The organism is Streptomyces sp. CB03234 (assembly GCF_001905885.1).
Lineage (GTDB): Bacteria > Actinomycetota > Actinomycetes > Streptomycetales > Streptomycetaceae > Streptomyces.
The window spans coordinates 700398-912609 of sequence record NZ_LIYH01000005.1 but is presented as its reverse complement, the minus strand read 5'-3'; the positions used below and the strand labels follow the sequence as shown (position 1 = coordinate 912609).

General features: G+C 71.6%; 193 protein-coding genes, 2 tRNA genes and 4 pseudogenes. 80 read left to right on the top strand and 119 right to left on the bottom strand.

The window, feature by feature from the left end; all coding sequences use genetic code 11:
- Positions 1-670: 670 nt before the first annotated feature.
- The 5 genes from proC to AMK26_RS25580 form a co-directional block, all read right to left on the bottom strand.
- The gene (gene proC, locus AMK26_RS25600; protein ID WP_073757027.1) at positions 671-1480 is read right to left on the bottom strand and encodes a pyrroline-5-carboxylate reductase; all 810 of its coding nucleotides are present in this window, start codon (positions 1478-1480) and stop codon (positions 671-673) included.
- A gap of 104 nt (positions 1481-1584) precedes the next feature.
- Positions 1585-2322 (bottom strand): ABC transporter permease, encoded by a 738-nt coding sequence (locus AMK26_RS25595; protein ID WP_073757026.1) that lies wholly within the window; start codon positions 2320-2322, stop codon positions 1585-1587.
- Positions 2319-3086 (bottom strand): ABC transporter ATP-binding protein, encoded by a 768-nt coding sequence (locus tag AMK26_RS25590; protein WP_073757025.1) that lies wholly within the window; start codon positions 3084-3086, stop codon positions 2319-2321. The genes AMK26_RS25595 and AMK26_RS25590 overlap by 4 nt, the downstream gene beginning before the upstream one ends.
- A 68-nt stretch (positions 3087-3154) precedes the next feature.
- Positions 3155-3676 (bottom strand): hypothetical protein, encoded by a 522-nt coding sequence (locus AMK26_RS25585; protein ID WP_073757024.1) that lies wholly within the window; start codon positions 3674-3676, stop codon positions 3155-3157.
- Between the two features lie 34 nt (positions 3677-3710).
- Positions 3711-4034 (bottom strand): hypothetical protein, encoded by a 324-nt coding sequence (locus AMK26_RS25580; RefSeq protein ID WP_073757023.1) that lies wholly within the window; start codon positions 4032-4034, stop codon positions 3711-3713.
- 150 nt (positions 4035-4184) lie between these two features.
- On the opposite strand from AMK26_RS25580, the gene AMK26_RS25575 reads away from it, so the two are divergent.
- Positions 4185-6314 carry a serine/threonine-protein kinase gene (locus AMK26_RS25575; RefSeq protein WP_073757131.1) on the top strand — a complete coding sequence of 710 codons (2130 nt, stop codon included), beginning with the start codon at positions 4185-4187 and terminating at the stop codon, positions 6312-6314.
- Here AMK26_RS25575 and ilvD read toward each other — a convergent pair whose 3' ends face one another.
- The 4 genes from ilvD to AMK26_RS25555 form a co-directional block, all read right to left on the bottom strand.
- The gene (ilvD, locus tag AMK26_RS25570; RefSeq protein ID WP_073757022.1) at positions 6315-8168 is read right to left on the bottom strand and encodes a dihydroxy-acid dehydratase; all 1854 of its coding nucleotides are present in this window, start codon (positions 8166-8168) and stop codon (positions 6315-6317) included.
- A 114-nt stretch (positions 8169-8282) separates the two neighbouring features.
- Positions 8283-8891, bottom strand: a complete 609-nt coding sequence (locus AMK26_RS25565; protein WP_073757021.1) for a TetR/AcrR family transcriptional regulator — start codon at positions 8889-8891, stop codon at positions 8283-8285.
- 175 nt (positions 8892-9066) lie between these two features.
- Positions 9067-9873, bottom strand: a complete 807-nt coding sequence (locus AMK26_RS25560; protein ID WP_073757020.1) for a sugar phosphate isomerase/epimerase family protein — start codon at positions 9871-9873, stop codon at positions 9067-9069.
- Between the two features lie 44 nt (positions 9874-9917).
- Positions 9918-10850: a Ppx/GppA phosphatase family protein gene (locus AMK26_RS25555; protein WP_073757019.1), complete on the bottom strand. Its 933-nt coding sequence runs from the start codon at positions 10848-10850 to the stop codon at positions 9918-9920.
- A 39-nt stretch (positions 10851-10889) separates the two neighbouring features.
- On the opposite strand from AMK26_RS25555, the gene AMK26_RS25550 reads away from it, so the two are divergent.
- Positions 10890-11720: a hypothetical protein gene (locus AMK26_RS25550; protein WP_073757018.1), complete on the top strand. Its 831-nt coding sequence runs from the start codon at positions 10890-10892 to the stop codon at positions 11718-11720.
- 9 nt (positions 11721-11729) lie between these two features.
- On the opposite strand, the gene AMK26_RS25545 is transcribed toward AMK26_RS25550, so the two are convergent.
- Positions 11730-13526, bottom strand: a complete 1797-nt coding sequence (locus AMK26_RS25545; protein ID WP_073757017.1) for a BACON domain-containing protein — start codon at positions 13524-13526, stop codon at positions 11730-11732.
- Between the two features lie 198 nt (positions 13527-13724).
- Between AMK26_RS25545 and radA the strand changes: the two genes are divergently transcribed.
- Together radA and disA are read left to right on the top strand one after the other, a co-directional pair.
- On the top strand, positions 13725-15131 hold the full coding sequence (gene radA, locus AMK26_RS25540) for a DNA repair protein RadA (RefSeq protein WP_073757016.1): 1407 nt from the start codon (positions 13725-13727) through the stop codon (positions 15129-15131).
- 688 nt (positions 15132-15819) lie between these two features.
- Positions 15820-16944 (top strand): DNA integrity scanning diadenylate cyclase DisA, encoded by a 1125-nt coding sequence (disA, locus tag AMK26_RS25535; RefSeq protein ID WP_073757015.1) that lies wholly within the window; start codon positions 15820-15822, stop codon positions 16942-16944.
- Between the two features lie 12 nt (positions 16945-16956).
- Here the strand turns inward: disA and AMK26_RS25530 are convergent, their stop codons facing one another.
- Positions 16957-17799, bottom strand: coding sequence for a hypothetical protein (locus tag AMK26_RS25530; RefSeq protein ID WP_073757014.1), 843 nt, complete (start codon positions 17797-17799; stop codon positions 16957-16959).
- A gap of 135 nt (positions 17800-17934) precedes the next feature.
- Between AMK26_RS25530 and AMK26_RS25525 the strand changes: the two genes are divergently transcribed.
- From AMK26_RS25525 to cseC, 6 genes are all read left to right on the top strand, one after another.
- Complete coding sequence (locus AMK26_RS25525; RefSeq protein ID WP_079277794.1) at positions 17935-18600, top strand: phosphatase PAP2 family protein; 666 nt, start codon at positions 17935-17937, stop codon at positions 18598-18600.
- A gap of 25 nt (positions 18601-18625) precedes the next feature.
- Positions 18626-19561 carry an A/G-specific adenine glycosylase gene (locus tag AMK26_RS25520; protein ID WP_073757013.1) on the top strand — a complete coding sequence of 312 codons (936 nt, stop codon included), beginning with the start codon at positions 18626-18628 and terminating at the stop codon, positions 19559-19561.
- 192 nt (positions 19562-19753) lie between these two features.
- Positions 19754-20311: a SigE family RNA polymerase sigma factor gene (locus AMK26_RS25515; protein ID WP_073757012.1), complete on the top strand. Its 558-nt coding sequence runs from the start codon at positions 19754-19756 to the stop codon at positions 20309-20311.
- Between the two features lie 62 nt (positions 20312-20373).
- Positions 20374-21009 (top strand): hypothetical protein, encoded by a 636-nt coding sequence (locus AMK26_RS25510; RefSeq protein ID WP_073757130.1) that lies wholly within the window; start codon positions 20374-20376, stop codon positions 21007-21009.
- 23 nt (positions 21010-21032) lie between these two features.
- Positions 21033-21749, top strand: coding sequence for a two-component system response regulator CseB (gene cseB / locus AMK26_RS25505; protein WP_073757011.1), 717 nt, complete (start codon positions 21033-21035; stop codon positions 21747-21749).
- Complete coding sequence (gene cseC / locus AMK26_RS25500) at positions 21746-23068, top strand: two-component system sensor histidine kinase CseC (RefSeq protein WP_073757010.1); 1323 nt, start codon at positions 21746-21748, stop codon at positions 23066-23068. Before cseB ends, cseC begins: the two co-directional genes overlap by 4 nt.
- Positions 23069-23159: 91 nt before the next feature.
- Here cseC and AMK26_RS25495 read toward each other — a convergent pair whose 3' ends face one another.
- A complete protein-coding gene (locus AMK26_RS25495) occupies positions 23160-23906 on the bottom strand; it encodes a M23 family metallopeptidase (RefSeq protein ID WP_073757009.1) in 747 nt (248 codons plus the stop codon).
- A gap of 471 nt (positions 23907-24377) precedes the next feature.
- Here AMK26_RS25495 and AMK26_RS25490 point away from each other — a divergent pair, with 471 nt between their 5' ends.
- Positions 24378-27401 (top strand): NACHT domain-containing protein, encoded by a 3024-nt coding sequence (locus tag AMK26_RS25490; RefSeq protein ID WP_073757008.1) that lies wholly within the window; start codon positions 24378-24380, stop codon positions 27399-27401.
- A gap of 47 nt (positions 27402-27448) precedes the next feature.
- Positions 27449-29020, top strand: coding sequence for a D-alanyl-D-alanine carboxypeptidase/D-alanyl-D-alanine endopeptidase (gene dacB, locus AMK26_RS25485; RefSeq protein WP_073757007.1), 1572 nt, complete (start codon positions 27449-27451; stop codon positions 29018-29020).
- 57 nt (positions 29021-29077) lie between these two features.
- Here the strand turns inward: dacB (AMK26_RS25485) and AMK26_RS25480 are convergent, their stop codons facing one another.
- Positions 29078-31603: an ATP-dependent Clp protease ATP-binding subunit gene (locus AMK26_RS25480; RefSeq protein WP_073757006.1), complete on the bottom strand. Its 2526-nt coding sequence runs from the start codon at positions 31601-31603 to the stop codon at positions 29078-29080.
- 430 nt (positions 31604-32033) lie between these two features.
- Between AMK26_RS25480 and AMK26_RS25470 the strand changes: the two genes are divergently transcribed.
- Positions 32034-32588 (top strand): SCO3374 family protein, encoded by a 555-nt coding sequence (locus AMK26_RS25470; RefSeq protein WP_073757005.1) that lies wholly within the window; start codon positions 32034-32036, stop codon positions 32586-32588.
- On the opposite strand, the gene AMK26_RS25465 is transcribed toward AMK26_RS25470, so the two are convergent.
- From AMK26_RS25465 to AMK26_RS37415, 11 genes are all read right to left on the bottom strand, one after another.
- Positions 32567-32902: a histone-like nucleoid-structuring protein Lsr2 gene (locus AMK26_RS25465; RefSeq protein WP_073757004.1), complete on the bottom strand. Its 336-nt coding sequence runs from the start codon at positions 32900-32902 to the stop codon at positions 32567-32569. The genes AMK26_RS25470 and AMK26_RS25465 overlap by 22 nt on opposite strands.
- 126 nt (positions 32903-33028) lie before the next feature.
- Positions 33029-33604 (bottom strand): amino-acid N-acetyltransferase, encoded by a 576-nt coding sequence (locus AMK26_RS25460; RefSeq protein WP_241838056.1) that lies wholly within the window; start codon positions 33602-33604, stop codon positions 33029-33031.
- Between the two features lie 9 nt (positions 33605-33613).
- Positions 33614-34054: a BlaI/MecI/CopY family transcriptional regulator gene (locus AMK26_RS25455; protein WP_073757002.1), complete on the bottom strand. Its 441-nt coding sequence runs from the start codon at positions 34052-34054 to the stop codon at positions 33614-33616.
- Between the two features lie 113 nt (positions 34055-34167).
- Complete coding sequence (locus AMK26_RS25450) at positions 34168-34356, bottom strand: hypothetical protein (protein ID WP_073757001.1); 189 nt, start codon at positions 34354-34356, stop codon at positions 34168-34170.
- A 13-nt stretch (positions 34357-34369) separates the two neighbouring features.
- Positions 34370-34948 (bottom strand): hypothetical protein, encoded by a 579-nt coding sequence (locus tag AMK26_RS25445; protein WP_198944160.1) that lies wholly within the window; start codon positions 34946-34948, stop codon positions 34370-34372.
- A gap of 314 nt (positions 34949-35262) precedes the next feature.
- Complete coding sequence (locus AMK26_RS25440; protein WP_073756999.1) at positions 35263-36069, bottom strand: type III pantothenate kinase; 807 nt, start codon at positions 36067-36069, stop codon at positions 35263-35265.
- Entirely contained in the window at positions 36069-37079 is a 1011-nt protein-coding gene (nadC, locus tag AMK26_RS25435; RefSeq protein ID WP_073756998.1) for a carboxylating nicotinate-nucleotide diphosphorylase, read from the bottom strand. The genes AMK26_RS25440 and nadC overlap by 1 nt, the downstream gene beginning before the upstream one ends.
- Before the next feature lie 2 nt (positions 37080-37081).
- Positions 37082-38776, bottom strand: a complete 1695-nt coding sequence (locus AMK26_RS25430) for an L-aspartate oxidase (protein ID WP_073756997.1) — start codon at positions 38774-38776, stop codon at positions 37082-37084.
- Positions 38773-39786, bottom strand: a complete 1014-nt coding sequence (gene panC / locus AMK26_RS25425; protein ID WP_079277793.1) for a pantoate--beta-alanine ligase — start codon at positions 39784-39786, stop codon at positions 38773-38775. The genes AMK26_RS25430 and panC overlap by 4 nt, the downstream gene beginning before the upstream one ends.
- Positions 39783-40721, bottom strand: a complete 939-nt coding sequence (locus AMK26_RS25420; RefSeq protein WP_073756996.1) for a Rossmann-like and DUF2520 domain-containing protein — start codon at positions 40719-40721, stop codon at positions 39783-39785. Before AMK26_RS25420 ends, panC begins: the two co-directional genes overlap by 4 nt.
- Positions 40722-40803: 82 nt before the next feature.
- A complete protein-coding gene (locus AMK26_RS37415) occupies positions 40804-40980 on the bottom strand; it encodes a hypothetical protein (protein ID WP_198944152.1) in 177 nt (58 codons plus the stop codon).
- 105 nt (positions 40981-41085) lie between these two features.
- Between AMK26_RS37415 and AMK26_RS25410 the strand changes: the two genes are divergently transcribed.
- Complete coding sequence (locus AMK26_RS25410; RefSeq protein ID WP_073757127.1) at positions 41086-42192, top strand: DUF5937 family protein; 1107 nt, start codon at positions 41086-41088, stop codon at positions 42190-42192.
- A 301-nt stretch (positions 42193-42493) separates the two neighbouring features.
- On the opposite strand, the gene AMK26_RS25405 is transcribed toward AMK26_RS25410, so the two are convergent.
- From AMK26_RS25405 to AMK26_RS25395, 3 genes are read right to left on the bottom strand one after another with little or no spacing between them, the layout of a single operon-like run.
- Entirely contained in the window at positions 42494-43096 is a 603-nt protein-coding gene (locus AMK26_RS25405) for an AAA family ATPase (protein WP_073756994.1), read from the bottom strand.
- A gap of 4 nt (positions 43097-43100) precedes the next feature.
- Positions 43101-43775, bottom strand: coding sequence for a response regulator (locus AMK26_RS25400; RefSeq protein WP_073756993.1), 675 nt, complete (start codon positions 43773-43775; stop codon positions 43101-43103).
- A gap of 21 nt (positions 43776-43796) precedes the next feature.
- Positions 43797-44999, bottom strand: coding sequence for a sensor histidine kinase (locus AMK26_RS25395; protein WP_107421039.1), 1203 nt, complete (start codon positions 44997-44999; stop codon positions 43797-43799).
- Positions 45000-45095: 96 nt separating this feature from the next.
- Here AMK26_RS25395 and AMK26_RS25390 point away from each other — a divergent pair, with 96 nt between their 5' ends.
- Positions 45096-46190: an SAM-dependent methyltransferase gene (locus AMK26_RS25390; protein WP_241838055.1), complete on the top strand. Its 1095-nt coding sequence runs from the start codon at positions 45096-45098 to the stop codon at positions 46188-46190.
- Positions 46187-47329: an NADH-quinone oxidoreductase subunit D gene (locus AMK26_RS25385; protein WP_073756992.1), complete on the top strand. Its 1143-nt coding sequence runs from the start codon at positions 46187-46189 to the stop codon at positions 47327-47329. Before AMK26_RS25390 ends, AMK26_RS25385 begins: the two co-directional genes overlap by 4 nt.
- Positions 47330-47340: 11 nt before the next feature.
- Here AMK26_RS25385 and AMK26_RS25380 read toward each other — a convergent pair whose 3' ends face one another.
- The 4 genes from AMK26_RS25380 to AMK26_RS25365 form a co-directional block, all read right to left on the bottom strand.
- Entirely contained in the window at positions 47341-48336 is a 996-nt protein-coding gene (locus tag AMK26_RS25380; RefSeq protein WP_073756991.1) for a hypothetical protein, read from the bottom strand.
- A gap of 119 nt (positions 48337-48455) precedes the next feature.
- The gene (locus tag AMK26_RS25375; RefSeq protein WP_073756990.1) at positions 48456-49436 is read right to left on the bottom strand and encodes an ABC transporter substrate-binding protein; all 981 of its coding nucleotides are present in this window, start codon (positions 49434-49436) and stop codon (positions 48456-48458) included.
- A 43-nt stretch (positions 49437-49479) separates the two neighbouring features.
- Positions 49480-50157, bottom strand: coding sequence for an ABC transporter permease (locus AMK26_RS25370; RefSeq protein ID WP_073756989.1), 678 nt, complete (start codon positions 50155-50157; stop codon positions 49480-49482).
- 3 nt (positions 50158-50160) lie between these two features.
- A complete protein-coding gene (locus tag AMK26_RS25365; RefSeq protein ID WP_073756988.1) occupies positions 50161-50964 on the bottom strand; it encodes an ABC transporter permease subunit in 804 nt (267 codons plus the stop codon).
- Positions 50965-51126: 162 nt separating this feature from the next.
- On the opposite strand from AMK26_RS25365, the gene AMK26_RS25360 reads away from it, so the two are divergent.
- A complete protein-coding gene (locus AMK26_RS25360; RefSeq protein WP_073756987.1) occupies positions 51127-52269 on the top strand; it encodes an ABC transporter ATP-binding protein in 1143 nt (380 codons plus the stop codon).
- A 4-nt stretch (positions 52270-52273) separates the two neighbouring features.
- On the opposite strand, the gene AMK26_RS25355 is transcribed toward AMK26_RS25360, so the two are convergent.
- Positions 52274-53386, bottom strand: coding sequence for an alpha/beta hydrolase (locus tag AMK26_RS25355; protein WP_073756986.1), 1113 nt, complete (start codon positions 53384-53386; stop codon positions 52274-52276).
- Positions 53387-53539: 153 nt separating this feature from the next.
- Here AMK26_RS25355 and AMK26_RS25350 point away from each other — a divergent pair, with 153 nt between their 5' ends.
- From AMK26_RS25350 to AMK26_RS25325, 6 genes are all read left to right on the top strand, one after another.
- On the top strand, positions 53540-55372 hold the full coding sequence (locus tag AMK26_RS25350) for a phosphatidylglycerol lysyltransferase domain-containing protein (protein ID WP_073756985.1): 1833 nt from the start codon (positions 53540-53542) through the stop codon (positions 55370-55372).
- A 36-nt stretch (positions 55373-55408) separates the two neighbouring features.
- On the top strand, positions 55409-56269 hold the full coding sequence (gene folP / locus AMK26_RS25345) for a dihydropteroate synthase (RefSeq protein WP_073756984.1): 861 nt from the start codon (positions 55409-55411) through the stop codon (positions 56267-56269).
- Positions 56266-56730: a nuclear transport factor 2 family protein gene (locus tag AMK26_RS25340; RefSeq protein WP_073756983.1), complete on the top strand. Its 465-nt coding sequence runs from the start codon at positions 56266-56268 to the stop codon at positions 56728-56730. The genes folP and AMK26_RS25340 overlap by 4 nt, the downstream gene beginning before the upstream one ends.
- Before the next feature lie 133 nt (positions 56731-56863).
- Positions 56864-57223, top strand: coding sequence for a dihydroneopterin aldolase (gene folB / locus AMK26_RS25335; protein WP_064067363.1), 360 nt, complete (start codon positions 56864-56866; stop codon positions 57221-57223).
- On the top strand, positions 57220-57819 hold the full coding sequence (gene folK, locus AMK26_RS25330) for a 2-amino-4-hydroxy-6-hydroxymethyldihydropteridine diphosphokinase (protein ID WP_073756982.1): 600 nt from the start codon (positions 57220-57222) through the stop codon (positions 57817-57819). Before folB ends, folK begins: the two co-directional genes overlap by 4 nt.
- A 47-nt stretch (positions 57820-57866) precedes the next feature.
- Positions 57867-58343 carry a DUF3180 domain-containing protein gene (locus AMK26_RS25325; protein WP_073756981.1) on the top strand — a complete coding sequence of 159 codons (477 nt, stop codon included), beginning with the start codon at positions 57867-57869 and terminating at the stop codon, positions 58341-58343.
- A gap of 131 nt (positions 58344-58474) precedes the next feature.
- On the opposite strand, the gene AMK26_RS25320 is transcribed toward AMK26_RS25325, so the two are convergent.
- From AMK26_RS25320 to dacB (AMK26_RS25290), 7 genes are all read right to left on the bottom strand, one after another.
- Positions 58475-59485 (bottom strand): aldo/keto reductase, encoded by a 1011-nt coding sequence (locus AMK26_RS25320; protein ID WP_073757124.1) that lies wholly within the window; start codon positions 59483-59485, stop codon positions 58475-58477.
- Positions 59486-59612: 127 nt separating this feature from the next.
- A complete protein-coding gene (gene folE / locus AMK26_RS25315; protein WP_073756980.1) occupies positions 59613-60218 on the bottom strand; it encodes a GTP cyclohydrolase I FolE in 606 nt (201 codons plus the stop codon).
- 125 nt (positions 60219-60343) lie between these two features.
- Positions 60344-62383 (bottom strand): ATP-dependent zinc metalloprotease FtsH, encoded by a 2040-nt coding sequence (gene ftsH / locus AMK26_RS25310; protein WP_073756979.1) that lies wholly within the window; start codon positions 62381-62383, stop codon positions 60344-60346.
- Between the two features lie 172 nt (positions 62384-62555).
- Positions 62556-63095, bottom strand: coding sequence for a hypoxanthine phosphoribosyltransferase (gene hpt / locus AMK26_RS25305; RefSeq protein WP_064067358.1), 540 nt, complete (start codon positions 63093-63095; stop codon positions 62556-62558).
- A gap of 41 nt (positions 63096-63136) precedes the next feature.
- On the bottom strand, positions 63137-64249 hold the full coding sequence (gene tilS / locus AMK26_RS25300) for a tRNA lysidine(34) synthetase TilS (RefSeq protein ID WP_073756978.1): 1113 nt from the start codon (positions 64247-64249) through the stop codon (positions 63137-63139).
- 200 nt (positions 64250-64449) lie between these two features.
- Positions 64450-65577, bottom strand: a complete 1128-nt coding sequence (locus tag AMK26_RS25295; RefSeq protein ID WP_073756977.1) for a zinc-dependent metalloprotease — start codon at positions 65575-65577, stop codon at positions 64450-64452.
- 55 nt (positions 65578-65632) lie between these two features.
- The gene (dacB, locus tag AMK26_RS25290; protein WP_241838054.1) at positions 65633-67072 is read right to left on the bottom strand and encodes a D-alanyl-D-alanine carboxypeptidase/D-alanyl-D-alanine endopeptidase; all 1440 of its coding nucleotides are present in this window, start codon (positions 67070-67072) and stop codon (positions 65633-65635) included.
- 157 nt (positions 67073-67229) lie between these two features.
- Here dacB (AMK26_RS25290) and AMK26_RS25285 point away from each other — a divergent pair, with 157 nt between their 5' ends.
- Both AMK26_RS25285 and AMK26_RS25280 read left to right on the top strand, forming a co-directional pair.
- Positions 67230-67724 (top strand): inorganic diphosphatase, encoded by a 495-nt coding sequence (locus tag AMK26_RS25285; protein WP_073756976.1) that lies wholly within the window; start codon positions 67230-67232, stop codon positions 67722-67724.
- A gap of 109 nt (positions 67725-67833) precedes the next feature.
- Positions 67834-69516 carry a threonine/serine exporter family protein gene (locus AMK26_RS25280; protein ID WP_073756975.1) on the top strand — a complete coding sequence of 561 codons (1683 nt, stop codon included), beginning with the start codon at positions 67834-67836 and terminating at the stop codon, positions 69514-69516.
- 587 nt (positions 69517-70103) lie between these two features.
- Here the strand turns inward: AMK26_RS25280 and AMK26_RS38050 are convergent.
- Positions 70104-70523, bottom strand: coding sequence for a hypothetical protein (locus AMK26_RS38050; protein ID WP_241838053.1), 420 nt, complete (start codon positions 70521-70523; stop codon positions 70104-70106).
- Positions 70524-70601: 78 nt separating this feature from the next.
- Between AMK26_RS38050 and AMK26_RS25270 the strand changes: the two genes are divergently transcribed.
- On the top strand, positions 70602-75041 hold the full coding sequence (locus AMK26_RS25270) for a cation-translocating P-type ATPase (protein WP_073756974.1): 4440 nt from the start codon (positions 70602-70604) through the stop codon (positions 75039-75041).
- Between the two features lie 2 nt (positions 75042-75043).
- Here AMK26_RS25270 and AMK26_RS25265 read toward each other — a convergent pair whose 3' ends face one another.
- The 9 genes from AMK26_RS25265 to AMK26_RS25225 form a co-directional block, all read right to left on the bottom strand.
- Positions 75044-75727 carry a DedA family protein gene (locus AMK26_RS25265; RefSeq protein ID WP_107421038.1) on the bottom strand — a complete coding sequence of 228 codons (684 nt, stop codon included), beginning with the start codon at positions 75725-75727 and terminating at the stop codon, positions 75044-75046.
- Between the two features lie 121 nt (positions 75728-75848).
- Positions 75849-76607, bottom strand: coding sequence for a MerR family transcriptional regulator (locus tag AMK26_RS25260; RefSeq protein ID WP_073756972.1), 759 nt, complete (start codon positions 76605-76607; stop codon positions 75849-75851).
- A gap of 33 nt (positions 76608-76640) precedes the next feature.
- Positions 76641-77912: a WD40/YVTN/BNR-like repeat-containing protein gene (locus AMK26_RS25255; RefSeq protein WP_241838072.1), complete on the bottom strand. Its 1272-nt coding sequence runs from the start codon at positions 77910-77912 to the stop codon at positions 76641-76643.
- A gap of 106 nt (positions 77913-78018) precedes the next feature.
- Complete coding sequence (locus AMK26_RS25250; RefSeq protein ID WP_079277792.1) at positions 78019-78900, bottom strand: ABC transporter permease; 882 nt, start codon at positions 78898-78900, stop codon at positions 78019-78021.
- 53 nt (positions 78901-78953) lie between these two features.
- Complete coding sequence (locus AMK26_RS25245) at positions 78954-79895, bottom strand: ATP-binding cassette domain-containing protein (protein WP_073756971.1); 942 nt, start codon at positions 79893-79895, stop codon at positions 78954-78956.
- 86 nt (positions 79896-79981) lie between these two features.
- Positions 79982-80623, bottom strand: a complete 642-nt coding sequence (locus AMK26_RS25240; protein WP_073756970.1) for a PadR family transcriptional regulator — start codon at positions 80621-80623, stop codon at positions 79982-79984.
- Between the two features lie 82 nt (positions 80624-80705).
- Positions 80706-81242 carry a DinB family protein gene (locus AMK26_RS25235; protein ID WP_073756969.1) on the bottom strand — a complete coding sequence of 179 codons (537 nt, stop codon included), beginning with the start codon at positions 81240-81242 and terminating at the stop codon, positions 80706-80708.
- Positions 81243-81359: 117 nt separating this feature from the next.
- Positions 81360-82817, bottom strand: a complete 1458-nt coding sequence (locus AMK26_RS25230; protein WP_073756968.1) for an aldehyde dehydrogenase family protein — start codon at positions 82815-82817, stop codon at positions 81360-81362.
- Positions 82818-82889: 72 nt separating this feature from the next.
- Positions 82890-83753 carry a helix-turn-helix domain-containing protein gene (locus AMK26_RS25225; RefSeq protein WP_443333186.1) on the bottom strand — a complete coding sequence of 288 codons (864 nt, stop codon included), beginning with the start codon at positions 83751-83753 and terminating at the stop codon, positions 82890-82892.
- A 328-nt stretch (positions 83754-84081) separates the two neighbouring features.
- Between AMK26_RS25225 and AMK26_RS25220 the strand changes: the two genes are divergently transcribed.
- Positions 84082-84603 carry an ATP-binding protein gene (locus AMK26_RS25220; protein ID WP_073756966.1) on the top strand — a complete coding sequence of 174 codons (522 nt, stop codon included), beginning with the start codon at positions 84082-84084 and terminating at the stop codon, positions 84601-84603.
- Positions 84604-84670: 67 nt separating this feature from the next.
- Here the strand turns inward: AMK26_RS25220 and AMK26_RS25215 are convergent, their stop codons facing one another.
- From AMK26_RS25215 to rpmG, 5 genes are all read right to left on the bottom strand, one after another.
- Positions 84671-84910 carry a DUF397 domain-containing protein gene (locus AMK26_RS25215; RefSeq protein WP_073756965.1) on the bottom strand — a complete coding sequence of 80 codons (240 nt, stop codon included), beginning with the start codon at positions 84908-84910 and terminating at the stop codon, positions 84671-84673.
- Positions 84911-85158: 248 nt separating this feature from the next.
- A complete protein-coding gene (rpsR, locus tag AMK26_RS25210) occupies positions 85159-85404 on the bottom strand; it encodes a 30S ribosomal protein S18 (protein ID WP_073756964.1) in 246 nt (81 codons plus the stop codon).
- A 4-nt stretch (positions 85405-85408) separates the two neighbouring features.
- Complete coding sequence (locus AMK26_RS25205; RefSeq protein ID WP_073756963.1) at positions 85409-86545, bottom strand: CobW family GTP-binding protein; 1137 nt, start codon at positions 86543-86545, stop codon at positions 85409-85411.
- Positions 86545-86802, bottom strand: a complete 258-nt coding sequence (locus AMK26_RS25200) for a type B 50S ribosomal protein L31 (protein ID WP_073756962.1) — start codon at positions 86800-86802, stop codon at positions 86545-86547. Before AMK26_RS25200 ends, AMK26_RS25205 begins: the two co-directional genes overlap by 1 nt.
- Before the next feature lie 6 nt (positions 86803-86808).
- Entirely contained in the window at positions 86809-86973 is a 165-nt protein-coding gene (gene rpmG / locus AMK26_RS25195) for a 50S ribosomal protein L33 (RefSeq protein WP_073756961.1), read from the bottom strand.
- Between the two features lie 63 nt (positions 86974-87036).
- Here rpmG and rpmB point away from each other — a divergent pair, with 63 nt between their 5' ends.
- Genes rpmB through AMK26_RS25180 form a run of 3 tightly spaced genes read left to right on the top strand, consistent with a single transcriptional unit; the run spans position 87037 to position 88100 of the window.
- On the top strand, positions 87037-87273 hold the full coding sequence (rpmB, locus tag AMK26_RS25190; protein WP_073756960.1) for a 50S ribosomal protein L28: 237 nt from the start codon (positions 87037-87039) through the stop codon (positions 87271-87273).
- Complete coding sequence (gene rpsN / locus AMK26_RS25185; protein ID WP_073756959.1) at positions 87273-87578, top strand: 30S ribosomal protein S14; 306 nt, start codon at positions 87273-87275, stop codon at positions 87576-87578. The genes rpmB and rpsN overlap by 1 nt, the downstream gene beginning before the upstream one ends.
- Before the next feature lie 60 nt (positions 87579-87638).
- Complete coding sequence (locus AMK26_RS25180) at positions 87639-88100, top strand: hypothetical protein (RefSeq protein WP_073756958.1); 462 nt, start codon at positions 87639-87641, stop codon at positions 88098-88100.
- A gap of 1 nt (position 88101) precedes the next feature.
- Here the strand turns inward: AMK26_RS25180 and AMK26_RS25175 are convergent, their stop codons facing one another.
- Together AMK26_RS25175 and AMK26_RS25170 are read right to left on the bottom strand one after the other, a co-directional pair.
- Complete coding sequence (locus tag AMK26_RS25175; protein ID WP_073756957.1) at positions 88102-90207, bottom strand: FUSC family protein; 2106 nt, start codon at positions 90205-90207, stop codon at positions 88102-88104.
- Between the two features lie 88 nt (positions 90208-90295).
- Positions 90296-91456 (bottom strand): DUF2786 domain-containing protein, encoded by a 1161-nt coding sequence (locus tag AMK26_RS25170; RefSeq protein ID WP_073756956.1) that lies wholly within the window; start codon positions 91454-91456, stop codon positions 90296-90298.
- 124 nt (positions 91457-91580) lie between these two features.
- On the opposite strand from AMK26_RS25170, the gene AMK26_RS25165 reads away from it, so the two are divergent.
- The 3 genes from AMK26_RS25165 to AMK26_RS25155 all read left to right on the top strand — a co-directional run bounded on the left by AMK26_RS25165 (position 91581) and on the right by AMK26_RS25155 (position 96270).
- The gene (locus tag AMK26_RS25165; RefSeq protein ID WP_073756955.1) at positions 91581-92315 is read left to right on the top strand and encodes an ABC transporter ATP-binding protein; all 735 of its coding nucleotides are present in this window, start codon (positions 91581-91583) and stop codon (positions 92313-92315) included.
- Positions 92309-94402, top strand: coding sequence for an ABC transporter permease (locus tag AMK26_RS25160; RefSeq protein WP_073756954.1), 2094 nt, complete (start codon positions 92309-92311; stop codon positions 94400-94402). Before AMK26_RS25165 ends, AMK26_RS25160 begins: the two co-directional genes overlap by 7 nt.
- 179 nt (positions 94403-94581) lie before the next feature.
- On the top strand, positions 94582-96270 hold the full coding sequence (locus AMK26_RS25155) for a bifunctional 3'-5' exonuclease/DNA polymerase (protein WP_073756953.1): 1689 nt from the start codon (positions 94582-94584) through the stop codon (positions 96268-96270).
- A gap of 77 nt (positions 96271-96347) precedes the next feature.
- On the opposite strand, the gene AMK26_RS25150 is transcribed toward AMK26_RS25155, so the two are convergent.
- From AMK26_RS25150 to AMK26_RS25135, 4 genes are all read right to left on the bottom strand, one after another.
- A complete protein-coding gene (locus AMK26_RS25150) occupies positions 96348-97568 on the bottom strand; it encodes a hypothetical protein (protein WP_073756952.1) in 1221 nt (406 codons plus the stop codon).
- Positions 97569-97633: 65 nt separating this feature from the next.
- A complete protein-coding gene (locus AMK26_RS25145) occupies positions 97634-98146 on the bottom strand; it encodes a SigE family RNA polymerase sigma factor (RefSeq protein WP_073756951.1) in 513 nt (170 codons plus the stop codon).
- A gap of 153 nt (positions 98147-98299) precedes the next feature.
- Positions 98300-98686 carry a rodlin gene (locus tag AMK26_RS25140; protein WP_073756950.1) on the bottom strand — a complete coding sequence of 129 codons (387 nt, stop codon included), beginning with the start codon at positions 98684-98686 and terminating at the stop codon, positions 98300-98302.
- A gap of 160 nt (positions 98687-98846) precedes the next feature.
- Positions 98847-99233: a rodlin gene (locus AMK26_RS25135; protein ID WP_073756949.1), complete on the bottom strand. Its 387-nt coding sequence runs from the start codon at positions 99231-99233 to the stop codon at positions 98847-98849.
- Positions 99234-99418: 185 nt separating this feature from the next.
- Here AMK26_RS25135 and AMK26_RS25130 point away from each other — a divergent pair, with 185 nt between their 5' ends.
- From AMK26_RS25130 to AMK26_RS25110, 4 genes are all read left to right on the top strand, one after another.
- Positions 99419-99799 carry a DUF6479 family protein gene (locus AMK26_RS25130; RefSeq protein ID WP_073757120.1) on the top strand — a complete coding sequence of 127 codons (381 nt, stop codon included), beginning with the start codon at positions 99419-99421 and terminating at the stop codon, positions 99797-99799.
- 55 nt (positions 99800-99854) lie between these two features.
- Positions 99855-101213 (top strand): cytochrome P450, encoded by a 1359-nt coding sequence (locus tag AMK26_RS25125; RefSeq protein WP_107421037.1) that lies wholly within the window; start codon positions 99855-99857, stop codon positions 101211-101213.
- 439 nt (positions 101214-101652) lie between these two features.
- Positions 101653-101886 (top strand): chaplin, encoded by a 234-nt coding sequence (locus tag AMK26_RS25120; RefSeq protein ID WP_073756947.1) that lies wholly within the window; start codon positions 101653-101655, stop codon positions 101884-101886.
- Positions 101887-102455: 569 nt separating this feature from the next.
- Positions 102456-103616: a glycoside hydrolase family 26 protein gene (locus tag AMK26_RS25110; RefSeq protein ID WP_241838071.1), complete on the top strand. Its 1161-nt coding sequence runs from the start codon at positions 102456-102458 to the stop codon at positions 103614-103616.
- Here AMK26_RS25110 and AMK26_RS25105 read toward each other — a convergent pair.
- From AMK26_RS25105 to AMK26_RS35850, 8 genes and pseudogenes are all read right to left on the bottom strand, one after another.
- Positions 103606-104706, bottom strand: a complete 1101-nt coding sequence (locus tag AMK26_RS25105) for a GNAT family N-acetyltransferase (RefSeq protein ID WP_073756946.1) — start codon at positions 104704-104706, stop codon at positions 103606-103608. The genes AMK26_RS25110 and AMK26_RS25105 overlap by 11 nt on opposite strands.
- Positions 104703-105371 carry a lipopolysaccharide biosynthesis protein gene (locus tag AMK26_RS25100; RefSeq protein ID WP_079277791.1) on the bottom strand — a complete coding sequence of 223 codons (669 nt, stop codon included), beginning with the start codon at positions 105369-105371 and terminating at the stop codon, positions 104703-104705. Before AMK26_RS25100 ends, AMK26_RS25105 begins: the two co-directional genes overlap by 4 nt.
- Before the next feature lie 7 nt (positions 105372-105378).
- Positions 105379-106476, bottom strand: coding sequence for a glycosyltransferase (locus AMK26_RS25095; protein WP_073756945.1), 1098 nt, complete (start codon positions 106474-106476; stop codon positions 105379-105381).
- Positions 106477-106486: 10 nt separating this feature from the next.
- Positions 106487-107215 (bottom strand): polysaccharide deacetylase family protein, encoded by a 729-nt coding sequence (locus AMK26_RS25090; protein ID WP_241838052.1) that lies wholly within the window; start codon positions 107213-107215, stop codon positions 106487-106489.
- Positions 107148-108824, bottom strand: coding sequence for a lipid II flippase MurJ (locus tag AMK26_RS25085; RefSeq protein ID WP_073756944.1), 1677 nt, complete (start codon positions 108822-108824; stop codon positions 107148-107150). Before AMK26_RS25085 ends, AMK26_RS25090 begins: the two co-directional genes overlap by 68 nt.
- A gap of 388 nt (positions 108825-109212) precedes the next feature.
- Positions 109213-110484 (bottom strand): annotated as a pseudogene (locus AMK26_RS25080) (O-antigen ligase family protein); the annotation flags it as partial.
- A complete protein-coding gene (locus tag AMK26_RS25075) occupies positions 110484-111884 on the bottom strand; it encodes an exopolysaccharide biosynthesis polyprenyl glycosylphosphotransferase (RefSeq protein ID WP_073756943.1) in 1401 nt (466 codons plus the stop codon). The gene AMK26_RS25075 and the pseudogene AMK26_RS25080, both read right to left, overlap by 1 nt.
- Positions 111881-113383 carry a glycosyltransferase gene (locus AMK26_RS35850; protein ID WP_241838051.1) on the bottom strand — a complete coding sequence of 501 codons (1503 nt, stop codon included), beginning with the start codon at positions 113381-113383 and terminating at the stop codon, positions 111881-111883. Before AMK26_RS35850 ends, AMK26_RS25075 begins: the two co-directional genes overlap by 4 nt.
- Positions 113384-113936: 553 nt before the next feature.
- Between AMK26_RS35850 and AMK26_RS25060 the strand changes: the two genes are divergently transcribed.
- From AMK26_RS25060 to AMK26_RS25040, 5 genes are all read left to right on the top strand, one after another.
- Positions 113937-114176, top strand: a complete 240-nt coding sequence (locus AMK26_RS25060; protein ID WP_073756942.1) for a chaplin — start codon at positions 113937-113939, stop codon at positions 114174-114176.
- Between the two features lie 277 nt (positions 114177-114453).
- Positions 114454-115092 carry a hypothetical protein gene (locus AMK26_RS25055; protein ID WP_073756941.1) on the top strand — a complete coding sequence of 213 codons (639 nt, stop codon included), beginning with the start codon at positions 114454-114456 and terminating at the stop codon, positions 115090-115092.
- 300 nt (positions 115093-115392) lie between these two features.
- Positions 115393-115674, top strand: coding sequence for a hypothetical protein (locus AMK26_RS25050; RefSeq protein WP_073756940.1), 282 nt, complete (start codon positions 115393-115395; stop codon positions 115672-115674).
- A 262-nt stretch (positions 115675-115936) separates the two neighbouring features.
- On the top strand, positions 115937-116458 hold the full coding sequence (locus tag AMK26_RS25045) for a hypothetical protein (protein ID WP_073756939.1): 522 nt from the start codon (positions 115937-115939) through the stop codon (positions 116456-116458).
- Between the two features lie 191 nt (positions 116459-116649).
- Positions 116650-116922, top strand: a complete 273-nt coding sequence (locus tag AMK26_RS25040; RefSeq protein WP_073756938.1) for a chaplin — start codon at positions 116650-116652, stop codon at positions 116920-116922.
- A gap of 64 nt (positions 116923-116986) precedes the next feature.
- On the opposite strand, the gene AMK26_RS25035 is transcribed toward AMK26_RS25040, so the two are convergent.
- Entirely contained in the window at positions 116987-117853 is an 867-nt protein-coding gene (locus tag AMK26_RS25035) for a tyrosinase family protein (protein WP_073756937.1), read from the bottom strand.
- Positions 117837-118229 carry a tyrosinase family oxidase copper chaperone gene (locus AMK26_RS25030; protein WP_073756936.1) on the bottom strand — a complete coding sequence of 131 codons (393 nt, stop codon included), beginning with the start codon at positions 118227-118229 and terminating at the stop codon, positions 117837-117839. The genes AMK26_RS25035 and AMK26_RS25030 overlap by 17 nt, the downstream gene beginning before the upstream one ends.
- A gap of 178 nt (positions 118230-118407) precedes the next feature.
- Between AMK26_RS25030 and AMK26_RS25025 the strand changes: the two genes are divergently transcribed.
- The 3 genes from AMK26_RS25025 to AMK26_RS25015 all read left to right on the top strand — a co-directional run bounded on the left by AMK26_RS25025 (position 118408) and on the right by AMK26_RS25015 (position 120255).
- On the top strand, positions 118408-118917 hold the full coding sequence (locus AMK26_RS25025) for a DUF5949 family protein (RefSeq protein ID WP_073756935.1): 510 nt from the start codon (positions 118408-118410) through the stop codon (positions 118915-118917).
- Positions 118918-119051: 134 nt separating this feature from the next.
- On the top strand, positions 119052-119690 hold the full coding sequence (locus tag AMK26_RS25020) for a vitamin K epoxide reductase family protein (protein ID WP_079277817.1): 639 nt from the start codon (positions 119052-119054) through the stop codon (positions 119688-119690).
- A gap of 262 nt (positions 119691-119952) precedes the next feature.
- Positions 119953-120255, top strand: coding sequence for a hypothetical protein (locus tag AMK26_RS25015; RefSeq protein ID WP_073756934.1), 303 nt, complete (start codon positions 119953-119955; stop codon positions 120253-120255).
- 120 nt (positions 120256-120375) lie between these two features.
- On the opposite strand, the gene AMK26_RS25010 is transcribed toward AMK26_RS25015, so the two are convergent.
- The 11 genes from AMK26_RS25010 to bldG form a co-directional block, all read right to left on the bottom strand.
- Positions 120376-120449, bottom strand: a tRNA-Thr gene (locus AMK26_RS25010).
- A 97-nt stretch (positions 120450-120546) separates the two neighbouring features.
- The gene (locus AMK26_RS25005; RefSeq protein WP_073756933.1) at positions 120547-122085 is read right to left on the bottom strand and encodes an alpha/beta hydrolase; all 1539 of its coding nucleotides are present in this window, start codon (positions 122083-122085) and stop codon (positions 120547-120549) included.
- A 53-nt stretch (positions 122086-122138) separates the two neighbouring features.
- Positions 122139-123344 (bottom strand): DNA polymerase III subunit delta', encoded by a 1206-nt coding sequence (locus AMK26_RS25000; RefSeq protein WP_073756932.1) that lies wholly within the window; start codon positions 123342-123344, stop codon positions 122139-122141.
- Positions 123345-123448: 104 nt separating this feature from the next.
- The gene (gene tmk, locus AMK26_RS24995) at positions 123449-126631 is read right to left on the bottom strand and encodes a dTMP kinase (RefSeq protein WP_073756931.1); all 3183 of its coding nucleotides are present in this window, start codon (positions 126629-126631) and stop codon (positions 123449-123451) included.
- A gap of 191 nt (positions 126632-126822) precedes the next feature.
- Complete coding sequence (gene topA / locus AMK26_RS24990) at positions 126823-129648, bottom strand: type I DNA topoisomerase (RefSeq protein WP_073756930.1); 2826 nt, start codon at positions 129646-129648, stop codon at positions 126823-126825.
- Between the two features lie 263 nt (positions 129649-129911).
- Positions 129912-130109 carry a hypothetical protein gene (locus AMK26_RS24985; RefSeq protein WP_073756929.1) on the bottom strand — a complete coding sequence of 66 codons (198 nt, stop codon included), beginning with the start codon at positions 130107-130109 and terminating at the stop codon, positions 129912-129914.
- Between the two features lie 339 nt (positions 130110-130448).
- On the bottom strand, positions 130449-131978 hold the full coding sequence (locus tag AMK26_RS24980; protein WP_073756928.1) for a DUF7059 domain-containing protein: 1530 nt from the start codon (positions 131976-131978) through the stop codon (positions 130449-130451).
- 94 nt (positions 131979-132072) lie between these two features.
- Complete coding sequence (locus AMK26_RS24975) at positions 132073-132696, bottom strand: small secreted protein (protein WP_073756927.1); 624 nt, start codon at positions 132694-132696, stop codon at positions 132073-132075.
- Positions 132697-132972: 276 nt separating this feature from the next.
- Positions 132973-135363 (bottom strand): sodium-translocating pyrophosphatase, encoded by a 2391-nt coding sequence (locus AMK26_RS24970; RefSeq protein ID WP_073756926.1) that lies wholly within the window; start codon positions 135361-135363, stop codon positions 132973-132975.
- Positions 135364-135600: 237 nt separating this feature from the next.
- Positions 135601-136059, bottom strand: a complete 459-nt coding sequence (locus tag AMK26_RS24965) for an ATP-binding protein (protein ID WP_073756925.1) — start codon at positions 136057-136059, stop codon at positions 135601-135603.
- A 381-nt stretch (positions 136060-136440) separates the two neighbouring features.
- On the bottom strand, positions 136441-136782 hold the full coding sequence (gene bldG / locus AMK26_RS24960) for an anti-sigma factor antagonist BldG (RefSeq protein WP_073756924.1): 342 nt from the start codon (positions 136780-136782) through the stop codon (positions 136441-136443).
- A 79-nt stretch (positions 136783-136861) separates the two neighbouring features.
- Between bldG and AMK26_RS24955 the strand changes: the two genes are divergently transcribed.
- On the top strand, positions 136862-139339 hold the full coding sequence (locus AMK26_RS24955) for a DEAD/DEAH box helicase (protein ID WP_073756923.1): 2478 nt from the start codon (positions 136862-136864) through the stop codon (positions 139337-139339).
- On the opposite strand, the gene AMK26_RS38045 is transcribed toward AMK26_RS24955, so the two are convergent.
- The 7 genes from AMK26_RS38045 to ssd form a co-directional block, all read right to left on the bottom strand.
- Entirely contained in the window at positions 139281-139601 is a 321-nt protein-coding gene (locus tag AMK26_RS38045) for an Rv3654c family TadE-like protein (RefSeq protein ID WP_274536129.1), read from the bottom strand. The two genes, AMK26_RS24955 and AMK26_RS38045, sit on opposite strands and share 59 nt — an antisense overlap.
- A gap of 239 nt (positions 139602-139840) precedes the next feature.
- Positions 139841-140170 (bottom strand): TadE family type IV pilus minor pilin, encoded by a 330-nt coding sequence (locus AMK26_RS24945; protein WP_073756922.1) that lies wholly within the window; start codon positions 140168-140170, stop codon positions 139841-139843.
- A gap of 82 nt (positions 140171-140252) precedes the next feature.
- Positions 140253-140432, bottom strand: coding sequence for a DUF4244 domain-containing protein (locus AMK26_RS24940; protein ID WP_274536132.1), 180 nt, complete (start codon positions 140430-140432; stop codon positions 140253-140255).
- Positions 140433-140470: 38 nt separating this feature from the next.
- Entirely contained in the window at positions 140471-141244 is a 774-nt protein-coding gene (locus tag AMK26_RS24935; RefSeq protein WP_073756921.1) for a type II secretion system F family protein, read from the bottom strand.
- Complete coding sequence (locus AMK26_RS24930) at positions 141241-142071, bottom strand: type II secretion system F family protein (protein ID WP_198944159.1); 831 nt, start codon at positions 142069-142071, stop codon at positions 141241-141243. Before AMK26_RS24930 ends, AMK26_RS24935 begins: the two co-directional genes overlap by 4 nt.
- 11 nt (positions 142072-142082) lie before the next feature.
- Positions 142083-143234 carry a TadA family conjugal transfer-associated ATPase gene (locus AMK26_RS24925; protein ID WP_073756920.1) on the bottom strand — a complete coding sequence of 384 codons (1152 nt, stop codon included), beginning with the start codon at positions 143232-143234 and terminating at the stop codon, positions 142083-142085.
- On the bottom strand, positions 143231-144334 hold the full coding sequence (gene ssd, locus AMK26_RS24920; RefSeq protein WP_073756919.1) for a septum site-determining protein Ssd: 1104 nt from the start codon (positions 144332-144334) through the stop codon (positions 143231-143233). Before ssd ends, AMK26_RS24925 begins: the two co-directional genes overlap by 4 nt.
- 704 nt (positions 144335-145038) lie before the next feature.
- On the opposite strand from ssd, the gene AMK26_RS24915 reads away from it, so the two are divergent.
- On the top strand, positions 145039-145869 hold the full coding sequence (locus tag AMK26_RS24915) for an HAD family hydrolase (RefSeq protein ID WP_073756918.1): 831 nt from the start codon (positions 145039-145041) through the stop codon (positions 145867-145869).
- 412 nt (positions 145870-146281) lie between these two features.
- Here the strand turns inward: AMK26_RS24915 and AMK26_RS24910 are convergent, their stop codons facing one another.
- Positions 146282-147190, bottom strand: a complete 909-nt coding sequence (locus AMK26_RS24910; RefSeq protein ID WP_073756917.1) for an oxidoreductase — start codon at positions 147188-147190, stop codon at positions 146282-146284.
- Positions 147191-147303: 113 nt separating this feature from the next.
- On the opposite strand from AMK26_RS24910, the gene AMK26_RS24905 reads away from it, so the two are divergent.
- Positions 147304-148290: an ATP-binding protein gene (locus AMK26_RS24905; RefSeq protein WP_073756916.1), complete on the top strand. Its 987-nt coding sequence runs from the start codon at positions 147304-147306 to the stop codon at positions 148288-148290.
- On the opposite strand, the gene AMK26_RS24900 is transcribed toward AMK26_RS24905, so the two are convergent.
- The gene (locus tag AMK26_RS24900; RefSeq protein WP_073757113.1) at positions 148278-149594 is read right to left on the bottom strand and encodes a hypothetical protein; all 1317 of its coding nucleotides are present in this window, start codon (positions 149592-149594) and stop codon (positions 148278-148280) included. The two genes, AMK26_RS24905 and AMK26_RS24900, sit on opposite strands and share 13 nt — an antisense overlap.
- A 402-nt stretch (positions 149595-149996) precedes the next feature.
- Between AMK26_RS24900 and AMK26_RS24895 the strand changes: the two genes are divergently transcribed.
- The 6 genes from AMK26_RS24895 (at position 149997) to AMK26_RS38040 (ending at position 158549) form a co-directional block, all read left to right on the top strand.
- Positions 149997-152597, top strand: coding sequence for a bifunctional SulP family inorganic anion transporter/carbonic anhydrase (locus tag AMK26_RS24895; protein WP_241838048.1), 2601 nt, complete (start codon positions 149997-149999; stop codon positions 152595-152597).
- Positions 152598-152834: 237 nt separating this feature from the next.
- Positions 152835-154790 carry an acetate--CoA ligase gene (acs, locus tag AMK26_RS24890; protein WP_073757112.1) on the top strand — a complete coding sequence of 652 codons (1956 nt, stop codon included), beginning with the start codon at positions 152835-152837 and terminating at the stop codon, positions 154788-154790.
- Between the two features lie 234 nt (positions 154791-155024).
- Positions 155025-156719 (top strand): Na+/H+ antiporter NhaA, encoded by a 1695-nt coding sequence (gene nhaA / locus AMK26_RS24885; protein WP_241838047.1) that lies wholly within the window; start codon positions 155025-155027, stop codon positions 156717-156719.
- A 40-nt stretch (positions 156720-156759) separates the two neighbouring features.
- On the top strand, positions 156760-157266 hold the full coding sequence (locus tag AMK26_RS24880; protein ID WP_073756915.1) for a phage holin family protein: 507 nt from the start codon (positions 156760-156762) through the stop codon (positions 157264-157266).
- Complete coding sequence (locus tag AMK26_RS24875) at positions 157263-158195, top strand: alpha/beta fold hydrolase (RefSeq protein ID WP_073756914.1); 933 nt, start codon at positions 157263-157265, stop codon at positions 158193-158195. The genes AMK26_RS24880 and AMK26_RS24875 overlap by 4 nt, the downstream gene beginning before the upstream one ends.
- Before the next feature lie 174 nt (positions 158196-158369).
- Positions 158370-158549, top strand: a complete 180-nt coding sequence (locus AMK26_RS38040) for a hypothetical protein (protein ID WP_073756913.1) — start codon at positions 158370-158372, stop codon at positions 158547-158549.
- A 312-nt stretch (positions 158550-158861) separates the two neighbouring features.
- Here the strand turns inward: AMK26_RS38040 and AMK26_RS24865 are convergent, their stop codons facing one another.
- From AMK26_RS24865 to AMK26_RS24840, 6 genes are all read right to left on the bottom strand, one after another.
- Complete coding sequence (locus AMK26_RS24865) at positions 158862-160061, bottom strand: MarP family serine protease (RefSeq protein WP_073757111.1); 1200 nt, start codon at positions 160059-160061, stop codon at positions 158862-158864.
- A gap of 85 nt (positions 160062-160146) precedes the next feature.
- Positions 160147-160806: an NUDIX hydrolase gene (locus AMK26_RS24860; RefSeq protein WP_241838046.1), complete on the bottom strand. Its 660-nt coding sequence runs from the start codon at positions 160804-160806 to the stop codon at positions 160147-160149.
- 670 nt (positions 160807-161476) lie between these two features.
- On the bottom strand, positions 161477-162349 hold the full coding sequence (locus AMK26_RS24855; protein WP_073756912.1) for an endonuclease III domain-containing protein: 873 nt from the start codon (positions 162347-162349) through the stop codon (positions 161477-161479).
- Between the two features lie 816 nt (positions 162350-163165).
- A complete protein-coding gene (locus tag AMK26_RS24850) occupies positions 163166-164014 on the bottom strand; it encodes a helix-turn-helix domain-containing protein (protein ID WP_073756911.1) in 849 nt (282 codons plus the stop codon).
- 13 nt (positions 164015-164027) lie between these two features.
- Positions 164028-164543: a DUF6879 family protein gene (locus tag AMK26_RS24845; protein ID WP_073756910.1), complete on the bottom strand. Its 516-nt coding sequence runs from the start codon at positions 164541-164543 to the stop codon at positions 164028-164030.
- Between the two features lie 5 nt (positions 164544-164548).
- Positions 164549-164791, bottom strand: coding sequence for a hypothetical protein (locus AMK26_RS24840; RefSeq protein ID WP_073756909.1), 243 nt, complete (start codon positions 164789-164791; stop codon positions 164549-164551).
- 219 nt (positions 164792-165010) lie between these two features.
- Between AMK26_RS24840 and AMK26_RS24835 the strand changes: the two genes are divergently transcribed.
- Positions 165011-165781 (top strand): HNH endonuclease, encoded by a 771-nt coding sequence (locus AMK26_RS24835; protein ID WP_073756908.1) that lies wholly within the window; start codon positions 165011-165013, stop codon positions 165779-165781.
- A gap of 558 nt (positions 165782-166339) precedes the next feature.
- Here the strand turns inward: AMK26_RS24835 and AMK26_RS24825 are convergent.
- The 7 genes and pseudogenes from AMK26_RS24825 to AMK26_RS24800 form a co-directional block, all read right to left on the bottom strand.
- Positions 166340-166633, bottom strand: a complete 294-nt coding sequence (locus tag AMK26_RS24825; protein WP_073756906.1) for a hypothetical protein — start codon at positions 166631-166633, stop codon at positions 166340-166342.
- Between the two features lie 646 nt (positions 166634-167279).
- On the bottom strand, positions 167280-167756 hold the full coding sequence (locus tag AMK26_RS24820; RefSeq protein WP_073756905.1) for a hypothetical protein: 477 nt from the start codon (positions 167754-167756) through the stop codon (positions 167280-167282).
- 20 nt (positions 167757-167776) lie between these two features.
- Complete coding sequence (locus tag AMK26_RS24815; RefSeq protein ID WP_073756904.1) at positions 167777-168019, bottom strand: hypothetical protein; 243 nt, start codon at positions 168017-168019, stop codon at positions 167777-167779.
- Between the two features lie 52 nt (positions 168020-168071).
- Positions 168072-168350, bottom strand: coding sequence for a hypothetical protein (locus AMK26_RS36790; protein ID WP_143608623.1), 279 nt, complete (start codon positions 168348-168350; stop codon positions 168072-168074).
- A gap of 345 nt (positions 168351-168695) precedes the next feature.
- Positions 168696-169142, bottom strand: a complete 447-nt coding sequence (locus AMK26_RS36785) for a hypothetical protein (RefSeq protein WP_143608621.1) — start codon at positions 169140-169142, stop codon at positions 168696-168698.
- Between the two features lie 955 nt (positions 169143-170097).
- Positions 170098-171882, bottom strand: coding sequence for a recombinase family protein (locus AMK26_RS24805; RefSeq protein ID WP_079277786.1), 1785 nt, complete (start codon positions 171880-171882; stop codon positions 170098-170100).
- Positions 171883-171975: 93 nt separating this feature from the next.
- A pseudogene (locus AMK26_RS24800) lies at positions 171976-172626 on the bottom strand (endonuclease III domain-containing protein); the annotation flags it as partial.
- A 183-nt stretch (positions 172627-172809) separates the two neighbouring features.
- Here AMK26_RS24800 and AMK26_RS24795 point away from each other — a divergent pair.
- Complete coding sequence (locus AMK26_RS24795) at positions 172810-173484, top strand: Crp/Fnr family transcriptional regulator (RefSeq protein WP_073756902.1); 675 nt, start codon at positions 172810-172812, stop codon at positions 173482-173484.
- 72 nt (positions 173485-173556) lie between these two features.
- Here AMK26_RS24795 and AMK26_RS24790 read toward each other — a convergent pair whose 3' ends face one another.
- The 5 genes from AMK26_RS24790 to AMK26_RS36395 all read right to left on the bottom strand — a co-directional run bounded on the left by AMK26_RS24790 (position 173557) and on the right by AMK26_RS36395 (position 177009).
- Positions 173557-174441, bottom strand: a complete 885-nt coding sequence (locus tag AMK26_RS24790; protein ID WP_073756901.1) for a prohibitin family protein — start codon at positions 174439-174441, stop codon at positions 173557-173559.
- 149 nt (positions 174442-174590) lie between these two features.
- On the bottom strand, positions 174591-175421 hold the full coding sequence (locus AMK26_RS24785) for an MBL fold metallo-hydrolase (protein ID WP_073756900.1): 831 nt from the start codon (positions 175419-175421) through the stop codon (positions 174591-174593).
- Positions 175418-176278: an NUDIX hydrolase gene (locus AMK26_RS24780; RefSeq protein WP_073756899.1), complete on the bottom strand. Its 861-nt coding sequence runs from the start codon at positions 176276-176278 to the stop codon at positions 175418-175420. The genes AMK26_RS24785 and AMK26_RS24780 overlap by 4 nt, the downstream gene beginning before the upstream one ends.
- 105 nt (positions 176279-176383) lie before the next feature.
- Entirely contained in the window at positions 176384-176854 is a 471-nt protein-coding gene (locus tag AMK26_RS24775; RefSeq protein ID WP_073756898.1) for a RidA family protein, read from the bottom strand.
- Positions 176851-177009 carry a DUF4177 domain-containing protein gene (locus tag AMK26_RS36395; RefSeq protein WP_019992579.1) on the bottom strand — a complete coding sequence of 53 codons (159 nt, stop codon included), beginning with the start codon at positions 177007-177009 and terminating at the stop codon, positions 176851-176853. Before AMK26_RS36395 ends, AMK26_RS24775 begins: the two co-directional genes overlap by 4 nt.
- A 140-nt stretch (positions 177010-177149) precedes the next feature.
- Between AMK26_RS36395 and AMK26_RS24765 the strand changes: the two genes are divergently transcribed.
- The gene (locus AMK26_RS24765) at positions 177150-178124 is read left to right on the top strand and encodes an ArsA family ATPase (RefSeq protein ID WP_073756897.1); all 975 of its coding nucleotides are present in this window, start codon (positions 177150-177152) and stop codon (positions 178122-178124) included.
- The gene (locus tag AMK26_RS24760; protein WP_073756896.1) at positions 178121-179416 is read left to right on the top strand and encodes an ArsA family ATPase; all 1296 of its coding nucleotides are present in this window, start codon (positions 178121-178123) and stop codon (positions 179414-179416) included. Before AMK26_RS24765 ends, AMK26_RS24760 begins: the two co-directional genes overlap by 4 nt.
- A gap of 87 nt (positions 179417-179503) precedes the next feature.
- On the opposite strand, the gene AMK26_RS24755 is transcribed toward AMK26_RS24760, so the two are convergent.
- The gene (locus AMK26_RS24755) at positions 179504-179848 is read right to left on the bottom strand and encodes a WhiB family transcriptional regulator (protein WP_058940833.1); all 345 of its coding nucleotides are present in this window, start codon (positions 179846-179848) and stop codon (positions 179504-179506) included.
- Between the two features lie 564 nt (positions 179849-180412).
- On the opposite strand from AMK26_RS24755, the gene AMK26_RS24745 reads away from it, so the two are divergent.
- A complete protein-coding gene (locus AMK26_RS24745; RefSeq protein ID WP_073756894.1) occupies positions 180413-182674 on the top strand; it encodes a transglycosylase domain-containing protein in 2262 nt (753 codons plus the stop codon).
- A gap of 221 nt (positions 182675-182895) precedes the next feature.
- On the opposite strand, the gene AMK26_RS24740 is transcribed toward AMK26_RS24745, so the two are convergent.
- On the bottom strand, positions 182896-183360 hold the full coding sequence (locus AMK26_RS24740) for a GatB/YqeY domain-containing protein (RefSeq protein WP_073756893.1): 465 nt from the start codon (positions 183358-183360) through the stop codon (positions 182896-182898).
- A 78-nt stretch (positions 183361-183438) separates the two neighbouring features.
- Between AMK26_RS24740 and AMK26_RS24735 the strand changes: the two genes are divergently transcribed.
- The 4 genes from AMK26_RS24735 (at position 183439) to AMK26_RS24720 (ending at position 187100) form a co-directional block, all read left to right on the top strand.
- Positions 183439-184377 (top strand): metallophosphoesterase, encoded by a 939-nt coding sequence (locus AMK26_RS24735; RefSeq protein ID WP_073756892.1) that lies wholly within the window; start codon positions 183439-183441, stop codon positions 184375-184377.
- Positions 184378-184400: 23 nt separating this feature from the next.
- Entirely contained in the window at positions 184401-185126 is a 726-nt protein-coding gene (locus AMK26_RS24730; protein WP_107421034.1) for a Pr6Pr family membrane protein, read from the top strand.
- Between the two features lie 28 nt (positions 185127-185154).
- Positions 185155-185228: transfer RNA gene (locus AMK26_RS24725), tRNA-Pro, on the top strand.
- Between the two features lie 225 nt (positions 185229-185453).
- Positions 185454-187100: a PE-PGRS family protein gene (locus AMK26_RS24720; protein ID WP_073756891.1), complete on the top strand. Its 1647-nt coding sequence runs from the start codon at positions 185454-185456 to the stop codon at positions 187098-187100.
- On the opposite strand, the gene AMK26_RS24715 is transcribed toward AMK26_RS24720, so the two are convergent.
- From AMK26_RS24715 to AMK26_RS36390, 4 genes and pseudogenes are all read right to left on the bottom strand, one after another.
- Entirely contained in the window at positions 187030-187872 is an 843-nt protein-coding gene (locus tag AMK26_RS24715; protein WP_073756890.1) for a PE-PGRS family protein, read from the bottom strand. The genes AMK26_RS24720 and AMK26_RS24715 overlap by 71 nt on opposite strands.
- A 157-nt stretch (positions 187873-188029) precedes the next feature.
- Positions 188030-189559, bottom strand: a complete 1530-nt coding sequence (locus tag AMK26_RS24710; RefSeq protein WP_073756889.1) for a LacI family DNA-binding transcriptional regulator — start codon at positions 189557-189559, stop codon at positions 188030-188032.
- 51 nt (positions 189560-189610) lie between these two features.
- Positions 189611-189985 carry a helix-turn-helix domain-containing protein gene (locus AMK26_RS24705; protein ID WP_198944150.1) on the bottom strand — a complete coding sequence of 125 codons (375 nt, stop codon included), beginning with the start codon at positions 189983-189985 and terminating at the stop codon, positions 189611-189613.
- 46 nt (positions 189986-190031) lie between these two features.
- Positions 190032-190289: pseudogene (locus AMK26_RS36390) on the bottom strand (helix-turn-helix domain-containing protein).
- A 509-nt stretch (positions 190290-190798) separates the two neighbouring features.
- On the opposite strand from AMK26_RS36390, the gene AMK26_RS24695 reads away from it, so the two are divergent.
- From AMK26_RS24695 to AMK26_RS24670, 6 genes are all read left to right on the top strand, one after another.
- Positions 190799-191731 carry a hypothetical protein gene (locus AMK26_RS24695; protein ID WP_073756887.1) on the top strand — a complete coding sequence of 311 codons (933 nt, stop codon included), beginning with the start codon at positions 190799-190801 and terminating at the stop codon, positions 191729-191731.
- Positions 191728-192429 (top strand): ATP-binding protein, encoded by a 702-nt coding sequence (locus AMK26_RS24690; protein ID WP_073756886.1) that lies wholly within the window; start codon positions 191728-191730, stop codon positions 192427-192429. The genes AMK26_RS24695 and AMK26_RS24690 overlap by 4 nt, the downstream gene beginning before the upstream one ends.
- A 231-nt stretch (positions 192430-192660) precedes the next feature.
- Positions 192661-193947 (top strand): hypothetical protein, encoded by a 1287-nt coding sequence (locus tag AMK26_RS24685; RefSeq protein WP_198944149.1) that lies wholly within the window; start codon positions 192661-192663, stop codon positions 193945-193947.
- A 357-nt stretch (positions 193948-194304) separates the two neighbouring features.
- Positions 194305-194658 carry a plasmid mobilization protein gene (locus AMK26_RS24680; protein WP_241838045.1) on the top strand — a complete coding sequence of 118 codons (354 nt, stop codon included), beginning with the start codon at positions 194305-194307 and terminating at the stop codon, positions 194656-194658.
- Entirely contained in the window at positions 194655-196391 is a 1737-nt protein-coding gene (locus AMK26_RS24675; protein ID WP_073756883.1) for a relaxase/mobilization nuclease domain-containing protein, read from the top strand. Before AMK26_RS24680 ends, AMK26_RS24675 begins: the two co-directional genes overlap by 4 nt.
- Before the next feature lie 108 nt (positions 196392-196499).
- Complete coding sequence (locus AMK26_RS24670; protein ID WP_073756882.1) at positions 196500-196880, top strand: hypothetical protein; 381 nt, start codon at positions 196500-196502, stop codon at positions 196878-196880.
- A 292-nt stretch (positions 196881-197172) separates the two neighbouring features.
- On the opposite strand, the gene AMK26_RS24665 is transcribed toward AMK26_RS24670, so the two are convergent.
- Positions 197173-197994 carry a DUF317 domain-containing protein gene (locus tag AMK26_RS24665; protein ID WP_073756881.1) on the bottom strand — a complete coding sequence of 274 codons (822 nt, stop codon included), beginning with the start codon at positions 197992-197994 and terminating at the stop codon, positions 197173-197175.
- 167 nt (positions 197995-198161) lie between these two features.
- Positions 198162-198515: a DUF317 domain-containing protein gene (locus AMK26_RS24660; protein WP_073756880.1), complete on the bottom strand. Its 354-nt coding sequence runs from the start codon at positions 198513-198515 to the stop codon at positions 198162-198164.
- A 387-nt stretch (positions 198516-198902) separates the two neighbouring features.
- On the opposite strand from AMK26_RS24660, the gene AMK26_RS36780 reads away from it, so the two are divergent.
- Both AMK26_RS36780 and AMK26_RS24655 read left to right on the top strand, forming a co-directional pair.
- Positions 198903-199415, top strand: a complete 513-nt coding sequence (locus tag AMK26_RS36780) for a hypothetical protein (protein WP_143608619.1) — start codon at positions 198903-198905, stop codon at positions 199413-199415.
- 49 nt (positions 199416-199464) lie between these two features.
- On the top strand, positions 199465-199656 hold the full coding sequence (locus AMK26_RS24655) for a hypothetical protein (RefSeq protein WP_073756879.1): 192 nt from the start codon (positions 199465-199467) through the stop codon (positions 199654-199656).
- A 124-nt stretch (positions 199657-199780) separates the two neighbouring features.
- Here the strand turns inward: AMK26_RS24655 and AMK26_RS24650 are convergent, their stop codons facing one another.
- The gene (locus AMK26_RS24650) at positions 199781-200734 is read right to left on the bottom strand and encodes an FAD-dependent oxidoreductase (protein WP_073756878.1); all 954 of its coding nucleotides are present in this window, start codon (positions 200732-200734) and stop codon (positions 199781-199783) included.
- A 10-nt stretch (positions 200735-200744) separates the two neighbouring features.
- Positions 200745-202190: a carph-isopro domain-containing protein gene (locus tag AMK26_RS24645; RefSeq protein WP_073756877.1), complete on the bottom strand. Its 1446-nt coding sequence runs from the start codon at positions 202188-202190 to the stop codon at positions 200745-200747.
- 204 nt (positions 202191-202394) lie between these two features.
- Here AMK26_RS24645 and AMK26_RS24640 point away from each other — a divergent pair, with 204 nt between their 5' ends.
- The 9 genes from AMK26_RS24640 to AMK26_RS24600 are packed head-to-tail and all read left to right on the top strand — an operon-like array spanning position 202395 to position 211645.
- A complete protein-coding gene (locus AMK26_RS24640) occupies positions 202395-202919 on the top strand; it encodes an ATP-binding protein (RefSeq protein WP_107421033.1) in 525 nt (174 codons plus the stop codon).
- A gap of 44 nt (positions 202920-202963) precedes the next feature.
- Positions 202964-204274, top strand: a complete 1311-nt coding sequence (locus AMK26_RS24635) for a glycosyltransferase family 4 protein (RefSeq protein WP_073756875.1) — start codon at positions 202964-202966, stop codon at positions 204272-204274.
- Positions 204271-205269, top strand: a complete 999-nt coding sequence (locus tag AMK26_RS24630; protein ID WP_073756874.1) for a D-2-hydroxyacid dehydrogenase — start codon at positions 204271-204273, stop codon at positions 205267-205269. Before AMK26_RS24635 ends, AMK26_RS24630 begins: the two co-directional genes overlap by 4 nt.
- A gap of 3 nt (positions 205270-205272) precedes the next feature.
- Positions 205273-206382, top strand: coding sequence for a radical SAM protein (locus AMK26_RS24625; RefSeq protein ID WP_073756873.1), 1110 nt, complete (start codon positions 205273-205275; stop codon positions 206380-206382).
- On the top strand, positions 206382-207500 hold the full coding sequence (locus AMK26_RS24620; RefSeq protein ID WP_073756872.1) for a hypothetical protein: 1119 nt from the start codon (positions 206382-206384) through the stop codon (positions 207498-207500). Before AMK26_RS24625 ends, AMK26_RS24620 begins: the two co-directional genes overlap by 1 nt.
- Before the next feature lie 17 nt (positions 207501-207517).
- Positions 207518-208309 carry a radical SAM protein gene (locus AMK26_RS24615; protein ID WP_073756871.1) on the top strand — a complete coding sequence of 264 codons (792 nt, stop codon included), beginning with the start codon at positions 207518-207520 and terminating at the stop codon, positions 208307-208309.
- A 17-nt stretch (positions 208310-208326) separates the two neighbouring features.
- Positions 208327-210042, top strand: coding sequence for a carbamoyltransferase family protein (locus AMK26_RS24610; protein ID WP_073756870.1), 1716 nt, complete (start codon positions 208327-208329; stop codon positions 210040-210042).
- A 5-nt stretch (positions 210043-210047) separates the two neighbouring features.
- Complete coding sequence (locus AMK26_RS24605) at positions 210048-210662, top strand: HD domain-containing protein (protein WP_073756869.1); 615 nt, start codon at positions 210048-210050, stop codon at positions 210660-210662.
- Positions 210659-211645, top strand: coding sequence for a glycosyltransferase (locus AMK26_RS24600; RefSeq protein ID WP_073756868.1), 987 nt, complete (start codon positions 210659-210661; stop codon positions 211643-211645). The genes AMK26_RS24605 and AMK26_RS24600 overlap by 4 nt, the downstream gene beginning before the upstream one ends.
- A gap of 7 nt (positions 211646-211652) precedes the next feature.
- Here AMK26_RS24600 and AMK26_RS38035 read toward each other — a convergent pair.
- Positions 211653-212212: pseudogene (locus AMK26_RS38035) on the bottom strand (glutamate--tRNA ligase); the annotation flags it as partial.

The window sequence follows — 212212 nt, the reverse complement described above, 5'->3', positions numbered from 1 at the left end:
ACCGGAGGGGAGGAATGATCCCCTCGGTTCACAGCGTCCTCGCTGTGTTTTCTTCAAAGGAACCTCGACCATCCGAAGATGGACGGGGTATCAACTAATCTGGCGTTGATTTTTGGCACGCTGTTGAGTTCTCAAGGAACGGACGCTTCCTTCGTACTCACCCTCTCGGGCTTTCCTCCGGGCGCTTCCCTTCGGTATTTCGTGTTTCCAGCTTAGCAGATCCGTTTTCCGTTTCTGCCACCCGCTGGAGCGGGCTGCCGGACTGTTCTTCGCTTTCGCGTTTCCCTTTCCGGCGGTTCCGACTCTATCAGATCCTTTCGGGCCTGATTCCCAGTCAGCGGGGGGTTGTCTTTCCGACTGTTGGGCCGTTCCGACGAGTGAGACTTTAGCGGATTCCCTGGCCCCGACGCTAATCGGGGCTGCGCTCGTTCGAACGCGGATTCCTCATTTCGCAAAAGCGCACGGAAAGCAGGGCGACGGGAACGTCGCTCGCTTGAAGTGGTTCTTGCGGAATGGCTGTCCGGGGACCGACCGGGGTCGGCGCTCACGTCGGACAACCCGGAGAACAGTACGGACCGAGCAGAGCCGTGTCAACTTCGGCTGTGCATGCTTCAACGGCCGCCGCCTGGGCGGCCGTTCGTGTTTCGCCCTCCAGGAGCGGGGCGGCTGGTCAGCCGTTGCCGGTGGCGAGTTCGCGGCTGCGGTCGCGGGCGGCTTCGAGGGCGGCGATCAGGGCGGCGCGTACGCCGTGCTTCTCGAGCTCCCGGATGGCGCTGATGGTGGTGCCGGCCGGGGACGTCACGGCCTCGCGGAGCTTGACCGGGTGTTCGCCGCTGTCGCGGAGCATCACCGCGGCGCCGATGGCGGCCTGGACGATCAGGTCGTGGGCCTGGGCGCGGGGCAGGCCCAGGAGGATGCCGGCGTCGGTCATGGCTTCGACGAGGAAGTAGAAGTACGCCGGTCCGGAGCCGGAGAGAGCGGTGGCGGCGTCCTGCTGCGATTCGGGGACGCGGAGGGTCTTGCCGACGCTGCCGAAGATCTCTTCGGTGTGGGCCAGGTGGTCGCCGGTGGCGTGGCTGCCGGCCGAGATGACGGACATGCCTTCGTCGACCAGGACGGGCGTGTTGGGCATGACGCGGACGACGGGGGTGTCGGGGGTGAGGCGTTCTTCGATGAAAGCGGTCGTGATGCCGGCCGCGGCGCTGATGACGAGACGGTCGGAGGCGACGTGGGGGGCGAGTTCGTCGAGGAGCTTGCCCATGTCCTGCGGCTTGACGGCCACGATGAGCGTGTCGGCGCGCTTGGCGGCCTCGGCGTTGGTGACGGTCTCGATGCCGTACCGGGCGCGGAGCTCCTCGGCGCGGTCGCTGCGGCGGGCGGTGGCCACGATGTGTGCGGTGGGCCAGCCGGCTCGGATCATGCCGCTGAGCAGGGCTTCACCGATCTTGCCGGTACCGAGGACTGCGACGGTCTGGGTCATGGCTGAAGTTCACCTCGCCGGTGGGGGTACGTATCGCCATCCTCGCACCGGGGGCGGGGGTGGGGCGCGCGTGTCCGAAGGGCGGTACGGGATGACGGCGGAGGTCAGGCGGTGCGGCGGCGGAGGGTGGCCGCGCCGACGGTGAGGACGAGGAGGGCGCAGGAGGCGACGACGAGGGCGTCGCGGAGGAAGTCGGCGGTCATGTCGGTGTGCCGGACCACTTGGTTCATTCCGTCGACGGCGTAGGACATGGGCAGCACATTGGAGAGGGCTTCGAGGGCCGGCTCCATCGTGTCGCGCGGGGTGAAAAGGCCGCAGAGGAGGAGCTGGGGGAAGATCACGGCCGGCATGAACTGGACGGCCTGGAATTCGGAGGCGGCGAAGGCCGAGACGAAGAGGCCGAGGGCGGTGCCGAGCAGCGCGTCGAGGAGGGCTACCAGGAGGAGCAGCCAGGGGGAACCGGTGACGTCGAGGCCGAGCACCCAGAGTGCCGCCGCGGTGGCGAGGGCGGACTGGACGATGGCGAGCAAGCCGAAGGCGAGGGCGTAGCCGGCGATGAGGTCGGCCTTGCCGAGGGGCATGGCGAGGAGACGCTCCAGGGTGCCGGAGGTGCGTTCGCGGAGGGTGGCGATCGAGGCCACCAGGAACATGGTGATCAAGGGGAAGATGCCGAGCAGTGAGGCGCCGATGGAGTCGAAGGTGCCGGGGCTGCCGTCGAACACGTACCGGAGGAGGCTGATCATCAGCACCGGGACCAGGAGCACCAGGGCGATGGTGCGGGGGTCGTGACGCAGTTGGCGGAGGACGCGGGCGGCGGTGGCGAGGGTGCGGGAGACGTTCATCGCTGGGCCTCCTGGAGGGCGTCGGCGGCGTCGACGAGGTGGAGGAAGGCGTCTTCGACGGTGGCGGTGTCGTTGCGGCGGCACAGGGCTTCGGGGGTGTCGTCGGCGAGGATCTCGCCGTCACGCATGAGGAGGAGGCGGTGGCAGCGTTCGGCCTCGTCCATGACGTGTGACGAGACGAGGATGGTGGCGCCCCGGTCGTCGGCGATGCGGTGGAAGAGGTTCCACAGGTCGCGGCGGAGGACGGGGTCGAGGCCCACGGTCGGTTCGTCGAGGAGGAGCAGTTCGGGGGTGCCGAGGAGGGCGACGGCGAGGGAGACGCGGCTGCGCTGGCCGCCGGAGAGGTTTCCGGCGAGCGCGTCGGCGTGGGAGGTGAGGTCGACGTCGGTGATGGCTCGGGTGACGGCTTCGGCGCGGGCGTCGCGGTGGTGGCGGCCGGGGAGGAGGACGGCGGCGAAGTAGTCGAGGTTCTGGCGGACGGTGAGGTCGTCGTAGACGGAGGGGGCCTGGGTGACGTAGCCGACGCGGGCGCGGAGGGTGGCGCCGCCGGCGGGGTGGCCGAGGACGGTGAGGGTGCCGGTGACCTTGGCCTGGGTGCCGACGACGGCACGCATCAGGGTCGATTTGCCGCAGCCGGAGGGGCCGAGGAGGCCGGTGATCTGCCCGCGCGGTACGGCGAAGTCGAGGCCGCGCAGGACGGTGCGTGTGCCGCGGACGACGGTGAGGCCGCGGGCTTCGACAGCACGGCCTGAGAAATTCACCATGTGATGAATACTGGGCGCGGGAGAGGAGGGCGTCAAGGTGCGCTGCGTCAGGGCATGCCCGCCGGGGCCTAGGGGCGCTTGCGGTTCCTCTTGCGGGCGGCCGGGTTGCCCGTGCGGGTGGAGCAGCGCTTCTCGTACTGGGCGAGGGCCGTCTCGTACTCGGCGCGCAGCAGTTTCTCGCCGGGCGCTTCGGTCAGGGAGCGGAGGAAGTACGCGAGGAGGGAGCCGAGGAAGCCGATCGCCTTCAGGCTGCGCAGTGCGTCCTCACGGGCCGGGTCGGCCGGGCGGCGGGTGAAGCCCTGCCACGTCCTGCTGAAGGCGATGGCGGTGCACACGGCGAACATCACGACGACCAGGCCGTTGACGAAGCTGCCGACATCGGCGACGGCCAGGCCCTCGTAGGCGAAGCGGAGGACGAACGCCCCGGCCACGGCGGAGGCGAGCGAGCCGACGGCGACACCGGCGCGCCGCAGCCCGTATCCGCCGTCGTGGCCGACCCAGGTCGTGCCGAAGAAGCGGATGGGTTCGGGCTGCGGCCCGGCGGGTGTGCTGCTGGTGGTGGTGTGGGTGTTGCTGGTGTGGTCGCTCACGGGGTCGATTATCCCCGGGCGGGCCGTGGAGCGGTCAGGAGCAGCGCACGGCGACGTAGCCGTCGGTGCCCGTGTTCACGTAGGCGTCGGACACGAACTGGCCGTTGGCGATGTTGTCCCACAGGTTGGACGTGCCGTACGGGCCGGTGACGGTCGTTCCCGGCTTCTGGCAGTTGATCGGGACGCGGACGCCCTCGGCCAGGACCTTCACCACGCTGTACTGGGTGCCCGGGCCGCTGCGTACGTTGATCCGGTAGCCGGGCGCCACCGGGTAGCGCTTCACGGTGTACGCCGCGGTCTCGACGGCTCCCGCCGTTGCTTCCGCCGTCGCTTCTTCCGTCGCTTCTTCCATGGCCATGTGGCCCTCCCCCGTTCCGGGCGCGTGCCCCGTGCACGCGCGCCGCGCGCAGGCTAGCAAGCCCTGAAGGCATCGCACGCATCATCGACTAGGCTCCGTGCGTCGCGCTGGATGCGGGACGCGCGCGGACGAACACACACGGGGGTGGCGATGCCGCCGTTGCGCAGTACCGGACCGGTTCCGGAAGCGGAGCACCCGCAGTACGCGGGACGGTACCGGCTGGAGGAGTGCCTGGGCTCGGGCGGCATGGGTGTCGTCCACCTGGCCAGATCCGGCTCGGGGCTGCGGCTCGCGGTGAAGGTGGTCCACGCGGAGCATGCGGCGGACGCCGAGTTCAGGGCGCGTTTCCGGCAGGAGGTCATGGCCGCCCGGCGGGTCAGTGGCGCGTTCACCGCGCCCGTCGTGGACGCGGATCCGGACGCCGAGCGGCCCTGGATGGCCACCTTGTTCATCGACGGGCCGACCCTGTCGGAGCGGGTGAAGCGGAACGGCCGCCTGGGCTCCGTGGAACTGCGGAGGGTCGGGGCCGGGCTCGCCGAGGCGCTGCGCGACATCCACCGGGCCGGTGTGGTGCACCGCGACCTGAAGCCCAGCAACGTCCTGCTGGCCGCCGACGGACCGAAGGTCATCGACTTCGGGATCTCACGGCCCGCGGACAGCGATCTGCGGACGGAGACGGGGAAGCTGATCGGGACGCCGCCGTTCATGGCGCCCGAGCAGTTCCAGCGGCCGCGCGATGTGGGGCCGGCCGCCGATGTGTTCGCGATGGGCGCCGTCCTGGTCCACGCGGCGACCGGGCGCGGCCCGTTCGACTCGAACTCCCCGTACATCGTGGCCTACCAGGTCGTCCACAACGAGCCCGACTTGGCCGGTGTGCCGGAGGACCTGGTCCCGCTGCTGAAGCGCTGCCTGGCGAAGGACCCGGCCCAGCGGCCCACGGCGGACGAGCTGATGGGTGAGTTGCGGGCCGGTGAGCCGGAGGGCGGGCTCGCGGCTCCGGGGTTCATACCGGGTCAGCGGAGGAACGGGGCGGAGCCGGAGGGGGAGGAGGGGGCCGACGCGGGACCGGGCACGGGTTCGCGCGCGGCTTCGGGCGCGGTGGCGCGCCGTGGGCGCCGGCTGCGCTGGGCCGCGGGGCTCGCCGTCCTCGCCGCCGTGATCGCGGCCGGGGTCGTCGCGGTGCGGGGCGGCCTGGCGGACGAGCCGTCCACGACCGCAGCCCGGAGCGCCCCCGCCCCGCAGTTCCGCCCCTGGGCCACCACGCTGGGCACCGGCGGCGGCGAGAACCTGACGCCCCTGTGCACCGCCGCGGACGCCGCCCTCTACTGCACCGCCCCCGGCGTCAAGGCGGCCCGCCTCAGCCCTGCCGATGGGGCCACCACCTGGACTGTGGCGGGAGCGGAGGCGGGCGACGCCGCACCCGTGCTCTCCGGCGGGCTGGTCCATGTGGTCACCCCCGGCCGCGCCCGCCTCGAAGCGCTCGCCCCGGACACCGGCGACACCCGGTGGAGCACGGACGTCTCCGCGTACACGAACGTCCTGCACACGGGCGACACCGTGCTGCTCGTGGCGGCGGACGGCACCGTGCGCGCCCTGGACGGCGCGACCGGCGACGAGCGCTGGACCCAGCGGCGGCTCGCGGCGCCCGGCGCGCAATGGGTGAGCGGGGACGGTGTCGCGTACGCGGCGGCCGCCTCGCCCGACGCGACGTCCACGCTCGTGAGCGCGGTCGACCCGGCGGACGGCGGGCGGGTGCGGTGGACCAAGCGGACGAGCGGCGCCCTCAGCCCCGTACAGGCGTCGAAGGACGCGCTGCTGCTCCTGTCGACCGACGCGGACCTCTACACCGACGCGGTCGTCACGCTGGACACCGCCGACCGGACGGCCCGGCGCGTGTCGCTCACCGTCCCCGTGGACCAGGCGCAGGCCGTGATGGCGGGGGAGACGGTGTACGTCATCGGATCGGGCGGTTCGCTGCTCGCCGTGGACACCGCCGGTGGAGGCGAGCAGCGCTGGCGCCTGGAGACCGGGGTGACGCGGGCGTCCCGCCCGGTCGTGGCGGGCGGGCACGTCCACCTGGCGGCGGCCGACGGGCGGCTGCTGGCCGTGGACGCCGAGCGCGGCGTACTGCTGGGGATGACCAAGCCGCGCATGGACGGCGGGCGCTACACGTTCGCGCCGCTGCTGCCCGCGCCCGCCGTCGCGAACGGCACGGTGTTCGCGACGGCGCCCGACGGGTCCGTCTTCGCGGTGAAGGCGGACGACCCGGCGGCGTGGTGATCAGCCGAGCTTGCTGACGTCCCGGACCGCGCCCTTGTCGGCGCTCGTGGCCATCGCCGCGTACGCCCGCAGCGCCGCCGACACCTTGCGGTCGCGGTTCTTCGGCGCGTACACGCCGCCGAGCGCCTCCCGGCGGGCCGCCAGCGTGGCGTCGTCGACGAGCAGCTCGATGGAGCGGTTCGGGATGTCGATACGGATCCGGTCGCCGTCCTCGACCAGCGCGATCGTGCCGCCGCTGGCCGCCTCCGGCGACGCGTGGCCGATCGACAGGCCCGACGTACCGCCGGAGAAGCGGCCGTCGGTGATCAGCGCGCAGGCCTTGCCCAGGCCCCGGCCCTTCAGGTACGAGGTCGGGTAGAGCATCTCCTGCATGCCGGGGCCGCCCTTGGGGCCCTCGTAGCGGATGACGACGACGTCGCCCTCCTTGACCTCCTTGAGCAGGATCTTCTCGACGGCCTGCTCCTGCGACTCGCAGACGACCGCCGGGCCCTCGAAGGTCCAGATCGACTCGTCGACACCGGCCGTCTTCACGACGCAGCCGTCGACGGCCAGGTTGCCCTTCAGGACCGCGAGGCCGCCGTCCTTGGAGTACGCGTGCTCGGCGGAGCGGATGCAGCCCTCGGCGGCGTCGGTGTCCAGCGAGTCCCAGCGCTCGGACTGCGAGAACGCCTCGGCGGAGCGGACGCAGCCCGGGGCGGCGTGCCACAGCTCGACGGCCTCGGCCGACGGCGAGCCGCCGCGCACGTCCCACGTCTTGAGCCAGTCGGCGAGCGACGGGCTGTGGACGGAGTGCACGTCCTCGTTGAGCAGTCCGGCGCGGTGCAGCTCGCCGAGCAGGGCGGGGATGCCGCCGGCGCGGTGCACGTCCTCCATGTAGTACGTGCGGTTCTTCGCGACGTTCGGCGCGACCTTGGCCAGGCACGGCACGCGGCGCGAGACGGCGTCGATCTCCTCCAGCCCGAAGGGGACGCCCGCCTCCTGGGCGGCGGCCAGCAGGTGCAGGATCGTGTTGGTGGAGCCGCCCATGGCGATGTCGAGGGCCATGGCGTTCTCGAAGGCCGCCATGGTGGCGATGTTGCGCGGCAGGGCGGACTCGTCGCCCTGGGCGTAGTAGCGGTCGGTCAGCTCGACGACCGTACGGGCGGCGTTCTCGTACAGGGCGCGGCGGGCCGTGTGGGTGGCGAGGGTCGAGCCGTTGCCGGGCAGGGACAGGCCGATCGCCTCGGTCAGGCAGTTCATCGAGTTGGCGGTGAACATGCCGGAACAGGAGCCGCACGTCGGGCAGGCGTTCTCCTCGATGCGGAGCATGTCCTCGTCGGAGATCTTGTCGTTGACGGCGTCCGACATCGCGTCGACCAGGTCGAGCGTACGGACCGTGCCGTCGACGAGGGTGGCCTTGCCGGCCTCCATCGGGCCGCCGGAGACGAAGACCGTCGGGATGTTGAGGCGCAGGGCGGCCATCAGCATGCCGGGCGTGATCTTGTCGCAGTTGGAGATGCAGATCAGGGCGTCGGCGCAGTGCGCCTCGACCATGTACTCGACGCTGTCCGCGATCAGGTCGCGGGAGGGGAGGCTGTACAGCATGCCGCCGTGGCCCATGGCGATGCCGTCGTCGACGGCGATCGTGTTGAACTCGCGCGGGATGCCGCCGGCCTGGCTGATCGCCTCGGAGACGATCCGGCCGACCGGCTGGAGGTGGGTGTGGCCCGGCACGAACTCCGTGAAGGAGTTGGCCACGGCGATGATCGGCTTGCGGCCGATGTCCGCGCCCGGTACACCGGAGGCCCGCATAAGGGCGCGGGCGCCCGCCATATTGCGGCCGTGGGTGACAGTGCGGGACCTCAGCTCGGGCATCGTCGCTCGCTCCTTCAGACAGATGTGACTCTTCGAGCGTACGCCCCAGCTCCAAGATCTGGACAGGGCGTCCGGATCGCGGGACGAGGAGATCAGCCTTCGGTCAGGCTCCGGTCAGGCTTCGGTCAGGTACCGCTGGAGCGTCGGGGCGACCATGGCGACGATCTCGTCGGGGTGGGCGGACGCCAGCGGCTCCACCCGCACGACGTACCGCAGGATCGCGATGCCGATCAATTGCGAGGCGGCCAGCTCCGCCCGGAACTTCGGGTTCGGTACGTCGAGGTCGTCGGCCACCCGCTCCAGCACCCGCCGCAGCACGAAGCCGCGCAGCACCTTCGCCGCGGCCTCGTGGGTGAGCGCGGAACGGATGATGGCGAGGAGGGGGGCGCGGGTGGCCGGGTTCTCCCAGACGCCGATGAAGTAGCGGGCGAGCCGCTCGCCGACGCCCTCGGTGGACTCGCCGATGATCGCCGGGAGGATCAGCGCGGGCTCGAAGGAGACCTCGATGGCGGCGGCGAAGACCTCGTCCTTCGTACCGAAGTAGTGGTGGACGAGAGCCGGGTCCACGCCCGCCGCCTTGGCGATGCCGCGTACGGAGGTCTTGTCGTAACCGCGCTCGGCGAACTCGGCGCGGGCCGCCTCCAGGATGCGCTCCCGCGCCCCCGGCCCCTCGGCACCCTCACCCCTGGCCGGCCGGCCCCGCCCTCTGCGCACGCCGCTCACGTGACGCTCACCGGAGCCCGGCCGGGCGGGTCCTCCGGCGTACCGGCGAGGGGCCGTACCGGCGCCCGGCGGGATGGGCACACAGGCGCCCGGCCGCAAGGCCCCGTCGGAGCCCCGGCGGGCGGGGGCACAGGCGGCTCGCCGGGGCGGCGGGGTGGTGGGGCGGGGGGTGGGGTCATCGGATGCGGGCCGAGGACGCGAGGTGGAGGCGGGTGAAGGCCAGGGCCTCCGCCAGGTCGGCCTCGCGTTCGGCCGCGGACATCGCGCGCCGCGTGTTGACCTCGATCACGACGTGGCCGTCGAAGCCGGACCGCGCCAGGTGCTCCAGCAATTCGGCGCACGGCTGCGTGCCGCGTCCCGGGACCAGGTGCTCGTCCTTCGCGGAGCCGCGCCCGTCGGCGAGGTGGACGTGGCCGAGGCGGTCGCCCATGCGGCCCGCCATGTCCAGGGCGTCGACGCGGGCGGTCGCGGTGTGCGAGAGGTCGATCGTGTAGTGGCGGTAGTCGTCCTTGCTGACGTCCCACTCCGGCGCGTACGCGAGCATCTCCCGGTCCCGGTAGCGCCACGGGTACATGTTCTCGACGGCGAAGCGTACGTCCGTCTCGTTCGCCATCCGCCAGATGCCGTCGGTGAAGTCCCGGGCGTACTGGCGCTGCCAGCGGAACGGCGGGTGCACGACGACCGTCGACGCGCCGAGCTTCTCCGCCGCCGCCTGGGCGCGCTGCAGCTTCACCCACGGGTCGGTCGACCAGACCCGCTGGGTGATCAGCAGGCACGGCGCGTGGACCGCGAGGACGGGCACCTGGTGGTAGTCGGACAGGCGGCGCAGCGCCTCGATGTCCTGGCTCACGGGGTCGGTCCACACCATGACCTCGACGCCGTCGTAGCCGAGGCGTGCGGCGATCTCGAAGGCGGTCGCCGTCGACTCCGGATAGACCGAGGCCGTCGACAGGGCGACCTTCGCATCCGGGATGCGCACCACTGATTCCGACGTTTCAGCCACGAGGGACAGAGTACGGGCACCGGCTACGGAGTCGGGAGGTGGTCCAGCCGACGCAGGATGACTCCCTCGCGCAGGGCCCATGGGCAGATCTCCAGTTCCTCGACCCCGAACAGGTCCATCGCACCCTCCGCCACCAGCGCTCCCGCCAGCAGCTGCGGCGCCCTGCCCTCGGAGACCCCGGGGAGGGTGCAGCGCTGTTCGGCGGTCATGGCGGCGAGCTTGGGGACCCACTCCTCCAGTGACGTACGACTCAGCACCCGCTCCACGTACAGACCCTCGCCCGATCCCGGCGCGCCGGCTATCCGGGCGAGCTGCTTGAACGTCTTGGACGTGGCGACGACGTGGTCCGGCCTGCCGAAGCGGGCGAACTCACCGACCGTGCGGGCGATCTGCGCCCGTACGTGGCGGCGCAGCGCCTTCACGTCGGCGGGGTCCGGCGGGTCGCCGGGCAGCCAGCCGGCGGTCAGCCGTCCGGCGCCCAGCGGCAGGGAGACGGCCGCGTCGGGCTCCTCGTCGATGCCGTACGCGATCTCCAGGGAGCCGCCGCCGATGTCCAGGAGCAGCAGCTTCCCCGCTGACCAGCCGAACCAGCGGCGCGCGGCCAGGAAGGTGAGGCGGGCCTCCTCCTCACCGGAGAGGACCTGGAGGTCGACGCCCGTCTCGTCCTTGATCCGCTTCAGTACGGCGTCGGCGTTGGCCGCGTCGCGGATGGCGGAGGTCGCGAAGGGCAGGACCTCCTCGCAGCCCTTGTCCTCGGCGGTGCGCAGCGCGTCGTGGGTGATGGTGATGAGCCGCTCGATGCCGTGCTCGCCGATGGCGCCGTCCGCGTCGAGCAGCTCGGCGAGCCGCAGCTCCGCCTTGTGGGAGTGGGCGGGCAGCGGCCGGGCGCCGGGGTGGGCGTCCATCACCAGCAGGTGCACTGTGTTCGAACCGACGTCGAGGACTCCGAGTCTCATGCCCTGAACGCTACTGCGCCCGGCGCATACGCTTGGTGTGTGCCAAAGACGAAGAAGGCGAAGCCCGCGAAGCCCGCGGTACCGGATGTTTCCGTTGTTTCCGCTATTTCCGATGTTTCCGATGAAAAGGGGCTGGACTTTGCCCGTGCGTGGGTGGAGTTCCCGGACCCGGCCGACGACGAGCAGGTCTTCCGCTGCGACCTGACGTGGCTGACGTCACGCTGGAGCTGCGTCTTCGGCAGCGGCTGCCAGGGCATCCAGGCGGGGCGCGCGGCCGACGGCTGCTGCACGCTGGGCGCGCACTTCTCGGACGAGGACGACGAGCAGCGCGTCGCGTCGCACGTGGCACGGCTCACGCCGGAGCTGTGGCAGTTCCACGACGAGGGCACGTCCGCCGGCGGGTGGGTGCAGCTCGACGAGGACGGTGAGCGGCAGACGCGCCGCTGGGAGGGCTCGTGCATCTTCCAGAACCGCCCGGGCTTCAAGGGCGGCGCGGGCTGCGCGCTGCACATCCTGGCGCTGCGGGAGGGCCGCGAGCCGCTGGAGACGAAGCCGGACGTCTGCTGGCAGCTGCCGGTGCGGCGTACGTACGACTGGATCGACCGCCCCGACGACACGCGCGTGCTGCAGATCTCGATCGGCGAGTACGACCGCCGTGGCTGGGGCCCGGGCGGCCATGACCTGCACTGGTGGTGCACGTCGGCGACGTCGGCGCACGGGGCCGGGGAGCCGGTGTACGTGACGTACCGCCCGGAGCTGACGGAGCTGATGGGCAAGGCGGCGTACGACGTGCTGGTCGAGCTGTGCGAGGCCCGCCTGGCGTCGCAGCTCCCGCTGGTGGCCCCGCACCCGGCGGACCCGGTGCTCTAGCCGGCGCGGTCAGCTCGGCGACGGGTCCGTCGACGGGCTCGCCGTGGGCGGCGGGGTGTCCGAGGGCGTGGGGTCGGGCGAGGGCGGCGGGGTCGTCGGCGGCGGGGTGTGCGGCGGGGTCGGCGTCGGATCCGGGTCGGGGTCCGGGTCCTGGGACGGCGGTGGGGTGGTCGCCGGCATGGACGGGGCCGGGCGCGGGCCGTGCCCGGGGCGGGACGGCGGGCGGAACGCGCCGCGGCCGTCGATCTCCACCACCGCGCCCGCCGGGTCGACCCCGACGCGGGCGGTCCAGGCGCCCGCCGGTTCGCGGGTGTGGTCGACGGAGACGTACACCGTGACCGACTGCCCGGGGGAGAGCAGGCCGGAGGAGCGGCTGGCGTAGAGCCATGGGGCGTCCGTCCACAGGGACCAGGCCACCGGCGCGCCGCCCGAGGCGGTGAGCGTGAGCATCGTGGTGTCGCCGTCGGACGGCTGCGCGGTGACCGTGATACGGCCGGGGCCCGGGCGGCCGGGGGCGGCCGGCGGAGGGGGCGTGCCGGTGCTGACCACCTCGACGGAGACGTGCGGCGAGCCGCCGGGCGCGGGGCGGCCACCGCGTTCGGTACGGGCGCTGCCCGCGTTCTCGTAGTGGTCGGGGCGGCCCTCCGCCCCCCGCGCGCCCCGGTCGTCGGCGTCGGCCGCGCTGACCGACGAACCGTCGTGCCCCTCCCCCGTCAGCGGCGCGCCCCGGTACGCCGCCCACAGGGCGAGCACCGGCGCCGCGACCACGGTGGCCACGACGGTGGTCGTCACCGCCCGCGCCCGCATCCGGTCGCGGCGGGCCGCGTGGTCCTTGGGGTCCAGGGGGAAGCCGTCGCGCCCGAACCGCGGGCCACCCGACCGGGCACGCGGGACGTGCAGCATCGCGACGTACGCCGCCGCCCTCGGCGCCTCGACGAGCGGCAGTTTCGCGGGGGTCACGGACGAGCCCGGCCAGGGGCCGCCCGCCCCGGCGCGCTCGGCGGCGCGGCGGCAGAGCGGGCAGTCGTCGACGTGCCGGACCAGCTCGCGGCGCAGGGCGGCGGAGAGCAGCACCCGGTTGTCGCCGGTGAGCCGGGCGACGGCCGGGCAGCTACCGGTCTCGACGACGGCCAGCGCGGCGCGGGTGCGCTCCACCTCGCAGGCGGCGGCGGACAGCAACTCGCGGGCCGCGAAGGCCTCCATGCCGAGGACGGCGGCGACCTGGGGGGCGGAGAGCTGGTGCCGTACGGCCAGTTCCAGCGCCTCGCGCTGCTCGGGGGTGGTGCCGGCGGCCTCGGGCCAGGCGAGCAGGGCCAGCTCGCGGTGGCGCTGTTCGGCGGTCTCCGGGGGGACGGGCGGGTCGGTGCACGGCACGTCCGGGCGCCCCGCGTGCGCCCCTTGGCCTGGGCCCTGCGTCTGCCCTGGTCCCTGGCCTTGGCCCTGCGTCTGCCCTGGTCCCTGCCTCTGCGCTTGCCCCTGCCTCTTGCCGCGCCGCCGCTGTTCGCCGAGTTCGCGCAGACAGGCCCAGCGGGCGAGCGCGTAGAGCCAGGCCTTCCGTTCGGTGTCGCCGCCGGGACAGCGCCCGAACTGCCGCTCGGAGATGGCGAGTACGTCGCCCAGCACCGTGGTCGCGACGTCGTGGTCGGACAGCACGGACAGGCAGTACGTGAACAGGCCGTCCAGATACGGCTCGTACCGCGCCGGCGGGCACTGGGCCAGGGTGCGCGGCCCGGTCCGGGGCGCGCGGCGCGGTGCCCGGTGTGCGCCGGTGGTGTGCGTGGGGGTTTCCAGCCTGCTGCTTGTCACCCGGCGACCGTAGGCAGTAGAGGGCACACCCTTCGCACCCCTTCCGCACTTTTAATCCTTACGGGTGAACGTATCCCTCAAAAGGGGACAGGACGCGCAGATTCCGCGCCGGTCACCCACCCACGTCCCTGATGTCCCGGTCGCCCCGCGAGCCCCGCGCGGGCGGCGTTGTCAGTGGGGCCCGCTACGGTCGTCCGCATGGCTGCCCGTACGAAATCCACCAAGGACAGGCCCTCCTACCGCTGCACCGAATGCGGCTGGACGACCGCCAAATGGCTCGGCCGCTGCCCCGAGTGCCAGGCATGGGGGACGGTGGAGGAGTACGGCGCGCCCGCTGTCCGTACCACTGCCGCGGGGCGCGTCTCCACCGCCGCGCTCCCGATCGGTCAAGTCGACGGCCGGCAGGCCGCCGCCCGGACGACCGGCGTGGACGAGCTGGACCGCGTCCTGGGCGGCGGACTGGTGCCGGGCGCCGTCGTCCTCCTCGCGGGCGAGCCGGGCGTCGGCAAGTCCACCCTCCTGCTCGACGTCGCGGCCAAGGCGGCGAGCGACGACCACCGCACGCTGTACGTGACGGGTGAGGAGTCCGCGAGCCAGGTCCGGCTGCGGGCGGACCGGATCGGCGCGCTGAACGACCACCTGTACCTCGCGGCCGAGACGGACCTGTCGGCCGTCCTCGGGCACCTGGACGCCGTCAAACCGTCCCTCCTCGTCCTCGACTCCGTACAGACGGTCGCCTCCCCCGAGATCGACGGCGCGCCGGGCGGCATGGCACAGGTCCGGGAGGTCGCCGGCGCGCTGATCCGCGCCTCCAAGGAGCGCGGCATGTCCACCCTCCTGGTGGGCCACGTCACCAAGGACGGCGCCATCGCGGGGCCCCGGCTGCTGGAGCACCTCGTGGACGTCGTCCTCTCCTTCGAGGGCGACCGGCACGCCCGGCTGCGCCTCGTCCGCGGCGTCAAGAACCGGTACGGCGCCACTGACGAGGTCGGCTGCTTCGAGCTGCACGACGAGGGCATCACGGGGCTGGCCGACCCCTCGGGCCTCTTCCTCACCCGCCGCGCCGAGGCCGTGCCCGGCACCTGCCTGACCGTCACCCTCGAAGGACGCCGGCCCCTGGTCGCGGAGGTCCAGGCGCTCACGGTCGACTCGCAGATCCCCTCGCCCCGGCGCACCACCTCCGGCCTGGAGACGTCCCGCGTCTCCATGATGCTGGCCGTCCTGGAGCAGCGCGGCCGGATCACCGCCCTCGGCAAGCGCGACATCTACTCCGCGACGGTCGGCGGGGTGAAGCTTTCCGAACCGGCCGCCGACCTGGCCGTCGCGCTGGCCCTGGCCTCGGCGGCCAGCGACACCCCGCTGCCGAAGAACCTGGTCGCCATCGGCGAGGTCGGCCTCGCGGGCGAGGTCCGGCGCGTCACGGGCGTCCAGCGCCGCCTCGCAGAGGCCCACCGGCTGGGCTTCACCCACGCGCTGGTCCCGGTCGACCCGGGCAAGGTGCCCCCGGGCATGAAGGTCACGGAGGTCGCCGACATGGGCGACGCGCTGCGGGTCCTGCCCCGCGCGCGCCGCGCCCCCGCCCGGGAGGAGGCCCCCCGGGGCTGACGCGGCGCCGCGGCGACCCGCGGGGCGCGCGGCCGGGCCGGCTGCGGCGGGCGGTGCGGCACGTGCGGCGCGCGCGGCGCGGCCGGGCCGGTTGCGGCCGGTGGGCCCGGTCGGGGCGGAAGCGCCGCGCCGCGATGGCGGGGTGGCTTGCGCCGGTGGGCCAAGGTCGGGGCCCCTCCGGGCTCACCTCCTCGCGGTCGGCGGGGTGCCCACCCGGTCTCGTCGCCGTTTCTCGCCGCCAACCGCTGCGGGGGCGACCCTGCACGGCCCCTTCTCGCCGTGGTCGGAGCCAGCGCGCCCGATCTCGTGTGCACGCGGCCTCGGCCACCCGGCTTCCTCGCCCCACCGGGCCGCAGTCGGCGTACGACCGGGGCGGGGCCGTGCAGGGTCGCCCCCGCAGAGCTTGGGGGAGGCGCCGGAAGGGCTCCCTTTCCGACGTACCCAAGGCCGCCGGCCTCGAGGAAGTGAGCCCGGAGGGGCCACGCCCCACCACCCACCGGGCATGGCTGCCGCCGCGGACGGGCACCGCACCGGGCACGGGCAGCGCGCGCCGCCCTGCGGAACGGGTGCCCACAGCGGGGGGCGGGCCCGGGGGACGGCTGCGCGTGAGCGGGAGGCCCTACGGGTGCTGGCGGGGTCGCTAGACTTTGCCCAGGTCTCGCCCATCCGTACGAGCCGGAGGAGTGCAGTGGCAGCCAAGGACGGGGCAGCAGCTCCCGGAAAGTCCGGCGCGGGCTCCGGCAATGAAGCGCTGATGCGCGCTTCCTTGAGTGCGGTCGCGCCGGGTACGTCCCTGCGCGACGGTCTGGAGCGCATCCTCCGCGGGAACACCGGTGGCCTCATCGTCCTCGGCATGGACAAAACGGTCGAGTCGATGTGCACCGGCGGGTTCGTGCTGGACGTGGAGTTCACCGCGACCCGGCTGCGCGAGCTGTGCAAGCTCGACGGCGCGCTCATCCTCGACAAGGACATCACCAAGATCCTCCGGGCCGGCGTCCAGCTCGTCCCGGACGCGTCCATCCCCACCGAGGAGACCGGCACCCGGCACCGCACCGCGGACCGGGTCAGCAAGCAGTGCGGTTTCCCCGTCGTCTCCGTGTCGCAGTCGATGCGGCTGATCGCCCTGTACGTGGACGGTGAGCGCCGCGTCCTGGAGGAGTCGGCCGCGATCCTCTCGCGCGCCAACCAGGCCCTCGCCACCCTGGAGCGGTACAAGCTCCGCCTCGACGAGGTCGCCGGCACGCTCTCCGCGCTGGAGATCGAGGACCTGGTGACCGTCCGGGACGTCACCGCCGTCGCCCAGCGCCTGGAGATGGTGCGCCGGATCGCCACCGAGATCGCCGAGTACGTCGTCGAGCTCGGCACCGACGGACGCCTGCTCGCCCTCCAGCTCGACGAGCTGATCGCGGGCGTCGAGCCGGAGCGGGAGCTGGTGGTCCGCGACTACGTACCGGAGCCCACCGCCAAGCGGTCCCGTACGGTCGCCGAGGCGCTGACCGAGCTGGACGCGCTCAGCCACGCCGAGCTGCTGGAGCTGCCCATCGTGGCCCGTGCCCTGGGCTACACCGGTTCGCCGGAGGCCCTGGACTCGGCGGTGTCGCCGCGCGGCTACCGGCTGCTGGCCAAGGTGCCGCGGCTGCCCGGCGCCATCATCGAGCGGCTCGTGGAGCACTTCGGCGGCCTGCAGAAGCTGCTCGCCGCGAGCGTCGACGACCTGCAGACCGTCGACGGGGTCGGTGAGGCGCGCGCCCGCAGCGTGCGTGAGGGGCTGTCGCGGCTCGCCGAGTCGTCGATCCTGGAGCGGTACGTCTAGCCGGGTCGGCCGTCAGTCCTTGGCCAGCGTGAACGACGCCGGCATCACCTTCACGCCCGGCACCGTCGCCTCCAGCAGGTAGGTGCCCGGCCCGGCGGCCGCCGCGGGCGGTGTCGCGCAGCGCGGCGCGCTCTGGTGGCGGTCCCATTCGACGGTGTGCGTGACGCTCCCGCCCGCCGGGACGCGCAGCCACAGGGTGCCGGATCCGCGCGGGCAGTCCTTCGACGACCAGACCTGGTCGGCCTCGGCGTCCTTGATGGTGAGCACGGCGGTCTTCGGCCCGAGGTCGGCCTTGCAGGTGGTGGCGGACGTGTTGCGGGCGACCAGCTGGAAGCGGGGTTTCTCGCCGGGCGCGTAGCTCACCTTGACACTGCGCAGCGTCAACTTCAGTGAGCCGGGGGCGCAGTTGGGGAGCGGGGAGTTCGCCGGGACCTGAAAGCCGGTGCCGGTGCCCGTCCCCGTGTCGCCTCCCGCGCCGGTGTCGCCGCCCGTGCCGCCGGGGGCCGATCCCGTACCGTCACCGTCCGCGCCGCCCGGCGACGCCGTGTCGCCGTTCTTGCCGCCGTCGGCGCCCCCGTCCGCGCCACCGTCGCCGCCCTCCCCGGGTCCCGACTCGTCGCGTCCGCCCGGCTGTTCGCTGATCGCCGGACCGGGCCGGGACGGGCCCGGGGTGATGGAGGTCGCGGGAGCGGCCCCGTTGGAGCTGCCGCTGCCCTTCTTCCCGTCGTCGTCGCCGGAACTGACGAACCATACGATCAGCAGCGCGAGCAGCGCGACCAGACTCGCCGCGACTGCCCTCCGTCGCCAGTAGATGGAGGAGGGAAGCGGCCCGACCGGATTGCGCAGAGATCCCACGGCCCAAACTGTACGAGAGATCTGTGCCAACTCCCGCCCCACCCGCCGCCCGTGCACCAAGTTTTGCCGATGATCACACCCGAACGCTCCTACTGCGGTCGGAAGCGTTCCGGACGCCAGGTACCGTCCGTAGCCATGAGCCAGGACCTCTACCTCGACATCACCGATCTCGCGCACGACAGCCCGGGCTGGCTGCGGCTGCTCGCCGAGCTGTGGACGGAGGCCGGCCTGCTGCTGTTCGGCGTGCTGTTCGTCGCCGGCTGGTGGCGGGCGCGCCCCGCCGACTCCCGGGCCATGGCGCTCGCCGTTCTCGCGCCGCTGGGCACCGCGTTCGGGTACGTGGTCAGCGAGCTGCTGAAGTCGGTGGTGGACGAGGAGCGCCCGTGCCGCGCGGTGGCCGGGGCAGCCGCCTCGATCGTTCAGTGCCCGCCGTACGGCGACTGGTCCTTCCCGAGCAACCACTCGGCCATCGCCGGTGCCGCCGCCGTCGCGCTGGCCCTGGCCTGGCGCGGGATCGCCTGGCTGACCGTGCCGATGGCGCTGCTCATGGCCTTCTCCCGGGTCTTCGTCGGTGTGCACTACCCGCACGACGTGGCGGCCGGCCTGGTGCTGGGCGCCCTGGCCACGGTGCTGTTCGTCACGCTGCTGACCGGGCCGGCCCGGGCGCTGACCGACACGATGCGGATGAGCCGGTCGGCCGCCGCCACGTGGCTGGCCGGGGCCGGGCCCGCCGTTCCCACGACGGTTACGGACCGCGCCGTGTCCCGGCGGCGCCGGGAGCCGATGCACCGCCGTTCCTGAGGAACGTGCCAGGATCGGGGGTGCCATGACTGCGATCCCCTCCACCCCCGAAACCTGGCCCGAAGCGACCCCCACGACCGGGCCCGACGCCGTCGGCCTGCACGCGCCCGTGCTCGCCTGGTTCGAGCAGAACGCCCGCGACCTCCCCTGGCGCCGCCCCGAGGCCGGCGCCTGGGGGGTGATGGTCAGCGAGTTCATGCTCCAGCAGACCCCGGTCGGCCGGGTGCTCCCGGTGTACGAGCAGTGGCTGGCCCGCTGGCCCCGCCCCGCCGACCTGGCCGCCGACGCCCCCGGTGAGGCCGTGCGCGCCTGGGGCCGGCTCGGCTATCCGCGCCGCGCGCTGCGGCTGCACGGCGCGGCGGTGGCGATAACGGAACGGCACGGCGGCGACGTACCGAGCGATCACGCGCAGCTGCTCGCGCTGCCGGGCATCGGCGAGTACACGGCCGCGGCGGTGGCGTCGTTCGCGTACGGGCAGCGTCATGCCGTGCTGGACACCAACGTGCGGCGGGTGTTCGCCCGGTCGGTGACGGGTGTGCAGTACCCCCCGAACGCCACGACCGCCGCCGAGCGGAAGCTGGCGCGCGCGCTGCTGCCGGACGACGAGCGGACGGCGGCCCGCTGGGCGGCGGCCTCCATGGAGCTGGGCGCCCTGGTGTGCACCGCCCGCAACGAGGACTGCGCGCGGTGCCCGATCGCCCGGCAGTGCGCCTGGTGGCTGGCGGGCAAGCCGGCCCACGACGGCCCGGCCCGGCGCGGCCAGACGTACGCGGGTACGGACCGTCAGGTGCGCGGCCGGCTGCTCGCCGTGCTGCGCGATGCGGTGACCCCGGTGGAGCAGGCCGCGCTGGACGCGGTCTGGCACGACCCGGTGCAGCGCGCCCGCGCCCTGGACGGCCTGGTCGCGGACGGCCTGGTCGAGCCCCTGGACGGCGGCCGATACCGGCTCCCGGCGGGGTGAGGCCCCGGCCCGGGTGAGGCGTACGGAGCCGGGGCCCGCCCCCCGGCTGCGTAACACCATCGCTGTTACACAACCGATGGCCAGCCGTGCGTCCGCCGACGGCCTGCGCGGACAACCCCGTGACAACCGCTCCGTAGCGTCTGCCGACGTAAGCAACACACGGGGTTTCACGGGGATCGGAGGCGGTTCGGGATGTCGCACGGCGAGGTGCTCGAATTCGAGGAGTACGTACGCACACGGCAGGACGCCCTGCTGCGCAGCGCCCGGCGCCTCGTCCCCGACCCGGTCGACGCGCAGGACCTGCTGCAGACGGCGCTGGCCCGGACGTACGGCCGCTGGGACGGCATAGCGGACAAGGCCCTCGCCGACGCGTACCTGCGCCGCGTGATGATCAATACGCGTACGGAGTGGTGGCGCGCCCGCAAGCTGGAGGAGGTGCCCACCGAGCAGCTGCCGGACGCGTCGGTGGACGACGCCACCGAGCAGCACGCCGACCGGGCCCTGCTGATGGACATCCTGAAGGTGCTGGCGCCCAAGCAGCGCAGCGTCGTCGTGCTGCGGCACTGGGAGCAGATGAGCACCGAGGAGACGGCCGCCGCGCTGGGCATGTCGACCGGTACGGTGAAGTCCACGCTTCACCGGGCGCTCGCCCGGCTCCGCCAGGAGCTGGAGAGCCGGGACGTCGACGCCCGTGCCCTGGAGCGTACGGAACGCAGTGACGAGCGGGGGCGGGAGCGGTGCGCGGCCTGAGCGCCAGAGACAACGGGAGCCGGAGCGGCACCGGCGGGATCCGGGCGGCGGGTACCACGGCGATGGCCGTGGCCGCCGCCCTCGGCCTGCTCACGGCCGGTTGCTCCACCGGTGGCACGGGGACGCGCGACGAGGGCGCGGCCAGGACCGACCAGGGCACGCCGTCGTCCGCGCCGGCTCCCACGTCGGCGGCGTCGTCGCCGGTGAAGAAGGTGAACGCGGTCCGGCTGATCATGAACGACCCGAAGGTCAGCGACCAGGTGAAGGACGACCTCAAGCCGTGCGTGGCGGACGCCTACCCGGTGGACACCTCGTACGGGAACCTCACCGACTCCGGTACGCCGGATGTCGTGGTGAACGTGCTGACGTGCGGTGACGCCGTGGGCGTCGGGACGTATGTGTACCGTCTGGGCGGCGTGAAGGACGACGGCAAGGGCACGGCGTACGAGAATGTCTTCTCCCTGGAGGAGCCCGCGGTCTACTCGGCGATCGACCGTGGCGACCTGGTCGTCACCAAGCAGGTGTACGCGGAGGGCGACCCGGTGTCGTACCCCTCGGGCGAGGACGTGGTCACCTACCGGTGGACGGGCAGCAAGTTCACCGAGCACGACCGGGTGCACAACGAGTACAGCAAGACGGTCGGGGACGGCGGCATCGACGGCTCCGGCGCCGAGCCGACCCCGGCGCCCAAGAACTGACGGAGCACGGAGAGAAGACGGCGATGGCCGAGACCCATGTCCTGTTCGTGGAGGACGACGACGTCATCCGTGAGGCCACGCAGCTCGCGCTGGAGCGGGACGGCTTCGCGGTGACCGCGATGCCGGACGGGCTGTCCGGTCTGGAGTCCTTCCGGCGGCGGCAGCCGGACATCGCGCTGCTGGACGTGATGCTGCCGGGCATGGACGGCGTGAGCCTGTGCCGGCGCATCCGGGACGAGTCGACGGTTCCGGTGATCATGCTGTCGGCCCGCGCCGACTCGATCGACGTGGTGCTGGGCCTGGAGGCCGGCGCCGACGACTACGTCACCAAGCCGTTCGACGGCGCGGTGCTGGTCGCCCGGATCCGCGCCGTGCTGCGCCGCTTCGGCCACGCGGGCGGGCCGGCGGGCGGGGCGGGCGGCGGTGACGCGGACCGGGCCGGGCAGGACCAGGGCGGTGTGCTGGTCTTCGGCGACCTGGAGGTCGACACCGACGGCATGGAGGTCCGCAGGGGCGGCGCCCCGGTGGCGCTGACCCCGACGGAGATGCGGCTGCTGCTGGAGTTCTCCTCCGCGCCGGGCACCGTCCTGTCGCGGGACAAGCTGCTGGAGCGGGTCTGGGACTACGGCTGGGGCGGCGACACGCGCGTGGTGGACGTCCATGTGCAGCGGCTGCGCACCAAGATCGGCCAGGACCGGATCGAGACGGTCCGCGGCTTCGGCTACAAGCTCAAGGCATGAAGCCGCCGGTCCTGCGCACGGGCGTCAGATGGAAGATCTCGATCGCCATCGCCGCCGTGGGCGCCCTGGTCGCGGTCGCGCTCAGCCTCGTCGTGCACAACGCCGCCCGCGTCTCGATGCTCGGCAACGCGCGTGACGTACAGATGGAGCGGCTGATGTTCGCCCAGCGGATGTACGAGTCGGCGAAGCCGAAGACCGACCCCAAGTTCGGGGCAAAGCTCAACGACCCGGCGCTGCCGCCGGAGCTGGACGAGCTGCTGGCGAAGAAGCGGCGCGGGACGTACGTGAGGGAGCACGAGGACGGCCCGCCGGACGTGTGGGCCGCGGTGCCGCTGGGCAACGGGGACGTGCTGTCGCTGCACAGCCCGTTCGCCAGCCGCAGCACGACGATCATGAAGGACCTGGACGAGGCGCTGATCGTCGGCTCGGTGTCGGTGGTGTTCGGCGGCTGCGCGCTGGGCGTGCTGATCGGCGGCCAGCTGTCGCGCCGGCTGCGCAAGGCGGCGACGGCGGCCGGGAAGGTCGCCCAGGGCAATACGGAGGTGCGGGTCCGGGACGCCATCGGCGGTGTCGTACGCGATGAGACGGACGAGCTCGCGCGGGCGGTGGACGCCCTGACGGACGCGCTGAACGAGCGGATCGAGGCGGAGCGGCGGGTCACCGCGGACATCGCGCACGAGTTGCGTACGCCGGTGACGGGACTGCTCACGGCCGCCGAGCTGCTGCCGCCCGGGCGGCCGACGGAACTGGTGCGGGACCGGGCGCAGGCGATGCGGACGCTGGTCGAGGACGTGCTGGAGGTGGCCCGGCTGGACAGCGCCTCGGAGCGGGCCGAGCTGCAGGAGATCGCGCTCGGGGAGTTCGTCGAGCGCCGGGTGGTGGCGCTGTATCCGGACGCGGTGGTGCGGGTGGTGCACGAGTCGTGGGTGAACACCGATCCGCGCCGGCTGGAGCGGATCCTGGGCAACCTGCTGGCCAACGCCGCCAAGCACGGCAAGGGGCCGGTGGAGGTCACGGTCGAGGGCCGGGTGGTGCGGGTCCGCGACCACGGGCCGGGCTTCCCGGAGGCGCTGCTGCGGGAGGGCCCGAGCCGCTTCCGTACGGGCGCCAGCGACCGGGCCGGGCACGGTCACGGCCTGGGCCTGACGATCGCGGCGGGCCAGGCCCGGGTGCTGGGCGCGCGGCTCACCTTCCGCAACGCGGCCCCCTCGGGCACCGCCCCGGGGGCGGGGGGCGCGATCGCGGTGCTGTGGCTCCCGGAACACGCCCCGACGTCGACGGGCAGCTTCCCGATACTCCAGCTCCCCGACACGCCCTGACGGCGCCGCGCGGCCCGGCGGACGACGACGGCGACCCCGAGGAGCGGCGAGATGCCGCCCTCGACGTCGCCGTCGGTCACAGGGCCGAGCGTCAGATGATGACGCCCTCGGAACGCAGGAACTTCGCCGGGTTGAGCGCGGAGCCGTAGTTCGGGGTCGTACGGATCTCGAAGTGCAGGTGCGGGCCGGAGGAGTTTCCGGTGTTGCCGGACCGGGCGATGGTCTCGCCGGTCTTCACGGTCTCGCCGATGTGGACGTTGATCTTCGACAGGTGCGCGTACTGCGAGTACGTGCCGTTGGCGTGCTTGATCACGATGGCGTTGCCGTACGCGGGGCCGTCGCCGCCACCGTTCGGGCCGGCCTTCACGACGACACCGGAGTGGGCGGCCTTGACCACGGTGCCGACCGGGACGGCGAAGTCCTGGCCGGAGTGCTTGTGGGACCACATGGAGCCGCCCTGGTTGAAGCTGGCGGTCAGGGTGTAGCCGCCGGTGACCGGCTTGACCCAGGACGTGGCCTTCTTGGCGGCGGCCTTCTTGGCGAGGGCGGCCTTCTTGGCGGCGTTGGCCGCGGCGGCCTTCTTGGCGGCGGCGGCCTTGGTGGCGGCTGCCTTCTTCGCGGCGGCGGCCTTGGCGGCCTTGGCCTGCTGGGCGGCCTGGGCCTGCGCCGCCTGGGCCTCGGCCTGCGCGGCGACGGCGGCGGCGGGGCCCGAGAGGGGGGCGGTCTTGCTGTCGGCGGCGACGGCGGCACCGCCTCCGAACACCAGCGACGCTCCCATGCCGGCGGCGGCGAGGGCGACGGCGGCGTTACGGGCGGGATGCTTGACGCGCTTCGACATACGGGGAAGTCCTCCGGACAAGAACGGACCCGACGCGAAGGGCGCCGGGCGGTTGGGCTCATCCTTGGTAACCCGCCCACCCATCCCACCTCAAACCACCCATCTACGACATCTGGTCGTAGAGGCCCGGGTGTGACGTGCACTCTTGACGCGCCGCCCCAAGCCAGGGCAACAGCCCGAAATGTCCTTAGAAAGGAAGGTTTATCCCTCCGGAACCCCCAGCCACCTGGCGCTTTCCGCCCTGTTCACCGGCCGCCGCTCCGCCCCCAGCCCCGGACGCCCCCGCCCACGACCCCGAAACCGCGCCTCCTACCCGGCCGGGCGCACTATTCCACCTAGTACCGCCCAAAACGCCTGTGCGCCTTGTCACGGCCACCGGGCCGGAAGACCTCCTTTTCCGGGACCGGGACCGGAACCCCCCGCTACTCTCGAGGCGGTCGACGAGCACGCCGTGGCTGCGGGGGGACGCGCATGGATCCAGCACTCATTCGCCTCGCGTCGAGCGCGATCACACCCCTGATCAAGAAGCTCTTCGTCCAGGAGGGCTCCGGCGCCGGGCTGACCGGGCAGCGCATCCGCCTCTCCCGGCTGGTCTCCTTCCGTGGCGAGCAGCGCACGCTCACCGAGCGGGACGTACGCAAGCTCGCCGCACGGCTCATCGCCGACGCGCTCGCCGTCCCCGGGGAGCCGCCCTTCCCGCACGACGAGGCCCAGGCCGTCGCCGACGCCCTCACCCGCACCCTGCTCGCCCTCGGCGACCTCGACATGGACGACGTCCAGGCCGTCCGCCTCGGCCACCGCGAGCTGGCGGACCGCCTGCGCGCCGCCGCCCCGGCCCCCGCCGGGCTGTCCACCGACGCGGCGCTCTTCCTGGAGTCGATCACCGAGTGGGCCTGCCTGCACGTCCTGCACTTCTTCACCCAGCGTTCGACCTTCGTCGCCCGCACCCTGGTGGAGCAGAGCCGCACGCAGGCGGAGCTGATCGCCAAGGTGGACGCCCTCATCGCGCGTACGCCCCGGCCCTTCGCGCAGGACGCGACCTTCGAGCACCGCTACCGCGCGTACGTCGCCAAGAAGCACGGCAGCCTGACGATCTACGGCATCGACCTGCACAACTCGCCGGACGCCTGGCCGCTGGACGTGGCGTACCTGTCGCTGGAGGCGAGCGCGCCGGAGCCTCACCCGCACGTCCCGGACGGCATGGATCCGGTCGGCGCCGCCGCTCAGCGCACCCCGGCCGGCTCGCGGCCCGCCGACCAGGCGCTGGCCCGGCACGAGCGGGTGCTGCTGCGCGGCGTCGCCGGGTCGGGCAAGACCACGCTGGTGCAGTGGCTGGCGGTGTCGGCGGCAAACGGGGCCGTCGACGACCGCATGGCGTACCTCCGCGACCGCGTCCCCTTCATGCTGCCGCTGCGCACCCTCACCCGCCACGGCGAACGGCTCCCGGCCCCGGACCGCTTCCTGGCCGCTGCCGGCTGCCCCCTGACCGCGCCGGACGGCTGGGCCGACCGCGTCCTCGCGGCGGGCCGGGGCCTGGTCCTGGTCGACGGCATCGACGAGGTGCCGCAACCCGAGCGCGACCGCACCCGCCGCTGGCTGCGCGACCTCCTCGCCACGTATGACGGCGCCAACCGCTGGCTCGTCACCTCCCGCCCCTCCGCCGTACGCGAGGACTGGCTGACCCCGGACGGCTTCACCGAACTCTCGCTCTCGCCGATGAGCCGGAGCGAGGTCGGCGCGTTCGTACGGCGCTGGCACGCGGCCGCGGGCGCGGGCTCTCACGAGCAGCCCCTCCTCGACGCCCTCCGCACCACACAGGACCTCGCCCGATTGGCCACCAACCCCTTGATGTGCGGCCTGATCTGCGCCCTGCACCGCGACCGCCGCGGCTTCCTCCCGCGCGGCCGCAAGGGCCTGTACGACGCCGCCCTCGACATGCTGCTCGCCCGCCGCGACCGGGAGCGCGACATGGGCGACCCGACGGGGGTCGACCTGGGCGAGGCCCCGCAGATCCGGCTGATCCAGCGGCTCGCGTACTGGCTCACGGTCAACGGCCGTACGGAGATGGACCGCTCCCGCGCCGAGACGATCGTGCTCGACGCGATCCCGGCCATCCCGGACGCCGCCGCCATCGGGAAGCCGGAGGCCGTCTTCCAGCACCTGCTCCAGCGCAGCGGCCTGCTCCGCGAACCGGGCCCGGACGCCGTGGACTTCGTCCACCGGACCTTCCAGGACTACCTCGCCGCCAAGGCCATCGTCGACGACTGGCACATCGGCGTCCTGACCGGTCACGCCGGAGACGACCAGTGGGAGGACGTCATCCGCATGGCGGTAGCCCACGCCCGCCCGCGCGAATGCGCCGAGATCTTCACGGAGCTGCTGAAGGCCGCCGACGCCGCCCCGGACCGCCGCGCCCAGCTCCGCATCCTCTTCGTCGCCGCGGCCGCCCTCGAACACGCTACGGAACTCGCCCCGGACATCCAGCGCGCCCTGCTGGACCGCACGGCGGAGGTCATCCCACCGCGCACCCCGGAGGAGGCCCGCGAGCTGGCCACGGTGGGGCCGCTGATCCTGGACCTGCTCCCGGGCCCGGAGGAGCTGGACGACGAGCAGGCCCAGATGGCGGTGATCACGGCGACGCACATCCGGGCGGACGCGGCCCTTCCGTACCTGGCGCGATTCGCCGAGCACACGAGCCTGCCGGTGCGTGCCCAGCTCATGTGGGGCTGGTCCCGCTTCGACACGGCCTCGTACGCCGAGGAGATCATCGCGCGGCTGGATCCCGAGGGACTGGACTGCACGGTCGCCTCGGACGAGCAGGCCCACGAGCTGATGCGCCTCGGCCTGCGGCCCACCCGGCTCGATCTCCGGAAGCACGTGTCCGACGCGCTGTTGCCCAGGCTCCTCAGGCACTGCGATCCCGCCCACCTGACTCTGGAGCGCGAGGGCACCAGCCCGGATCTCAGCGCCCTGCGCTCGCTCGAGCGGCTGGAGACGCTCAACCTCGACCTGGCCCAAGAGGCGGAATGGAGCCTCACCTGCCTGCCAGAGAAAGCCCCTTTGGGCTTTCTCTACATGCGGGAACCGGCGGTGGAAGGCCTGAAGGGGCTGCGCCGCTACCCGACTCTGGACTACGTCGCCGGCACGGGACGTCTGTCGGAGGACGACTGGCGGGAGCTGGCCGCTCTGCCGCTCCTGGCCGGCGTCTCGTGCGAAGTGGGCTCACTGGCTTCCTGCCCCGGCACCCTGAGCTTTCCCGGTGTGCGCTATGTCGGCATCGGGCTCTTCACCGAACACTCGTCCCTGCACCGGCTGGCGACCGTGTTTCCCGCCGTGGAGAGCCTCGGCGTGATCAGCGCCGTCGCGGAGTCGGGAGGCCCGCTCAATGTCTCGCCGCTGACCGATCTGCCGCAGCTGAAGCGCATCGTCGCCCGCCGCCTGCGGCTCACCGGCACCGAGCACCTCTCCCGCGGGGTCCACATCGTCACCACCTGAGCCCCGCCTCCTTCCCACCCCGCCCCCGCTCCGCCATCCTCCTCCCCATGAGCAGACACGTGACGCGCGTCACCGCCCTCGCATTAGGACTGGCCGGGCTCCTCGCGGGGAGCAGCCTCCCTGCCGGGGCGGGGCCCTCCGACACCGGTCTGAAGGGCGCCATCGACACGATCCTCGCCGACTCCCGGCTGGACGGCGGCGCCGCGAGCGTCGTCGTCGCCGACGCCTCGTCCGGCGACACCCTCTACCAGCGGGACGCGGGCGACCGCCTGATGCCGGCCTCCAACACCAAGATCCCCACCTCGGTCGCCGCCATGGCGCTCCTCGGCCCCGAGTACCGCTTCCGTACGGAGGTGCTGTCCACCGCCGGCCCCAGGGGCGGCGTCCTGCACGGCGACCTGTACCTGCGCGGGACGGGTGACCCCACCACCCTCGCCAAGGACTACGACGCGCTGGCCGCCCGGGTGGCCGCCTCCGGCGTCCGGCGGGTGACGGGGCGCCTGGTCGCCGACGACACACGGTTCGACACCAACCGGCTGGGCCGTTCCTGGGCCGCCGACGACGAGTCGTCGTACTACTCCGCGCAGATCTCGCCCCTCACGGTCGCCCCGGACACGGACTACGACTCCGGCACGGTCGTCGTCGAGGCGGCCCCCGCCGCCCACGCGGGCGCGAAACCGCGCATCTCGCTGACCCCCGCCACGGGCTACGTACGCGTCGACAACCGCGCCACCACCGTCCCCGCGGGCCGCCCCGCCGGCCTCACCATCGAGCGGGAACACGGCACGAACACCATCACCGTCGCCGGCGAGATCCCCGTGCAGGGTTCTCCCGCCAAGGAGTGGGTCACGGTCTGGGAGCCCACCGGCTACGCCGCCGCCGTCTTCACCGACGCCCTCGCCGCCCACGGCGTACGCGTCGACGGGCCGCCCCGCCTCGGGGCGCCGACCCCCGCCCACGCCAAGGCCCTGGCCACGCACAGCTCCATGCCGCTCAAGGACCTCATGCGTCCCTTCATGAAGCTGTCCAACAACATGCACGCCGAGGCCCTCACCAAGACCATCGGGTACGAGACGTCCGGCCGCGGCACCTGGAGCGCGGGGCTCGCCGCCATCGGCACGTACCTGAAGGAGCAGGGCGTACAGACGTCGACCGTCCGCCAGGTCGACGGCTCCGGTCTGTCCCGGATGAACCTGTTCCCCGCCGCCCAGCTCGCCCGCCTGCTCCTCGCCGTCCAGGACGCCCCCTGGTACGCCGACTGGTACGCGTCCCTGCCCGTCGCCTGCGCCCCCGACCGGGCCACCGGCGGCACCCTACGCAGCCGGATGTGCGGCACCCCCGCCGCCCTGAACACCCGGGCCAAGACGGGCACCCTGACCGGCGCCTCCGGGCTCTCCGGGTACGTCACGGACGCCGGCGGCCGCCGTCTCGTCTACTCCATCGTCCTCAACAACCACCTGGCGTCGTCCGTGAAGAGCATCGAGGACGCCATCGTCGTGACCCTTGCCAGGTCCGACACGGCCAAGGGCGCCATCACCGCCGTACCGCCGTCCCGCATCCGCTCCGTCGACCCGTCCACCGGCCTCGAATGCTCCTGGCGCAAGCCGGATCCCTGCTGAGAACGCGGAAAGGGGCTGCCCGGTGGGCAGCCCCTTTCCGTCAGCGGTGGTTACCGCTTACGCGTCCTTCGAGAGGTTCGGGCCGGCGCCGCCGGCGGCCTGCTCGATCGGGGGGACGTCCGGCAGAGCGGACTTCTCCTCGCCGCGGAAGGTGAACTTCTTCTGCTCACCCTCGCCCTCGGTGTCCACGACCACGATGTGACCGGGGCGCAGCTCGCCGAAGAGGATCTTCTCCGACAGGATGTCCTCGATCTCGCGCTGGATCGTCCGGCGCAGCGGCCGGGCGCCCATCACGGGGTCGTAGCCGTGCTTGGCCAGGAGCTCCTTGGCGGAACCGCTGAGCTCGATGCCCATGTCACGGTCCTTCAGGCGCTCGTCCACCTTGGCGATCATCAGGTCGACGATCTGGATGATGTCTTCCTGGCTGAGCTGGTGGAAGACGACCGTGTCGTCGACACGGTTGAGGAACTCGGGCCGGAAGTGCTGCTTCAGCTCTTCGTTGACCTTCGCCTTCATCCGGTCGTAACCGGTCTTGACGTCGCCCTGTGCCGCGAAGCCCAGGTTGAAGCCCTTGGAGATGTCCCGGGTCCCGAGGTTGGTCGTCATGATGATGACCGTGTTCTTGAAGTCCACGACCCGGCCCTGGGAGTCGGTCAGGCGACCGTCCTCCAGGATCTGGAGAAGGGAATTGAAGATATCGGGGTGGGCCTTCTCGACCTCGTCGAAGAGGACGACGGAGAACGGCTTGCGGCGCACCTTCTCGGTGAGCTGGCCGCCCTCTTCGTAACCCACGTATCCGGGCGGGGAACCGAAGAGACGGGAAACCGTGTGCTTCTCGCTGAACTCCGACATGTCGAGGGAGATCATCGCGTCCTCGTCGCCGAAGAGGAATTCGGCGAGCGTCTTGGACAGCTCGGTCTTACCGACACCGGACGGGCCGGCGAAGATGAACGAGCCACCCGGGCGCTTGGGGTCCTTCAGGCCGGCGCGCGTACGGCGGATCGCCTGCGACAGGGCCTTGATGGCGTCCTTCTGCCCGATGACGCGCTTGTGGAGCTCGTCCTCCATGCGCAGCAGGCGGGAGGACTCCTCCTCCGTGAGCTTGAAGACCGGAATGCCGGTGGCGGTCGCGAGGACCTCGGCGATCAGCTCGCCGTCGACCTCCGCGACGACGTCCATGTCGCCGGCCTTCCACTCCTTCTCCCGCTTGGCCTTCGCCGCCAGCAGCTGCTTCTCCTTGTCGCGGAGAGACGCCGCCTTCTCGAAGTCCTGGGAGTCGATCGCGGACTCCTTGTCCCGGCGGACGGCCGCGATCTTCTCGTCGAACTCGCGGAGGTCCGGCGGCGCGGTCATCCGGCGGATGCGCATCCGGGAGCCGGCCTCGTCGATCAGGTCGATCGCCTTGTCCGGCAGGAAGCGGTCCGAGATGTACCGGTCGGCCAGGGTCGCGGCCTGGACCAGCGCCTCGTCCGTGATGGAGACCCGGTGGTGCGCCTCGTAACGGTCGCGCAGGCCCTTGAGGATCTCGATGGTGTGCGGCAGCGACGGCTCCGCGACCTGGATGGGCTGGAAGCGGCGCTCCAGGGCCGCGTCCTTCTCCAGGTACTTGCGGTACTCGTCCAGCGTGGTGGCGCCGATGGTCTGCAGCTCACCACGGGCCAGCATCGGCTTCAGGATGGACGCCGCGTCGATCGCGCCCTCGGCGGCACCCGCACCCACCAGGGTGTGGAGCTCGTCGATGAACAGGATGATGTCGCCGCGGGTGCGGATCTCCTTGAGCACCTTCTTCAGGCGCTCCTCGAAGTCACCGCGGTAGCGGGAGCCGGCGACGAGCGCGCCCAGGTCGAGGGTGTAGAGGTGCTTGTCCTTGAGGGTCTCGGGCACCTCGCCCTTGACGATGGCCTGCGCCAGGCCCTCGACGACCGCCGTCTTGCCGACGCCGGGCTCGCCGATGAGGACCGGGTTGTTCTTGGTCCGGCGAGACAGCACCTGCATGACCCGCTCGATCTCCTTCTCGCGCCCGATGACCGGGTCGAGCTTGGACTCACGAGCGGCCTGGGTGAGGTTCCGGCCGAACTGGTCGAGGACCAGGGACGTGGAGGGAGTGCCCTCGGCAGGGCCACCGGCGGTGGCGGCTTCCTTGCCCTGGTAGCCGGAGAGCAGCTGGATGACCTGCTGCCGCACCCGGTTGAGATCGGCGCCCAGCTTCACGAGGACCTGGGCGGCGACGCCCTCGCCCTCGCGGATCAGGCCGAGCAGGATGTGCTCGGTGCCGATGTAGTTGTGGCCGAGCTGAAGGGCCTCGCGGAGCGACAGCTCCAGGACCTTCTTGGCACGGGGCGTGAAGGGGATGTGCCCGGACGGGGCCTGCTGGCCCTGGCCGATGATCTCCTCCACCTGCTGGCGGACCGCCTCGAGCGAAATCCCGAGGCTCTCCAGGGCCTTAGCGGCGACACCCTCACCCTCGTGGATAAGGCCCAGGAGGATGTGCTCGGTGCCGATGTAGTTGTGGTTGAGCATCCGGGCTTCTTCCTGAGCCAGGACGACAACCCGCCGCGCGCGGTCGGTGAACCTCTCGAACATCGTTAATCGCTCCTCAGAGCGGTCAGGCAGTAAGGGGTCGGTCCCCTCCCTGTCCTTCCGCAGCTTAGTCCCGCAAGCGGGGACCGCTCATTCCAACTGCCGACACCCGTCTCTGGCCTCCTGACCCGAACGCCGACAAATGCTCCAACCCAATGGTCCGAGACGATGTTCCCGCAGGCCAGGCACTTACCCTCACCGGCAGTACGCCGATGGCGAACGTGAGACGCCCGATCCGTGCGTGTCGCCCCTCCCCACTAGGAATGTCTTACCCGTAAGCACTGACACTCCATGCGGCGTACCCCGGTTCCCTCAGCTAAGGGCGAACACCCTTGCGCTCCCCCACACCGCCACGCGCCGCCCCGAACCCGTACGCACAGTAGCGATCCGTCGCGATGCGTAACCCGGAGGAACGGTCGCGAGTTCCCCGGGCATGGCCTTCACCGCTTCGCACCTCCTGCACGGCGTCGCCTCGTGGTACGAGCACGAGCTCGGCTGGGCCACGGCGAAGGGCGGCGGCGAAGGACCGGTGGAGTTGCTCACGGGGCTGCGCTTCGACGCCCTGGAGCTGCCTGCCGCTGCCGGGTTCGCCGTGCTGCGGCGGCTCGGTGGCCAGTGGCCCGTCGCCCTCGCGGGGCGCAGGATGCGGCTGCTGGTGGCCGCGGGCGCCGCCGACGAGCTGCCGGGGCTGCTCGACTGGCTGGAGTGGGGCGGGATCGCGCTCGACCTGGCCGCCCTGGGCGCCGGTGACCGGATGACCGCTCCGATTCCCCCAGGATGGAGCGGATCCGGTTCACCTGGCGCCGCTTCGTGGCTGCGCCCCCCCGAACCCGGGCGCGAAGTGGAGCCGACGCTCCCGGCCATGTCGGCCGTGGGGGGCGGCGCCGGCGCCCCCTGCCTGGTACGACTCGTGGACGCGGCGGCATCGGAATGTCACCGGGTCCGGTTGCTGGGTGCGGACCGCACTCAGCGGTTGGCGTCCTCGTAAGCCTGCTTGATATCGGCGGGCACGCGGCCGCGGTCGTTCACGTTGTAGCCATTCTCCTTGGCCCATGCGCGAATCTTCGCGGTGTCGGGGCTGCCACCCGCGGCGGCCCGTCCCTTGCCACGGCCGGCCGAGGCGCGGCCACCGGTGCGACGGCCGCTCTTGGTGTACGGCTCCAGCAGGCCACGAAGCTTGTCCGCATTGGCGGTGGTGAGGTCGATCTCGTAGGTCTTGCCGTCCAGAGCGAACGTCACCGTCTCGTCCGCCTCGCCACCGTCGAGGTCGTCGACAAGAAGGACCTGAACCTTCTGTGCCACCGGATTTCCTTTCATCGAAAATGCAGTACGCGGAAAGGAAACCGCTTTTCTCTGGAAAACACAAACCCCTGGGAGAGGTTCAGATCCCGGAGGACACGGGAAACGTGCGCGATTCGGACATAGGGATCACAGGTGCAGAAGCATCCGGCTGTTGCCCAGGGTGTTCGGCTTCACTCGTTCGAGACCGAGGAACTCGGCGACGCCCTCGTCATAGGAACGGAGGAGCTCGGTGTAGACATCTCCGTCGACCGGCGTCTCGCCGATCTCGACGAAGCCGTGCTTCGCGAAGAAGTCCACTTCGAAGGTCAGGCAGAAAACCCGGCGGACGCCGAGCCAGCGGGCGGTGTGCAGCAACTTGTCGAGCACTTGATGACCGATGCCGGCGCCCTTGAAGTCGGGATCGACCGCGAGAGTACGCACTTCGGCGAGGTCTTCCCACATCACATGCAGCGCCCCACAGCCGACGACGGTGCCGTCCTCGTCGCGTTCCGCGACCCAGAACTCCTGGATGTCCTCGTAAAGCGTCACGGTCGCTTTGTCGAGCAGGATGCCTTCGGTGACGTACGGATCGACGAGTCGGCGGACCGCCTGCACATCACTGGTACGGGCCCGGCGCACCGTCACGGCTTTCGCCGCGGGATTCGACGGCGGGGCCTGCCCGGCCGGGGGCGGAACGTCGGGGGACGAGGAGGACGACGACATGGCTGGACGCTATCGCCCCTCTCCCGCCTCCCCCTCGGCGGGCTCTTCGGGGGCTCGCGCCTCCACGGGGCGCTCCGGGTCTTCGGGGGTGTCCCCCTGCACGATACGGACGGCGGCGTTCAGCGCCTCTCGTTGCTCCGGCGACATCATGCCGAAGAAGGCCACGAGAGCGGCGGCGGGGTTGTCGCTCTTCGACCAGGCTTCGTTCATCAGTGCGGCCGAGTAGGCGGCACGGGTGGAGACCGCCGTATATCGATAGGCGCGGCCCGAGACTTCCCGGCGCACCCAGCCCTTCTGATGGAGATTGTCCATTACGGTCATGACCGTCGTGTAGGCGATGGACCGTTCCTGCTGGAGATCCTCCAGGACTTCCCGGACGGTGACGGGCCGGTTCCATTGCCAGACGCGTGTCATGACGGCGTCTTCGAGCTCTCCCAATTGACGGGGCACATCGCCACCATAGTGGGAGATGTCGGAATAGCTGGCTATTGACGTACCAAAAAGGGCGTACGACGGGTGTGGTCGTACGCCCTCGGCGCGGGTACCGGCCGGTGCCGGCCCGGTCAGGCCTGCCCCGGCTTGGCGGCTCCGTCCGCCTGGCGGGCGGCCTCGGCGCGGGCGAGCGCCGCGTCCACGGCCGCGTCCTCCTTGGCCTTGTTGGGGCCGCCCTGGCTCTTGACGATCGTCACGACGAGGCCGATGAAGAAGGCGGCCATCACCACGGGGGGCAGGAGCGCGGATACGTATTCCATGGCTCCAGGGTAGCTAGCCGGCGGCCCGCTCCTCGGGCGGGGGCGCGGCGGGGCGGCGGCGGGGCGGGAACACCTCGGACGGCTTGGGTACCGGGCGGTCGGCCGGTGGCGGGGCCGGGTTCGGCTTCGGCGGCGCCGGCCGGGGCTTCGGCTCGTCCGCCTCGCAGGTACGGCCTCCCGGCAGGGCGAGCAGCCGGGTACGCGGGGCCGGGGCGACGTGCCGTCCGGCCAGCCGGGCCCGCACGGAGTGCTCGGCCAGCGTCCGGCAGCGCGCCAGGAGGGCGGCACCGGCGGGCGTACCGCGTAGGGTGCGCAGCGCGGCGAGGTCCTCCGGGCGGGGGTCGTAGCCGGCGGCGAGGGCGTCCTGGAGCAGCTCCAGGTACCCGGCCGCCGAGCCGGGCAGCGCGTCGCGGTAGCGGGTGAGGTCGGCGAGGAGGAAGGCCCGCATCCGGCCGGCCTCGCGGACCGCCTCGTCCACGGAGCCGGCGAGTCGCAGGCAGTCCTGCACGTCTTCGTCGTCGAGCGGGGTGGGGTGGAGGGCATGGGCGAGGGCGCGTCGGAGCACACGCAGCTCGTCTGCGCCGAACGCCAGGCCGCCGCGGGATCCGTATGGCGTGGGCATGCCCCGACGATACGTGCAAATAGGACAAATTTCGCTTACCGCCCACTCGCCGGGCGCGTTGCCCTCCAGGCGGGTACGGGGGCGCTTTCCTCCCGCGGCGCGGAGGGGCCGTGCAGGGCCGCCCCCGCAGAGGCCGGCGGCGACGGGCGGGCTCCCGTGCTCGTGACCCCAGGCCGGAGGGGTCCCGGCCGGGCCCACCGGCCCGCACCGCCCCGGGTGGAACCGGGAAAGGGCACCGCCCCGGCCGGGCACGACGGGGCGGCCGGGCGCGGGCGCGTGAGGCGCTACATGCGGGAGACGTTGCGTTCGTAGACCAGGCGGAGGCCGATCAGGGTCAGCCACGGCTCGTGCTCGTCGATCTCCGCGGCCTCGCCCAGCACCATCGGCGCCAGGCCGCCCGTCGCGATGACGGTGACGTCCGACGGGTCTCCGTCCCGCCCGACGAGCTCGCGTTTCATGCGGCTGACGATGCCGTCGACCTGGCCCGCGAAGCCGTACACGATGCCCGCCTGCATGGCCTCGACCGTGTTCTTGCCGATCACGCTGCGCGGGCGGGCCAGTTCGATCTTGCGGAGCTGGGCGCCCTTGACGCCGAGCGCCTCGACCGAGATCTCGATGCCCGGGGCGATCACCCCGCCGATGTACTCGCCGCGCACGCTGATCGGGTCGAACGTCGTCGCCGTACCGAAGTCGACGACGATCGCCGGGCCCCCGTACAGCTCGTTCGCCGCGACCGCGTTGACGATGCGGTCGGCGCCGACCTCCTTGGGGTTGTCCGTGAGGATCGGTACGCCGGTCTTGATGCCCGGCTCGACGAGCACGGCCGGGACGTCGCCGTAGTACCGCCGGGTGACCTCGCGCAGCTCGTGGAGCACGGACGGGACCGTCGAGCAGATGGCGATGCCCTCGATGCCGTCGCCCAGCTCGTCGCCGAGCAGCGGGTGCATGCCCATCAGGCCCTGGAGGAGCACGGCGAGCTCGTCGGCGGTGCGGCGCGCGTCGGTGGAGATGCGCCAGTGCTCGACGATCTCCGCGCCGTCGAACAGGCCCAGGACGGTGTGGGTGTTGCCCGCGTCGATCGTGAGCAGCATCAGCCCTGGTCCGCCTCTCGCAGGTCGAGGCCGATGTCGAGGATCGGGGAGGAGTGGGTCAGGGCACCCACCGCCAGGTAGTCGACGCCGGTCGCGGCGTACGCGGCGGCGTTCTCCAGGGTCAGGCGGCCCGACGACTCCAGCATCGCGCGGCCCGCGACGATGGTGACGGCCTCGTCCGTCTCGGCCGGCGTGAAGTTGTCCAGCAGGATCAGGTCGGCGCCCGCCTCCAGGACCTCGCGGACCTGGTGGAGGGTGTCCACCTCCACCTCGATCGGCAGGTCGGGGAACCGTTCCCGTACGGCCTTGAAGGCCGCCGCCACCCCACCGGCCGCCACCACGTGGTTGTCCTTGACGAGGGCCGCGTCGGACAGCGACATGCGGTGGTTGACGCCGCCGCCGCAGCGCACCGCGTACTTCTCCAGGGCGCGCAGCCCCGGAGTCGTCTTGCGGGTGTCGCGGACCTTCGCCTTGTACCCCTCCAGGGCGTCGGCCCACGCGCGCGTGGCGGTGGCGATGCCGGACAGGCGGCACATGATGTTGAGCGCGCTGCGCTCGCCGGTGAGCAGGTCGCGGGTGCGAGTGGTGACCGACAGCAGCTTCTGGCCGGGCTCGACCCGGTCGCCGTCGTCCACGTGCCGCTCGACCGCGAACTCCTCCGTGCAGACGACCGACAGGACCGCCTCCGCCACGTGGATGCCGGCGACGACGCCCGCCTCGCGCGCGGTGAAGTCACCGGTGGCGACGGCGTCCTCGGGGATGGTCGCGACGCTCGTCACGTCCTCGCCGCCGTCCAGGTCCTCCTCGATGGCGCGGTACGCCACGTCCTCGACGAGTACGGGGTCGAGGCCGGCGTTCACGAGCAGCGCGGCGAGCGCGGGGTCCAGGCCGCACTCGTACACCTCGTCGTCGCCGCCGCAGCCGCACCCGTCGCCGCATCCCTGAGGGGCGGCACCGATGTTGATCAGGGGTACGTCCACGGGCTGCGGGCGTTCTTCGGGCGTGCTCACGGTTACGGCTCCCTGGGGGCGTCGGCGTCGGTCGGGGGGAAGTCTTGGGTGTCGGTGGGGCGGACGTCCAGGCTCCGGTCCGGGCCGAGGCGTACCACCAGGTGGCGGCGCCACAGGGCGTCGTCGCGGTCGGGGCGGTCCTCGCGCCAGTGGCAGCCGCGGGTCTCCTCGCGGCGGCGGGCGGCGGCGACCAGGACGCGGGCGACGCACAGGAGGTTGGTGGTCTCCCAGGACTCGACGCCCGGCTCGGCGGCCTTGCTGCCGTCCGGCCCGTCGTTCAGCGCCTCGGCGTGCACGGCGTCCAGCGCGTCCGCCGCCTCGGCGAGGCTGGTGGCGGAGCGCAGCACCCCGGCGCCGTGCGTCATGACGTGCTGGACGCGGGCGCGGGCGGCCGGGTCCAGCAGCGGCAGGACGGTGGGGGCGGGGTGCGGTACGGGGGCGCCGGCCCGTACCGAGGAGGCCGCGACGTCGTCCGCGATGCGCTCGGCGAAGACCAGGCCCTCCAGGAGGGAGTTCGACGCGAGCCGGTTGGCGCCGTGGACCCCCGTACAGGCGACCTCGCCGCACGCGTACAGGCCGGGGACGGTGGTACGGCCGTGGAGGTCGGTACGGACGCCGCCGGAGGCGTAGTGGGCCGCCGGGGCGACCGGGATCGGCTCGGTCACCGGGTCGATGCCGTGGGCGCGGCAGGCGGCGAGGATCGTGGGGAAGCGGGTCGCCCACATCTCGGGCCCGAAGTGCCGGGCGTCCAGGTACATGTGGCGGGCGCCCTGCTCGCGCATGCGGCGCATGATGCCCTTGGCGACGATGTCACGCGGGGCGAGCTCGGCCAGCTCGTGCTGCCCGACCATGAACCGGACGCCGTCCGCGTCGACGAGATGGGCGCCCTCGCCGCGTACCGCCTCCGACACCAGCGGCTGCTGGCCCTCGGCGTCCGGGCCGAGGAACAGGACGGTGGGGTGGAACTGGACGAACTCCAGGTCGCTCACCTCGGCGCCCGCCCGCAGCGCGAGCGCGACCCCGTCCCCGGTGGACACCGCCGGGTTGGTGGTAGCGGAGAAGACCTGGCCCATGCCACCGGTGGCGAGGACGACGGCGGGTGCGTGGACGGCGCCCACCCCGTCGTGCTGGCCCTCGCCCATGACGTGCAGGGTGACGCCCGCCGTACGGCCGTCGGCGTCGGTGAGCAGGTCCAGGACGAGCGCGTTCTCGATGGTGCGTACGCCCTGGTCGCGGACCGCGTCGACAAGGGCGCGGGAGATCTCGGCGCCGGTCGCGTCACCGCCCGCGTGCGCGATGCGGCGTCGGTGGTGGCCGCCCTCGCGGGTGAGCTCGATGGTGCCGGCCTCGTCGGTGTCGAAGCGGGCGCCGGTCGCGATGAGGCGGCGTACGGCGTCGGGGCCCTCGGTGACCAGCAGCCGTACGGCTTCCTCGTCGCACAGGCCCGCGCCCGCGACGAGCGTGTCGTCCAGGTGCTGCTCGGGGGTGTCGCCCTCGCCGAGCGCCGCCGCGATGCCGCCCTGCGCCCAGCGCGTGGAGCCGTCGTCCAGGCGGGCCTTGGTGACGACGACCGTACGCAGCCCGGCGGCCGTGCAGCGCAGTGCGGCGGTCAGGCCCGCGACGCCGGAGCCGACCACGACGACGTCGGCGTCGATCGCCCAGCCGGGGGCGGGGGCCTGGAGGCGTATGCCGGTCATGCGGGGGCTCCGAAGGTGAGGGGAAGGTTGTCGATCAGCCGCGTGGTGCCGACCTTCGCGGCGACGGCGAGGATCGCCTCGCCGGTGTGGTCGTCGGGGACGTCGGTGAAGTCGGCGGGGTCCACCAGCGCCAGGTAGTCCAGGCGCAGCGGCGGGTCGGCCTTCGCCGCCTCGTCGAGTACCGCGCGGGCCGCGGCCCGAACCGCGTGGGCGCCGCCGCCGGGGACCGCCGCGGCCACCGCGTGGGCATCGGCGGCCGCGCGGGACTCGCCGAGCCTGGACAGGGCCTCGGCGCGGCTCTCGGAGGCGGGCAGCGTCTCGGCGCGGGCCAGCAGCGCCGTCTGCGCGGCGAGCCGGTCGCGGGCGGCGAACAGCGCGGCGGACAGGGCGAGGGCGGTGCGGCGCTCGCGGGGTGAGAGGTACCGGTTGCGGCTGGACAGCGCGAGTCCGTCCGGCTCGCGGACGGTCGGTACGCCGACGATCTCGACCGGGAAGTTCAGGTCGGTGGCCATGCGGCGGATCAGGGCGAGCTGCTGGGCGTCCTTCTGGCCGAAGAACGCCACGTCGGGGCGGGTCAGGTGCAGCAGCTTCGCGACGACGGTGAGCATGCCGTCGAAGTGGCCGGGGCGGGAGGCGCCCTCCAGCCGCTCCCCCATGGGGCCGGCCGTGATCCGGACCTGGGGCGCGCCGCCCGGGTAGACCTCGTCGACGGAGGGCGCGAAGACGGCGTTCGCGCCCGCCTGCTCGGCGGTCTTGAGGTCGGCGTCCAGGGTGCGGGGGTAGCGGTCGAGGTCCTCGCCCGCCCCGAACTGGAGCGGGTTCACGAAGACGGTGACCAGGACGTACCCCTTCTTGCCGACGTGCTTGCGCGCGGCCCGCACCAGGGTGGCGTGGCCTTCGTGGAGGGCGCCCATGGTCATGACGACGGCGGTACGGCCCCGGGGCGCGACGTGTTCGAGGACGTACTCCAGGTCGTCGCGCGTCGGGATCAGTTCGAAGTCGGGGCTCATCGGCCGCTGTCTCCTTCTGCTCCGGTGGAGCCGTCCGCTCCGGTGGAGCCGTCCGCGAGGACGCCGAGCAGGTCCTCCGCCAGCTCGGGCTTGAGGACGCCATGGGCGAGGGCGCGGTCCGCGGTCGTACGGGCCATGGCGAGGTATCCGGCGACGGTGGCGGGCGCGTGCTTGCGCAGCTCGGCCACGTGCGCGGCGACCGTGCCCGCGTCTCCGCGCGCGACGGGGCCGGTGAGGGCGGCGTCTCCGGAGCGCAGGGCGTTGTCCAGGGCGGCGCCCAGGAGCGGGCCGAGCATCCGGTCGGGGGCGGCGACCCCGGCCTGCCGCAGCAGCTCCATGGACTGGGCGACGAGGGTGACCAGGTGGTTGGCGCCCAGGGCGAGGGCCGCGTGGTAGAGCGGGCGGGCCGCCTCCTCGATCCACTCCGGCTCGCCGCCCATCTCGATGACGAGCGCCTCGGCGGCCAGGCGCAGCTCGTCGGGGGCGGTGACGCCGAACGAGCACCCCGCCAGCCGCTGGACGTCCACGCTCGTGCCGGTGAACGTCATGGCGGGGTGCAGGGCGAGCGGGAGGGCGCCGGCGCGCCGGGCCGGGTCGAGCACGGAGGTGCCGTACCGCCCGGAGGTGTGGACCAGGAGCTGCCCGGGGCGTACGGCGCCGGTGTCGGCCAGGCCCTGGACGAGGCCGGGCAGCGCGTCGTCCGGGACGGTCAGCAGGACGAGGTCGGCGCGCTCCAGGACCTGGGCGGGCGGTACGAGCGGCACGTCCGGCAGCAGCTCGGCGGCGCGGCGCCGGGACGCGTCCGACACGCCCGAGACGGCGACGGGGCGGTGCCCGGCGAGGCGCAGCGACGCGGCGAGGGCGGGTCCTACCCGGCCGGCGCCTACGACGCCGACGGTGAGCCGGGCGGGGCGGGGGTGTGATGATGCGTTCACGCGTCGACGGCCTTCCGTTCCAGTCCGCGGGGGGTACCGGACGATTTCTCGTCATGCTACGCCAGCGTTACGCGGGGCTACGTCACTGTCCACAGCCTGTGGATCCGTCCCGCGCGCGGGAACCGGAACCGGAGCGGCGGAGGTGGTCGCGGGCCACGCGGAGGGCGGCCAGGTCGTCCCGGCCCGGGGGCGGCGGGGGTGCCTCGCCGCGCTGGGCGGCCCGGTAGGCGTCGAGCATGTGCTGCTGCATGGCGTCCATGTACGCCACCCTCCGCCCGCCCGCTCCCTCCCGCCCCGTCGATTGACGAGCCCCGTCAAATGGCGCGAGGTCCACCGCCCGACCCCTCACCATGGGGGCGTGAGCGTGATCATCGACATCACCGGCCTGCCGCCCGAGCGCATCGTCTTCGAGCCGTCGCCCCTCGCCGAGCTGGGCGTGGCGCTGCACGCGCTCGCCGAGCCCGGCCACCACCCGGGACTGCACGGCTGGGCGACCGCGACCGCCGCCGCGCTGAAGCCGGACCTGGCCGACCGGCTGCACGAGGCGAACTTCCTCTGGACGACCACCTTCTCGGACATCTTCATGCCGTACGCCGGCATCCGTGGCGGCGACGGCCGCACCGGCGCGACGCTCGCCGAGGAGCTGGACATGCTGGACCGGCTCGACGAGGACCGGTTCGTGGCCTCCGCGCTGGAGTTCACCTGCTCGACGCAGTACGCGGCCGGCGGCCCCGTACGCACCGAGCGGGCCCTGGAGCTGGCCGCCAACCGGGGCCCCAAGCAGCTGGACTTCACGCGCCGCCTGCTCGCCGACCCCGCCGGCGTACGCGCCTGGCTGCGCAGGCTCTTCGAGGACTGCGACCGGGCGTTCTTCGCGGACACCTGGCGCCGGGTCGCGCCCGCTCTCGCCTCCGACGCGCGGCACAAGACGGAGCTGCTGCGCCGCAAGGGCCTGCCCGAGACGCTGCGGGCGGTGTCGCCCGCCGTGTCCCTGGGGTTCTCCGAGGACGGCGGCCGGCAGCGCATCGAGGTGGACAAGCTGGCGGACGGCCGGACCACCGCCGCCGACCCGGTGGTCGGCGCGGGCGTGACGTTCGTGCCGTCCAGCTACGGCTGGCCCCACCTGATGGTGCTGCACGCCCCGGGCTGGCGCCCCGTCGTCCACTACCCGGTCGGCGCCCCGGAGCTGCCGAGCCCCGCCTCCGTGGAGCTGCTCCAGCTGCGCATGGACGCCCTGGCCCACCCCATGCGGATGCGGCTGTGCCGGCAGCTGGCGCGCGCCGCGTACACGACGGGCGAGCTGGCGGACACGTACGGCATCACCCCGCCGGAGGTCTCCCGCCACCTGGCCGTGCTCAAGAAGGCCTCCCTGGTCACCACCCGCCGGCGCGGCCGCTACGTCCTGCACCAGCTGGACGTCGCCGCGGTGGCCCGGATCGGCAGCGACTTCCTGGAAACGGTGCTGCGCTAGCACGGCGCCGGTCGGCGTTGCGGGCAACCGCCGCAGGGCCGCGCCCCCACCCGTTGTGGGCGCTCGGGTGGGGCGATGGGGGTCCCCCCTTCTCTCGTTCGCCCCCGGCGCGGTGCCGCTCGCGAGGCGGCCACGGCCGGTGGGTGGGGGCGGGGCCCCTCCGGGCTCACCTCCTCGAGGCCGGCGGCCTCGGGTACGGGAAAGGGAGCCGTGCCGGAGCCGCCAACCTCTGCGGGGGCGACCCTGCACGGCCCCACCCCGGCCGGACGCCGGGTGCGGGACGGTGGGTGGCGGGCACGGGTCAGACGCGGATGTGCCGCAGTCCCACCCCGATGCGCCGCAGCCGGTGCCTCAGCGGGCCGTCCGTGTTCGGAGCGAGCCGCAGCCCCGCCGAGGCGGCGATCCGGTCCGCGACCTCCGGGACGGTCAGCCGGTCCGTACGGAGGTGCTCGGCGAACCGGGGGCCGGCCTGCCGCTCCAGGCACTCGTCCAGCTTGCGCACCGCGAAGCTCTCGCGCTTCAGCCCGCGCCCCAGGCCGCGCTCGGTCAGCCGGCGCAGCACCGTCTCGCGCTCCGCCAGCAGCGCGACGTGGTGGACCCGATGGCCCGCCGCCCGCAGCCGGCCGACGATCTCGTCGAAGTACGCCGGGTCCGTGAGCGTCATCGGGGCGATGACCGGCCCGTCCTCGTACCGCCGCAGCGTCAGGTCGAGCACCTCGTACACGCCCTGCCGCCAGGCCGGGAAGTCCTGGAAATCGCCGCGCAGGGCCCTCGGCGTCATCCTGTGCAGCCCGAAGCCGACTTCCTCCGGGTCGCAGACGACCGCGCCCGGCAGGCGGCGCAGGAGCTCGTACGCGGTCTGGGTCTTGCCGCCCCCGAACGGGCCGTTGATCCAGAGCAGCACCGTCTCAGAGCCCCGCGCCCCCGGCCCGCACCAGGCCCGTCTCGTACGCCAGGACCACCACCTGCACGCGGTCCCGCAGCGCCAGCTTGGTGAGGATGCGGCCCACATGGGTCTTGACCGTGGCCTCGGAGAGGACGAGCCGGGCCGCGATCTCGCCGTTCGACAGGCCCTGGGCGACCAGCATCATGACCTCGCGCTCCCGCTCGGTCAGCTTCTCCAGCGTCTTGTTGCGCGGCTCCTTGCCGGTGGCCGGGAGCATCGGGGAGAAGCGGTCCAGGAGCCGCCGGGTCGTGGACGGCGCGACGACCGCGTCGCCGCTGTGCACGGCGCGGATCGCGCTGAGCAGTTCGCCCGGCGGCACGTCCTTCAGCATGAAGCCGCTGGCGCCGGCCTTCAGCCCCGAGAACGCGTACTCGTCCAGGTCGAAGGTGGTGAGGATGAGGACCTTGGGGGCGTCGGGTGCGGCACAGATGCGGCGGGTGGCCTCCACGCCGTCGAGCCTGGGCATGCGTACGTCCATCAGGACCACGTCCACGGCCGTGGCGCGGAGGACCTCGATGGCCTCGGCCCCGTCGCCCGCCTCCGCGACGACCTCCATGTCCGGCTGGGCGGCGAGCACCATGCGGAAACCGGTGCGCAGCAGCACCTGGTCGTCGACGAGCATCACACGGATCGACATGAAACGGGTCCTTAAGGATCGTCAGTGGGCGGGCTTGAGGGGGAGCAGGGCGCTGATCCGGAAGCCGCCGCCGGGCCGCGGCCCGGCGTCCAGGGTGCCGCCGACCATACCGACGCGTTCCCGCATGCCGATCAGGCCGTGGCCGCGGCCGTCGGCGCCGCCGTCCTCGTACAGCTCGTGCGCCGCGCCCCGGCCGTCGTCCTCGACGAGCAGGCCGAGACCGTCGTCGAAGTACACCAGCCGCACGCTCGCCCCGGCGTCCGGGCCGCCGTGCTTGCGGGTGTTGGTCAGCGCCTCCTGGACGATGCGGTACGCGGTGAGCTCCACACCGCTGGGCAGGGGGCGCGCGGTGCCCTCGACCTTGAAGTCGACGGTCAGGCCCGCGGCCCGGACCTGTGCGACCAGGTCCTCGATCTGCTGGACGTCGGGCTGCGGCACGTAGTCCTCGGAGTCCTGCGGCTCCCCGGTGCGGAGGATGCCGAGCAGCCGGCGCATCTCGGCGAGGGCCTGGCGGCCGGTGGTGGAGATGGTCTCCAGGGCCTGTCTGGCCTGGTCGGGGGAGGTGTCGAGGACGTAGGCGGCGCCGTCGGCCTGGACGACCATGACGGAGACGTTGTGGGCGACGACGTCGTGCAGCTCGCGCGCGATGCGGGCGCGCTCGGCGGCGACGGCGACCTTGGCCTGGGCCTCGCGTTCCCGCTCCAGGCGGGAGGCGCGCTCCTCCAGCTGGGCGAAGTAGGCGCGGCGGGTGCGCATGGAGTCGCCGAGCACCCAGGCGAGGACGAACGGCACGGTCATCACGACGGTGAAGAAGATCTTGCCGGCGGTGGAGACGTTCTCGACGGGCCAGCGCAGCTGGGCGAGCGGTGCCGCGGCCACGCCGCCGACGAGCGCGAGGCGGGACGCCCAGCGCGGGCCGTCGCTCTGCGCGGCGACCGTGTAGATGACGACGAGCATCGCGAAGTCGGCCGGGTTCGTTGCGATGTCGAGTGCGAGCTGCGCGGCCCCGAGGGCCCCGGCGAGCAGCAGCGTCTTCTCGGGCGCGCGGCGGCGCAGCGCGACGGCGAGGCAGAGCAGCAGGACGATCCCGGCGGCCGCGAGGCGGGGCTCGGCGCCGACGGGGACCTGGGCCACCCACAGCATGGAGAACCCCAGGAGCACCACAGCCCAGAAACTGTCGACGCCCGTGGGGTGTCTGCGGATGAAGTCGTAGAGGCGCTGCACGTAACCCAGCGTAGGGAAACCTGATAGGTGCAGGGGTCAACCGGAGGGCCGATCCAGGGGGCGGAGGCGTACTCCGCAAGGTGGAGACTGGTGCCCGTGAATGATGAGACGTGTCAATGGCGCGGCTGGCGGGCGGCCACGGAGGCGGCTCTGTACGGGCCTGACGGCTTCTACCTGCGCCCCGAGGGACCGGCGGGGCACTTCCGTACGTCCGTGCACGCCTCGCCGCTGTTCGCGGAGGCGGTGGCCCGGCTGCTCGCGGAGGTGGCGGAGGGGCTGGGCGGCCCGGACGAGATCGCGCTGGTCGACGTGGGTGCGGGGCGCGGCGAGCTGTTGACGGGGGTGCTGGCGGCCGCCCCGGCGGGTCTTCGGGTACGGGCGTACGCCGTCGAACGCGCCGCCCGGCCCGAGGGCCTCGACCCGCGCATCACGTGGGCGGCCGAGCCCCCGGCCGGGGTGCGCGGGCTGCTGTTCGCGAACGAGTGGCTGGACAACGTCCCGGTGGACGTGGCGCAGGCCGACGAGTCGGGCACGCCCCGGTACGTGGAGGTCGCGCCCGACGGCACCGAACGGCTCGGCGCCCCTGTGGCGGGCGCGGACGCCGCGTGGCTGGCCCGCTGGTGGCCGCTGCGGGAGCCGGGCGAGCGCGCCGAGATCGGCCTGCCCCGCGACGAGGCGTGGGCGCGGGCGGTGTCGTCCCTGTCGGCGGGCCTGGCGGTGGCGGTCGACTACGCCCACGTGGCGGGGGCCCGCCCCCCGTTCGGCACCCTGACGGGCTTCCGCGCCGGCCGCGAGGTCCCCCCGGCCCCGGACGGCACGTGTGACATCACGTCCCACGTGGCCCTGGACGCCTGCGCGGCAGCCGGCGCCACAGCCGCAGCCACCCCCCACCCCACGAACGCCGGCGCCCAGGGCGGCGGCGGGGGCGCCCCGGGCGGCGGGGGCGGTCCGGTGGGCGGCGGGGGCCTGCTCCCGTACGGGAGCGAGCTGATTACGCAGCGGGAAGCGTTGCGGCGGCTCGGGGTGAGCGGGGGGCGGCCGGCTCTCGACATGGCCCGGACGGACCCCGCCGGATACGTACGGGCTCTCGCGCGGGCCGGGGAGGCCACCGAGCTGACCGCGCGCGGCGGGCTCGGGGACTTCACCTGGCTGCTGCAGCGCGTGCCCGGGGAGGGATACTGTCCGGCATGACGGAGACCACGGTCGGCATCGGCGGTGCCGCGGAAAGCACCGACATGGTGCTGAACATCGGACCCCAGCACCCCTCCACGCACGGCGTGCTGCGCCTCCGCCTCGTCCTGGACGGGGAGGTGATCCGGCACGCCGAGCCGGTCGTCGGCTATATGCACCGCGGCGCGGAGAAGCTCTTCGAGGCGCGCGACTACCGCCAGATCATCATGCTGGCCAACCGCCACGACTGGCTGTCGGCGTTCTCCAACGAGCTCGGTGTCGTCATGGCCGTCGAGCGGATGCTCGGCATGGAGGTCCCGGAGCGGGCCGTGTGGACCCGCACGCTCCTCGCCGAGCTGAACCGGGTCCTGAACCACCTGATGTTCCTCGGCTCGTACCCCCTCGAACTGGGCGGTATCACCCCGATCTTCCACGCCTTCCGGGAGCGGGAGGACCTCCAGCACGTCATGGAGGAGGTCTCCGGCGGCCGGATGCACTACATGTTCAACCGGGTCGGCGGCCTCAAGGAGGACCTGCCGGCCGGCTGGCTCGGCCGCGCCCGCGACGCGGTCGCCGAGGTCCGTTCCCGGATGGACGTCTACGACCGGCTCGTCCTCGGCAACGAGATCTTCCGCGGCCGCACCCGCGGCGTCGGCGTCCTGTCGCCGGAGATCGTCCACGCGTACGGGGTCAGCGGCCCGATCGCCCGCGCCTCGGGCGTCGACTTCGACCTGCGCCGCGACGAGCCGTACCTGGCGTACGGGGAGCTCCAGGACGCCCTGGAGGTCGTCACCCGCACCGAGGGCGACTGCCTGGCGCGCTTCGAGTGCCTGCTGGGGCAGACCCACAACTCGCTGGACCTCGCGGACGCCTGCCTGGACCGGATCGCCGAACTGCCGCCCGGTCCGATCAACCAGCGGCTGCCGAAGGTCCTCAAGGCGCCCGAGGGCCACACGTACGCCTGGACCGAGAACCCGCTCGGCCTCAACGGCTACTACCTGGTCTCCAAGGGCGACAAGACCCCTTACCGCCTCAAGCTGCGCTCGGCGTCCTACAACAACATCCAGGCGCTGGTCGAACTGCTGCCCGGCACGCTCGTCGCGGACATGGTGGCGATCCTGGGGTCGTTCTTCTTCGTCGTCGGCGACATCGACAAGTAGCCCGCGGCCGGTCAGGACACGGCGTCGCGCCGCAGCTCCACCACGTCGAGCTGCTCGGTCTCGTCGTGCGCGGTCAGGTCGATGACCTTGCCGACCGCGCGGTCCTCCCTGCGCCGTACGGCCAGGGCCTCCTCGCCCACGACGTCCGCGAGGTCCTCGTGCTGCACGGCTTCGATGGCGGCGGGGGACTTCTTCGTACCGAAGAAGTCGAAGCCGCCCTGGAGGCGCGGCGCCGGGCGGCGCGGTGCGGTGTACGGCACGACGGCGGCGGCCGGCGGGACCGGGCGCATCGCGGACGCGCCGGTGACGAAGGGGGCGGCGGACGACGGGGGGGCGTGCTGCTGCCGCTCGACGGCCGCCGCGTGCTTCCCCTGCGGCTCGTCCGCCTGACCGGCCCGCTCGGCCAGGTCGCGGCGCCGGGCCTCCTCGGTGGTACGCCTGGCCTCCTGGACCGCGGCGTTGCGCGTGAGGTTCTCCAGCGCCTTGGCGGCCTGGAGGTACGCGGCCGGCGTGGGCGTGGAACTCGCGGCGGCCAGCGCCCGGGTGGGCGCGGCGGCCTCCAGGGCGAGCTGCCGACGGCCTTCCAGGGCGCTGGCGCGCTCGGTCTCGGCGGTGGCGTACCGCCGCAGCAGCTCGGCGTGCTCACCCCGCAGCGCGGCCAGTTCGACCCGCTTGGCGCGCAGTTTGGCGTCGAGCTTGGCGCGCAGCTCGCGGGATTCCTCCAGGTCGCTCTCCAGCTCGGCTATGCGCTCCTCGGTACGCCACTGGTCACCGGCCCGGGCCCGGGTCAGTTCGGCGACCCGGCGGCCGGCGGCGCGGTCCCAACTGCGCATCAGGACCGAGCCGGTGACGGCCGCCGCGGCCGCGGCGGCGGCCAGGAAGCGCAGCACCAGCGGATCGGCGAGGAGCCAGGCGCCGCCGGCGCACACAACGGCCGCTCCGGCTACCGCGGAAGGGGGCAGAAGTTTGTGCAGGGGTGGGGAATGGCGGTGGCGTCCACGTGGCATGGCCTGAAATTTACCGTGCGTAGGTGTCGTATGGGGGGCCGCCCCGGCAATGTTTCGGCCCTGTGATCCGAACCGTGTTCGGACGGCTTCCGGAACCGGGCCGGCGCCCCCCTGCGCCCTTACTTCTTGATCAGCCCCTTGGACTCCAGGTAAGCCCTCGCCACGTCCGCCGGCTTTGCCCGATCGGCGTCGACCTTCCTGTTCAACTCCACCAGGTCCTCGGTCGTCAGCGCCTTGGTGATCTTGTTGAGAGCCGCGGCTATCTCCGCCGAACCCGCGTCCTTCGCATTCACGACCGGCAGCACATTGTCGGCGTTCTGCAGCTTCTTGTCGTCCTCCAGCAGCACCAGCCCGAAGTTGTCCAGGGTCGCGTCGGTCGTCGTGGTCAGGACGAGCTGGTCGACGCCGTCCTTCACGGCCTGCTTGGCCTGGGGCGTGCCCACGCCCTTGGGATCGATGCCCGTCACATCGATGCCGTACGTCTTCTTCAGCCCGGGCGCGCAGAACGGCCGTATCGCGCACTCGTCACCGGCCGCGATCCTGACCTTCAGCTTGGACGCGCCGAGATCCGAAAGCGTCCTGAGCTTGTTCTTCCCGGCGAATTCCCGGGTGACCGCGAACGCGTTCTGATCGACCGCCGAACCCGCCGGGAGCACCTTCAGACCGCGCGGTCCTGCGAGCTTCTCCAACGCCGTTACGGTGGCGGTGACATCGCTGGACGCGACCGGCTTCTCCTCGACCGCCTTGGGACCGTTCACCTTGGCGTTCAGGAATTCCGCAAGCGTAGCCGCGTATTCCGGTACGACGTCGATGTCGCCCTTCTCCAGGGACGGTTCGTAGAGCTCGCGGTTCTCCACGGTCTTGATGGACGTGGAGTATCCGGCGTCCTTCAGTACCTGTGCGTACAGCTCCGCCAGTACGTTGGCCTCGGTGAAGCCCGCCGAGCCGACGACCAGCGTCCCCTTGGTACCGCCGCCGCCCGGCGAGCTGTCCGAACCGCCCCGCTCCTCCAGGCTCTGGCCGCCGCCGCACGCGGCCAGCCCGCCGGTGAGTGCCACCACGCCCAGCACCGCACCCGCCATGCTCGAAATCCTGCTCATCACGTTCTCCGTCCGGTCCAGCTGTCCAGTCGTTCGGCTTCGGTCAGTGGGCGCGCCGGGTCGCCCGCATGGGGTCGAGCACCCGGCCCGCCAGCACCAGCAGGCCCTCGGCCAGCAGGGCGAGCGCACCGACCACCAGCGCCCCGGCGACCACCTGCGGGGTGTTGTTGGTGTTGAAGCCGGCGGTGATGATCCGGCCCAGCCCGCCCTCGCCCGCCATCGCGGCGAGCGTCGCGGTGGCGATCACCTGCACGGTCGCCGACCGCAGACCTGTCATCACCATCGGGTACGCGAGGGGCAGCTCCACCCGGCGGAACACCTGGCCGCCCGACATCCCCATCCCACGCGCCGCCTCGACCACCGCCCGGTCCACCTCGCGCATCCCCACGTACGCGTTGGTGAGCAGCGGCGGCACGGCGAACAGCACCAGCGCGATGATCGTCGGCAGGTCGCCGTGCCTGCCGAGCGGGGTGAGCGTCAGCAGCACCAGCACCGCCAGCGTGGGCACCGCGCGCCCTGCGTTGGAGATGTTGACGGCGAGCGCGCCGCCCCGGCCGATGTGGCCGAGCCACAGCGCGAGCGGCAGGGCGATCAGGCACGCGACCGCCAGGCACACGCCGCTGAACCACAGGTGCTCGGCCAGCCGGTTCCCCACGCCGCTCTCGCCCTGCCAGTTCGCCCCGGTCGTCAGCCACGTCCAGGCATCGGCCACCGCGCCCATCGCTCATCCCGCCTTGCGTATGCGTATGCGTGTGCCGGGTATTCGCGTCCCGGGCGTACGCGTCCCGGGCGTACGGGCCCCGGGCGTACGGGCCCCGGGCGTACGGGCCCCGGGCGTACGGGCCCCGGGCGTACGGGCCCCGGGCGTACGGGTCCACGGCGTCAGGAGCCGCTGCAGCCAGAGCAGCAGCAGGTCGGCCGTGACCGCGAGCAGCACGCACAGCACCGACGCGGTCAGCACCTGCGCCTTGAAGAAGCTCTTCAGCCCCGTCGCGATGAGGGTGCCCAGACCGCCGTAGTCCACCAGCGCGCCCACCGTCGTCAGGGCGACCGTCGACACCGTCGCCATCCGCACGCCCGCCATCACCGCCGGTACGGCCAGCGGCAGTTCGACCTCCCACAGCAGCCGCCCCGGCCCGTACCCCATCCCGCGCGCCGCCTCCCGGGCCTCCTCGGGCACCGCGGCGAGCCCGGCCAGGATGTTGCGTACCAGAATGGTCAGCGAGTACAGCACCAGCCCGGTCACCACCAGGGCGGCCGACAGGCCGAAGAACGGCAGCAGCAGCGAGAACATCGCCAGCGACGGAATCGCGTACAGCACGGTCGTCAAGCCCAGCACCGGCGCCGCCAGCCGCGGCCGGGCGCGCACCAGCAGCGCCAGCGGAAAGGCCACGGCCACTCCGATCAGCACCGACACGGCAGTGATCCACACATGCTGGACCGTGGCCTCGGTCAACTCCTGGGCGCGGGAGCGGACATACTCCCCGCAGATCCAGTCGTTGGCCGCCAGGCACCCCTCGCCGACCACCCGCCCCCACCTCCTCCCCCGTCAGCGTCCGAGCCGGTGTTCGACCCGACAACGACCCTAACCTCCACCACTGACAATCACCGATCGTCACCACAGCCCGGAAACACGGCCTTCACACGCCGCGCGACCCCGCCGGGGCCGCCACCGGCCACAATGGGAGCCATGATCCGATTCGAGCGCGTCACCAAGCGGTACGCGGACGGCACGACCGCCGTCGACGACCTGTCGTTCGAGGTGGCCGAGGGCGAACTGGTCACACTTGTCGGGCCGTCCGGCTGCGGCAAGACCACCACGATGAAGATGGTCAACCGGCTGATCGAGCCGACCGAGGGCCGGATATTCGTCGACGGCCAGGACATCGCGGACGCCGACCCCGTCCAGCTGCGCCGCCGGATCGGCTATGTCATCCAGCAGGTCGGTCTCTTCCCTCACAAGACGGTCCTGGAGAACACCGCGACCGTCCCCCACCTGCTCGGCGTCAAACGTGCCACGGCCCGCGCCCGTGCCGCCGAACTCCTCGACCTCGTCGGCCTCGACCCGTCCGTCCACGGCGACCGCTACCCCGAGCAGCTCTCCGGCGGCCAGCGCCAGCGCGTCGGCGTCGCCCGCGCCCTGGCCGCCGACCCGCCCGTCCTGCTGATGGACGAGCCGTTCGGCGCGGTCGACCCGGTCGTACGCGAGCACCTGCAGAGCGAGTTCCTCAAGCTCCAGTCGGAGGTGCGCAAGACGGTCCTGTTCGTCACCCACGACATCGAGGAGGCCGTCCGGCTCGGCGACCGCATCGCCGTCTACGGGCAGGGCAGGATCGAGCAGTTCGACGCGCCGGCCACCGTGCTGGGCGCGCCCGCCACCCCGTACGTCGCCGACTTCGTCGGCGCGGACCGCGGCCTCAAGCGGCTGTCCGTCACGCCCATCGAGGAGAGCGACCTCGAACAGCCGCCGGTCGTCCACCTGGACGACGCGCTGCCCCGCGAGCTCGGCTCGCGCTGGGCCGTCGTCCTGGACCGCGACGACAACCTGCACGGCTGGATCTCCGCCGAGCAGGCCGCCCGCTCCACCGGGACCGTGGGCGACCACGCCCGCCGCATGGAGGCGTGGCTTCCGGTCGGCGCCACGCTGAAGCAGGCCTTCGCGACCATGCTCCAGCACGACGCGGGCTGGATCGCCGTCATCGACCGCGGTGAGAGGGGACGTTTCCTCGGCGTGCTGACCCCGGCCCGGCTGCACGAGGCGCTGCGCCGCTCGATCGACGCGGACACGCGGGACATCGCCCGTACCGAAGTGGACGTCCAGACGGTCGGCTGAGTCATCAGGCCGCGCTGAGCCGGCCGCTCATCCACACCAGCGCCGGCGGGATCTCCCGGTTCCAGGTGTTGAAGTTGTGCCCGCCGCTGTCGAGGGTGATCGACGAGACGCGCGCGGGCGACTTCACCTTCTTGATGAAGGAGAGGGTTCCCTTGAGGTTCCCCTCACCCTTGCGGGAGGTGGTGACGAGGAACGACGACTGGCCCTGCGGCAGGTTGTCCAGGCTCCACAGCAGGTTGGCCCGGTTGCGCAGGCGCTGGTCACCGTGGAAGAGGTCGCCGGTCGTCATGTCCTCGGCGGCCTTGTAGTACGCGGACAGGCCCGCGCCGGCGGCGTACTGCTCCGGGTGGTGCATCGCGATCTTCAGCGCGCAGTAACCGCCGGTCGAGTTGCCGATGAAGCCCCAGTTCCGGGGTGCGGTGCCGACGCGGTACGTCTCGGAGACCGCCTTGGGCAGGTCCTTGGCGAAGAAGGTCTCCGTCTGCGGGCCGCCCGGGATGTCGACGCACTCCGTGTCGCGCGGCGGGGCCACGGTCGGCCGCATCATCACCAGGATCATCGGCTGCATCTTCTTCTCCTTGGCCTGCTCATAGGCCGTACGCGGGTACTTCAGCCCCTTCAGCAGGTTCTCGGCGGTGCCCGGGTAGCCGGTCAGCACGACGGCGGCGGGGAAGGTCTTCTTCGCGTACGCCGGCTGAAAGTACTCCGGCGGCAGATAGACGTACGCCGGGCTGTCGATCTTCGACGTCTCCCCGGCGACGACGACCTTCTGGACCTGTCCGCCGACCGCCGGGCGACCGCCGGGCACCCCCTCGATCTTCTGCTTGCCGACGACCTTGATGTCCTTGCTCCCCGCCGAGTGGTCGACGACCACACCCAGCTCCTGTTCCTGCCCGAAGAGATCGGCCCAGGAGCCGTAGAAGAGGAAGTAGTTGTTGGCCGCGAGTCCGACGGAGGCGAACAGCGCCACCTGGGTCGCCAGCAGCAGGCCGATCCTGCCGAGCACCGGCCGCCAGCCGCCGCGCGCCAGCCGGGGCCACCACCAGACGGTGACGGCGAACAGCAGCACGGCCAGGAGGGCGGCCAGCGCCAGAACTTTGTTGCTGGTGAGACCCATGAGTCGTTCAAGCCTTCTTCGTCGAGATTTTCCGGGAAGGGAGTGAACCCGCCCCCCACAAGCCCCGTCCTAGAGAGCGCGAATCGTCCGGGCCGGACGGAATCAGTTCCGGCCGAAGGGACACAACGAATCTTTGCGGAGCCTTGGGAAGCGATGTCTGTCACGGTAGATGGGGATAAGTCAGGATCGGTTCCGAGTCGGATACGCCGTGTCCTGCACGGGCCACGCGCCGAGAAGGTGCCCTCCCTGGTCGGTACGGCGTGCACGATCATCGGTCTGATCGACATCGCCGCCGGGGTGTTCCCGCGCTTCCGCGCCAGCCGGATGCACGCCGTCGCCGAGGTGCTGCCCGGCACCCTGGGGCCGCTGTCCGCGGCGCTCTCCCTCAGCGTCGGCGTCCTGCTGCTCCTCCTCGCCCACGGGCTCAAGCGCCACAAGCGCCGCGCCTGGCGTGCCGCGGTGGTCCTGCTGCCGGCCGGCGCCGTGGCGCAGTTCGTCTACCGCCACTCCGTCATCGGGGTGCTCTTCTCGCTGCTGCTCCTGGCGCTGCTGCTGCGCCACCGCGGTGAGTTCGCGGCCCTGCCCGACCCGCGCAGCCGCTGGAAGGCGCTCGCCAACTTCGTCCTCATGGGCGCCGGTTCCATCGCGCTCGGCCTGGTCATCGTCAGCGCCCACCCCGGGAGGGTCGTCGGCAGCCCCGGCCTGAGCGACCGCCTGGAGCACGTCCTGTACGGCCTGTTCGGCATCGAGGGCCCGGTCGGGTACCGCGGCGGCGTCGACTGGACCGTCGGCTACTCGCTCGGCGCCCTCGGCCTCCTGACCGCCATCACCACCATCTACCTCGCCTTCCGCCCCGAGCACCCGGTCGCCCGGCTCACCGAGGACGACGAGACCCGGCTGCGCGCCCTGCTGGACAAGCACGGCGGCCGGGACTCGCTCGGCCACTTCGCGCTCCGCCGCGACAAGGGCGTCGTCTTCTCCCCCAGCGGCAAGGCCGCCATCTGCTACCGCGTCGTCTCCGGTGTGATGCTCGCCAGCGGCGACCCGATCGGTGACGTCGAGGCCTGGCCCGGCGCCATCGAGCGGTTCATGGACGAGGCCAAGGCCCACTCCTGGACGCCCGCCGTCATGGGCTGCTCCGAGACCGGCGGTGAGGTCTGGACCCGCGAGACCGGCCTGGACGCGCTGGAGCTGGGCGACGAGGCGGTGGTGGACGTCGCGGATTTCTCCCTGACCGGGCGCGCCATGCGCAACGTGCGCCAGATGGTCAAGCGCATCGAGCGCAATGGGTACACGACCCGCGTCCGGCGCGCCCGTGACCTCTCGGACGGCGAGCTGGAGCGGATCCGGCGGGCCGCGGCCGACTGGCGGGGCACCGACACCGAGCGGGGCTTCTCCATGGCGCTGGGCCGGATCGGCGACCCGGCGGACGGTGACGCGGTCATCGCCACCGCCCACAAGGAGGACCCGGATTCCCCGTACGGCGACCTGAAGGCGATCATCCACTTCGTGCCGTGGGGGACGGACGGGATGTCGCTGGAGCTGATGCGCCGCGACCGCTCCGCCGACCCGGGCATGAACGAACTTCTCATCGTCGCCGCCCTCCAGGCCTCCCCCAAGCTGGGCATCGAGCGGGTCTCGCTGAACTTCGCGATGTTCCGCTCCGCCCTGGCACGCGGCGAGAAGCTGGGCGCCGGCCCGGTCCTCAGGGTCTGGCGCGGCCTGCTGGTGTTCCTCTCCCGCTGGTTCCAGATCGAGTCGCTGTACAAGTTCAACGCCAAGTTCCAGCCCCGCTGGGAGCCCCGCTTCGTCGTCTACCGCAACGCCCGTGACCTGCCGCGCATCGGTTTCGCCGCGATGCAGGCGGAGGGCTTCGTGAACGTGGAGCTGCCCCGCCCGTTCCGCCGCCGCGCCGCGGCCACCACCGGCCGCCCGTGCGCCCACATCACCCCCGCCCGCGGCGAGCACGAGGTCCGCGCCGCCTGAGCCGACGGCCGGATCCGGACCCCCTAGGCTGGACGCATGAGTACCTTGCGCGGACGGGGCACGGCCCGGGGCCTGCCCACGTTCGACCGCTGCGCGGTCATGGGCGTCGTCAATGTGACGCCCGACTCCTTCTCCGACGGCGGCCGCTGGTTCGACACCACGGCCGCCATCAAGCACGGCCTGGAGCTGGTCGCCCAGGGCGCGGACCTGGTGGACGTCGGCGGCGAGTCGACCCGCCCCGGCGCCACCCGGGTGGACGAGGAGGAGGAGCTGCGCCGGGTCGTCCCCGTCGTACGCGGCCTGTCGGCCGAAGGGGTCACCGTCTCGGTCGACACCATGCGCGCCTCGGTGGCCCGCCGTGCGGTCGAGGCCGGCGCGGTCCTGGTCAACGACGTGAGCGGCGGCCTCGCCGACCCCGACATGGTCCCCTCCGTCGCCGCCGCCGAGGTGCCGTTCGTGGTCATGCACTGGCGCGGCTTCAGCAAGGACATGAACAGCCTGGCCGTGTACGACGACGTCGTCGCCGAAGTCGTCGCCGAGCTCCGCACGCGCATGGAGGCGGTCGTCGAGGGCGGCATCGACCCGGAGCGGATCGTCATCGACCCGGGCCTGGGCTTCGCCAAGATGGCCCCGCACGACCTGGCCCTGGTGGCACACCTGGCCGACCTGCGGGCGCTCGGCCGCCCGCTGCTGGTCGCCGCCTCCCGCAAGAGGTTCCTCGGCCACGTCCTTGCCGGGGAGGGCGCCGCCCCGCCGCCCGCGCGGGAGCGGGACGCCGCCACCGCGGCGGTCTCGGCGATCGCGGCCCACGAGGGCGCCTGGGCGGTACGCGTCCACGAGGTGCGCGCGACGGCGGACGCGGTGCGGGTGGCCCGCGCCGTCGAGGGAGCCCGGTGAACGACGCGGCACGCGCCGACATCGAGGCGGTCGAGCTCGCCAACACCGCCTTCTACGAGGCGATGGAGCGCGGCGATTTCGAGGAGATCTCCGACCTCTGGCTGGACGAGTCGCGGGGCGAGATCTCCTGCGTCCACCCCGGCTGGCCGGTGCTCTCCGGGCGTGGCGAGGTACTCCGCTCGTACGCGCTGATCATGGCGAACACCGACTACATCCAGTTCTTCCTGACCGATGTGAAGGTGTCCCTGGCCGCCGACACGGCCCTGGTGACCTGCACGGAGAACATCCTCAGCGGCGGCCCCGCCGAGGACGGCGCCGACCTCGGGCCGCTGGTCGGGCAGCTGGTCGTCGCGACGAATGTGTTCCGCCGCACACCGGACGGGTGGCGGATCTGGTCGCACCACGGTTCACCCGTTCTGGCCGAAACCGGCGAGGAAGAGGCCGACGAGAACCCCTCCTGAGTGGGTAGGCGAGCGGCATGAGGAGACCGTGGGCAGGTCCTGTCAGTGCTCGCAGGTAGATTCGACTGGTGGCATCGCGCCGACCGCACCCGGCCGCGTGCCCGCCAGACCAACGACAGCAGGAGTGATTCGCGTGGATCGTGTCGCGCTGCGCGGCCTCAAGGCCCGCGGGCACCATGGCGTCTTCCCCCGGGAGCGCGAGGAAGGCCAGACGTTCATCGTGGACCTGGTGCTCGGCCTCGACACCCGGCCCGCGGCGGCCGACGACGACCTGGCGAAGACCGTGCACTACGGCGTTGTGGCGGAAGAGGTCGTGGACGTGGTGCAGGGGGAGCCGGTCGACCTGATCGAGACGCTCGCCGAGCGCATCGCCCAGCAGTGCCTCAAGCACGACGGCGTCCAGGAGGTGGAGGTGGTGGTCCACAAGCCGGACGCCCCGATCACCGTGCCCTTCGACGACGTGACCATCACCATCACCCGGAGCCGCGCATGAACAGGACGAAGAGCGACCCGACGGTACAGCCGGTGCCCGCCTCCGTGACGGAACAGGTCGACGCCGCCGACATCACGCTGTCCAACCCCAAACGGGCCGTGATCTCCCTCGGCTCCAACCTGGGCAACCGCCTGGAGACCCTCCAGGGCGCCATCGACGCGCTGGAGGACACTCCCGGCGTCCGGGTCAAGGCGGTCTCGCCGGTGTACGAGACGGAGCCCTGGGGTGTCGACCCCGGCTCCCAGCCGTCGTACCTCAACGCGGTCGTCGTCCTCAAGACCACGCTGCCGCCGGCGTCCCTGCTGGAGCGGGCCCACGCGGTGGAGGAGGCGTTCCACCGCGTGCGCGACGAGCGCTGGGGCGCGCGCACCATCGACGTCGACATCGTGGCGTACGCGGACGTCGTCTCCGACGACCCCGTCCTCACCCTCCCGCACCCCCGCGCCCATGAGCGGGCCTTCGTCCTGGCGCCGTGGCACGACGTGGAGCCGGAGGCACTGCTGCCGGGCGTGGGTGCGATCGCCGAGCTGCTCGGCGGCGTCGGCCGCGAGGGGGTCCTGCCGCGGGCGGACCTGGAACTGCGCCTGCCCGAGTAGCGTTGAGTGATCGGCAAGCACGGGCGACACAAGATGAAGGGCCCCCGGTGAAACAACTGCGGCTCAAGGTACTGGCCGGACTGTTCGCCGTCGCCGGCATCCTCTCGTGGGGCGGCGCCCGGCTGTGGGAGTCGTTCGGCACCCTGCCGAGCGTGCCGCTGGCCGCGCCGATCGTCCTCGCGGTCATCGCGGTCGTCCTGACCGCGACGGCCCTCTCGCTGCGCTCCCGGCTGCGCGCCCAGCGCGAGCGCCGCCCCGACGCCAAGGGCGTGGAACCGATGATGGCCGCCCGCGCGGTCGTGTTCGGCCAGGCGAGCGCCCTGGTCGCGGCGCTGGTGAGCGGCATGTACGGCGGCACGGGCGTCTACCTGCTCGGCTCTCTCGACATCCCGGCCCGCCGCGACCAGGCTATCTACGCCGGCTTCTCGGTGCTGGCGGGGATCGGCGTGATCGCGGCGGCGATCTTCCTGGAGCGGGTCTGCAAGCTCCCGGAGGACGACGACGAAACCACGGCCCGCGCGTAACCGCGACCTCGCCTGAGCCGGGCCAGGACATGACCGCGCCCCGGCCCGAGCGGCCCCCGACCCAGCGCGCCCGGCCCAGCGGCCCCGGCGCCGGCCCGGGCACGGGTACCCGGGCCGGGCGGCGGGCGGGACTACAGCAGCGTGCCGCCCGAGACCTCTGTCTCGGCGAGGACGGCCGAGAGGCGGTCGCGGACGTCCGGGGAGAGCCGCACATGCGCGGCGGCGAGGTTCTCCTGGATGTGGGCCGGGGTGCGGCTGCCCGGGATGGGGACGACGTGCTCGTCCTGGTGCAGCAGCCAGGCCAGGGCCAGCTGCGCCGGGGTGATGCCGAGCTCCTCGGCGATCCCGCGCACGGGGGCGAAGCGGTCGTTGTTGGCCTGGTGGTTCGCGGCGTCGAACCGGGGCATGTGCTGCCGGAAGTCGCCGTCCTCCACCTTGTCGACCTTGCCGGTCAGGAAGCCGGCGCCCAACGGCGACCAGGCGACGATGCCCACGCCCAGCTCGTGCGCCGCCGCCAGCAGCTCCTCGTCGACGTGGCGCCACATGGACCATTCGGTCTGGACGGCCGCCACGGGGTGCACGGCGTGCGCGACGCGCAGCTGCTCGGCGGTGACGTTGGAGAGGCCCAGGTGCCGGACCAGGCCCGCTTCGATGAGGCCGGCGACCGCGCCCACGGTGTCCTCCAGTGGCACCTGGGGGTCCGGGAAGTGCGGGTAGTACAGGTCGATCCGGTCGGTGCCCAGCTCCCGCAGGCTGGCCTCGGCGTACCCGCGCACATGCTTCGGGTCCGCGTTGACGGCCAGCTCGCCGAAGGCGTACCCGACCGGGAAGGGGTGCGGCTCGACGCCCTCGGGGAGCCGGAAACCGAACTTGGTGGCGATGACCACCTCGTCCCGCCGCGCGCCCAGCGCCCTGCCTATCAGCCGCTCGTTGTGGCCGTCCGCGCCATAGCCGTCCGACGTGTCGATGAGCGTCGCTCCGGCGTCCACCGCCGCGAGCAGCGCCCGCTCCGCACGTGCGTCGTCGATCTCTCCGTACACCCCGGGCGACAGCACCATCGCGCCGAAACCGAGAGCGGACACCTGGAGGCCACCGAGGCTGCGAACGGGTAGGGCCTTCGACTGCTCGTTCGTGATCGTCATGCCGTGAGTCTTGCGGCAGAACACACCCGCGTCCACCGCCTGTCCGGCATAAAAGACAAGCGGCCAAAGGGAGTTGACCCCTCCGGCCCGCTCACTCGGCCCGGCCCGCTCAGCCCGTCCGGCCCGCTCAGTCGGCCATGATGAGGCTCATCGCCTCCGCGCGGGTCGCGGGGTCCCTCAGCTGTCCGCGCACCGCCGACGTGATCGTCTTCGCGCCGGGCTTGCGGATGCCGCGCATCGACATGCACATGTGCTCGCACTCGATGACCACGATCACGCCCCGCGGCTCCAGGATCTTCATCAGGGAGTCGGCGACCTGGGTGGTGAGCCGTTCCTGCACCTGCGGGCGGCGCGCGTAGACATCCACGAGCCGTGCCAGCTTCGACAGGCCGGTGATCTTGCCGGTGGTCGAGGGGATGTACCCGACGTGGGCCACGCCCCGGAACGGCACCAGGTGGTGCTCGCAGGTGCTGAACACCTCGATGTCCTTCACCAGGACCATCTCGTCGTGCCCCAGGTCGAACGTCGTCGTCAGGACGTCCTCGGGCTCCTGCCACAGGCCCGCGAATATCTCCCTGTAGGCCCGGGCCACCCGCGCCGGCGTCTCCCGCAGGCCCTCTCGGTCAGGGTCCTCACCGACCGCGAGGAGGAGTTCCCGTACGGCGTTCTCGGCTCGCTTCTCGTCGAACTCGCCGATCGTGCCCTCGACGTCCAACGTCACCGGGTCGGTCATGTGTGCCTCGTTCCGTGTTTCCTGACCTGAGTACGCGCCCAACCGCGCACGCGAAAGCCGCGCCCCCCAGGCTAGAACCTGGGGGGCGCGGCTTTCATTCCGGGGCGGAGGGCCAACCGGGTCGATCAGCTCTCCGGACGCTCCTCCGGGACCGCCTCGGCCGCCGGGGCGGCCGGGTTGGTCTTGGTGACGTCGGTCGGCGTGGCGCCATTGGCGCCCGCCGCGCCGTTGGTCAGCGCCAGCTCCTTCGGGGAGAGCACCGGCGGCCGCGTCGACGGCGTACGCCGCGAGGAGCCGGTCCACGCCGGGCGGGCCGGGCGCTTGACGATCGGGGCGAAGATCTCGGCGATCTCCTCCTTGTTGAGCGTCTCCTTCTCCAGCAGCCTCAGGACCAGGTTGTCGAGGACGTCACGGTTCTCGACGAGGATCTCCCAGGCCTCGTTGTGCGCGGTCTCGATGAGCTTCTTGACCTCTTCGTCGACGAGCGCGGCGACCTCTTCCGAGTAGTCGCGCTGGTGCGCCATCTCCCGGCCCAGGAAGGGCTCGGTGTTGTCGCCGCCGAACTTGATCGCGCCGAGCCGCTCGGTCATGCCGTACTGCGTGACCATGGCCCGCGCGGTCGCGGTCGCCTTCTCGATGTCGTTGGCCGCACCCGTGGTCGGGTCGTGGAAGACAAGCTCCTCGGCCGCGCGTCCGCCCAGCATGTAGGCCAGCTGGTCGAGCATCTCGTTGCGCGTGGTGGAGTACTTGTCCTCGTCGGGCAGGACCATGGTGTAGCCCAGGGCACGGCCACGGGACAGGATGGTGATCTTGTGGACCGGGTCGGAGTTCGGGGACGCCGCCGCGACCAGGGCGTGACCGCCCTCGTGGTACGCGGTGATCTTCTTCTCCTTGTCCGACATGATCCGGGTCCGCTTCTGCGGGCCCGCGACCACCCGGTCGATCGCCTCGTCCAGGGAGTGGTTGTCGATCAGCTTCTTGTCGCTGCGCGCGGTGAGCAGCGCGGCTTCGTTCAGCACGTTCGACAGGTCGGCGCCGGTGAAGCCCGGCGTACGACGCGCCACGGCGGACAGGTCGACGTCCGGGGCGACCGGCTTGCCCTTCTGGTGGACCTTGAGGATCTCCAGACGGCCCTGCATGTCCGGGCGGTCGACGGCGATCTGCCGGTCGAAGCGGCCCGGGCGCAGCAGCGCCGGGTCGAGGATGTCCGGCCGGTTGGTGGCGGCGATCAGGATGACGCCGCCCTTGACGTCGAAGCCGTCCATCTCGACGAGCAGCTGGTTGAGGGTCTGCTCGCGCTCGTCGTGGCCACCGCCGAGACCCGCGCCGCGGTGCCGGCCGACGGCGTCGATCTCGTCGACGAAGACGATCGCCGGGGCGTTCGCCTTGGCCTGCTCGAAGAGGTCACGGACACGGGAGGCACCGACACCGACGAACATCTCGACGAAGTCGGAACCGGAGATCGAGTAGAACGGCACGCCCGCCTCGCCGGCGACGGCGCGCGCGAGCAGCGTCTTGCCGGTGCCGGGCGGGCCGTACAGCAGCACGCCCTTGGGGATCTTGGCCCCGACGGCCTGGAACTTCGCCGGCTCCTGGAGGAACTCCTTGATCTCCTGGAGCTCCTCGACGGCCTCGTCCGACCCCGCCACATCGGCGAAGGTCGTCTTCGGGGTGTCCTTGGTGATCAGCTTGGCCTTGGACTTCCCGAAGTTCATCACCCGGGAGCCGCCGCCCTGCATCTGATTCATCAGGAACAGGAAGACCACGACGATCAGCACGAAGGGGAGCAGCGAGAGCAGCACCGAGACGATGGCGCTCTGCTTGGTCGGCGAGACGGTGTAGCCCTTGTCGATGTCGCCGGCTTCGTACTTCTTCTGCAGCGTGGCGGCGAGGTCGGAGCCCTGCGTGCCGATGTAGCTCGCCTGGATCTTGTCGCTGCCCTTGACCTTCTGGCCGTCCTTGAGATCGACCTTGATCATCTGTTCGTCGCCGGTGGTCAGCTTGACCTGGTCGACCTGGTTCTTGTCGATCGCCTGGACGACCTCGCCGGTGTCCACCGTCTTGTAGCCACCGGACGAGCCGACGACCTGCATCAACACGACCACGGCGAGGACGGCCAGCACGATCCACATGACCGGCCCACGGAAGTATCGCTTCACGTCCATCCATACGGAGCGATGACGCCCCGTCCCTCCTGCCCGTAGGTAAATGCTGCTATGAGAAAAGACTGTTCTTCGGACGGTACCCCAGCATTGTCACCCGCGACCGCCTTCCCATGCTCCAACGGCGGGAGGGCGGTCAGGGTTCCCCGGGGGCCCGGCGGGTGCCCGGGGTCGTTCAGCCGCCGTAGACGTGCGGCGCGAGCGTGCCGACGAACGGCAGGTTGCGGTACTTCTCCGCGTAGTCCAGGCCGTAGCCGACCACGAACTCGTTGGGGATGTCGAAGCCGATCCACTTCACGTCGATCGCGACCTTCGCCGCCTCCGGCTTGCGCAGCAGGGTGCAGACCTCCAGGGAGGCCGGCTCGCGCGAGCCGAGGTTCGACAGCAGCCACGACAGCGTCAGGCCGGAGTCGATGATGTCCTCGACGATCAGGACGTGCTTGCCCTTGATGTCGGTGTCCAGGTCCTTGAGGATCCGGACGACACCGGAGGACTGGGTGCCCGCGCCGTACGACGAGACGGCCATCCAGTCCATCGTGACGGGGGTGGACAGCGCACGCGCCAGGTCCGCCATCACCATGACGGCGCCCTTGAGGACACCCACGATGAGGAGGTCCTTGCCCGCGTACTCAGCGTCGATCTTCGCGGCGAGCTCCGCCAGCTTCGCGTCGATCTCTTCCTTGGTGATGAGCACCGACTTGAGGTCGGTGCCCATGTCTTTCTCGTTCACCCGGGTCACTTTCGTTGCAGCCTGCGTCAGCCTTGCCGAATGACCAGTCTGCCACCCTGGCGGCGTGCCACGACGCGGCCGGGCAGATTGATGGCTCCCTGACCGCGCCAGCTGGTGATCAGCCGGTCCAGTTCCTCGACGTGCCGGGCGAACAGGGAGCCGGCGGGGGCTCCCTCGGCGATGGCCGCGCGGCGCAGTACGCGGCGGCGGACGGCGGGCGGCAGGGCGTAGAGCTTGGCGCACTCCAGCAGGCCCGCCTCGTCCCGTACGGTCGGGTCGACGTCGGCGGCCCAGGCGTCCAGGGCGTCGGCGTCGTCGCGGCACAGCTGGGCCGTCCGGGCGAGGGCCTCCACGACGCCCTTGCCGAGGGACTTCTCCAGGGCGGGCAGGCCCTCGTGGCGCAGCCGGGACCGGGTGTAGGCGGGGTCGGCGTTCATCGGGTCGTCCCAGACGGGCAGGGACTGGACCATGCAGGCCTTGCGGGCGGTCTGCCGGTCGAGCTGGAGGAACGGGCGCCGGTAGCGGTCGGCGGTGCCGGAGACGGCGGCCATGCCGGACAGGGAGCGGATGCCGGAGCCGCGGGCGAGGCCGAGGAGCACCGTCTCGGCCTGGTCGTCGCGGGTGTGGCCGAGCAGCACGGCGGCGGCGCCGAGACGCTCGGCGGCCTCGTCCAGCGCCGCGTACCGGGCGTCGCGGGCGGCCGCTTCGGGGCCGCCGTCCCGGCCGACGGTCACGGAGATGGCCTCCACGGGGTCGAGGTTCATCGCGACGAGGCGGGTCGCGACCTCGGCGGCGCGGAGGTCCGAGCCGGGCTGGAGGCCGTGGTCGACGGTGATGCCGCCGGCGCGGACGTCGAGCTTGCGGGCTTCGAAGGCGAGGGCGGAGGCGAGCGCCATGGAGTCGGCGCCGCCGGAGCAGGCCACCAGGACGAGCGGCGGCTGCGGGCCCTGCTGGGGCCGCGGGGGCTCGCCGGTGGGTGCGTGTTCGGTTGTCCCGGTCGTGGCGCGCGCGGCCGGGGGGTGCTGGGGAGCGGCGTGCGCGGCCGGGGGGAGCGCTGGGGTGGTGTGCTCGGTGAGTACGTCGTGGAGTACGCGGCGGACCGCCAGGCGTATCGCCGCGACCGCAGGATGGGGACCCATGTCCGGTGCCCTTCGTGTGAAGTTGGGGGGTGCCTCGGTCGGAGTCTTAACGGCCGAAGCGGGGGGTTCGGTCACTCAGAGTGCGTCGATGGTGACAGAACTCGGCCGTTACCCGAGCATCGCACGCCCACCCACTGCCCACGGTCCCTCGGATGGGTGATTGGAGGGGCGTTCTCCTGCCGTCGGCCGGTTTGGACTCCTCATTCTGCTTTACGGTGCACCCGCGCGACCCAGTCCGCCGGTTTGGCGATCTCCGCCTTGGTGGGGAGGGTGTTCGGAGAGGTCCACACCCGGTTGAAGCCGGCCATGCCGACCTCCTCGACGACCGCGCGCACGAACCGCTCGCCGTCCCGGTACTGGCGCAGCTTGGCGTCCAGGCCCAGGAGCTTGCGCAGTGCCTGGTCCAGGCGGGAGGCGCCCTTCGCCCTGCGCTGCTGGAACTTCTCGCGGATCTCCGCCACCGACGGCACGACCTGCGGGCCGACGCCGTCCATCACGTAATCCGCGTGCCCTTCGAGCAGTGACATCACGGCGGTGAGGCGGCCGAGGATCTCCCGCTGCTCGGGTGTCTGGACCAGTTCGACCAGCGAGCGGCCGCCCTCGTCCTCCTCGCCCTCGGGGCGGGCGCCGGTCAGGGCCTGGGCGGCCTCGCGCAGCCGTTCCAGGACGGTCATCGGGTCCATGTCGGTGGCGCCGAGGAATGACTGGATCTCGCCCTGGAGGTGGTCGCGCAGCCAGGGCACGGCCGTGAACTGGGTGCGGTGCGTCTCCTCGTGGAGGCTCACCCAGAGCCGGAAGTCGTGCGGGGCGACGTCCAGCTCCCGCTCCACGTGGACGATGTTGGGCGCGACGAGCAGGAGCCTGCCGCCGCCGTTCTCCCCGGCCGGGAGCTCGCGGGTGGCGGGGGCGAACGTCTCGTACTGCCCGAGCACCCTGGAGGCCAGGAACGACAGCAGCATGCCCAGCTCGACGCCGGTCACCTTGCCGCCGACCGCGCCGAGCACGGCGCCGCCGGGGCTGCCGGAGCGGCGCTCCTGCATCTTCTCCAGCAGCGGCTTGAGCAGTTCGCGGAAACCGGCGACGTTCGCCCTGATCCAGCCGGCCCGGTCGACGACCAGGACGGGGGTGTCCTCCGGTTCGTGCCCCTCGGGGATCATCCGGGTGAACGCCCGGACGTGCTCCTCGGACGCCTTGGCGTGCCGCCGCAGCTCGGCGACCACCGCGCGGGCCTCCTCGCGGCTCACCTCGGGCCCGGGGCGTACCAGTCGGGTCGCGGTCGCGACCGCGAGGTTCCAGTCGACCATCTCGGCACCACCGATGCTCGTCATGCGTCAACCGTACGTGCTCGGCGCCGGATCGGGTCAGGGTGCGGCGCCGTCCGGATCAGCGGGCCAGCGCGGCGGCGAGGCCGTCCAGGGCGGGCTGGGCGGTGTACGGGGACGTGGTCCGCCCGGCCAGGAACGCGAAGGCCAGCAGTCGTCCGTCCGCGGTCACCACCGTGCCGGCCAGGGTGTTGACGCCAGTGAGGGTGCCGGTCTTGGCCCGGACCAGGCCCGCGCCCGCCGCGCCGGGGGAGCCGTCGGCGTAACGGTCCTGCAGGGTGCCGCTGAAGCCGCCGACGGGCAGGCCGGTGAGGACGGGGCGCAGTTCGGGGCGGGCCGGGTCGGCCGCGCGGACGAGGAGCGCGGTCAGGAGTGCGGCGGAGGCCCGGTCGCGGCGGTCCAGGCCGCTGCCGTCGGCGAACCTCGCTCCGGCGAGCGGTACGCCGAGCGCGCGCAGCTGGTCGGTGACGGCCCGGCCGGCGCCGCCGAAGCTGGCGGGGCGGCCGGTGGCGATCGCGGTCTGGCGGGCGAGGGCCTCGGCGAGGTCGTTGTCGCTGTGGACCAGGGCGCGCTCGACGAGGGCGGACAGGGGCTCGGACCAGGTCTTGGCGAGGGGGGTGGCTTTCTTGGGCGCACGCGCGCGTGCCGGGGGTTTTCCGGTGGCGATGCCGTGTTCGGCGAGCAGGGCGGCGAAGGCTCGGGCGGTGTCGCCGGCGGGGTCGGTGGAGCGTGGGGCGGGACCGTTGGCCTTGGTGCCGAGCCGGCCCTCGTTGGTCATCAGGGCCGTGACGGGGGCGATGTTGTCGTTGACACCGATCGGGTGACGTTCGGGGCCGGTGTAGCGGGACGTGTCGTAGGCCAGGGTGACGGCGGTGACGCCGCGGGCGCGCAGGGCGCGGGCGGTGTCGGCGGCCAGGGCGCGCAGCCGGCCGGCGTCGAGGGTGGGGTCGCCGCCGCCGACGAGCGTGACCCGGCGGGCGTCCGGGGTGGCGACGACCGTGGTGGGGATGCGGTGGTCGGGCCCGAGGGCGGTGAGGGCGGCGGCCGCGGTGGCGATCTTGATGGTGGAGGCGGGTGTCATCGGGACGCCGGCCCCCTTCCCGTACAGCTGCTTGCCGGTCGGTACGTCGACGACGGACGCCGTGCGCAGCGGGCCGAGCCCGGGGTCGGCGAAAAGCGGGTCCAGGGTGGCCGCGAGGGCGGCCGGAGGCTGGGCGGCGGGCTTGGGCTGCTCTGGGGCGGCTTCCGTGCGGGCGGCGGTGAGGGCGGTGAGTACGCCGGGGGCGCTGGGCGCCGGGGCCGGCGGTTCCGGGTCGGGGCGCTCCGGGCCGGCCGCGTCGTGATGTGCGCCACCTGTGCCGGCCAGGGCGGCGGCCCGGGCCCGCTCGGCCGTACGCTGACCCGAGTCCCAGGGCCCGGCCAGGGTCACCACCCCGGAGGCCAGGACGAGGCCGAGCACGGCGGAGCCTGCGGTGAGCTGCAGCATCTTCGGCTCCAGCACGGCTGACCAGCCCCTTTCGCGAGCACACAGTTGCGTGAGGGACACTTAACCACTGAGCTGTGCCGCGAGCACGGCACCCCCGGTGAGCACGGTGGTCCGGTCCTGCTGGGGGCGCAGTATCACCCGACATTTTGTGTTGATCTTGGAGGAGCCACCCGTGGAGTTCGACGTCACCATCGAGATCCCGAAGGGGTCGCGGAACAAGTACGAGGTGGACCACGAGACCGGTCGTATCCGACTGGACCGCCACCTCTTCACGTCGACCGTCTACCCGGCCGACTACGGCTTCGTCGAGGGCACCCTGGGCGAGGACGGTGACCCGCTGGACGCGCTGGTCATCCTGGACGAGCCGACCTTCCCGGGTGTGCTGGTCAAGTGCCGTGCCATCGGCATGTTCCGGATGACGGACGAGGCGGGCGGCGACGACAAGCTGCTGTGCGTGCCGGCCTCCGACCCGCGCATGGAGCACCTGCGCGACATCCACCACGTCTCGGAGTTCGACCGCCTGGAGATCCAGCACTTCTTCGAGGTCTACAAGGACCTGGAGCCCGGCAAGTCGGTCGAGGGCGCCGACTGGGTCGGCCGCGCCGAGGCGGAGGCCGAGATCGAGGCGTCCATCAAGCGCCTGGAGGCGCAGGGCGGCGCTCACTGAGCCCCTTTCCGCCGTATGACGGGCGGTGCACCCCGATGGGTGCGCCGCCCGTCGTCGTGTCCGAAGCCTTGGCCATGTCCATACTGGGCAGGCGGGTCGGATGGGTCGGATGGGAGTGAGGACGAGCACAGTGGCGCCGGAGACGGACGGTCCTACGGGAGGTCCTGAGGACCGTAAGCCTCAGTCCGATGAGGCACACAGCGCCTTCACGCCGCCGCCGGGCGTGGAGCAGCCCTCTGGCACCGAGGAGGACCAGCAGACGACGTCGGAGTTCGCCCTCCCCCAAGGGCTGACGCCCGAGACGCCCGCCGAGCCGGAGGGGTCGGCGTTCGCCCCGCCCTCGACGTACTCCGCGAAGGAGTCCCCTCCGGCGTTCACGCCCGCCCACGGGTTCCCGGCGATAAGGCTGTCCAAGGACGCGCCATGGCAGGACCGGATGCGCACCATGCTGCGGATGCCGGTGAGCGAGCGGCCGGTGCCGGAGCCGGTGCAGAGGCACGGCGAGTCCGCCCCCGCCGTGCCGCGCGTCCTCGACCTGACCTTGCGTATCGGCGAGCTGCTGCTGGCGGGCGGCGAGGGCGCGGAGGACGTCGAGGCGGCGATGTTCGCGATCTGCCGCTCGTACGGGCTCGACCGCTGCGAGCCGACCGTGACGTTCACGCTGCTGGGCGTCACCTACCAGCCGTCGCTGGTGGACGACCCGGTGACGGTGAGCCGGACCGTGCGGCGGCGCGGCACCGACTACACCCGGCTGTCCGCCGTCTACGCGCTGGTCGCCGACATCAACTCCGACGACTACGAGGTTTCGCTGGAGGAGGCGTACCGGCGCCTCGCGGAGATCCGGCGCAACCGGCACCCGTACCCCGGCTGGGTCCTCACCGTGGCGGCGGGCGGGCTCGCGGGCGCGGCGTCGATGCTGCTGGGCGGCGACATGGCCGTGTTCCTGGTGGCGGCGGCGGGCGCGATGCTGGGCGACCGGCTGGCGTGGTTCTGCGCGGGGCGCGGGCTGCCGGAGTTCTACCAGTTCGCCGTGGCGGCGGTGCCGCCCGCCGGGATAGGGGTGCTGGTCAGCCTGTTGCACGCCGGGCTCCAGCCGAACGCGGTGATCACCGGTGGGCTGTTCGCGCTGATCCCTGGGCGGGCGCTGGTCGCCGCCGTACAGGACGGCCTGACCGGCTTCTACATCACCGCGTCGGCGCGGCTGCTGGAAGTGGCGTACTTCTTCGTCGCCATCGTGGTGGGTGTGCTGTCGGTGCTGTACGGGGGCGTCCAGCTCGGCGCCAAGCTCAACCCGGAGGGCGTGCTGAGCGCGGTCGAACGGCCGGTGCTCCAGATCCTGGCCGCCGTGCTGCTGTCCGTGACCTTCGCGGTCCTGCTGCAGCAGGAACGTTCCACGGTGCTGTTCGTGGCGCTGAACGGCGGGGCGGCCTGGGTGATCTACGCGTCGATAGCGGTGACGGCGGGCGGTTCGACCGTGATGGCGACGGCGGTCGCGGCGGGGCTGGTGGGCCTGTTCGGCCAGTTGATGGCCCGGTACGAGCACACGTCGTCACTGCCGTACGTGACGGCGGCGATCGGGCCGCTGCTGCCCGGTAGTGCGACGTACCTCGGGGTGCTGAACATCGCCCAGAACAACATGGACGCCGGCTTCACGTCGCTGGCGCGGGCGGCGGCGCTGGCGCTGGCCATCGCGATCGGGGTGAACCTGGGCGGCGAGATGGCCCGCCTGTTCATCCGCGCCCCCGGCTCGGCCGCGCTGCGCCGCGCGGCGAAGCGCACGAGGGGCTTCTGACCGGGGCGTCACGCCCCGGTGCCCCGTTGGCCGGCGGCCACGGTCGCCGCGCCGCGTGGCGCCGCGTGGCGGCCACCCGGTGGGCGGGGGCGTGGCGGTGCGTCGCGGTGCGTGGCACCCGGGTGGCGGCCACCACCGGTGGGTGGTGGGGCGTGGCCCCTCCGGGCTCACCTCCTCGAGGCCGGCGGCCTTGGGTACGCCGGATAGGGAGCCCTTCCGGCGCCTCCCCCAAGCTCTCGGCTTCGCTCGAGCAGGGGGGACCCCCATCCTCTGCGGGGGCGACCCTGCACGGCCCCGCCCCGGTCGTACGCCGACTGCGGCCCGGTGGGGCGAGGGAAGCCGGGTGGCCGGGGCCGCGTGCACACGAGATCGGGCGCGCTGGCTCCGACCACGGCGAGGAGGGGCCGTGCAGGGGCCCCCCCGCAGCGGTTGGCGGCGAGAAACGGCGACGAGATTGCATGGGCACCCCGCCGACCGCGAGGAGGTGAGCCCGGAGGGGCCCCGACCCCGGCCCACCGGCCGCAACCGACCCCGCCCACGCCGTAGCCCGGCCGACCCGACCGGGGGCCGGCCGGCCGCGCGGGGCGTCAGGCGGTCGCGCGGGGGCGGGGGGCGCCCGTCATGAGGCCGCCGCGGCGGAGGACGGCGTAGCCGACGCCGATGCCGATGGCGACGGGCCACTCGATGACGTCCGCGGCGCCCAGGACGCCGAGGCCGAGGTAGAGCGGCAGGCCGCCCTTGGCGGGGAGTACCTGGCGCGCGGCCGCCACCGGGAGCAGCGCCGCGTTGGCCGCGCCGTTCGCCACCCGGTCGAGGGACGGGACGGTGAAGCTGACCGTGCGGCCTCCCGGTGAGCCCTGGTCCTGGGTCTGGGACTGGGCCTGGGCGGGGGCGGGGGCCGATTCCTTGCGCGGCTGCGCCGCGCTCTGCTTGTTCGTGGTCTTCGTGGACTTCGTCGTGGTCCGCTTACGCGGTGCTGAAGAGGTGGCCACAGATCTCACATCCATGGATGTGGTATGAGCGGGTTGTCTACATTTCAGGGTATCCATTCCGGGACGACTGAATCGGACCGGAGGCACCAGCCCATGTCACCGTTGCAATTGCTCGGGCCGATCGCGTCCGGCGTGACCTACGGGGTCGCGGCCGGCGTGCGCGGGGCCGCCGACGTGGCCGCGCAGCTCATCGGGTTGCCGCAGCGCGGGGTGTGGTGGCGGCCCGGGCGCTGCTACATCGAGGTGCACGGCGTGCACGGCGTCGGCGGCGAGCGGGTCGCCCGGCGCGTCGAGCGCGCCCTGGAGGGGCACCCGAGGGTGCTGTGGGCCCGGGTGAACGCGCCGTCCGAGCGGGTGGTGGTGGCCGTGTCCGCCCCGCCGCCCTCGGACCGCGAGCTGGTCGCGCTCGTCGAGCGCGCCGAGGGGCAGCTGGCCGCGCACATCGACGAGTTCGACGAGTGGTGCCCCGAACCGCACCACCCGTGCGAGGGCCCCAGGACCCGCCAGTCGGTGCCCGCGCTGGCCGCCGACACGGTGGGGCTCGCCATCGCCTCCGTACGGCAGCTGGCCCCGTGGTTCCGGTTGCCGCCCGAGGTGGCGGCGGTCGCCGGTGCACTCCAGCACCACCCGGACCTGCGCCACCTGGTCGCCGACCTGAGCAGCGTCGAGCAGGCCGAGTCGGTCCTGCCCGTGGTGAGCGCTCTCGCGCAGGGCGTCGCCACCAGGGGTGGCGGGCTCGCCCTCGACGTACTCGAAAGGGTCGCCCAGTGGCGGGAGGCCACCGCGGAGCGCAAGGCGTGGGCGGACGCGGAGCCCGACCTCGTCCACGGGCCGGAGGACGCCGAGGCGGAGCCGCTCGTCGTGGACCGCGCCGGGCCGACGCCCAAGGACTCGGTGGACCGCTACGCCGAGCGGGCCATGGTCGCGGGCCTGACCGCCGGGGGCCTCAGTGTCCCCTTCGCGGGCCTCCGCAAGGGCCTGGCCGTCGCGCTGTCCGCCGTACCGAAAGCCCCGGAGGCGGGCCGCGAGGGCTTCGCCACCAGCCTGGGCCGGGCCCTGGCGCTGCGCGGCGTCGTCACCATGGACCGGGGCGCCCTGCGGCGGCTCGGCCAGGTGGACACCGTCGTCCTGGAGGAGGACGCGCTCCGCAGCGACCAGTACGAACCCGTGGACCTGGAGTTGCTCAGCGGCGCCGACCCGGAGCGGACCGCCGAGCGGCTCTTCACGCTGTTCGACGCCGACGCGCCCCTGCGGACCGCCCGCGACGACGACGGATGGGTGCTGGGCCCGCTCGACGAGCTAGACCTGTCGGGGCGTACCGGACGCCAGGCGGAGGCGCGGCTGCGGCGCCGGGGCGCCGAGCGGACGCTCGGGCTCGCGAAGGGCCGTCGGCTGCAGGCGGTGGCGGGGCTCGGTACGCAGACGGCGCCGGGCGCCGAGGCGGTCGCGGCGGCCGCCCGGCGCGCGGGCGCCCGGGTGGTGCTGGCGACCGACCGCGAGGCACCGGCGTTCACGTTCGCCGACGCGGTGGTCCCGGCGGGCGGGCGCCTGGTCGCCTCCGTACGCGGCCTCCAGGCCGACGGCGCGGTCGTGCTGCTGGTCTCCGGCAACCGGCGGGCGCTGGGCGTGGCCGACTGCGGCGTGGGTGTGCACCGTGACGGCGATCCGCCCGCCTGGGGGGCGCACCTGATCGTCGGCTCCGACCTCGAGTCGGCGGGGATCATCGTGGACGCCGTCGGTGTGGCCGCGCGCGTGGACCGGGATTCCACCGTGCTCGCCGCGGGCGGCAGCGGCGTCGGCGCGGTCGCCGCCCTTCAGGCCCAGCCCGCGCAGGCCGCCGCCCGGGGCATGGCGGCCGGGACCACCGCCGCGGCCGTGGCGTTCTGCATGGGCGCCTGGCGTACGAGGCAACTGCTCGCCCGCCCCCTCGCCCCGCCCGTGACCACCGTGCCCTGGCACCTGATGCCCACCGACCGGGTTCTGGAGCGGCTGCGTACCACCACCGACGGCCTGACGGCCGACGAGGCGGCCGGCCGCAGCGGAGGTTCCGGCGGCGGCAACGAGCCTGCCCGCCTCACCCTGCCGACCGCTTTCGTCGAGGAACTGGCCAACCCCCTGACCCCGGTCCTGGCCGGCGGTGCCGCCCTCGCCGCCGCCGTGGGGTCACGCACCGACGCCATGCTGGTGGCCGCCATCACCGGCAGCTCCGCGCTCATCGGGGGCTTCCAGCGGGTACGGACCGAACGCGCCCTGGAGGAGCTGTTCCGCCGCTCGGCGATCGGCGCACGCGTACGGCGCGGGGGCCGCGAGCGGCTGGTGACGGCCGGTGACCTGGTGGAGGGCGACATCGTCCTGCTGCGGCCCGAGGACGTCGTACCGGCGGACTGCCGGCTGGTGGAGGCCGAGGGGCTGGAGGTCGACGAGTCGTCGCTGACGGGCGAGTCCCTCGCCGTCCACAAGGACCCGGCGCCGGTGGTCGCCACCGACATCACCGGACGCCGCTCGATGGTCTACGAGGGCACCACCGTCTCCTCCGGCCGGGGCGTGGCCGTGGTCGTGGCGACCGGTTCGAGCACCGAGGTCGGGCGCAGCCTCGCCACCGCGCGGCAGGCCGCGCCGGAGACGGGTGTGGAGGCCCGGCTCGCCTCGCTCACCCGGTCCAGCCTGCCCATCGCGATCGGGTCGGCCAGCGCGGTCGCCGCGTCGGGCCTGCTGCACGGGCGGCCGCTCGCCGACAACCTCGCCTCCGCCGTCAACCTCGCCGTCGCCTCCGTACCGGAAGGCCTGCCCTTCCTGGTGAACGCCGCCCAGCTGGCCGCCGCCCGGCGCCTGGCCGACGTGGGCGCCCTCGTCCGCAACCCGCGCACCATCGAGGCGCTCGGCCGCGCCGACGTGCTGTGCTTCGACAAGACCGGCACCCTCACGGAGGGCAAGCTGCAGCTGGCGGCCGTGAGCGACGGGGACGGCGCCGTGCCGCTGGACCAGCTCGACGGCCGGCACAAGGACGTCCTCGCCGCGGCGCTACGGGCCACCCCGCCCGCCCGGCAGGCCGAACCCATGGCCCACCAGACCGACCGCGCGGTGACGGCCGGCGCGCGCGGCGCCAAGGTGTCCGTACGGCAGGGAGCGGCGCGCTGGCGGCGGCTGGACACGTTGCCGTTCGAGCCGTCCCGCGCCTACCACGCCACGTCCGGGCAGACCGCGCACGGGCTGCTGCTCAGCGTCAAGGGAGCGCCCGAGAACCTCCTGGACCGGTGCGTGCGGCGCCGGACCCCCGACGGCGGGGCCGAGGGGCTCGACGACGAGGGGCTCGCCCGGCTGACCGCCGAGGCGGAGGAGCTGGCGGGCGCCGGGCGGCGCGTGCTGGCGGTGGCGGAGCGCCGGATGGACACCGGCGAGGACCTCACCGACGACAGCGTGCGGGACCTGGCCTTCCTCGGGTTCATCACGCTGGCCGACCCGGTGAGGGCGGGCGCCGCTCCGGCGACGGCGCGGCTGCGGGAGGCGGGCGTGCACACCGTGATGCTGACCGGCGACCACCCGGCCACCGCCGACGCCATCGCGTCCACCATCAGCGACGTCACGGACCCGAAGGTCTGTACGGGCGCCGAGCTGGACGAACTCGACGACGACGAGCTGGACGAGCTGCTGCCGACCGTGGACGTCATCGCCCGGTGCAGCCCGCACCACAAGGTCCGTATCGTCCAGGCGTACCAGCGCGTCGGCCGGGTCGTCGCGATGACCGGCGACGGCGCCAACGACGCGCCCGCCATCCGGCTCGCCGACATCGGCATCGCGCTCGGGCGGCGCGGCACCCCGTCCGCGACCGCCGCGGCCGACCTGGTGGTGAGCGACGACCGGCTGGAGACGATCGTCTCGGCGCTGATGGAGGGCCGCTCCATGTGGGCGTCGGTGCGGGCTGCGCTGGGCATCCTCATCGGCGGCAACCTCGGCGAGGTCACCTTCAGCGTGCTGATCTCCACGCTGACCGGCGCCACGCCGCTCAACGCCCGCCAGATCATGCTGGTCAACCTGCTGACCGACCTGGCGCCCTCGCTGGCCATCGCCGTGCGGGAACCGGCCGGCCAGGCCGCGAAGCGGCTCCTCGCGGAGGGCCCGAGCCGCTCGCTGGGCAGTGCGCTCACCCACGAGATGCTGCTGCGCGGCGCCATCACCGCGACCGGCGCGGGGCTGGCGTGGACCGGCGCCCGCCTCACCGGCCGCCGCAAGCGGGCCAGCACGGTGGCGCTCGCCGCCGTCGTCGGTACGCAGCTGGCGCAGACCCTCGCGACGGGCGGCCTGGACCGGAACGTCCTGGCGGCGAGCCTGGGCTCGGCGGCGGTGCTGGCCGCGGTGATCCAGACGCCGGGCGTGAGCCAGTTCTTCGGCTGCACGCCGCTGGGGCCGGTCGGCTGGGGCATCGCGCTGGGCTCGATCGCCGCGGCGACCCTGCTCGGTACGGCCCTGTCACCGCTGGTCCGCTCGATGACGGCCGAGGCGGAGGAGGAGCTGGTCGAGGGCGAGGAGCCCTGAGGTCAGCGCTTGGCGTGCCGCCCGCGCTGGGCGGGCGGTGCCCCGTCCTCGACGACCGGCTGCTTCTTGCTCTGGGAGCGGGCCCGCAGGTACTCGATCACGATCGGGACGACCGAGAGCAGCACGATGAGGACGAGGATCGCCTCGATGTGCTTGTGCACAAAGGGGACCTTGCCCAGCGACGCCCCGAGCAGCGTCACGCCGGCGCCCCACAGGACACCGCCGATGATGTTGAAGGTGATGAACGAGCGGTAGTTCATCCGGCTCACACCGGCGATGATCGGCGTGAACGTCCGCACGATCGGGACGAACCGGGCGAGGATCAGCGACTTCGGGCCGTGCTTCTCGAAGAACTCATGGGCCTTCTCCACGTTCTCCTGCTTGAAAAGGCGGGAGTCCGGGCGCTTGAAGAGGGCCGGTCCGACCTTGCGGCCGAACAGATAGCCCACCTGGTCACCGATGATCGCGGACAGCACGATCAGGGTGCACACCACCCACAGCGGGGTGTCGAGGACGCCGGTGGTGACCAGCAGACCCGTGGTGAACAGCAGCGAGTCACCGGGCAGGAAGAAACCGATCAGCAGTCCGGACTCGGCGAAGACGATGACCAGGACGCCGATGAGGCCGAAGGTCTCGATGAGATAGTCCGGGTCCAGCCAGCTCGGTCCGAGCGCAAGCGTATTCACGGGTTCCGGGGCTCCTGGTTCGGTGGGCGGGGGACGGCTGCCCAAAGCTATCAACGCTTCCGCCCCCCTCCCGGTTCCACCGTCCCCTTCTCCCCGCTCGGCGCTCCCCTGCCCGGGTCCGTCAGGCGTGCCGGGCCGCGTTGGCATAGATGGCGGCGTGGAGGTGTTCGGCCAGGCCCGGGCGCATGGCGTCGTAGAAGGCCGTGAAGCGCTCGTCCGACACGTACATGTCCGCGAGGCACCGGTGCATTTCGAAGGGGCACTCGTAGAACCAGGTGGTGATGTGCCGGCGGTGCTCCTCGGCCAGGTCCATCGCCCGCTCGCCCGTCGGCGGCTCGCCCTCCGACATCAGGGCCTGGTAACGGGTGCCCCAGTCGGCGGCCTCGTCCTGCATGCGCCGCCAGTCGGCCTTGGTGTAGCGGGCGGCACGGCGCTGGGACTCCCGGTAGGCGTCGGTGTTGCCCCAGCGCTGCTCGGCCTCCTCCGCGTACTGCTCGGGATCCTTGTCCCCGAAGACCTCGAACTTCTCCTCGGGCGTGAGGTTGATGCCCATCTTCTTCGCCTCCATGGCGTGTTCGACGGCCTCGGCCATCTTCTGCAGTTCGGCGATCCGCGCGGACAGCAGCTCGTGCTGGCGCCGCAGGTGCTCCCGCGGGTCCGCGTCGGGGTCGTCGAGCAGGACCGCGACCTGGTCGAGCGGGAAGCCCAGCTCCCGGTAGAACAGGATCTGCTGCAGCCGGTCGAGGTCGGCGTCGTCGTAACGCCGGTGCCCCGCGTGGCTGCGGCCGCTCGGGGAGAGCAGTCCGATCTCGTCGTAGTGGTGCAGGGTCCGCACCGTGACGCGGGCGAAATCGGCGACCTGTCCCACGGAGTAGCTCATTGGCTCTCCGCTCCCTTCTTCTCGGTACGCACCTCAGCCTGGGCCCTCACGCGACGTGAGGTGCAAGTCCGTTCCGTCCTGGCACGCCAGCCGGAACGTGACCCAGCGCACCCCGTCCGGCGATATTCCGTACGCGCAGCCGATGGCGGCCGACCGCAGGTACCCCAGGCGCCCGCGCGTGACGTGGTACATGCCGGGCCCCGCGTCCCGGAAGGTGCGGCCGCCGTCGGTGCCGGCGTACGTGCCCCGCTCCCCGTGCACCACGAGGCGCCCGCCCGGGCCGGCGACGGGCACACCCATCAGTGTGCGCGGCTCCCGCTGCGGGCCGCTCACCCACACGCGCGTCCAGGTCCGGCCACCGTCCACCGAACGGTGCAGTGCGCGCAGCGGGTTCTTGGCCGGCTCCACGCCTGGCACCTCGCCGCGCTCGGCGGCGTACACCGCGTCCGGGCCGACCGAGACCGCGACGCCCCACGCCGGATCGGCGCCGGGGCTGGGCAGCCGGCTCACCGTCCACGTCCGGCCGGCGTCCCGGGAGACGGCGAGCGTCGTCCCGCCCGAGCGGGGATCGGTGCCCGACACCCACCAGGACCCGTCCGGCTCCGCCTCGCCCGCCGGCGCCGGGTGGGCGCCGAGCCGCGGTTCCCGCGCCAGGAACCGGACCTTGCCGTCCTCGGGCGAGATCACCACCAGCCGCGGCCGTGCGCACTCCTGCACGAGCGGCCCGGCCGACCCCGGGCACTGGGTGGACAGCACCGCGCCCTCGGGTATCGCGTCGGCCGTACCGGCCGCCCGGAGGTCGCCCAGCCGCCAGGACCGGCCGGCGTCCGTCGTGAACCACGTACGCAGCGGGTGCCGTTCGCTCGATTCCCGTATCAGCGCGCGGCCCGGTCCCAGCACCGTGATCACCGCGCTGACGCCCGCCGTGCCGTGCACCTCCGGCAGCGGTGAGGGGCGCAGCACCCAGCGGGCCGCGCCCCTGTCGAGCACCGCGAGATGCTGGCGGCAGAAGCCGTTCACCGGCGTCACCTCGTCCTCCACGCACTGCGCGAGCAGCGCGAACCCGCTGCCGTCGGCGGCGAATCCGAGGCTGTGCGTCCAGCCGGGAAGCTCGGGGGCCGACGGGACGCGCGGCAACGGCGGCACGGACGACGGTGACTCCGGCTGGGACGGCACCGACTGCGGCGCCGGCTGGGACGGCGCCGACCGGGACTCCGACCGGGACGGGGCCGGCGGCCGGGAGTCGGGCGCCCCCTCCCCCGTACAGCCCCCGGCCAGCAGCGACGCCGACAGCGCCATCACCATCCCGATCACGCGAGCACACCTGTGCATGGAGCTCCCCCTGCCCTCGGGCCGGTCCGCGGCGAACCGTGCTGCTTTGGATACACCGCGAACCGCCGTCAGGTTCCACTCAGCGGCTCAGCCGCCGGAATCTCCGCACCGCCAGCGGGAAGAAGACCGCGAGCAGCGCCAGCGGCCACCCCACCGCCAGCAGTTCCGCGTGCTGCGACGCCCACGTCGACCCCGCGGCCTGTGCGATCCCCGGGGGGCCGACCAGTTCCCGTACCGCCGTGGCGGTCGACGACAGCGGGTTCCACTCGACCACCGAACCCAGCCAGCCCGGCATCGTGCCGGGTGCCGCGAACGCGTTGGAGAGGAAGGCGACCGGCCAGACGAGGATCTGCACCGCCTGCACCAGCTCCGGCCTGCCCGCCACCATCGCGAGGTGGATGCCGATCCACAGCATCGCGAACCGCAGCAGCAACAGCAGTGCCACGGCCGCCAGGAACGCGCCGAAGCCGCCGTGCGCCCGCCAGCCGATCGCGTACCCGGCACCGATCATCACGGCCAGGCCGAGCACCGACTGGAGCATGTCGGCGACCGAACGCCCCACGAGCACGGCGCCGTCGGCCATCGGCATCGACCGGAACCGGTCGATCACGCCCTTGTTGAGGTCCTGCGTGACCGCCAGCAGGGTCGCTTCGAGGCCGAACGCCATGGTCAGGGCGAACATGCCGGGGACGAGGAAGTCGATGTACGCGCCGGCCACGCCGCGACCGCCGCCGATGAGGTAGCCGAACATCAGCAGCATCATCACGGGGAAGGCCAGTCCGACGACGATCTGCACCGGCTCACGCGCCCAGTGCGCCAGTTCGCGCCGGGTGATGGTCCACGAGTCGGCCAGGACCCACCCGAGCCGGCCCAGACCGGCCCCGCCCAGGCCGGCCCCGCCCGAACCGGTCCCGCCCGAACCGCTCGAGCCGGTCGTGCCGCCCGCACCGGTCCCGCTCATCCCTCTCGTTTCGCTCGTGCCCGTCGTGCTCGTCGTGCTCGTGCCGGTCGCCGTCATACCGCCGAGACCTCCTTCGGCTCGCCCGTCAGATGCAGGAAGACCTCGTCCAGCGTCGGCCGCCGCACCGCGATGTCCTCCGCCTCGATCCCGGCCGACTCCAGGTCCCGTACGACCCGGGTCAGCGCCGCCATCCGGTCCTCGACCGGGGCGCTGACCAGCCGCCGGTCCTCGTCCACGTGGGCCCCCGCGGGTACCAGGGCGGCCGCGGCGGCCAGCTGCCGTACGTCACGCACGACGACGTCGATCCGGTCGCCGCCGACCTTGCCCTTCAGCTCGTCCGCCGTGCCGTCGGCGATGACCCGGCCCCGGTCGACGACCGAGATCCGGTCGGCGAGCTGGTCGGCCTCCTCCAGGTACTGCGTGGTGAGCAGGACGGTGGTCCCGCCCCCCACCAGGGAGCGCACCGAGCCCCACACTTCCGCCCGCCCGCGCGGGTCGAGCCCCGTCGTCGGCTCGTCCAGGAACAGCACCTCCGGCTCCGTGATCAGCGAGGCCGCCAGGTCCAGCCGCCGTCGCATCCCGCCGCTGTACTGCTTGACCGCCTTGCGGCCCGTGTCGGCGAGTCCGAACCGCTCCAGCAACTCGTCCGCCCGCGCGACCGCCCGCCGCGCGCCCAGGTGGTGCAGCCGACCGAACATCTCCAGGTTCTGCCGCCCGCTCAGCCCCTCGTCCAGGGCCGCGTGCTGCCCGAGCAGCCCGATCCGCCGCCGGACCTCGTCCGGGCGGGTCCGCACGTCGTACCCGGCCACCCGGGCCGTGCCCTCGTCGTGCCGCAGCAGCGTGGCCAGCACCCGCACCGCGGTGGTCTTGCCGGCGCCGTTCGGCCCCAGGACGCCGTGCACCGTGCCCCGCCCGACCACCAGGTCCAACCCGTCCAGGGCCTGCTTCTCGCCGTACCGCTTCCGTACGCCTTCGACGACGATCGCGTCCGCCATGCACCCTCCCCAGCCAGTAATCAAAATTGACTACCGCACCACGCTAAACCGGATCGACCCATTAATCAAACTTGATTAGCCGGGGCTCAGCGCGCGTCGTCCGGGTGGGCCGCTCCCGTGGCGTACGGGTTCTCCTGGTCCTCCGCCAGCACGCCCACAAAGGGCTCGCCCTCACCCGCGAACGTGTACGCGCCGCCCTCGATGCGCTCGATCAGCCCGCGTGTCCATGCGGCACCCGCGTCGGCCGAGTGCACCCACATGTTCATGATCTCGCCGATATGACCGAGCGACTCCGGCCCGTCCGCCGGCGTGTAGTACTCCGTGACGCCCGCCCGCCACCGCTCCAGCCCCTCGATCCGCCGCTTGAGCAGCGCGACGGCCTCCTCACGCGGCAGGTCGACGATGAAGCCGACCCCCGCCGACAGGACGTCCATCTTCTGGTCGTACGCGGTCAGCGCCTCACGCAGCAGCGCGAAGTACTCCGCGGTGCCCTCGTCGGTCATCTCGTACTCGGTACGCGGCGGCCCGCCGGCCGTGCTCGGCGCGGTCTCGTAGGCCCGCAGCAGCCCCTGCTTGGCCATCTGCTTGAGCGCGTGGTAGATCGAGCCCGGCTTGGCGTTGGACCACTCGTGCGCGCCCCAGAACTCCAGGTCGTTGCGGACCTGATAGCCGTGTGCCCGCCCGTGCTGGCGCACGGCACCCAGGACCAGCAACCGGATCGCTGACATCACCTCACGCACCTTCCTAGTCAATTTTGACCAGGGTACGCAGAGGGGAGGGGTACTCAGGGCGGGGCGCAGGCGGTGGTCGTCAGGCACGCTCCAGGGCGATCAGCCCGAACGCGTCCTTCCCGTCCAGCGACTCGCGGATGATGTCGGCGTGCCCGGCGTGCCGGGCGATCTCCTCCACCAGGTGCATGCCCAGCCACCGCATCGAGACGCGGCCGTCCTTGGGGAACCAGGGCGCCTCGGGCAGCGGGAAGGTGTCGTCCAGGCTCGGCACCGTCCGGAGGAACTCCTCGGTCTCCTTGGCCACCCCGTCCCAGAACGCCAGCACGTCCCGGATCGACTCGCCCTCCTCCAGCCGGAAGCTGTCCCTCCAGGTCTCCTCCGTGCGCTGCCTCTCGTTCGGCTTCCGCTGCGCCATCCGCAGCCACGTCAGCTCCATCTCGGCGCAGTGCTTGAGCAGGCCGGAGAGCGACAGTTCGCTGGCGCTCGGCCGGGACGCGGCCTGCTCCTCGGTCAGCCCGAGCACCGAGCGGCGGACCGCGCCGCGCTGCGCCTCGATGAAGGAGAGCAGCGCGCCGCGCTCGTCGCCGTGAGCCTCTGCGGGAACGTGAGTGACCATGACCTGGTCCGCCTTCCGGTCGTTTGCCTTACATCGACCAAGGTACGGACCCTTGCGGACAGCTTTTGTCCTCGACTCGCCCAGCGGCCGGAAGGCGGGTCAGAACCATAAGGCGGGTCAGAAGGGGAACCGGCTCCGGCCGTGCTGGATCGAGATCCACTTGTACGTCGTGAAGGCGTCCACCGTCGATTCGCCGTTCAGCCGCCCCACGCCCGAGTGCTTCTCGCCGCCGAACGGCACGATGGGCTCGTCGTGGACGGTGCCGTCGTTGATGTGGATCATTCCGGTGTGGATGCGCTGGGCGACGCGTACGCCGCGCTCGACGTCGCCCGTGTGCACGGCACCACTGAGCCCGTACGGGGTGTCGTTGGCGATCCGTACCGCCTCCTCCTCCCCGTCGAAGGGGATGAGCATCACGACCGGGCCGAAGATCTCCTGGCCCAGGACCGGCGAATCGGCCGGTACGCCGGCCAGTACGGTCGGCGCCACGACGTTGCCCTCCGCGCCGCCCCGCACCAGGGCCGTCGCGCCCGCGCCGACCGTCTGGTCGACGAGCGTCGTCACCGCCTCGGCCTGGGAGGAGTTGATGAGCGGGCCGATGTGCGTGGCCGGGTCGGCCGGGTCGCCGGTCTTCAGGGTGCGCACCTTGGCGACGAACTTCTCGGTGAACTCCCGCTCCACCGACCGGTCCACCAGCACCCGGTTGGCGGCCATGCAGACCTGCCCCTGGTGTACGAACCGGCTGAAGACGGCCGCGTCGACCGCGTAGTCGATGTCCGCGTCGTCCAGCACGATGAGGGCGCTGTTGCCGCCCAGTTCCAGGATGGACCGTTTGAAGTTGGCGGCGCAGACGGTGGCGACGTGCTTGCCGACCCGGTCGGAGCCGGTGAACGAGATGACCTTGGGCACCGGGTGCTCGATCAGCGCGTCGCCGATCTCCGCGATGTCGGTGATCACGACGTTGAGCAGACCGGCCGGCAGGCCGGCGTCCTCGAAGATCTTGGCGACGAGGCTGCCGCCGAGGATCGGCGTGTTCTGGTGGGGTTTGAGGACGACCGCGTTGCCGAGGGCGAGCGCCGGGGCCACGGACTTGATCGAGAGGAGGAAGGGGAAGTTGAAGGGGCTGATGACGCCGACGACGCCGACCGGGACCCTGTAGAGGCGGTTTTCCTTGCCGTCGACCGGCGAGGGGAGGATCCGGCCCTCGGGGCGCAGCGCCAGGGTGACCGCCTCGCGCATGAACTCCTTGGCCAGGTGCAGCTCGAAGCCGGCCTTGGTCCGCGTGCCGCCGAGCTCGGCGATGATCGCCTCGGTGATCTCGGCCTCGCGCTCCTCGATGAGCCGCAGCGCCCGCTCGAAAACGGCGCGGCGCGTGTACGGATTGGTGTCCGCCCACGCGCGCTGTGCCCGCTCGGCCGCCCTGTAGGCCTGGTCTATCTCCTCGACCGTGGCCACGGTTATGGAGGCGAGCTTCTCCTCGTTGTACGGGTTGAAGTCGATGATGTCCCACGAGCCGCCGCCGGCCCGCCACTCACCGTCTATGTACTGCAGGGCCAGGTCTGTGAAGTAGGACATGCCATCCCTTCCCGAGGGCGCGCACTCTGACTCATGACGAGACGTTTGATGAAACGTCATCCTACTGGCGAGTCACGTGAGTTGGAGGAGACCTCGGAGAAGGTCGCGGCTTTCCTCGGGGCCCGGACTGTCGTGATGCAGCCGCGCCATGACGCGCTCGTACTGGGCCACCTCCTCGCGCTTGTCGAGGTACAGCGCGCTGGTCAGCTGCTCCAGGTAGACGATGTCGGAGAGGTCGGACTCGGGGAACCGGAGCATGGTGAAGGCGCCGCTCTCGCCCGCGTGGCCGCCGAAGCTGAAGGGCATGACCTGGAGCGTGACATTGGGCTGCTCCGAAACCTCGATCAGGTGCTTGAGCTGGTCGCGCATCACGGCGCGGTCTCCGTACGGGCGGCGCAGGGCGGCCTCGTCGAGAACGGCGTGAAAACGCGGTGCCCGCTCCGAGACGAGCACCTTCTGGCGCTCCAGGCGCAGGGCCACGCGCCGGTCGATCTCGGCCTGCGCGGCGCCCGGCATGCCACGGGCGACGACGGCGTGCGCGTACGCCTCCGTCTGCAACAGGCCGTGCACGAACTGCACTTCATAGATACGGATGAGCGAGGCGGCGCCCTCCAGGCCGATGTACGTCTGGAACCAGCCCGGCAGCACATCGCCGTAACTGTGCCACCAGCCGGCGACGTTGGCCTCCCTGGCGAGGCCGAGGAGGGAGTCGCGCTCGGTGTCGTCGGTGACGCCGTACAGCGTGAGCAGGTCCTCGATGTCCCTCGCCTTGAAGCTCACCCTGCCCAACTCCATACGGCTGATCTTGGATTCGGACGCCCGGATCGAATAGCCGGCGGCCTCACGCGTGATGCCGCGCGACTCACGCAGCCGCCGCAGCTGCGAGCCCAGCAGGATGCGCCGCACCACGGAACCGCTCGATTCACTTGCGGTCACGTCTCCAACCCTCCCCATCGCTGATGTGTACGACGGAGCACCCCCGAACTCCGAGACGCCGGATTCTGCCACCAAAACGCTTCAGCGCGTACTCGCTCGATTACGGAAAGACGAAGCCTTGACCGAGTGGCGACCCCGCGGGGGTCCTGCCACTGAAAGTCATGGGGGGAAGATATGGCCAGCAACCGGCACGGGGGTGGACAGGTCGGGCGCGTGCACGTGCATCTGCCCTTGCATCAGATGGTCGCATTCGGAACCATGGAGCCCGCGCACCTGCGTAGCCGTTCGTGTTGTCGCACCACAGCCGCGAATCCCGGGAGTGCCTCGCATGGGGACGAATGGATCGACCATGCTCGAGCCTTTAAGGCAGGGGCTTCCGCCGATCGACGCCGCTTCCGTCTCCAGTTCCGCCTCGTGCGCGCTGCCCGCCCGCTATGAAGCGGTGCGCGGCGCACGGAAGTTCACCAGCACGACGCTCGCCCAGTGGGACCTCACCGACCGGTTCGACGACGTCGCCCTGGTCGTGTCCGAACTCGTCACCAACGCGCTCCGGCACGCCCTGCCCGCCGACACGCCCCGCGACGCCCCGCACGACCCGCCCGTACGGCTGCACCTGATGCGCTGGGCGAGCCGGCTGGTGTGCGCGGTGCGCGACCCGAGCCCGGACAGCCCGGCGACGCGTGAGTCGGATGAGGACTTCTCGGCGGAGTCGGGCCGCGGGCTGTTCCTGGTCGAGTCCTTCAGCGACAGCTGGGGCTGGCACCCGCTGGCCGGCACGTTGCACGGCAAGGTGGTCTGGGCCCTGTTCCGCCTCTCGGACGCCCAGCAGGCGCAGGGCCGGACGCCGTAGAACGCCGCAGGGGCGCCCGTAGCGGGGCGCCCCGCCAGGGCATGCGCCCGGAACCCGGACCCAGGGCTCAGCCGGCTGTCAGGTGGTCGAATTCGCCGTCCTTGACGCCCAGCAGCAGAGCCTCGATCTCGGCCGGGGTGTAGACCAGCGCCGGGCCGTCGGGGTGCCGGGAGTTGCGTACGGCCACATGGCCGCCGGGCAGTTTGGCGAACTCCACGCACGAGCCCTGTGAGTTGCTGTGCCTGCTCTTCTGCCATACGACGCCGTGAAGCTCTGTGGCCGCCATGCCGTTGTACACGTGGTGCACAGGACGCTCCCCGAGATACATGATGCAGGTGTCAACTATCGGGATCATAGCGTCGACTCACGTGCATACGCGCGTGCAGATGCACGTGCACGTCGTGTGTTCCCTCGGTTACAGGCCCTCGTGCTACTCCCCCGTACGCCAGTAGAGACGTACGACGGGCCCTTATGGCTCCCTTCTCCGTCGCACGACATACGAAAAGGCCCTCCTGGAAGGAGGGCCTTGTACCGAACGTGCGTACGTGAGGGACGTCAGCGCGCCGACGAGGAGTACGGCAGCAGGGCCATCTCCCGCGCGTTCTTGATCGCGCGGGCCAGCTGGCGCTGCTGCTGCGCCGATACGCGCGTCACGCGGCGGCTGCGGATCTTGCCGCGGTCGGAGATGAACTTCCGCAGCAGGTCCGTGTCCTTGTAGTCGATGTACGTGATGCCGTCGCGGTCCAGGGGATTGGGGCGGGACTTCGCGGGCTTGCGCTCGGCCGAGCGGCGGGGGGACATGGGGTCAGACCTCCAGGAGGGCGTCGAAGGCGGGCGGGAGCCGCTTCCAGGCCTCGCGGCCCGCGGCGTACTCCGCGTCGGTGAGCAGGCAGGAGTCGAGGAGCTCGGCGAGCCCCTCGCGGTCCAGGCCGGGCGAGGTGAAGACCAGGTGCTGGCAGCGGTCCCCGTGCTCGGGGTCCCAGTCCAGCGCGGCCGCCGCCCGGCGTACGGGCGGGACCATCTCCCAGGCGGCGTCCGGCAGCGAGGCGAGCCACGGCCCGGCGGGCTCGACGCACAGGGCGCCGCCCGCCGCGTCCCACGCCAGCAGCGTGTCCGGCCGGTCGGCCAGCCAGAACCGCCCGCGGCTGCGCGCGGCCGCACAGCACAGGTCCTCCAGCGCGGCGTACAGCCGCTCCGGGTGGAACGGACGGCGCCGGTGCCACACGTACGTACCGACGCCGTGCGCGTCCGCCTCCTGGGGCAGCAGCGCACAGGCCGGGTGCTGCGCGGCGGCCGCCGCCTCGACGTCGAACCCGGCCAGCGCGGCGGCGGCCAGGTCCCCGTCCGGCACCGGCACCCGGCGGGCCGTCGGGTGGAGCTGGGCGAGCAGCGCGCGGTCCTCGTCGTCGGCCTCGGGGCTGTCGAGGACGGCGAGCACAGGCGCGTACTCCAGCTGGCGCGCCCAGGTGTCGGCGACCGTGCGCTGGTCAGTGGCGGCCGCGGCGAGCCCCGCCTCCATCAGGTCGTCGCCGTTGCCGAGGTACGGCAGCAGCAGCGCCGGGTCGACGGCGGTGATCACCGAGCTGACCGTCAGCCCGGCCGCCGCCACGACCTCGGCCATCGCCTTGGGCTCGACCGAGTCCCACAGCTCGACGACCGCGAGCCGGGTCGCCCCGTCGAAAACACTGTCGGCGAGCCGCTCCAGCTCGGGCACCAGGTCCTCGCGCAGCGCGCAGCACGCGCAGTCGTTGACCAGCGGCGCCACGTCCGTCGACAGGACGCCGGTCGCGTCGCGCACGGTCCGGGTGACCGTGCCCCGCTCGGCGGCGGCCGCCAGGTCGTGGTGGAGCGCCACGCTGCCGGGAACGGTGGCGAGCAGCCGCTCGACCGCGGCCGCGCGGGCCTCGGAGTGCAGCCCGCCGACAAGAGCGACGGACAGCATCAGCGGGCCCCGTGGCGCCGGCCGTAGCGCTGCTCGAACCGCTCCACGCGTCCCGCCGTGTCCAGCACGCGCGCCTGGCCCGTGTAGAAGGGGTGGCTCGCGGAGGAGATCTCGACGTCGATGACGGGGTACGTGTTGCCGTCCTCCCACTCGACCGTCTTGTCGCTGGTGGCGGTGGAACGGGTCAGGAAGGCGAAGCCGCCCGCCTTGTCACGGAAGACGACGGGCTCGTACGGGGGGTGGATTCCGGGCTTCATCGCGCGTCAGCGCTCCTCTCGGAAGTCGACGTGGCGTCCGACGACCGGGTCGTACTTGCGCAGCGTCATGCGGTCGGGGTTGTTGCGGCGGTTCTTGCGGGTCACGTAGGTGTAGCCGGTGCCGGCGGTGGACCGGAGTTTGATGATCGGTCGGAGTTCGTTGCGGGCCATGGGGTTAGAGTAAGTGGAAATGGTTTCCATTACCAAGACAGCGTTCAGAGAGGTAGGTCACCCTTGTCCGCCCACTGCCAGCTGACCGGCGCCCAACCGGGCTTCGGCAATCGCATCTCGCACTCGCACCGGCGTACGTCCCGGCGCTTCGACCCCAACATCCAGCGCAAGCGCTACTGGTTGCCGAGCGAGGGCCGGTACGTCCGGCTCACCCTGTCCACCAAGGGCATCAAGACGGTCGACACCATCGGGATCGAGGCCGCCGTGGCCCGGATCCGCGCCCGGGGAGTGAGGGTCTGATGGCCAAGAAGAGCAAGATCGCGCGCAATGAGCGGCGCAAGGAGGTCGTCGAGCGGTACGCGGCCCGGCGCGCCGAGCTGAAGGACATCATCCGGCGGCCCGGCACCCCCGATGCGGAACGGGCCGCCGCCCAGGCCGAGTTGAGGCGCCAGCCGCGCGACGCCAGCGCCACCCGCGTACGCAACCGTGACAGCGTCGACGGCCGCCCCCGCGGCCACCTGCGGAAGTTCGGGCTGTCCCGGGTGAACGTGCGTCAGCAGGCGCACGCGGGCTTCCTGCCCGGGGTCACCAAGTCGTCCTGGTAGCAGGGAACTACCGACTGGTAGCTTGTCGCGCGTTTCCGACACCGATTGGGGAGACGTGGCGTGGACGCGCACAGGCTCGTACGGGCAGGGATCGTCGCGGCGGCGGGCACGGCTGCCGTGCTCGCACTGGCCGGCTGCGGCGGCGGCCGGGACCAGCAGCGCGGCGACGACCCCGGCGACGGCGGGAAACCCGTGACCAGCCCCACCGCGCCCCCGAGCGCCTCCCCTTCCCCTGTGGCCGGGGCGGCGTTCGAGGGGTCGTGGGTGGGGCTCACGGACGGCAAGCCCGTCAGCCTCACCATCAAGAAGGGCCACGCCCTGGTGCTGGCCGAGGCGCACGTCTGCCAGGGCACCGCCCAGGGCACGGACACCGTGACGCTGACCCTGACCCTGACCTGCGACGACGGCTACACCGCTCGTACGAAGGGTTCCGCGCACGCGGTCAAGGAGAAGCTGGTCGTCTCCTGGGCCGCCGGGGTCGAGGACACGCTCACCAAGGCGGCGGTGCCGCCGAAACCATGACCTATTGCCCCTGTTTTTTGTCCCCCTCCTGAAGGGAGCCCTCCCGAGAGCCCTTCCCAGGAGACCCCTCCTCAAGGGCGTCCGACAGCGCGTCCAGTGCCTGCAGCAGCAGCCGCGCCCCATTGCGTACGACCGGGTCGGGCACCGTGTCGGCGTCCCACCGGGTGACGGCGTCACGCACCGGGCCCCAGCGTGGGACCCGGCGTTCCCGGACGGCCTTCGCGCCCTCTTCCGTGGCGTGGCGCAGCGCCTCCGCCAGGTCGGCGGCGGCCGGCAGCGGGGCGGCGTCGCGGTCCGGGAGGTGAGCCTCCATCAGCATGGCGACCCGGCCCAGCCGCGCCAGGGCGTCGCCCGCGTCGGCAGCCGCGGTGCGCGACAGGCCCCGGTGCCGGACCGGTTCGTGGGCGGCCCGTTCAACGGCTTCGTGCCAGGCCACGCGCGCGTCCCGGGTGGCGAGCAGCGTCTCGCGCACGGCGGCCGTGCCGCGCGCCGCCGGGTCCGCGTAGTGGGCGATCACACAGGCCCCGTACCGCCCGTCCGCCGCCAGCCAGTCGGCAAGCCGGGTACGCAGCCGGGGCGTCTCCCAGGCCGGGTACACGGCGTACGCCACCATCGCCAGCACACCGCCCAGCAGCGTCAGTACCACCCGCTCCGGGACGGTCTGCGTCCACTCCGTACCGCCCATGCCGAGCAGGAACACCACGTACGCCGATACACAGACCTGCCCGACCGCGTACCCCGTGCGCATCAGCAGGTACATCCCGAAGGCACAGGCCACCGCCAGCGCGGCCGAGGTGTACCGGCCCGGGTGCGCCGCCTGGACCACGCCCGTGGCGAGCGCCACGCCCAGGAGGGTGCCGCAGAAGCGGGCCACGGAGCGGGAGTACGTCTGGGTGAAGTCCGGGCGCATGGCCATGACGGCGGCCATCGGCGCCCAGTAGCCATGCCCAAGGGGCAGGGCCGTACCGATGGCGTACCCGCCCGTGGCGACGGCGCTGACGCGGACGGCGTGCCGGAAGACCGGGGAGGCGGGGCGCAGTTCGCCCCGGACGGTGCGTACGGCGACGGGGACGAGCTGGAGGAGGGTCGGGCGCGCCCGCAGCTCGCCCACCTCGGCCCGGTCCGTGGGCGTCGCCGTCTCGAGGACGTCCTCCAGGAGCGCGGCCAGGCGGGTCGCCGCGCGGCGGGCGGGGCCGGTCAGGACGGCGCCCGTGTCGGGCGTGCGCAGCACGGCGAGGGCGGCGGGCGGGAGGCCGGCGGGGCGGCCGTGGCGGATGGCGCGGGCGGCGGTGTCGAGTACGGAGGCGGCGGCTCCGAGCAGTTCGCACACCCGGTCGCGCTGCGGGCCCTCGCGCTCCACGCCGACGGCCGGGTCAGCGAGCGAGGCGAGGACCGGGCGGATGCGCTCGGCGAGCCCGCGCGCGCCGTGCAGCTCGGCGGGGCGGCGGCGGGCCTGGCGGGGCGTGACGGCGGCGGCGCTGCGCGCGGTCATGAGCGGTACGGGGTCGAACGGGGCGTACGGGTCGTGGCGGAGGCGCCGGGCGTAGTCGGCCTCGGCGGCCAGCGCGTCGGCGAGCGCGTCGCGCTGGGCGCCCCAGCGGCGGATGGGGACCAGGACGATGAGCGCCGCCTGGACCAGGCCCCCGACGGCGATCATCGCGGCGTGGCCGGCGGCATCCGCGACGGAGGTGGGGAGGGTGACGGTGACCAGCATGATCGCCACGTTGGAGGAGGCGATGATGCCGGTGGTGGGCCCGGTGGCCCAGGCAAGGCCCGCCAGGAACGTCCACAGCGCGAGCAGGGCGAGGAAGAGCACGAGGTGCGCGCCCGTCAGGTACCCCAGGAACGTCGACACGGCGAGGCTGGCCCCGGACGCGAGCGCGAGGGTGGGACGCGGGCGCCAGCTGCGCTGGAAGGTGGCGATGGCCGCCTGGAACGCGCCGAACGCGGAACTCACGGCCACGCCGGCGCCGAACAGCGCGAGGCTCGCCCCGACGACCAGCGCCAGCCCGGCGGCCCCGCGCAGCGCGACCAGCGGCTCCAGGCGCCGCCGCTCGACCGTCAGCCCCGAACGGGCGGTGGCCTTCAGCGCTCGGAGCCAGCTCATGGGGTCGAGGGTAATGGGTTGGTTTGCTCTACTTGGGATTCCCTTACGTGGGATTGCCCTGCTTAAGGTTGCCCTGCTTGGGCTTGCCCTACTTGGGCAGCTGCCCCCGGCCCCGGCCGTCGGTCCGCCCGTGGTCCGTCCGCGCCCGGTCCGCCGCCGCCGTGCCGTGGTGCCAGCCCGCCTCGTCGGTGGCGCCCCGAACCCTGGTCGTCGTCGTTTCGGGGAACATCCGGTCCGCCCGGGCCGTGACCGCCACGTCCCGGGCCGCCAGGACCGGCAGCAGCGTCGGCTCCTCCGCGGTGACGCGGCGGGAGGTGGACGCGAGCCGGTCGCCGAGCCGGTGGGCGTACGCCAGCAGGAACGTCTGGCGGAACGTCTTCGTACGCTTGCGTCCTCCCGCCCTCTGCTCCCCCTCCGCCTTGACCATGGCGCCCATACCCTGGACCAGCAGCGAGGTGTGGAGCATCTCCACGACCTCCAGGTCCGGCTCGAAGCCGACGACCGTCGAGAAGCCGAACGCCTCGTTCCACACCGCCCGGCAGCGGTTCGCCGACGCGACCGCGTCCAGCAGGATCGCCTTGGCCGTCTCGTACGGCGCGTCGACGCCGATCCGTATCGCGGCGGGCTCCTCCGCGCTGTGCGTACGCGCCGCGAGCGCGGCCTCGTCCAGGCTGTACCGCGCCATCAGCTCCTGCGCCTTCGCGGTGAGCGCCTCCGCCTCCTCCGGGAACCCGGTCGCCTCCGCCTTGGCCAGCAGCGCCCGGATCCGGGCCAGCATGCGCGGCTCGCCGTGCACGGGCGCGGCGTACAGTGGCGAGACGCCGGGCGCGGGGCCGACGGGCTCGATCGCGGGGAGCCGGGCGAGCAGCCGGTACAGCTCCAGCACGGCCGTGGCGTACGAGAAGCGGTCGGCGCGCCAGTCGGTGTCGCCGAGTTCGGCGAGCTGCCCGGCCCACCGGGGCGGCAGCCACTCGTACGCGCTCGTCTCGGCGACGATCAGCCCCGACACCAGCTGCACATGGTGATCGTCCAGGTCACGGCGTACGAGCCGGACGACATCGGCCGGCTGCCAGCCGCGCTGCCACGCCCGGCGGACGAACTCCTCGCCGCGCCGCGCCAGTTCCGCGCCGGCGCCCGGGTCTGCGGCGAGGAGCGAGGCACCGGTGTCGAGGGCGGCGTCGTCCTCGGCGTACAGGGCGGCGGCGAACGCCCGCTCGACGCTGCCGGCCCCCTCGTGCCCCGCTGCCATGAATGTGCCTCCTCGCCCGTACGCCGTTCCCGGCCTCCATGGTCGCAGGGGTAGGGCTGGCCCTAGTCCAAAGACACCTGCCAGTGGTCGTGATCGCGGCGACCGGAAGCGGTTCGCTTGAGCCATGACCACAACCGCCGTACGGCTCACCGCCCTTCGTCGCGCGTACCGCGACGTCACCGCGCTCGACGGAGTCGATCTCGACTTCCGTGCCGGGTCCTTCACCGCCGTCATGGGGCCGTCCGGGTCCGGCAAGTCGACGTTGCTCCAGTGCGCGGCCGGGCTGGACCGGCCGTCGGGCGGGCGCGTCGAGGTCGACGGCATCGACCTGGGCGGGCTGAGCGAGCGGCGGCTGACGCTGCTGCGGCGTGACCGGATCGGATTCGTCTTCCAGGAGTTCAACTTGCTGCCGTCGCTGACCGCCGCGCAGAACGTGGCCCTGCCGCTGCGGCTGGCCGGGCGGCGGCCGTCCCGCACGGAGGTCCGCGCCGCCCTCGCGCGCGTGAGGCTGGCCGACCGGGCGCGGCACCGGCCGAACGAGCTGTCGGGCGGCCAGCGACAACGCGTGGCGGTCGCGCGGGCGCTGATCACGCGGCCCGCCGTGCTGTTCGGTGACGAGCCGACCGGGGCGCTGGACACCACGACGAGCCGGGAGGTGCTGCGGATGCTGCGGGAGGTGGTGGACCGGGACGGCCGGACGGTCATCATGGTCACGCACGACCCGGTGGCGGCGTCGTACGCGGACCGGGTGGTCTTCCTGGTGGACGGGCGGGTGAGCGGCGAGCTGACCGCGCCCACCGCCGAGGCGGTCGCGGGCCGGATGGCCGGGCTGGAGTCCCTGGAGCGTGCCTCATGCTGAGCCTGGGCCTCGCGGTCAGCGGGCTGCGCAGCCGCTGGACGACGTTCGCCGGGAGCTTCGTCGCCGTCGCCCTGGGGGTGGGGCTGCTGGTGACCATGGGCCTGGGCCTGGCATCGACGTTCGACGCCCCGGAGCGGGCACCGCGGCGGTTCGCGGCCTCGCCGGTAGTGGTGATCGGTACGGACAAGCTCACCGTCGGACGCGTGTCGCACCAGCTGTTCCATCCACACCCTGTGGACGCGCGACTGCTCACCGGACTGCGGGCGCTCGGGCCGGTGGCGACGGACGGGCGACCGGACGCCGTCGGCGTGGACGCCGATCCCGAGGACGTACGCCGGGTCGTCGGCGACCGCGGCCGGGTCCTGACCGGTGACGAGCGGCGGCAGGCCGACCCAGAGCGGGAGCGGGACGCCGAGGCGCTGGTCACGGTGAACGCCCTGCTGGGCACGGCCGGCGGGGTCACCGCCTTCGTTTCGGTGTTCGTCGTCGCGTCGACGTTCGCCTTCGCGGTGGCGCTGCGCCGCCGGGAGTTCGGGCTGCTGCGTACGGCCGGGGCGACGCCCGGGCAGGTGCGGCGGGCGCTGCTCACCGAGGCGGCCCTCCTCGGGGTCGCCGCCTCCGCCGCCGGGTGCGCCCTCGGGGCGTGGGGCGCGCCGGTGCTGGCGAGGGTCCTGGTCGAGGGCGGGATCGCGCCCGAATGGTTCACGATCCGGGCCGTCGGCTGGCCCTTCCACGTCGCCTTCTGGACCGGCCTGGCCGTCGCCGTCAGCGGCGCGTGCGCGGCCGCCCGCCGGGCGGGGCGCACCGGCCCGGCGGAGGCCCTGCGCGAGGCCGACGTCGACAGCGGCGTCCTGCCCCTCGGCCGCCGCCTGCTGGGCGCGGCGCTGCTGGTCACGGGTACCGCCCTGCTCGCCTGGACGCTGCTCACCGACCCGTCGGACCTGCTCAAACGCAAGACGTACACGACCCAGCCGATGGTGCTGATCACCGCGGTGGCGCTGCTCGCCCCCCTGCTGGTACGTCCCGTGGCGCGCGCCCTGCCTCTGCCCGGCGCCACGGGGATGCTCGTGCGGGAGAACGCGGCCGCCGCCCTGCGCCGTACCGCCGCCGTCGCCGCACCCGTCCTGGTCACCGTCGCGCTGGCCGGGTCCTTGCTCGGCTCGGCCGAGACGGTGACCGCGTCGAAGGCGGCCGAGGCCCGGCAGCAGACGGCGGCGGACCACGTGGTGACGGGTGAGAACCTGAAGCCGGTACGCGTCCCGGGCGCCACCCTCTCCCCCACCGCGTCCACCGGTGTCTTCATCCGTGACGGAGAGTCCGCCGTCGTCCGGTACGAGGCACGGGCGGTCACCGACCCGGCCGCCTTCGCGGACCTGGCGCGGCTCCCCATGGTGGCGGGTGACATACGGGCCCTGGACGAGGGTTCGATCGTCATCAACCAGGAGATCGCGAACAGCGAGTCGGGAAACCGGGCAGTCGGCGACCGCATGGACGTGTGGCTGGGCGACGGCCGGCAGGTGTCGCTGCGCGTCGCGGCGGTGCTCGCGACCGGGACGGGAGACAACGGCCCGTACGTCACGGCCGCCAACGCCCCCGCGGCGACGGTCGACCGGATCGACGTACGGCTCCCGCCCGGTGCCGACCCCGCCGTGCTCCGCGCCACCGGCGGCACGGTGACCACCACCGACGCGTGGGCGGCGCCCCGCACGAGCCCGCAGACCCGGCTCGGTCTCCTCGTCGTCCTGGGCATCGCCCTCGTCTACACCGCGATATCCCTCGCCAACACCCTGGCGATGGCCACGTCCGTACGGGGCGGGGAACTGCGCTCGCTCCGGCTGACCGGCGCGACGCGCCCCCAGGTCCTCGCGATCGTCGCCGGCGAGGCCCTGTTCGCGGTCGCGGTCGGCGCGGTGCTCGGCGCGGCGGTGGCGGCGGTCGGCCTCGCCGGGCTCGGCGCGGCCCTGGCCTCCCTGTCCGCCCCGGCGACGATCACGGTCCCGTGGGGCCCGGTGGGCATCGCCCTGGGCGGCTGCGCCCTGGTGGCGGTCACCTCGTCCCTGCTGAGCGCCGCCCGCACAGGCCGGTGAGCGCCGGGACCCGGCACCCGTACCGGCGCCCGTACCGGTGCGGGTCCGGTGCCGTACCGGTGCCGGTCCGGTGCCGTACCGGTGCCGGTCCGGTGCCGGGCGCGGGGCCGTGCAGGGCCTGGGCGGCGCGAAGCGGGTGATCACGGCGATTGTCAGTGCCGGGTGCCAGACTCGCATGCGTGAGCGAACGCTGGCTGGTGGACGGCACCGAGGGCGGCGGGGCACGGCTCGTCCCCCTCGGCGGGGACGGCCTGCCCGCCGGTCCGGTGCTGACCGAGCCCGACCTGGTGGAGGCGGTGCGGTCGCGGCCGGGCGTCGGCCGGTGGGTGTGGCGGTCCACGGCCGCGCTGTACCCACGGCTCCTGGCGGCCGGTGTCCGGGTCGAGCGGTGTTACGACATCGAGAACGCCGAGCAGTTGCTGCTCGGGCACGAGGGGCGGCTGGGCGAGCCCCGCTCGGCCGCGGCGGCCTGGGCGCGGCTGCACGACCGTCCCGTACCGGCCGATCCGCCGCTGCGGGCCGCCGAGCCGGGCGCGCAGTCGCCCCTGTTCGAGCCGCAGACGCGCCTGGATGTGCCCTTCGAGGGCCTGCTGGAGGTGTACGCGGACCAGCACCGAAGACACGCGGCCGCCGAGCACCCCGGCCGGATGCGGCTGCTGACGGCGGCCGAGTCGGCGGGGATGCTGGTGGCCGCCGAGATGACCCGGGCCGGCCTGCCGTGGCGGGCCGACGTCCACCGGGCCGTCCTGCACGAGCTGCTGGGCGAGCGGTACGCGGGCGGGGGCGAGCCGCGCCGGCTGGCGGAGCTGGCGGACGAGGTGTCGGCGGCGTTCGGCCGCCGGGTGCGGCCGGACCTCCCCGCCGACGTGGTGAAGGCGTTCGCCCAGGCGGGGATCAAGGTGCGCTCGACGCGCCGCTGGGAGCTCGAGGAGATCGACCACCCGGCGGTCGAGCCGCTCATCGCGTACAAGAAGCTGTACCGGATCTGGACGGCGCACGGCTGGGGCTGGCTCCAGGACTGGGTGCGGGACGGGCGTTTCCGGCCGGAGTACCTGCCGGGTGGCACGGTCAGCGGGCGCTGGACGACCAACGGCGGCGGCGCCCTGCAGATCCCGAAGGTGATACGGCGGGCGGTCGTCGCCGACGACGGCTGGCGGCTCGTCGTCGCGGACGCGGACCAGATGGAGCCCCGGGTGCTGGCGGCGATCTCCCGGGACCCGGGCCTGATGGAGGTGGCGGGCCACGGGGACGACCTGTACACGCGCCTGTCCGACCGGGCGTTCTCCGGTGACCGGGAGCACGCGAAGCTCGCGCTGCTCGGCGCGATCTACGGGCAGACCAGCGGGGACGGCCTGAAGAACCTGGCGGCCCTGCGCCGCCGGTTCCCCCGGGCGGTGGCCTATGTGGACGACGCGGCGAAGGCGGGCGAGGAGGGCCGGCTGGTGCGCACCTGGCTGGGCCGGACGAGCCCGCGCGCCGCGGGCGCGGCGGAGGCCGACGAGGCGGGCATCCCCCAGGAGGGCGCGGAAGAGCCGCTGTCCGACGCCGAGTTCACGCCGGGGTACGCGTCGGTGAACGCCCGCGCGCGCGGCCGGTTCACCCGTAACTTCGTCGTACAGGGCAGCGCCGCCGACTGGGCGCTGCTGCTGCTCGCCGCGCTGCGGCAGGCCCTCTCCGGGATGCGGGCGGAGCTGGTCTTCTTCCAGCACGACGAGGTGATCGTGCACTGCCCGGCCAAGGAGGCCCCGGCGGTCGCCGAAGCGATCCGGACGGCCGGGGACGCGGCCGGCCGGATCGCGTTCGGGGACACACCGGTGCGGTTCCCGTTCACGACGGCGACGGTGGGGCGCTACTCCGACGCGAAGTGACGCCGACGCCTTCGCTCACTCACTCACTGGCTCACTTTCTGGCTCGCTCACTGGCTCACTCGCTGGCTCACTCACTCCTACTTGAGCGTCAGCCAGGAATCGTGGACGGCCACCGCCTTGAGCTGCTCCATCGTGGCGGGCGGCGTCGTCCGGTTGGCGTCCCGGTGCGGGTACTCCGCGTTGTACGAGGTGATGGTGACGCGCAGGCCGTTCGGCCGCAGCGCGTCGACCCGCCACTCGGTGACGCCCTTGCCCTTGGCGGGCCGCTCCGACGTGGCGATCCTCGTGCCGTCCGGGAGCGTCTCGCTCCACCGCGGTTCCCCGTCGCCCGGGGCGCCCTTCGGGGTGAGGGTCGCCCGGAGGTGACTCTTGGTCTTGTTCTTGACGTCGTACGCGATGATGTAACCGGTTGCGCCGTCGCCACCGCCACCGCGCGGCGACAGTCCCTTCGGCGAGAGCCGCTGCAGCCGCTCCATTACGGCCAGGCTTCCCGAGACGCGCACCTCCCGGGTGAAGAGGTCCGGGTTGGGGATGCCGTACTTGGTCATCGCCGAGTTCAGCATCCCTATCAGGTTGGACGTCTGCATCTCCGTGAAGGGCGGGTGCGCGCGGGTGGCCCTGCCTTCCTTCGGCAGACCGTTGAAGGTGGTCAGCTCCACGAGATAGCCCTCCTCGGACAGACTCACCGAGCGCGACGTGCGCAGGCCCTTGTCCTCGCTCACGACGGTGGCCGAGCCCCCGGCCCACGGCTCGCTGTGACAGCTGATGGCGGGCGGGGTGAGCTTCTTCGGGCAGACGACCAGCTTGCGGTTGGCCGGGGCCTTGATGTCGGCCCGCTTGATGGACACCTCGACGAGGGCCTCGCCGAACCCGTCGTCGTACACGAGGGACGCGTCCGCCGCCTGGTTCGGGTCCCCGAAGTTGCTGGTGCCGCGCTGCTGGGTCAGCTTGCCCTTGGGCAGAACCCGCTCCAGGATCTGGATCATCTGGTCGGCGGAGACGCGGATGTGCTGGTCGGGGTCGTTCATCCTGGGGTTCGGCGTGCCGGAGAGCGTCACGTCAGGGGACGGGCCGTTGCCGGTGACCACCTCCTGGGCGGGGGAGGTGCCGAGTAGCCAGCCCCCGTAGAAAACCGAACCGGTCAGCGCCATCACGGCGGCCGCCCCCACGGCCGCACGGCGGCGCATCACCCGGGCCTGCCCCCGCCGCAACCCGCCCTCCACGATCGCGCGGTGGTCCGTGATGAAGGTTTCGCCGGTGCGGTGCATCGCCTCGGAGACGTCGTCCTCAAAGGGCATGGGGAACCACCGTTCGTGGGTCGTGTGACGTTCGTGGTCGCAGGGTCGGTGAGGGTGGCAGTCGCTCAGTGCGCCGGTACGAGTTCGGCGAGGCTGCCGCCCAGTTGCTCGCGGAGCCGGGTGAGCGCCCGGGTGGAGCGCGTACGCACGGCGGCCGCGCTGACGTTCATGGCGGCGGCGGTCTCCTCGACGCTGCGGTCCTCCCAGTACCGCAGCACCACCACGGCCCGGTCCTTCGGCCCCAGCCGCGCCAGCGCGTGGAGGAGCGCCACCCGCAGGGCCGGATCGTCGCCGCGTCCGGTGGTGGTCTCGGGGAGTTCGGCCAGCGGCCGCTCGCTCGAGGAGCGCCGTCGCGCTTGCGCGAGGTAGGTGCGGACGAGAACGGTCTGGGCGTACCCGGCCGGATTGCCCACCCGGGCCATCCGCCCCCACACGACGTACAACCGCCCCAGCGTCTCCTGCACCAGGTCTTCGGCGAGATGGGTGTCCCCGCTGGTCAGCAGGCACGCGGAGCGGAAGAGATGTCCCGCCCGCCCGGCCGCGAACTCCATGAACTCGTCCGTGCAGGACTGTCTCATGCCCTCCCCTTCACCACCGCTGTCGTCCTCACCCTCTTTGATGCGGCGGGCCACGCCAAATGTTTCAGACCTCACACAAGCGGGCGGGCCCCGCATCCGTGGATTCGGATGCGGGGCCCGCCCCTGTGGTCACACCGACAGGTTGGACGCGTTTTATTCGACGGAGGCGCTGAGGTTCTCGGAGAGGACGTCCTCCAGGATGTGCGACAGCGGGGCGTCGCCCTTGACCGCCGTGGAGTTCTCCGTGCACTGCTGGTTCTGCTGGTCGCTCAGGATGTCCTGAACACCGATGTTGATCAGGGCCACGATGTTCTGCACGTCCTCGATCGGCACAGCGATGCAGGGCTTGTTGAGCGTCCCCTGAACGAGGCCCACCTGCGGGCTCATGTAGCCGCCGGTAACGGTGTTGCCGTACGCCTGCTTCGAGAAGTTGCCGTTCTGCGTGTCGACCCCGCGGTCACCCACGGCGGAGGCCATCGGCGCGGTGACGCCCAGCACGGCCGCGGCGACGCCGGCGGTAGCCAGAACCTTCTTGATCATGGTCCATCCTTCTCGTCGAGAGACCCGCTACTCGGGTCGTCCTGCCGCGCCCACTCGGGGAGGGCGCCATGCGGTTACTGAAGTCTTCGTGCGTGCGGCCGTGGCGGCCGCAGAGGGGACCGGCCCACACGGACGTCGCGCGGGCCGGTGGCCACAGTCCTTAGTCGACGGAGGCGGAGGCGTTCTCGGAGAGGACGTCCTCGAGGATGTGCGACAGCGGGGCGTCGCCCTTGACCGCCGTGGAGTTCTCCGCGCACTGCTGGTTCTGCTGGTCGCTCAGGATGTCCTGAACACCGATGTTGATCAGGGCCACGATGTTCTGCACGTCCTCGATCGGCACAGCGATGCAGGGCTTGTTGAGGGAGCCCTGGATGAGCCCGATCTGCGGGCTCATGTAGCCGCCGGTGTAGGTGTTGCCGTACGACTGGGTGGCGAAGTTACCGTTCTGCGTGTCGACCCCGCGGTCACCCACGGCGGCGGCCATCGGCGCGGAGGCGCCCAGGACGGCCGCGGCCACGCCGGCGGTAGCCAGAACCTTCTTGATCATGGTCCATCCTTCTGTCGAGAGACCCGGTGCTTGGGTCGCCCTGATCAACAGCCCAGAGCGGTTTCAGTTGCGCGTTGTCACTCGAAGGGCTCAATCGGGAAAAGACGGACTCACGGTTTTACGACCACAGTTTTGTCTTTGTCTTGCTCTGGCCTGACTCGGCCCTCACCGGGTACACATCCGGTATGGACGCTCTCATGACGTACAGCATGGAATTGGCAGAGAAAGACCATCTTGTCGGCATCGGCCCCCTCGTGGCCGGGATCATTCTCGTCGGGTTCCTGATTGGCGCGTTCTGGCTGGGGCGGCGCATCCGGAACCGGGAGCCCGCGCCTCCCAGGGAAGAGGAGCAGCCGCACCGGCCGCCGGACGCCGGGCTGCCGGGTGAGGCGGAGGGCCACCGCAGGCCGGCCGAGCTGGAGGAGCGCGAGGACCGGCTGATGCCGTACGAGCTGAGGCACCAGAACACCGACCCGGACTCCTCGCCCCGCACCGAGAAGGACGCCAAATGGGGCGGCACCCCCAGCGGCGGCTTCGGCAGCGGCGGCCCGACGACGGGCGGCTGACCGGGGGCCGTCCGCGTGTCGTTTCGCGTGCGGGGGGCCTGGGCACCCGGGGGCCATGAGCAGCACGGACAGGGTCGCGCACATGCCCGCACGGGCGTCCGTGCGGGACACCGCGCGGCTGGCCGCGCAGGTCCTCGCCCCCACCCTCGCGGCCGGTGTCATCGTCCGCCGCCGCGCCGGGATGGCCCTCGCCGAGCGGTACGCCGTCGACCGGCGCGCCACCGGGCTGCTCAGCGAGCTGCGCGGCGCGTACGGCCCCGGCCCGCTCCGGGTCGACGTGGCCGGGCGCCACTTCGCCGTCGTCCTCCAGGCCGGCGACGCCACCCGCATCCTGAACGGCACGCCCGACCCGTACTCCCCCTCCACCCGCGAGAAGCGGGCCTCGCTGGAGCAGTTCCAGCCACACGGCGTGCTGATCTCGCGCGGTACGGAACGGGACTCGCGGCGCGCGTTCAACGAGGCCGTGCTGGAGTACGGCCACCAGGTGCACAGCCTGGCCCCGCGCATGGTGCGGACGGTGCGCGAAGAGGCCGGCAAGCTCCTGGGCGCGACGACCGCCGGGGACGGCGAGATCGACTGGACGGCCTTCCGCACCGCCTGGGACCGCACGGCACGCCGCCTCGTGCTCGGCGACACGGGGCGCGACGACACCGGGCTGACCGCGATGCTCGGCCGACTGCGCTCCGCCGCCAACTGGTCCGTCGCCGCCCCGCGCCGCACCGCCCTGCGCGACCGGTTCGAGCGCCGGCTGCGCACGCACCTCGACCGCGCCGAGCCCGGCAGCCTCGCCGCCGCCCTCGCCGCCACACCCGCCGAGCCCGGCACCGACCCGGCGGGCCAGGCACCGCACTGGCTGTTCGCCTTCGACGCGGCGGGCATCGCGACCTTCCGGACGCTGGCCCTGCTGTCCACGCACACCGCGCAGGAGACGCAGGTACGCAACGAACTGGCGGTCACCGACCTGACCGAGCCGCGCCTCCTGCCGTACACCCGCGCCTGCGTACTGGAGTCGGTACGCCTCTGGCCCACCACGCCCTTCGTCCTGCGCGAGTCGGTGCGCGAGACGGACTGGGGCGGGGACGCGCTGCCCGCCGGGACCGAGTTCCTGATCTACACGCCGCTGTTCCACCGGGACGAGTCGCTGCCGTACTCCGACCGGCTCACGCCGGAGATCTGGCTGGACGGCACGGCCCAGGACACCGAGGCGCTGATGCCGTTCAGCGCGGGCCCCGGCGAGTGCCCGGGCGAGGACCTGGTGCTGCTGGTGACCTCCACCATGCTGGCGGCCCTGCTCGAACGGCACACCTACCTGCCGGACCGGCCCGGCCGGCTGCGCCCGGACCGGCCGCTGCCCCGCACCCTCGACCACTTCGGCCTGCGGTTCACGGCCCTGCCCCACCGTCCGGGACTGTGAGGGTACGCGTACGGGCTGTGACATGATACGAGAGCCTCGCCAAGGCTGCTGTGAACGGAAAGGCTCGGCATGGCTCCTCGCGCCGGTAAGTGGCAGCGTGTGCCCCTCATCCCACAGAGCAGGCAAGCGACGGAGGCCGATACGGCCCCCGTCTATTCGTCGTTGCTGCGCGAATGGAGAGCGCTGGGCCGGGCGGTCCCGGGACTGCCGGACCACGAATGGGACGTTTTGACGGCCCGCCCCGTGTGGCCCAGCCGTTGAGCCATCTGCCTCCGGCCCTTGCTCGGCGGTTCGAGTGAATCGGTGCCGAAAGTTGCCGCAGTGGTGTCTTTCCGCTTTCGCATTCGTTGTGATTTTCGCAGTGGAAGCCGGGCCTCATCGGGCTCGCCCGTCACGAAATCCGTGGCAAGACTTCCTCCTGTGGAAAGGAACCCGAACTATGAAGTGCAAGAAGGCTGCGGTAGCCGTCGCCGGTGTGGTCATGGCGCTGGGTGCGGCCGCGCCTGCTGTCGCCGACGCCGACGCCGAGGCTGCCGCTGTTGGCTCGCCGGGCGTCATCTCCGGCAACGTCGTGCAGGTGCCGGTGCACGTGCCGATCAACGTGTGCGGCAACACCATCAACATCATCGCGCTGCTGAACCCTGCCTTCGGGAACGTCTGCGTCAACAAGTGACGCAGCATCAGGCCTCGGTCGCGTAACAGCCGGTCCCGGAGCGCTCCGGGACCGGCTTTTCTCCGCCCGGCTGCCCCATGCGGGCGATGAAATCCACCAACGGCCTACTGGAGGCCGGGACCGCGATCCCGGTCGGCCCATTAAGAATACTTTCGCTCCAAGTGACTGGCGGAATCCTGACGCCTGGCGAAGGAGCGGACATGGGTCACCGGAGAGCGAACACGAAAGGCGCGCGGCGGGGGGTGCTCACCGCCGGTCTGCTGAGCCTGCTGATGGCGGGCTCCGCCTTGTCGGCCCCGCCCGGCCACGCCGCCTCCCCGGCCTCCCCGGCCGCCGCGGGTGCGGCCGGACCCCCTGTCACGGCCCGGGCACCGGAGCAGGGCCCAGGCCCGGCCGGCGACACGGAAGCCGGTACGGAGACGGGCGCGGGGGTGGCGGCGGGGGCCGGCGCCGGGGCGGGAGCTGGCGCGGGGCAGGGCGCGGGAGCTGGTGCGGGGCAGGGCGCGGGGACGGGGGCGGGCGCGGGGGCTGGGACCGGGGCGGGCGCGGGGGCTGGGACCGGGGCGGGGGTGGGTGTGGGGCCGCAGGCCGGGGCGGGGCCCGATGACGGGCCCGCCGCGGGAGCCAGGGATGGGGACGGGGCAAAGGCCGGGGCCTCGACCGGGACCGGAGACGGCGACACGGCCGGGGACGCGGCCGGGGACGCGGTCGGCGGGACCGCGGTGGGGGCCTATCTCGATTACGGGCCGCGCGGCATCCACCGCATGGCGGGGCTGCGCAAGTGGCTCGGCGGCACCGACCTGCGGGTCGGGCACACCTACCTGCCCGGTGACGTATGGACCAACATCGAGGGCCGCCCCGGCTTCCTGGAGCACTGGGCGCAGTGGCGTCGGGCGCGCAAGGACCGGCTGTTCGTCCTCAACGTGCCCATGCTGGAGCGCAACGAGAGCCACCTGCCCGACCCCGTCGTACGGCAGTTGCTGCGGCTGGGCGCGGACGGGCGGTTCGACCGGCACTTCCGGGCCCTCGGCGAGCGCCTCGTACGGCTCGACGTGCCGGACACGGTCATCGTCCTCGGCTGGGAGATGAACGGCATCACGTACTCGCACCGCTGCGGCCCCGATCCGGAGGCATGGAAGGCGTACTGGAAACGCATCGTCACCGCCATGCGCGCGGTGCCGGGCCAGCGGTTCCGGTTCGACTTCGCGCCCAACCGCGGGCGGGACGCCATTCCGTGGACGGAGTGCTACCCGGGTGACGACGTCGTCGACATCATCGGGATGGACTCGTACGACCAGCCGTCGGGCCAGACCTTCGACGAGCAGGTGAACGAGCCGTACGGGCTGCGGCAGCACGTGGAGTTCGCCGCCGCGCACGGCAAGCCGATCTCGTATCCGGAGTGGGGCCTGTTCCGCAACGGCGACAACCCGGAGTACATGCGGCGCATGCTGGAGTGGATCGACCGGCACAAGCCGCTGTACCACACGATCACCGACTACTGCCCGCACGGCGTCTGGCAGTGCGACGAGAACCCCAAGTCGTCCGAGGTGTTCCGCGCGATGCTGTCCGGGAAGGGCACGCCCACGGAACCGGCACCCGAGCCGGAACCGGAGCCGCAGCCCGAGCCGCAGCCCGCCTGTACGCCGCTGGACCTCGGCGACTGGGTCGAGAAGTGGCTCGGCCACAAGCTGTGCGTACGCGTCGAATGGCGCCGTCACCTCACGTCGTGAGCCGTCGCACCCACGCCCGGTCACGCAGCCGGTCCGCCGCGCGGCGGCGGCCGGCCGCGTATCCGGCGAGGAGCAGCAGCGGGGCCGCCGTGCGCCGACGGGCGAGCAGCAGCCGCTGGTTGACGACCGGTTCGGGACGCCAGTGGCTCTTGTACGACTCGCGCCCACGCAGCAGGCTCAGCGTGGTGCGGCCGCTGGCGCTGCTCTCCCGGGCGCCGTTGCGCAGCAGCAGCGTGGCCACGTCCACCTTGTTGGCGCGCAGCACCGGGTGCGCCCCGTACAGGTAGCCGCCGGACAGCAGCGGCGACATCAGCGTGAGGTCCGCGGCGACCACGTCACCGGCCATGCGGAACTCCGTCACCATCGCGTCCCCCGACTCCACCATCGCCCGCACCGCCCGCTCCAGATGCTCGGCGAATCGGGGCTTGAGGTGTTCCGGCGTCACCCCGCGCTCCGCCCACTGGCGTTGGTGCAGGTCCAGCAGCCGCTTCAAGGCGTACGGGACCTCGGCGGCGGGGACGACGTGCTCCTCGATGCCCAGCTTCTCCAGCTTGCGCAGCTTCGAGCGGGCCCGCTGGGCGCGGGACGACGGCAGGCGGCCGACCAGCTCGTCGATGGGCACCGCGGGCAGCTCCATGCAGACGGAGTCGGGCATACGGTGGCGCGGGCCGCGCCAGCAGGCGTAGACGCGCTGGGCGGCGGCCTCCGCCCGTACCTCCCTGAGGTCGATCACGGCGGTACGGGCCAGCCGGCCGAGCGCTCCGGTCAGTACGGGTACCGCCTCCTCCGCGCACGCGTCGTCGACGAGCACGTCCGAGAAGTCGGTGATGGCCCCGCCCAGATGGGTCAGCACCGGCAGCGGTCCGCGCCGCACCAGCCGCAAGGGCGCCGCCGCGGCGAGCTGCCCGTCCCGGCGTACGAGGACGACGCGCAGGGTGCCGGGGGTGCCGTACGACACCCACCAGGAGTGCAGCCAGGAGTGCGCCTGGAAGGGGGTGGCCGTGGCGCACCGCCGGTACAGGCCCGCCCAGTCCCGCGCCAGCCGGCCGAACTCCTCGCCGTCCCGGCAGACGGTCACCTCCCAGGTCATACGAGGGCCTCCTGCTGCGCCACCGGCCCCGGCACCGCCCCGTGTCCGTACCCGTATCCGTACCGCTGCCCGCGCCGCGCGTAGCCGGGCCGCACCAGCAGGGCGAGCGCGCCGAGCAGCCCGCCCGCGCAGCCGCCGACGAGCGCGGACAGCGACGGCGAGGGCGAGACGGGGCTCGTCGGGGTGGCGGCCCGGGTGAACTGGAGGACCTTCACGCCGGTGCTGTCCTCCGTGTGGGCACCCTTCTGTACGAGGGCCCTGGCCACGCTGTCGGCCATCCCCGCCGCGACCGCGGCCTCCGGTGCCCTCGCGGTGATGGCGATCATCGGGGCGTCCGGCGAGGTGGCGGCCTGCACGCTCGCGCGCAGCGTGCTCGCCGATACACCGGCCGCGACCTGGGCGTCACCGACGACCGCGATGTCGGTGGCGACCCGCCCGTACGCCTGCGCCAGGCCCATCGCGCCGGCCGGGTCGGACTTCGCGGCCGGGACGACGATGACGTAACTGGTCGCCGCGTACTCCGGGGTCTTCAGCAGCCCGTACGCGCCGCCGACGAGGACGCCCAGCAGCGCGGCGGCCGGGACGAGCCAGCGGCGGCGGGTGCGCTTGAGACGGGTGAGCCATCCGATCGTGCGGCGTACGGCAAGGGACTGGGTCGTGGTCATCGACAACTCACTTCTTCGTGGAGCTCGTCGAAAGCTCGTCGTAGAGGGACATCAACTGCTGCGCGCTGCGCGCGATGTCGTAGCGGTGTACGGCGGCGGGGACCGGCAGCCGGTCGCGGGTGACCGACCGCAGCGCGGCCACCACGTCCGGCACCGTCCCGCCGATCCGGAGCGCCCCGGGCGCCTCCTCGGGCGGCAGGTCGTCGAGCGCGGGGCACGCCACGTACCGCACGGGCAGCCCGGCGGCCAGTGCCTCGACGATCGCGAGCCCGAACGCCTCCTCGGCGGACGTGGACACGAACACGTCCATCGCCGACAGCAGCTCCGGCAGGCCACGGTCGACCGCGCCCGCCCACACCACCCGGTCCGCCGCCCCGCACTCCCGGGCGACCCGCTCCAGCGGCTGCCGCTGCTCGCCATCCCCGACCAGCAGCAGCCGGGTGTCCTCGGGGAGCGCGGCCACCGCCCGGATCAGCGTGTCGAACCGCTTGCCCGCCGCCAGCCGCCCCACCCCGCCGACGACGTACGCCCCGGGCGCCAGCCCCAGCCGCCGGCGCGCCGCCCGCCGCGCGGCCGGGTCGAAGGCGAAGCGGCGCACGTCGATGCCGTTCGGTACGACCCGGATGCGCGCCGGGCGCACGCCCCACCCGGCGAGGCGCCGCGCCACCGTGTCCGAGACGGCGACCGTCGACGTACCGAGCCGCTCGCTCGCCAGGTACAGGGCGCGCGCGCCGCTGCTCAGGGGCCGGCCCTCGATCTGGGCGGCACCCAGCGAGTGCTCGGTCGCGACGACGGTCCGTACGCCCGCGAGGCGGGCGGCGAGCCGCCCGTACACGCACGCCCGGTACAGGTGCGTGTGGACGACGTCGAAGGCGCCGTCCCGGAGCAGCCGGGTCAGGCGGGGCAGCGCGGACAGGTCGCGGTTGCCGCGCATGCCCAGGTGCGCGACCGGTACGCCGCCGGCGCGCAGCGCGTCGGCGACCGGGCCGGGGTTGGTGAGTGTGACGACGCTGCTGCGGACGCGGGCCATGTGCGGCAGCAGCAGGCGCAGTTGCTGCTCGGCGCCACCGATGCCGAGGCCGGTGATGATGTGGCAGACCTTCATGACAGGGCCCTCATGACACCGGTACCGGGGCGCGCCGCACCCCGTGCAGCCGGCGCTTGGCGTGCAGCCGCCAGGCGGTGTCCCGCTGCCCGATGTGCACCCTGGGCAGGGCGTACAGGCTGCTCATGGCGCCCGGGTCGATCGCGGCGGCGTACGTGTACCCGGCCTCCCGCACGGCGCGGATGGCGCGGCCGTTGACGTGGCCGTACGGGTAGCAGAAGCCGTCCGGGGCGGTTCCCGTGAGCGTACGAAGCACCTCGCGGCTGCGCGCGGTCTCCTCGCGCAGGACGTGCTCGGGGGCGGCGGGCAGCGAGACGTGCGCGAGGCCGTGCGAGGCGACCTCCATGCCGGCGGCGGCGCAACGGCGGACGCCGTCCTCGGTGAGCAGCGGCTTGCGCGGGCCGAGTGCGTCCCAGGTGTTGTCGCCGCCGAGCCGGCCGGGGAGGACGAAGACGGTGGCCGTGCACTCGTGGCGGCGCAGGATCGGGACGGCGTTGTCGAGGAAGTCGGCATACCCGTCGTCGAAGGTCAGGCCGACCAGACCCCGGGTGTCGCCGTGGCGTGCCGCGTACAGCAGCAGCTGCCGTACGCCGACCCCGCGCAGGCCGTGGTCGCGCAGCCAGCGCAGTTGCTTGTCGAGGCGGGCGGGCGAGACGGTCACGTGGTACGGGTCATCGTCCGTGGTGTCGTCGATCGAGTGGTACATCGCCACCCAGAGCGGAATTCTCGGCTGGTTCATGAGCGGGCCTTCGCAGCACGGCGGAACGGATGAGGGAGATGAGGGAGGGGACGACCGGGGCGCGCAGGGCGCAAGCGGTGGCGGTGAACGTCGCCGTGACCGAGACCAGCGCGAGCGCCACGGCGAGCGGCGGCGGACCGGCCGCGCACCACCACCCGGCGGCGGTGGCGACGGCCGCGGCCGCGGTGAGCCGGGCCAGCCCGAGGGCGAGGCGCCGGGCGTCGAGGGGGACGCTCTGCCTGCGTACGCCGAGCAGGAGGAGGGCGGCGGTGAGGGTGATGCCGAGCGCGTTCGCGGCGGCGATGCCGGGGGTGCCCCACGGGCCGGCCCACGCCCGGCCGCCGGCGGCGGTCACGGCGATGCCGCCGAGCATGGCGGCGGCCGGGTACCACAGGGGGCGGGAGGCGGAGAAGTAGCAGCGTACGAGGGCACCGACGAGCGTCTGGCCGAGCAGCCCGAGGGCGTACACCCGCATGACGGCGGCCGTGGCGGCGGTGTCCGCGCCGTCGAACGCGCCGCGCTGGAACAGCACGTGCACGATCTGCGGCGCGGCCGCCACGACGGTCGCGGCGCCGACCAGGACGATCACGCCCGCGAGCAGCAGATCCCGCTCGGCCCGCCGCCGCGCGGTGTCCTTGTCGCCCGCGGCGAGCGCCCGCGCGACGACCGGGAAGCTGACCGTGCACAGCATCAGCGACAGGACCATCGGCAGTTGGGCGACCTTCTGCGCGTAGTTCAGGTGCGAGATTGCCCCGGCAGGCAGCGGCGCGGCGAGGAACCGCTCGACCAGGACCTGCGACTGACGGCTCACCGCGAACACGATCACCGGCGCGAGCGCCGCCAGGACGATGCGGGGTGCCGTCCCCTCTCTTTTCGGGGCCACCGTGACCGGTGTACGCAGCTGCCGCCACAGGACCGGCGCCTGCACCAGCACCATCAGCACCCCGCCCGACGCGACCCCGGCCGCCGCCGCGCGCACGCCCCACTCGCCGGGGCCGAGGAGGACGACCGCGGCGATGATGCCGCTGTTGTACGCCACGTAGACCGCGGCAGGTGCGAGGAAACGGCCATGGGCGCGGAGCGCGGCGCTGCAGTACCCGGCGAGCGCGAAGGAGAGCAGGCAGGTCGCCGTCAACCGGGTGCAGTCGACAGCCAGTTGCCGCTCCGGCAGCCCGGGCGCGAGCAGCGCGACGAGCCACGGCGCGGCGAACGCGAGCAGCCCGGCGGCCACGCCCATGCCGAGGGCCGTCTTCGGGAGGGTGGCCTTGACGAGGGCGCGTACGGGGTCTTCGTCGCCGCCCGTCCGGCGGGCGAGCGCGGCGGCGAACGCGGGTACGAGGACGAGGGCCATGCCGTCCTCGATCAGCAGCGTGGCCGCGAATTCCGGCACGGTCCAGGCCACGAGGAAGGCATCCGTGCCGGTCCCCGCGCCGAACGTCCGGGCGAGCAACTGGTCCCGGACCAGCCCGAGCAGGGCGCCCAGTCCCGTCAGGGCCGCCGTGAGCGCGGCCGCCCGCGCGATGCCCCGGTCGGACGGCTCCCATGCCGGCCGCCTGCCCCCCGGCACGGGCCGCGCGGCCACGACGGCGCTGTGCGGGGCGTCAGCCATGCGGGCCTCCCGTGCCGCGGAGGGCGCCGGCGCGCGGAACGGGGGCGGGAGTGGGGGCGGGACCGGGAGTGGGGGCGGTGGCGCGCGGGACGGGGCCGGGGGTGGTGGCGGTGGGGGCGGGTGCCTGGACGCCTTGCTTTGGGGCGCCGCCCCGAACGGTGGCCCTGCGGGCGGTGTCCCGGCCGGGCGGGACAGCCCCCGCGCCCGTACCCGCGCTTGGGCTGCCGTCACCGGCGCGCGCGGTCGCCGTGGCAGGGGCGCCGACCGGCCCGGTCCCCGTGCCGGGGGCGGACTCGGGGCGCGTCGCGCCGCGTGGGACGGGGCACGGGGCCGGGGGCGGGCCGCCCCGGAAGCCGAAGGGGGGCGAGGACACCGCCGGTTCGGGCGGCGCCAGGGCCCACCAGGCGGCGAGGCCCAGTGCCAGGGCCGTCAGGACGGTGGCCGGGCCGCCGATGTCCGCGTACACGAAGTCGACGAGCTGCCACACCAGCAGGCCCACCGCCACCAGCCCGCAGTCCAGGCCGTCCCAGCGGCTGTCCACCAGTCGCCGCAGGGCGCACACCAGCAGGGCGAGCCAGCTGCCCGCGACCGTCAGGAGGCCCAGGAGGCCCTGCTCGCCGAGCACCAGCAGGTACATGTTGTGCGGCGACAGCAAGGGCTGCCGCTGGAAGCCCTGGCCCGCACCGGCCGTGTCGCTGCCCGACGACAGGGCGAGCGAGGCATGGCTGTCCCGGTAGTGGGGGAAGCCCTTGAGCCCGACGCCCGTGAGGGGTTCGGCGCGCCACATCCCGGCCGCCGCGGCCCACATGGTGTACCGGTCGGTGACCGACCGGTCGGGAGCGGCGGCGACCTGCGTGATGCTCGCGGCCCGCTCCTGGACGAGCTGCGAGCCGATGCCCAGCCCCGCCACCAGCACCACGCCCAGCGCGCCCGCCGCCAGCCCCACCCGCACGGCTCGCCGCACCCCGCACAGCGCCAGCAGCAGCGCGCATGCCAGCACCGTCGCGATCCAGGCGCCCCGGCTGAACGACACCACCAGCGGCACCAGCAGCAGCCCGCCACAGACCAGGGCCCACGTCCTGGGCCGGCGCCCCGGCGAACCGAGCACGATCCCGGCCGCCGCGACGATCCCGTACGCCACGACCGTCGCCATCCCCATCACGTCCGTCGCCCCGAACGTCCCCACCGCCCGGACGTCCTCCCCTTGGTACGACGCGCCCGTCCCGGTCACGTACTGCACGACCCCGACCGTCCCCTGCACCAGGGCGAGGCCGATCATCGCCCAGGCGACCACGGCGAAGTCCCGCCGGTCCCGTACCAGCAGCACCACGGCCGCCGGTACGAGGACGAAGACCTGGAGGTACCGGGCGACGCCCGGGAGGCTCGCCGCCGGGTCGTGGGACGCGACGGCCGCGGCACAGATGCCGAGCACGGGCAGGCCCAGCACGACGGCCGCCGTCCGCGACAGCGGCCGCGCCCGGTCCCGTACCACCCGTACGGCGCAGAAGACGACGAGCACGGCGGACGCCGCGTCCGCCACCGTGCCGGTGCCCGAGGCGCCGTGCGGTGGCGGGACGGCGAGCAGCGCGACGACCGCGAGCAGCGGAAGCAGGTGAGCCGGCGGAAGCAGGCGAGCCAGGGGAACCAGGTGAAACCGCATCAGCTGCCCGCCGGGCGGATCAGCGACGCCGCCGTACGCAGCAGGATGCAGATGTCCTGCCAGAGCGACCAGTGGTCGATGTAGTGGTTGTCGAAGCGGCACCGGTCCTCGATGGAGGTGTCGCCGCGCAGCCCGTGCACCTGGGCGAGCCCGGTCAGTCCGACGGGCATCCGGTGCCGCGCCGCGTAACCGGGGTGCAGGCTGCTGAACTTGGCGACGAAGTACGGGCGTTCAGGGCGCGGGCCGACGAGGCTCATGTCGCCGCGCAGCACGTTCCACAGCTGCGGCAGCTCGTCGAGCGACGTACGGCGCAGGAACGTTCCGACGACGCTCATCCGCTCGTCGTGGGCGACGCTCCAGCGGGTCGCGGCCTCCTCGGCGTCGGCGGGGCGCAGCGTACGGAACTTCAGCAGCGTGAACAGCCGGCCGTTCTGGCCGACGCGCTCCTGGCGGAAGATCACCCCGGGGCCGTCCGACAGCCGGATCGCGGCCGCGCACAGCAGCAGGAGGGGGGAGAGGGCGGCGAGCATGAGCCCGGCGACCGTGAAGTCGAGGACCCTTTTCGGCAGCCGCCCCCGGTGCGCGGGCGGCGGGTCCAGGCGCCGGCACGCGTGGCCCCACAGGTGCTCGCTCATGGGCGTTCGGGCGCCGCCGGTGTCACCCACGAGCTGGCCGGCGCAGCCGTAGTGACGCAGCAGAGCGGCGAGTTCCGGCTGTTCGGCGCCGACGAACACCGCATCGCGCACGCTGTTCTGGATGACGGCCCGGTGGATCTCCTCGGGGCTGGTCAGCACCGGAAGTGACGATTCGGCCGGGGCGGGTGGCCGGTGAGTGGCGACGATGCCGACCGGCCGGATGCCGTACTCCGGATGTCTGGCGAGCGTGCCGGCCAGCCGTTGCGCGGCGGGCTCGGGGCCGATGACGAGCGCGGAGCCGGGCTGCGCGCGGGCGGCGGCCCGGCGCCGGTGGTGCAGGACGGCGCGGCACCCGCACACGGAGGCGAGGTGGACGGCGTACGCGACCGCCAGCGCGGCCGGGCCCATGGCGTGCTGCGGGGACTGCGCGGCGAGCAGCGCGGCCGCGGCGCACCAGGCGATGGCCGCGCGCCCCGCGAGGGCGGGCAGCTCGTCGAGTACGGAGGCGATGGCGCCGGGGCGGTAGAGGTCGGCGTACGCGTTGAGCGCGGCGAGGCACGCGGTGAGCTGCATCAGCAGGGCGGCGCTGCGCTGTTCGTGGTCGAGCGTGAGCGCGGCGAGCAGGACGGCGGCGCAGTCGGCGGCGACGAGGGAGGAGACGAAGGGCGGCGCGGGCACCGGGCGGTGCGGCGGCAGGGCCACCCGGTCGGCCCGCCCGCGCGGCTGGACGACAGTGGTGGCCGGGCTGGTGCTTTCCGTGGTCACTGGGAGATCGGCTCCCTGAGCTCGTGGCGTGGCGCGGCGGTCACCTCGCGGTACACGTCCGCGATGGCCACGCCCGCGCGCCGCACGTCGAAGCGACGGAGTACGTGCCGCTGGGCCTGGCGGCCCAGGGCCTCCCGCAGGGTCGGCCGCTGGAGCAGCCCCGCGAGGGCGGCGCCGAGGGCGGCCGGGTCGTCGGGGCGGACCAGGCAGTGCGCCTCGTGGCCCGGCGGCAGGCTCTCGCGGGCACCGTCCACGTCGGTGAGGAGAACGGGGCGCCCGCCCGCCATGGCCTCCAGCGGCGCGAGCGCCATCCCTTCCCACCGGGACGGCTGTACGACGAGGTCGGCGGCCCGATACCAGGGCGCCGGATCTGCGACGGCCCCCACGAACGTCACGGACGGGCCTCCATCGAGGGCCTCGTCGCCCCGCCCAGCGCCCGGCCCGTCACGTCGGCCGCCGCCCCGCGCGAGGTGCCGCCCGCGGACGGCACCGTCGCGCGACTCGTCGCCCAACCTGCCGTCCGGCCCGTCAAGCCCGCCACCACCCCTCCGGCCGCCCGGCTCACCGACCCATCCACCGACCCTCCCGTCACCCCACCCACCAGCCACCCCAGGGGCACCAACCCACCCCGAATCCCGCCCGACACCAACCGGACCCGCGGCCCACCCACCAGCCGCCCCGGAGGCACCAGCCGGACTTGCGGCCCGCCCGGCACCCACCGGACCGGAGTCCCGCCAGGCGCCGGCCCGCCCAGCAGCCTCCCGCCCGGCAGCAGCCCGCCCGAAGCCGACCCACGCACCGTTCCCTCCGGCGGCGATTCGCCCGGCGGCCGCGCGGAGCGAGTCCGCGGCGGGGCCGTCGCCGACGAGGACGAGCCGGGCGTGGGGCACGCGGGCGAGAACGGCGGGCCATGCCGCCAGGAGCGTGTCCTGGCCCTTCTGGCGGCACAGACGCCCCACGCACACCACGAGCGGTGCCGAGGCGGGCAGCCCGAGCGCGGCACGGGCGGCCGCCCGGTCCGGTCCGGTGGTGAACCGGGCGGTGTCGACGCCGTTGTGGACGACGGACCAGGACGCCCGTACGCCCGCGTACTCACCGCGCCGCCGTTCCGCCTCGCTGACGCAGATGACCCGGTCGGTCCAGCGGGCGGCCCAGCGTTCCCACCGCCTGGCGAGCGCGCCGGTGACCCCGTCGACCGCCTCGAACGACCAGGCGTGCGGCTGGTAGACGGTGGGCACGCGGCCCCGTACGGCGATCCGGGCGGCCAGCCCGGCCTTCGCACTGTGCGCGTGCACCAGGTCGGGGCGTACGAGCTCGACGAGCTCGGCGATCCTTCGGCTCTCGACCACCAGCCGTGGACCCGGCTCGCGGCCCGCCCGCCACGGGTGCACCTCGGCGCCCCGCGCGCCGGCCGCCACCGCCAGCGGCGTACCGGGCGGGCAGGCGACGGCCACCCGCATTCCCAGGTCCACCTGTGCGCCGACCACGTCGGTGACCACCCGGGCCACCCCGCCGTCACCCGGCTGGACAACATGCAATGCGGTGAGTGGGGGACGCACGCGTGACCCTTTCTACGAAACCTTCTACGAAGCGGGTGGCAGGGAGGGGTCGGCGCTTTGCGGCGCGCGGCGAACGTCAGCGGCGCGCGGGATGCCGACCGGTCCGGCTCGTCGTCGGGAAATGCGTGGTGTCGGAGTTCGGCGCGACGTAACAGCGCTGAGCTGGACCGCGCCGCACCGTAAGAACCTTCGAATTCCCCATACTGGTTCTCCGCTTTGACGAGTGAGGACCGCGCACAGATGATTCCCGCTGGAAGAGAGCGGAAGCAGCGGGACAAACGTTACAACTCAACAAACACAATCAGTGGCATTTGAGTCACGACCGGAGCAACTTTCTTATTTTCACGTCTCGTTCATGGTGTGGCGTGTCGCCCGCGAACGCCCCGGCGAATGTGTCACCCATTCGGTCGCGCAACCGGCGAAATGCTCGGGCGTTGTTGGTGTAGCCGGCCACGTCGGCCGCTTTGCCTCACCAACCTAGGAGTTCGTCACCATGTCCCGTATCGCGAAGGCAGCCGTCCTGACCTCCGCCGTCGCCGCCTCCGTCGCCGGTGCGACCGGCGTCGCGCACGCCGACGCCGACGCGGAGGCCGCGGCAGTGAAGTCCCCCGGTGTCATCACCGGCAACGTGATCCAGGTGCCGATCCACATCCCGATCAACCTGTGCGGCAACACCATCGACATCATCGGCGCGCTCAACCCCACCTTCGGGAACGTCTGCATCAACGACTGAGACAGCACGCCGCGCGCACAGCCGGCGCGCGCGAAAAGATGCGCCACCCCCATGGGGGTGGCGCATCTTTTCATGTGTCCACACAAGGGCAGGCCACCCTATCGGCGGCGCGCCCCCGCCGCCCGGAGACGGAGCGCCGGTCTCTTCTCCCGGCAGGTCAGGCGGCCCGATTCACCCGTCGGGCCTATTCACACGTCGACACGCATGCGTTTGCGGGCCGCAATAAGCGGACTCACGGTGATGTCACGTTCTCGACGCATCACTGGAAGGACAAGGCATGCGTCTCCTGACACCCCGCCGTGTGGCGGTCACCGCGCTCTGTGCCGCGCTCACGCTCGGTACGGCGGGACCCGCCATCGCCCACTCCACCCACCAGCCCGCCAAGGAGCAGCAGGCCAAGGCGCCCGAGGACATCAGTGACATCCTCGGCTCGATCGGCAGCGTGCTCGACTCCGTTCTCGGCACCCTCTCGGGCACGAGCAGCGCCCAGACGCTCCCCGCCACCGACATGAGCCAGCAGATGAAGGACCTCACGGCCGCCATCGAGGCCCTGAAGAAGGCGGTGGAGGAAAAGAACACCGCCGCCACCGGCACTGGCACCGGCACCGGCACCGGTATGACGGCCGACGACATCTCCATGGACATCGTGGATACGGACACCACCTCGGACACCACCATGGACGGGGACCTGGACAAGGCCCTCGCCACGATGGACAAGGCGATCGACGACATGGTCGCCGCCGCGGTGAACGGCCAAGGGGCCACGTCGGCGTCCCAGATCCAGGCAGCCACCAAGAACCTGGTCGACACGATCATGCGCGACGTCGCCAAGATGACCGGTACGCCGACGACGGGCATGAACCCCCTCCCGGCCGTCACCCTCCCGGCCACCACGCTCCCAGCCACCGGCCTCTAGGCCCCCGCCCCCGGTCTCCCCGGCCCCCGGACGGCCGTGCCGCCTCAGCCCGCTCCCGCATCCCCCCGGCTGAGCCGACACGGCCGTCGGCCTTCCCTCGTCCTCGCCCTCGCACGTTGATCTGAGAATAGGATCGATTCGTATCATTCGGGTGCAGTGCCGAGAATTCACGGCTCGCGGAGTTTCCCCCACGCGGAGGGCTCGTTACAGAAGACAGAGCGCTGCACAGGTGATCTCAAGTGGCCTGTGATGTGCGTGAGTTGCAGCGAACAGACGCCATTCCAGGAAGGACTCACCCCAATGAAGCCCACCAAGGTTGCTGCGGTCGTCGCCGGTTCCGTGATGGCTCTGGGCGCGGCCGCGCCCGCCTTCGCCGTCGACAGCCTCACCCCCTCCAGCCTCAACGGAGGAGTCGAAGCCCTGGGCAAGCGCGGTCTGACCGAGGCAGTTCCCACCGACGCGGTGGGCAAGGTGACCAACGGCAAGGCCGTCGACAAGGTGCAGGACGCCGCCGGTGGGCTGGAGCCCGCGAAGGACACCGCGCAGCCGCTCCTGGGCGGGCTGCCCGCGCTGGGCAAGTAATACGCCCGGCGAATACGCCTGCAATACGCTCAGCAATACTCCCAGCAGTGCGCTGGGAGAGTATGACGTCGTACGTGACGCTGCCGGGGCCGACGGGAAACAAGGAAGTTTCCCGTCGGCCTTTCGGCATGCCCGGGCGCCGGCCCGCCGTCACCCGGCGGGCCGCATTGCTGCAATCAGGCGAATTCTGACGCACTTCTCGGCGCGTGCTCGTTCTTTGAGGCAGCACCGTACTCATAAGCCCGGGAAGGCGTACGCAGCAATGAACCTGAAATCTCAGGCCAGCATGGGGTTTGTCGTCACCTGCCTCGCATCGGCGGCGATGGCGTCGCCCGCGGCGGCGGCCGCCACCGTACCCGTCGCACCGGTGGACGTGCCCCTGCACGGTCTCGGAACCGTACTCCCGGAGACGCCGACGCTGCGTACCGGTGTCCCCATCCCCCTGACGGGAGCGCCCATGGGGCTCACCGCGCACGGGAAGGGCCAGGCCCAGCCCGTGCTCCTGCCGCAACTTCCCGTAGCGACGGGCGTCCCGGAAACGCTGGTCAGCGCACCGCTGCCGAACGTCGTGGAGGGCGAGCCGACCGGCCGGGCACTGATCTCGGCCCCCGCCTCGGCCATCCATGCCACCACGCCGGGCGCGATCCTCGGCCTCCCCATCACCCTGCCGCACGCCGAGTCACTCGGCCTGCCGGGCCTCAAGCTGCCGGAGGCCGGCTTCCTCGCGCCGACGGTGACCGGAGCCCTGGACTCGACGCTCGGCCTGGCGCAGCAGGAGAACTGACCCGCGCCCCCGCCCCACTCCCTTTCCCGCACTCCCCTTTCCCGCACTCCCTTCACACGGCCAAAAGGGCGAACCCTGCGCCACGACCGGCTGTTGGAGTGGCGCGGCCGTTACCCGGCCTGAAAAGCAGCGTTGTAGGGGAGTGACGACCGCAGGTCCGCGGTCGGATTTCCACGTACAAGGAGATTTTGATGTCTCGCATCGCGAAGGCTGCCGCCGTCATCGTCGGCACGGGCGCTGTCGTCCTGAGCGGATCCGGCATGGCCGTGGCCGGCGCCGACGCCGACGCCGCAGTTGTCGAGTCCCCCGGTGTCATCTCCGGCAACGCGGTCCAGGTCCCGATCGACATCCCGATCAACCTGTGCGGCAACACCATCGACATCATCGGCCTGCTCAACCCGGCGTTCGGCAACCAGTGCGCGAACGTCCAGCACAAGGACCACAAGGGCGGCTACGGCGGCTGAACCCGACCGCGCGTACGGCCCCCCGGCCCACCGGCCGGGGGGCCGTTCCGCGTCCGGGCGGCCGTCACGCGTAGCGGTAGACGCGGTGGTGGTCGGCCACGTCGGCGGGGGTGACCTCGAACGGCGGCATCCGCTCGTCGAGGGCGACGACCCGCCGGTGCTGGGCGGAGCCCGGCGGGGGCGGGGTGGCGGGCAGATAGCCGGCCCGGGGGTTCTTGCTCTGCCAGCGCGACCAGATCAGGTCGATGAAGGAGTGGTGGAGCCAGAAGACCGGGTCGTTGACGGACGCGCCGCCGAGCATCAGCCCGCCGACCCACCGGTGGACGCGGTTGTGGTTGCGCCAGCGGCCGTTCCCGCTCTCCCGGGTCCAGCCCTCCAGCGCGTTGCGGAAGCCGGTGCGGCTGGTGGAGTCCCACGGGGCGGAGTCGTAGACCGTCTCGGCGGTCGCGCGTGCGAGCTCCTGCCGGGTGGGCAGGTCGATGGGGTTGGCCGGGTTGCCGAAGTTACGGGTCAGGAAGGGGCTCTCGGTCACTCCGACCGTGATGGGCCAGTTCCCCTTGGCGTACGCGAAGGGCCCCGTCATCACCTGGCGGTCGCCGCGCCGGCCGTTGCCGCCCATGAAGTCCTCGCCCCACAGGGACGCGGCGGGGGTGTTGTCGCGGGTCCAGTCCCAGTAGGGCACGGTCACCGTCGGGTCGACGCTCCTGAGGGCCCGCTCGAACTCCAGCAGGTACTGCCGGTGCCAGGGCAGGAAGGACGGCGCCATGTGCGCGACCCGCAGATCGTCGTCGCCGTCCGCGGTGTAGTACCTGATGTGCGTACGGACGAAGTCGTCGTACCGGCCGCTCCGCTTCAGGGCCAGCACGGCGCTGACGAACTTCTTCCGCTCGGCGCCCGTCAGGTCGCGCTGGTTCTTACGTACGTACGCCATGGTGTGCTCCTGGGGCCAGTTGGGCGGAGCCCAGCTCGTCCACGGCGGCGCGGGCGGCCGCGAGGGGTGTGGGGTACGACTGGTAGTGGTCGACGAGGGTGAGGTAGCCGCCGTCGGCGCACCGCATCAGATGCAGGGGCCGGCCGTCGACCCGTACGTCGAACCGGCTCCCGGCCACCGGGCGTACCTGGATGTGCCGGCCCCGGTACATCTCGTCGGACTCCCCCGTGGATCGCCGCGCCGCCCCGGCGCTTGGCGTGGTGGCGACATGGGCGAGCGACCCGCCGGTGAACGCGGTGACGGTCAGCGTGAACAGCGCCCGCAGAACGGCGCGGCGGCGCGGCAGGAGGCGGGGCAGCGGCGGTCTGGCGATCATCGATCGGGCTCCCTGCTCGTCATGGCTCCCACCGGGCACAACGACCCCGCTCGCGAACCGTTCCGCAAGGACGTCACCGCATCCCTTACCCGGCCAGGTGAATCAGAGGCCCGCGTATCGGCCGAACGGGTGGAAACGCACCCGGACGCGCCGGAAGGCACCACTACCATCCGGCAGCATGACTTCTTCCACCGCCGTGACGCCGGGCCGGCAGGAATCCCTTCTGGGCACCCTCGCCGTGATCGCCTGGGCCAGCAAGCCCGAGTCCGACGCCGACTCACCCGTTACGCCGTTCCTGATGGTGTACTCCCTCGGGGACGGCCGTGACGGTCCCGAGGCCGGGGCGGACGCGCTGCGTTCCAAGCTGGAGGAGACCGGCCTGTCGATCGGTGACAAGGTGACGGACCTGTCCCGCGAGACCCGGATCCCGATCACGCTGCTGGTGGAGGCCGAACAGGCCGTCCTCAATCTGCCCTTCATGAAGGTGCAGTGCCCGGTGCAGCCGGAGTGGGAGAAGGCCGCCCACGAGAGCGGCACGGCCTACCTGATCTGCGCGCTGCTTCCGTGGCCGGAAGCCGTGCAGGGAAAGTCGGTCAGCGAGGAGGAGTTGCTGGCGTTCCTCGGCGACGACGACCTGGTGGCGAAGAGCGCCCACTGCCTGCTGCCCGTGCGCAGGGTGCGTACCTGACGACTGTCAGCTCGAAGGGGCCCCGGCGGATGGTGTGTTGACCCCTACCGCCGGGACCCTTCCCTCGTTTCGGTGGAAGAAAACGGGGAAAACTGCGACGAAAGGATTCGGCGTGTAGCGTCGCCGCCATGACGATGACGCGCGTGGAGGGCGAGGCGCCCCTCGCCCGGGACGAGGTTGCCGAGGAGCGGGACACGACGGTCGGCGCGGGCCGGGCGTTCGCGTGGATGCTGGTGGCCACCGGTGCGGTGGGGCTGCTGGCGGCATGGGTGATCACGCTCGACAAGTTCAGGCTGCTGGAGGACCCGAACTTCACTCCGGGCTGCAGCCTGAACCCGGTCGTCTCCTGCGGCAACATCATGAAGAGCGAGCAGGCGTCGGTGTTCGGGTTCCCCAACCCGATGCTGGGGCTGGTGACGTACGGCATGGTGATCGCGATCGGCGCGGCGCTGCTGTCGGGGGCGCGGCTGCGGCGCTGGTACTGGCTCGGGCTGAACGCCGGGACGCTGTTCGGGGTCGGATTCTGCACCTGGCTGATGCACCAGTCGCTCTACACGATCAACTCGCTGTGCCTGTGGTGCTGTTCGGCGTGGGTCGCGACGATCGTCATGTTCTGGTACGTGACCTCGCACACCGTACGCAAGCGCCTGCTGCCCGCCCCGGTCGCGGTGCGCGGCTTCTTCGGTGAGTTCACCTGGGTGCTGCCCGTGCTGCACATCGGGATCATCGGGATGCTGATCCTGACCCGCTGGTGGGACTTCTGGACCAGCTGATGTGACGGCTTGCCTGTCCTCGCGATCGCCCGCCAGGGCCGAGACCTGGGCCGAGGCCGCGAAGACGGGCGGTTGGACCGGCCGGTGCCGGCGTACATCTGGTGCCCGCCGGCACCCATGACAAGATGCCGAATCACCAGTTCCACCGTGACGGCCGGCGCTCCGACGGGACCTCTCGCCTGAAGCCGGTCTTCGATTACGCGCTGTGCCACCAGTACACCCGCTGAGAAGCATGCCGATTGAGCCGGACAGGAAAGATGGCATGGACACCGAGCCCACGGTCGGCATACGCATCATTCGCCGGGCGCTGGGACTGGCCTTTCTGGCCTTCTTCCTGATCGCGTCCGTAGTCGCGGGAAGTTTCGCCGGGTGGGGGCTGGGCGAGCGGACGACCGTGGAACGGATCCAGGACGCCGTTCCCTCCCTGTTGATGTCACTGACGTGGGGGGCCGTCGCCATCGCCGGTTTCCGCCTGCTGCTCGGCCACCGCCTGCTCTCCCGGTGGCTCGCTTGCGCCCTTGTCATCCCGGCGTCCGCGGCGCTGCACGCCGCGGACGTGCTGTAGAGCGGGCCGGCACCCCAGGCAGCGTCAATCCCGCGCCCGAGGTCGGCCGCCCGACGCCGTCGGCGTATCCGCCGAGCGAAAAAGCCCAGCTCAGACTGAGTCTGAGCTGGGCTTCAGCTGAGCCGCCTTCGGGATTCGAACCCGAGACCTACGCATTACGAGTGCGTTGCTCTGGCCAACTGAGCTAAGGCGGCATGCCGTGCGATCCCCTGTCGGGTGCAGCAGCGGGGACAAGTCTACACAGGTCCAGGGGGTGCCTCGCACACGAGTCGGTGGCGGCTCAGCGGCGGCTCAGCGGCAGCGCTTGCCGGACGGGGGGACCGTGCCGTCGAGGAGGAAGGTGTTGATCGCGGTGTCGATGCAGTCGCTGCCGCGCCCGTACGCCGTGTGGCCGTCGCCCTCGTAGGTCAGGAGCCTGCCGGAGGAGAGCTGGGCGGCGAGGGACTCGGCCCACTTGTAGGGGGTCGCCGGGTCGCGGGTGGTGCCGACGACGAGGATGGGCGGGGCGCCGTCGGCGTGGATGCGGTGGGCGGTGCCGGTGGCCTTGGTGGGCCAGTACGCGCAGTTCAGGGAGGCCCAGGCCAGGCCCGCGCCGAAGACCGGGGAGGCCTTCTCGAACGACGGGACGGCGGCGGCGACCTGGTCGGGGCCGGTGAAGGCGGGCGGCTGGTCGAGGCAGTTCACGGCGGCGTTGGCGTACATCAGGTTCGAGTACGTGCCGTCCTCCTCGCGCTCGTAGTAGCTGTCGGCCAGGGCCAGCAGGGCGGACCCCTCGCCGCCCATGGCCCGGGTCAGAGCCTCGCGCAGCTGCGGCCACGCGGACTCGTCGTACATGGCGGCGATCACGCCCGTGGTGGCCAGGGCCTCACCGAGTCGGCGGCTCTCGCCGGTCGGGACGGGCTCGGCGTCGAGCTGGGCGAAGAACGCCTTGAGGCGGGCGGCGGCGTGGGTGGGCGACTCGGTGCCCAGCGGGCAGTCGGTCTTCTTGACGCAGTCGGCGGCGAAGGACCGGAAGGCCGTCTCGAAGCCGGCCGTCTGGTCGCGGTTCAGCTCGGCGGTCGGCAGGGACGGGTCCATGGCCCCGTCCAGGACGAGCCGGCCGGCGCGGGTGGGGAAGAGTTCGGCGTACGTCGCCCCGAGGAACGTGCCGTACGAGGCGCCCACATAGGTGAGCCGCCTGTCGCCCAGCACTTCGCGGAGGATGTCCATGTCGCGGGCCGACTCGACCGTGGATACGTGGGGCAGGATCCGGCCGGAGAGCTTCTGGCAGCCGGCCGCGAAGTTCTTGAAGGAGGCGGCGAGGCGGGCGATCTCGTCACGGTCGTCGGGGGTCTGGTCGACCTGCGTGTACGCGTCCATCTGCCGGCCGTCGAGGCACCGGACGGGCTCGCTGCGGGCCACCCCGCGCGGGTCGACCGCGACGATGTCGTAGCGGGCGCGGACGGGGGCGGGGTAGCCGAGGCCCGCGTACCCCTGGAGGTAGCCGACGGCCGAGCCACCCGGGCCGCCCGGGTTGACCAGGAGCGAGCCGAGGCGCTTGCCGGGGCCGGTGGCCTTGAACCGGGACACGGCCAGCTTGATCTGCTCGCCGCGCGGCTTGGCGTAGTCGAGCGGGGCCTTCATGGTGGCGCACTCGAAACCGGGGGCGCCGCATGCGCGCCAGGTCAGCCGTTGGCCGTAGTACGCCCTGAGCTCCTCGGTCGAGGCGACCGAGGCCGAGGCCGGGGCGGAGGCGGCCGGGGTCGAACCCCCGTCCGTGCAACCGGCCATGAGCAGGCCGAGGAGCGAGAGGGCGACGGCGGACGTGCGGAGGAGGCGGCGGGAGTCCATGACCGGAGCGTATCCGGACGTTCACCGCTTGTGGTCGCGACTACCCGTACGGATTACCCCGCGCGCAGCGCCATGGTCATGGCCTCCACCGCGAGCAACGGCGCCACATTGCGGTCCATGGCCTCGCGGCAGGCGAGGACCGCCTCGATCCGGCGCAGGGTCCGCTCCGGTGTCGACTCGCGGGCCGTCCGGTCCAGCGCCTCACGCACGTCTTCATTGGCCAGGGCCGTGCCCGCGCCGAGCTGGAGCGCCAGGACGTCGCGGTAGAAGCTCGTCAGCTCCCCGAGGGCCAGGTCCAGACTGTCGCGCTGCGTGCGGGTCCTGCGGCGCTTCTGCTTGTCCTCCAGCTCCTTCATGGCGCCCGCCGTGCCGCGCGGCATCCTGCCACCGGGGGTACCGCCCAGGGCGGCCTTCAGCTCCTCGGTCTCCTTGACGTCGGTGCCCTCGGCGACCTCCTTGGCGTCCTCGGCCGCCGCGTCGATCAGCTCCTGCGCCGCCTTGAGGCAACCACCGATGTCCTCCACCCGCAGCGGCAGCTTGAGGACCGTGGCCCGGCGGGCCCGGGCGCGCTCGTCGGTGGCGAGGCGGCGCGCGTGGTCGATGTGGCCCTGGGTGGCGCGGGCGGCGGCGTACGCGGCCTCCGGCTCGATGCCGTCGCGCCGGATCAGGACGTCCGCGACGGCCTCGACCGGCGGCGTACGCAGCGTGAGGTGGCGGCAGCGGGAGCGGATGGTGGGCAGGACGTCCTCGATGGACGGCGCGCACAGCATCCACACCGTGCGGGGAGCGGGCTCCTCCACCGCCTTCAGGACGGCGTTGGCGGACTTCTCGTTGAGGCGCTCGGCGTCCTCGACGAGGATGACCTGCCAGCGGCCGTTCGCGGGTGACGTGAACGACTTGCGGACCGTGTCGCGCATGTCGTCGACCAAGATCTGGGTGCCCACGGCGGCGACCGTGGACACGTCGGCGTGGGTGCCGATCAGCGCGGTGTGGCACCCGTCGCAGAACCCGCAGCCCGGTTCGCCGCCCAGCGCCCGGTCGGGGCTGACGCACTGGAGGGCGGCCGCGAAGGCGCGGGCGGCGGTGGTGCGCCCGGAGCCCGGCGGGCCGGTGAACAGCCACGCGTGCGTCATCTTCGACGCGTCGGGCGGTGCGGTGCCGCTCGCGTCGGCGGTGACCAGCGCGTCGGCGTCGCGGGCGGCGGCGCCCAGCTGCTCCCGCACCCGGTCCTGGCCGACCAGGTCGTCCCATACGGGCATGGGTCACCACCTTCCTGCGTGCGTGTCGGTCCGGCTTCCCGACGTGGGTTCCATTGTGGGGCAGGGGTCTGACAACGGACGCCGGCCCGCGGCTCCGTCGCCCGTCAGCGGCGGCCGCCTCCGCGCCCGTAGTCCTCGTCCTCGTCGTGCGGGCCGAGCAGTTCGTCCGCGAGCGTCGGCAGGTCGTCCAGCGGGGTCTCCTCCGCCCAGTCCGAGCGGCGCCGCGGCCTGCCCTGCTCGTCGACCTGCGGCAGCTCCCGGGTCCGCTCGGCGCCCGGCCGGCCGGGCTCCTCGTCCCGGGCCCCATCCCGGACCTCGTCCCGGAAGAACCCCGGCGGCACGCGGTCGGCGGGCCCCCCGTCCCGTACGGGCGGCAGGACGGCCGTCTCCTCGGCGTCGGAGGGGGCGGCGGGGGCGGCGGGGCCGGCAGGGCCGGTGTCGCGTACCGGTCGCAGGACGGTCGTCTCGTCGTCGGCCCGCCCGGCGTCACGCACGTCCCGCACGTCTCGTACCTGAGGCAGCACGGCGGTCTCGTCGGCCGCGGGCGCCGGGGATTCCTCACGCACGGGCGGGAGGAGGGCCGTCTCGTCGTCGTCCTTGCGCATGCTGACGCGCGGCGCCGGGACCTCCTGGGTCTCCTGGTCCGGGTTCACGACCGGCGTCGGCACCGTGGTCTCCGTTGCGGACGCGGCCGCCGACGCCGCTGCCGCCGCCTCCGCGAGCCGCCGTGCCTCCTCGGCGCGCAGCAGGGCCTCCTCGGCCTTGCGCTGCTTCTCCAGGCGCCGCGCCTCGGCCTCGGCCCGCAGCCGCTCCTGCTCCTCCTTGAGCTGGCGCAGCCGCTCCTGCTCCTCGCGGCGGGCCTTCTCCTCGGCCTCACGGCGCCGCCGCTCCTCCTCGGCGAGCCGGCGCGCCTCCTCCGCCCGCCGCCTGGCCTCCTCGGCCTGCCGCTCGGCCTCGCGCTGGCGCGCCTCTTCCTCCTCGCGGCGCTTGCGCTCCTCCTCCTCGGCGCGCAGCTTGGCGAGCTGTTCCTGGCGCTCACGCTCCAGGCGCTCCTCCTCGGCCTTGCGCGCCGCCTCTTCCTCGGCCTTGCGCCGGGCCTCCTCCTCGGCCCGCTTGCGCGCCTCCTCCATGGCCTTCACCTCGGCCTCGGAGAGCGGCAGCATCTGGTCGAGGCGGTGGCGTACGACGGTGGTGACCGTCTCCGGCTCCTGGCCCGCGTCCACCACCAGGTACCGCCCGGGGTCGGCCGCCGCGAGGGCGAGGAATCCGTTCCGTACGCGCCGGTGGAACTCCGCCGGCTCGGACTCCAGCCGGTCCGGCGCCTCGGTGAACCGCTCCCGCGCGGTCTCCGGCGAGACGTCCAGCAGGACGGTGAGGTGCGGTACGAGGCCGCCGGTCGCCCAGCGCGAGATGCGGGCGATCTCGGTCGGCGACAGGTCGCGGCCGGCACCCTGGTAGGCCACGGACGAGTCGATGTACCGGTCGGAGATGACGATCGCGCCCCGCTCCAGGGCCGGGCGGACCAGCGAGTCGACGTGCTCGGCGCGGTCGGCGGCGTACAGCAGCGCCTCCGCGCGGTTGGACAGTCCGGCGCTCGACACGTCGAGGAGGATCGAGCGCAGCCGCTTGCCGATCGGCGTCGCGCCCGGCTCACGGGTGACGACCACCTCGTGGCCCTTGGCCCTGATCCACTCGGCGAGCGCCTCGACCTGCGTGGACTTGCCCGCGCCGTCGCCGCCCTCCAGGGCGATGAAGAAACCGGTCTTCGACGGGGCCTGCGCCGGGTCCGCCCCGCGCAGCGCGTCCCGCAGGTCGCGGCGCAGCGGCACCCCGGAACGGTCGTCGGTCCTGGCCAGCACCAGCGCCGCGACGGGCAGCAGCAGGGCGCCGGCCAGCATCAGCGTGAAGGCGGCGCCGCCGTGCGCGAAGACGAAGTCGCCGCCGGCGAGCCGGTGCGGGCCGATCGCGGCCGCCAGCAGCGGGGCGGCGAGCGCGCCGAGCGCGATGGTGACCCGTACGACGGCGTGCAGGTGCTCGGTCAGCCTCGGCCGCCGGAACTCCTCCGCCTCCTGGTCGAGCAGGGTGTGCCCGGTGTTGGCGGCGACGCCGGCCGCGAAGCCCGCGCCGAGCGCGATGAACAGCACGGTCGCCGTGTCGGGCACCAGGCCGAGGGCGAGCAGCGCGACGCCCGTGACGGCGGTCGCCAGGGCCAGCAGGCGGCGGCGGGAGAGGGCGGGCAGTACGGAGGGGGCGCGGCGGATGCCCAGGCCGGTGCCCCCGATCAGCGCGAGCACCAGGAGCGCGAAGGCGACGGGGCCGCCGCCCAGGTCCCTGGCGTGCAGGACGGCGACGGCGGTGGCGGACGCGACGGCTCCGGCGACGGCGGCGCAGGCGAGCACGAGCAGCGGTATGGCTCCCGTACGCCCCTTGTCGACGCCGTTCCCGGTCGACGGGCGGCGCAGGCCCTCCAGCGGGGAGCGGGGGCGCGGGGTCTGGGCGTCGGGCAGTTCCAGGAAGTACAGGACGGAGACGGACGCGGCGAACAGTCCGGCCGCGACGTACGAACCGAGGGCCGCCTGGTGGGTGGAGAACCAGTCGATGCCCGTCGCGAGCACATTGCCGACGAGCGTGGCGACGAGGAGCGCGGCGGCGGCGCCCGGTACGGCGGCGAAGCTCGTACGCAGCGACAGTCGCCGCAGCGCGTCCATGTGGTCCGGCAGCGGCCTCACGGCGGCCCCCTCCGGGGGCGGGGCGGGCAGCAGTGCGGGGGCGGCGCCCTCCTTGGCGACGGTCCAGAACCGCTCGGCGACCCCGGCCAGGAAGACGGTGCCCAGGAGGAACGCCAGGGCGTGGTCGGGCGTCCAGTCGATCCACAGCGGCGCGATGACCAGCAGTACGACCCGTACGCCGTCGGCGCCGACCATGGTCCAGCGCCGGTCGAGCGGGCCCTTGGGGGCGGTGAGGGTCGTCAGCGGGCCGAGCAGGACCGCGCCGAAGAGGAGGGTGGACAGCACTCTCGCCCCGAACACCGCGGCGACCGCGAAGGCCGCGCCTCGGTACCCGCCTCCGAAGGCTCCTTCGACGACCGCCGCCTGCAGGGCCAGCAGCACCAGGACGAGCACGGCGAGGGCGTCACCGATCCCGCCGACGAGCTGCGCGCTCCACAACCGCCTCAGCGGCGGGGTGCGCAACAGGGCCCGTACGGCGCGCTCGCGGGAGTCTGCGGCAAGTGCGGCGTCGGAGTCTGAGGTGGGGCTCAAGACCGTTGGCTGCTCGGCTCGCGTCATCCCCTCAGCCTATCCGGACCGACTGACACCCAGTCGTCCCCGTCCGAACAAACGACTGACCGTCGTAGCGGCCGCACAGGACACGGGCCCCGGACCGTCAGCCCTCCGGACCGGGCCGACGCCCTCGCCCTCGCGCGCACCGTGCGGCGGGGGCGGGAGCGGGAGCCGGGCCCCCGGGTGGGGGCCTCCGGTCAGTCGTCCGACGAGGCCTTGGACGCCGTGGCCTTCTTGGCCGTCGTCTTCTTGGCCGTCGTCGTCTTCTTGGCGGCGGTCTTCTTCGCCGTCGTCGTCTTCTTCGCGGCCGTCTTCTTCGCCGGCGCCTTCTTGGCCGCCGCCTTCTTCGCGGTCTTCTTCGCCGGCGCCTTCGCCCGCTTCTCCGCCAGCAGCTCGTACCCGCGCTCCGGCGTGATCGTCTCCACGCTGTCGCCGGTCCGCAGCGTGGCGTTGGTCTCGCCGTCCGTCACGTACGGGCCGAAGCGGCCGTCCTTCACGACCACCGGGCGCTCGCTCACCGGGTCGGTGCCCAGCTCCTTCAGCGGGGGCTTGGCGGCCGCGCGGCCACGCTGCTTCGGCTGGGCGTAGATCGCCAGTGCCTCCTCCAGCGTGATGGTGAAGAGCTGCTCCTCGTTCTCCAGCGACCGCGAGTCCGTGCCCTTCTTCAGGTACGGGCCGTAGCGGCCGTTCTGCGCCGTGATCTCGACGCCCTCGGCGTCGGTGCCCACGACGCGCGGCAGCGACATCAGGCGCAGCGCGTCCTCCAGGGTCACCGTGTCGAGGGACATCGACTTGAAGAGGGAGGCCGTGCGCGGCTTCACCGCGTTCTTGCCGGTCTTCGGGGTGCCCTCGGGCAGGATCTCGGTGACGTACGGGCCGTAGCGGCCGGCCTTGGCGACGATCTGGTGCCCGGTCGCCGGGTCCGTACCCAGCTCGAAGTCACCGCTCGGCGCGGCCAGCAGCTCCTCCGCGAGCTCGACCGACAGCTCGTCGGGCGCCAGGTCCTCCGGCACGTCGGCGCGCTGGTGGCCCTCGCTGTCCTTCTCGCCGCGCTCGATGTACGGGCCGTAGCGGCCGACGCGCAGCACGATGCCGTTGCCGACGGGGAAAGAGGAGATCTCCCGGGCGTCGATCGCGCCCAGGTCGGTGACCAGCTCCTTCAGGCCGCCGAGGTGGTCGCCGTCGCCGTTGCCCGCTTCGGACGCGGCACCGGCGGCGTCGCCCTCGCCGAAGTAGAAGCGCTTCAGCCACGGCACGGCCTGCGCCTCGCCGCGCGCGATGCGGTCGAGGTCGTCCTCCATCTTCGCCGTGAAGTCGTAGTCGACGAGCCGGCCGAAGTGCTTCTCCAGCAGGTTGACGACGGCGAAGGACAGGAACGACGGGACGAGGGCCGTGCCCTTCTTGAAGACGTAGCCGCGGTCCAGGATCGTGCCGATGATCGACGCGTACGTCGACGGGCGGCCGATCTCGCGCTCTTCCAGCTCCTTGACCAGCGAGGCCTCGGTGTAGCGGGCCGGCGGCTTGGTGGCGTGGCCGTCCGCCGTGATCTCCTCGGCGGTCAGCGCGTCGCCCTCGGCGACCTGCGGCAGGCGGCGCTCGCGGTCGTCGAGCTCGGCGTTCGGGTCGTCGGCGCCTTCGACGTACGCCTTCATGAAGCCGTGGAAGGTGATGGTCTTGCCGGACGCGGAGAACTCGGCGTCCCGGCCGTCGCTCGCCCGGCCGCCGATCTTGACGGTGACGGAGTTTCCGACGGCGTCCTTCATCTGGGAGGCGACGGTCCGCTTCCAGATCAGTTCGTACAGCTTGAACTGGTCACCGGTCAGGCCGGTCTCGGCGGGCGTGCGGAAACGATCACCCGAGGGGCGGATCGCCTCGTGCGCCTCCTGCGCGTTCTTGACCTTGCCGGCGTACACCCGCGGCTTGTCCGGCAGGTAGTTCGCCCCGTAGAGCTGCGTGACCTGGGCCCGGGCCGCCGCGACGGCGGTGTCGGACAGGACGGTCGAGTCCGTACGCATGTAGGTGATGAAGCCGTTCTCGTACAGCTTCTGCGCGATCTGCATCGTCGCCTTGGCACCGAAGCCGAGCTTGCGGCTGGCCTCCTGCTGGAGGGTGGTGGTGCGGAAGGGGGCGTACGGCGAGCGGCGGTACGGCTTCGACTCGACGGAGCGGACGCTGAACGACGTCTCGGCGAGCGCGGCGGCCAGGGCGCGGGCGTTGGCCTCGTCCAGTTGCAGCACCTGGCCGGAGGACGCCTTCAGCTGCCCGTCGGGACCGAAGTCCCGGCCCTGCGCGACACGGCGGCCGTCGACCGCGGCCAGGCGGGCCACGAGGTTCGACGGGTCCGAGGTGTCACCGGTGCGGCCGGTGGCGAACGTGCCGGTCAGGTCCCAGTACTCGGCGGAGCGGAACGCGATGCGCTCGCGCTCCCGCTCGACGACGAGACGGGTGGCCACCGACTGCACACGGCCGGCGGACAGCCGGGGCATGACCTTCTTCCACAGGACCGGGGAGACCTCGTAGCCGTAGAGGCGGTCGAGGATCCGGCGGGTCTCCTGGGCGTCGACCATGCGCTTGTTCAGCTCGCGCGGGTTGGCGACGGCGGCCTGGATCGCGTCCTTGGTGATCTCGTGGAAGACCATCCGGTGGACCGGGACCTTGGGCTTGAGGACCTCCAGCAGGTGCCAGGCGATGGCCTCGCCCTCGCGGTCCTCATCGGTCGCGAGGAAGAGTTCGTCCGACTCTGCCAGCTGCTCCTTGAGCTTCCTGACCTGGGCCTTCTTGTCGGCGTTGACGACGTAGATGGGCTGGAAGTCGTTCTCGACGTCCACCCCGAGACGACGTACCTCGCCGGTGTACTTCTCGGGCACCTCGGCGGCGCCGTTGGGGAGGTCGCGGATGTGCCCGACGCTCGCCTCGACGACGTAGCCGGGGCCGAGGTAGCCCTTGATCGTCTTCGCCTTGGCAGGCGACTCGACGATGACGAGTCGGCGGCCGCCTCGTGCGGTCTCGCTGGTCGGGGACAACTTCGCTCTTCTCTCCGGTCGACGCTCGGTGGCGGGTGCCGCGGTGTGGTCTCACCGCGTGCACTCCTTGCGCACTGCGCACTGCTGTTACTCCGTGACGCTGTGCTCTTGACGCTGCTGTCGCTGCGGAGTGTGACGGTACAACCCGCCCCCGTGTCAAACGGCAAAAGACCGCAACGGCCACTCGAACGGTAACCCGAGTCCGGGCATTCCTGCCGCCCGGACTCCCCTCAGAACCCGGAGCCCCCCATTCCGCCGCGCTGTCAGACGCGGCCGAAACACCACACCCCGAGGATCACGAAAGCCGCTCCGAGCGAGGTCGCGAACGTGATCGCCGCCACCGGACTCACGCCGTGCGCGACCGGCGCCCGGTGCAGCACACGTGTCCCGGTCCACACCAGCAGTCCCGCTCCGAACAGCGTGAACGCCGCTCCCGCGAAGATGGCCGGTCCGCTCTCCATGCCCGTACCCCGTTCCTCGGTGATCCCCTGGGTTGCCCCGAGGGCGAGGCTGACACCTCCGGGCGTCGTGGGCGCGAATTGTGGGTGAACGGCACGGGGGACGCGCCGCGGGTTCACCCACGCGGCGCCGGTCTCCGTGTCTCCATGTCAGGACCACGCCACGACTCCCCCGACGCCCCCCCCCGCACATTCGCGACACCGTCACCGCACCCGTGCCGGGCCACCCGCCGCCACGATCACCCCACCGAAGCCCCCCGTGCCCGCCGCGGCCCAACCGCGCCCGGCCTGGCTCCCCGGGCCGGGCGGGCCGCGGCCCGTGGCCCGCGTGGCCGCCTCCCCTCACACCCTCGTCGCCGGTTCCAGGAACCCCTCCTCCACCAGCAGCCGGATCGCCTGCGGCGTACGGTCCCGCAGGAGCACCGGGTCCTCGCCCATCAACTGGGCGATGGCGTCCAGGATCCGTCCCGCGCTGAGCGTCCCGTCGCACACGCCCGCGAAGCCCGCGCCCACGGCGTCCACCTTGGTGGCGCGGCGCATGCCGCGGTTCTGCCGGAGCACCACATGCTCCGGGTCCTCCGCGCCCGGCAGGCCGACCTGCTCCTGCATCACCTCCGGGGCGAGCACGAAGTGGTCCGCGAGCAGCGCGGCGTCGTCGCGCGTGCGCAGGTAGTCCTGGCGCGCGAAGTGCGCCCGTACCGTCTCGCCGAGCGGCTGTTCGACCGGATGCGGCCACTCCTCGATGACGACGGACGGCTCCTCCGCACCGGACTTGCGGAGCGTGATCCAGCCGAAGCCGACCGCCCGGGTCTTGCGGGCCTCGAACTCGTCCAGCCACGCCTCGTACCGCGCCGCGTACTCCTCCCGGTCCGACAGGAGGTGGTCCCCGGCGTCCCGCAGCCACAACTCGGCGTACTGCGTCACGTCCTGCACCTCACGCTGCACGATCCAGGCGTCGCAGCCGCGCGGCACCCAGGAGCGCAGGCGCTCCTGCCAGTCCTCACCCTCCACGTGCTGCCAGTTGGCCAGGAAGTGGGCGAACCCCCCTTCGTTCAGCCGCTCCCCCGCCTGCTGAACGAGCGACCTGCACAGATCGTCCCCGCCCATCCCGCCGTCCCGGTAGGTCAGCCGGGCACCGGGAGAGATCACGAACGGCGGGTTCGACACGATCAGGTCGTACGTCTCCGAGGCCACCGGCTCGAACAGCGAACCGGTGCGCAGGTCGGCCTCCGGCGCCCCGGAGAGCGCCAGGGTGAGCCGGGCGAACTCCAGGGCCCGCGGGTTCAGGTCCGTCGCCGTCACGCGCGTGGCGTGCTGCGCGGCGTGCAGCGCCTGGATGCCGGAGCCGGTGCCGAGGTCCAGGGCGGAGGCGACGGGCGTACGGACCGTGATCCCGGCGAGCGTGGTGGACGCGCCGCCCACGCCGAGGACGACGCCCTCGCCGCGGCCGCTCGCCCCTGCCGCACCGCCAACGGCGCAGCCCAGGTCGGAGACGATGAACCAGTCCTGGCCCTCCGGTCCGCCGTACGGCCGGACGTCCACCGTGGCGCGGACCTGGCCGCCGCCGCCGTCGTCGTCCTCCACCACCCATCCGTCGGCGAGCGCCTCGTCCAGCGGCAGCACGGCGGACGCCCGTTCATAGGGCACGGGCCGCTGGAGGAGGAAAAGGCGGACGAGCGTGGCGAGCGGGCCGTCCGCGCGGGTGGCGCGCAGGGCGGGGACCGTCTCGCTGCGGGCGAGCGCGGCGTAGGCGGACGCGCCGAGCAGCTCGAGCAGGCCGTCGGCGGTGAAGTCGGCGGCGAGCAGGGCGTCGCGGAGGCGGCCGGCGCGGTCGGGCACCGGAAGGCTGGCGGTAGGACTGGTCGTACTCACCTGCCCATTGTGACCGCCGCCACTGACAATGGACGCGCGGCCCGGCCCCCGAACGGGGGGAACCGGGCCGCAGTCGTCATCGGGGGCCCGGCGGCTACTGGGCGGCCCTGCTCGCCGAAGCGGACGCGGCCGGGCCCGGCTTGGCCGGCGGCACGGTCGGCGAGACCGTCGCCTCGGCCCTGCGGCAGCCGGGCTGCTTGGCCATCGCCTGGCCGAGCTGGCCGGACTGCAGTTTGTTCAGCGCGTCCTGGTCCATCTTCTCGATCTTCTTCAGCCCGTTGGCGACGCCCTGCAGCCCGTCGGCGAACTTCTGCTGGTTCTTCGGGTCGAGCGCGTCGACCTGCTTCTTGAGGCCCTCGTACGCCGTGGCCGTGGCGTTGAGCTCCTTGACCGCGTCCTGCTGGAGCTTCTCGCCGTTCTCGACGGGCGGTACGCCGGCGTCCTGCACGGCCTTGGCGAGTGCCTTGTCGGCGTCGGCGATGTCCTGGAAGGCCTTCGAGTCGGCGGCCTGGATGTCGGCGGGCTTGCCGTCCGCCGCCGTCGAGATGATGGCCTGCTGGGCGTTGGCCCGCTTCTGGATCTGCGGCTGCGCCTGGTCGCACACCTTCTTGGCCCAGGCGTCCACCTTGTTGTCGCCGCCGTCGTCGTCACTGCAGCCCGACAGTGCGAGCACCAGTACCGCACCGCCGGACAGTGCGGCCGCAAGCTTCTTGTTCACCGGTTTGGTCCCTTCCAAGGCTCTCGGCCCCGGAACATACACGCCAAGTGGGCGACATTCGCACGCCGCGCGACCGTTTCGTACGCTTTTACAACCATTTGCACCAAGAGAGAAACGGGAGAGAGAAGGCTCACCGCCGACTCACCGCCCGCGAGCCGAACACGAGCCGGACCCGAGCCGGACAAAAGCCGCCCGCGAGCCGGACGCGGTCACGGGCGGACGGAACGTCACCACGTTCCGGCCGCCCGCCCGCTGACCGGGTGTCACCCCCAGGCGCTACAAGGTCGCCGCCTTGCTGGTGACCCGCCCGGCGGTGCTGTTGTCCTCGTCACCCATGGCGACCGTACGGCGCTTGGACACGTACACGGCGCCGATGATGATCACGATCGCGAGCGTCGCCACCACCGCCCGTACGCCCGCGCTGGCGTCGTCGCCGTAGCTGAACTGGACGACCGCGGGCGCGATCAGCAGCGCGACCAGGTTCATCACCTTCAGCAGCGGGTTGATGGCCGGGCCGGCCGTGTCCTTGAAGGGGTCGCCGACCGTGTCGCCGATGACGGTCGCGGCGTGCGCCTCGCTGCCCTTGCCGCCGTGGTGGCCGTCCTCGACGAGCTTCTTCGCGTTGTCCCAGGCGCCTCCGGAGTTGGCGAGGTAGACGGCCATCAGGGTGCCGGCGCCGATGGCACCCGCGAGGAACGACCCGAGGGCGCCCACCCCGAAGGTGAAGCCGACGGCGATGGGCGCCATGACGGCGAGCAGACCGGGCGTGGCCAGTTCGCGCAGGGCGTCCTTGGTGCAGATGTCGACGACGCGCCCGTACTCCGGTTTCTCGCTGTAGTCCATGATCCCGGGGTGCTCGCGGAACTGCCGGCGCACCTCGTAGACCACCGCTCCGGCCGACCGCGAAACCGCGTTGATCGCCAGCCCGGAGAAGAGGAAGACGACCGCGGCACCGAAGATCAGCCCGACGAGGTTGTTGGGCTGGGAGATGTCCATGGTCAGGTTCATCTCGGTCGCCTTGGCCCCCACCTCGCGTACGGCGGTGGCGATCGCGTCGCGGTACGAGCCGAAGAGCGCGGCCGCCGCCAGTACGGCCGTGGCGATGGCGATGCCCTTGGTGATGGCCTTGGTGGTGTTGCCGACGGCGTCGAGGTCGGTGAGGACCTGCGCGCCCGCGCCCTGGACGTCGCCGGACATCTCGGCGATGCCCTGGGCGTTGTCGGAGACGGGGCCGAAGGTGTCCATGGCGACGATGACGCCGACCGTGGTGAGCAGGCCGGTGCCCGCCAGGGCCACGGCGAACAGCGCGAGCGTGATCGACGTACCGCCGAGGAGGAACGCCCCGTACACCGAGAGGCCGATCAGCAGCGCGGTGTACACGGCGGACTCCAGGCCGATGGAGATGCCCGCGAGGATGACGGTCGCGGGGCCCGTCCTGGACGACTTTCCGATGTCCCTGACCGGGCGGCGGCTGGTCTCGGTGAAGTATCCGGTCAGCTGCTGGATGAGCGCGGCCAGCACGATGCCGATGGCGACCGCCACCAGCGCGAGGACGCGCGGATCGCCGCCGTGCGCGGTGATGGCGGCCTCGGTGACGCCTTCGAGGGAGGCGTACGAGGAGGGGAGGTAGACGAACACCGCGACGGCCACCAGGGCGAGCGAGATCACGGCGGAGATGAAGAACCCGCGGTTGATCGCGGTCATCCCACTGCGGTCGGCGCGCCGCGGGGCGACCGCGAAGATACCGATCATCGCGGTGACCACGCCGATCGCCGGCACGATCAGGGGGAAGGCGAGACCGAGGTCTCCGAACGCCGCCTTGCCGAGGATCAGCGCGGCGACCAGTGTCACGGCGTACGACTCGAAGAGGTCGGCGGCCATGCCCGCGCAGTCGCCGACGTTGTCCCCGACGTTGTCGGCGATGGTGGCGGCGTTGCGCGGGTCGTCCTCGGGGATGCCCTGCTCGACCTTGCCGACGAGGTCGGCGCCGACGTCGGCGGCCTTGGTGAAGATGCCGCCGCCGACCCGCATGAACATCGCGATGAGCGCGGCGCCCAAGCCGAAACCTTCCAGCACCTTGGGCGCGTCGGCAGCGTAGACGAGGACCACGCAGGAGGCACCGAGCAGGCCGAGGCCCACCGTGAACATGCCGACCACGCCACCCGTACGGAAAGCGATCTTCATCGCTTTGTGCGAGACGGTCGTCAGGTCCTTTTGCGGTTCTCCGGGTGCGGGCGTCGCCTCACGCGCGGCCGCCGCCACGCGCACATTGGCCCGTACGGCAAGACGCATGCCGATGTATCCGGTGGCCGCCGAGAAAAGGGCGCCCACCAGGAAGAACAGTGATCGTCCGGCGCGCTGCGACCAGTCGTCCGCGGGCAGCAGCATGAGCAGGAAGAACACGACGACCGCGAAGATGCCGAGGGTGCGCAGCTGACGGGCCAGATAGGCGTTCGCGCCTTCCTGGACGGCCGCCGCGATCTTCTTCATGGCGGCGGTGCCCTCACCGGCCGCCAGTACCTGGCGGACGAGCAGCTGGGCGACGATCAGGGCGGCCAGGGCCACGGCCGCGATGACGACCACGATGATCCGGTTGTCATCGGTGAGGACCGCGGCCGCGAGAGAAGTGGGATGGTCGGACACGTGTGTGGTGAAGAGCCCCGCCATTCGTCCTCCTTGACGTCAGAAGAGCTCAAGACGTGGACGGATTGTAGGGAGCAGAACCTGATCAAAACAGAGCGCCGTAGAACAGAATTGACCTTCGCTTGCCAGTCGGCAAATGCGCGATGCGAGGAATCCACTCGAAAGCAGTAACGACTTTAAACCATTGACGACCGGCGGGGCGATCTAGGAAATACAAAAAGGCCCTGCTCAGCAGGGCCTTTCATTTCGCCGGCGCGGTGATCAGGGATGCACGGCTGCGGGATTCGTCGGCCAGGTCATCCGGATGACGCCGCCCGCCTCACCCGCCGACACCTCGACGTCGTCGACGAGTCCGGTGATGACCGCGAGGCCCATCTCGTCCTCGCCCTCGGCGTCGTCGAACCCCTCCGTCGGCGCGGCGCTGCGGCTGCCCGGCACCCCGGCGGCGTCGGCGGCCGCGACACCCGCGCCCGGGACCTCGTCACCGACCTCGATGGAGAACGCCTTCTCCTCCTCGGTGAGCACGACCCGGACCGGGGAGGTCACGTTGTTGCTGCGGTGCAGCCCGACCGCGCGGGAGCACGCCTCACCGACGGCGAGCCTGACCTCGTCCAGCACGGCTTCGTCGACCCCGGCCCGGCGCGCCACGGCGGCCGCCACCAGACGGGCGGTCCTGACGTGCTCGGGCTGGGCGCTGAAGCGGAGTTCAACGGTGGCCATACGGTCCCCCTCGGACGTGCGAGCGTGCCTCTCAGAGGACCGGGCTGGACGCCCGGCACTCTGCTCTTGCTTCCTCCTCGAATCCACCGGCCAGTCCTCCGGTCGGGTCGACCGGAAGAAATGGCTGGAAGGGACGGCCGGAACACCGGTCGTACCGTCCGGCCCGACCGGCTGCCGCGCCCACTCCGGGTCGACTGCCGACCGGCCGCCGGCCGACCCCGGCCGGGCCGGGCCGGGGTCGGCCGGCCGGTCCCGGTCGAGTCCCGACCAGGACCCGCCCAGGCCCGGCCCCGTCCGACGACCCTCGGACGGGGCCGACCGGAACAGAAGGGACCCGTCCAGGAGCTGCCGGTGAGACGCGGCGCTGCGCGGCGAGCCGACTCAGTCGGTGGCCGCGACGGCCTCGTCGACCGTGGTGTGGATCGGGAACACCTTGGTCAGACCAGTGATCCGGAAGATCTTGAGAATGCGCTCCTGGTTGCAGACCAGGCGCAGCGAACCCTCATGCGCGCGCACGCGCTTCAGGCCGCCCACCAGCACGCCGAGGCCGGTCGAGTCGAGGAAGTCCACGCCCTCCATGTCGACGACCAGGTGGTAGCTGCCGTCATTCACCAACTCGACCAACTGCTCGCGCAGCTTGGGCGCGGTATACACATCAATCTCGCCACCGACCTCGACGACCGTACGGTCACCAACAGTGCGAGTCGACAGGGACAGGTCCACGGATCCTCCAGCACCTTGCTATCGAGCGGTCGCCCCTCGGATTCTCCGGACGGAGCCAGGGGACGGATCGCCAGCCGCGATGGCATTCAATCACTTACCAGCAGCCATGCACGACGCCTTGGGAGCATTGTCCGTCACGCCGGTGACACACTCGGTGCCGATGGCCATGAATCAGCGCCCCAGTCGACCTCCCGAGAGCGGGGACACCCGCCCCTCCCCCGGTACGGTCCTCGACCGGCTCGCCGCAGGGGCGAACCGGGCTACGCGCATCACTCATACGGAGCACCTGCCCCCAAGAGCGGGTCGGCATGCAGTCTGGCCCGATCGCATCCGGCCAGAAGTGATCAACGCCATCCATACGGCGGGCATCGAGCACCCCTGGGCCCACCAGGCGGCCGCCGCCGAGCACGCTCTGGACGGCGAGTCGGTCGTCATCGCCACCGGGACCGCGTCCGGCAAGTCCCTCGCCTATCTGGCACCCGTCCTGTCCACCCTGCTGGACGGCTCCGAGGCGCCCAACGGCCGGGGCACCACCGCCCTGTACCTCGCCCCCACCAAGGCCCTCGCCGCCGACCAGCGGCGCTCGGTGAAGGCGCTCGCCGCCCCCCTGGGCAACCGGATCCGGCCCGCCGTGTACGACGGCGACACGCCCGTCGAGGAGCGGGAATGGGTCCGCCAGTACGCCAATTACGTCCTGACCAACCCCGACATGCTGCACCGGGGCATACTCCCCTCCCACCCGCGCTGGTCCTCCTTCCTGCGCGCCCTGCGCTATGTGGTCATCGACGAGTGCCATACCTACCGCGGGGTCTTCGGCTCCCACGTCGCCCAGGTGCTGCGCCGACTGCGCCGCGTCTGCGCCCGCTACGGCTCCTCCCCCGTCTTCCTCCTCGCCTCCGCGACCGCCGCCCAGCCGGCCCTCGCCGCCGGGCGGCTGACCGGTCTGCCCGTGCGCGAGGTCACCGACGACGCCTCGCCGCGCGGGGAGCTGGTCTTCGCACTGTGGGAGCCGCCGCTCACCGAACTCCAGGGTGAACAGGGCGCCCCGGTGCGCCGCACCGCGACGGCCGAGACCGCCGACCTCCTGACGGACCTGACCATCCAGGGCGTCCGCACGGTCGCCTTCGTACGCTCGCGGCGCGGGGCCGAGCTGATCTCGGTCATCGCCAAGGAACGCCTCGCGGAGGTCGACCGCTCGCTGCCCAAGCGGGTCGCCGCCTACCGGGGCGGTTACCTGCCCGAGGAGCGCCGCGCCCTGGAGCGGGCCCTGCACTCGGGCGAGCTCCTCGGGCTGGCCGCGACGACCGCCCTGGAGCTGGGCATCGACGTGTCGGGGCTGGACGCCGTGGTGATCGCCGGCTACCCCGGCACCCGGGCCTCGCTGTGGCAGCAGGCGGGCCGTGCCGGACGCTCCGGGCAGGGGGCGCTCGCGGTGCTCGTGGCCCGCGACGACCCGCTGGACACCTTCCTCGTCCACCACCCCGACGCGCTGTTCCGCCAGCCCGTCGAGTCGACCGTCCTGGACCCGGACAACCCGTATGTCCTCGCCCCCCACCTGTGCGCGGCGGCGGCGGAACACCCGCTCACCGACGCCGACCTGGACCTCTTCGGCCCTGCCGCCCCGGACCTGCTGCCCCAGCTGGAGTCGGCCGGCCTGCTGCGGCGGCGCGCGTCCGGCTGGTACTGGACCCGCCGTGAACGTGCCGCCGACCTCACCGACATTCGTGGCGGGGGTGGCAGCCCCGTCCAGATCGTCGAGGCCGGAACGGGCCGGCTGCTCGGCACGGTCGACGAACCGGCCGCCCACGCCGCCGTCCACGAGGGCGCCGTCCACCTCCACATGGGCCGCACGTATCTGGTCAAGCAGCTGGACCTGAAGGACTCGGTCGCCCTTGTCGAGGAGGCCAACCCCCCGTACTCCACCACCGCCCGCGACACCACCGCCATCTCCGTCCTGGAGACCGACACGCAGATTTCCTGGGGTGACGGGCGCCTGTGCTATGGCTCCGTCGAGGTCACCAACCAGGTCGTCTCCTTCCTCCGCCGCCGCCTGATCACCGGCGAGGTGCTCGGCGAGACCAAACTCGACCTCCCGCCACGCACCCTGCGCACCCGCGCCGTGTGGTGGACCGTCACCGAGGACCAGTTGGACGCCGCCCGGGTGAACCCGGAGCAACTGGGCGGCGCCCTGCACGCCGCCGAGCACGCGTCCATCGGCCTGTTGCCGCTCTTCGCCACCTGCGACCGCTGGGACATCGGGGGCGTGTCCGTCCCGCTCCACCCCGACACGCTGCTCCCGACGGTCTTCGTGTACGACGGCCACCCGGGCGGCGCAGGCTTCGCGGAGCGCGCCTTCCACACCGCCCGCGAGTGGCTCACCGCGACCCGTGACGCCATCGCGTCCTGCGAATGCGAGGCGGGCTGCCCCTCCTGCATCCAGTCCCCCAAGTGCGGCAACGGCAACGACCCGCTCCACAAGCGGGGCGCCGTGCGCCTCCTCACGGAACTGCTGCGGGGAGCCCCGGAAGCGCCCCAGGAGGGCCCGCCCGCGCCCTGACCACGGGCGCGTACGGCCCGAACCGGGCCCGTGCCGTCACATCCACGATCTCGCCGCGCAGGGTGCACCGCACCACCTCCGCGCCCTGGGCCCGCGCCACCCTGGCCGCCGTCCCGCACGCGTCGGCCGCACCCCACAGCGCCCGGTCCGCCGCGGCCAGCGCCGCCAGGTCGGCGGCGCCTCCGGCCTGGTGCCGGGCGGCCACCGCCTGCCCCAGGGCGAGGACCGCCGCGAACACCACGCACATCACGGTCCCCGCCATCGCCGCCCACACCGTCGCGGCCCCGCGATCCGCACAGCGCCCCGCCCCATGAGCCGACAGCGCAGCCGCACCCGCCCCCGGCCGCCGGGCCGAGCCAGGGGCCGAGCCGGCCGAGAGGGGTCCCGGCCACCGGGCCGACCCGAAGGCCCGCCGCGGGACCCTCAGCGGGGCCATGGCGGGGACCGGGGCCCTGCGCGGGCCGGGGCTCGAGCCGGGGCGCGAGGTCCGGTTCGAGGACCTCACGGCGTCACCCCCACGGTGTCCTCGGCGAGTGCGGCCGCCTCCGCGTGGAGGGTCAGTCGCAGGGGGCCGGGCCCGGGGGCCGGTGCCTCCACCCGCACGCGCCACAGCTCCCCGGCCCGTTCCACCGCCACCCGGGCGCCTCCCGGGGCTGCCGACCGGGCGGCCGCCACCGCGTCCTCACGCGGCTCGGAACGTGCCACCGCCCGCGCCCCGGCCCGCGCCGCGTCGACGCACTGGATCTGCGCGGCGGCCGCCATCAGCGCCCACACGAGCGCCATCGTGAACAGCACCAGCGCCGGCAGGACCGTCGCCGCCTCGGCGGTCACTGATCCGCGATCAATGCAGGCCGAAGAACCGGGCCCGGAACCGGTCTCAGAACCGGTCTCAGAACTGGTCTCAGAACTGGTCTCAGAACTGGGCATCGAGCGCCCTCCCGATCAGCGACTCCAGCCCGCCCGACACGACGTCACTCGTGACGATCTTGTAGAGCACGGCTGCGAAGGCACACGCCGCCAGCGTCCCCATCGCGTACTCGGCCGTGGTCATCCCCGCATCCCGACGCACCTTCGCCGTCAGGGCCCTCACCATCCGGTTCCACATACCAACCCCCATGAGATGCCGATCCGTCACAACAGTTCGCTCGCCAGCCCGATGACCACCGGTGCCACTCCGACCGCGAGGAACGCGGGCAGGAAGCAGAGCCCCACCGGGGCGGTGATCAGTACCTGCGCCCGCTGCGCGCGGGCCGTGGCCCGTCGCGCCTGTTCCGCTCGCAGCCCGGCGGCCAGCCGGGACACCGCCTCGGCCGAGGGAGCACCCGAGGCACTCGCCCGCTCCAGACAGCGCGCCAGCGGCCGGGCGCCCGGTATCTCACCGAACCGCCCCCACACCTCGGCCGGTTCGCCACCCAGCCGCAGTTCGGCCGCCGCTCTCGCCAGCCGGTCGCCGACCGGACCGCCCAGCGACTCCCCGACGGCCTCCGCCGCCTCGCGCGGCCCCGCCCCGGCCGACAGGCACGCGGCCAGCAGGTCCGCCGCCAAGGGCAGCCCGTGCGCCGCCCCACCGTCACCGTCACCGTGCCCGTCCCCGCCCGGGCGCGGGCGCCGCTGCCACCGTCGTACGCCATACGCGGCAGCGGCACCCACCGCACACCCGGTGATCCCGCCGACCACCACGTACCCGCTCAGCGCGGCCCCCGCAGGCGCCGCCCAGCGCCGCACCCACGCCCCGTACTCCGGCCTCCAGACCCGGCGCCGCGCGTGCTCCGCCCCCAGCAGGGCGGCGATCCGCCGGCGTACCCGGCACTCCCGCCGCCGGGCCACCACCGTCCAGGTCAGCCAGATCGCGCCGGCCGACAAGGCCACCGTCAGCCCCAGGCTGTGCAAGAACGGGCCGCTCACGGCTCCTCCCCGGCCCGTACGACCCGACCGGCCCACCACAGGCCCAGGGCCTCCAGAAGCCCGCCCACCGCCAGACAGCCAAGGCCCGCAGGGGTGTGCAGCAGCACCCGCAATGGGTCGGCGCCGAGCGCCCACCCCATCGCCAGGCCCACCACCGGCAGCAGCGCCAGCAATCCCACCGTCGCCCAGGCGCCCGCCAGCTGGGCCCTCAGCCGCTCCCGCTGGTCCCGTCGCTCCCGCAGCGCCGCGTCCAGCCGGTCCAGGCCCGCCGCGAGACCGGCCCCACCGTCCACCGCCACCTGCCAGCAGGCCGCCAGGCCGGCCAAGCCGTCCGCGCCGTCCTCCCGCGCCGCCCGCCGCAGAGCCTCCGGCACGTCGCCCCCGAACCGCGCCGCCGCCAGGACCGCCGCCTCCTCGGCCCCCAGCGCCCCGGTGGTACGCGCCGCCCAGAGCAACGCCTGCCCGGGCTGCCACCCGGCGCGCAACTCACCGGCGACCGCACCGCACAGCGCGATCACCGCGTCCGCCCGCTCCTCCCGCCTCCGGGCGCGCTCCCTGGCCCGGAGGCGGCGCCCCACCAGCGGCACGGCACACGCCCCCGCGACCAGCGGCAGCACCGACTCGCCCAGCACCGCCAGGGCCACCGCCACCACCAGGCACAGCCACTCCCGCCGTACCCGCACCACCGGCGCCCACCGCCGCCAGGACCACAGGGCCGGGTTCGCCACCTCACCGGCGCCCGCGAACAGCAGCCGTGCCCGTCGCAGCCCCTGCTGCCGGTCCAGCACCAGCCAGGCCGCCGCGCCCGCGCACACCGCCGCGTACATCGGCTGTCCCGTCACCACCGCGCACCCCCGATCAGCGACCGCAGCCGCTCCCAGCCCTGCTCGTACCGGAACCCCTCGGCGCCCCACCGCAGTGCGGGAACCGTGACCACCAGCCCGCGTACGTCCCGTTCCAGCACATGGACCTCGGCGATCCGGCGCTGCCCGTCCCGGTCCCGCGCCAGATGGACCACCACCGACAGGGCGGCCGCCACCTGGCTGTGCAGCGCCGCCCGGTCGAGCCCCGCGGCCGTGCCGAGCGCCTCCAGGCGGGCAGGCACATCGGCGGCGGTGTTGGCGTGCACGGTGCCGCAGCCGCCCTCGTGCCCCGTGTTCAAGGCGGCCAGCAAATCCGTCACCTCGGAGCCCCGCACCTCGCCCACCACCAGTCGGTCGGGCCGCATCCGCAGGGCCTGGCGCACCAGGTCCCGCAGCGTCACCAGGCCCGCGCCCTCCTGGTTCGGTGGCCGGGCCTCCAGCCGGACCACATGGGGGTGATCGGGCCGCAACTCGGCCGAGTCCTCGGCCAGGACGATCCGCTCACGCGCACCCACCAGCCCCAGCAGCGTGGACAGCAGCGTCGTCTTCCCCGATCCCGTGCCGCCGCTGACCAGGTACGAAACCCGGGCCTCGACCAGCGCCCGAAGCACGTGGTCCCCGCACGGCGGCACCGTCCCCGCGGCCGTCAACTCCGCGAGCGAGAAAGCCCGCGGCCGCACCACCCGCAGCGACAGGCAGGTCGAACCGACCGCCACCGGCGGCAGCACCGCGTGCATCCGTGTCCCGTCCGGCAGCCGCGCGTCCACCCACGGCCGGGCGTCGTCCAGCCGCCGTCCCGCCACCGCCGCCAGCCGCTGCGCCAGTCTGCGCACCGCCGCCGCGTCCGGGAACACGACGCCCGACAACTCCAGTCCCGCGCCCCGGTCCACCCACACCCGGTCCGGCGCCGACACCAGTACGTCCGTCACCGCCGGGTCGGCGAGCAACGGCTCCAGGGGGCCGGTCCCCACCAGTTCGCACCGCAACTCCTCGGCGGCGCCCAGCACTTCCGAATCGCCCAGCAACCGGCCCTGCGCCCGCAGGGCCGCCGCCACACCGGCCGGAGTCGGATCCGTGCCGCTCTCCACGAGCCGCTGCCGAACGGCCTCCAGCAGGCCCGCCGTCACGACGCACTCTCCCCGGCCAGCGCCCGCTCCCAGAACGCCGCGCAGAACCGCCCCAGCGGCCCCCGCGCGCTGTCACCCGGCGGCGCACCCACGTCCAGAGCGGCCAACAGGCCGTGCTCCACCGGTACTTCTCCCGCGAGCGGCAGGCCCAGCACGTCCGCGATCCACTGGTCGTCGACCCCTGCCGCGTACGGCCCGCGCACCACCACCCGCAGGTCCCGCAGCACCATGCCGACCATGGACGCCACCCGCTTGGCGCCGGCGACGGCCCGCAGTTCGGCGGGCACGACGAGCAGCCCCACGTCCAGTTGCGCCAACGCCTCCGCGGTGGCCTCGTCCACCCGGCGCGGCAGATCCACGACCACCACGCCGCCGCGCCTGCGCGCCGCCGCCAGCACCGACCGCATCGCCTCCGGCCGGATGGCCACGGCGTCACCCCGGTCCCAGCTGAGGACACGAAGCCCCCGCAGGGAAGGCAGTGACTCCTCCAACGCCCCACTGGCGACCCTGCCTTTGGAGACGGCGAGGTCCGGCCACCGCAGCCCCTCCGCCTGCTCGCCGCCCAGCAGGACGTCGAGCCCGCCGCCCAGCGGATCGCCGTCCACGAGCATCGTCCGCCGGCCCTCGCGCGCCGCCGTGACGGCCAGCGCACAGGCCAGCGTCGACGCCCCGGCACCACCGCGCCCGCCGATCACCCCGACGGTCAGCGCCTGCCTCCCCACGCCCTCGACCACATCGGCGATCCGGTCGACGAGCCAGCTCTCGGCGTCGGGCAGCCGCAGCACACAGTCCGCGCCGATCTCCACCGCCCGCCGCCATACGCCGGGATCGTCCTGGTCCCGCCCGACGAGCAGCACGCCCCGCCTGCGTACCGCACCCCGGCACCGGTCGGCCGCGTCGTCGCCCACCAGGACCAGCGGCGCGGCCTCCCAGCTCCCGCTGCGCTCGGGCACCGAGTGGTACACCTCCGGCTGCGCGCCCGCCGCGGCGCACAGCCGCAGCAGGTCGTCGAGCAGCTCGGCGTCCTCGGTCACGATCAGCGGTCCCGCGCGCCGCCCCTCGACGGTCGGCGCGCGCTCGGATGTGATGGATCCGGCCATGATCTCCGCCCCCTCTTCCCTGTCTTCTCCCTGTGCTGCGCGCGACGGGCGCGTGAATCCGACGCGACACCGGCGCGACACCGGCGCGGAATCGACGCGAAATCGACGCGGCGCCGGCGTGATCGGCGCGGCCGTCCGTGCGGTGAGCCGCGGGCGATCTGCGCGCGTCAATTCGGTCCCGTACGCCCGCGCCCTTCGCTTCCTCTTCACGTGGCCCGGTGCGCGGACTCCGCGTGGTCTCCGCCCCGCCCTCGCGGGACGAGAGATCTGCGATTCCTGCCATCCGCGGACTTCGCGGCCGCAATCACGGTGCACGACTTCCGGAAAAGAAGTGGATCTTGCTCAAAAACTGTGGACAACTCGCCGGTTGTGAATATCCCCGTAACCCAAACCAGCGACTTCCACAGAGCAGCACATCGGCTACTCTGAGTGACGAGACGAGCGCATGGCGGACAGGCCGCCGCAGCGAGGGACGGAGGAATCAAATGATCGTTTCAAGCTGCCGGGAACGGGCGAAAACGCGTCCGGACATGCGACGACCCCCGCCGGGGGGGAGAGCGGGGGTCGTCTCTCCGGCCGACTCGGGGGGGGAGGAGCCGGACCGGGTTAGCACGGTCGCGAACGATCCGTGACTTCCATGGTGTACCCGAGAGCCTTCTCAGGCAAACCCACACGCCCCAGCGTACGCCGAATGGCGGGCACCTATGCTCGGGCTCGTGGAAAACCACTCCTTGCCGCGCACAGCAGCCTTCTTCGACCTGGACAAGACGGTCATTGCGAAGTCATCGACGTTGACCTTCAGCAAGTCCTTCTACCAAGGCGGCCTGATCAACCGCCGCGCCGTACTGCGGACTGCCTACATCCAGTTCGTCTTCCTGGCCGGCGGCGCCGATCACGAGCAGATGGAGCGGATGCGCGAGTACCTCTCCGCGCTCTGCAAAGGCTGGAACGTCCAGCAGGTCAGAGAGCTGGTCGCCGAAACCCTGCACGACCTGATCGATCCGATCATCTACGACGAGGCGGCGTCCCTCATCGAGGAGCACCACGCCGCCGGCCGGGACGTCGTGATCGTCTCCACCTCCGGTGCCGAGGTGGTGGAACCCATCGGCGAGCTCCTCGGGGCCGACCGGGTCGTGGCGACGCGAATGGTCGTCGGCGACGACGGCTGCTTCACGGGGGAGGTGGAGTACTACGCCTACGGACCCACCAAGGCGGAAGCGATCCGCGAACTGGCCGAAACGGAGGGGTACGACCTGTCGCGCTGCTACGCCTACAGCGATTCGGCCACCGATCTTCCGATGCTGGAGGCCGTGGGACACCCGTACGTGGTCAATCCGGACCGTGCGCTGCGCCGCGAGGCGGCCGCCCGGGACTGGCCGGTTCTCGTCTTCAACCGCCCCGTACGGCTGAAGCAGCGCCTGCCCGCTTTCCGGATGCCACCGCGCCCCGCACTCGTCGCGGCAGCGGCCGTGGGTGCGGCGGCAGCCACGGCCGGGCTCGTCTGGTACGCCAGCAGGCGTCGGCAGTCGGCCTGAGGGCACCCGCTCATCCGAACATTGACACCTGAATCACTGAGTACCGCGCATAAGGTGCGCGTAAGGAGGAAGCGGAGCATCGACAGGGCCACGTAACGGGCATACGGTCCCAAAAGTAAAAAGTGGAGCCAGGGCTTTCGTATCCCCCCGGTCGGTAGTACAAAGGACTTAACGGCCCGCGAGACCGAGGACATCCGAAAGGATTACCTGTTGAGCAAGAAGGCCCCACGGACCGAACAGCACGGAAGCTGAGCACCCACGCGACGTCGACCCGTCGATTACGGGCCAGCCGCACCAGGCGTAGGGCAAAGTCCCCGCCTGATGGGCACATATCGAGGACGCATGGTAACTCTGCGGACGTGCCAGCGGCGGTACCGTTCTGCGGTACCGCCGCAACCCTGTTCGAACCCGTTTACGCCGCGCCGCGCTGCAGCGCCTCGCACACCGCGGTCGACTCCCGGACGCCGAGTTCCACCGCGCGCCCGCAGTGCGCGATCCACGCCGCCATGCCCTCCGGCGTACCGGACAGATAACCCTCGAACGCCGCGACGTACGCGGCGCGCCCCTGTTCGGCGTGGCCCACCTCGGCCGGGCAGATCGCCTTGGGGTCCAGCCCGCTGCCGATCAGCACGATGCGCTCGGCCGCCCGGGCCACCAGTCCGCTGTACGAGGTGAAGGGCCGCAGCGCCAGCAGCTCGCCGTGCACCACCGCGGCCGTCACCAGCGCCGGGGCGGAGCTGCCCGCGACGATCAGGTCCGACAGCCCCTCCAGCCGGCCGGCGACCTCGGTGGCATCCGGCAGCGGCGCGTCGATCAGCGGTTCGTCGACCGGCTCACCGTCCTGCCGCGGCCGCCCCACCGAGTCGGCCACCGAGCCGGCCACCAAGCCGGCAGCCGAATCTGCCGCCGGGCTCGCCGGGCTCGCCGGATCGGCCACAGCACCGGCCGCCGGCCTGCCCGGATCGCCCGCCGCGACCAGGTGGAGCCGGGCCAGCACCCGCATCGGCGACTGGCGCCAGATCGACAGGAGCTGCCCGGCCTCAGCGCCCAGACGCAGCGCGGCGCCGACCGTGCGCGCCTCCTCGTCACCGCTGAAGTCGGTACGCCGGCGCACCTCCTCCAGCGCCCAGTCCGCACCCGACAGGGCCGCCGAGGCGCGGGCACCGCGCAGCGCCGCCTCCGAGGTCACCTCATTGCTCCGGCGCCGCATCACGCGGTGCCCGTAGACCCGGTCGACGGCCTTGCGAACGGAGTCCACGGCATCGGGCACGCCGGGCAGCGCGACCAGCGCGACCAGGGGGTCAGCGGGATTCGTACTCATAAGTAGGGAGGCTACGCTCCCGGCCCTCCGGCCCCCACCTTGGAGTGGCGTTCCTCATACATCCTGGCGACTTCCCGCAAGCAACCCACTACACACCGCTACGCTATCTGAACATGAAGATCGCTTTCGTAGGGAAGGGCGGCAGCGGAAAGACCACGCTGTCCTCGCTCTTCATCCGCCACCTGGTCGCCAATGAGGCCCCCGTCCTCGCCGTGGACGCCGACATCAACCAGCACCTCGGGGCCGCGCTCGGCCTCGACGAGGCCGAAGCGGCCGCGCTGCCGGCGATGGGCGCTCACCTGCCGCTGATCAAGGAGTATCTGCGCGGCACCAACCCGCGGATCCCCTCCCCCGAGACGATGATCAAGACGACTCCGCCGGGTGAGGGGTCCCGCCTGCTGCGCATCCGCGAGAGCAACCCGATCTACGAGGCGTGCGCCCGCCCCGTACTGCTGGACGACGGCGAGATCAGGCTGATGGCGACCGGACCGTTCACCGAGTCCGACCTCGGCGTGGCCTGCTACCACTCCAAGGTCGGGGCGGTCGAGCTGTGCCTGAACCACCTGGTCGACGGTGCCGACGAGTACGTCGTCGTCGACATGACGGCCGGCTCCGACTCGTTCGCGTCCGGGATGTTCACGCGTTTCGACATGACGTTCCTGGTGGCCGAGCCGACCCGCAAGGGCGTCTCCGTCTACCGCCAGTACAAGGAGTACGCACGCGACTTCGGCGTCACGCTCAGGGTCGTCGGCAACAAGGTGCAGGGCATGGAGGACGTCGACTTCCTCCGCGAGGAGATCGGGGACGACCTGCTCGTCACGGTCGGCCACTCGGACTGGGTGCGCTCGATGGAAAAGGGCCGCCCGGCGCGCTTCGAGTTGCTGGAGGCCGACAACCGGATGGCGCTGCAGTCCTTGCAGAACGCCGCGGAAGACTCGTACCGGTTCCGCGACTGGGAGCGCTACACGCGCCAGATGGTGCACTTCCACCTGAAGAACGCGGAGAGCTGGGGCAACGCGAAGACGGGCGCCGACCTGGCCGCGCAGGTCGACCCCGGCTTCGTACTCGGTGAGGGACTCGACGCCGTTCAGCCCGCCTGACGGCGGGTGGCCGCGGACGGGGCGGCGGACGGGGCAGTGGGCGAAGTGGCGGGCGAGGCGGCGGCGGTCGGCCGGGCGGCGAGGAAAGCCGTCCAGCCGTCCTTCGGAGCCTCGCCGACCTTCAGGGTCCGCAGCTTGGCCAGCACGGCGGGCTCCTGGGCATCCAGCCAGTCGGCGAGCTGCCGGAACGACACGCACCGCACCTCACTGCGGACGCAGACCTCCGCGATCGTCTCCTCGATGGCGCGCATGTACGTGCCGCCGTTCCAGGACTCGAAGTGGTTGCCGATGATCAGCGGGGCGCGGTTGCCGTTGTAGGCGCGGTCGAAGGCCTGCAGCATCCCGTCGCGGAACTGGTCACCCCAGTACTGGTGCATGGACGGCGCGCCCTTGGCCGTCCCGGACTGGTTGACCATGAAGTTGTAGTCCATGGACAGCGTCTCGAAGGACCGCCCGGGGATGGGGATCATCTGGAGCGAGAGATCCCACAGGCCCCGGTCCTTCCCGGGCCACACCTGGTTGTTGATACCGCTGGTGTCGTAGCGCCAGCCGAGTTCGCTCGCGGCGCGGAGGAAGTTCTCCCTGCCCTCCAGGCAGGGCGTCCGGGCGCCGATGAGTTCCGTGTCGTAGTCGAACGGCAGCGGCTTCTCCGACGTCAGGCCGGAGTTCGTCTTCCAGTTCTTGACGAAGGATTTGGCCTGGGAGATCTCGCTCTTCCAGTCCTCGACCGACCAGGTTCCGACACCGCTCTCCGGGCCGCAGAAGTGGCCGTTGAAGTGGGTGCCGATCTCGTTGCCCTCCTGCCAGGCGCCACGCAGTTCGCGCACGGTGTCACGGATGCCCCCGGTGTCGTTGAAGCCGATGTCGGAGCGGCCCGGGGCGTGGCCGGGCGGGTCGTACAGCGTCGCCTTCTCCTCCGGCAGCAGATAGACGCCGCTGAGGAAGTACGTCATCGTCGCGCCGTACTTCCTGCCCACCTCACGGAAGTGGGAGAAGAGCTTCTGGCTGTCCTCGCCCGCGCCGTCCCAGGAGAAGACCACGAACTGGGGCGGCTTCTGGCCGGGCTTGAGGCGCTGCGGCTTGTGCAGACCGGGCTGGGCGCCGGTGTAGGCGGTCGAGCCGTCGCCGATGAGGCGGACCATGCTCTTGGGCGCCGCGCCGGGCTTGGGGCCGGCCGCGCCCTTGGTGGCCTCGTCGGAACCGGCACATCCGGCGAGCCCGGCCACCAGCGCCACCGCCGCCCCGGCCGCGAGCGCCACCGTGGCGACGGGGAACCTGCACGTGACAGCCCTGTGCGCGGCCATCCCCCGCCGGGTGGCCCCGCGCGCGGGGCTCTTCCGGGCGGGGCTCTTCCGGGCGGGGATTCCGTGCGTGGCGGTCTTCTTCGTGGCGGCCATGTTCCGCCCACCCTTCTCGTGGTCCACGGAGTTCTCTGGTGCGAGTGCGAGCGCGAGCGCCGTCAACGTCGCACCACAGAAGGGGGTATGAAGATACGACAAGCCGTACTAGGACGACTAATCACTGGATAGGGTGAAACATTGCCCCTTTTGCATCGAAAATAATGCCGGAGTCTTTACTCTGCATTACGATCTGTTTACAGAGAGTTGGCACACTCCCGCCGCTGCACGCCGTGACCCACGGCCGCGCCCCACGTTCGTTCCACCCGCACGTACCGCGACCGCGCCGCCCCGGAGGAGACGGGAACCATGACTGCCTGTATCCCGGCCCGCACCGACAAGACCGACCGCACCGGCCGTACGTTCCGCACTGCCGGGAGCCCCCGGTTCAAGCGGCCGCACAGCCCGCCACCACCCGGGGGCCGTCGCCGGTTCCGGGTCGCGGGCGCCGACGTGTCGGCCTCCATCGTCGTGTTCCTCATCGCGTTGCCGCTCTCCCTCGGCATCGCGCTCGCCACCGGCGCGCCGCTCCAGGCCGGCCTGGTGGCCGCCGCCGTCGGCGGCATCGTCGCCGGCCGGTTCGGCGGCTCACCGCTCCAGGTCAGCGGGCCCGCCGCCGGGCTGACGCTGGTCACCGCCGAGCTCATCCAGAAGTACGGCTGGCTCACCACGTGCGCCATCACCGTCCTGGCCGGGTTCGCCCAACTCGCGCTGTCCGCGATGCGGGTGGCGCGCTCGGCCCTCGTCGTGTCCCCGGCGATCGTGCACGGCATGGTGGCCGGCATCGGTGTCACCATCGCCCTCGCCCAGCTCCACGTCGTCCTCGGTGGTACGCCGCAGAGCTCCGCCGTGGACAACGTCCGGGGCCTGCCCGCCCAATTGGCCGACCTCCACACGGCCGCCGTGTCCGTGAGCGCGGTGACCGTCGTCGTCCTGCTGGCGTGGCCACGGCTTCCCGGGCGGGTCGGACGTGGGCTGCGGAAGGTGCCGGCCGCGCTCACCGCCGTGGCCGCCGCGACGATACTGGCCGTCGTCGCCGGAATCGGCGTACCCCGTGTGGACCTGCCCTCCTGGAGCAGTCACGCGCTGCCGGGGCTGCCCGAGGGACCCGTCCTCGGCATCGCCGTCGGCGTCCTGACCATCACGCTCGTCACCAGCGTCCAGTCACTGCTGTCGGCCGTCGCCGTCGACAAGCTGGTGGCCGCCCGCAAGGACGCGGAGACCCATGTGCCGCGCTCCAACCTCGACCGGGAGCTGGCGGGGCAAGGAGCGGCGAACATCGTGTCCGGAGCACTCGGCGGGCTGCCGGTCGCGGGCGTCGCCGTACGCAGCGTGGCCAATGTGTCGGCGGGCGCGGTGAGCCGTAACTCCACGATGCTGCACGGCCTGTGGGTGGTGCTGGCCGCTCTCGTCCTCGTACCGGTCCTGGATCTGATCCCGCTGCCCGCGCTGGCCGCGCTCGTCATGGTGATCGGCATCCAGATGGTGAGCATCACCCACATCCGCAGCGTCACCCGCCATCGCGAGGTGATGGTCTACGCCGTGACGGTGTCCGGGGTCGTCCTCATCGGGATCCTGGAGGGCGTGGCGCTCGGCATCGTCGTGGCCAGCGGTGTCGCCATGCACCGGCTGACCAGGACGCGGATCACCAGGGAGACCAAGGGGGACGTCGAACACATCCGGGTTCGAGGTCAGCTGACCTTCCTCGCCGTGCCCCGGCTGAGCAGGGCACTGCACCAGATCCCCCAGGGGGCGAAGGCCGTCGTCGAGTTGGACGGATCCTTCATGGACCACGCGGCCTACGAAACCTTGCAGGACTGGCAGATGTCCCATGTGGTCCGGGGCGGGCAGGTCGAGATGACCGGCCGCACCGGTGTGCGGATCGCCGAGCCCGGCGCGGGCGCGCATGCCTGCTGCCGACCGTGGACACCGTGGCGCAACCATCACTGCGGCGAACACCCCGCCGCCGAGCACCACGCCACCGAGGCCGATCGGCAAGTGAAGGGGCATCAGCTGGCCAGTGGACTCAGCTCCTTCCAGCGCAATACGGCTCCGCTGGTACGCGAGGAGCTGGCCAGGCTCGCGCGGGAGGGCCAGCGACCGTCGCAGCTCTTCCTGACGTGCGCCGACTCCCGGCTGGTCACCAGCATGATCACGGCCAGCGGCCCCGGCGACCTGTTCACCGTGCGGAACGTCGGCAATCTGGTGCCGCTGCCGGGCGCGGAGAGCGGGGACGACTCCGTGGCGGCCGCGATCGAGTACGCGGTGGAGGTCCTGCGCGTGCAGTCCATCACCGTGTGCGGGCACTCGGACTGCGGGGCGATGCAGACCCTGCTGAACAGCAACCCGGACGCCCCCGATACGTCACTGCGACGCTGGCTGCGACACGGGATGCCCAGCCTGGAGCGGATGAAGAACACGCACCGCACCTGGGCCCGGCTGTCCGGAGGACCGTCCGGAGACGAAGGGGGCAGACTGCCGGTCGATGCGGCCGAGCAGCTGTGCCTCACCAATGTCGTCCAGCAACTGGAACACCTGAAGGCCCACGAAGCCGTCGCACGGCGGCTCGCGGAGGGCACGCTGGAGCTGCACGGCATGTATTTCCACGTGGGTGAGGCGCAGGCGTATCTCCTGTCGGACGCCGAACCCGTCACCCGGAGCGAGAACGGGAGCGGGAACGGGAACGGCCGCGACCCCGGCATCGGGGGCGGGAATGGGAACGGGAACGGCCGCGACACGCGCACGAGCGGCGCTCGGGAGGACGGGGAGAGCCTCGTCTTCCACTGGGTGGCCCCGTCCCCCCAGCCGAAGCCGAGCCGCGCGTCGTACCCCACCTCTTCCCATCCTCCTTCCCCCGCACCCGCCCGGCCACCTTCCCGGCCGTCACCCAGGGAGGGGGCCCCGGCCTGACAGCCCTGACAGCCCTGCCAGGACCCCGGCCCGCCCGCCCTGAACCTTCGGGGCGCCGCGTCCGTGGAAAGGGTCGGTGACCCCTTCTCCCCACCGCCCGGGGAGGAGGGGTCACTTGACCACCCGGTCCCGCCCTCACAGGTCTAAACCAATTGGCCGGATGCTCTTGTCACCTGGGCATCCGACTGATGAGCTATGGGCTGGGACACATCGGACGCCCTGGGAATGGGAGATGTCGTGAGCAACGAAAGCCTGGCCAACCTTCTTAAGGAGGAGCGGCGATTCGCACCCCCCGCGGAGCTGGCCGCGAACGCCAACGTGACGGCGGCCGCGTACGAGCAGGCCAAGGCGGACAGGCTCGGCTTCTGGGCCGAGCAGGCGCGTCGGCTCAGCTGGGCCACCGAGCCGACCGAGACCCTCGACTGGTCGAACCCGCCCTTCGCGAAATGGTTCGCCGACGGCAAGCTCAACGTGGCGTACAACTGCGTGGACCGGCACGTCGAGGCGGGGCACGGCGACCGGGTCGCCATCCACTTCGAGGGCGAGCCGGGTGACAGCCGGGCCATTACGTACGCCGAGCTCAAGGACGAGGTCTCCAAGGCTGCCAACGCGCTGAGCGAATTGGGCGTCCGCAAGGGTGACCGGGTCGCGGTGTACATGCCGATGATCCCCGAGGCCGCCGTCGCCATGCTGGCCTGTGCCCGTATCGGTGCCGCGCACTCGGTCGTCTTCGGCGGCTTCTCGGCCGACGCCGTCGCCTCCCGCATCCAGGACGCCGACGCCAAGCTGGTCATCACCGCCGACGGCGGCTACCGGCGCGGCAAGCCCTCCGCGCTCAAGCCGGCCATCGACGAGGCAGTCGCCAAGTGCCCGCAGGTCGAACACGTCCTGGTGGTGCGCCGTACCGGCCAGGACACCGCGTTCACCGAGGGCCGGGACGTGTGGTGGGACGACATCGTCGCCCGCCAGTCCACCGAGCACACCCCCGAGGCGTTCGACGCGGAGCACCCGCTCTTCATCCTCTACACGTCCGGTACGACGGGTAAGCCCAAGGGCATCCTGCACACCTCCGGCGGCTACCTCACCCAGGTGGCGTACACGCACCACGCGGTCTTCGACCTCAAGCCGGAGACGGACGTCTACTGGTGCACCGCCGACATCGGCTGGGTGACCGGCCACTCGTACATCGTGTACGGGCCGCTGGCCAACGGCGCGACGCAGGTGATGTACGAGGGCACGCCCGACACCCCGCATCAGGGCCGGTTCTGGGAGATCGTGCAGAAGTACGGCGTCACGATCCTCTACACCGCGCCCACCGCCATCCGTACGTTCATGAAGTGGGGGGACGACATCCCCGCCAAGTTCGACCTGTCCTCCCTGCGCGTCCTCGGGTCGGTCGGCGAGCCGATCAACCCCGAGGCGTGGATCTGGTACCGGGAGAACATCGGCGGCGGCAAGACCCCGATCGTCGACACCTGGTGGCAGACCGAGACCGGCGCGATGATGATCTCGCCGCTGCCGGGCGTCACCGAGACCAAGCCGGGCTCGGCGCAGACCCCGCTGCCGGGCATCTCCGCCACCGTCGTCGACGACGAGGCGAACGAGGTCCCCAACGGCGGCGGCGGTTACCTGGTCCTCACCGAGCCGTGGCCGTCGATGCTGCGCACCATCTGGGGTGACGACCAGCGGTTCATCGACACCTACTGGTCCCGCTTCGAGGGCAAGTACTTCGCGGGCGACGGCGCCAAGAAGGACGACGACGGCGACATCTGGCTGCTCGGCCGGGTCGACGACGTCATGCTGGTCTCCGGCCACAACATCTCCACCACCGAGGTGGAGTCGGCGCTCGTCTCGCACCCGAAGGTCGCCGAGGCGGCGGTCGTGGGCGCGGCCGACGAGACGACCGGCCAGGCGATCGTGGCGTTCGTGATCCTGCGCGGTACGGCGAGCGAGGACGACACCCTCGTGGCCGACCTGCGCAACCACGTGGGCGCGACGCTCGGCCCGATCGCCAAGCCCAAGCGGATCCTTCCGGTGGCCGAGCTGCCCAAGACGCGCTCCGGCAAGATCATGCGCCGTCTGCTGCGGGACGTGGCGGAGAACCGCCAGCTGGGTGACGTCACCACGCTCACGGACTCGTCCGTCATGGACCTGATCCAGTCCAAGCTGCCGACCGCCTCCAGCGAGGACTGATCGGCGCACCAGCCACCACCGAAGAGGGCATCCGGCGACGACGCGCCGGATGCCCTCTTCGCGCATAAGGTGACATTCACCGGATATGCCCTTGCGCACGCCGGGTAGGGTGTGAGGACCGCGTCAACAACACGACAATACGATTCAACGACACGAGTCTCAGGGTGCGCCGGGAAGTCTGGTCGGCATGTGTTTCGCCATGCCCGCCTAACGACCAACCGGAGGTCCGCCACCGTGGCCGCGCCCAACCCGAACACCCCGCCCAACGCCGACGGCACGACGCCTGACTCCGGCACCCCGGCCACGCCCGGCCCCGGCGGCGCCACGCCCAGCGGCCCGGCTACGTCCGACGGCGCCACGCCCGGCCCCGGCGCTTCGGCCACGCCCAGCCCCGGCACCTCGGCCACGCCCAGCCCCGGCGGCGGCACGCCCGATCCCAGCGGCGGCACGCTCACGCGCGGCGGCACGCCCGACACCCCGCCCGCGCCCGACCCCAGCGCCGCGCCCACCCCCGTCGGTGCGACCACCTCACGCCCGCGCACGTTCCTCGCCCGCCTCTCCCTCCCTGAGCGGACGTACATCGCGGACGCGTTGCGCGCGGAGACCGTGGGCGGCGTCCTGCTCCTCCTCGCCGCCATCGCCGCCCTGGTCTGGGCGAACACCCCGATCAGCGGCAGTTACGCGGCCGTACGCGACTTCCACATAGGCCCGGCCGCCCTCGGCCTCGACCTCTCCCTCCAGCACTGGGCGGCCGACGGACTGCTGGCCGTCTTCTTCTTCGTCGCGGGCATCGAGCTCAAGCGCGAGCTGGTCGCCGGCGAGCTGCGCGACCCGAAGGCGGCCGCCCTCCCCGTGATCGCCGCGCTCTGCGGAATGATCGCCCCCGCGCTCGTATACGTCCTGGTCAACGTCACCGGGGGCGGCTCCATGGACGGTTGGGCGGTGCCGACCGCCACCGACATCGCCTTCGCGCTCGCCGTCCTCGCCGTCATCGGCACCTCGCTGCCGTCCGCGCTCCGCGCCTTCCTCCTCACCCTGGCCGTCGTCGACGACCTGTTCGCCATCCTGATCATCGCGATCTTCTTCACCAGCGACCTGAACTTCATGGCGCTCGGCGGCGCCGTCGCCGGCCTCGTCGTCTTCTGGGTGCTGCTGCGCACGGGCGTGCGCGGCTGGTACGTGTACGTGCCGCTGGCCCTGGTCATCTGGGGCCTGATGTACAACAGCGGCGTCCACGCCACCATCGCCGGCGTCGCCATGGGCCTGATGCTGCGCTGCACCCGCCGCGACGGCGAGAAGCACTCCCCGGGTGAGCACATCGAGCACCTGGTGCGGCCCCTGTCGGCCGGGTTCGCCGTGCCGCTGTTCGCGCTGTTCTCGGCGGGCGTCGCCGTCTCCGGCGGCGCGCTGGCCGACGTCTTCACCAAGCCCGAGACCCTCGGTGTGGTGCTGGGCCTGGTGGTCGGCAAGGCCGTCGGCATATTCGGCGGTACGTGGCTGGCGGCCCGCTTCACCAAAGCCGAGCTCAACGAGGACCTCACCTGGTCCGACCTCTTCGCCGTCGCCACACTCGCGGGCATCGGCTTCACCGTCTCGCTGCTCATCGGCGAGCTGGCCTTCGCCGGGGACGCGGCGCTCACCGACGAGGTCAAGGCGGCCGTCCTGATGGGTTCGCTCATCGCCGCCGTACTCGCCGCGATCCTGCTGAAGCTGCGGGTGCGCAGGTACCAGGCGCTGCTCGCGGAGGAGGAGCGCGACGAGGACATGGACGGCATACCGGACGTGTACGAACAGCACGACCCGGCGTACCACCTGCGGATGGCGGAGATCCACGAGAAGAAGGCCGCCGAGCACCGGCGGCTGGCCGAAGCGGCCGAGGCGGCCGAACTGGCGGGGGCATCGCGCACGGACGGCGACCGTCCGGCATGATCTGAGGTCGGACCGTAGGAGAAGAAGAGGGAGCGAGACGATGAGCTACCCCGCCGACAATGGTGGACCCGGTGCCGAGCGCAGTCTCGGCCAGCTGGTCGCCTCGGCGACCGCCGAGATGTCCGCGCTGGTGCACGACGAGATCGCGCTGGCCAAGGCCGAACTGCGACAGGACGTCAAGCGCGGCGTGATGGGCGGTGCGGCCATCAGCGTCGCGGGCGTCTTCGCGCTCTTCTCGCTGCCGGTGCTGAGCTTCGCCGCCGCGTACGGCATCCACAATCTGGGGCTCGGGCTCGCCTGGTCCTTCCTGATCGTCGGCGGCGCGTATCTGCTGCTGGCGGGGCTGCTGGCGGGGCTGGCGGTGTCCAAGTTCAAGAAGGTCAAGCCGCCGGAGCGGTCCATCGCCTCGGCCAAGCAGACGGCCGCCGTGCTGGGCAACGCGAAGCCGCACCCGCGTGAGGCCTCCCTCGCCGGTTCATCCCGTCCGGTTCGTCCCGCCCTTCCGGTCAAGGACGAGGCCGAGGTTGTGGCACGCTCGTCTGCATGACCGTCCCTGAGAGCAGCACCGGCAGCCCCGTACGGATCGATGGTCCCTGGACACATCGCGACGTGGCGGCCAATGGGGCGCGCTTCCATATCGCCGAGATGGGTGACGGCCCGCTGGTGTTGCTGCTGCACGGCTTCCCGCAGTTCTGGTGGACGTGGCGGCACCAGCTGCCGGCGCTCGCTGACGCCGGGTTCCGGGCGGTCGCGATGGACCTTCGGGGCGTGGGCGGCAGCGACCGTACGCCTCGGGGTTACGACCCGGCGAACCTGGCGCTCGACATCACGGGCGTGGTGCGGTCGCTCGGCGAGCCGGACGCGGCGCTCGTCGGGCACGACCTGGGCGGGTACCTGGCGTGGACGGCGGCGGTGATGCGGCCGAAGCTGGTGCGCCGGCTGGCCGTCTCGTCGATGCCGCACCCTCGGCGGTGGCGTTCGGCGATGCTGTCGGACTTCTCGCAGTCGCGCGCCGGTTCGTACGTATGGGGCTTCCAGCGGCCATGGCTGCCCGAGCGTCAGCTCGTCGCGGACGACGCGGCGTTGGTGGGGCGGCTGATCCGCGACTGGTCGGGGCCGGGGCAGCAGCCGGCCGAGGACGCGATCGAGGCCTACCGGCGGGCGATGACGATCCCGTCGACGGCTCACTGCTCGATCGAGCCGTACCGGTGGATGGTGCGGTCGCTGGCCCGCCCGGACGGGATCCAGTTCAACCGCCGCATGAAGCGGCCCGTGCGGGTGCCGACGCTGCACCTGCACGGCTCCCTGGACCCGGCGATGCGGACGCGCAGCGCTGCGGGGTCGGGCGAGTACGTGGAAGCCCCGTACAGGTGGCGGCTGTTCGACGGCCTGGGCCACTTCCCCCATGAGGAGGACCCGGCGGCGTTCTCGACGGAGCTCATCAGCTGGCTCAAGGACCCTGAGCCGGACCGCTGATCCCGGCCGTGGCACCGGGAGCCACGGTTGGCGGCACCGGGAGCCATCGGTCGGGCGGTCGCACGGATGCGCGACGAACAGGTTGTATGACGAACAGCCAATTGCCCGGCGCATAGGCCAATTGGCGGGCCCCGGGGCGGTTACCGACCTTGGGGCCCGGGCAGACGTCGGGGTATGGGCTGGACGCACGACTACGCTGACGCAGCACGGAACCGCCGCTCGGCCTCTGCGCCGATTCCCCCGAGGAGCGGCCCACCGGCCGGCCAAGGGCCGGACCCCCGCCTCGGGATCCCCCGCATCCTCCGCCGCCGGGCCCGCTGGGTATCCGCGCGCCTGCGGCATACACGCGGCTAGGGCCGGCGGGACGCCGGCCAGGCTCATACGGTGACGCGCCGGCCCGGGCTCGTACGGGACCGTGACGGTGACCGTGACGGTGGCGATGACGGTGACGGCGCCGGTCGGAGCACGCGGCCGGTGAGGGCGCCCAGTGTCGGAGCGCGCAGCCGGTCACGGCACGCGCGGCCTGCGGGGCGGCGTAGCGCGTCGGGGCAGCGTAGCCCGCCCAGGCCGCGCAGTCGCGCGCCGGGGCGGCGCAGTCGCCGGAGCCGCGGAGCCGTCCGAGCGCGCGGCGCCGGAGCCGCGGAGCCGTCGGGGCCGCGCGGCTTGTCAGAGCGCGCAGCCCTGGCTGTCGACCTGCTGGTTGACGGTCCGGCCGAGTTCGATGTCCTCGAGGATCTCGTCGACCGTCAGGGCGTAGCCGGTGTTCGGGTCGTCCAGGGACCTCGCGAAGATGACCCCGTACACCCTGCCGTCCGCCGTGAGCAGTGGGCCGCCGGAGTTGCCCTGGCGGACCGTCGCGTACAGCGAGTACACATCGCGGCGGACCTCACCGCGGTGGTAGATGTCGGGGCCGTTGGCGTTGATCCGGCCGCGTACGCGCGCGGAGCGGACGTCGTACGCGCCGTTCTCCGGGAAGCCCGCGACGATCGCGTTGTCACCGCTGCGCGCGTCCGCGTCCGTGAACCGGAGCGGCTTGGCCTTGAGGTCCGGCACGTCCAGTACGGCGATGTCGCGCTGCCAGTCGTACAGGACGACCTTCGCGTCGTACCGCCTGCCCTCGCCGCCTATCTGGACGGTCGGCTCGTCGACCCCGCCGACGACATGGGCGTTGGTCATCACGCGGCGCTCGGCGAAGACGAAGCCGGTGCCTTCGAGGACCTTGCCGCAGCTCGGTGCCGTGCCGACGACCTTGACGATGGAGCTCTTGGCGCGCGCGGCCACGGGGCTGCCCGCGAGCGCCGGGTCCGGGGCGCGGACCTCGGTGATCGGCTCGTTGGCGAAGGGGCTGAAGACCTGCGGGAAGCCGTTCTGCTTGAGGACCGAGGAGAAGTCGGTGAACCAGGTGTCGGCCTGCCCGGGCAGCGCCCGGTCCACGCCGAGCAGCACCTTGGAGCTGCGGACCTCCTTGCCGATGGTCGGCAGGGTGGTCTGGGCCAGGAAGGAACCGAGCAGCCACGCCACGAGCAGCATGGCCACCACGTTGACGAGGGCGCCGCCGGTGGCGTCGAGCGCGCGGGCGGGCGACCAGGTGATGTGGCGGCGCAGCTTGTTGCCGAGGTGGGTGGTGAAGGCCTGGCCCACCGAGGCGCAGACGATCACGATGACGACGGCGACGATCGCGGCGGTCGTCGACACCTTGGCGTCACCCGTCAGCGGCCCCCAGGCGAGCGGGAGCAGGTAGACCGCGACGAGTCCGCCGCCGAGGAAGCCGATCACCGACAGGATGCCGACGACGAATCCTTGGCGGTACCCGACGATCGCGAACCACACGGCGGCGACCAGCAGCAGAATGTCCAGCACGTTCACCGTCATTAGCCTCGCAGATTCGTCTCCGGTCGCCCCAGTCGCCCCGTACGGCCGCGTTACGGCCGCGGGGCACAGCGTCAGCCTGTCATGAGCGCCAGTCGAGCGGGACCTGCTTCTCCCGGTCCCAGGGTCGCTCCCAGCCGGCGAAGTGGAGGATCCGGTCGATCACACCGGCCGTGAACCCCCAGACCAGGGCCGATTCGACCAGAAATGCCGGGCCGCGGTGGCCACTGGGGTGGACGGTCGTCGCGCGGTTGGCCGGATCCGTGAGATCCGCCACGGGCACGGTGAAGACACGGGCCGTCTCGGCCGGATCGACGGCGTGGAAGGGGCTCGGGGAGCGCCACCACCCGAGGACGGGGGTCACGACGAAGCCGCTGACGGGGATGTAGAGCCGGGGCAGTACGCCGAAGACCTGTACGCCGGTGGGGTCGAGGCCCGTCTCCTCCTCGGCCTCGCGCAGCGCGGCGTGCAACAGGCCGTCGGCCTCCGGGTCGCCGTCCTCGGGGTCGAGGGCGCCGCCGGGGAAGGACAGCTGCCCGGCGTGCGAGCGGAGACTGCCGGCACGCTCCATGAGCAGCAGCTCGGGGCCGTGGTCGCCCTCCCCGAAGAGGACGAGCACGGCGGACTGGCGGCCGCCGTGCTCGGGCGGCAGGAAGCGGCTGAGCTGCTCGGGCGCGATCTCGCGCGATACGCGGGCGACCGGCTCGAGCCAGTCGGGCAGCCCGTCGTCGCTGACGGCCACCGGTACGCGGTGGTTCGCGGGCGGCTCCGGCTGCCCGGTCCGCCTCCGCGCACCGGCCGGAACGGCTCCCCCGGGAGCCCCGCTCCCGGCCCCCACCGGCCCCGGCCCGGGCGCGGGGCTGTCCGGCGCGCCCGCGCCCGGGACGCCGCCGCCCGAGACGGTTCCGGTCGGCCGGGCACGCCGTGTGGAGAACCCCGCCGACATCGAAGACCCAACCGCCGAGGACCCCGATCCTGAACCGGTTCCGGTTCCGGTTCCGGCTCCGGCTCCGGAAGCTGCCGGAGCGGATGAACCGGCCGCCAGGGGCCCCGGCGCGGCAGCGGCCGCAGGGCGGACGCCCGGGGCTGGAGCGGCCGAGGAGTGGGCACCCTGCGCGGGAGCAGCCGACGGACGGGCGCCCTGCGCAGGACCAACCGACGGACGGGCGCCCTGCGCGGGACCAACCGACGGACGGGCGCCCTGCGCCGGAGTGGGCGGGGCGGGAGTGGGCGGGGGGCTGCCGGGTGCGCGGGCGGCGGCGCCGCGTGGGGCGGAGCGCTCGATGCCCGGCGCCGGGCGCGCGGCGGCGGGCCGGCCCGTCCGGTCGGCCCCGCGGTTGTGCGTGTCTTCTTCAGCGCGCGTCATAGGCACCCCCGGCTTCACAACGCGTTCCAGCCACTGGTTCGTTCCGTCACTCGTCACCGGCGCCCAGGGGCGGCGCCGGGCGGCCCGGGTAGTCCGGAGGCGGGGCCAGGCGCTGGCCCGGGTAGCCGCCCATCTCGTACTTGAGGAGCTTCTTCGCCTTGTCCGGGTCCGTCTCGCCCTCCCCGTACGCCGGGCACAGCGGCGCGACCGGGCAGGCGCCGCAGGCCGGCTTGCGGGAGTGGCAGATGCGCCGGCCGTGGAACACCACCCGGTGGGAGAGCATCGTCCACTCCGACTTGGGGAAGATCGCGCAGATCTCCGCCTCGACCTTCTCCGGGTCCTCCTGCTCGGTCCACTTCCACCGCCGGACCAGCCGGCCGAAGTGCGTGTCCACGGTGATGCCCGGTACGCCGAAGGGGGTCGTCACATTAGCACCATGGTTGCCGGTACCCGCCCGGCACTCGTCACAGGCGCACGCGTTGCCGGTCACGACGAACGATGTCTTACGCCCCACACCAGGGAGTTTCACCAGGTCAGCGGTCGTCTTCGGCACCATGCCGCCGTAGTCAGCCACGATGGCAGCGGCTAGGCCGGTGATGCTCCGGGTCTTGGCTCGGAAGAACCCCGTGGGACGAATCAGCGCCTCTACGTCAGCCGGTTCCGCCCCTGCAAGATCAGCCGGGCGGGGGTACTTCGCGAATAGCCCGGGGGTCACCTGGTTCACGCGTAGGTCTGTGGTCTGAGCGCTGAGCACCGTTGCGACCAACAGTTGCCATGCGTTCTCGTAATCAAGTTCGCAGTGCGCATACGGGTAGGTCTCGGCAAGTGCACGGTTGATCTTTCGTGCCCGCCGGACAAGCGCTATCCGGGTCTCTTCCGCCATAGGGGCCAGCGTACGGGCACAGGAAGCCCCGTCCATGCGCTACGGGGGATCAACGCACGGACGGGACAGAGCCGACACGCTGAGGCTTGATTCGCCGTCTCTCAGCGCGCCGGGGTCTTATTCCGGGGGTCGTTCGGGTGGCCGTAAATCATGTGCGTGTGCATGGCGAGAACCACAGGGCGCGCGCCGGACGGGTCGCCTGACTCGATCACGTCCCCAACCCAGTTGCGGAGCATCCGGCACACGGGGCATGTCTCAGGGTCCACCAGGCCGGGACGCGGGACGCGAAGGCTAAGCATCCGTGCCCCCTTCGCTGTGCTTCGTGCAGGCGGGCAACTGGCATGGGGGAGCACAGCCGGGCGGGAAGTAGACCACTCCGGAAGCCACGTCCAATGCTCCGCCGTGATCTGTCCACCAGCCGTCAGGGGAAGCCGCGTACGGCCCTGTGGGGTCATCTATGAGGCTGACTAGCTCCGGGTCCGGTAAGGCGCTCAGGCGGGCGCTGACGCGCTTCACGGGGGCTGTCATGCCACCTTCGCCCCTTCGTCCTTCCAGACCTTGACGCGCGACAGCTTCGGTTCCTTGTGGGGGTGGTTGTTGATCTCAATCAACACGTCCCGGTCACCATTCGCGACCCACTCAGCGGCCAGCGCTGCGCAGACATCGCAACCCGGGGCGGGAGTCGCTCGGATCTCCGGGTACCGGCCCGAGACGATCTCACCAGTTAGCGCGTCGCTGTTCGCCGTGGTCTGACTCGCCATGGTCGCTGTCCCCTCACGTGGTCCGAATGACAACCACGCTAGGAACAGCGGCACCCCAACTCACAGCCGATTGCACGAGATTGCACGCCAATCACCCCAGCGAGGCGACAGCTGACCGGATCAGGGCATGGGCCTTCGCGCCGTACACAGCAACGTCAGCCAGCGCGGCGAACGTGTCGGCGTAGGTGGCCACCTCTCGCGGCTGAGTGATCGTCAGGTATCCGGAGACCAACTCAACATTCACCTGTGCCGTGTCGAATATCCAGAACCCCTCAACCGGCATTCGAGCCCGGCCAATCTTCGTACGGACCACACCCAAGCTGACGTTGGGCAGCGCAGAGACCGTGAGCAAATGCTCAAGTTGCTCAATCTGAGTGTCTGGCTCACCGAGTGCGTTTCTAAGAACTGACTCCTCTATCAGGAACGCGAACCGGCGTTGCCCCTCAAAGAGCACGCGCTGACGTTCCATGCGCGCGGCCACAGCATCGGCCACGTCATCAACTTCAACCCGGCGACGCTGCACGGCACGCAATACGTCTTCGGTATAGCCGTAAGTCTGAATCAATCCTGGGACAAGCCCCGGCGAATAGCAGCGGAACCAGCGCGTTCGCTCATACAGCGGCAAACGGGCTTCCTGCGCCTGCCTGAGCCCCGCACGCTCCATACGTCGCCATTCCACCCACATGCCTTCTACGGCGCGCAGAGAGGCAATCAGGTCCTCTGTCTGGTCTTCTGCGCCACATGCGCGACACCATGCGCGGATGTCCTCAGCGGAAGGTGACGTTTTCGCGGATGAGATCCGAGAGACCTTGGCAGGGTGCCACCCGCACGCCTCAGCGAGTCGCTTACCGTCCAACCCGGCGTCCTTGCAGATCTCCCGAAGACGATCGGCAAGGACTTTCCGGGCGGCTTGAACGCTTGATGATCCTGATGCGGGCATGACGCTGGACCGGTCAGACCGGCTTGTACTCCTCATGAGTCGTGGCCCGTTCCCAGACCGTTTCGAATGCTGTACTCACCAGCGCCACGACAGCCGGTTCGGTGCACCACTCGCGGTCAACCACCTCCCCGATTCCAGAGAAGTAGGTGAACAGCACTGAGGAGTTGTCGAACATCCAAAGGTCTGTCCCGGGTAGGGGAATATCGGCTGCCTTGCGCCGGGGCAGCCAGCGGACCAGTTCACCCGCTGCGATGTTCGGAAACGTCACGTCGTACTCGTACTTGATGTAGTCAGTCACAGGCTCCGAGACGATCCGAGCACGGCGCATTACGACTCCGCGCGCTGTTACCTCAGTGACCACATCGAGAAACGGACGCCACCACGTGGACCGGTCAGCGGCAGGGTCAAGGCGTTTTCCGTTCTGCCACGCGATGAACTCAGGGTCGTTCGGCTGGTATGCGTCGCGCATTTCCAAGTGAATGGCTGAGTGACGCGCCTTTGTCAGACCCTCAAGTACGGGGTTCGTCATCGTCGCTACTCGCTGTCGGGACGGGGGATGTACCGAAGCATGACCTTCGGAAGCCTGATGATCGTCTCGTGATCCGGCACGTCTGTGGAGTGGCCCGGAATCGAGCCGATCTCTTGGCACGCCTTCACCTCCTCCTCAGTGGCCTTGTACGACTGGATCAACAGGTCTCCCGTCTCTTCGTCCAGCCAGATGGTTGGGGAGTCCGTGTCAGGCGTGTTCGGGATGATCCCCAGGAACCGTAGCGGCATGTCATGTCCCTCCGTCGATGCGATTGCGCCCGATTGCACGACCATCACCCGCCCGACGGATCACGTCAAGAGGGCATGTATGCAGGACACTTGACCACGAACGGACGCGCACCAGCTAACCTGACGGACCGTCAGAAATGCGAGAAGCCCCGTACCGGCCACCAGGAAGGCAGCGGGCACGGGGCCAAGTAGAGACCTATCTTCTTGCGAGGTTGAAACATGAGCGTTTCCGAGAAGACCCGGAAGATTCTGTGGGTTCAGGCTGGTGGGCTGTGCGCCATCTGCAAAGCACAGGTGATCACACCTGGGACGGCATCTGATGACCCTTCTGTATTTGGCGAGGAAGCGCACATCGTCGCACGCTCAGAGGGCGGCCCCCGGGCAGGAGGAATCGCGGAGGAACTGATTAACCACCATTCGAATCTGATTCTCTTGTGCAGCAAGGATCATAAGCGGGTGGATGATCAGCCGAACCACTTCACCGTAGAGCGGCTTCGGCTGATCAAAACGGAGCATGAGGCGTGGGTGCGTTCCAGGGTGGAAGCCGAGGAAACCCGTATGAGGCTGGTGCCTGATCCGTTGTTCCCTCAGCCCAAGGTGTTGCAGCTAATAACGCGGGGAAACCCGCTCTGGAACATGGTTAAGGAAAGCGTCACGTTTGAGTACGCCCTGCCGGATCATCTGAATGATGACGACGAAGATTTGATCATCGAATTCATGGATTTGTTGCGTGATTACCTCGACATATCCGGGGAACTTGTAAGCGTCCGAGAGAATCGGGATGCAGAGAAGACTCTTCAGCAGTACATCAGCCGTCTAGCTGAGCGCGAATTCCTGGTAGGTGCCTTTGTCCGCCACATGCTTTTGACGGGTGGGAGCGCTGAGGGTCCAACTCCCTGGCCCATGCTCCGCGTTGAAGTGCAGCCCGCAACATTGGCGGAGGTTACAGACGAAAATGGCACTCCGTATCCCCGGCAGGCAGCGACCTAAGTGAAGGGTTCGACCCGCGCAAACGCTCTGAGTTGCGGCGCTAGCTTTTTCCCTCCCTGCCGCGCTTCTGTCAGGCCCGGAGGGGGTCACCCCCCCAGGGGGCAGGCTCAGCCCGGACGTCAGAACGGCGGAACGTCGTCAGCCCAGCGCCGGTATTCACGCTCTGCCGCTTCCTGCTGTGATCGCTGTTCGGCGTAGAAGCCGCCTGGTTCACGCTTAGGCCGTTCCTTGGCATCACACGGCTTGCACAGTGGCCGAAGGTGCCTAAAGGCATCAGGGTTCGGATCACCCTTGGCCACAAGGACAGTGCGACTCACAGGGAAATGGTCGGCAACGGTTGCTTGCCTACCGCACAGCGCACACCACGGATTGCGGTAGATGAACTGAGGTTGCACTACTCGATTCCAGCGAGACCCATAACTAGAACCACCACGGTTCTCACGCTGACTCGCTCGCTGTTTCGTGTGCTCCTCGCACGTGCTGTCTCTGCCGCGTACCAACTCAGGGCAACCGGGCTGAGCACAGGGACGGGGTGGCCTACTCGGCATGGGGGACCACCTACGGATTTCCGGAGGTGGGGGTGTCGGTAATGGCGCTGAATAGCTCCACATCGCTGAGCCCATGGATTGCCGCCACGGCGTCTATCTCCTGCTGTACGTCGTCCAGTGGGTCTAGCTCATCTTCGGAAGCACACAGCATGTTCCGAATGGCTTGCACTAGGTGCGCTGCCTTCTCCGGATCAGGTCTGCCGTCAGCGAGCATGGCGCGCAATTCGTCGGCATAGGTGAGCGCATATCTCAGCGATTGGGTCAGCGACTCAGCGTGTGAGGGTGCGCATTCATCAGCGAGCACGGGCGTACTCCTTCACGCCAGCACACACGCCAGCGAAGAGGTGGTCAGGGAAAAGGGCAGGTCAGGAAACGTGGGGGTTTTCGCCGGCTCGGGGTGCCTGGTTGCAGTCGGGACCAGTGCGAGCGGGCAGCAAAAGGGCCGTGCCGCTGGTGGGTGGATTCCAGCAACACGGCCCCTGGTGTGCTCAGTCTTTGCGCTTCCATGCCCGGTAGCAAGCCAGGCACATTGACTTTCGGTAGCCCGCTGAATCAGGCCGGGAAACGCCCCGGGCAACGAGTTGAGCGCGGGTCAGCGGATAGAAACAGTTCACGTCCGCTGCCACGCCTAGCCCGTCTTCCGTGCACAGTTCACAGAACGGGCTATCAGCCATAGTGGCCAGCCCACAACTGCCGCAGCACGTCTAGCGGAATGGTCGGAGGCATCAGCGGCTTGCCGTCAGCACCGTAATGCGTGAGGTCAACCCACGTGTTGCGCATTCGGACGTTGCCCCGCGTTACCGGCGCTGCACCAGGCTGAGGAAAGACCACGTCCGCCGGACTGTGTGTGTCAGCGAAGCACGGGGCTCCGTTCCCGTCCCGGGGCCAAACCAGGTAAGCGGGCTGGCCGTTGAAGTCCGGCCCCGGGTCGAGTAGGTCAAAGGCCACGGCTAGGCCACCTCATACGCTGCCAGCGCCTCAGCGGCAAGCGACTCGGCACGGCTACCGAGAACCAGGGGCATAGCGTCTTCGTGCCAGCGCCGTAGCTCTTCCTGGGGGTCAACCCAGCGGATGTCTTCAATGGGTAGCTCATGCGCGCTGATCTCAAGGAGTGCAGCGCAGTGCTGAGCATGGGCACGAAGTGCCGAAATAGCCTGACGCCGGGCAAGGTACTCCGCAACCAGCGCCGGGAGAGTGCCAGTCTTGAAAGCCTCCGCCTTCTCCTCAACGGTGGGGTACTTGCCCCGCAACTTCTCCTCAAGCGCACGCCGGTTCTCAAGGAACTGAGCGGCTAGCTCACGCTCCTTCTGTGCACGCTCAGCGTCCCTCTCCGCCTGCCGTGCATCCTCTACGGCCTCAGCCTCAGCCAACTTCGCGGCAGCCGCCTCATGGGCCTTGCGCGCCTTCTCAACGGCGTTGTCAGTCATGTGTGTTGTCCCTCCGGAAATCAGTTGGCGTCTAGCTGAGTGGCAGCCTTGCGAGCGTTGACCGCGTAGCCCATGGCCATTCGCTGACTGGGGCTAATGGCAACACCCTGAGCCTCAGCGGTCCGCAGATGTGCAGCCACGGCATCCGCCTCTTCGCTGGCTCCCGCCGCAATCGATTCGACGTGCTGACGGTTGCGCTCCGGGCTTCCCTTGTCCGTCGAAGTCGTGTCGGTGGTGCCCATGTACCAAGGGGTTTCGTGCATCAGTCTTTTCCTCTTTCTCGTTTTTTTACCACTTCCGAAATTTCGGAGGTGGCTAGGTGCGGTAGTAGACCCGGCCGTGAAGCGCCGGATTCTTGGGGCGTAGCCCTACGTAGCGCTTGCCGTATCGCCGGTCAGTGCGCTTATAGCCTGTGGCGCGTAGCAGACGGTCAAAGGTGCCCATCGGAATGAAGCTGGGGCCGCTGACTTCCTTACACGCATCGAAAAGGAGCTGCGTGCTTGAGTCAGCATTCGGGCACTCTTCGAGAGCTTCACCGACAATGCGCGCGAACTTGTCGACGTACGCCCGGTCAGCCTCAGTCAGATTCGACATGCTCACCACCGATAGCAAGGATGCGGAGCACGGCAAGGGCGGCGAAAAGCTCAGTCCGTGCGCGCTCATCCTTCGGCACGATTGCGTGTTCTTCGAGAATGTCTACGGCCTGTGAGGGCCCGAGTGAATCCATTGGAATTACTCCGAATTTCGTTGGGTAAGGGGGTCAGCCGGCTCGGATTTCATGGGATTTCCGAGCACGGCTCAGAGAAAGTGAGGGCAGGGGGCTGCCCCATGTCTATTCCAGCCCCCTGCCCTGGTCTCAGATAACGCCTGCCGCCTGATAGATCAGGGAGACCAGAACGGCAACGCTCAGCGCTTCGGGAAGCCATGCAATGCGAGTCATCAGCGGGCACCTGCACGGGGAGTGTGACGCTCACCGGAAGCCTCAGCGAGAGACGAAGAATCTTCGGGGCTGATGTTGCCAAGTCCCGTTTCCCGCACCCGCCAACTGTGGAACGTCGAAACCCTCACAGCGTCCCTGTGCTCTTCGTCGTAGCGCTGCTGTCCAGCTTCCGTGAGCGCGTCAGCAACAGCGGCAAGTACCGGCTTACCGTGCTGCCGGAATGCGCGGTCATAGGCCCGGTGGTCGCGCTTGCAGAGCGGCATGTAATAGGCCGTGCTCTCAGACCATAGGTAGCCGTCCCGGTAAACCTCAGCCGGGTCCTGGTGGTTGTACGACCACTCAGCGGCGAAGGTCCCACAGAACTGACAGGGCTTGTGGCTGGCTGGTCCCTTGGCCTCAACAACGCGCTTGTGCGCTGCCTTGTATTCGTACTCTGCCGTTGGCATGGCGTAAGTCCTTTGGTGTGGTAGCCCGCGAATCAGCGCGCGGAAACAAAAAAGCCCCCAGACACGGGGAGGGAAAGAAGGGGCTACCACGCGCCTTCGATCTCTCAACCCGTGCCCGGGGGCCGGTCTGATGGCTATGGATACTCCCCCATAGCTGGGGCTGTTCTACGGGCCTGGTGTGGTAGCCGCCCGCGCTGAGGGACTAACTCCCCCTTCACCCTGGTACTAGCGAGTGGAGTGCCTACCGCCGGACGGCTAATAGCCCGCCGACCTGCACAAATGCGGAAATGCTCAAATTTAAATGTGGTGCACGTCACGCAAGAATGGGAAATCAGGCGATTCTAGGTGTGTAGAAATGTAGGTTCGGGGTGGGGTCGCCGTATTGCTTAGGAACTCCTAGAGCTAAATCTGAGAGATATACATTTCTACACTTCTACATTCATGCTGGTCAGGTGGGGTTTTCTGATGGTGCGTCAGAAACGTTTCTACATCGGGACGGTTTTCGCTCCGCTTCCCGCTGCCCCCCTCAAGGCTCTGAGCGGCCCCCTGAGCCCCTGACTGGCTGCCGCCGGTAGCCGGGCAGTCCGAAGCCCTGAAAGCCCCTCAGCGAGGCTCACAGGACAGCAGAAAGCCCCGCCGGGCATTGCTGCCTGACGGGGCCTGGTGGTGCTACGCGGCAAGAGCCTCCGGGAAGCCCTGTAGCGCTGCCTGCAAGGCTTCCAGCCGCCGTATGCGCTGCCGGATGTGCTCAGTGCCGTTCCCGGCCCTCACAGCGCCGTACAGGGCTTCGAGTTGACGCGTGATGTGCCGCCACTCCAACTCTCGCAAGAACGCTGCCTCTTCTGCCTCGCACTGCGCTTCGAACTCTGCGCGTGTCATATCCTGGTGCCTTCCCTTTGAGAGGGACACCAGCCCGGTCTATCCGCCAAGATCCGGCCGGGCTGGTGCCAACGAACTACGCGGCTTCCGTGACCTCTTCGCGCTTCGGCCGGACAAATTCCAGCTCAATCCGACTCGCCACGTCGTACCCGCCCCTCACGCGTCCCCCATGCGAATTCTTCGTGGGGTTGACCGTGATCTTGTGCACGAACAGTTCTACGAACTTGCGCTTGTCGGCAATGTCAGCCGACTCCCACCATGACCCCTCACCCAACGGGTCACCGTTGTCCGAATCCAGCCAACCGGCCAACGGAAGCTCAATGCTTTCCGGGTCTGCCAGTTCCCCTAGCCGGGTTTCGGCTGCATTGATTCGGGCCTCAATGCGAGCCTTCTTGCCCTTGAATCGATCCCGTCCGATAGTGCCGGAGTAGAGACCGGCGTCTAGGTCGTCGTACAGGTCCGAAAGTGCGTTTTGCGCATCGGCCCTTTCCGCCACTACTTCGGTTCGCTCTGCGGTCGTTTCAGGGCGCTCCTGTGACAGCGAGAACACGCGCGCCGCCTCAGTCACCAGTTCCATGGTTTCTTCGCTCGGGTCGCTGCTAGTCGCGTCTTGAATGACAGCGAAGATGCGCCGGGCCACGTAGTCATCAAGATGACTCTGCATGACGCTGTTCTTGGCTTCGTGCTCCCCCGGCTTCGTTGGGACATTCGTGCCCCTGGTGCAGACGTAAACCGGCTTTGCTCCACTGTTCTGTGCCTTGTCCGGCCTTCCGCACTGGCAAGTGAGAATGGCCTTTCGTTCAGCGTTCCGAAGCCCGCTGAGAAGAGAGGTACCCCGGGCAACCCCCTCACCCTGCCCCCTACTCAGAAGCCAGTCACGGAGTACGAACCACTGTGCCGGGGGAATGATCGGCTCACAGGCCATTTCCGGTCGGCCGTCCTCATCCCGGATGATCCGGAAGCCAAGGAGCGTGCTAGTCCGCGTGCCGTTCTCCCGAATCTTGTAAATCGGCTCAGCGCGCATACCCGCAATGATGGGGTTGAGCAGAATCCACTTGAGGGTCTTGACTGCCCATGCGGAGTCTTTTCGGTCCTTGCCCTTTCGCTGTCCGCGCGTGGGAACTCTCTTGGCTGTCATGTCGTCGCACAGCGCTGACAGAGTTCCGGGGTTTCGCTGGCCCGGCTTCCTGGTGACAGGGTCGTTCATGTGCTTGAAGATGAGCGCGACGATTCGGCGCAGATTCGCGGTCTCGGCTTTGTTGTGAACAAGCCGCATGAGGGTGAGTTTTCCCTCTACGTACGACTCAGCGTCAAAGCCGTAGGGGGTCTGTCCTCCGAGCCATGAACCCTTGGCCCGCTGTGCTGCCTTTACATCACGGACCTTCTTGGACTTGACCGCTGATTCCTTGTTGACGGCATCAAGCCGCATGATCAGGTAAATCAGCGCCATTGTGTCGCGCGGGGCAAACACGCCTTCTGTGACGCTGACAATCGTGATCCCGAGCCTGTGAAGCTCCAGAACAATCGGGGCAGCGTCTTCGATTTCGCGGCGAGAGAATCGGCTGACGTCATAGACAACCAGCATGTTGAAGGCACCAGCGCGGGCAGCCTTGAGCATGTCCTCAAAGCCGGGCCGTTCCGCGTCAGGGTCCCAACCCGAAATGCCGATGTCTTCGAAGTGGCGCACGAACCGGGCGTTCAGCTCAGCGGCCCGACCTTCGTTCGCCGCGCGCTGGGTGAGGGGGGATGCCTCAGTCTTGTTGGTCTTGGCAGAAGACTGCCGTACGTAGCCGACGGCAACAGCTTCGATCGTCGGGGCTGCCAGGAAGGTTCCCGGCATGTCGGGGGTGGCAGTGACCACGCCTCGCTCCTAGGGGTCGTAGGGACCCCCACGGGTCCGCCTCTAGCCCCTGGTGAGCGAGTGGAATGCTGACCGTGGTACCTAAGCGACGAACCCGAAGGCGTTGCCCAGCACCACGTTCGCCGTCTTGCGGCCCACGCCCGGCAGGGTCACCAGGTCCTCCAGGCGGCCCGGGACCCGTCCCCCGAAGTTGTCTCGCAGGGCCGCGGACAGACCCAGCAGCGACTTGGCCTTGGCGCGGAAGAAGCCGGTCGGCCGGATGATCTCCTCCAGATCCTCCGGAACCGCCGCCGCCATGTCCTCCGGCGTCGGGTACTTCGCGAACAGCGCGGGTGTCGTCTGGTTGACCCGCAGGTCGGTCGTCTGGGCCGACAGGACGGTCGCGACGAGCAGCTCGAAGGGGTTGCGGAAGTCGAGCTCGGGATGGGCGTACGGATAGACCTCGGCCAGCTCACGGTTGATCTTGCGGGCGCGGCGCACCATCGCCAGACGCGATTCCGGCTTCCACGGCCTCGGCGCCTTCTCCTTCGCCCGGTCGCCGATCTCGGCCGCCTTTACCGGCTTGGCCGCCTTTACCGACTTCGCCGCCTTTACCGGCTTGACCGACTCGGCGCCCTTCACCTTTTTGCCCGCTTTCGCGGCTTTCTTCGGCGCGGGCGACACTTGTTCGCCCACAGCGGAATTCTGTTCCCCTGACACTCTCCCGGCCCCCTCGGCCTGCGCTCTCACCGGCGAATTGGACACCCGGCCAGCCTAAGCGCCACCACTGACATCCGCCCCGGCCATGGCCGATCACGACCCAATCGGGGCCCTGCCGTACGGACACGCTTACCAGTGCGTCAAACTTGTTGTGATTGATCGCACTGTTTTACCGTCCGGCATCATGGGACCCAACGTCCCTGAGCAGGTCGACATAGGAGAGAACTCGTGGACGACGTTCTGCGGCGCGCCCCGCTCTTCGCGGCGCTCGATGACGAGCAGGCCGCGGAGCTCCGCGCCTCGATGAGTGAAGTGACGCTCGCCCGTGGCGACGCGCTCTTCCACGAGGGCGACCCGGGCGACCGGCTCTACGTGGTCACCGAGGGCAAGGTGAAGCTCCACCGCACGTCCCCCGACGGGCGCGAGAACATGCTCGCCGTCCTCGGCCCCGGCGAGCTGATCGGCGAGCTGTCCCTCTTCGACCCGGGGCCCCGCACCGCCACCGCGACCGCCCTGACCGAGGTCAAGCTGCTCGGCCTCGGCCACAGCGACCTCCAGCCCTGGCTGAACGCCCGCCCCGAGGTCGCCACGGCCCTGCTGCGCGCGGTCGCCCGCCGCCTGCGCAAGACCAACGACCAGATGTCCGACCTGGTCTTCTCCGACGTGCCGGGCCGTGTCGCCCGTGCGCTCCTCGACCTGTCGCGCCGCTTCGGCGTGCAGTCGGAGGAGGGCATCCACGTCGTGCACGACCTGACCCAGGAGGAGCTGGCCCAGCTCGTCGGCGCCTCCCGCGAGACGGTCAACAAGGCGCTCGCCGACTTCGCCGGACGCGGCTGGCTGCGCCTGGAGGCGCGCGCCGTGATCCTGCTGGACGTCGAGCGGCTCGCCAAGCGCTCGCGCTAGCACGCACCGCGTACGCGTACGGCGAAGGGCCGCCCCCGGAGCAGCGGGGCGGCCCTTCGCCGTACGCGTACGTCAGTTCTTCGTGCCGTCCACGATCAGCGGGTTCCCGCTGCCGCCGCCGCACGGCACGGCGTACACCGGGTTCTTCGCGGCCGCCTCCTTGTAGGCGTCGATGCACTGGTTCAGCAGGACCTTGTCGGTCAGCGAGGCGTTGAGGATCTTGTTGGCCCGGGCGATGCCCTCGGCCTCGATCCGGCGGCGCTCGGCCTCCGCCTTCGCCGTACGCGCGGCCTCGGTCGCCCGCTCGGTGGCCTGCTGCTGCTGGATCTTGCGGTCGATCTGGTTCTGGAGCTGGTCCGACGGCTTCACGTTGCGCAGGTTCACGGTCGTCACGTCGATACCGCGCGGGGCCAGGCGCTCCTTGATCAGATCGCCGATCTCGGTGTTGATCTGCTCGCGGGCGGTGGCGTAACCCTCCTCGCTCGTGTGGCGGGCGAAGACGTTACGGATGATCTCCCGGCTGTCGGGGAAGACCAGCCGCTGCTGGATGGCCTCCTCGCTGCCGGCCAGCTTGTACAGCTCGACCGCCTTGGCCGGCGTCACCGCCCACTTCACCGTGACCTCCACGTACATCACGCCGCCCTGCGAGGAGCGGACCTCGACGACGTCCTTGTCGGAGAGGTTCAGGTCGACCGGGCGCGTGGAGAAGGTGGTGACGTTGGTGAACGGCGACGTGACGTTCATGCCGGACGTCATGGGCGCGCCGACCTTGCCGAAGGTGACGGGGACGCCGACCTCGTACGCGCTGATCACGTGCAGGCAGCTGGTGACGGCGGCGAACAGGCCGGCGATCAGCGCACCGGCCGAGCCGAGCTTGAGGCCCCGGCGATCGCTGCCGCGCGCGACGAAGAACAGCACCGCGGCGGCTATGAGCAACAGGATGGACAGGACGAACACGGTGGATCCCCCCAGGGACGGAGCAGAGAAGTAAGCGGAGCGTAAAGCATGGGCCGCCGCCGCTCCCGGCCGAAGCTCCAGCGCCTGGCCCGCCCCAAGGCCCCCCTGGACCCACCAGGCGCCCCAATGCGCCCCAAGCCGCCCGCCCCTCAGATCAAGCCGTGCTCCGTCAGGTACTCCAGCTGGGCCCGCACCGACAGCTCGGCCGCCGGCCACAGGGACCGGTCCACGTCCGCGTACACGTGCGCGACGACCTCCGCCGCCGTCCGGTAGCCGTTCTCGACGGCCGTCTCGACCTGGGCGAGCCGGGTGGCGCGGTGGGCCAGGTAGTACTCCACCGCCCCCTGGGCGTCCTCCAGGACCGGGCCGTGACCCGGCAGCACCGTGTGGACGCCGTCGTCGACCGTCAGCGAGCGCAGCCGCCGCAGCGAGTCCAGGTAGTCGCCGAGCCGCCCGTCCGGGTGCGCCACCATCGTCGTACCGCGCCCCAGGATGGTGTCGCCCGTGAGCACCGCCCCGTCGGCCGGCAGGTGGAAGCTGAGCGAGTCGGCGGTGTGCCCCGGCGTCGGGACGACGCGCAGCTCCAGGCCCCCGACCTCGACCGCCTTCCCGGCCGCCAGGCCCTCGTCGCCGAGCCGCAGCGCCGGGTCCAGGGCACGCACGGGCGTGCCGGTCAGCTCGGCGAACCGTCCCGCGCCCTCGGCGTGGTCCGGGTGCCCGTGCGTGAGGAGGGTGAGCGCGACGCGCTTGCCGAGCCGTTCGGCGGTGTCGACGACCCACCGCAGGTGGGTCTCGTCCAGGGGGCCCGGGTCGACCACGACGGCGAGCGGCGAGTCCGGTTCGGAGAGGATCCAGGTGTTCGTGCCGTCCAGGGTCATCGCGGACGGGTTGGGCGCGAGGACGTTGACGGCACGTTCCGTCGCGGGGCCGGAGACGACGGCTCCGCGCGGCTGTCCGGGGAGCGCGGCGGCGTCGGTCATACGTCCCCGCCTCCCGCGCCGACCCTCTTCGTGAACTCCTCGTGCCCCGGCCAGCTCAGCACCACCTGGTCGCCCTCCAGACGCGCCTGTGCCAGTACGGGAGTGAGGTCCTGCTCCCTGGCCCCCTCCAAAGCCTCCTGGGGCGTCCCGTAGCGCTCCAGGGCCCTCAGCGTGGCGATCGTCGGCGGCATCATCAGCAGCTCGCCCCGGTCGTATCCCGCCGCCGCGTCCGCCGGGCGGATCCAGACCGTGCGGTCCGCCTCCGTCGAGGCGTTGGAAGCGCGCTGTCCCGCGGGGAGGGCGGCCACGAAGAACCACGTGTCGTAGCGGCGCGGCTCGAACTCCGGGGTGATCCAGCGCGCCCAGGCGCCCAGCAGGTCGGAACGGAGCACCAGGCCCCGCCGGTCCAGGAAGTCCGCGAACGCCAGCTCCCGGGCCACCAGGGCCGCCCGGTCCGCCTCCCAGTCGTCGCCCCGCGTGTCGGCGACGACCGAGCCGGCGGTCGGCCCGGCGAGCAGGACGCCGGACTCCTCGTACGTCTCGCGCACCGCCGCGCACACGATGGCCTGCGCCTCGGCCGGCTCCGCGACCCCGAGCCGGGCCGCCCACTCGGCCGGTGACGGCCCCGCCCACCGCACCGGGTGCTCGTCGCGTGGGTCGACGCCGCCACCCGGATAGGCGTACGCGCCACCGGCGAAGGCCATGGAGGTGCGCCGGCGCAGCATGTGCACCTCCACGCCCTCGCGCAGGAGCAGCACGGTCGCGGCCCGCTTCGGCGTCACCGCCGTGAGCGTGCCGCCGGCGAGCGCGCGGATGCGGTCGGGCCACTCCGGTGGGTACCACTGACCATTGGGCATGGCCGGATGCTATGCGCATCCGCCGAGATGTTCGAGAGGAAAGGTGGGTACGGCAACGGCCCCGCACCCACCCGGGCACGGGACCGTAGAGGAGGACGTCGACGCTCAGTCCTGGACCAGCTCCACCTGGATCTCCACCTCGACCGGCGCGTCCAGCGGCAGCACCGCGACGCCCACCGCGCTGCGCGCGTGCACGCCCTTGTCGCCCAACACCTCGCCCAGCAGCTCACTGGCGCCGTTGAGGACGCCCGGCTGCCCGGTGAAGTCCGCCGCGGAGGCGACGAACCCGACGACCTTCACGACCCGCGCGATACGGTCCAGGTCCCCGGCGACCGACTTCACGGCGGCCAGCGCGTTGAGCGCGCAGATCCGCGCGAGCTTCTTGGCCTCCTCCGGGGTGACCTCGCCGCCCACCTTGCCGGTGACCGGAAGCTTGCCGTCCACCATCGGGAGCTGACCCGCCGTGTACACGTACACGCCCGACTGGACCGCCGGCTGGTACGACGCCAGCGGCGGCACCACGTCGGGGAGGGTCAGGCCGAGTTCGGCGAGGGTCGCCTCCACACGGCCCGTCACGGCTTCTCCCGCTTCAGGTAGGCCACGAGCTGCTCGGGGTTGTTCGGCCCGGGGACGACCTGGACGAGCTCCCAGCCGTCCTCGCCCCAGGTGTCCAGAATCTGCTTGGTCGCGTGCACGAGAAGGGGCACGGTCGCGTATTCCCACTTGGTCATGGAGCCGACTGTAGCCGCTGCCGAAGACAGCCTCCCGCTCAGGCGCCCCCTGGGGGGACCGGTCGGCGGGCGGGGCCATGACCCGCCCAATCCGACCCGGGGGCGACTGGCCCATGGCACGACTGGTTAGGCTCGAATACGTGAGCAGGCTCCAGGTCGTCAGCGGCAAGGGCGGTACCGGTAAGACGACGGTCGCCGCCGCCCTCGCGCTCGCCCTCGCGACCGAGGGCAAGCGGACTCTCCTCGTGGAGGTCGAAGGCAGGCAGGGCATCGCACAGCTCTTCGAGACGGAGGCGCTTCCTTACGAGGAGCGGAAGATCGCCGTCGCGCCGGGCGGCGGGGAGGTGTACGCGCTGGCCATCGACGCCGAACGCGCGCTCCTCGACTACCTCCAGATGTTCTACAAGCTCGGCTCGGCGGGCCGCGCGCTCAAGAAGCTCGGCGCCATCGACTTCGCGACCACCGTCGCGCCGGGCGTACGGGACGTGCTGCTGACGGGCAAGGCGTGCGAGGCGGTACGCAGACGGGAGAAGGAGGGGGGCAAACAGGGGGGTTTCGTGTACGACTACGTCGTCATGGACGCCCCTCCCACCGGCCGCATCACCCGCTTCCTGAACGTCAACGACGAGGTTGCCGGTCTCGCGAAGATCGGTCCGATACACAATCAGGCCCAGGCCGTGATGCGGGTGCTGAAGTCCCCGGAGACGGCCGTCCACCTGGTGACGCTCCTGGAGGAGATGCCGGTCCAGGAGACCGCCGACGGCATCGCCGAGCTGCGCGAGGCCGACCTGCCGGTGGGCAGCGTCGTCGTGAACATGGTCCGCCCGCACGTCCTGGACGAGGACGCGGTACGGGCGGCGGCGGGCGACCACCGCAAGGGCATCGCCAAGGCGCTGGCCGCGGCGGGCATCAGCGGCTCGGACCGGCTGGTCGGCCCGCTCCTGGACCAGGCCGCCGAGCACGCGCAGAGGGTGGAGCTGGAGCGGGAGCAGCGGGAGGCGCTGGCGAAGCTTCAGGTGCCGACGTACGAACTGCCCTTCCTCGGGGAAGGGGCGGACATCGCCGGTCTCTACCGGCTGGCCAAGGAACTGAGGAAGCTCGGGGTGGGCGCATGACTCTCGACGGGGCTCCCGGCCTGGAGGTCGACCCACTGCTCGACGACCCGGCGACGCGCATCATCGTCTGCTGCGGCGCGGGCGGTGTCGGCAAGACGACGACGGCCGCCGCCCTGGGCGTACGGGCGGCGGAGCGCGGCCGCAAGGTGGTCGTCCTGACCATCGACCCGGCCCGCCGGCTCGCCCAGTCGATGGGCATCGACCAGCTGGACAACGTTCCGCGCCGGGTCGACGGCATCAAGGGCGACGGCGAACTGCACGCGATGATGCTCGACATGAAACGCACCTTCGACGAGATCGTCGAGGCGCACGCCGATCCCGCGCGGGCCGGCGCCATCCTGGGCAACCCCTTCTACCAGTCCCTGTCGGCCGGTTTCGCGGGCACGCAGGAGTACATGGCGATGGAGAAGCTGGGCCAGCTGCGGGCGCGCGAGGAGTGGGACCTGATCGTGGTCGACACCCCTCCGTCCCGTTCCGCGCTGGACTTCCTGGACGCGCCGAAACGGCTGGGGTCGTTCCTGGACGGGAAGTTCATCAAGCTGCTGATGGCGCCGGCGAAGGTGGGCGGCCGGGCGGGGATGAAGTTCCTGAACGTCGGCATGTCGATGATGACGGGCACCCTGGGCAAGCTGCTGGGGGGTCAGCTATTGCGCGACGTACAGACCTTCGTGGCCGCGATGGACACCATGTTCGGCGGCTTCCGTACGCGGGCGGACGCGACCTACCGGCTCCTTCAGGCTCCCGGAACGGCCTTCCTGGTGGTGGCCGCGCCGGAGCGGGACGCGTTGCGGGAGGCGGCGTACTTCGTGGAGCGGCTGGCGGCGGAGCGGATGCCGCTGGCCGGGCTGGTGCTCAACCGGGTGCACGGCAGCGGGGCCGGCCGGCTGTCCGCCGAGCGGGCGCTGGCCGCGGCGGAAAATCTTGAAGAGGGCCGCATTGTGGATCAGGGGGCCGGGAAGACTGGTGTTCGTGGCCCCGAGGCGACCTCTCCCGCGCCCGAGGCCCCCGGAACCACAGCAGCACGACGCTCCGGCGCTTCCACCGCTGCCGATGGCACCGTCACCACAGTCACCACCGCCACGCCGCCCGCCGTCGCGGAACTGACCGCGGGTCTGCTGCGCCTGCATGCCGAACGGATGCAGGTGCTCGCGCGGGAACAGCGCACGCGCGACCGGTTCACCGCGCTCCACCCCGAGGTGGCGGTGACCGAAGTGCCCGCGCTTCCCGGTGACGTACACGATCTGGCGGGCCTCCGCGCCATCGGTGACCGTCTCGCGGCAGGGCACCGCTGACCGTACGGCGGCGTCCAGGACCGGTCCGGCGGCCCGGCTCGGCCCAGCCCGAACCTGTCGTACCGCTACTCCACTGCTCCCCCAGTGCTACCCCACTGCCGCGTACGTCTCGTACGTCTCGTCGTCGTCCAGCGCGACGGGCAGGATGCCCGCGCTGCGCTCGTACTCCGTACGCGCGGTCTCCAGCAGCCGGCGCCAGGAGGTGACGGTCGGCCGCCGCCGCAGCAGTGCGCGGCGCTCACGTTCCGTCATACCGCCCCACACGCCGAACTCGACGCGGTTGTCCAGCGCGTCGGCCAGGCACTCGGTCCGCACCGGGCACCCGGTGCACACCGCCTTGGCCCTGTTCTGCGCCGCTCCTTGTACGAACAGTTCATCCGGATCGGTTGTGCGGCAGGCGGCCTGCGCACTCCAGTCAGCTACCCAGCCCATACCGGCGCCGTCCTCTCCCGAATCGAGGCTCCCCCACGGCGGCAGCGGCATATTCACCGCCACCAGTTGAGGACGTTACGGAAGGTGGGCACAGCGCAACACCCCCTTCGGGCCCAATCTTGAATGGTCCGAACGGACTATGCGTACGCGGCAGATCACCCAGGGGAGTGAGCGATAGACATATGTAATGAACGCCGTAGAGCAGGGCACTTCAGATGCGCCACAAAGGGCGGGTGCTGACGCATGAGGCGGAAACGGACATGGCCCGGCGCGGCTCGGGATCACGGAGGGTCATGCCGAGGGGTCATACGGGGGGTCATACGGAGGTGCAACTGCTGTGACAGGTGTGACCAGCTTAGGCCAACGCCTGCCCACGTGTCCGGAAAACGAGTAAGGGAGCCCCCACAGGAGCCCCACAGGAGCCCCGCAGGAGCCCCGCAGGAGCCCCACAGGCCGCACCAGGCGCCCCCACCAGGAGCCCCACATGTCACAACCTCGTACGCGAACATCCCGTAAGGCACCCGCTCCCTCAGAACGCCACCACCGACGGATTAGGCTTCCCCCATGCCAAAGAAGCGCTCGGGCGGTGGCCTGACCGGAGCCCAGCAGGCCGCCAAGTTCGTCGGTGTCAGCGTGCTCGCCGGAGCCGTACTGGCGGGCATCGCCCTGCCCGCCGCGGGAGCGCTGGGGCTCGCGGCGAAGGGCACGGTCCAGGGGTTCGACGAGATCCCGGCCAATCTCAAGCGGCCCCCGCTGAGCCAGCGCACCACGATCCTGGACTCGCAGGGCGGCCAGATCGCCACGGTCTACTCCCGTGACCGCACGGTCGTGGACCTCAAGGACATCTCCCCGTACATGCAGAAGGCGATCGTCGCAATCGAGGACTCGCGCTTCTACGAGCACGGCGCCATCGACCTCAAGGGCGTACTGCGCGCGCTCAACCGCAACGCCCAGTCGGGCGGGGTCGCGCAGGGCGCCTCGACGCTTACCCAGCAGTATGTGAAGAACGTCTTCGTGGAGGAGGCCGGCGACGACCCCGACAAGGTCGCCGAGGCCACCCAGCAGACCCTCGGCCGCAAGATCCAGGAGCTGAAGTACGCGATCCAGGTCGAGGAGGAGCTCGGGAAGAAGAAGATCCTCGAGAACTACCTCAACATCACCTTCTTCGGTCAGCAGGCGTACGGCATCGAGGCCGCGTCCCAGCGGTACTTCTCCAAGGCCGCCAAGGACCTGAACCTGGAGGAGGCGGCGATGCTGGCCGGGATCGTCCAGTCGCCGAGCCGCTACGACCCCGTGAACGACGTGGAGGAGGCCACCAAGCGCCGCAACGTCGTCCTGTCGCGTATGGCGGCCGTCGGCGACATCAGCGAGGCGGAGGCGGAGCGCGCGAAGGCCACCCCGATCCAGCTGAAGGTCAGCAAGCCGAAGAACGGCTGCATTACCGCCGTGGACGGGGCGGGCTTCTTCTGCGACTACGTACGCGAGGTCTTCCTCTCCGACCCGGTCTTCGGGAAGGACCGCGAGGAGCGCAACAAGATCTGGAACCGCGGCGGCCTGACGATCAAGACCACGCTCGACCCGCAGGCGCAGAAGTCGACCCAGGAGTCGATCAAGGACCACGTCTACCAGACCGACAAGGTCGCCACGGCCGTGACGATGGTTCAGCCCGGCACGGGCAAGATCCTGGCCATGGGCCAGTCCCGGCCGTACGGCTTCGGGAAGAACGAGACCCAGATCAACTACTCGGTCGACAAGGGCATGGGCGGGTCGAACTACGGCTTCCCGGTCGGTTCGACGTTCAAGCCCTTCGTGGCGGCCGCCGCCGTCGAGCAGGGCAAGCCGCCGACGCAGGTGTATTCGGCGCCGTTCGAGATGCCGTACCCGAGCTCCATCTCCACGTGCAGCGGCAAGCCGTGGAAGAACTACGGTGGCAAGCAGCGGCTGGAGAACGAGAACGAGTCCGAGGTCGGCCCGTACGCGCTCAAGGACGCGATGGCCATGTCGGTCAACACGTACTTCGTGCAGATGATCGAGGACATCGGCCTGTGCCCGGTCGTCGAGATGACGGACAAGCTGGGCGTGGTGCAGGGCAACGGCACGAAGCTGCCCGAGGAGCCGTCACCGCTCACGCTCGGCTCCACCGGCATCTCGCCGCTGACCATGGCCAACGCGTACGCGACGTTCGCCAACCGCGGCACGTACTGCACGCCGACCGCCATCGAGTCCATCAAGACGGCGGACGGCAAGAGCCTGGCCGTCCCGAAGACCAACTGCACCAAGGCGATGTCGGAGCGGACGGCCGACACCATCAACAACCTGCTGCGCGGTGTGATCGACTCCGGTACGGGCCAGTCGGCGGGCCTCAGCAGCCGCGACAACGCCGGCAAGACCGGTACGACGGACGGCCGCAAGAACGCCTGGTTCGTGGGCTACACCCCGAACCTGTCGGGCGCCGTGTGGGTCGGCTCGCCGAGCCAGGACGTGGAGATGCAGTACATCACCATCGGCGGCCAGTACCACGACAAGGTCTTCGGCGGAAAGGTGCCGGGCCCCATCTGGAAGGACGCCATGACGGGCGCCCTGGACGGCCACGAGGCGCCGGACTTCGTCGACGTCCACATCCCCGACACCCCGAAGAACGGCAAGGGCAAGGTGAAGCCCGGCGACAACAAGCCGGGGGGCGGCACGGGCGGCGACGACGGCGACGGGGACGACAACAAGCCCGGTGGGGGCGGTGACAACCCGTGGGACGGGATCACCATCCCGCCGGACATGATCGGCGGCGGCAACCAGCGCGGCCAGGGCAACGGCGGCGGCTGGCGCTGAGACAGGAAGGGGCGCCCCACCGGATCTCCGGTGGGGCGCCCCTTTCTCGTACGTGGGCGTCAGGCGACGGACAGCGCCCCCAGAGCGCGCCCCGGAACAGCCGCCGCCGGCCCGCGCGCCGGCTCCCTGGACCGGGGCGCCCGCCAACGAAGCCCGACCCCGGCCGCGACCCCGCCGGGGCCCGCGCCCGCCTCGGGGCCTCGGCAGTCCTCCGCAGGCCCTCAGCCGGCCAGGAGTTGCTTGACCACGGCGGCGACGCGACCGCCTTCCGCGCGGCCGGCGACCTTCGGGTTCACGATCTTCATCACGGCGCCCATGGCTCGCGGGCCCTCGGCGCCGGCCGCCTTGGCCTCCTCGACCGCCTGGGCCACGATCTGCTTCAGCTCGTCGTCGCCGAGCTGCTGCGGCAGGTACGCGTCGAGGATGACGCCCTCGGCCTTCTCACGCTCGGCCTGCTCGGCCCGGCCGCCCTGCTCGAAGGCCTCGGCCGCCTCGCGGCGCTTCTTCGCCTCCTTGGCGATCACCTTCTGGACCTCGTCGTCGGAGAGCTCGCGCGCCTGCTTGCCCGCGACCTCCTCCTTGGTGATGGCGGCGAGGGTCAGCCGGAGGGTCGAGGAGCGCAGCTCGTCGCGCGCCCTGATCGCCTCGGTGAGGTCTTCCTTCAGCTTGGACTTGAGCGTGGTCATGCGGACAAGTGTGGCAGGTGCGACGCCCCGTACGCCCGCGCATTTTTCGCGCCCTCGCCGTTCTGGGACGATGGACGCATGCGCGCGCGATACGGAGTTCCCCTGAAAGTCACCGCAGGAATCGCAGCGGTCGGCGCGGCCGGCCTGGCCTACGCCGCCGGGTTCGAGGCCCGTTCCTTCCGGCTGCGCCGGATCACCGTGCCCGTACTGCCGCGGGGGACACGGCCCTTGCGGGTGCTTCAGGTCTCGGACATCCACATGGTGAGCGGTCAGCGCAAGAAGCGGGCGTGGCTCCAGTCGCTGGCCGGGCTGCGGCCGGACTTCGTGGTCAACACCGGTGACAACCTCTCCGACCCGGACGGCGTACCGGAGGTCCTCGACGCGCTCGGCCCGCTGATGGACTTCCCCGGCGTGTACGTCTTCGGCTCCAACGACTACTACGGCCCCAAGCTCCGCAACCCGGCCCGCTACCTGATCGAGAAGGCCCAGGGACGGCACGGCCTGAACGGCAACGCGCCGGCCGTCGGAGCCGTGCACAACCCGTGGGAGGAGATCCGCGACACCTTCGACACGGCGGGCTGGCTGAACCTCAGCAACACGCGCGGCCGGCTGAAGCTGGACGGCCTGGAGATCGCGTTCACCGGCCTGGACGACCCGCACATCAAGCGCGACCGGTACGAGCAGGTCGCCGGCGGCCCGGAGCCGGACGCCGACCTGTCCCTGGCCATCGTGCACGCCCCGTACCTGCGCTCCCTCGACGCCTTCACGGCCGACGGCTACCCGCTGATCCTGGCGGGCCACACGCACGGCGGACAGCTGTGCATCCCCTTCTACGGGGCGCTGGTCACCAACTGCGACCTGGACACCGACCGCGTCAAGGGCCTGTCCACCCACCGCGCCGGCGGCAACACCGCGTACCTCCACGTCTCGGCGGGCTGCGGCACCAACCGCTACACCCCCGTCCGCTTCGCCTGCCCGCCGGAAGCCACGCTCCTCACCCTCACCCCACGGGACTGATCACCCTCCTCTACCGTGGAGGGATGACTGCGCCCTTTTCGACGCATGTGCCCGCATCTGCGGTCGTCCCTCCGGTCCGCCGGCCGTACGCCGCCGCCTTCCGCGCCCTGATCGCGCTGGCGGCGGTCACGGGGATCGTCATCGACATGGTCCTGGGCAATCCGGGCCGGGCGCTCAGCTACTTCACGATCCAGAGCAACCTGCTGCTCGCGGCCGTCCTCGCCCTGTCGGCCCACCGCGCCTGGTCGGCCCGCCCGCCGCTGCCGCCGCGGGTCACGGCCGGCGCGCTGCTCCTGATCTCCATCACGGGCCTCGTCTACCACCTGATCCTGGCCGACGACGCCGCCGCGTTCTCCATGACCGGCTCCCCGGCCGGCCCCCACGAGGTCGCCAACCAGCTCCTGCACACCGTGACCCCGCTCGCCACCCTGCTGGACTGGCTGCTCCTCACCCGCCCCGGCGGCCTGCGCCTCCGCGACGCCGCTCTGTGGCTGCTCTACCCCCTGGCGTACCTGATCTTCGCCCTCATCCGCGGCGCCCTCCTCTCCCCCGGCACCCCGGCCCGCTACCCGTACCCCTTCCTGGACGTCCCCACCCACGGCTACGCCGGCGTACTGAAGGACGCCGTGGTGCTGGGCCTGCTCTTCTACGCCCTGGCCCTGGCCGTGGTCGGCCTGGACCGGGTCAGGCCCTACCTGCGAGGCCGCGAAAACCGGATTTCGTCTCCGGGCGCCGGTGGGCTAAAGTAAACGACGTCGCCGGGACACACGGTGACATCGGGGTGTAGCGCAGCTTGGCAGCGCGCTTCGTTCGGGACGAAGAGGTCGTGGGTTCAAATCCCGCCACCCCGACAGGGAAGTACCAGGTCAGGCCCGGTGCTGAGAGATCAGCACCGGGCCTGATTTGCTTTGTGGCCCCGTTTTGGGAGCCGTTTGGGAGCCAACTTCCAGAAACCGGCTCCCGGCGGCTCCCAGCGAGCGGCCGTCCGCCGTCCAGCCCGCTCTTTGCCGCTCACGCCGGGAAAGGGTCATCCCTACGGTTGTGCGAGGCCGATCACAGGCGATACGACGATCGCCATGCACCGATGGTCTCCGTTAAATGACCGGCAGCTCGCACTCCTCACCCGCATCGGGGACGGAGCCGACCCCGTCACGTCGGACAGCCCAGAGTTCGCTCTCACCGCCCGCGCGCTCAAGGAGCGGCGTCTGATCACCATGCCCAAGCAGGATGGGAAGTGGCAGGCGGAGATCACTGACGCGGGGCGCTTCTACCTGGAACACGGCCATCACCCGGACCGGCCGGAACCAGCACCGCGCAAGCAGCGGTCGGCGGGTTCCGAGCAACGGACACGACCGGCCCCTCCTCCGCAGAAGCGAGAAACAGCTCCGTCCACGACGAAGCCGGCGCCGCAACGCGCCGCCAAACCCCCGCAGGCGTCGTCGGCGGAAATCGGGGCCGCCTTGATCGCGGAAGTACAGCAGGCTGGGCGGTTCCTCCGGATCCCGAACCCCAGCGACCAGGAGCGAGCCCGCTACCGCAGGGCCTTCGACGCGGCCCGGCAGTGTGCGCCCGAGGGGTACCACCTGAAGTACAGCGGCCGGGCCAAGGGGGACTTCTTCCTCGGTCTGCTCAGAGTGTCCGGGGAGGACGACACCGAGTGGAATCGGATCCGGCTGGCGCGCAGCCGGGTGATCAGCGATGTCGAGGACGTGATCGCCGCTGTCACTGCGGACCACAGCGCCTTCGAGATCTCGGAGGAGGTTCTGCCGCGAGTCCTCTCGCTCCTGCGGCTCCTCGCCGAGCAGGCACTCGCCCGCCACGGCGAGATCACGGTGTCCAAGAAGCGCAAGCAGCCCAGGCCCCTGCTCACCGTTCACGGCAGGACGTACGAGGTCGGCTTCCGCGAGCGGCAGAAGCAGATCCGGTACGTGCCCAAGCAGCCGGGCCGTCGTACGTACGGCTGGCAGCGGGTGACGCCAGCGCACAGGTTCGAGCCGTCCGGCGAGCTGGAAATGCTGATCAGTGAGCACTCGGGCTACGGCCATGGCTACGGCTACGGCTGGAAGAAGGAATGGGCCGACACCGCCAAGAAGCCGTTGGAGGAGCAGGTCGGTTCGGTGTTCCGGGCGCTGAAGGCGCGCGCGGAGGAGCAGGAGCGGGCTCGGCTGGAACGGGAGGCGGAGCAGCGGCGCCTGCGAGAGGAGCGGGAGCGGCAGGAGGCGGAGCGTCGGCGTCTGGAGGCGGAGCGGGAGGAGCGCGAGAGGCGGGAGTGGGAGTCAGCCGTCAGTGCCGCCTCGATCAAGGCCGTTCACGCCCTACGTGCGGAGCACTTCGGCACAGCCCTGGAGCAGTGGAAGGTGGCTGGAGAGATCCGGGTGTTCTGCGTCGCTCTGGACGAAGCCGCCGCCACATCGGACGACGCCGTCGAAGCCGAGAGGCTGCGGGAGTGGTCGGCTTGGGGGAAGGCGGAGGCCGACCGGCTGGACCCCACCATGAACGGCAGGGGCCTGGCCGTTCTCGACTTCCACGCGGAGCCGACGGGAGATCAGCTACGGCCCTTTCTCGGCGGCTGGAACCCGCACCGGCCGGAGAGGGAGCAGCCTGCGGCACGGCCCGAGCCGCCGAAGCCGACCCCTGAGCCGTGGCGCGGCTCTATCGACGCACGTCAGGATCAAGGCTGGCGATATGGACGCCAAGGTCGCGCTCAATGGTGGAGGCGATGACGCCGTGCCCACGGTCGCGTAGGGCCTTGACCGCCTTCTCCACCAGCTGGCCGAGCCGGATGACCTCTTCGCGCAGTGCGACCAGCTCGTCGTAGCGCTCAGCCTTGTCCTCGCCGCACCACACCCGGACGGTCCGCAGGACGGCCGCCTCCGCATCCAACTTGCGGTCGTCCCGACGACGGTAGGAGTACCAGGAGGGCTGTGCGCGCTCCTGCTCGATGTCCTGCTGCTTGCGGTCCACCTCCGGGAGGATCTCGTCGGCGAGGCGGCCCGCCACCTGACGGGCGCCGCGTTCGGTGACCGGCCAGCCGGCCAGGCACGTGCCGGCGCTGTCCTCGTGCACCATCGGGTCACTGCGGAGCGCGGTGGCGTCCATGCCGATGAGCGGCGCCGTCTCGTCGAGTCGGCTCAGTTCCAGAACTCCCGCGTCCGCCACCCCTCGGCGGAGGCGCAGCCTGTTCTTCGGCCGGACGAACCCGAGGATCAGGCGCGCGGCCTCGAACTCCGTGCTGCCTCGTACGTGGCGTGACGCTTCGGTCAGTCTGAGCTCTGCCTCGTCATCCGCGCGGAACGCGTCGACGTCTGGCCACGGTGCTACGAGGCAGCCGGGGCTGACCCATTCCTGCAGGCCGGCATCATCCCCTTCCAGGAACCGGACGTGGATCCAGCCAGACCTGCCACGACCGCCCACCCGGACGATCTCCACCTGCCTGACAGGGCTGCCCAGCTCCTTCGGCCTCGCGCGGTATGCCCAGTGCTCGCCAATCTCCATGTACCTATTGAGCCAGGTCCGTTGGCCCCGCTACTGGGCAATCGTCGTAACTGCTGGAGTGAGACGGCCGCGCGGAGTTGACGCGGCCTCGCGGAGGCATCACGGACATGGCTGTGCCCTCCGGGAGTGGTCACCGGAGGGCACAGCACTTTTATTGCTACAACTTGACGGGCACCCGTGACACCTCGCGTGCCCGCAGGAGATCACTCAGCACACGCACTGGTGACGTGGCACTCATGGCCAAACGTGCGTCGAGCGCTGCCTCCCACTGCTCGGTCAGCCCCAGCATGAGGCGCTTGCGCATACCTGGGGTGACGTGGGCGTAGCGCGCCGAGACCGAGCCGTCGATGTGGCCCATGCGTTCGTCCATGAGCACCTTCTCGGTTCCCAGGTCCTCCATCATCGTCCGGTGGGTGTGGCGGAGGCCGTGGGGCGTGAGTCCCTTGGCTATCGGGAGCCAGCAGGCGTCGGCTCGTTCGCTGGCACCTCGCCCTCGGGCCGGGACGCCGGGCCACGGCTCGCCGAGTAGGGGCACCGGCCGTGGCTCCTGTGGTGCCTTCTTCGGGTACCAGCCGGAGACCGCCGGCGTGAACAGCCAGGTTGCGAAACCGTTCCTGCGCCAGTGGGCGGCATGCTCCGGTACGACGCCGCCCCGGACGAACCGGAGGTCCGCAATGGCCTGCTCGACCTTCTCTCGCGTGGCCTCGGTGACGCGTTCGGGGTGGTTGAGCACGTTGGACACCGTGCCGGTCGAGACGCCGGCACGGCGGGCGACGTCGACGAGCTTCGCGCCTTGGTGGCCGCCTGTGCGGGCCGCGCCCTGTCCTCGGAAGACGTAGGTCTTGCCGTGGCAGGGGCACGGCTTGGGCTTCGTGCGGGCGATGTGGTTGGCGACCAGCGCCGACAGCCAGTCCATCGAGTCGATGGTGCGGTAGCTGTCGTCCTTCGGCGGGCAGCGCACCAGCTCCCCCGTGTCGAGCTCGTACAGCTGCCACTCGACCCGGACGGCTCCAGGGCGGACGAACGCGGTCTCCAGACCGACGATCTCGCCCCATCGCATGCCGGTGTACCCCTTGAGAACCACGGCGACGAACTCGTCGTCACGGCCGGAGAGCAGGGCGGCGCGCTCGGCGGTCAGCAGGATGCCGAGCGCATCGGTGACCACCTTCTCCGGACCACGGTCTCGGGAGCGGCCGGCGCGCTTACCCCGTCCGCGCCGCCGAGCGGCCGGGTTGGACGTGATCAGGCCCTCGTCGATCGCGTCCTCGAAGATCAGGTGGAGCGTCGAGCGCCAGGTCTTTACGCTGGAGGCCGCGTAGAGGGCCTTCTCCTTCTTCTCCCACAGGTCGACGTCCGTGCGCAGGATGCCGGCGAGCGCCTTGTCCTCGAACTCGGGGAGCAGGTGCCCCTCGATGTGGCGCTTGTAGTTCTGCATGGTCGAGGCCGCCAGGTCCTGGGCCTCGTACCAGCGGTTCGCGTACTCGCCGAAGGTCTCCTGGCCGAGCGCCGGGTCGCGCCAGTCGCCGCGACGGTACTTGTTCTCGGCCTCGGCCGCTGCCCGTTGGGCCTCGCCCTTGGTGGCGAACCTGATCGCCTTGCCGTTCTCGTCGACGACCGTGTTGTGCTTGCCGGGCGCGACCTTGTACCTGCCGCGCCAGTAGTTTCCGCGCTTCTCCGCGAAACCCAAGTTCCGCTGTCCCCCTCTTGGTTGTCCTCGGCTACGGCAGGTTCGATCGGGTCACGCGACAGTGCTGTACTGCTGCTGTCGACGCGGCGGGCGGGCCCGCAGGCGAGTCGCCGGCGCCACGGCAGGGCGGCGACGTGGCGCGGAGCCGGTCTGCGTACCGGGCCCAGAGAGCGGCTCGGTCGCCCGTGCGGGTGTCTGCGCGGGCTGGGCCGGCCGCTCCTCGTAGAGACGGATGATCTCGGCGAGGTGCTCGGCGGTGAAGCGGTAGGCGCGGCCGACCCGGGTGTGCGGGATCAGACGCCGTCGCGCGCGGTCCTTGACCCACCAGGCCGAGCAGCCGAGGGTGTCGGCGATCTCCTCGGGACGGTAGAGGCGGGGTGGAGGGGCGTCGGACGGCCTGTGGGGGATGGGCGTGGGTCGGTGCAAGGGGGCGGCTCCTGGTCGCGAGGGCGAGGACGGATGCGTGAGCGGCTCAGGTGGCGCCCGGGCCCTGGAGGAGGGCGAGGGGCGATACCTGCAGGGCTTCGGCGATGGCGACGAGGTCGTCAATATCGCATCGCCGCTTGGCGAGTTCGATGCGGGACAGCATCGTGTTGGACATAGGACGGCCCAATGCGGAACATCACGCGGCGAGTTGGCGCTGCCCAAGGCCGCGCTCCGTGCGGAGGATTTCGATGATGCGAGCCGCCAGCATTCCTGCGGGCCCTATTTCCAGAGATCGTGCTGCCATGGCTCCAGTTGTAGCGTGCATTCGCCGGTTTGGTTAACCGGCGATCGTCGGCTATGTTGCGCCGCGCTCAATCGGTGAGCGAGGCGGTCGGGGTGCTGCGCAAGGCCGGATCCCCGAACGGGCCCCGACACCAGAGAGCCTCTCTGACGTGGGGTGTTGTGCTGTAGCTTCGTCGCTCGCAGGACGTCAACGGCTTGCCGATGTGATCCTTCTGGCTCGGGATGCGGGGCAACTATTTGGTCAACCGCCGATCGTGCCCTACCGTTTTCGCACCGCCCTCTCCGTCTCGATTTCCAGCGGCATTTCTGCCGTGAGAGATTGCGCCGGATAGGGCTGGACTTGCGCGCCGTGGGTGTGGCTATGTTGACGACACCCCGGAAAGCGCGAGCGGCCATCAACGCTCCCGCGTCAACGGCCGGACATCCCCGCCCTTCACACCCGTCTCCGCCCCGACCGACGGTGAACCGTGGGCGCCCAGCCCACCGGCCACCGAGTGAGGACCGCCCCTCTTGGCACGAATCCGCACCATCAAGCCGGAAGCCTTCGTCTCCGAGTCACTGGCCGCCGTCTCCCTGACCGCCGAGCGCACCTTCTTCGGCCTGCTCACCCAGGCTGACGACCAGGGGCGCCACCGCGACCACGCCGCGATCATCGCCGGGCAGCTGTGGGTTCTGCGCCCGGAACACACGCCTGGCGCTGTCGAGCAGGACCTCGCCCAGCTCGCCGACGCTGGGCTGATATGCCGCTACAAGGGTCCGGGCGACAAGCGCTACCTGCACATCGTCACCTGGCGGCAGCATCAGAAGATCAATCGCCCCAGCGCGAGCCGTCTTCCCGCCTGCCCGCACCACGACACGCAGACTCGCACCGCGCCCGGCGTCGGCGCGCCAGCTGCGGGAGTCGGCATCACGGAGCCCGCACCGCAGCCTCACGGAGCCCTCCGTGAGGACTCCGGGCGAATGCGCGAGTCTGCGGTGAATCCGGTCGCCGATGATGAAACAGCAGGTCAGAACGATCTCCGTGAGCCCTCCGTGAGGCAGCGGGGAGGGCTCCGTGAGGGAGCGGTGACACTTCAGCGTCCGGATCTAGGACCTAGGATCATGGATCTAGGAAATACCCCTTCGGGGGGCGCAAGCGCCCCCGCACCGCACGCCGTCTCGGCCAACGAGCTCATCGCCGAGTACGCCGCCGCTTGCACACACCGTCCGCCCAAGGACGTCCTGGGCCATCTCGCTCGCGAGGTGCGCAAGCTGCTCGGCGAGGGCATCGCCCCCGCCCACATCCGGGCCGGCCTGGAACGGCACCGCGCCAAGGGCCTGCACCCCAGCACTCTGCCGAGCCTCGTGCACGAGGTCATGAACGCGGCCCCCGCCGCGCCGGTTGTCCACAGGGCGTGGACAAACCCCGCCGATGCCGAAGCCGCCTACGGAGGTGACCTCTGACCGCCACCCTCACCCGCGAGCCCCACCGGGTCGGCCCGCTCGCCGACCGGCTCAACGGCATCCTTGCCAGTCGCGGCATCGACCTCGCCACCGCCGCCGTCGAGGAAGGGCACGCCGAGCCCGTCACCGCGCTGGAACTCGCCGACGCCAGGATCCCAGCCCGCTACCGCCGAGCCCTGGCCGACCACCCGAAGGTCACCGCCTGGGCCGACGAGATCGCCCGCGCCGGACGCCCCGGCCCCGGCGGGCCGGGCATCGCCGAAGGCCCGTCGCTGCTGATCGCCGGCCCCACGGGCACCGGCAAGACGTACCAGGCGTACGGCGCCATCCGCACCCTGCTCGCCCGAGGGGTCCGTCTGCGCTGGGAAGCGACCACCACCGCCGACTTCCACGCGCGCCTGCGCCCCCGCGCCGGCCACGACGCCGAACGTGAGCTGCAGACCCTGGCGCGCTGCCCGCTGCTGTTCCTGGACGACCTCGGCGCGGCCAAGACCAGCGAATGGACCGAGGAGTTGACCTACCGGCTCATCAATCACCGGTACGAGCACATGCTCCCGACCCTCATCACGACCAACCTTCCGATGGAGCAGCTGCGCGTCACCCTCGGTGACCGCGTCGCCTCCCGCCTCGCCGAGATGACGGAGCGCGTCATCCTCGACGGCCCCGATCGACGACGCCGCACAGCGCCCGCCGCCTGACTGGCCGCCTCAGCGCCCTCTCCTGGCCGACCCCGCCGCATCACCCGCGCTCACACCAGCCCCGCCCGCGCCAGCCACTGGCGCAGGCGGTTGCTCAGCGCTCCGTCGATTCGCCCTCGCCCTCAATCCTCGACGCCTTGGAGCCCCCTCCTGCCTCCTCACAGCCCCGTCCACCTCGCCATACGGATCAGCGGCACGCCGCTCCTCGCTGACTGGGCCACCTCCCCGGTGATGACCGTGGCGCTCCTCATCCCGCCCGTGCTGCTCGTCCTGCTCGCCGTGTGGCTGATCCGCCAGCAGCGCCGCCGGCGGCATCAGACCAACCGCTGGCGCGGGACTGTCGCGGTGCCGGTCGCGGCCGTGGCCGCGCTCGGCTGCACCGCGTACAGCGCGGACACCAGCTGGCGGTTCGCCGCCGACTACCTCGGCATGGGCGGCACCGCCGAGCGCGTCGCGATGTTCGCCGCCGCCGAGCTGGCCCTGTTCGCCACCGCCCTGATGGCCCGGCAGAACCTCAACGGCCCGAAGCAGGCCCCCGGCCTGCCCGGCACCCTCACCTGGGTCATCACCGCAGTCCAGGTTCTGCCCGCCTACGCCGAGTCCGGGCTCGTCGGTGGCACCGTGCGGGCCTTCGTCGGCCCGGTCATGGCTGCGATGCTGTGGCACCTGGCCATGGGCATCGAGCTGCGCCACCGTGCCCCCGACGCCGCCTCACGCGGCCTGGCCGCCGTTCTCGTCCGCCAGGCACGCGAACGCCTACTGGCCCGGCTCGGCATCGCCGACCAGGACGCCGATGCCGCCCGCCTCATCCGCGACCGCGCGTTGAGCGAAGCCGTCGCCCTGATCCTGCGCGCCGAGTCGATGACCGACCACCAGCGTGGCAAGCGGCGGCAACGACGCCTGGCAGAACGCCTGCACGAGGCCCTGGAACGGGCCGGCGTCGACAGCGACCCGCTCCAGGACAAGCTGCTGCTGCGCAAGCTCGCCACCCGCAAGCAGGCCCTCGGCCTCGCCTCCATCACGCTGCCGCCGCGCTGGCAGATTCCGGCCTCGTCCCCCACCCGCGAATCCGGGCACAGCCGCCCGCGCCCCGGCCGCCCGGAAGCACTGCCGCGGGCAGAGGACGCTGCCCGCCCACACCCATCAGACCTGGGCGACGACGAAGTGCCTCCGTCTGCCCGCCCACAGCCTGCCCGCCCGGAGCCCGGGCCGCCCGCACGGGCAGGAACTGAAGACAGCCGGGCGCTCACGGGCAAGACCTCGGGCAGCCCTTCGGGCAGGCGCGAGCGGAAACCGGCTGCCCGGAAGAAACGCGACGCTGGCAAAGCCCGTGCCTCCGACGAGGTCATCCTCAAGCACGCTCGCCGCATCTACGAGGAGACCGGCAGCGTCGGACGCGACCGGGTCGAGGACGCCCTGCGCGCCGCCGGCTACACCGTCTCCAGCGACGGCGTCGGACGAGTCGTCCGCGAGTTCAAGGCCCAGCTCAAAGCCGCAGCCGACCATCCACCCCGCTGATCCCCGCAGCACCAGCGCCCCCGACCACACCCCGACCCGAAAGGCCCCATGCAGACCCCGCACCACGAAGACCCCATGGCTCCCGAGGAATCCCTGCCGTCTAATCCTGCCCCAGGCGGAGCAAGTTGGTGCAGGAGCATTGCTCCCGTCGGTAGCAATGCTCCTGCCTCTCCCACGTCGGCAGCGGCGGGAGCGGATCGGCACCGGGAGGCGCCGACCCATCAGGATGCGACCGAGGGCGGATCGCATCCTGAGAGGGAAGAACCGCGTCCCTGCAACAGCACCGACTGCGCTCACGCTGCCCCGTCGAAGCCCCGTGTGCAGCAACGTGAACGTCTGCGTGATGAGAAGAAGCGTGTGCACCAGCCCAGCTGCCGCATGAACGACGACGAGTACCAACTCCTCCTCCGGGCAGCCGCCGTGTGCCACATGAGCGTGGCCGGGTTCCTTGCCCGCTCGGCGCTCAACGCTGCCCGCGACCTGGAGCGCACCGCTGCGGACATCGCGGGCGAGAAAGAGATGCTGCAGGAGCTGTTCGCGCTGCGGCGACACCTCGGGCAGATCGGCAACAACCTCAACCAGGTGGCCAAAGCGCTGAACTCCGGAGCCGACGCCCCGCAGGCCGAGGCGGTCCTCGCCGCTGTCCAGCGCGCCGCCAAGCGTGTCGACGCCTTCACCCAGCAGTACCTGGACCACAGGACGGCTGCGTGATCCCGCGCGTCCACGCCAGGGGCACGCGCACCATCGGCCTGCTCCACTACCTGTACGGGCCCGGCACGCATGAGGAGCACGTCGACCCGCACCTGGTGGCCGCCTGGGACGGTCTTGCCCCCGATCCCGGCCGAGACCCCGGCGCCACGTACGGCGATCTCCAGCGGCTGCTCGACCAGCCGGTGATGGCCCTGCCCGAGAGCCGGCGGCCCGCCGAGCACGTGTGGCACCTGTCGGTACGCGCCGCCCCCGAAGACCCGATCCTGTCGGACGAGCAGTGGGGCGAGATAGCCCGCAGGATGGTCGCCGCAACCGGTATCGCCCCCGACGGCGACGAAGCCGCCTGCCGCTGGGCGGCCGTCCGGCACGCCGACGACCACATCCACATCATCGCCACCATCGTCCGTGAGGACGGCCGCCAGGCCCGCCTTCGCCAGGACGGCAAACGCTCCCAGGCCGAAGCCCGCAAGATCGAGATCGACTACGGGCTGCGCCGCCTAAGCACCGGCGACGGCACTGCCGCCCAGCGGCCTACCAGCGCCGAACGCCACAAGGCAGAGCGGGAAGGCCGGGAGCGTACCGCGCGGGAGGAGCTGCGGGAGACCGTGCGCCGCGCCGTTGCTGGCACGGCCTCCACGGAGGAGTTCTTCGACCGCCTGGCCGCCGCCGGCCTGCTCATACGCAAGCGCGTCGCGCCCTCCGGTGACCTGTTCGGCTACAAGGTCGCGCTGCCCGACGACCGCAACGGCGAGCAGGAGCCGGTGTTCTACGCGGGCTCCACGCTCGCACCCGATCTGTCCCTGCCCCGCATCCGCGAACGCTGGACGCTTCCCGCGGAGCCCGCTTCGGCGGACGGCTCACGGCTGGAGCAACCCGCCCTGCCGGACGTGACAGGTCCCGCGTTCGCGCGGCGCCGGGCCACCGCCGCTACCTGGCAGGCCCTGCTGATCATCGATGCCGGTGACGACGGCTCGGCAGCGGCCCAGATCGCCGCGGCGGGTGAGGTGCTGGACGCGCTGGCCAAGACCTCCGCCGCCCACACCCGCGCTGAGCTGCGCGAGGCGGCGTTCGTGTTCGAGCGGGCCAGCCGCTCCCACGTGAAGGCCGTACGCGGGCACGACCGCTCCCTGCGCCAGGCCGCCCGCGATCTCGTCCGCAGCGGGCCCGCCCTGGGCCGAGGGGAAGACGGCGCCACCACCGCCATGCTCATCGACATGGCCTTCTTCCTCGTCATCGCTGCGGCGAACTGGCATGCAAAGAGGGAGCACGCGCAGCAGGCTGCCGCAGCCCAGCAGGCAGCCGAACACCTTCGGGCAGCCTACGAAACCGCCGCAGCCCAGCCCATGGCCACCCTCCGACAGCGAGGCCAGCGTCTGACTCCCCGTGTTCGGCAGCGGCAAGCCGAGCTTCTCCAGCAAGTCCTGCCAGATCTGGCCGAACGCATCCGTGCCGAGGCCGGCTGGGCCGCCTTGGCCGCCACCCTCGACGACGTCCGCAAGGCCGGCCATGACCCGGCGGTTCTACTGACCGACGCCGCCCGACGACGCGAACTCGATACCGCTGACTCCATCAGCGACGTCCTCGTATGGCGACTACGCCGCGGCGCCCACCTGCTGGCCCTACCCGCAAGCCCCGACGGAACGGCCACCCCAGGCACTCGGCTCACCGCACCCCCGGCGCCCACCACGCGACCGGCCAACAGCGCCGTAACCGACCCCAGCCGTCGGCGCTGACCAGCCAAGAACTGGCGGAACATAGCCGACGATCGCCGGTTGGGCAAACCGCCGATTCTCCGGATCATTGATGCCCCCACCCACCCCACTCCTGTGAGGAGCACCCGCATGCCCACAACCCAAGCCCGACCCGAAATCGTCGTCCTGCTGTGCGACGCGGACATCAAGCGCAAGCGTGAAACCAACACGTGGAACCACCTCGACGGGCGCCCGTTCAGCAATGAGGAACGGGCCCTCGTCCTCAGTGCCACCCGCTTCGAGTTCGAAGAGATACAGGAGCAGTTCAAGCGATACCGGGAGTACCGGCGCACGATGGACGAAGCTCCGGATGCTCTGGAGCGCTTCCTGGCCCCGTTCATGGAGCGTCTCGCCGAGAAGAAGCTTGGCAACGCCGTCGAGCTCATGAACGAGGAGGAGCGAGCCGAACTCGATCACCTCCTCGGGCTCATCGTCGAACCAGTCCGTCCCTTCGCCCCGTACGCCTTCTGAGCCTGGGCCCGCATGTCCAACGTGGCGGTGCTCCGCTCCCAAGGCGGAGCCAGCCTCTGACACACCGAGCCGTGGGAGTTCAGGCGGTAGCCGGTCCAACGCGCCGCCGCGAATGAAGCACAGGGCGGTGGTAGTCGGTCCAACGCGCTGCCTCGAATGAAGCACGGGGCGCAGTGACGAACCGCTCCCTGTAACCGCGGACCGTAACGCCACGCAGACGCCGGCCAAGGCACAGCAGCACGAAGGCGGGCCTCCCCGAAGCGAGGCCCGCCTTCGATGCCTTGGATGGCCCTCAGCCGGCCGGAGCGCGCAGGAGCCGGTCGCGTGTGCTCTCCGGCAGCACCCGGCGCAGGACCGGTGCGCTGGAGCTGAGGGAGTCGGCGAAGGCGGCGACGAGGTCGTGCGGCACGCTGGGGCCGAAGGACGCCGCCCACAGGTAGCCCGCGCCGAGCACCGGTTCGGCCCACGCCTGCCACCCGGACAGGGCCGCCTCGTCAGCCTCAGCCACCAGCGCGAGTGGGTGGCCATCCTGGATGAGGGGCGGCACCTCACCGAGGCGGATGTGGGAGGCGAACGTTGGATCCACCGCGCCTGTGCCGGGCTGGTCGATGTCGCGCAGCCACCCGTGCGCCGTTACCGCGTCGAGGACCAGCTCGGGGCCACCGCACGGCAGGGCGGGCTGATCTTGGGCGTCGAGCGCGGCAAGGAAGCCGGCGAGGATCTCCCCGGGGACATCGGAGGTGAAGTAGGCCGACCAGTGGGCGAGCGGGCTGCTCGGGTCCGTACGAGCGGACACTTGCCAGGCGATCGGCAGGTTCCCCAGGTGGAACGGCTCGTCCGGCAGGACCCACTGCGCCCACCGCAGGGAGTCGGGGCTGAAGTGCAGGACGGTGCTGCGCAGGACCTGACGGTCCTCCGGCGCCTCGTCCGGCTCCTGGCGCCCGCGGACGATCGTCAGGCTCGTCCACCCCAGGCCAGCGAGGGTGTCAGCGACGGCGTCGTAGAGGCATCCGTCGTCACCGGCCAGATGCCGGGGCCCGACCCAATACGCGGACGGAACACCGGCCGGAGCGGGTGGATCGATCGGGAAATCCGAATGCAGGTACGCCTCCAAGGGGCTGGGGGCTGGGGGGCTTGATGCCGCCAGCGGTGCGTAAAGCTGGAGGGGGGTGCCGGGCCGGCTTCGCGGCGGCCTTGGGTGGCCGATGACCGGGCTACCCCGTCTCGCCCTCACCAGGCGGAGACAGGTTCCCCCAGGGCGCCGACTCGAGCATCTGGCTGTCACACGCGCTGGGAGGTCTCCAGCACGCGCGCAACTGCGGCAGCGACGACATCGGCCGGTGTCTCGGTGTCGAAGGACATCTGGTAGCCGCGCACCTTGGCCGTACCGGTGACGGCGATCTTCCACCCCTCGCCGTCGGTACCAGGACGGCCGGACGGAAACCATCCGAGATAGAAGCGACCATCCTTCGAGTTGACGTGTACGTCCGCGCGGTCGTCGACGACCAGGTGAAAGTCGTCGGCGGAGAACTGATCCATCACGAGCGTGGCCTGACCCGGGCCGAGCAGCCACGCACGCAGCCGCAGGGCCTCGACGCTGGTGGAGCATCCGGGGCCCTGGGGTGCCGCAGTCACGGGCAATCACCTCTTTGACCTGGTGCTTTGCAAGAAGGTCGTCCAGGTTCACATGCCGCTCCGGCGTTGGCCAGTCATCCGCGGATCTTTGCTGTCTGCCCCCAGCGAACTGCGATGCAGATCGCGGCATGTGGGATCTCACGTTCTGTGGCCATCAGTACCGTGGTCACCCGCTGGCCAATCGGCCACAAACGCGCCCGCCCGAAACCGGCCCACCCAGGAAGACCAACCCCTAGACTGCGCGCTATGTCCGATGCCGCAGACGCCGCGCCCCAAGTCCGTGGGTCGTACGCGCGCGCGACATCTATCAAGCCTCTCGCTGATTTCAATTTGCTAGTTCAGTTGGGGCCAATCCCGGGGACGAGCCCTCGGGCCACGATGAACGACTTGCAGTTCGCCGCAATTCAGCTGCGCGGCAAGCTCATTCGCCACGGGGTCGTGCAGTTCACAGCTGGGTCAGGAAAGTCACATTCGCTGGGGGTGCTGCTGCGCAGCGCCTTGGTCCTCAGGGACGCGAAGGCAATCCTTGACGAGGCGCAAGATCAGCGGGCAACTGCTGATCTTGCGCGGCGTCTCCTCTCTTCCGCCGAGAAGGACACCCGGCTTCCCTCGATCACAACGCCAGTGAGTCGGCCGACCACGATCTGGGGCACTGGCCCCGCCCTAGCTCCCGACGAGCTGGCGGCGGCCAGCAAGGTCGTCGCGCTGTTTTGGCTCGCCACAGTAGACCTGCTGTCCGGGCGTCTTGAACCCGGCCGCTACGAGTTGGGATCTCAGGCACCACCGCACGAGTCCTCACCGTGTGGGGTGATCGGCCTTTCTGCGCCTCGGGTACCGCGGGCACCGGGAGGACTGGCTGCTCTGCCGGCCCCTTCCCACATGTGCGCGCTTGCTGCCTGAGCTGTTCAGCTACGGGCGGCTGACGCCCGTAGTTTCGAGAGGTACACCAGTGAACGGCCTCACTCTGTCGGTGCTGGCGGTGGTTGGGTTCATCAGCCTCGTGGTCGTGATGGGCGAAAAACTAGCCAGCGATGTCGAGCAGTTCTTCACGACGTGGATCGGCGTCTTCCAGCGACTTCGTGATCTTCTTCGGAGGCAGCCCCCTCCGGGTGGCCGCGACGACGAGGACGGTGATCGCTGAGCGAGCGCACAGGGGATCACGCCCCTCCCCTCCGACGGCGACAGCCGTCGGAGGGGTCCACCCCGATCCACGGCGTCACACCACAGACGGTGCTTCCCTCAACGTCCTCCGAAGAAGTCGTAGATCATTTGGCCGAAAGCAGGTTCCGAGCTTCCTCGGCGCACCCCCACGACAGCGTGACGCCGGCGCCTCCGTGCCCGTAGTTGTGCACGACCACGGTGCCGGCCTCCCCCACCTCTTCCTCCACACGGACCGTGGCGCGGGTCGGTCGAGCGCCGACCCGGTGCTCCAGGACACGGGCCTCGGCGAGGCGGGGCTCGACCTCGGCACAGCGGGCAAGGATGCCGGCAGCCGCCTTGTCATCGGGGGCCAGATCGCCTTCGCCGTCGATCGCTGTGCCGCCCAGGACCACGGTGTCGCCGTGGGGGTAGAAGCACATGAGGTCCGGGGAGAGGCCGGTGTCCTCGGAGAAGAACTCGGTCAGCCCGGGGTTGGTGACGACGACGTGCTGACCGCGGATGGGCTGGAGGTCAGGGTCCGGAACCAGGTCGCGTGCCCCGAGGCCCGCGCAGTTGACGATCGCCGAAGCCAGACCGGCCTCCGAGAGCGAGGTCAGCCGTCGCTGCTCGACCACACCCCCGGCATCGCGGAGCCGGCGCAGGAGGTAGTCGAGGTAGGTGGGCATGTCGATCAGTGGCACGGTGAACCGGTAGCCCGCCGTGAACCCGGCCGGGAGTTCGGCCCGCTCGCACGGTCGGAAGCCAGGCAAAGTGGTGGCCCAGTCCGGCGCGGCTTCGGCCGTGCGGGATGCTTCGATGCCACTGGTGAGCCGGACGCCCGTCGTCGGGTCATGGGCCAGCTCCCGGAAGATCTCCAGGGACCGTTGTCCCCACCGGTCGACCTTGTCCTTCGGTTCGACCAGGTAAGGCCCCCACATCGCCCCGGCCGCCAGCGACGTGACCCCCGGCACCTGCTCGGCGATCACGTGCACCGAAGCCCCGGCCTCGGCGAGAACGACGGCCGTGGTGAGCCCAGCCACCCCAGCCCCGACAACGACAACGCGCTCCCCTGCGGTCATGAACCTGACCCTAACGGCCGGGTTGCGTCGATGGGGCGTGTTGGGCGAGGGCGTTCTCCAGGGCTGGCAGGAAGCCGCGCACGTGAGGGTTGCGCTGTCGGCGACGGAGGTCGGCGGCAAGTTGGTGGAGCAGCGCCGCGCTGCGAGGCGAGCGGACGACATCGAGGCGGTCGGCGGCGATCTGGCCGATCTCGCAGGCTGCCTCCAGGTCTCCGTGCGCGCTGTGTCCCAGGGCCAGCCAGGCTCCCTCGAACATGGCTCGGCGCTGGCTTGGGTCGCCGCGCGGCACGTCGTACGCCCCGGACCTGAGCATCTCGGTCCCCTGGGCGAGGAAGCGACGGCTCTTCTTTCCGCTCTCCGCCTTCTGCTGTGCACGACCCATCTGGATGAGGCCGTAACCAGCCTGGCAGTCCAGGTGGTTGTCGGTGAGGAAGTACATCCAGCGGGGCTCTTCTTGGCGGCCGTCCCGGCTTGCGATCAGTTCGCGGGCAGCGCCACGAGTGTGGGCGAAGTCGTTGTCACGGCCGGCGGCGGCGTACGCGTAGGCGAGCCGGGACAGGACGGACGCCCGGACGGCCAGCGGGGCGGCGTCGCTCGCACGGCGGGCGGCCTCACCGAGGGCGATGGCGTCCGCGGGGTGTCCGCGACTCGCCGCCTGGAACGACAGGTCGCCCAGGATGTGGGCACACAGGGGAAGATCATTGACCTGATGGGCGGCCCGAAGCGCCGTGACGAAGTAGCGCTGCGCCAGTCCGTGGTCGGCCGCGTCGAAGGCCATCCAGCCGGCCAGCTGACCGATCTCCGCGAGCGCGCGGATCAGACGGCTCGCGACAGCCGGAGGGTGGCCGCCTTCGCGAATCAGCAGTCCGACAGCCCGGAACTGCGCTCCAACGTAGGGCAGATGACGTGCCCCTCCGTGCTCGTCATCGAGCAACTGGAGCATGGGGAGATGCTGCTCCACTTGGTCCACGAGCGGATCGGTGCCGAGCGACGACGTCATTCGAGGCGTGTACTGACCGCGTCCCGCGGTGCCGTCGAGGTACTGGGCGACGATCGCGAGGAGTCCCGCGCCCGAGATCGCGAGGAACCGGCGACGGTCGACAAGCCCTCCCATCACCCAGTCCTCCACGATCGCCTCCATGCCCTGCGCGGTCCAAGGCCGCGCGAGATCTGTGTCCGCGGGGACCAGCGCTGACGAGTCGCCCACACGGCCCTGCCACAGTTCGGCCACCGAGACATTCCTACCCAGCTCCTGGGAGAGCACGTAGGCGGCCATCATCGGCAACGGCGAGCGCGGCAGGGAGCCGGCGTCCCGCCAGTGGTACGGCGCCGACTCGGCCACCGTCCCCGCGCCGAAGACCCGGTTGAGCTTGCGAGCGAGCGCCTTCGGGCTCCACCCGAGTTCGTCGAGGCACTCCGCCAGTACGGCGTTGGGCTCGCCTGTCTGCGGTGCCACGTGCGACCACCCTTCGCTCCAGTGGTTCGTCCCATCACTTCACGAGCCCCATGGTGATGCCCCTGGACGGACGATTCACCACCGTCGCATGGAAGTTGACCGAGTTGACCCACTGATCGGGTCCTGCCTGACCGTCCCCCTCCTGTGTTCTTGGATCTCGGCGGAGGCGCCCGTCTTCCGAGCCGACGGAGAAAGAGGTGGGCCTTGAGACAGCACACGAGCACCTCCCCAGGCCGACCGGGCGATGTGCTGGACCGTGACGCCGAACGACCAACCTCCGCCCCCGGACGCGGGCTCGTCGCTGACGACGGCACGACCACCCTGATCACGGATCTGCCGTACGGACCGGAAGCGGCCGAGGTCGCCCGGGGCGCCGTGACGCTGGCGCTGCGTGGTACTGAGACGGACGTACTCGCTGACGCCCGCCTGATCGGGTCGGAGCTCGCGACGAACGCCTTCGTCTCGGGCAGTCCTCCGTTGGTTCTGTGCGTCGACCGCAGGAGTCTGGCCAGCGGCGGCCTGGAGATCGAGATCACCGTCACCGACGGCGGCTGTTCCCGCCCGGCACCCGCGTCTCCTACCGCGCCCGACGAGCAGGCCGAATCAGGGCGGGGACTGGCCATCGTCGATGCCTTGGCCGATGCCTGGTCGCTGACGACTGGCACCAGCGGCTCCCGTGCCTGGTGCCGACTCACCCACAGGCCGTGCTCCTCGTCCGCCGGCGCCTGATGTCCACGCCTGCCCAAACCCGTCCTCCAAGGAGGCACCACACAGTGCGCATCGACCACGCGACTTCCCCACCCTCACGCACGGCTGTGCCGGAGGCCGCTCGTCAGCCCAGGGTCGTCGTCGCTCTCCACGAGGGCTTCTACGGCGCGGAGTCGGGCACCGGCTTCAGCAACCGCGCCTTCCTCACGGCACTGGCCCGGCTCCTGCCGACAGGCCGCCTCTCGGTGATCACCCCGCACGTGCCCGAGACCGCGGGAGCGCACAATCAGCGGTGGGTCGGCGAGGTGCGGCAGATGCTGCGGCAGGCCGCGGCCGAGGTCATCACGATCCCGAAGGTCAACGCGCCGCCGGACTCGGTCCGCGGTTCGGTTCAGCTGTGCGACCTGGCGGGCGAGGCGGCCATGCGCATCTCCGCGCTGGCGAGCCGGTGCCTCATCGTCGGCCTCGACATCCCGTTCCTCGGGCTCGCGCCCTACACGTCGCCGACCACGGACCTGCTGCTCGTGCCGCGCTCCACGACCGCGCTGACGCGGCCCAAGGATGTCTCCCGCGTCCGCTGGGAGCGGGACGCCCTGCGAGCGGCGACGCTCCGAGGTGCGCGTGTCGGGGCTATCTCCTCCCACATGCGAGGCCACCTCGTCGTCAACTACGCCGTCCCTCGGTCGAGCATCGTGAGCATCCCGAACGGGCTGATCCGTGAGGAGATGGTCAGGCCGGCCACGGCTCTGCCGCTGCCTTTCAAGGCCCGTGCCGGATTCCTTCTCGCCATGGGCCGCGCAGTCCCGACGAAAGGTTTCGAAGACCTCCTGGAGGCGTTGCGTCTGCTGAAGGAACGCGGTGTCCCCGTTCCTCACCTGCTGCTGGCTGCCGTGACCTCGGAGGAACACAAGCACCCCTCCTCGTACCAGCAGGACCTGGCGGCAGACATCCGCGCGCACGATCTGGACGCGACTCTGATCACTCGCTTCACCCCCGCGATCCGTGCCTGGCTGCACAGCCCGGCCCTGCGCGCGGTCATCGTTCCCTCTCGCGAGGAACCCTTCGGCCGGATACCCCTGGAGGCGTTCGCAGCCGGTGCGGGCCCGGTGGTCGCGACCACGGCCGGCGGCCTGGCTCAGACCGTCATCGAGGGCGAGACCGGCTTCACGGCCGCACCGCAGGACCCCAGGTCGCTGGCCTCAGCCCTGCACCGGGCCCTGACCGTCCTGCCCCGCGAACGCGATCGACTCCGGAGCGCCGGGGCGGCCCTGGTGCGCTCCCGCCATGACTACGAGGCCAGCGTCGGTTCCGTCATGGACCGCATCGCCCCTTGGGCGCTGGCCCAGTCAGCCACCGCGGAGGGCCGCGCGCTATGAACCAGCCGGTTGTGCTGATCAGCCTGGAGTCCCCGCACTCCTTCTGGCGGCTGTCCTCCGAGCACGAGCGTGCGCTGTCCGCCTCATTCCCCGGCATCGAGTTCCGCAGGGCGACCGAGGAGGCCGTGCCGCACCAGCTGGCCGACGCACACGTCTACTTCGGGTGGCGATTCGTGCCCTCGTGGCTGTTCGCCGCGCCACATCTGAAGTGGATCGCTTCCCCGGCCGCCGGCACGGACCATCTGCCCGTCGCCGAGGCGCACTCCGTCGGCGTGGCCCTGACCCGCTCGTACGGCTTCCACGGCAGGCCCATGGCCGAGCACGCAATGGGCCTGGTCCTGGGCTTCTCTCGCGGGCTGTTCACCAGCCAGCGCGTCCAGCGGAACCGTGCCTGGTGGAAGGACGACCTGGCCGAGGAGTTCTTCGACCTGGCGGGGGCGACGATGACCATCGTCGGCTGCGGCAGCGTCGGACGCCACCTCGCCCAGGCCGCTCGGGCCTTCGGCATGACCGTCATCGGAGTGCGCCGGACACCACCTGCGGCTTCCGAGGGCGGGATCACGTGGGTGCACACGACGGCGGTGCACCAGGCGGTGTCCGTCGCCGACGTCGTGGTGAATCTGCTGCCCGCGACCCCTGCCACGCACCGCTACTTCGACCACGACCTCTTCTCGGCGTGCAAGCCCCGCGCTCTCTTCCTCAACCTCGGCCGCGCGGCAACCGTCGACCAGTCGGCCCTCCTGGCCTCCCTCGACACCGGCCACCTGCGCGGTGCGGCCCTGGACGTGTTCGACCCGAAACCGCTGCCTGCACGCCATCCGCTACGGCTTCACCCCCGGGTCGTACTCACCCCGAAAAGCTCGGTGTTCTGCCGCGCGTACATGGACGGGGCGGTGGCGTTCTTCGCCGACAACCTGCACCGCTACCTCTCGGGCCAGCCCCTCAACGGCCTGGCCGAGGCGCCCGCCACCCGCTCTCCGCTCGTAGGAGGCTGACCAATGCCCACCGCAGACCACGACGACCTGGCCGCCGCCTTCGCCGCCGCAGGCCGCAACCACCCCTACCTGGCCTTCACCCTGAACTCGCTGTGCAACCTGGACTGCGTGTTCTGCAAGCCCCGGTGCATGCCGGACTACGGGCACAAGGACCGGCCCCTGACTGCCTCCGACTACGCGGCCATCGCCACCGAGGCCGGGACCTGGAAGATCAGGAAGGCACACTGCTCCGGCGGCGAACCGACCCTCCGAGCCGACATCCTCGACGTCATCGCGGGCCTCGCCGACGGCCTCGGGCCCGACGCCGCGCTCGGCATGACCAGCCACGGCAACCTGCGCCGTGGGCTGAGCGTCGAACAGCTCCACCACGCCGGCCTGACCTACCTCAACCTCAGCCTCCACAGCCTCGACCCGGCGCGGTCCGCCGCGATCATGGGCGGCGGCGACCCGCGCACCACCCGGAGCACCCTCGACGCCGCCCTCTCCCTCGGCCTGCGAGTGAAGATCAACTGCGTTCTTCAGCGCACCTACCTCGACGACGCCTTCGCCGTGGCCGAACTCGCCCGCGACCTGCCCGTCGCCGTCCGCCTGATCGAACTCCAGAACATCGGTCCCGCCCAGGCGCTGTTCGACACCGAGTTCATCACCGAGGCAGAGGTCCGCGACCGCCTCCACGAGTGGTTCGCCAACGCCGGGGAAGTCCCCCGGGACCAGCTGGGCGTCCGCAGCCCCGGGCAGTACCTCCGTCCCGACGGCTGGGCAGGGTCGATCGGCTTCATCTCCAACTCCAGCTGCGCCACCTGCTCCGACGCCAACCGAATCAAGATCACACCTACCGGAGTGGCGCGACCCTGCATCCTGCACAACCGCGACATCCCCCTGAAGCCCCACCTCGCCGACGGCACACTCGGCGACGCCTTCGCCCACCTCTTCCAGGCCATGCTCGACCGCAACACCAACGACGCCTGGCAGGGCTTCCACTACGTCGACTACGACCTGCGCTGGGACAGAATGGAGCGCCCCGAAGGCACTCCGGTCCTGCCCCTGCTCCCCGTCCTCCCAACGGAAGCGGCCGGCCCCTCCTGCGCCCGCGCCACCACCGGGGAGCGGTGATGGTCGTGGTCGACGCGCCGCCTCTGTACCAAGAGCTCGGCGCTCTGTACGAACGCGAGCTGGACGCCAACGGCATCGGGGCCGTGATGCTCACCCACAAGTGGCAACCGGCCGACCTCCTGGCACCGCACTCCGACATCGACGTACGCGTCCTCCTGCGCCAGGCCCCCGCCGACTGGGAAGAGTGGAACCACCGGCTGGCCGCTGCACACGCCGCCGCAGTCGACCGGGAAGTCTTCCATCGACGTCTCCTGGAGCACCCGCCCGGCTTCGCGTTCACCGTGACTGAAGCGGACGGGCGACTCGTCTCTGCGCCCGAACTCGCGACCTGGTCACTGATCAGCGGCAGCGCGCGGGACTTCCAGCGCTGGAAGTCCCGGGCCCAGATGGCGCCCTGGTGCGAGGTCGATGAGCGGTTCTACCGGGGAATCCTCCAGGCCCGGATGGGCGGTCGATACCAGCTGGCTGCGGACAGCACGGACAACGTGGTCGAGGACGTCGCCGCGTACCGGCGCCACTGCGTGGCGTGGCACTACCTCGCCCCGTGCTGGTTCGCTGCCGCCGCACTCGCGACACGGACGCGCTGCCCCGGAAAGACGGCGGCCCTCACCCAGTGGCGGCCGGAGGGACTGGACGGATACGCCGAGCTGTTCCTCCGGCACTCAGAGAACCGCTCCGATGCCCGACCACGGAGTCCGCGCCACCTGCTCCGCGCGGCCCATGTAGCCCTGGAGGCGGCCATGCGCCGCGTTCCTGACGGGGACCGCCCAGACGGCCAGGGACATGAGCACGCTCGTACTGACTGGGTGATGACGGTCGGCATGCTCCGTGTACGCGTCGCCCGCTGGCTGTACTACCTCGATCCGCCGCCCGGTGTGGCGACCGAGTACTTGATCCGGCGGGAGGCGAAGGAACTCCGCTCCGCCACGCAAACGCTGACCGTGCTCGCGGCAAACGAGGCGACTGCCGCCCAGCGGCTGGCCGCCCGTATGGCGGCGTTGATCCCGACCGGACCGACCACCGCCGACACGCTGCGCGTGACCCTCGCGCGCTGGCACCAGCAGAAGACCACCGTCCAGGACTTCCTCAGCTTCACACCCGACGACGTCCACCTCTGACCCAAGGAGTCTCGCCAATGACCGCGCGTGCGCCGGTGCCCCGCACCCTCAAAACGGCGAAGGTCAAGATCACCACGAAGTGCAACCGGCACTGCGACTTCTGTATCTTCGCCGACGGCGCCCAGGGCGAGAACATGTCCCTGGAGCTGTTCTCCACCGTCCTGACCCGGCTGGAGACCATCCCCTTCCAGCAATTGCACATCAACGGCGGCGAACCCACCGTGCACCGGGACTTCCCGGCGCTCAGCGACGCCGCCCGCACGCGGCTGCCGGACAAGGTCATGGTCCTGGGCACGAACGCCATCACCCTGGCCCGCAACCAGCCGATCATGGACGCGACGCTCCGCTCCTACGACCAGATACTCATCGGTTGCGACGACGAACACGGGAACTACGACGAGGTGCATGCCGTCGTGCCCCGCCTCCGCGAAGCCGGCAAGACCGTGGTCGTCAACAGCGTCCTGGAAGGCATCAGTTCCACGCGGCTCACGCAGCTCGGGACGCTGTGCGAGAAGTACGGCGCCATCCATGTCACCAACCACGTGCACCACGTCGACGTCGGCCAGCCCGCGAACGTGCTGCGCGGCCTCTGCGACCGCTACCTCGACCAGCACCTGATGATCGAGATGGACGGGTCCTGCTACCGCTGCTTCAACGCCATGGCGAAGGACGACAGCGAGTTCAGCATCTGGGACGAGGACTTCGCGGCCAAGGTGTTCGCGCCCCGGAGGCACCACTTCCGGTTCTGCCTGCGCTGCCACGAGTACACCGACTCCGGCGCCGCACTCGTCCCCGCCCTCACCGTCTGATCGGGAGGTACACCACCATGCCCGCAGTCCTCGGACTGAACTTCCACCACGACACGGCCGCCGCGTTAGTCGTCGACGGCCGCATCTACGCGGCTGAAGAGGAGCGCTGGAGCGGCGTCAAGCACAACCACCCCACCCGCAAGGGCACACTCACCACCCCTACCCGCGCACTCCAGTGGTGCCTGGAGGCCGCCGGCATCGAACCGAAGGACGTGGACGCCGTCTGGGCGGCCTCCATGCGTCCCAACCCCGCGGCCGGCTGGTGGCTGGCCGAGGAGCGGGAGGAACTCGCCGCCCTCCTGCCCGCCCCGCTCGGCGAAAACCTCCGCCTCCTCTCCCACCACACGGCCCACGTGCTCTCCGGCTACCTGCTCTCCGGGCACGAGCACGCCGCGGGCCTCGTCATCGACGCCGGCGGCTCCTCCCTGGGATCCGACTTCGGCCCTGGCCGGGAGCGCATCACGGGGTACGACCTGTGGCCTGATCGCATCGACCGCCTCCACCAGGGCATGCCGGCCGTCGTGCCGGGCCCGGTCGGGCCTCGGCGCGTCCACTCCTCCCTCGGGCACTTCTACCGGAACCTCGCCCTGAGGGTGATCCCACCCGGCGACGAGCCCGAGGGCAGCATGATGGCGCTCGCCGCTTTCGGCGATCCCCAGCGCTACGGCGCACACGTCCGCGAACTGGTCCGGCTCGGAGACGAGGGCGAGGTCCGCATCGATCATCCGTGGGGTGCGGCGGACAGCAGCACACCGCTGCTGCTCGATGGCCGGGCCTGGACCGCCGACAACGTCGCGGAACAGCCGGAACACAAGCGTGCCGACCTGGCCGCCGCCGTCCAGGAGGTCTTCGCCGAATCGGTCGTCCACATCGCCCGCCACCTGCAACGACTCACTCGGGCCTCAACGTTGGTGTTCTCCGGCGGATGCGCCCTGAACTCCCACCTCAACGGCCAGCTGGCCGCCGACAGCGGCTTCGACACCCTCTTCGTCGCACCGGCCCCGCACGACGCCGGCACAGCCGTTGGGGCCGCGCTCTACGGCTGGCACTACCAGCTCGGGCAGGTGCGCCTGCCGGTGCCGACCGACGCGGCCTGGGGCCCGAACCCGGACGCGCTGCCAACGACAACGGTGCCGCCCGGCTATCACGCCTTGCCCCACCTCGGGCTCGGACTGCCGGCCACAGTGGCGGCACTGCTCGCCGAGCACCGCATCGTCGGCTGGGTGCAGGGGCAGCTTGAATTCGGGCCGCGTGCCCTCGGCCATCGCTCGATCCTCGCCCACCCCGGTCACGCCGCCACGAGGGACCGACTCAACGCGATCAAGAAGCGAGCCGCGTACCGCCCGTTCGCGCCGGCCGTCCTCGCCGAGCACGCCACGGAATGGTTCATGTCGGCGGGCGACCCGTTCATGAACCGTGTCGCCACCGTCCGACGGTGCCGAGCCGACCGAGTCGCGGCGGTCACCCACCACGACGGCACCGCCCGCGTCCAGTCCGTCGCCGCCGACCACCAGGGCCTGCGCGATCTCCTTGAGCAGTTCCGCGACCTCACCGGACTGCCGCTGCTGCTGAACACATCCTTCAACCGCAAAGGCGCCCCGATCCTGCGGACCGCTGAGCAAGCCGTGGCGGCGACGGTGGAGCTGCGCCTCGACGCCCTCGCCGTCGGGGACACCCTGCTGCTCGCCGACCACGTCCCCGATCCCCGTGCCGCGTCCGCTGGTACGAGGTGAGGCGGATGGACCCCATCGATCTCGGCCATGTCCTGACCGTGCTCGGTGCCGCCGCGTGGAGCCCGGACGAGCAGTCTCGCGCCCGCGTGGCCGCCGGCCTCGCTCTCACGGTCTACGACGGCTACACCCGAGACCAGGGCACCCCATACCTGGAGCACCCGCTGGCCGTCGTCAGGCTCTTGCGAACGGAGATCGGCGTCCGGCGCCCCGAGCCCCTCCTCCTCGCCCTCCTGCACGACGCCTTGGAGGTAGCGCCCGAGTCGGAAGCACTGCTCGTCCACCACCTCGGCGGCCCGTTCACCGCCCGCCTGCGTGACATGACGGCCGACCACCGCCTCGAACAGCGCCGCAAGTCCGTCGGCGACGAGACCCGCTGGCGCGCCAAGCAAGCCGCGCTCCCGCCCGAGGACCTCCTCGTCCGGCTCGCCGACCGCCTGCACAACCTGCGCGACCTCGCCGCGTCCCCGAACCTCGACCGACGCCGACGGTTCCTCCAGACCCTGGGCGATTTCCACCTCCCCCTCGCCGACGCCGCCCGTGACCTCGGCCCCCATCTGGAGACCATGCACGCGCGCCTGCACGCCGAGTACGTCCACCACATACAGGAGGTACGTCCGTGAAACGGGTCGTCTACTCGATGGAGCCGGTCGGCCGGACCGGCGGCCGGGTCTACCTGCGGATGCTCCATGAGGTGACGGCCGACGACGTGGAATGGCGCACCGTCCCGGACCACAAGCGGACCTACCGGGTCCGCCGCTGGCGCAAGCTCCGCCACCTCGCCCGCCTGGCACCCTCCATACGGGCACTGCACGGCACCACCGGCACCTTCGTGTGGGACGACCTGAGCCTGCTGCTGTTCACGCCCGAGATGCGCGCCCGCACGGTGTTCCTCCTGCACCACTACGAGCCGCTCCAACATGACTCCGCCCCCATCGAGGCCATGCTCTGGGAGCGGCTGTTCCGCGTTCTGCCGCAGTGCGCCGCCGTCGTGTGCGTCGCCCCGTACTGGGCCGACCAGCTTCGCGCCCGAGGCGTCCGCAATGTACGGGTGATCTACAACGCCTTCGACATGGCCGAAGTAGAGCAGGCACGCGGTTACGACCGGGCCGAGTGCCGCGCCGAGTTCGGCCTACAACCCGACGTGATCGGCGTCTACGCGGGCAAGGCCGTGCACTGGAAGGGGACCGAGGAGGTCTCCGCAGCACTGGCCGGCGTTCCCGGACTGCGGGTGATCACCAGCGGCAGCAACACCATCGGCCTCGACAGCGCGCACTACGACGTCGAACGCGAGCGGTACCTGCGTCTGCTGCGCGCCTGTGACGTCGGTGTCTTCCTCCCGCGCATGCGGGAGGGCTGGAGCCGTTGCGCCGCCGAGGCTTTACTCCTCGGCCTGCCCTGCCTCATCCGTCCGGTGGCCGGCCTGGGCGACCTCGCCGCACTGGCTGGCCAGCCGGCCCCGGACCTCCGCCGTCTCCCGGCACAGGTCCGGGAGCGTGCGGCGGCACGCCACACCGAGGCCAAGGCGGGGCACGAGGCCCTGGCCCGGTTCGACCTGAACTACTTCGGCGACGCCTGGGGCAACCTCCTGACGCAGGTCGCCTGACCAGCGGCTAAGCCTGCGCGACCAGCTTCTTGCTGGCAGCTTCCAGACGGGCCAGCACGCGGTCCCGGCCGAGCAGCTCCATGGACTCGAACAGCGGGAGTCCGATCGTCCGGCCGGTGACCGCGACCCGGATGGGCGCCTGGGCCTTGCCCAGCTTCAGCCCGTGCTTCTCCCCGACGGCGAGCAGGACGGCCTTCAGGTCGTCCGCCTTCCAGTCCGCGACGTCGGCCAACTCGGCGCGGGCGTCCGACAGGATGTCGCCGGCGCCCGCCTTCATCGCCTTGTTCCACGACGCCTCGTCCTCGACCGGCTCGTCGAGGAACAGGAAGTCCACATAGCTGGTGATCTCGGAAAGCAGCGCCAGCCGGGTCTGGGCCAGGGAAGCCGCCGCCTCGAAGACGTCCTTGTCGAACGCCTCCGGCCGCCACGGCGCGTACGGGGCGACGAGCCACGGCGCGCAGGCGGCGGCGAACTGCTCCGGTGAAAGGGCGCGGATGTACTCGCCGTTGAACGCCGTCAGCTTCTTCACGTCGAAGAAGGCCGGCGCGGTGTTGACGTCCTCGATCC

Excerpts from the sequence above, each read along its gene's own strand:
- rpsR (WP_073756964.1), bottom strand. The coding sequence starts at position 85,404 with ATGTCCCCCCGCCGCTCGGCCGAGCGCAAGCCCGCGAAGTCCCGCCCC.
- tmk (WP_073756931.1), bottom strand. The coding sequence starts at position 126,631 with ATGACGCGAGCCGAGCAGCCAACGGTCTTGAGCCCCACCTCAGACTCC.
- folK (WP_073756982.1), top strand. The coding sequence starts at position 57,220 with ATGAACAGGACGAAGAGCGACCCGACGGTACAGCCGGTGCCCGCCTCC.
- AMK26_RS24855 (WP_073756912.1), bottom strand. The coding sequence starts at position 162,349 with ATGGACGGGGCTTCCTGTGCCCGTACGCTGGCCCCTATGGCGGAAGAG.
- hpt (WP_064067358.1), bottom strand. The coding sequence starts at position 63,095 with ATGGGCACCGACCTCAAGTCGGTGCTCATCACCAAGGAAGAGATCGAC.
- AMK26_RS25045 (WP_073756939.1), top strand. The coding sequence starts at position 115,937 with ATGAACCTGAAATCTCAGGCCAGCATGGGGTTTGTCGTCACCTGCCTC.
- AMK26_RS24965 (WP_073756925.1), bottom strand. The coding sequence starts at position 136,059 with ATGGCCACCGTTGAACTCCGCTTCAGCGCCCAGCCCGAGCACGTCAGG.
- AMK26_RS25510 (WP_073757130.1), top strand. The coding sequence starts at position 20,374 with ATGGCCGTGGCCGCCGCCCTCGGCCTGCTCACGGCCGGTTGCTCCACC.
- AMK26_RS24740 (WP_073756893.1), bottom strand. The coding sequence starts at position 183,360 with ATGACCACGCTCAAGTCCAAGCTGAAGGAAGACCTCACCGAGGCGATC.
- AMK26_RS25235 (WP_073756969.1), bottom strand. The coding sequence starts at position 81,242 with ATGGTCACTCACGTTCCCGCAGAGGCTCACGGCGACGAGCGCGGCGCG.
- AMK26_RS24955 (WP_073756923.1), top strand. The coding sequence starts at position 136,862 with ATGGCATTCAATCACTTACCAGCAGCCATGCACGACGCCTTGGGAGCA.
- AMK26_RS25480 (WP_073757006.1), bottom strand. The coding sequence starts at position 31,603 with ATGTTCGAGAGGTTCACCGACCGCGCGCGGCGGGTTGTCGTCCTGGCT.
- rpmG (WP_073756961.1), bottom strand. The coding sequence starts at position 86,973 with ATGGCCCGCAACGAACTCCGACCGATCATCAAACTCCGGTCCACCGCC.
- AMK26_RS25590 (WP_073757025.1), bottom strand. The coding sequence starts at position 3,086 with ATGGTGAATTTCTCAGGCCGTGCTGTCGAAGCCCGCGGCCTCACCGTC.
- AMK26_RS24815 (WP_073756904.1), bottom strand. The coding sequence starts at position 168,019 with ATGCACGAAACCCCTTGGTACATGGGCACCACCGACACGACTTCGACG.
- AMK26_RS25250 (WP_079277792.1), bottom strand. The coding sequence starts at position 78,900 with ATGAGCGGGACCGGTGCGGGCGGCACGACCGGCTCGAGCGGTTCGGGC.
- AMK26_RS25145 (WP_073756951.1), bottom strand. The coding sequence starts at position 98,146 with ATGAGACAGTCCTGCACGGACGAGTTCATGGAGTTCGCGGCCGGGCGG.
- AMK26_RS25470 (WP_073757005.1), top strand. The coding sequence starts at position 32,034 with ATGGCCTTCACCGCTTCGCACCTCCTGCACGGCGTCGCCTCGTGGTAC.
- AMK26_RS25270 (WP_073756974.1), top strand. The coding sequence starts at position 70,602 with ATGTCACCGTTGCAATTGCTCGGGCCGATCGCGTCCGGCGTGACCTAC.
- AMK26_RS24915 (WP_073756918.1), top strand. The coding sequence starts at position 145,039 with ATGCTCGGGCTCGTGGAAAACCACTCCTTGCCGCGCACAGCAGCCTTC.
- AMK26_RS25360 (WP_073756987.1), top strand. The coding sequence starts at position 51,127 with ATGATCCGATTCGAGCGCGTCACCAAGCGGTACGCGGACGGCACGACC.
- AMK26_RS25580 (WP_073757023.1), bottom strand. The coding sequence starts at position 4,034 with ATGGCCATGGAAGAAGCGACGGAAGAAGCGACGGCGGAAGCAACGGCG.
- AMK26_RS24780 (WP_073756899.1), bottom strand. The coding sequence starts at position 176,278 with ATGCCCAATGGTCAGTGGTACCCACCGGAGTGGCCCGACCGCATCCGC.
- AMK26_RS25160 (WP_073756954.1), top strand. The coding sequence starts at position 92,309 with ATGCTGAGCCTGGGCCTCGCGGTCAGCGGGCTGCGCAGCCGCTGGACG.
- AMK26_RS24835 (WP_073756908.1), top strand. The coding sequence starts at position 165,011 with ATGAGCGTTTCCGAGAAGACCCGGAAGATTCTGTGGGTTCAGGCTGGT.
- AMK26_RS25350 (WP_073756985.1), top strand. The coding sequence starts at position 53,540 with ATGTCTGTCACGGTAGATGGGGATAAGTCAGGATCGGTTCCGAGTCGG.
- AMK26_RS24850 (WP_073756911.1), bottom strand. The coding sequence starts at position 164,014 with ATGCCCGCATCAGGATCATCAAGCGTTCAAGCCGCCCGGAAAGTCCTT.
- AMK26_RS25370 (WP_073756989.1), bottom strand. The coding sequence starts at position 50,157 with ATGGGCGCGGTGGCCGATGCCTGGACGTGGCTGACGACCGGGGCGAAC.
- panC (WP_079277793.1), bottom strand. The coding sequence starts at position 39,786 with ATGAGCCCCGACTTCGAACTGATCCCGACGCGCGACGACCTGGAGTAC.
- AMK26_RS25005 (WP_073756933.1), bottom strand. The coding sequence starts at position 122,085 with ATGGACTCCCGCCGCCTCCTCCGCACGTCCGCCGTCGCCCTCTCGCTC.
- AMK26_RS25095 (WP_073756945.1), bottom strand. The coding sequence starts at position 106,476 with ATGAAGGTCTGCCACATCATCACCGGCCTCGGCATCGGTGGCGCCGAG.
- AMK26_RS25030 (WP_073756936.1), bottom strand. The coding sequence starts at position 118,229 with ATGATCGCCAGACCGCCGCTGCCCCGCCTCCTGCCGCGCCGCCGCGCC.
- AMK26_RS25040 (WP_073756938.1), top strand. The coding sequence starts at position 116,650 with ATGTCTCGCATCGCGAAGGCTGCCGCCGTCATCGTCGGCACGGGCGCT.
- AMK26_RS25460 (WP_241838056.1), bottom strand. The coding sequence starts at position 33,604 with ATGTCGTCGTCCTCCTCGTCCCCCGACGTTCCGCCCCCGGCCGGGCAG.
- AMK26_RS36395 (WP_019992579.1), bottom strand. The coding sequence starts at position 177,009 with ATGACCAAGTGGGAATACGCGACCGTGCCCCTTCTCGTGCACGCGACC.
- AMK26_RS25375 (WP_073756990.1), bottom strand. The coding sequence starts at position 49,436 with ATGAGCAGGATTTCGAGCATGGCGGGTGCGGTGCTGGGCGTGGTGGCA.
- AMK26_RS25490 (WP_073757008.1), top strand. The coding sequence starts at position 24,378 with ATGGATCCAGCACTCATTCGCCTCGCGTCGAGCGCGATCACACCCCTG.
- rpsN (WP_073756959.1), top strand. The coding sequence starts at position 87,273 with ATGGCCAAGAAGAGCAAGATCGCGCGCAATGAGCGGCGCAAGGAGGTC.
- AMK26_RS24970 (WP_073756926.1), bottom strand. The coding sequence starts at position 135,363 with ATGGCGGGGCTCTTCACCACACACGTGTCCGACCATCCCACTTCTCTC.
- AMK26_RS24840 (WP_073756909.1), bottom strand. The coding sequence starts at position 164,791 with ATGCCGCTACGGTTCCTGGGGATCATCCCGAACACGCCTGACACGGAC.
- AMK26_RS24620 (WP_073756872.1), top strand. The coding sequence starts at position 206,382 with ATGGTCGTGGTCGACGCGCCGCCTCTGTACCAAGAGCTCGGCGCTCTG.
- AMK26_RS25100 (WP_079277791.1), bottom strand. The coding sequence starts at position 105,371 with ATGACCACGACCCAGTCCCTTGCCGTACGCCGCACGATCGGATGGCTC.
- AMK26_RS25245 (WP_073756971.1), bottom strand. The coding sequence starts at position 79,895 with ATGGCGGACGCGATCGTCGTCGAAGGCGTACGGAAGCGGTACGGCGAG.
- AMK26_RS24650 (WP_073756878.1), bottom strand. The coding sequence starts at position 200,734 with ATGACCGCAGGGGAGCGCGTTGTCGTTGTCGGGGCTGGGGTGGCTGGG.
- AMK26_RS25035 (WP_073756937.1), bottom strand. The coding sequence starts at position 117,853 with ATGGCGTACGTACGTAAGAACCAGCGCGACCTGACGGGCGCCGAGCGG.
- AMK26_RS25280 (WP_073756975.1), top strand. The coding sequence starts at position 67,834 with ATGGGAGTGAGGACGAGCACAGTGGCGCCGGAGACGGACGGTCCTACG.
- AMK26_RS25400 (WP_073756993.1), bottom strand. The coding sequence starts at position 43,775 with ATGTCGATCCGTGTGATGCTCGTCGACGACCAGGTGCTGCTGCGCACC.
- AMK26_RS25520 (WP_073757013.1), top strand. The coding sequence starts at position 18,626 with ATGACTGCGATCCCCTCCACCCCCGAAACCTGGCCCGAAGCGACCCCC.
- AMK26_RS25380 (WP_073756991.1), bottom strand. The coding sequence starts at position 48,336 with ATGCCACGTGGACGCCACCGCCATTCCCCACCCCTGCACAAACTTCTG.
- AMK26_RS25555 (WP_073757019.1), bottom strand. The coding sequence starts at position 10,850 with ATGAGACTCGGAGTCCTCGACGTCGGTTCGAACACAGTGCACCTGCTG.
- AMK26_RS25255 (WP_241838072.1), bottom strand. The coding sequence starts at position 77,912 with ATGGTGATGGCGCTGTCGGCGTCGCTGCTGGCCGGGGGCTGTACGGGG.
- AMK26_RS24745 (WP_073756894.1), top strand. The coding sequence starts at position 180,413 with ATGCCAAAGAAGCGCTCGGGCGGTGGCCTGACCGGAGCCCAGCAGGCC.
- AMK26_RS25125 (WP_107421037.1), top strand. The coding sequence starts at position 99,855 with ATGAGCAGCACGGACAGGGTCGCGCACATGCCCGCACGGGCGTCCGTG.
- AMK26_RS24685 (WP_198944149.1), top strand. The coding sequence starts at position 192,661 with ATGACCGTGGCGCTCCTCATCCCGCCCGTGCTGCTCGTCCTGCTCGCC.
- AMK26_RS24735 (WP_073756892.1), top strand. The coding sequence starts at position 183,439 with ATGCGCGCGCGATACGGAGTTCCCCTGAAAGTCACCGCAGGAATCGCA.
- proC (WP_073757027.1), bottom strand. The coding sequence starts at position 1,480 with ATGACCCAGACCGTCGCAGTCCTCGGTACCGGCAAGATCGGTGAAGCC.
- AMK26_RS25150 (WP_073756952.1), bottom strand. The coding sequence starts at position 97,568 with ATGCCCTTTGAGGACGACGTCTCCGAGGCGATGCACCGCACCGGCGAA.
- AMK26_RS24755 (WP_058940833.1), bottom strand. The coding sequence starts at position 179,848 with ATGGGCTGGGTAGCTGACTGGAGTGCGCAGGCCGCCTGCCGCACAACC.
- AMK26_RS24895 (WP_241838048.1), top strand. The coding sequence starts at position 149,997 with ATGACTGCCTGTATCCCGGCCCGCACCGACAAGACCGACCGCACCGGC.
- AMK26_RS25200 (WP_073756962.1), bottom strand. The coding sequence starts at position 86,802 with ATGAAGCCCGGAATCCACCCCCCGTACGAGCCCGTCGTCTTCCGTGAC.
- AMK26_RS24940 (WP_274536132.1), bottom strand. The coding sequence starts at position 140,432 with ATGGTGAGGGCCCTGACGGCGAAGGTGCGTCGGGATGCGGGGATGACC.
- AMK26_RS25170 (WP_073756956.1), bottom strand. The coding sequence starts at position 91,456 with ATGGCAGCGGGGCACGAGGGGGCCGGCAGCGTCGAGCGGGCGTTCGCC.
- AMK26_RS25260 (WP_073756972.1), bottom strand. The coding sequence starts at position 76,607 with ATGAGCTACTCCGTGGGACAGGTCGCCGATTTCGCCCGCGTCACGGTG.
- AMK26_RS24610 (WP_073756870.1), top strand. The coding sequence starts at position 208,327 with ATGCCCGCAGTCCTCGGACTGAACTTCCACCACGACACGGCCGCCGCG.
- AMK26_RS24905 (WP_073756916.1), top strand. The coding sequence starts at position 147,304 with ATGAAGATCGCTTTCGTAGGGAAGGGCGGCAGCGGAAAGACCACGCTG.
- AMK26_RS25205 (WP_073756963.1), bottom strand. The coding sequence starts at position 86,545 with ATGCTGTCCGTCGCTCTTGTCGGCGGGCTGCACTCCGAGGCCCGCGCG.
- AMK26_RS25450 (WP_073757001.1), bottom strand. The coding sequence starts at position 34,356 with ATGGAATACGTATCCGCGCTCCTGCCCCCCGTGGTGATGGCCGCCTTC.
- AMK26_RS25120 (WP_073756947.1), top strand. The coding sequence starts at position 101,653 with ATGAAGTGCAAGAAGGCTGCGGTAGCCGTCGCCGGTGTGGTCATGGCG.
- AMK26_RS25020 (WP_079277817.1), top strand. The coding sequence starts at position 119,052 with ATGACGCGCGTGGAGGGCGAGGCGCCCCTCGCCCGGGACGAGGTTGCC.
- AMK26_RS25355 (WP_073756986.1), bottom strand. The coding sequence starts at position 53,386 with ATGGGTCTCACCAGCAACAAAGTTCTGGCGCTGGCCGCCCTCCTGGCC.
- AMK26_RS24730 (WP_107421034.1), top strand. The coding sequence starts at position 184,401 with ATGACTGCGCCCTTTTCGACGCATGTGCCCGCATCTGCGGTCGTCCCT.
- AMK26_RS25135 (WP_073756949.1), bottom strand. The coding sequence starts at position 99,233 with ATGATCAAGAAGGTTCTGGCTACCGCCGGCGTGGCCGCGGCCGTCCTG.
- AMK26_RS24615 (WP_073756871.1), top strand. The coding sequence starts at position 207,518 with ATGACCGCGCGTGCGCCGGTGCCCCGCACCCTCAAAACGGCGAAGGTC.
- radA (WP_073757016.1), top strand. The coding sequence starts at position 13,725 with ATGGCTGCCCGTACGAAATCCACCAAGGACAGGCCCTCCTACCGCTGC.
- AMK26_RS24820 (WP_073756905.1), bottom strand. The coding sequence starts at position 167,756 with ATGACTGACAACGCCGTTGAGAAGGCGCGCAAGGCCCATGAGGCGGCT.
- AMK26_RS25055 (WP_073756941.1), top strand. The coding sequence starts at position 114,454 with ATGCGTCTCCTGACACCCCGCCGTGTGGCGGTCACCGCGCTCTGTGCC.
- AMK26_RS25220 (WP_073756966.1), top strand. The coding sequence starts at position 84,082 with ATGGGGACGAATGGATCGACCATGCTCGAGCCTTTAAGGCAGGGGCTT.
- ssd (WP_073756919.1), bottom strand. The coding sequence starts at position 144,334 with ATGGCCGGATCCATCACATCCGAGCGCGCGCCGACCGTCGAGGGGCGG.
- AMK26_RS25240 (WP_073756970.1), bottom strand. The coding sequence starts at position 80,623 with ATGTCAGCGATCCGGTTGCTGGTCCTGGGTGCCGTGCGCCAGCACGGG.
- AMK26_RS24760 (WP_073756896.1), top strand. The coding sequence starts at position 178,121 with ATGACTCTCGACGGGGCTCCCGGCCTGGAGGTCGACCCACTGCTCGAC.
- AMK26_RS25025 (WP_073756935.1), top strand. The coding sequence starts at position 118,408 with ATGACTTCTTCCACCGCCGTGACGCCGGGCCGGCAGGAATCCCTTCTG.
- AMK26_RS24910 (WP_073756917.1), bottom strand. The coding sequence starts at position 147,190 with ATGAGTACGAATCCCGCTGACCCCCTGGTCGCGCTGGTCGCGCTGCCC.
- AMK26_RS25000 (WP_073756932.1), bottom strand. The coding sequence starts at position 123,344 with ATGCCCGTATGGGACGACCTGGTCGGCCAGGACCGGGTGCGGGAGCAG.
- AMK26_RS25165 (WP_073756955.1), top strand. The coding sequence starts at position 91,581 with ATGACCACAACCGCCGTACGGCTCACCGCCCTTCGTCGCGCGTACCGC.
- cseC (WP_073757010.1), top strand. The coding sequence starts at position 21,746 with ATGAAGCCGCCGGTCCTGCGCACGGGCGTCAGATGGAAGATCTCGATC.
- AMK26_RS24625 (WP_073756873.1), top strand. The coding sequence starts at position 205,273 with ATGCCCACCGCAGACCACGACGACCTGGCCGCCGCCTTCGCCGCCGCA.
- AMK26_RS25575 (WP_073757131.1), top strand. The coding sequence starts at position 4,185 with ATGCCGCCGTTGCGCAGTACCGGACCGGTTCCGGAAGCGGAGCACCCG.
- AMK26_RS25105 (WP_073756946.1), bottom strand. The coding sequence starts at position 104,706 with ATGACCTGGGAGGTGACCGTCTGCCGGGACGGCGAGGAGTTCGGCCGG.
- AMK26_RS25430 (WP_073756997.1), bottom strand. The coding sequence starts at position 38,776 with ATGACCGGCATACGCCTCCAGGCCCCCGCCCCCGGCTGGGCGATCGAC.
- AMK26_RS24845 (WP_073756910.1), bottom strand. The coding sequence starts at position 164,543 with ATGACGAACCCCGTACTTGAGGGTCTGACAAAGGCGCGTCACTCAGCC.
- AMK26_RS25130 (WP_073757120.1), top strand. The coding sequence starts at position 99,419 with ATGGACGCTCTCATGACGTACAGCATGGAATTGGCAGAGAAAGACCAT.
- AMK26_RS38045 (WP_274536129.1), bottom strand. The coding sequence starts at position 139,601 with ATGGCGGGGACCGTGATGTGCGTGGTGTTCGCGGCGGTCCTCGCCCTG.
- ilvD (WP_073757022.1), bottom strand. The coding sequence starts at position 8,168 with ATGCCCGAGCTGAGGTCCCGCACTGTCACCCACGGCCGCAATATGGCG.
- AMK26_RS25595 (WP_073757026.1), bottom strand. The coding sequence starts at position 2,322 with ATGAACGTCTCCCGCACCCTCGCCACCGCCGCCCGCGTCCTCCGCCAA.
- AMK26_RS24720 (WP_073756891.1), top strand. The coding sequence starts at position 185,454 with ATGCACCGATGGTCTCCGTTAAATGACCGGCAGCTCGCACTCCTCACC.
- ftsH (WP_073756979.1), bottom strand. The coding sequence starts at position 62,383 with ATGGACGTGAAGCGATACTTCCGTGGGCCGGTCATGTGGATCGTGCTG.
- AMK26_RS24670 (WP_073756882.1), top strand. The coding sequence starts at position 196,500 with ATGCCCACAACCCAAGCCCGACCCGAAATCGTCGTCCTGCTGTGCGAC.
- AMK26_RS38040 (WP_073756913.1), top strand. The coding sequence starts at position 158,370 with ATGGGCTGGACGCACGACTACGCTGACGCAGCACGGAACCGCCGCTCG.
- AMK26_RS25385 (WP_073756992.1), top strand. The coding sequence starts at position 46,187 with ATGACGGAGACCACGGTCGGCATCGGCGGTGCCGCGGAAAGCACCGAC.
- cseB (WP_073757011.1), top strand. The coding sequence starts at position 21,033 with ATGGCCGAGACCCATGTCCTGTTCGTGGAGGACGACGACGTCATCCGT.
- AMK26_RS25090 (WP_241838052.1), bottom strand. The coding sequence starts at position 107,215 with ATGAACCAGCCGAGAATTCCGCTCTGGGTGGCGATGTACCACTCGATC.
- AMK26_RS38050 (WP_241838053.1), bottom strand. The coding sequence starts at position 70,523 with ATGGATGTGAGATCTGTGGCCACCTCTTCAGCACCGCGTAAGCGGACC.
- AMK26_RS25060 (WP_073756942.1), top strand. The coding sequence starts at position 113,937 with ATGTCCCGTATCGCGAAGGCAGCCGTCCTGACCTCCGCCGTCGCCGCC.
- AMK26_RS24715 (WP_073756890.1), bottom strand. The coding sequence starts at position 187,872 with ATGGAGATTGGCGAGCACTGGGCATACCGCGCGAGGCCGAAGGAGCTG.
- AMK26_RS25515 (WP_073757012.1), top strand. The coding sequence starts at position 19,754 with ATGTCGCACGGCGAGGTGCTCGAATTCGAGGAGTACGTACGCACACGG.
- AMK26_RS25140 (WP_073756950.1), bottom strand. The coding sequence starts at position 98,686 with ATGATCAAGAAGGTTCTGGCTACCGCCGGCGTCGCCGCGGCCGTGCTG.
- tilS (WP_073756978.1), bottom strand. The coding sequence starts at position 64,249 with ATGGGTCCCCATCCTGCGGTCGCGGCGATACGCCTGGCGGTCCGCCGC.
- AMK26_RS24900 (WP_073757113.1), bottom strand. The coding sequence starts at position 149,594 with ATGGCCGCGCACAGGGCTGTCACGTGCAGGTTCCCCGTCGCCACGGTG.
- AMK26_RS36785 (WP_143608621.1), bottom strand. The coding sequence starts at position 169,142 with ATGCCAACGGCAGAGTACGAATACAAGGCAGCGCACAAGCGCGTTGTT.
- AMK26_RS24985 (WP_073756929.1), bottom strand. The coding sequence starts at position 130,109 with ATGGAGAGCGGACCGGCCATCTTCGCGGGAGCGGCGTTCACGCTGTTC.
- AMK26_RS24875 (WP_073756914.1), top strand. The coding sequence starts at position 157,263 with ATGACCGTCCCTGAGAGCAGCACCGGCAGCCCCGTACGGATCGATGGT.
- AMK26_RS25050 (WP_073756940.1), top strand. The coding sequence starts at position 115,393 with ATGAAGCCCACCAAGGTTGCTGCGGTCGTCGCCGGTTCCGTGATGGCT.
- AMK26_RS25085 (WP_073756944.1), bottom strand. The coding sequence starts at position 108,824 with ATGGCTGACGCCCCGCACAGCGCCGTCGTGGCCGCGCGGCCCGTGCCG.
- AMK26_RS24630 (WP_073756874.1), top strand. The coding sequence starts at position 204,271 with ATGAACCAGCCGGTTGTGCTGATCAGCCTGGAGTCCCCGCACTCCTTC.
- dacB (WP_073757007.1), top strand. The coding sequence starts at position 27,449 with ATGAGCAGACACGTGACGCGCGTCACCGCCCTCGCATTAGGACTGGCC.
- AMK26_RS24605 (WP_073756869.1), top strand. The coding sequence starts at position 210,048 with ATGGACCCCATCGATCTCGGCCATGTCCTGACCGTGCTCGGTGCCGCC.
- AMK26_RS25015 (WP_073756934.1), top strand. The coding sequence starts at position 119,953 with ATGGACACCGAGCCCACGGTCGGCATACGCATCATTCGCCGGGCGCTG.
- folP (WP_073756984.1), top strand. The coding sequence starts at position 55,409 with ATGAGTACCTTGCGCGGACGGGGCACGGCCCGGGGCCTGCCCACGTTC.
- AMK26_RS37415 (WP_198944152.1), bottom strand. The coding sequence starts at position 40,980 with ATGGACGCCATGCAGCAGCACATGCTCGACGCCTACCGGGCCGCCCAG.
- AMK26_RS24785 (WP_073756900.1), bottom strand. The coding sequence starts at position 175,421 with ATGACCGACGCCGCCGCGCTCCCCGGACAGCCGCGCGGAGCCGTCGTC.
- AMK26_RS25320 (WP_073757124.1), bottom strand. The coding sequence starts at position 59,485 with ATGACGATCACGAACGAGCAGTCGAAGGCCCTACCCGTTCGCAGCCTC.
- folE (WP_073756980.1), bottom strand. The coding sequence starts at position 60,218 with ATGACCGACCCGGTGACGTTGGACGTCGAGGGCACGATCGGCGAGTTC.
- AMK26_RS36790 (WP_143608623.1), bottom strand. The coding sequence starts at position 168,350 with ATGTCGAATCTGACTGAGGCTGACCGGGCGTACGTCGACAAGTTCGCG.
- AMK26_RS25295 (WP_073756977.1), bottom strand. The coding sequence starts at position 65,577 with ATGACGAGCATCGGTGGTGCCGAGATGGTCGACTGGAACCTCGCGGTC.
- AMK26_RS24930 (WP_198944159.1), bottom strand. The coding sequence starts at position 142,071 with ATGTACGCGGCGGTGTGCGCGGGCGCGGCGGCCTGGCTGGTGCTGGAC.
- AMK26_RS25230 (WP_073756968.1), bottom strand. The coding sequence starts at position 82,817 with ATGTCCTACTTCACAGACCTGGCCCTGCAGTACATAGACGGTGAGTGG.
- AMK26_RS25495 (WP_073757009.1), bottom strand. The coding sequence starts at position 23,906 with ATGTCGAAGCGCGTCAAGCATCCCGCCCGTAACGCCGCCGTCGCCCTC.
- AMK26_RS24880 (WP_073756915.1), top strand. The coding sequence starts at position 156,760 with ATGAGCTACCCCGCCGACAATGGTGGACCCGGTGCCGAGCGCAGTCTC.
- AMK26_RS25175 (WP_073756957.1), bottom strand. The coding sequence starts at position 90,207 with ATGAGCTGGCTCCGAGCGCTGAAGGCCACCGCCCGTTCGGGGCTGACG.
- AMK26_RS25525 (WP_079277794.1), top strand. The coding sequence starts at position 17,935 with ATGAGCCAGGACCTCTACCTCGACATCACCGATCTCGCGCACGACAGC.
- AMK26_RS25440 (WP_073756999.1), bottom strand. The coding sequence starts at position 36,069 with ATGCTGCTCACGATCGACGCGGGCAACACCCACACCGTCCTGGGCCTG.